General features: G+C 44.3%; 195 protein-coding genes, 8 tRNA genes, 3 rRNA genes, 1 pseudogene and 1 other annotated feature (2 of these 208 running past the window's edge). Of the genes and pseudogenes, 30 read left to right on the forward strand and 177 right to left on the reverse strand.

The window, feature by feature from the left end:
* Positions 1-768, forward strand: the 3' portion of a protein-coding gene (locus NYE58_RS28295) for a Na/Pi cotransporter family protein (RefSeq protein ID WP_076218327.1). Its footprint begins 219 nt before the window's first position; the window shows 768 of its 987 coding nt (coding positions 220-987); the start codon falls outside the window, past its left edge; it ends in the stop codon at positions 766-768.
* A gap of 54 nt (positions 769-822) precedes the next feature.
* On the opposite strand, the gene NYE58_RS28300 is transcribed toward NYE58_RS28295, so the two are convergent.
* The 4 genes from NYE58_RS28300 to NYE58_RS28315 all read right to left on the reverse strand — a co-directional run bounded on the left by NYE58_RS28300 (position 823) and on the right by NYE58_RS28315 (position 6,375).
* On the reverse strand, positions 823-1,653 hold the full coding sequence (locus tag NYE58_RS28300) for an energy-coupling factor transporter transmembrane component T family protein (protein WP_076128979.1): 831 nt from the start codon (positions 1,651-1,653) through the stop codon (positions 823-825).
* The gene (locus tag NYE58_RS28305) at positions 1,650-3,356 is read right to left on the reverse strand and encodes an ABC transporter ATP-binding protein (protein WP_341003598.1); all 1,707 of its coding nucleotides are present in this window, start codon (positions 3,354-3,356) and stop codon (positions 1,650-1,652) included. The genes NYE58_RS28300 and NYE58_RS28305 overlap by 4 nt, the downstream gene beginning before the upstream one ends.
* Positions 3,357-3,437: 81 nt before the next feature.
* Positions 3,438-3,998 carry an ECF-type riboflavin transporter substrate-binding protein gene (locus NYE58_RS28310; RefSeq protein WP_076128974.1) on the reverse strand — a complete coding sequence of 187 codons (561 nt, stop codon included), beginning with the start codon at positions 3,996-3,998 and terminating at the stop codon, positions 3,438-3,440.
* 151 nt (positions 3,999-4,149) lie between these two features.
* Entirely contained in the window at positions 4,150-6,375 is a 2,226-nt protein-coding gene (locus NYE58_RS28315) for an Ig-like domain-containing protein (protein ID WP_076276741.1), read from the reverse strand.
* A 209-nt stretch (positions 6,376-6,584) separates the two neighbouring features.
* On the opposite strand from NYE58_RS28315, the gene NYE58_RS28320 reads away from it, so the two are divergent.
* Together NYE58_RS28320 and NYE58_RS28325 are read left to right on the forward strand one after the other, a co-directional pair.
* Positions 6,585-7,319, forward strand: coding sequence for an AzlC family ABC transporter permease (locus tag NYE58_RS28320; RefSeq protein WP_036683898.1), 735 nt, complete (start codon positions 6,585-6,587; stop codon positions 7,317-7,319).
* Positions 7,310-7,636, forward strand: coding sequence for an AzlD domain-containing protein (locus NYE58_RS28325; RefSeq protein WP_036683900.1), 327 nt, complete (start codon positions 7,310-7,312; stop codon positions 7,634-7,636). The genes NYE58_RS28320 and NYE58_RS28325 overlap by 10 nt, the downstream gene beginning before the upstream one ends.
* 343 nt (positions 7,637-7,979) lie before the next feature.
* Here the strand turns inward: NYE58_RS28325 and mtaB are convergent, their stop codons facing one another.
* The 7 genes from mtaB to NYE58_RS28360 all read right to left on the reverse strand — a co-directional run bounded on the left by mtaB (position 7,980) and on the right by NYE58_RS28360 (position 15,097).
* A complete protein-coding gene (gene mtaB, locus NYE58_RS28330; RefSeq protein WP_076276740.1) occupies positions 7,980-9,323 on the reverse strand; it encodes a tRNA (N(6)-L-threonylcarbamoyladenosine(37)-C(2))-methylthiotransferase MtaB in 1,344 nt (447 codons plus the stop codon).
* A gap of 3 nt (positions 9,324-9,326) precedes the next feature.
* Positions 9,327-10,091 (reverse strand): RsmE family RNA methyltransferase, encoded by a 765-nt coding sequence (locus NYE58_RS28335; protein ID WP_076185272.1) that lies wholly within the window; start codon positions 10,089-10,091, stop codon positions 9,327-9,329.
* Between the two features lie 179 nt (positions 10,092-10,270).
* A complete protein-coding gene (locus tag NYE58_RS28340; protein ID WP_076128966.1) occupies positions 10,271-10,954 on the reverse strand; it encodes a site-2 protease family protein in 684 nt (227 codons plus the stop codon).
* Between the two features lie 2 nt (positions 10,955-10,956).
* On the reverse strand, positions 10,957-12,009 hold the full coding sequence (prmA, locus tag NYE58_RS28345) for a 50S ribosomal protein L11 methyltransferase (RefSeq protein WP_076220293.1): 1,053 nt from the start codon (positions 12,007-12,009) through the stop codon (positions 10,957-10,959).
* Between the two features lie 209 nt (positions 12,010-12,218).
* Positions 12,219-12,797: a DNA-3-methyladenine glycosylase I gene (locus tag NYE58_RS28350; protein ID WP_076220294.1), complete on the reverse strand. Its 579-nt coding sequence runs from the start codon at positions 12,795-12,797 to the stop codon at positions 12,219-12,221.
* 103 nt (positions 12,798-12,900) lie between these two features.
* On the reverse strand, positions 12,901-14,577 hold the full coding sequence (locus NYE58_RS28355) for a DUF4179 domain-containing protein (protein WP_143761906.1): 1,677 nt from the start codon (positions 14,575-14,577) through the stop codon (positions 12,901-12,903).
* On the reverse strand, positions 14,537-15,097 hold the full coding sequence (locus NYE58_RS28360) for an RNA polymerase sigma factor (RefSeq protein WP_076128962.1): 561 nt from the start codon (positions 15,095-15,097) through the stop codon (positions 14,537-14,539). Before NYE58_RS28360 ends, NYE58_RS28355 begins: the two co-directional genes overlap by 41 nt.
* A gap of 154 nt (positions 15,098-15,251) precedes the next feature.
* Between NYE58_RS28360 and NYE58_RS28365 the strand changes: the two genes are divergently transcribed.
* Positions 15,252-15,509 (forward strand): hypothetical protein, encoded by a 258-nt coding sequence (locus NYE58_RS28365; protein ID WP_341003602.1) that lies wholly within the window; start codon positions 15,252-15,254, stop codon positions 15,507-15,509.
* A gap of 1 nt (position 15,510) precedes the next feature.
* Positions 15,511-15,666 (forward strand): hypothetical protein, encoded by a 156-nt coding sequence (locus NYE58_RS28370; RefSeq protein ID WP_341003603.1) that lies wholly within the window; start codon positions 15,511-15,513, stop codon positions 15,664-15,666.
* 213 nt (positions 15,667-15,879) lie between these two features.
* Here the strand turns inward: NYE58_RS28370 and NYE58_RS28375 are convergent, their stop codons facing one another.
* From NYE58_RS28375 to NYE58_RS28390, 4 genes are all read right to left on the reverse strand, one after another.
* Positions 15,880-16,791 carry a methyl-accepting chemotaxis protein gene (locus NYE58_RS28375; protein WP_076220488.1) on the reverse strand — a complete coding sequence of 304 codons (912 nt, stop codon included), beginning with the start codon at positions 16,789-16,791 and terminating at the stop codon, positions 15,880-15,882.
* Positions 16,792-17,342: 551 nt separating this feature from the next.
* Positions 17,343-17,714, reverse strand: coding sequence for a hypothetical protein (locus NYE58_RS28380; protein ID WP_076220487.1), 372 nt, complete (start codon positions 17,712-17,714; stop codon positions 17,343-17,345).
* Positions 17,715-17,811: 97 nt separating this feature from the next.
* A complete protein-coding gene (locus tag NYE58_RS28385; protein ID WP_036683923.1) occupies positions 17,812-17,991 on the reverse strand; it encodes a YfhD family protein in 180 nt (59 codons plus the stop codon).
* Positions 17,992-18,029: 38 nt separating this feature from the next.
* Positions 18,030-18,389, reverse strand: a complete 360-nt coding sequence (locus tag NYE58_RS28390; protein WP_036683926.1) for a hypothetical protein — start codon at positions 18,387-18,389, stop codon at positions 18,030-18,032.
* Positions 18,390-18,672: 283 nt separating this feature from the next.
* Between NYE58_RS28390 and NYE58_RS28395 the strand changes: the two genes are divergently transcribed.
* The gene (locus tag NYE58_RS28395) at positions 18,673-23,208 is read left to right on the forward strand and encodes a S8 family serine peptidase (RefSeq protein ID WP_341003607.1); all 4,536 of its coding nucleotides are present in this window, start codon (positions 18,673-18,675) and stop codon (positions 23,206-23,208) included.
* Between the two features lie 1,855 nt (positions 23,209-25,063).
* On the opposite strand, the gene dnaJ is transcribed toward NYE58_RS28395, so the two are convergent.
* The 16 genes from dnaJ to gpr form a co-directional block, all read right to left on the reverse strand.
* Positions 25,064-26,188, reverse strand: coding sequence for a molecular chaperone DnaJ (gene dnaJ / locus NYE58_RS28400; protein ID WP_036677487.1), 1,125 nt, complete (start codon positions 26,186-26,188; stop codon positions 25,064-25,066).
* Positions 26,189-26,441: 253 nt separating this feature from the next.
* Positions 26,442-28,289 carry a molecular chaperone DnaK gene (gene dnaK / locus NYE58_RS28405; RefSeq protein ID WP_076220088.1) on the reverse strand — a complete coding sequence of 616 codons (1,848 nt, stop codon included), beginning with the start codon at positions 28,287-28,289 and terminating at the stop codon, positions 26,442-26,444.
* A 175-nt stretch (positions 28,290-28,464) separates the two neighbouring features.
* Positions 28,465-29,046 carry a nucleotide exchange factor GrpE gene (gene grpE / locus NYE58_RS28410; RefSeq protein ID WP_341003610.1) on the reverse strand — a complete coding sequence of 194 codons (582 nt, stop codon included), beginning with the start codon at positions 29,044-29,046 and terminating at the stop codon, positions 28,465-28,467.
* 48 nt (positions 29,047-29,094) lie between these two features.
* A complete protein-coding gene (hrcA, locus tag NYE58_RS28415) occupies positions 29,095-30,126 on the reverse strand; it encodes a heat-inducible transcriptional repressor HrcA (RefSeq protein ID WP_036677493.1) in 1,032 nt (343 codons plus the stop codon).
* Positions 30,127-30,229: 103 nt separating this feature from the next.
* Positions 30,230-30,721 carry an N-acetyltransferase gene (locus NYE58_RS28420; RefSeq protein WP_051490987.1) on the reverse strand — a complete coding sequence of 164 codons (492 nt, stop codon included), beginning with the start codon at positions 30,719-30,721 and terminating at the stop codon, positions 30,230-30,232.
* 93 nt (positions 30,722-30,814) lie between these two features.
* Positions 30,815-31,987 (reverse strand): radical SAM family heme chaperone HemW, encoded by a 1,173-nt coding sequence (gene hemW / locus NYE58_RS28425; protein WP_076105910.1) that lies wholly within the window; start codon positions 31,985-31,987, stop codon positions 30,815-30,817.
* 185 nt (positions 31,988-32,172) lie between these two features.
* On the reverse strand, positions 32,173-34,449 hold the full coding sequence (locus NYE58_RS28430) for an FAD-dependent oxidoreductase (protein ID WP_340392636.1): 2,277 nt from the start codon (positions 34,447-34,449) through the stop codon (positions 32,173-32,175).
* Positions 34,450-34,468: 19 nt separating this feature from the next.
* Positions 34,469-35,296: a carbohydrate ABC transporter permease gene (locus NYE58_RS28435; protein ID WP_076129699.1), complete on the reverse strand. Its 828-nt coding sequence runs from the start codon at positions 35,294-35,296 to the stop codon at positions 34,469-34,471.
* A 61-nt stretch (positions 35,297-35,357) separates the two neighbouring features.
* Positions 35,358-36,242, reverse strand: a complete 885-nt coding sequence (locus NYE58_RS28440; protein WP_249267723.1) for a carbohydrate ABC transporter permease — start codon at positions 36,240-36,242, stop codon at positions 35,358-35,360.
* A 91-nt stretch (positions 36,243-36,333) separates the two neighbouring features.
* On the reverse strand, positions 36,334-37,638 hold the full coding sequence (locus tag NYE58_RS28445; protein WP_076141557.1) for an ABC transporter substrate-binding protein: 1,305 nt from the start codon (positions 37,636-37,638) through the stop codon (positions 36,334-36,336).
* A gap of 95 nt (positions 37,639-37,733) precedes the next feature.
* Positions 37,734-38,501 (reverse strand): response regulator transcription factor, encoded by a 768-nt coding sequence (locus NYE58_RS28450; RefSeq protein ID WP_076219575.1) that lies wholly within the window; start codon positions 38,499-38,501, stop codon positions 37,734-37,736.
* Positions 38,486-40,291, reverse strand: coding sequence for a sensor histidine kinase (locus tag NYE58_RS28455; RefSeq protein WP_341003612.1), 1,806 nt, complete (start codon positions 40,289-40,291; stop codon positions 38,486-38,488). The genes NYE58_RS28450 and NYE58_RS28455 overlap by 16 nt, the downstream gene beginning before the upstream one ends.
* A 105-nt stretch (positions 40,292-40,396) precedes the next feature.
* Positions 40,397-42,211 carry a translation elongation factor 4 gene (lepA, locus tag NYE58_RS28460; RefSeq protein ID WP_036677511.1) on the reverse strand — a complete coding sequence of 605 codons (1,815 nt, stop codon included), beginning with the start codon at positions 42,209-42,211 and terminating at the stop codon, positions 40,397-40,399.
* A gap of 140 nt (positions 42,212-42,351) precedes the next feature.
* A complete protein-coding gene (locus NYE58_RS28465; RefSeq protein WP_076185487.1) occupies positions 42,352-42,837 on the reverse strand; it encodes a hypothetical protein in 486 nt (161 codons plus the stop codon).
* Between the two features lie 35 nt (positions 42,838-42,872).
* Positions 42,873-44,210: a stage II sporulation protein P gene (locus tag NYE58_RS28470; protein ID WP_076129693.1), complete on the reverse strand. Its 1,338-nt coding sequence runs from the start codon at positions 44,208-44,210 to the stop codon at positions 42,873-42,875.
* Between the two features lie 156 nt (positions 44,211-44,366).
* A complete protein-coding gene (gene gpr / locus NYE58_RS28475) occupies positions 44,367-45,368 on the reverse strand; it encodes a GPR endopeptidase (protein WP_036677518.1) in 1,002 nt (333 codons plus the stop codon).
* A gap of 240 nt (positions 45,369-45,608) precedes the next feature.
* Between gpr and rpsT the strand changes: the two genes are divergently transcribed.
* Positions 45,609-45,881, forward strand: coding sequence for a 30S ribosomal protein S20 (gene rpsT / locus NYE58_RS28480; RefSeq protein ID WP_036677521.1), 273 nt, complete (start codon positions 45,609-45,611; stop codon positions 45,879-45,881).
* A gap of 158 nt (positions 45,882-46,039) precedes the next feature.
* Here rpsT and NYE58_RS28485 read toward each other — a convergent pair whose 3' ends face one another.
* The 6 genes from NYE58_RS28485 to NYE58_RS28510 form a co-directional block, all read right to left on the reverse strand.
* Entirely contained in the window at positions 46,040-46,528 is a 489-nt protein-coding gene (locus tag NYE58_RS28485; RefSeq protein ID WP_076219578.1) for a hypothetical protein, read from the reverse strand.
* A 37-nt stretch (positions 46,529-46,565) separates the two neighbouring features.
* Positions 46,566-47,585, reverse strand: a complete 1,020-nt coding sequence (gene holA / locus NYE58_RS28490; protein WP_036677525.1) for a DNA polymerase III subunit delta — start codon at positions 47,583-47,585, stop codon at positions 46,566-46,568.
* A gap of 276 nt (positions 47,586-47,861) precedes the next feature.
* Positions 47,862-49,112, reverse strand: a complete 1,251-nt coding sequence (locus tag NYE58_RS28495; protein WP_341003615.1) for an anti-sigma factor family protein — start codon at positions 49,110-49,112, stop codon at positions 47,862-47,864.
* A complete protein-coding gene (locus tag NYE58_RS28500; RefSeq protein WP_036677530.1) occupies positions 49,109-49,657 on the reverse strand; it encodes an RNA polymerase sigma factor in 549 nt (182 codons plus the stop codon). The genes NYE58_RS28495 and NYE58_RS28500 overlap by 4 nt, the downstream gene beginning before the upstream one ends.
* Positions 49,658-49,965: 308 nt before the next feature.
* Complete coding sequence (locus NYE58_RS28505; RefSeq protein ID WP_038572950.1) at positions 49,966-50,202, reverse strand: hypothetical protein; 237 nt, start codon at positions 50,200-50,202, stop codon at positions 49,966-49,968.
* A gap of 238 nt (positions 50,203-50,440) precedes the next feature.
* Positions 50,441-51,082 carry a bifunctional 2-keto-4-hydroxyglutarate aldolase/2-keto-3-deoxy-6-phosphogluconate aldolase gene (locus NYE58_RS28510; protein WP_038572952.1) on the reverse strand — a complete coding sequence of 214 codons (642 nt, stop codon included), beginning with the start codon at positions 51,080-51,082 and terminating at the stop codon, positions 50,441-50,443.
* Between the two features lie 346 nt (positions 51,083-51,428).
* Here NYE58_RS28510 and NYE58_RS28515 point away from each other — a divergent pair, with 346 nt between their 5' ends.
* Positions 51,429-52,379 (forward strand): sugar kinase, encoded by a 951-nt coding sequence (locus tag NYE58_RS28515; RefSeq protein WP_076221033.1) that lies wholly within the window; start codon positions 51,429-51,431, stop codon positions 52,377-52,379.
* A 524-nt stretch (positions 52,380-52,903) separates the two neighbouring features.
* Here the strand turns inward: NYE58_RS28515 and NYE58_RS28520 are convergent.
* From NYE58_RS28520 to NYE58_RS28550, 7 genes are all read right to left on the reverse strand, one after another.
* Positions 52,904-53,920 carry a LacI family DNA-binding transcriptional regulator gene (locus NYE58_RS28520; protein WP_076179378.1) on the reverse strand — a complete coding sequence of 339 codons (1,017 nt, stop codon included), beginning with the start codon at positions 53,918-53,920 and terminating at the stop codon, positions 52,904-52,906.
* Positions 53,921-53,992: 72 nt separating this feature from the next.
* The gene (locus tag NYE58_RS28525) at positions 53,993-55,111 is read right to left on the reverse strand and encodes a hypothetical protein (protein WP_076220529.1); all 1,119 of its coding nucleotides are present in this window, start codon (positions 55,109-55,111) and stop codon (positions 53,993-53,995) included.
* Positions 55,108-55,647 (reverse strand): RNA polymerase sigma factor, encoded by a 540-nt coding sequence (locus tag NYE58_RS28530; protein WP_076220530.1) that lies wholly within the window; start codon positions 55,645-55,647, stop codon positions 55,108-55,110. Before NYE58_RS28530 ends, NYE58_RS28525 begins: the two co-directional genes overlap by 4 nt.
* A 134-nt stretch (positions 55,648-55,781) precedes the next feature.
* Positions 55,782-57,845, reverse strand: coding sequence for a glycosyl hydrolase 115 family protein (locus NYE58_RS28535; RefSeq protein WP_256719040.1), 2,064 nt, complete (start codon positions 57,843-57,845; stop codon positions 55,782-55,784).
* An 830-nt stretch (positions 57,846-58,675) separates the two neighbouring features.
* Positions 58,676-61,366, reverse strand: a complete 2,691-nt coding sequence (locus NYE58_RS28540) for a ComEC/Rec2 family competence protein (protein WP_341003619.1) — start codon at positions 61,364-61,366, stop codon at positions 58,676-58,678.
* Positions 61,367-61,480: 114 nt separating this feature from the next.
* Entirely contained in the window at positions 61,481-61,999 is a 519-nt protein-coding gene (locus NYE58_RS28545; protein ID WP_076137388.1) for a deoxycytidylate deaminase, read from the reverse strand.
* Between the two features lie 113 nt (positions 62,000-62,112).
* Complete coding sequence (locus tag NYE58_RS28550) at positions 62,113-62,814, reverse strand: ComEA family DNA-binding protein (RefSeq protein ID WP_341003621.1); 702 nt, start codon at positions 62,812-62,814, stop codon at positions 62,113-62,115.
* Positions 62,815-63,001: 187 nt separating this feature from the next.
* On the opposite strand from NYE58_RS28550, the gene comER reads away from it, so the two are divergent.
* Positions 63,002-63,853, forward strand: a complete 852-nt coding sequence (gene comER / locus NYE58_RS28555) for a late competence protein ComER (protein ID WP_036677548.1) — start codon at positions 63,002-63,004, stop codon at positions 63,851-63,853.
* Positions 63,854-63,914: 61 nt separating this feature from the next.
* On the opposite strand, the gene leuS is transcribed toward comER, so the two are convergent.
* The 6 genes from leuS to NYE58_RS28585 form a co-directional block, all read right to left on the reverse strand.
* Positions 63,915-66,365 (reverse strand): leucine--tRNA ligase, encoded by a 2,451-nt coding sequence (gene leuS / locus NYE58_RS28560; RefSeq protein WP_076277227.1) that lies wholly within the window; start codon positions 66,363-66,365, stop codon positions 63,915-63,917.
* Positions 66,366-66,882: 517 nt separating this feature from the next.
* A complete protein-coding gene (locus tag NYE58_RS28565; RefSeq protein ID WP_036677553.1) occupies positions 66,883-67,950 on the reverse strand; it encodes an AI-2E family transporter in 1,068 nt (355 codons plus the stop codon).
* Between the two features lie 179 nt (positions 67,951-68,129).
* Positions 68,130-68,339, reverse strand: coding sequence for a hypothetical protein (locus NYE58_RS28570; protein ID WP_036677557.1), 210 nt, complete (start codon positions 68,337-68,339; stop codon positions 68,130-68,132).
* Between the two features lie 14 nt (positions 68,340-68,353).
* Complete coding sequence (locus NYE58_RS28575; protein WP_036677560.1) at positions 68,354-68,875, reverse strand: PRC-barrel domain-containing protein; 522 nt, start codon at positions 68,873-68,875, stop codon at positions 68,354-68,356.
* Positions 68,876-68,967: 92 nt separating this feature from the next.
* Positions 68,968-70,119 (reverse strand): cysteine desulfurase family protein, encoded by a 1,152-nt coding sequence (locus NYE58_RS28580; RefSeq protein WP_341004308.1) that lies wholly within the window; start codon positions 70,117-70,119, stop codon positions 68,968-68,970.
* A gap of 128 nt (positions 70,120-70,247) precedes the next feature.
* A complete protein-coding gene (locus NYE58_RS28585; protein ID WP_076129681.1) occupies positions 70,248-70,703 on the reverse strand; it encodes a DUF523 domain-containing protein in 456 nt (151 codons plus the stop codon).
* 156 nt (positions 70,704-70,859) lie between these two features.
* Between NYE58_RS28585 and NYE58_RS28590 the strand changes: the two genes are divergently transcribed.
* A complete protein-coding gene (locus NYE58_RS28590; RefSeq protein WP_076277225.1) occupies positions 70,860-71,528 on the forward strand; it encodes an SOS response-associated peptidase in 669 nt (222 codons plus the stop codon).
* A gap of 249 nt (positions 71,529-71,777) precedes the next feature.
* On the opposite strand, the gene NYE58_RS28595 is transcribed toward NYE58_RS28590, so the two are convergent.
* The 3 genes from NYE58_RS28595 to NYE58_RS28605 form a co-directional block, all read right to left on the reverse strand.
* Complete coding sequence (locus NYE58_RS28595) at positions 71,778-72,878, reverse strand: glycosyltransferase family 4 protein (RefSeq protein WP_341003624.1); 1,101 nt, start codon at positions 72,876-72,878, stop codon at positions 71,778-71,780.
* A 22-nt stretch (positions 72,879-72,900) separates the two neighbouring features.
* Entirely contained in the window at positions 72,901-74,109 is a 1,209-nt protein-coding gene (locus NYE58_RS28600) for a glycosyltransferase family 2 protein (RefSeq protein ID WP_076185497.1), read from the reverse strand.
* A 158-nt stretch (positions 74,110-74,267) separates the two neighbouring features.
* Positions 74,268-74,642 (reverse strand): hypothetical protein, encoded by a 375-nt coding sequence (locus NYE58_RS28605; protein WP_076129677.1) that lies wholly within the window; start codon positions 74,640-74,642, stop codon positions 74,268-74,270.
* A gap of 271 nt (positions 74,643-74,913) precedes the next feature.
* On the opposite strand from NYE58_RS28605, the gene NYE58_RS28610 reads away from it, so the two are divergent.
* On the forward strand, positions 74,914-75,357 hold the full coding sequence (locus tag NYE58_RS28610; protein ID WP_076179371.1) for a carboxymuconolactone decarboxylase family protein: 444 nt from the start codon (positions 74,914-74,916) through the stop codon (positions 75,355-75,357).
* Positions 75,358-75,522: 165 nt separating this feature from the next.
* Here NYE58_RS28610 and NYE58_RS28615 read toward each other — a convergent pair whose 3' ends face one another.
* Positions 75,523-75,975 carry a MarR family winged helix-turn-helix transcriptional regulator gene (locus NYE58_RS28615; protein WP_076105880.1) on the reverse strand — a complete coding sequence of 151 codons (453 nt, stop codon included), beginning with the start codon at positions 75,973-75,975 and terminating at the stop codon, positions 75,523-75,525.
* A gap of 128 nt (positions 75,976-76,103) precedes the next feature.
* Here NYE58_RS28615 and NYE58_RS28620 point away from each other — a divergent pair, with 128 nt between their 5' ends.
* Genes NYE58_RS28620 through NYE58_RS28630 form a run of 3 tightly spaced genes read left to right on the forward strand, consistent with a single transcriptional unit; the run spans position 76,104 to position 77,689 of the window.
* Positions 76,104-76,550 carry a GNAT family N-acetyltransferase gene (locus NYE58_RS28620; RefSeq protein ID WP_076129675.1) on the forward strand — a complete coding sequence of 149 codons (447 nt, stop codon included), beginning with the start codon at positions 76,104-76,106 and terminating at the stop codon, positions 76,548-76,550.
* Positions 76,547-77,191, forward strand: coding sequence for a YczE/YyaS/YitT family protein (locus tag NYE58_RS28625; protein ID WP_341003626.1), 645 nt, complete (start codon positions 76,547-76,549; stop codon positions 77,189-77,191). Before NYE58_RS28620 ends, NYE58_RS28625 begins: the two co-directional genes overlap by 4 nt.
* A gap of 42 nt (positions 77,192-77,233) precedes the next feature.
* The gene (locus NYE58_RS28630) at positions 77,234-77,689 is read left to right on the forward strand and encodes a GNAT family N-acetyltransferase (RefSeq protein WP_076179368.1); all 456 of its coding nucleotides are present in this window, start codon (positions 77,234-77,236) and stop codon (positions 77,687-77,689) included.
* A gap of 199 nt (positions 77,690-77,888) precedes the next feature.
* Here NYE58_RS28630 and cymR read toward each other — a convergent pair whose 3' ends face one another.
* A complete protein-coding gene (gene cymR, locus NYE58_RS28635; RefSeq protein ID WP_036677599.1) occupies positions 77,889-78,308 on the reverse strand; it encodes a cysteine metabolism transcriptional regulator CymR in 420 nt (139 codons plus the stop codon).
* 293 nt (positions 78,309-78,601) lie between these two features.
* Here cymR and mnmA point away from each other — a divergent pair, with 293 nt between their 5' ends.
* Positions 78,602-79,723 carry a tRNA 2-thiouridine(34) synthase MnmA gene (gene mnmA, locus NYE58_RS28640; protein WP_076129704.1) on the forward strand — a complete coding sequence of 374 codons (1,122 nt, stop codon included), beginning with the start codon at positions 78,602-78,604 and terminating at the stop codon, positions 79,721-79,723.
* Between the two features lie 368 nt (positions 79,724-80,091).
* On the opposite strand, the pseudogene NYE58_RS28645 reads toward mnmA, so the two are convergent.
* From NYE58_RS28645 to NYE58_RS28690, 10 genes and pseudogenes are all read right to left on the reverse strand, one after another.
* Positions 80,092-83,076, reverse strand: a pseudogene (locus tag NYE58_RS28645) (glycoside hydrolase family 48 protein).
* A 32-nt stretch (positions 83,077-83,108) separates the two neighbouring features.
* Positions 83,109-85,841: a glycoside hydrolase family 9 protein gene (locus NYE58_RS28650; RefSeq protein ID WP_341003627.1), complete on the reverse strand. Its 2,733-nt coding sequence runs from the start codon at positions 85,839-85,841 to the stop codon at positions 83,109-83,111.
* 292 nt (positions 85,842-86,133) lie between these two features.
* Positions 86,134-87,981 carry an oligopeptide ABC transporter substrate-binding protein gene (locus NYE58_RS28655; RefSeq protein WP_076218485.1) on the reverse strand — a complete coding sequence of 616 codons (1,848 nt, stop codon included), beginning with the start codon at positions 87,979-87,981 and terminating at the stop codon, positions 86,134-86,136.
* A gap of 19 nt (positions 87,982-88,000) precedes the next feature.
* On the reverse strand, positions 88,001-88,906 hold the full coding sequence (locus NYE58_RS28660) for an ABC transporter permease (RefSeq protein ID WP_076129671.1): 906 nt from the start codon (positions 88,904-88,906) through the stop codon (positions 88,001-88,003).
* A gap of 27 nt (positions 88,907-88,933) precedes the next feature.
* Positions 88,934-89,896 (reverse strand): oligopeptide ABC transporter permease, encoded by a 963-nt coding sequence (gene opp4B, locus NYE58_RS28665; protein ID WP_036677612.1) that lies wholly within the window; start codon positions 89,894-89,896, stop codon positions 88,934-88,936.
* A gap of 4 nt (positions 89,897-89,900) precedes the next feature.
* Positions 89,901-90,836: an ABC transporter ATP-binding protein gene (locus NYE58_RS28670; protein ID WP_036677615.1), complete on the reverse strand. Its 936-nt coding sequence runs from the start codon at positions 90,834-90,836 to the stop codon at positions 89,901-89,903.
* On the reverse strand, positions 90,823-91,839 hold the full coding sequence (locus NYE58_RS28675; protein WP_076129669.1) for an ABC transporter ATP-binding protein: 1,017 nt from the start codon (positions 91,837-91,839) through the stop codon (positions 90,823-90,825). Before NYE58_RS28675 ends, NYE58_RS28670 begins: the two co-directional genes overlap by 14 nt.
* A 379-nt stretch (positions 91,840-92,218) precedes the next feature.
* Entirely contained in the window at positions 92,219-93,523 is a 1,305-nt protein-coding gene (locus NYE58_RS28680; protein WP_076129668.1) for a replication-associated recombination protein A, read from the reverse strand.
* A 295-nt stretch (positions 93,524-93,818) separates the two neighbouring features.
* The gene (locus NYE58_RS28685) at positions 93,819-94,100 is read right to left on the reverse strand and encodes a CD3324 family protein (protein WP_076129667.1); all 282 of its coding nucleotides are present in this window, start codon (positions 94,098-94,100) and stop codon (positions 93,819-93,821) included.
* A 391-nt stretch (positions 94,101-94,491) separates the two neighbouring features.
* Positions 94,492-96,675 carry a HelD family protein gene (locus tag NYE58_RS28690; protein WP_076218484.1) on the reverse strand — a complete coding sequence of 728 codons (2,184 nt, stop codon included), beginning with the start codon at positions 96,673-96,675 and terminating at the stop codon, positions 94,492-94,494.
* 194 nt (positions 96,676-96,869) lie between these two features.
* Between NYE58_RS28690 and NYE58_RS28695 the strand changes: the two genes are divergently transcribed.
* Complete coding sequence (locus tag NYE58_RS28695) at positions 96,870-97,448, forward strand: hypothetical protein (protein ID WP_341003629.1); 579 nt, start codon at positions 96,870-96,872, stop codon at positions 97,446-97,448.
* Here the strand turns inward: NYE58_RS28695 and NYE58_RS28700 are convergent.
* The 10 genes from NYE58_RS28700 to NYE58_RS28745 form a co-directional block, all read right to left on the reverse strand.
* Positions 97,443-98,741, reverse strand: coding sequence for an NCS2 family permease (locus tag NYE58_RS28700; protein WP_036677630.1), 1,299 nt, complete (start codon positions 98,739-98,741; stop codon positions 97,443-97,445). The genes NYE58_RS28695 and NYE58_RS28700 overlap by 6 nt on opposite strands.
* A gap of 237 nt (positions 98,742-98,978) precedes the next feature.
* Positions 98,979-99,734, reverse strand: coding sequence for a tRNA threonylcarbamoyladenosine dehydratase (locus NYE58_RS28705; RefSeq protein ID WP_076277219.1), 756 nt, complete (start codon positions 99,732-99,734; stop codon positions 98,979-98,981).
* A gap of 61 nt (positions 99,735-99,795) precedes the next feature.
* Positions 99,796-101,580 carry an aspartate--tRNA ligase gene (gene aspS, locus NYE58_RS28710; protein ID WP_076193219.1) on the reverse strand — a complete coding sequence of 595 codons (1,785 nt, stop codon included), beginning with the start codon at positions 101,578-101,580 and terminating at the stop codon, positions 99,796-99,798.
* A gap of 55 nt (positions 101,581-101,635) precedes the next feature.
* On the reverse strand, positions 101,636-102,889 hold the full coding sequence (gene hisS / locus NYE58_RS28715) for a histidine--tRNA ligase (protein WP_036677635.1): 1,254 nt from the start codon (positions 102,887-102,889) through the stop codon (positions 101,636-101,638).
* A gap of 192 nt (positions 102,890-103,081) precedes the next feature.
* Positions 103,082-103,219, reverse strand: coding sequence for a hypothetical protein (locus tag NYE58_RS28720; RefSeq protein ID WP_155288182.1), 138 nt, complete (start codon positions 103,217-103,219; stop codon positions 103,082-103,084).
* A 366-nt stretch (positions 103,220-103,585) separates the two neighbouring features.
* A complete protein-coding gene (locus NYE58_RS28725) occupies positions 103,586-104,035 on the reverse strand; it encodes a hypothetical protein (protein ID WP_036677637.1) in 450 nt (149 codons plus the stop codon).
* Between the two features lie 48 nt (positions 104,036-104,083).
* Entirely contained in the window at positions 104,084-104,593 is a 510-nt protein-coding gene (locus NYE58_RS28730; protein WP_076105448.1) for a type 1 glutamine amidotransferase domain-containing protein, read from the reverse strand.
* Between the two features lie 150 nt (positions 104,594-104,743).
* Complete coding sequence (locus NYE58_RS28735) at positions 104,744-104,899, reverse strand: hypothetical protein (RefSeq protein WP_179087027.1); 156 nt, start codon at positions 104,897-104,899, stop codon at positions 104,744-104,746.
* A 133-nt stretch (positions 104,900-105,032) separates the two neighbouring features.
* Positions 105,033-105,476 (reverse strand): D-aminoacyl-tRNA deacylase, encoded by a 444-nt coding sequence (gene dtd / locus NYE58_RS28740; RefSeq protein WP_036677641.1) that lies wholly within the window; start codon positions 105,474-105,476, stop codon positions 105,033-105,035.
* Between the two features lie 21 nt (positions 105,477-105,497).
* Positions 105,498-107,678, reverse strand: coding sequence for a RelA/SpoT family protein (locus NYE58_RS28745; protein ID WP_036677643.1), 2,181 nt, complete (start codon positions 107,676-107,678; stop codon positions 105,498-105,500).
* A 313-nt stretch (positions 107,679-107,991) separates the two neighbouring features.
* Here NYE58_RS28745 and uraA point away from each other — a divergent pair, with 313 nt between their 5' ends.
* Positions 107,992-109,305, forward strand: a complete 1,314-nt coding sequence (uraA, locus tag NYE58_RS28750) for a uracil permease (RefSeq protein ID WP_038572987.1) — start codon at positions 107,992-107,994, stop codon at positions 109,303-109,305.
* A gap of 252 nt (positions 109,306-109,557) precedes the next feature.
* On the opposite strand, the gene NYE58_RS28755 is transcribed toward uraA, so the two are convergent.
* From NYE58_RS28755 to NYE58_RS28780, 6 genes are all read right to left on the reverse strand, one after another.
* Complete coding sequence (locus tag NYE58_RS28755; RefSeq protein WP_036677647.1) at positions 109,558-110,076, reverse strand: adenine phosphoribosyltransferase; 519 nt, start codon at positions 110,074-110,076, stop codon at positions 109,558-109,560.
* 209 nt (positions 110,077-110,285) lie between these two features.
* Positions 110,286-112,688, reverse strand: a complete 2,403-nt coding sequence (recJ, locus tag NYE58_RS28760; RefSeq protein WP_341003631.1) for a single-stranded-DNA-specific exonuclease RecJ — start codon at positions 112,686-112,688, stop codon at positions 110,286-110,288.
* Positions 112,689-112,717: 29 nt separating this feature from the next.
* Positions 112,718-113,668 carry a cation diffusion facilitator family transporter gene (locus NYE58_RS28765; protein ID WP_036677651.1) on the reverse strand — a complete coding sequence of 317 codons (951 nt, stop codon included), beginning with the start codon at positions 113,666-113,668 and terminating at the stop codon, positions 112,718-112,720.
* Positions 113,669-113,811: 143 nt separating this feature from the next.
* Positions 113,812-114,714 (reverse strand): protein translocase subunit SecF, encoded by a 903-nt coding sequence (secF, locus tag NYE58_RS28770; RefSeq protein ID WP_052097271.1) that lies wholly within the window; start codon positions 114,712-114,714, stop codon positions 113,812-113,814.
* A complete protein-coding gene (gene secD, locus NYE58_RS28775) occupies positions 114,704-115,954 on the reverse strand; it encodes a protein translocase subunit SecD (protein WP_076277218.1) in 1,251 nt (416 codons plus the stop codon). The genes secF and secD overlap by 11 nt, the downstream gene beginning before the upstream one ends.
* Positions 115,955-116,175: 221 nt before the next feature.
* The gene (locus NYE58_RS28780; protein WP_036677655.1) at positions 116,176-116,427 is read right to left on the reverse strand and encodes a post-transcriptional regulator; all 252 of its coding nucleotides are present in this window, start codon (positions 116,425-116,427) and stop codon (positions 116,176-116,178) included.
* A 196-nt stretch (positions 116,428-116,623) separates the two neighbouring features.
* Between NYE58_RS28780 and spoVB the strand changes: the two genes are divergently transcribed.
* Positions 116,624-118,222 carry a stage V sporulation protein B gene (gene spoVB, locus NYE58_RS28785; protein WP_076130398.1) on the forward strand — a complete coding sequence of 533 codons (1,599 nt, stop codon included), beginning with the start codon at positions 116,624-116,626 and terminating at the stop codon, positions 118,220-118,222.
* A gap of 4 nt (positions 118,223-118,226) precedes the next feature.
* On the opposite strand, the gene NYE58_RS28790 is transcribed toward spoVB, so the two are convergent.
* On the reverse strand, positions 118,227-118,991 hold the full coding sequence (locus NYE58_RS28790; protein ID WP_076277217.1) for a DUF421 domain-containing protein: 765 nt from the start codon (positions 118,989-118,991) through the stop codon (positions 118,227-118,229).
* A 226-nt stretch (positions 118,992-119,217) separates the two neighbouring features.
* Here NYE58_RS28790 and NYE58_RS28795 point away from each other — a divergent pair, with 226 nt between their 5' ends.
* Complete coding sequence (locus NYE58_RS28795; protein ID WP_036677660.1) at positions 119,218-119,610, forward strand: TIGR04086 family membrane protein; 393 nt, start codon at positions 119,218-119,220, stop codon at positions 119,608-119,610.
* A gap of 93 nt (positions 119,611-119,703) precedes the next feature.
* Positions 119,704-120,543 (forward strand): phosphatase PAP2 family protein, encoded by an 840-nt coding sequence (locus tag NYE58_RS28800; protein ID WP_232061443.1) that lies wholly within the window; start codon positions 119,704-119,706, stop codon positions 120,541-120,543.
* 95 nt (positions 120,544-120,638) lie between these two features.
* Here NYE58_RS28800 and yajC read toward each other — a convergent pair whose 3' ends face one another.
* From yajC to NYE58_RS28855, 11 genes are all read right to left on the reverse strand, one after another.
* The gene (yajC, locus tag NYE58_RS28805; RefSeq protein ID WP_076206460.1) at positions 120,639-120,959 is read right to left on the reverse strand and encodes a preprotein translocase subunit YajC; all 321 of its coding nucleotides are present in this window, start codon (positions 120,957-120,959) and stop codon (positions 120,639-120,641) included.
* Positions 120,960-121,009: 50 nt separating this feature from the next.
* Positions 121,010-122,146 (reverse strand): tRNA guanosine(34) transglycosylase Tgt, encoded by a 1,137-nt coding sequence (tgt, locus tag NYE58_RS28810; RefSeq protein WP_036677666.1) that lies wholly within the window; start codon positions 122,144-122,146, stop codon positions 121,010-121,012.
* Between the two features lie 21 nt (positions 122,147-122,167).
* Positions 122,168-123,196 carry a tRNA preQ1(34) S-adenosylmethionine ribosyltransferase-isomerase QueA gene (gene queA, locus NYE58_RS28815; RefSeq protein WP_076277215.1) on the reverse strand — a complete coding sequence of 343 codons (1,029 nt, stop codon included), beginning with the start codon at positions 123,194-123,196 and terminating at the stop codon, positions 122,168-122,170.
* Positions 123,197-123,205: 9 nt separating this feature from the next.
* Positions 123,206-125,305, reverse strand: coding sequence for a SpoIID/LytB domain-containing protein (locus NYE58_RS28820; RefSeq protein WP_341003636.1), 2,100 nt, complete (start codon positions 125,303-125,305; stop codon positions 123,206-123,208).
* 32 nt (positions 125,306-125,337) lie between these two features.
* Complete coding sequence (gene ruvB / locus NYE58_RS28825; protein ID WP_036677672.1) at positions 125,338-126,345, reverse strand: Holliday junction branch migration DNA helicase RuvB; 1,008 nt, start codon at positions 126,343-126,345, stop codon at positions 125,338-125,340.
* 36 nt (positions 126,346-126,381) lie between these two features.
* Complete coding sequence (gene ruvA, locus NYE58_RS28830; RefSeq protein WP_036677675.1) at positions 126,382-126,999, reverse strand: Holliday junction branch migration protein RuvA; 618 nt, start codon at positions 126,997-126,999, stop codon at positions 126,382-126,384.
* Positions 126,996-127,499, reverse strand: a complete 504-nt coding sequence (ruvC, locus tag NYE58_RS28835) for a crossover junction endodeoxyribonuclease RuvC (RefSeq protein WP_036677679.1) — start codon at positions 127,497-127,499, stop codon at positions 126,996-126,998. Before ruvC ends, ruvA begins: the two co-directional genes overlap by 4 nt.
* Positions 127,500-127,744: 245 nt before the next feature.
* Positions 127,745-128,470 (reverse strand): BofC C-terminal domain-containing protein, encoded by a 726-nt coding sequence (locus NYE58_RS28840; RefSeq protein ID WP_076130403.1) that lies wholly within the window; start codon positions 128,468-128,470, stop codon positions 127,745-127,747.
* A gap of 786 nt (positions 128,471-129,256) precedes the next feature.
* A complete protein-coding gene (locus tag NYE58_RS28845) occupies positions 129,257-131,383 on the reverse strand; it encodes a CocE/NonD family hydrolase (protein WP_076281189.1) in 2,127 nt (708 codons plus the stop codon).
* 11 nt (positions 131,384-131,394) lie between these two features.
* Entirely contained in the window at positions 131,395-132,555 is a 1,161-nt protein-coding gene (locus tag NYE58_RS28850; RefSeq protein WP_076277213.1) for a dipeptidase, read from the reverse strand.
* 14 nt (positions 132,556-132,569) lie between these two features.
* Positions 132,570-133,544 (reverse strand): ornithine cyclodeaminase family protein, encoded by a 975-nt coding sequence (locus tag NYE58_RS28855; protein ID WP_076220086.1) that lies wholly within the window; start codon positions 133,542-133,544, stop codon positions 132,570-132,572.
* Between the two features lie 183 nt (positions 133,545-133,727).
* Here NYE58_RS28855 and NYE58_RS28860 point away from each other — a divergent pair, with 183 nt between their 5' ends.
* The 3 genes from NYE58_RS28860 to NYE58_RS28870 all read left to right on the forward strand — a co-directional run bounded on the left by NYE58_RS28860 (position 133,728) and on the right by NYE58_RS28870 (position 137,460).
* Positions 133,728-134,663 (forward strand): aldo/keto reductase, encoded by a 936-nt coding sequence (locus NYE58_RS28860; RefSeq protein WP_076185518.1) that lies wholly within the window; start codon positions 133,728-133,730, stop codon positions 134,661-134,663.
* A 523-nt stretch (positions 134,664-135,186) separates the two neighbouring features.
* Entirely contained in the window at positions 135,187-136,377 is a 1,191-nt protein-coding gene (gene fabV / locus NYE58_RS28865) for an enoyl-ACP reductase FabV (protein WP_341003640.1), read from the forward strand.
* A gap of 162 nt (positions 136,378-136,539) precedes the next feature.
* Complete coding sequence (locus NYE58_RS28870; protein WP_038573011.1) at positions 136,540-137,460, forward strand: aldo/keto reductase; 921 nt, start codon at positions 136,540-136,542, stop codon at positions 137,458-137,460.
* A 210-nt stretch (positions 137,461-137,670) separates the two neighbouring features.
* On the opposite strand, the gene NYE58_RS28875 is transcribed toward NYE58_RS28870, so the two are convergent.
* On the reverse strand, positions 137,671-138,453 hold the full coding sequence (locus tag NYE58_RS28875) for a hypothetical protein (protein ID WP_076219804.1): 783 nt from the start codon (positions 138,451-138,453) through the stop codon (positions 137,671-137,673).
* Positions 138,450-139,391: an ABC transporter ATP-binding protein gene (locus tag NYE58_RS28880; protein ID WP_179087026.1), complete on the reverse strand. Its 942-nt coding sequence runs from the start codon at positions 139,389-139,391 to the stop codon at positions 138,450-138,452. The genes NYE58_RS28875 and NYE58_RS28880 overlap by 4 nt, the downstream gene beginning before the upstream one ends.
* A 156-nt stretch (positions 139,392-139,547) precedes the next feature.
* Here NYE58_RS28880 and NYE58_RS28885 point away from each other — a divergent pair, with 156 nt between their 5' ends.
* Together NYE58_RS28885 and NYE58_RS28890 are read left to right on the forward strand one after the other, a co-directional pair.
* The gene (locus tag NYE58_RS28885) at positions 139,548-140,285 is read left to right on the forward strand and encodes a LytR/AlgR family response regulator transcription factor (RefSeq protein ID WP_076219805.1); all 738 of its coding nucleotides are present in this window, start codon (positions 139,548-139,550) and stop codon (positions 140,283-140,285) included.
* A complete protein-coding gene (locus NYE58_RS28890; RefSeq protein WP_076193191.1) occupies positions 140,278-141,558 on the forward strand; it encodes a sensor histidine kinase in 1,281 nt (426 codons plus the stop codon). Before NYE58_RS28885 ends, NYE58_RS28890 begins: the two co-directional genes overlap by 8 nt.
* Positions 141,559-141,836: 278 nt before the next feature.
* Here the strand turns inward: NYE58_RS28890 and NYE58_RS28895 are convergent, their stop codons facing one another.
* From NYE58_RS28895 to NYE58_RS28905, 3 genes are read right to left on the reverse strand one after another with little or no spacing between them, the layout of a single operon-like run.
* Positions 141,837-142,844: a FecCD family ABC transporter permease gene (locus NYE58_RS28895; protein WP_341003645.1), complete on the reverse strand. Its 1,008-nt coding sequence runs from the start codon at positions 142,842-142,844 to the stop codon at positions 141,837-141,839.
* A complete protein-coding gene (locus NYE58_RS28900; protein ID WP_080742574.1) occupies positions 142,841-143,890 on the reverse strand; it encodes a FecCD family ABC transporter permease in 1,050 nt (349 codons plus the stop codon). Before NYE58_RS28900 ends, NYE58_RS28895 begins: the two co-directional genes overlap by 4 nt.
* Positions 143,877-144,644: an ABC transporter substrate-binding protein gene (locus NYE58_RS28905; protein WP_341003647.1), complete on the reverse strand. Its 768-nt coding sequence runs from the start codon at positions 144,642-144,644 to the stop codon at positions 143,877-143,879. Before NYE58_RS28905 ends, NYE58_RS28900 begins: the two co-directional genes overlap by 14 nt.
* A gap of 76 nt (positions 144,645-144,720) precedes the next feature.
* On the opposite strand from NYE58_RS28905, the gene NYE58_RS28910 reads away from it, so the two are divergent.
* Complete coding sequence (locus tag NYE58_RS28910) at positions 144,721-144,930, forward strand: hypothetical protein (protein WP_341003649.1); 210 nt, start codon at positions 144,721-144,723, stop codon at positions 144,928-144,930.
* 2 nt (positions 144,931-144,932) lie between these two features.
* Here the strand turns inward: NYE58_RS28910 and NYE58_RS28915 are convergent, their stop codons facing one another.
* The 32 genes from NYE58_RS28915 to NYE58_RS29070 all read right to left on the reverse strand — a co-directional run bounded on the left by NYE58_RS28915 (position 144,933) and on the right by NYE58_RS29070 (position 170,934).
* A complete protein-coding gene (locus NYE58_RS28915) occupies positions 144,933-145,871 on the reverse strand; it encodes an AraC family transcriptional regulator (RefSeq protein WP_341003651.1) in 939 nt (312 codons plus the stop codon).
* A 337-nt stretch (positions 145,872-146,208) separates the two neighbouring features.
* Positions 146,209-146,290: transfer RNA gene (locus NYE58_RS28920), tRNA-Leu, on the reverse strand.
* A gap of 19 nt (positions 146,291-146,309) precedes the next feature.
* Positions 146,310-146,386: transfer RNA gene (locus NYE58_RS28925), tRNA-Arg, on the reverse strand.
* Positions 146,387-146,396: 10 nt separating this feature from the next.
* Positions 146,397-146,471 (reverse strand) — tRNA-Gly (locus NYE58_RS28930).
* Between the two features lie 36 nt (positions 146,472-146,507).
* Positions 146,508-146,580: transfer RNA gene (locus NYE58_RS28935), tRNA-Lys, on the reverse strand.
* Between the two features lie 14 nt (positions 146,581-146,594).
* Positions 146,595-146,672, reverse strand: a tRNA-Asp gene (locus tag NYE58_RS28940).
* Positions 146,673-146,697: 25 nt separating this feature from the next.
* A tRNA-Met gene (locus NYE58_RS28945) sits at positions 146,698-146,774 on the reverse strand.
* A gap of 89 nt (positions 146,775-146,863) precedes the next feature.
* Positions 146,864-146,939 (reverse strand) — tRNA-Val (locus tag NYE58_RS28950).
* An 89-nt stretch (positions 146,940-147,028) separates the two neighbouring features.
* A tRNA-Glu gene (locus NYE58_RS28955) sits at positions 147,029-147,103 on the reverse strand.
* An 87-nt stretch (positions 147,104-147,190) separates the two neighbouring features.
* Complete coding sequence (locus NYE58_RS28960; RefSeq protein ID WP_143762010.1) at positions 147,191-147,469, reverse strand: hypothetical protein; 279 nt, start codon at positions 147,467-147,469, stop codon at positions 147,191-147,193.
* 248 nt (positions 147,470-147,717) lie between these two features.
* Positions 147,718-147,834: ribosomal RNA gene (gene rrf / locus NYE58_RS28965) — 5S ribosomal RNA — on the reverse strand.
* Positions 147,835-147,980: 146 nt separating this feature from the next.
* Positions 147,981-150,907: ribosomal RNA gene (locus NYE58_RS28970) — 23S ribosomal RNA — on the reverse strand.
* A 262-nt stretch (positions 150,908-151,169) separates the two neighbouring features.
* Positions 151,170-152,727 (reverse strand): 16S ribosomal RNA (locus tag NYE58_RS28975).
* Together the 16S, 23S and 5S rRNA genes form the textbook arrangement of a ribosomal RNA operon.
* Positions 152,728-153,180: 453 nt before the next feature.
* On the reverse strand, positions 153,181-154,908 hold the full coding sequence (locus NYE58_RS28980) for a LysM peptidoglycan-binding domain-containing protein (RefSeq protein ID WP_341003654.1): 1,728 nt from the start codon (positions 154,906-154,908) through the stop codon (positions 153,181-153,183).
* Positions 154,909-155,212: 304 nt separating this feature from the next.
* Positions 155,213-156,094 (reverse strand): branched-chain-amino-acid transaminase, encoded by an 882-nt coding sequence (gene ilvE, locus NYE58_RS28985; protein WP_036685189.1) that lies wholly within the window; start codon positions 156,092-156,094, stop codon positions 155,213-155,215.
* Between the two features lie 4 nt (positions 156,095-156,098).
* On the reverse strand, positions 156,099-156,986 hold the full coding sequence (gene pheA, locus NYE58_RS28990) for a prephenate dehydratase (protein ID WP_036685188.1): 888 nt from the start codon (positions 156,984-156,986) through the stop codon (positions 156,099-156,101).
* Entirely contained in the window at positions 156,983-157,960 is a 978-nt protein-coding gene (gene thrB / locus NYE58_RS28995; RefSeq protein ID WP_038573028.1) for a homoserine kinase, read from the reverse strand. The genes pheA and thrB overlap by 4 nt, the downstream gene beginning before the upstream one ends.
* A 59-nt stretch (positions 157,961-158,019) precedes the next feature.
* Complete coding sequence (locus NYE58_RS29000) at positions 158,020-159,306, reverse strand: homoserine dehydrogenase (protein ID WP_036685184.1); 1,287 nt, start codon at positions 159,304-159,306, stop codon at positions 158,020-158,022.
* Positions 159,307-159,339: 33 nt separating this feature from the next.
* Complete coding sequence (locus NYE58_RS29005; protein ID WP_038573029.1) at positions 159,340-159,777, reverse strand: ACT domain-containing protein; 438 nt, start codon at positions 159,775-159,777, stop codon at positions 159,340-159,342.
* Between the two features lie 159 nt (positions 159,778-159,936).
* Complete coding sequence (locus NYE58_RS29010) at positions 159,937-161,298, reverse strand: hypothetical protein (RefSeq protein ID WP_341003656.1); 1,362 nt, start codon at positions 161,296-161,298, stop codon at positions 159,937-159,939.
* A 66-nt stretch (positions 161,299-161,364) separates the two neighbouring features.
* The gene (locus NYE58_RS29015; RefSeq protein ID WP_076218573.1) at positions 161,365-162,141 is read right to left on the reverse strand and encodes a hypothetical protein; all 777 of its coding nucleotides are present in this window, start codon (positions 162,139-162,141) and stop codon (positions 161,365-161,367) included.
* A 14-nt stretch (positions 162,142-162,155) separates the two neighbouring features.
* A complete protein-coding gene (locus tag NYE58_RS29020; RefSeq protein ID WP_341003658.1) occupies positions 162,156-162,902 on the reverse strand; it encodes a hypothetical protein in 747 nt (248 codons plus the stop codon).
* Between the two features lie 10 nt (positions 162,903-162,912).
* Positions 162,913-164,235, reverse strand: coding sequence for an SPFH domain-containing protein (locus NYE58_RS29025; RefSeq protein WP_036685175.1), 1,323 nt, complete (start codon positions 164,233-164,235; stop codon positions 162,913-162,915).
* Between the two features lie 209 nt (positions 164,236-164,444).
* The gene (gene obgE / locus NYE58_RS29030; protein WP_036685174.1) at positions 164,445-165,755 is read right to left on the reverse strand and encodes a GTPase ObgE; all 1,311 of its coding nucleotides are present in this window, start codon (positions 165,753-165,755) and stop codon (positions 164,445-164,447) included.
* 15 nt (positions 165,756-165,770) lie between these two features.
* Positions 165,771-166,511 (reverse strand): Spo0B domain-containing protein, encoded by a 741-nt coding sequence (locus NYE58_RS29035; RefSeq protein ID WP_076105522.1) that lies wholly within the window; start codon positions 166,509-166,511, stop codon positions 165,771-165,773.
* Between the two features lie 243 nt (positions 166,512-166,754).
* On the reverse strand, positions 166,755-167,066 hold the full coding sequence (gene rpmA, locus NYE58_RS29040; RefSeq protein ID WP_036685171.1) for a 50S ribosomal protein L27: 312 nt from the start codon (positions 167,064-167,066) through the stop codon (positions 166,755-166,757).
* Positions 167,067-167,083: 17 nt separating this feature from the next.
* Complete coding sequence (locus tag NYE58_RS29045) at positions 167,084-167,419, reverse strand: ribosomal-processing cysteine protease Prp (protein ID WP_036685168.1); 336 nt, start codon at positions 167,417-167,419, stop codon at positions 167,084-167,086.
* A gap of 12 nt (positions 167,420-167,431) precedes the next feature.
* Positions 167,432-167,743, reverse strand: coding sequence for a 50S ribosomal protein L21 (rplU, locus tag NYE58_RS29050; protein ID WP_036685166.1), 312 nt, complete (start codon positions 167,741-167,743; stop codon positions 167,432-167,434).
* Between the two features lie 14 nt (positions 167,744-167,757).
* Positions 167,758-167,844, reverse strand: a sequence feature (ribosomal protein L21 leader region).
* On the reverse strand, positions 167,759-167,905 hold the full coding sequence (locus NYE58_RS29055) for a hypothetical protein (protein WP_179088360.1): 147 nt from the start codon (positions 167,903-167,905) through the stop codon (positions 167,759-167,761). (Overlaps the previous feature by 86 nt.)
* 1 nt (position 167,906) lies before the next feature.
* Positions 167,907-169,148 (reverse strand): Rne/Rng family ribonuclease, encoded by a 1,242-nt coding sequence (locus NYE58_RS29060; RefSeq protein ID WP_341003660.1) that lies wholly within the window; start codon positions 169,146-169,148, stop codon positions 167,907-167,909.
* A gap of 54 nt (positions 169,149-169,202) precedes the next feature.
* Positions 169,203-170,045 carry a M50 family metallopeptidase gene (locus NYE58_RS29065; RefSeq protein ID WP_036685160.1) on the reverse strand — a complete coding sequence of 281 codons (843 nt, stop codon included), beginning with the start codon at positions 170,043-170,045 and terminating at the stop codon, positions 169,203-169,205.
* Positions 170,038-170,934, reverse strand: a complete 897-nt coding sequence (locus tag NYE58_RS29070) for a M23 family metallopeptidase (RefSeq protein WP_076218574.1) — start codon at positions 170,932-170,934, stop codon at positions 170,038-170,040. The genes NYE58_RS29065 and NYE58_RS29070 overlap by 8 nt, the downstream gene beginning before the upstream one ends.
* Before the next feature lie 341 nt (positions 170,935-171,275).
* Here NYE58_RS29070 and NYE58_RS29075 point away from each other — a divergent pair, with 341 nt between their 5' ends.
* Positions 171,276-171,698: a transposase gene (locus tag NYE58_RS29075; protein WP_076218575.1), complete on the forward strand. Its 423-nt coding sequence runs from the start codon at positions 171,276-171,278 to the stop codon at positions 171,696-171,698.
* A gap of 175 nt (positions 171,699-171,873) precedes the next feature.
* The gene (locus NYE58_RS29080; protein WP_076218576.1) at positions 171,874-172,398 is read left to right on the forward strand and encodes a hypothetical protein; all 525 of its coding nucleotides are present in this window, start codon (positions 171,874-171,876) and stop codon (positions 172,396-172,398) included.
* 1,011 nt (positions 172,399-173,409) lie between these two features.
* Here the strand turns inward: NYE58_RS29080 and minD are convergent.
* The 9 genes from minD to NYE58_RS29125 form a co-directional block, all read right to left on the reverse strand.
* Positions 173,410-174,204, reverse strand: coding sequence for a septum site-determining protein MinD (gene minD, locus NYE58_RS29085; RefSeq protein WP_076218577.1), 795 nt, complete (start codon positions 174,202-174,204; stop codon positions 173,410-173,412).
* A gap of 5 nt (positions 174,205-174,209) precedes the next feature.
* Positions 174,210-174,869 carry a septum site-determining protein MinC gene (gene minC / locus NYE58_RS29090; RefSeq protein ID WP_036685154.1) on the reverse strand — a complete coding sequence of 220 codons (660 nt, stop codon included), beginning with the start codon at positions 174,867-174,869 and terminating at the stop codon, positions 174,210-174,212.
* 79 nt (positions 174,870-174,948) lie between these two features.
* On the reverse strand, positions 174,949-175,479 hold the full coding sequence (mreD, locus tag NYE58_RS29095; RefSeq protein WP_081386380.1) for a rod shape-determining protein MreD: 531 nt from the start codon (positions 175,477-175,479) through the stop codon (positions 174,949-174,951).
* Positions 175,479-176,357: a rod shape-determining protein MreC gene (gene mreC, locus NYE58_RS29100; RefSeq protein ID WP_076218578.1), complete on the reverse strand. Its 879-nt coding sequence runs from the start codon at positions 176,355-176,357 to the stop codon at positions 175,479-175,481. Before mreC ends, mreD begins: the two co-directional genes overlap by 1 nt.
* Before the next feature lie 62 nt (positions 176,358-176,419).
* Positions 176,420-177,454, reverse strand: coding sequence for a rod shape-determining protein (locus NYE58_RS29105; protein WP_036685150.1), 1,035 nt, complete (start codon positions 177,452-177,454; stop codon positions 176,420-176,422).
* A gap of 38 nt (positions 177,455-177,492) precedes the next feature.
* Complete coding sequence (gene radC / locus NYE58_RS29110; RefSeq protein WP_036685147.1) at positions 177,493-178,182, reverse strand: RadC family protein; 690 nt, start codon at positions 178,180-178,182, stop codon at positions 177,493-177,495.
* A 25-nt stretch (positions 178,183-178,207) separates the two neighbouring features.
* Positions 178,208-178,804 (reverse strand): Maf family protein, encoded by a 597-nt coding sequence (locus NYE58_RS29115; RefSeq protein WP_248549647.1) that lies wholly within the window; start codon positions 178,802-178,804, stop codon positions 178,208-178,210.
* A 34-nt stretch (positions 178,805-178,838) separates the two neighbouring features.
* Positions 178,839-179,084 (reverse strand): DUF4321 domain-containing protein, encoded by a 246-nt coding sequence (locus tag NYE58_RS29120; protein ID WP_036685144.1) that lies wholly within the window; start codon positions 179,082-179,084, stop codon positions 178,839-178,841.
* Positions 179,085-179,284: 200 nt separating this feature from the next.
* Positions 179,285-180,508 carry an SPOR domain-containing protein gene (locus NYE58_RS29125; RefSeq protein WP_341003664.1) on the reverse strand — a complete coding sequence of 408 codons (1,224 nt, stop codon included), beginning with the start codon at positions 180,506-180,508 and terminating at the stop codon, positions 179,285-179,287.
* Positions 180,509-180,739: 231 nt separating this feature from the next.
* Between NYE58_RS29125 and NYE58_RS29130 the strand changes: the two genes are divergently transcribed.
* Positions 180,740-181,726 carry a diaminopimelate dehydrogenase gene (locus NYE58_RS29130; protein ID WP_341004309.1) on the forward strand — a complete coding sequence of 329 codons (987 nt, stop codon included), beginning with the start codon at positions 180,740-180,742 and terminating at the stop codon, positions 181,724-181,726.
* A 92-nt stretch (positions 181,727-181,818) separates the two neighbouring features.
* Here NYE58_RS29130 and NYE58_RS29135 read toward each other — a convergent pair whose 3' ends face one another.
* From NYE58_RS29135 to hemC, 13 genes are all read right to left on the reverse strand, one after another.
* Positions 181,819-183,006: a glycosyltransferase gene (locus NYE58_RS29135; RefSeq protein ID WP_076218581.1), complete on the reverse strand. Its 1,188-nt coding sequence runs from the start codon at positions 183,004-183,006 to the stop codon at positions 181,819-181,821.
* A 336-nt stretch (positions 183,007-183,342) separates the two neighbouring features.
* On the reverse strand, positions 183,343-184,515 hold the full coding sequence (locus tag NYE58_RS29140) for a GGDEF domain-containing protein (RefSeq protein WP_341003666.1): 1,173 nt from the start codon (positions 184,513-184,515) through the stop codon (positions 183,343-183,345).
* Positions 184,516-184,533: 18 nt separating this feature from the next.
* The gene (locus tag NYE58_RS29145) at positions 184,534-185,700 is read right to left on the reverse strand and encodes a GGDEF domain-containing protein (RefSeq protein WP_076221057.1); all 1,167 of its coding nucleotides are present in this window, start codon (positions 185,698-185,700) and stop codon (positions 184,534-184,536) included.
* Positions 185,701-185,882: 182 nt separating this feature from the next.
* A complete protein-coding gene (locus tag NYE58_RS29150) occupies positions 185,883-189,617 on the reverse strand; it encodes an immunoglobulin-like domain-containing protein (protein WP_341003668.1) in 3,735 nt (1,244 codons plus the stop codon).
* A gap of 238 nt (positions 189,618-189,855) precedes the next feature.
* Positions 189,856-191,232, reverse strand: a complete 1,377-nt coding sequence (gene murC, locus NYE58_RS29155; protein WP_036685137.1) for a UDP-N-acetylmuramate--L-alanine ligase — start codon at positions 191,230-191,232, stop codon at positions 189,856-189,858.
* Positions 191,233-191,238: 6 nt separating this feature from the next.
* Complete coding sequence (locus NYE58_RS29160) at positions 191,239-192,615, reverse strand: bifunctional folylpolyglutamate synthase/dihydrofolate synthase (protein WP_341003669.1); 1,377 nt, start codon at positions 192,613-192,615, stop codon at positions 191,239-191,241.
* A gap of 5 nt (positions 192,616-192,620) precedes the next feature.
* Complete coding sequence (locus tag NYE58_RS29165) at positions 192,621-195,320, reverse strand: valine--tRNA ligase (RefSeq protein ID WP_076219617.1); 2,700 nt, start codon at positions 195,318-195,320, stop codon at positions 192,621-192,623.
* Positions 195,321-195,901: 581 nt separating this feature from the next.
* Complete coding sequence (locus NYE58_RS29170; RefSeq protein ID WP_076277493.1) at positions 195,902-197,269, reverse strand: LysM peptidoglycan-binding domain-containing protein; 1,368 nt, start codon at positions 197,267-197,269, stop codon at positions 195,902-195,904.
* 331 nt (positions 197,270-197,600) lie between these two features.
* The gene (locus tag NYE58_RS29175; RefSeq protein WP_256717565.1) at positions 197,601-198,536 is read right to left on the reverse strand and encodes an RluA family pseudouridine synthase; all 936 of its coding nucleotides are present in this window, start codon (positions 198,534-198,536) and stop codon (positions 197,601-197,603) included.
* Complete coding sequence (hemL, locus tag NYE58_RS29180) at positions 198,533-199,834, reverse strand: glutamate-1-semialdehyde 2,1-aminomutase (RefSeq protein WP_445671772.1); 1,302 nt, start codon at positions 199,832-199,834, stop codon at positions 198,533-198,535. The genes NYE58_RS29175 and hemL overlap by 4 nt, the downstream gene beginning before the upstream one ends.
* 82 nt (positions 199,835-199,916) lie before the next feature.
* Complete coding sequence (gene hemB / locus NYE58_RS29185; protein WP_076129402.1) at positions 199,917-200,915, reverse strand: porphobilinogen synthase; 999 nt, start codon at positions 200,913-200,915, stop codon at positions 199,917-199,919.
* 875 nt (positions 200,916-201,790) lie between these two features.
* Complete coding sequence (cobA, locus tag NYE58_RS29190) at positions 201,791-203,338, reverse strand: uroporphyrinogen-III C-methyltransferase (RefSeq protein ID WP_341004311.1); 1,548 nt, start codon at positions 203,336-203,338, stop codon at positions 201,791-201,793.
* Positions 203,339-203,343: 5 nt separating this feature from the next.
* Positions 203,344-204,297: a hydroxymethylbilane synthase gene (hemC, locus tag NYE58_RS29195; protein WP_076129403.1), complete on the reverse strand. Its 954-nt coding sequence runs from the start codon at positions 204,295-204,297 to the stop codon at positions 203,344-203,346.
* 211 nt (positions 204,298-204,508) lie between these two features.
* On the opposite strand from hemC, the gene NYE58_RS37585 reads away from it, so the two are divergent.
* A complete protein-coding gene (locus NYE58_RS37585) occupies positions 204,509-204,907 on the forward strand; it encodes a DUF1720 domain-containing protein (RefSeq protein ID WP_445671794.1) in 399 nt (132 codons plus the stop codon).
* Positions 204,908-204,949: 42 nt separating this feature from the next.
* Here the strand turns inward: NYE58_RS37585 and NYE58_RS29200 are convergent, their stop codons facing one another.
* The 25 genes from NYE58_RS29200 to NYE58_RS29320 form a co-directional block, all read right to left on the reverse strand.
* Positions 204,950-205,597 carry a precorrin-2 dehydrogenase/sirohydrochlorin ferrochelatase family protein gene (locus NYE58_RS29200; RefSeq protein ID WP_280753784.1) on the reverse strand — a complete coding sequence of 216 codons (648 nt, stop codon included), beginning with the start codon at positions 205,595-205,597 and terminating at the stop codon, positions 204,950-204,952.
* Positions 205,598-205,602: 5 nt separating this feature from the next.
* Positions 205,603-206,430, reverse strand: coding sequence for a cytochrome c biogenesis protein CcsA (gene ccsA / locus NYE58_RS29205; RefSeq protein ID WP_076129405.1), 828 nt, complete (start codon positions 206,428-206,430; stop codon positions 205,603-205,605).
* 5 nt (positions 206,431-206,435) lie between these two features.
* Complete coding sequence (gene hemA, locus NYE58_RS29210; protein WP_076186087.1) at positions 206,436-207,833, reverse strand: glutamyl-tRNA reductase; 1,398 nt, start codon at positions 207,831-207,833, stop codon at positions 206,436-206,438.
* Between the two features lie 483 nt (positions 207,834-208,316).
* Positions 208,317-208,886 (reverse strand): YdcF family protein, encoded by a 570-nt coding sequence (locus tag NYE58_RS29215; RefSeq protein WP_341003671.1) that lies wholly within the window; start codon positions 208,884-208,886, stop codon positions 208,317-208,319.
* Between the two features lie 78 nt (positions 208,887-208,964).
* Positions 208,965-209,960 carry a dTDP-glucose 4,6-dehydratase gene (gene rfbB, locus NYE58_RS29220; protein WP_076277495.1) on the reverse strand — a complete coding sequence of 332 codons (996 nt, stop codon included), beginning with the start codon at positions 209,958-209,960 and terminating at the stop codon, positions 208,965-208,967.
* Between the two features lie 33 nt (positions 209,961-209,993).
* Positions 209,994-210,554 carry a dTDP-4-dehydrorhamnose 3,5-epimerase gene (gene rfbC / locus NYE58_RS29225; RefSeq protein WP_076277496.1) on the reverse strand — a complete coding sequence of 187 codons (561 nt, stop codon included), beginning with the start codon at positions 210,552-210,554 and terminating at the stop codon, positions 209,994-209,996.
* Positions 210,555-210,574: 20 nt separating this feature from the next.
* A complete protein-coding gene (gene rfbA / locus NYE58_RS29230) occupies positions 210,575-211,453 on the reverse strand; it encodes a glucose-1-phosphate thymidylyltransferase RfbA (protein ID WP_076220842.1) in 879 nt (292 codons plus the stop codon).
* 66 nt (positions 211,454-211,519) lie between these two features.
* Positions 211,520-212,746: an O-antigen ligase family protein gene (locus tag NYE58_RS29235; protein ID WP_341003673.1), complete on the reverse strand. Its 1,227-nt coding sequence runs from the start codon at positions 212,744-212,746 to the stop codon at positions 211,520-211,522.
* Between the two features lie 76 nt (positions 212,747-212,822).
* The gene (locus tag NYE58_RS29240; RefSeq protein ID WP_341003674.1) at positions 212,823-214,172 is read right to left on the reverse strand and encodes a lipopolysaccharide biosynthesis protein; all 1,350 of its coding nucleotides are present in this window, start codon (positions 214,170-214,172) and stop codon (positions 212,823-212,825) included.
* Between the two features lie 26 nt (positions 214,173-214,198).
* A complete protein-coding gene (locus NYE58_RS29245) occupies positions 214,199-215,068 on the reverse strand; it encodes a dTDP-4-dehydrorhamnose reductase family protein (RefSeq protein ID WP_341003675.1) in 870 nt (289 codons plus the stop codon).
* A complete protein-coding gene (locus NYE58_RS29250; protein ID WP_341003677.1) occupies positions 215,041-216,075 on the reverse strand; it encodes a polysaccharide biosynthesis protein in 1,035 nt (344 codons plus the stop codon). The genes NYE58_RS29245 and NYE58_RS29250 overlap by 28 nt, the downstream gene beginning before the upstream one ends.
* A 25-nt stretch (positions 216,076-216,100) precedes the next feature.
* A complete protein-coding gene (locus NYE58_RS29255; RefSeq protein WP_341003679.1) occupies positions 216,101-217,321 on the reverse strand; it encodes a glycosyltransferase family 2 protein in 1,221 nt (406 codons plus the stop codon).
* 64 nt (positions 217,322-217,385) lie between these two features.
* Positions 217,386-218,474, reverse strand: a complete 1,089-nt coding sequence (locus NYE58_RS29260; protein WP_341003681.1) for a glycosyltransferase — start codon at positions 218,472-218,474, stop codon at positions 217,386-217,388.
* Positions 218,475-218,501: 27 nt separating this feature from the next.
* On the reverse strand, positions 218,502-219,305 hold the full coding sequence (locus NYE58_RS29265; RefSeq protein WP_341003682.1) for a glycosyltransferase family 2 protein: 804 nt from the start codon (positions 219,303-219,305) through the stop codon (positions 218,502-218,504).
* 46 nt (positions 219,306-219,351) lie between these two features.
* Positions 219,352-219,906: a DapH/DapD/GlmU-related protein gene (locus NYE58_RS29270; protein ID WP_341003683.1), complete on the reverse strand. Its 555-nt coding sequence runs from the start codon at positions 219,904-219,906 to the stop codon at positions 219,352-219,354.
* 38 nt (positions 219,907-219,944) lie between these two features.
* Positions 219,945-220,952, reverse strand: coding sequence for a hypothetical protein (locus tag NYE58_RS29275; RefSeq protein ID WP_341003685.1), 1,008 nt, complete (start codon positions 220,950-220,952; stop codon positions 219,945-219,947).
* Positions 220,953-220,958: 6 nt separating this feature from the next.
* Entirely contained in the window at positions 220,959-222,119 is a 1,161-nt protein-coding gene (locus tag NYE58_RS29280; protein WP_341003688.1) for an NAD-dependent epimerase/dehydratase family protein, read from the reverse strand.
* A gap of 23 nt (positions 222,120-222,142) precedes the next feature.
* Positions 222,143-223,030 (reverse strand): SDR family oxidoreductase, encoded by an 888-nt coding sequence (locus NYE58_RS29285; protein WP_341003691.1) that lies wholly within the window; start codon positions 223,028-223,030, stop codon positions 222,143-222,145.
* A gap of 64 nt (positions 223,031-223,094) precedes the next feature.
* Positions 223,095-223,709: a sugar transferase gene (locus tag NYE58_RS29290; RefSeq protein ID WP_341003693.1), complete on the reverse strand. Its 615-nt coding sequence runs from the start codon at positions 223,707-223,709 to the stop codon at positions 223,095-223,097.
* Between the two features lie 70 nt (positions 223,710-223,779).
* Positions 223,780-224,805 (reverse strand): copper amine oxidase N-terminal domain-containing protein, encoded by a 1,026-nt coding sequence (locus NYE58_RS29295; RefSeq protein ID WP_341003694.1) that lies wholly within the window; start codon positions 224,803-224,805, stop codon positions 223,780-223,782.
* A gap of 2 nt (positions 224,806-224,807) precedes the next feature.
* Entirely contained in the window at positions 224,808-225,530 is a 723-nt protein-coding gene (locus NYE58_RS29300) for a hypothetical protein (protein ID WP_076219872.1), read from the reverse strand.
* A 23-nt stretch (positions 225,531-225,553) separates the two neighbouring features.
* Positions 225,554-227,386 carry a polysaccharide biosynthesis protein gene (locus NYE58_RS29305; RefSeq protein WP_076277506.1) on the reverse strand — a complete coding sequence of 611 codons (1,833 nt, stop codon included), beginning with the start codon at positions 227,384-227,386 and terminating at the stop codon, positions 225,554-225,556.
* 41 nt (positions 227,387-227,427) lie between these two features.
* The gene (locus tag NYE58_RS29310) at positions 227,428-228,114 is read right to left on the reverse strand and encodes a CpsD/CapB family tyrosine-protein kinase (protein ID WP_076277507.1); all 687 of its coding nucleotides are present in this window, start codon (positions 228,112-228,114) and stop codon (positions 227,428-227,430) included.
* A complete protein-coding gene (locus tag NYE58_RS29315) occupies positions 228,095-228,874 on the reverse strand; it encodes a YveK family protein (RefSeq protein WP_076277508.1) in 780 nt (259 codons plus the stop codon). Before NYE58_RS29315 ends, NYE58_RS29310 begins: the two co-directional genes overlap by 20 nt.
* A 119-nt stretch (positions 228,875-228,993) precedes the next feature.
* A protein-coding gene (locus NYE58_RS29320) for an S-layer homology domain-containing protein (RefSeq protein WP_341003698.1) crosses the window boundary here: on the reverse strand, positions 228,994-230,686 show its 3' portion. Its footprint extends 284 nt past the window's final position; 1,693 of the gene's 1,977 nt are visible here — the last part of the coding sequence; its start codon lies off the right edge, out of view — the gene reads right to left on this strand; it ends in the stop codon at positions 228,994-228,996.

A 230,686-nucleotide genomic window follows, 5' to 3' on the forward strand; every position in this document is an offset into this window, starting at 1 on the left:
GTCAATGCCGGCCTGCTTACCTATGCCCGCACACTTGGCATTATCTTGGGCAGCAACATCGGCACCACATTAACTACAGAATTGATCGGACTTCAGATCAATACCATGGCCACGCCCTTGCTGGCAGCCTCGCTCAGTCTGTGGGCAGCGGCAGTTATTGCAGGCGAACTGCCGCCTACATCGCGAGTGGCAGAGCTCTGCCACAAAATATCCCCGCCGCTGCAATTTATCAGTCTGGCTGTATCAGGCTTCGCCCTCGTCCTATGGGGCATCGCTGTCATGCAGTCTATCGGCGGAATACTTCAGGAAAGTGGCTTATTCCTCTGGTTCCTAAACCATGCCGCTACTAGTGCCTTATGGGGGCTCGCCGCTGGAGCGTGCCTAACAGCCATGCTCCATAGCAGCGCTGCTGTCATAGCTATGGCTATGAGCATTGCCGCCTCGGGTGCCATGCCGCCTGAGCTAGGTATAGCCATAGTGCTGGGCGCCAACGTGGGCACCTGTGTTACAGCAGTCATCGCTTCCATCGGCGGCACGCCATCCGGCGTCTTCGTCGCTTGGTCCCATGTTGCGCTTAATGTAGGTGGTGCACTACTATTCTTGCCCATGATCGGGCTGCTACAAGCAAGTGCTGCATGGATTGGTGGAGGCCCTGCTTCACAAATCGCCCACGCCCAGACCATTTTCAACGTAGTCTGCTCACTTCTAGCACTGCCATTATGCTACCTGCCTATATGGTCAAAACTGGAGAAACGTCTTCAGTCTTAACAAAAAGGTGCCGTTTATTATAATCCCAGCTTTCCACAACTGTACTATTATACTTCAATCGAAAATATTATAAAACCGCGAACCGTCGTAAAAAGTGATCACCGTCGAGAAAATTCCAATCAGCGCAAACAAAGCCAATGCAAAATAATCGTCTCTCGTGAACGGGCGACGGCTATACCAAGTTCGTTTGGTCTCAGTGCCAAAGCCGCGCAGCTCCATAGCGGTACTGATATTTTCAATCCGCTCGATACTAGTCAGAATTAGGGGCATCAGAATCGAAATGATATTTTTTAGCCGCTTAGGCAGCTTTTCTTTTCTAGAAATATCTATTCCCCTTGCTTGAGCAGAAAACGATATATTCTCATAATCTCGTTGAATATCCGGAATGTACCGCAGTGCCAGCGATACAGAATATGCAATTTTATAGTTCACTCCAACTCTATTTAAGGATGCTGCAAATTCACTGGGATTGGTCGTTAGAAGAAATAATAATGCCATAGGAATGACCACCGCATATTTCAGGGCAATATTGAATTGATAAAATAGCTGCTCCCAAGTTACCGTATACCGGCCTGCAATATGCATAATATCATGACGTGTCCCGTAAACACGTACGCCCTCCAAAGGAGAAAAGATAAAGATAGCTATATGATTAAGCAAAAAGAAAATCAAGATAAAATATAATACGAAAGCATAATCCTGAAATTGAACTTTGGAAATTCTAAAGGCAAGCAAACTAAATAACAGCATCACAATTAGACATCTTGTATCATATGTAATCATCCCCGTCACAGACCACACTACAAATAAAATCAACTTCGTAGCGCCGGTAAGACGGTGAATAGGTGAATCCTGCTTCGTAAAAGTTAACATTTTGGCCTTCATCCGCCTCGGCTCCTCCTATCATACGCAATAAACCTTCTAACGAACTCCTCCGGTTGTTTCAATCCAGCTTTTATAGCTAGGGCAAAAAGCGAGGTTTCTTTCAAGTTCGCTTTTTTCACCACATCAGTATTCGTTAATATTCGCTCAGGGCTATCATCCGCAAGCTTCACGCCATCAGCTAACACTATAGCTCTATCGGCATATTCCAGCATCAAGTGCATATCATGCGTAATCATAATGACCGTCATCCCCTGCCCCCGCAGCGTCAAGAGAAACTCCATCATTTCGTTATAATGCCTGTAATCCTGAGCAGCAGTCGGTTCATCCAAAATGATCACTTCCGGCTCCAGTACCAGAATGGCGGCAATCGTGACCCGTTTCTTCTGGCCGTAACTGAGCGCCGAGATCGGCCAGCTGCGAAAAACATAAAGTCCGCACACCTTCAAGACTTGATGGACGCGTTCACGAACGAGCTCCTCAGGGCAACCTCGGAGTCTTAGTCCTAGAGCAACCTCATCATATAAAAGTGTCTTAGAAATCATATGATTGGGATTTTGCATAACAAAACCAATCCGCTCTGCCCGCTCCTTAATCGTGTCCTGAGCAATATCACGCCCATGCATCCGTATCGATCCGGAAGAAGGCTTATAGAAGCCACAAATAAGCTTAGAAACTGTAGATTTCCCAGCCCCATTTCGCCCCGCTATACAGACCATCTCTCCTTTATGAATACAGAGATTGAGCTTATCCAGCACCTGCTGATTTTTTTCGTATCCAAAAGAAATATCTCTTAGCTCAAGGATGGGTGGGTTCTCCAGCTTATCCTGGCGTGACTGATTGCACTCATACCAGATCTTAAGTTTATTAGAACACGCCTCCAACTCTATATCGTTCACATGCTGCGGATTCATATTTGCTGTAATCGAACATCCGGCATACTTCAAAGCCGTTAAATAGAGAGGTTCCCGAATGCCAACTTCTGAAAGCAACGTTGTGCTCAACAGTTCTGCAGCCGGCATATCCGCCGCAATACGTCCTTCATGGATCACAATAATACGATCCACCGCCCGATGCAGCACCTCTTCAAGACGATGCTCGATCATAATAACGGTTTTACCTGTCTCTTTATGCACTCGATCAATAAGCTCAATCGCTTTTGTACCTGTATAAGGATCTAAGCTTGCCAGCGGTTCATCAAAGAGCAGGATGTCCACATCACCTACCAGAACACCTGCCAAGGACGTTTTTTGCTTTTGTCCACCCGATAACTCCTGAGGAGAAGAGGCCAGAAATTCGTGGATATCCACCGCTCTTGCGGCAGCCGCCACTTTGCTCTTCATTTCTGTCTGTTGAACCACATGGTTCTCTAAACTGAAGGCGATATCCTCACCAACCGTTAATCCTACAAATTGTCCATCCGGGTCCTGCAATACGGTACCTACCTGATTGGACAGCTCTGCGATACTCAGATCCTTCTGCTCCTGGCCTATAACCCGTAATGAACCTGATATTTCCCCTCTGTAAGCAAAAGGGATGAGACCATTAATGCAATGAGCCAGTGTACTTTTCCCAGAACCTGAGGGTCCCACGATAAGCACCTTCTCCCCTTCAACAATCGTTAAGTTAATCCCCTGTAGTGTGGGTTCCTGCTGCGCCCGATATTGAAAGCTGAAATCCTTAAATTCAATCATTACTTTTTTCATCTGAGACCTTCCTCTGGGTTAATGTGAAGAGAAAAAAGCCGGTGATTTCCACCGGCTTTTTAGCTTGGATATGTATTCCACTCAAGCTTCTCTAGTCAAGCTGCCCTGTTTCGTTCTTGTCTTAGCATACGCAATGGCTAGTAAAGATCCGATCACTGCCACCGAAGCTATATTTAATGCACCTGCGGTCAGTCCTTGCGTAAATACTTTATTAGCGGGTTCTGCATAGATCAGAATATCCAACACTGGGGCTACAAGGAACCAAGCTACAGCATTCGCTGCAATCTGAGCCAGATTAAAGCGTATTATTTCCTTCCGTCCGAATTCCCCGTCATGAATAGCGATTCTAGCTACTAACAAGCCAATAACCAGCCCTACAATTCCTGATGATATGACCCAACTGAACCATGGCGATCCATAAGATATCGTATCCTTCAGGGTATGCCCGATCAGGCCTATAAATAATCCGGCAAACGGGCCGTACAATAGAGAGAACAATGCCAGTAATGCGTATGTAGTCTCGATGTTAGTGTTTGGAATACCCGAAGGAATCGAGCCGAATCTCCCCAATATAACGAATAAAGCAGAACCAATACCAATCGCTACTATCGTCTTGATCGACAACACCTTTTGTTTTGCCATGTTTTCATCTCCCCCACCGTATCTATTATGTTTTATGTGATTATACATCGGAATAGTCGGAATTACTATAGAATCCAAATAAAAAAATCTGCAAAGCAACATAATGTTGGCTTTGCAGATTCATAGTTGATAATTCAGATCGTATTCTCTATTACTTCACTGTCACTGATACTGTAACTGTTTTGCCGCCTAGCTTTCCTTTAATGGATGTCGTTCCTTTACTCACAGCTACAATCTGACCACTTGCAGATACTCTCGCTACAGAAGGCTTGGAGCTGGTCCATACCGCACTTCCAGTAACAACAGCAGTCTTACCAGTATCATACTGTGCAGTCACGACTACATTCTGAACGGCTCCCGGAGCCATTTTCAGTCTGCTCTCATTAACGGTCAGCTTTGTTAATTTAGGAACTACAGTAATTTTGACACTAGCAGCAATCCCTTGGTAAGATCCTGTCAACGTAGCAGTACCTTCTGTTACTGCTTTAACGGTTGTAGCTTTAACCGTAGCAACCGCTTCGTTCGAGGACTCCCAATTCATACTGCTGGAGACATTCCCTGTCTTACCATTAGAATAATAAGCCGTTACCTTTATCGCTTTAGAGCCTTTAATGTTCATTTCGATAGCAGTAGGTTCTACAACTAGCTTAGTAACCTTTTGTTCAATGGTAACTGGGATACTGATGGTTTTATTAGCGTAAGTTCCCTTTAAAGTAGCAGAACCCTTCACCAGTCCTTTGATTACCTTACCGGAAGTTGTTGTCTTGATAATCGCATTCGTACCGGTAAGCTCCCATTCCATAGTTGCAGTAGCATCAAGTTCACTGCCGTTTTCCATCACAGCTTTTACTTCAGGAACAGCCTTCTCTTCACCAGTAACAATCACCAGGTTTTCTTCTGGTCCAAGCAGGACAAGGACTTTATCTTTCACTGTAACCTTTACTTCAACACTTTTTTCTCTTACAGCAGTTTTTGAAGTCGTTGGGTTTTCTGATTTTATTTTACCGATAACCTTCACAATACCTGCCGATTCAGCAACAATCTTGCCGTCTTTAATGGTGGCAATCTCATCATCCGCAGAGGTCCACTCAATATCACTGCTAAGATCTAGCTTTGTTCCGTCAAGCTTTGTACCATTTACTTTTGGAAGGCTTACGGTGTCATCTGTGTAAAGCTCCAATTCCGTCTTGTCGGCTGTCAGTTCTGTGATCGTAGGATACACTGTCAGCTTAAAGCTTTTATTAATTCCTCTGTACTCTGCTTTAATAACCGAAGTTCCCACTGCTTTAGCAGTCACTGCCGCAGTATCGCTACCAGGCGTAACGGTTGCCGCCAATTGGTTATCCGAAGTCCATACTGCGCTGCCTGAAATGTTCGGAGTAGAATTCGCAGCATCGCGAACCTCAGCTTTAACGTTCAGGGTTTCGCCCATAAACAGGAATTGATCTCCTGTAGGAGTAAGTAGTAGCGCTTCATAAGGAGCACGTACATATACGTCTACTGTTTGTGTAATCCCCAGATAGGATACTGTAATTACAGCTTTACCAGCAGACAACACTTTGATCTCGCCTTTGTCTACTGTAGCTACACTAGCACTAGAAGAGGACCATTCCGCTTTCTCTGAAATATCATTTGCGCTGGATTTTGTAGTTTCTTTAGTCTCTGCAACCAACTTCAAAGGTGCATCTCCGACTAGCATCTCTAGTTCTTTAACGATTTTGTCGTCATGTTTAAGCTCAATTTCAGAATAAGGCAATTTCACTACAGCCTTAAAGGTTGCTGTTAAGGTCTTGTATTTGGCAGTGATCGTTGCTGTACCTTCACCAGCCAAAGTGATCTTACCTTCTGCAATGGTCAACACGCTTGTGTTGGAGCTGCTCCAAGTAGTATCAGCCGTTACATCCTTAGCAGAAGTCGCTGTTTCTCCACCAATCGCATTGGCTTTGACCAGCAGTTTATCCTCATCATCACCCAATTTGTAGTTCCCTTCAGAACTATATTCGAGCTTCAGTTCTTTAACTGGATGGGCTACCTCAACTTCAATGGTAGCAAGTGCATGATTATAAGTCGCTGTAATAATAGCTTTTCCACTGTCAATCGGAGTCAATAGGCCATTTACTACCTTTACAGCGTTTGTGTTAGAAGAATTCCATACAACTGCACCTGTCACATCTCTTTTAGATGAGGACCCTTCCACATTCGCATATACCTTAAGTTGCTTTGGCGTTTGTCCAACCGTAAGCTCTACTTTAGCGGAGCTTTCGAATTCAATCGAGTTGATATCGCCGGTCGCTGCAAAGACACTTACCGGAAAAACCGCAGTAGCTAACAATATCATGATGAGGAGCATTTTCGTCATTTTCCTGTACACAGTCATTTGTTCTCTCCCTTAGGCTATAATGTCGTTCGGTGGTTTATCCCCACACTCTTTTACTTATATCGACAATTGTACCCTAAGTGTTTACCCCCTGGCTCTATAAAGCGAAATTCGGGACTTTCAGACTAGATAATACGGTAAAGGTTGATCAAAATATTAGGAAGTAATATGCTAACTACTAAATTCTTTCTTGAAACAAGGGGGCTACGATGAGTGCAGAGAACGTCCAACTAGAAGCAATCCCGTCTCCTAAACAGGAAGATAGCTTCCTTAAAGGGGTAAAAGATTGTATTCCCACACTACTAGGCTACTTAAGCATCGGACTCGCAGCAGGTGTTGTTCAAAAGACAGCCGGGCTCAGCATTGCTGAGATTGCCTTAATCAGCTTGATTCTTTACGCGGGCTCAGCTCAGTTTATAGCTGCTGGAATGATAGCTGTCAGCAGCTCGCCTGCGGCCATTATTATTACGATATTTATCGTGAATCTTCGCCATATTTTGCTTAGTGCAGCTCTTTCACCTTATTTCCGCCATCTTTCCCCACTGAGAAATATGCTGGTAGGTTCTTTATTGACTGATGAGACCTTTGGAGTTGCCATCAATCAAGCTTTGAATAAGCAGCAAATCAGTGAAAAATGGATGCACGGTCTAAATCTCACCGCTTATTTAAATTGGTTTCTTGCGAATGTAGCGGGAGCTTTTTTAGCCCAGTGGATCTCAGACCCTGATCAATTCGGTTTACAGTTTGCCTTACCTGCGATGTTTATTGGCATTCTTGTAATTTCCATGATTGACCGTAATAAAATCAAACTAGATTTGGTTGTCGCAATCCTTGCCGTGATCATAGCAGTAGGAAGCTCCTTCCTATTCTCCAGCAGTGTTGGAGTGATTATCGCAACAGTCATTGCGTCAACGATAGGGATGGTGTTTGAAAAATGGAAGTGAGATGGGATGTATTTCTGATCATTCTAGGAGCAGCTTTTGTGACCTTTATTCCCAGGGTGGTTCCGCTCATGATCCTTAGCCGGTTTGAATTGCCAGAATGGGGAATGCGCTGGTTAAACTATGTTCCTATCTCTGTTATGGCAGCATTAATAGGTCAGGAGATATTTTTGAATGATGGGAAATTTTCGTCTTTAGCTAATAACATTGAGCTTTTTGCGGCATTGCCTACTTTTTTGGTTGCGATAAAAACCCGGAGCTTGCTTGGCACTGTACTGGCGGGGATTGTTTCAATCATGATTCTACGGATGTTTTTTTGATCCACTTCTACGCGTATGAAGTCACTATCGGACACAGTTGACCTTATTCGCAGCATTATCCCACTTTTGGAACACTAATGGACACCATAGTCGCTATAGTCATGAAAAACACCTATCATGAACTACTTTCTGAGGAATAGCTGCACTGGAGTCCGAAACTAAGCATAAAAGGCAAAAAAAATGCAAATAACGCCAGCTGGGTCCGAAAGCATCATGAGATTGTTATGAATTGGTGGTGTAGACAGCAACAACTTAAAAACAGAGCAGCCCTTCCCCGCTAACGGGAAAATGGTTGCTCTGTTGTCTTTTTACTACTATCTATTGCTTAACGGATATCAATTGCTTAACGGACAGCCTGCTGAAGCCCAGTCTGACTAACCCCGACCAACTCACCGCGGCATTCGTTCACGCCAGCTTCCGTTATCTTCACCTGACAAAGTTCTCCTTGGAGTGAATCTTCACCATCGAAGAACACCTGCAAATAGTTGTCGCTAAATCCATGCTGGATATTGCGCCCCGGCGCCCCTTTAGCAGCTCTTTCCGGAATAACACTTAATGTCTGGCCTACAAATTTGCGAGCATAAGCTATTTGCATTTCTTCCGAAAGATCAATCAGTTCCTGCACGCGTACATTTTTGATTTCTTCGTCGATCTGATTCTCCATCCGCGCTGCCGGAGTGCCCGTCCGCTTGGAGTAAGGGAATACGTGCATCTCGGAGTAATTAATAGCCTTCATGAAGTCGTAGCCGGCACGGAACATTTCATCGGTCTCCCCCGGGAACCCAACGATAACATCCGTAGTAATCCCGACATCTGGCATCGCCTGACGGATCAGCTGCATTTTGGCGTAATATTCTTCTGTCGTATATTTACGGCGCATCACTTTCAGCACATCATTATGTCCGGCTTGCAGCGGGATATGCAGATGACGGCACATTTTAGAGGAACGGTTCAGCACCTCCAGCAGCTTCTCATCGATCTGGCTAGCTTCGATAGAACTGATACGTACCCGCTCCAGTCCATCCACCTTATCTAGATCCCACAGCAAATCGGCTAGACGGTAATTATCAAGATCGTCACCGTAACCACCGGTATGAATACCCGTGAGCACAAATTCCTTATACCCTGCTTCTACTAATTGATGTGCCTGGGTTACGATACTTTTGGGATCACGGCTGCGGGAAAGTCCACGCGACCATGGAATGATGCAGAATGTGCAGAAGTTGTTGCAGCCATCCTGAATCTTCATAAAAGCACGCGTCCGATCCGCAAAGCCAGGTACATCCATCTCTTCGAATTCACGTGTCTTCATAATATTACGAACAGCGTTGACCGGCTGACGTGAGGCTTCAATGTTCTTTACATGCGTCATGATCTGATCGCGGTCCTGGTTACCAATAACAAGATCGACACCAGGAATATCAAGAATCTCACCAGGAGAGGTCTGCGCATAGCAGCCAGTAACCGCCACGATAGCTTCCGGATTGCGGCGAACGGCACGACGAATCATTTGACGGCTTTTTTTGTCACCTGTATTAGTTACAGTACAAGTATTAATCAGATATACATCGGCGGGTCCCTCGAAATCGACCTGCTCGTAACCTTCATTTTTGAATAGCTGCCAGATGGCTTCGGTGTCATAAAAATTCACTTTACAACCTAAAGTATAAAATGCTACGGATGGCATCTCTTAAGCTCCTCCCATTTCTCCCGATTCATATAAAATACAAGCAGCGGCAACCATGCCCGCTGTCTCACAGCGCAGAATACGCCGTCCTAGTCCTACGGAAACCGCACCAGCTTCTTCTGCCTTTTGGCATTCCTCTGGTGTAAAGCCCCCTTCAGGACCTACCACAATCAGTACCTTCCCACCAGCCTGCGGTGAAAGCGAGGATAACCAAGGGGCAACACTGCTGCGAAGCTGCAAGCCTTCTTCTTTTTCATAACAGAAATAAACAGCATCATATTCACTAAAAGTCTGTAGCAGCTGCTTCCAGGATAACGGTGAGCCTACAGCCGGAACGATGTTCCGGTGTGCCTGCTCGGCAGCTTCTTTACAAATTTTACGCCAGCGGTCCAGCCGCTTACTTTCCTTGCGTTCATCGTATTGTACAATCGTGCGCTCCGACAGAAAAGGAATAAAACCAACGGCTCCAATTTCTGTACACTTTTGAATGACAGTTTCCATCTTATCGGCCTTGGGTAAGCTCTGAGCCACTGTGATTTTTATCCGCGGTTCATGCGTCATCTCCAGGGTTTCCAGGATGTTCACTGTCACTTCCCCTATTTCGATCTGAGCAATCTCCACTAACGCTTCACGGGAGACGCCATCGCTGACAATAAGCTTGTCCCCAACCTTACCGCGCATGACTTTGGCAATATGCCTTGCATCTTCCCCGTCAATTCTAACGTTATCTGCACCAAACTGCTCTGGTGTAACAAAATATCGCTGCATCTCTTCATCATCCTGTTCATGAATTCAGTAAGAAGAAACGGTAAAGACGCCTTAATAAAGACGTCACCCGTTTCTTAGAGAAATATAACTATGGATCAGGCGAAATTTAACTATCCTATTTTTCAACAAATTACATAATACAATGTTTAAGCAGGGTTGACCAGACTTCAGTCCCTACCTTAGCTGCCAAACATTCTTAGGAATAGCTGCACAAATGTTCTCGACATTTCACTAGCCCAGTGGCCAAGAGGATCGATGGTATAGGTTCGTAACCCTGGAATAAACAGAATTAATAAAAAGATAAATACAGCCCATTGCTCAAATTGCTGTAATCTGCCCCGAATGGAGCGAGGAGCAATATCCTCCACAATCCGGTAGCCATCCAGCGGAGGCAATGGAATCAGATTGAACAAGAATAAAAAGAAGTTCCATTGAATAAAGGTGCCAAAGAACAGATACACTGCCTCTAAAACGCGATCATTGGAGATCGACTCTAATACACCGGTTGCCGCAAGCACCCCATATATTAAAGCACCAATAATCCCTAGTAACAGGTTACTGATTGGGCCCGCAGCAGACACAATGACTCCCATCAGACGGGGGCGGCTAAAGTTATCACGGTTTACAGGAACTGGACGTGCCCACCCGAAACCAGCAACCAGCAGCAGTAAAATACCAAAAAAATCGAAGTGTACAGCAGGGTTAAGAGTCATGCGTCCTAATAATCTAGCGGTAGGGTCACCGAACTTATTTGCGAAATAAGCATGACTGAATTCATGTACTGTAAAAGCAATTAAAATCGTAATGAGCAGAAAAGGAAGCTGATCCAGATCTACACGTATTATACTTTGCAATATATCCATTTTTACCTCTTTCCGGCTGTAAATGCCACCCAATCTTCTTCACGGGATACTTCCATAATCTCAAAGCCGGACTCTTGTAGTGCGTTAGCCACAAGTCCTTCTTTATCCTTATAAATACCAGAGGTAATATAAAAGCCTCCTGGCTGAAGTGCACGATACACATCATCCGTAAACAATACGATGATTTCTGCCAAAATATTCGCAACTACAATCTTCACCGGGAGTGTAACACCGAGGCTATCCTCTGTTACTTGCTCCGCAGGTGTTCCCTCAAGAGTGTGACCCGGTCTAGCGGATGGCCACATTTCTCCAGCAGCCGTGTCAGCTACACCTTCACCGCCTAGCAAGGAGAGCAGGTCGCTTTCTTTTACCGTAATGAACTTTTCAAGTTTATTCAGTGCTACATTCTCCCGCGCACTTTCAACAGCTACAGGGTCCAAATCTAACGCCAGCACGGATTTCGCACCGAGCAGCATTGCACCTACAGCCAATATTCCTGAACCCGTACCAACATCGATTACTTCTTCGCCGCCGCTAATATTCTTCTCGAGCGCACGCAGGCACAAAGCTGTTGTAGGGTGAGTCCCTGTACCAAATGCCATACCAGGGTCCAACTCAATGATTGCTTCATCGGGGCTCTCAGGCGTATATTCCTCCCAAGTTGGTTTAATCGTGAGACGCTCCGATACCCTGAGCGGTTTAAAATATTGCTTCCAAGCATGCGCCCATTCGTCTTCATCTACGGTTTTCCAAGAAATCAGCGATTTGCCCGGATCAATGCCGTACTCACGCAATTCTGCTACCCGTGGAGTCAGCTCTTCTATAACAGCATCCATATCCGTGGAATCGGCATAATAACCTTTGATTACCGCTTCCCCTTCTGGGATATCATTCAAAGGTTGGTCGTATAATTCACCGTAACGCGTATTCCGCTCTTTACTGAGTGTTCCGGATTCTTCAATAGAAACCCCACCCGCTCCTGCTTCATATAAAAAATTCGAAATCATTTCTTGTGCATCTTCTGTTGTATGTATCGTCACTTCATGCCATAACATCTTTATGTGATCCTCCTAAAGTTTTGTGAGCGTTAGCTTCATTGATTGACTTCGTGCAAAACTGGCTTCGTAAGCATAGACTTAGTTTTGTGAGCGTTAGCTTCATTGATTGACTTCGTGCAAAACTTACTTCGAAAGCATAGGCTTAGTTTTGTGAGCATTCGCTTCATAGTATAACATTTCTTCTTGGGGTAACGCCAAACTACAGATCAACGCTCTGCCATGCCCGGGCTGCTCCTGCAAAAGCAATCGAGCGAATGATCATCTACCATCCCCGATGCCTGCATAAAAGCATAACATATGGTAGAGCCGACAAACTTCATGCCTCGCTTTTTTAATGCTTTACTCATTGCGTCAGACTGAGCCGTCGAAGCAGGAACATCCGCACGTGTCTTCCAATGGTTAAGCGTAGGCGCGCCCCCCACAAAACTCCAGAGATAATCTGAAAAGCTGCCTGTTTCCGCACTAATTTGCAAATATACTTTTGCATTACGAATGATAGAATCAATCTTTAAGCGATTTCTAATAATCCCGGGATCGTTCATCAGCTCAGCAATTTTCGGCTCATCATAATGCACAATTTTTTCCGGATCAAATCCATCAAATACCTCTCTGTAATGTGCCCGCTTTTTTAAGACGGTGTACCAGCTTAACCCTGCCTGCATGCCTTCAAGCATAAGTAATTCAAACAGCTTCCGGTCATCATACAGAGGTTTGCCCCACTCTTCATCATGGTATGCGATATATAAAGGATCCTCATTAACCCAAGCACAACGAGTGATTTCCATCCTTTTCTCTCCTTTACGCTAATCCTTGCTGAGTCCACTCAGCATCTACTCACTGTAAACGAAAAAAAGGGAAGAACACAAGGTTCCTCCCTAAAAAAATTTTCTATGGCCGCAGCTGCACTCTTGTTTCTTTATCCGGATCGTCAGTCGTATAGAAGAATATATAAATAGAAGCTTCTGTACCTTTGAAACCCTTGTAAACATCAATGGCCTTATTGTTTCCATCCCCAGTGAAATTAACGGTCAGAGGTTTACCTAAAATACGCTCTTTCCCCAGTCCGATATGGGTCTGGTTAATTCCACCGAAGCGAGCATCTTCACTTTCAGTCTCTACATAAAGATCGGCACCCTGCATATAGTACGTCCATTTTACCGGATATCCGCTAAGCTGCTGGATAAGCGTCTGTTTCTTATCAGATATATTCGTCAACAGAAGTGGTGTTTTTTCGTCCTTGTTAATTTTATAGCTGCCGTGCTGAGTCACCTTGTATTTAGCAACAAAGGTAATTGGCGTCTCTTCTGTGATTTCAAGGTCAACTGGCCGCTCAAAACGAAGCACTGTTAATTCCGGCTCACCTTCTGGAGATCTCCAGAAATTGCCCTCCAGCGTCTTGCCTGCTACTTCAAGAGTAGACTTTTGATACGGGAAATTGTTGCCTTTCTCTTTACTTCTAATAGCGATTCGAATTTGAGTAGGCGTCACTACCATTTTCTCCAGCGTGTAATTAGGTTCGCCCTCTTCTAGCGGCAGATTCAATGAAGTATTTATGGTTCCGCTCTCCATCTGCTTTTTGCTTAATTGAAGATCAAAAGCTAGGGGCCCCTCAACCTTTTTCTCTTGTTTCATGTACTGCAGCTTGTAATTCACTTCTCCGCTGGAAATATCAGCCGCCTTAAAATATTGCTGGGACGTATATTCCCCGTTTTCTCCCGGTGTACCGAAAGCACCTCCAGCCAGCGAATTTATGAGCGTTCCGTTTTTGTAAGCGACTATATTTGGAAAGACCCATTCTTTTGTTTCTGGCTGATCAAAAATGATCGCTGAAGAGAATAATATTTTTTCTTGTCCTTGGGTAAAAGGTTTCACCTCTATGCTGCGCATTCCTTCCTGTCCAATAGGAAAATTTTGTGTCTCCTGCGATTGGATATCCAGCGGTAAATCTAACTCCTGTGTGCTAAAGGCTTGCAGATTATCTGCAACTAGTTGCACATTCACAGTATCCTTTTTCGGTGTCCAATCACTCTCGAAATATCCGTTGTAATGTTGATTTTTCTCATCCCATAACACATAACTGAACTCACTAGGACCATTCGCCCCATCTGCGCCCTTCAAAGTCATTCCATTAACATTCCAATTTTCATTTTCCAAGCGTTTTCCTACATCCAAAGTGAATAAGATAACCGTCCGATTCTCATCCACAATCGCTGTATGTAGCTTCAGAGTTACTCCATCCTGCGTCACTGACTGGTTCAGTTGTTGTCCGAGATTTTGGGCCAGCGCTGCTTGAACGCCTCCTCTCCCATGGAGCAAATTATCCCAATCATAATGCACTGCTGCATATACGGGTGCCGCTGCAATAAGCACTGAAAATGAAGCCACCACAGCTATTTTACTCCAGTTTCTCCCTCTGTTCCCGCTACCATTCGCCATACGAAGTTGTAGGGGAGTCATTGTACTGTTTTCTTGCTCTAAACGTCCCCACATGCGCTCAAAATCTGGATAAGGCACGCCTTTATCTTCATTTAAACGATGCTCCAGCATATTTTCTAACTTTTTCAAAAGCTTCGCCCTCCTTTAGTTCAAGTTGAACCCCAGCCTCCTGCAGGATTCTCCTCATTACCGTTAGCCCTTTATGCAGCCTAGATTTGGTCGTTCCAAGTGGAATGGACAGCAGATCCGAAATTTCAGCCAGACTGAAATCATGCATATACCTAAGTGTGAGCACCATCCTAAGTTTGATAGGGACCTGGCTCATATATTGCGCCCACTCGACCTCCGTCTCACGCTGCTCAATCTGCTGCTCCACAGCTGTTTCTGCCGTTTTATTAAAGAAATGAAGGTTGTCCGTAATCTTCTGTTGTAAAGTCCGTTTTCGTTTCAAATGATTGAGGCAATGGTTGACCGTTATTTTCATAATCCAAGCCTTGATATGCTCCACGTGCTCACGATTACTGCGAAATACGGTAATAAAGACATCCTGAGTCAAATCCTCTGCATCCGCCGCGTCATGCACCATATAGTAGCAAGTCCGGTATACATCTTTATTGTAGGTTTCAAATAACTCCCGGTTACTCTCCAAATTTTACGCCCTCCTTTCTTGACTGAGATATCTATATGACAACCAATCCTTGGAAAAGGTTCGTTTTTCTGAGCATAAACTATCGCTACTCTTAAAGACATAGAGAAAATCAAACAGGCTTAATAATCTGAATGAAGCAAATGGAGGAAGGACAATGACTCTTTTAACTACTGGTCCGATAGAAAACAATGTTAACTCAGAAAACAACACAAGACTTACACAACAGGTCACGGTCAAAATTGCTAATGGTAGCGGTCAGATTGCTTCCACAGTTCTGATCGAAGGCTACTACATGAATGAAGAAAGAATTCAATATGTAGGCGATCTGCTAGATGTGATGCCAAATCAGGTAATAACTAAAAATTATTTTGCGGATTTTGATACCTTCGAATTTTTTTTTCACAACTGCTAGTTTGCCAGACCATCCAATCCAAATCTCATTTTGGGGTAAAGACAGTGCAGAGAAATTAGTAGCCCAGCATCGATTAGCTACAGCAGAATTACTTGGATATGATGGGGCAACTGGGGCAACTGGGGCAACTGGAGCGACTGGGGTGACGGGGGGCTAAAGGTGGGACTGGCTCTGATGGGGCGATTGGGGACACCGGAGTTACTAAGGTTAGTGTTACTGTAGACGGAGTCATCACAAATCATAGATATATGATTCCTACCTTGATTGTTAACAAAATCGGATAATACCAACAATAAAAGGGTCCATCTCTTTCAAGTAGGAGACCGACCCTTTTTTGCCGATATTCAATCTATCAACATACATACTGCAACTAGAGAATATCCATAACCTCGCGCGCTTGTGTGTCGAGATTTTGTGCAGAAGAAGCAATCTTCGAAAAATCCTCCAACGCCACCAGAACCTGCTGCTGACTATCTTCTATACTTTCTTGTACTTGATTTGTACCTATAGAGATCTTTCCAATTTCCAGCGTGATCGCATTCACACTATCCCGTACCTTTATGATCGAATCTTGTACCATGGAAGATAATTTCCTTACTTCTTTTGCCACTACGTCAAAACCTCGCCCATACTCCCCGGCATGCGCTGCTTCAATAGCTGCATTTAGGGCTAATAATTGCGTTTGCGATGCAATATCGCGAATCGTTTGCACGATGCTATGAATCGATACAGCTTGCTTTTCAAGATTAGCTAGAGTATGTGTATTTTCTATCGATACTTCGGCGATTTTGTTGATGCTTCGTAATAATTCTTGACTGCGTTCAATACCTAAATCTGCTCTTTGATTCAAGCTGTCTGCCATCTCTTGCATCCGTTGCACAACATTACTCATGTTACTTTGTCTTTGGGTAATATTAGTTGCTATTTTAGATACTCCGATGACTTGTTCATTGCTTTCATCAAATACTGGCATGTAGGTAGCTTCAAGCCAAACCGCATTTCCTTTCGAATCCATTCGTTCGATCTTATCCTGAAAACTCTTCCCTGTAAAAAGATCCTGCCAAAACCGTTCGTAACCTGGGCTATCTGCGAAATGTGGAAAACAGAACTCTTTATGATGCATTCCGTACATTTCATCTTTTTTATATCCCATGGAATTTGCAAAAACTTCATTCACATAAGCTACCCGGCGATCAAGGTCAAACCGGATAATAGCTAAATTTCTTTCTAAAGATCTAACAACAAGCTCATCAGTAACTCCTTGAGAGTGTACCAGCCCCATTCTAATTCCCCCTGAAAAAATTCAATAGTTGATTGGTCGTAGTTAGTATATTCGAACAATTATACATCCTTAATCTGTAGTGTGATATTAGCTATTTTACTTAAAATATTTATAACATCTGCAGACGTTAATATACTCGAAATGATGATAATTAGGGAAAACATCCCTAATGATGTGCAAGATTCGAAGGTTGATCTATCATTTAGGGAAATACTCCCCAAAAACTCATGAAATCAGGCCTTTTTCTATCTTTTCGAGCGTTTTTTAGGGATGTTTTCCCTAATTAATCATTTTCCAACCTCAAACATGCCGAAAATGTTACCCGATTCCAACAGAAAAATAGCTACAGCTACGTCGACTATGAGACCCCCAAATTCTTCTTAGCGGTAACCTTACTTATAAGCTAAAAAATTGCCTAACTCAGTTCATTTTTACTGATCTAATAACAAAAACCCCAGCTGCAATATCAGCTAGGGTTCAAACTCTCAATTTCATTTTCAAATTCCTATCATTCTCAATCCCATGTAGCAAAGTATGGAAGTTCCTCCGATTCAATTGGATTTATAATCTTTTATTTTAATCCCCAAAACCATATCCTTCTGATATGCGGCAGCTTGCTTCAAACCAATAATCCTTGGGTCTGAAGGGTAGTGACGTTCAAGATATAACAAAAATGCGTGATGAAACCTAATTTCGGCATCCAATTTATTCAGTTCATTCGGATGATTCTCTAGTTCGGTTAATTCTGCTTCCCATCGATACAAATCGCTCGCCTCAGAGCGCTCCATACGAACCTTCTCTGTCAGCTCCCGCAACTCAAGATAGGCGCGTTTTACTTTTGGAGAGTACAACTGCTTCTGGTTCAAATAGGTTAATAATGCGATCAATAAGGCTAACCCAGTCCACAAAATAACGTTATCCATCTTCTCCCCCCACACTTAAGCTCTTCGCCCTAATTATACATGCCCAAACGCAAAAATACCCCACAAAGTGAGGTATCCGCCTTAGCTTTTTTAGCTGCTATTCTTTCTTCATAATCTCATTCAGCTGACGTTTGTCCGCTTCTTGTGCGCGATCCTGAGCTTCAATATCATCAAGATCGGCTTCCGCCGCCGAGAATTCTACATCCTCTGCTTTAGCTTCGTATAACATTTTCAATTTCTCCGTCTTGGAGAAGATTTGTGAGTTCTCTCTATCCATTGTTCGTCTCCTTTCTTCTTACTCAATGAAGTGCCTGATCAGACCATCCCGCCTGCTTCTTCAATTAAGCGCAGAGCCTGATCGTAGGACTCCGTATGCACAATAACTGTAAGCAAAATATCTCTCCCCGTTGGACCACCGTTACCACCATGACTCATCCCGCTAGAGCTGGTGTCCGCAGCTGCAAGTATGCCTGTGTGTGCATGCTCAGCAGTCATGGAGTCCATTCTGGCCACATTGCCTGTCACCGGATTTACCCCTGAGCTAAAGCTGGTACCTCCATATCTACTGAAGCGATCAATGGAAACTTCAATGGCCCGAAGTGCACGAAGCTTGCGCGCGACGCCTTCGGCTTCCTCTGGACTTTTAAAATACGCCAAAATATATCTTTCCGACATCTTATCCCCGCTCTCGCTTGAAATTCAGATATCTGTTGCATTCATTTATATTGTCTTAATTTCACTTGTTTTATGCTCTGATTTTCTTATATTCCACTTATCTACTAGGAATTCGACATTTTCTTCAACGCTTCGCTGCAATATGGTACTAAAGTTGTATATTCGATTTGAAGTTATAGCTGTAGAATAAATTTAATTTTCATAATTTTTTACATTTTAAATTGAGGAGGAGAACCACAGACACATTGCAATACAAAAAATTCATTTGGGAGGATGAACTTATTTGAAACGTACCTTTAAACACTCTATTCAAAGATTTGGTATTGGAGCGGCAAGCTTCGGACTGGCTGTGTCTGTTCTTTTTCCATCAGCTGCATTTGCGAACTCATCCCTTGAATCTTCAACCCTGGTTACGGATGTACAGTCTCAAAGTGTAACCCCTCATAACTATGCTGGAATACTCAAAGGTTCAGCACCAGTTTCAGTAATTGTGGAATTGACTAATAAACCAGTCAGTGTGTATGTAAATGAGGCAAAAACTTATTCTTTACGATCCTCAGTCTCCTCACAACGCAGTAAAATTATCTCAGAGCATAAAAGCTTTATTTCCTCAACACAGAAAATCGATGCCGATATCGGTTTTGAATACAGTGAGATTTTTAACGGGTATTCCATTACGCTGCCAGCCAATCAAGTAAACAAGCTGTTAGAGCTTCCAGGCGTTGCGGCTATCTATCCAAATGAAGAAGTACATGCACTAGCAGACAGTGTTGAAGTAGCGACATTACCTGTTACACGTTCCTATTCAGACAGCGGCAAGCTAATAGGCGCGGACAAACTACATGATTTAGGGTACACAGGCAAAGATATACAGGTAGCTGTTGTCGATACTGGTATTGATAAGAATCACCCTTTGTTAAAAGATAATTATAAGGGTGGCTATGATGTATATGATCAGGATGATGATCCGGCTGAAACAGCCCCTGATGCTAACTTCCCTCCAAGAGCAGGTACTCCTTACGAAACCTCGCATGGTACACACGTTGCCGGGACAATTTTAGATGTGGCACCTGAGGTAGAATTGTATGCGTATCGCGTACTTGGTCCCTATGGATCTGGTTCCACAGCGGATGTAATTGCGGGTATTGAGAAAGCAGTCGATGACGGAGCAGATGTTATTAACCTTTCTCTAGGCTCTAGTGTCAACCAAAGCTATTCCGCGAGTTCAATCGCGATAGACAATACCGTAAAATCGGGCGTGAACGTTATTGTTGCCGCCGGTAACGCTGGTCCTGATGCAGGAACACTGGGCGAACCCGCTGGTGCCCAACTCGCGCTTAGTGTTGGAGCTTCTACTACTCCGATAAATACCCCTTTCTTTGATATTGGCGATGTTAAAAAGATTCCCGGAACATTAGCCAGTTACTCCCCAGATTTAATCGATAATATTGCTGGCAGTAAGATCGTTTTCGCTGGTCTTGGGAGTCCTTCCGATTACAAAAATCTGGATGTCAAAGATAAGGTAGTGCTTGTTGATCGGGGCTCGCTGAGCTTCTCAGACAAATCTCTTAATGCCAAAGCTGCTGGTGCGAAGCTTCTGCTGATTGCCAATAATGAGCCTGGTGAAATCAGCCCCACCCTTGGTGCGCCTGGGGATTACATTCCTACCTACGGAATCAGTCAAGCCGATGGCAAAAAAATAAAAACTCAGATGGCTGCGGCTAAAGATATAATCAGTTACTATATAGCGCTTGAAGTAAATCAGTTAGCAAACTTCAGTTCTATGGGTCCAGGGATGCCCGATTATCTAATAAAACCTGATGTTGTAGCGCCCGGAGTCAATATCAACTCGACGATCCCTAGCTGGGATGGGAACTATGACCATGCTTTCGGCTTAAAAAATGGCACTAGCATGGCAACCCCACATGTTGTAGGAGCTGTGGCTTTGTTACTGAGTAAAAACTCTGATCTGAAGCCAAATGAAATTAAAGCTCTGCTGATGAACAATGCTGATCCTATTTTTAACCGTGATGGGAATTCTTACTCCTTGTACCAACAAGGTGCAGGTTTAATTAATCTGGAGAAGTCGATAAACGCTAAATCCATTGCTAAAGTCGGTGAGATCCTTAACAGCGGTCTTCCGGGTACTGTTGAAATTCCTTATTACACAGGTTCCTTATCCTTCGGCTTACAGCCAAAGGGTGTTACTGTAACGAAAGCTGTCTATGTAGAGGACTTTAAAGGGAATGGAGAAACATACACCCTGTCCACCAAATGGCTGACAGAAGCTCCTACTGATATTAGTATTGATTTTGCACCAAACAGCGTTACCTCAGGGGCAGATCAATATGCACAATTCACACTCAATGTATCTAAAACAGCAAAAGAGGGCGCACATGAAGGCATCCTGTTACTTACCTCTGATACAGAAACCCTTCGTCTGCCATTTAACGTTGTTGTAGGTGACCAATTTAATGTAGCACCTATTAATCAGCTCTCTTTTGAAAGTCCACAAATTTCACCTAATGGTGATGGTCGCTCCGACGACACCACCTTTTCCTTTTCTGTCAATGAAGAGTTGGAAGGCATAAGTTTCGTTGCCTCTTCAAAAGATGCTCCTGCAACAGTTTTAGGTGAAGTTTATGCGATCGATGAGAAGATCTATCGTGGTGTATACGAAGTTCCAAATTGGGATGGAACATTAACAGACCTGGAGACCTCCGCCAAGTCTACTTTAGCAGATGGTCACTACTACATCATTCCTGTGCTTCCCAATGGGCAACTGCTTGAGAAACAAAAGACCGAGTTCACAATTGATACCGAGAAGCCGCAAGTTTCTGGCATCACCATTGAGGAGTATGAACGTGAAGCGCCAACCGATCCTGGCGTGGCACAAATTAGTGGTTTCATTGATGATGACCTAATGGCCTATTATATTTCTAATACAAACCCTATTGGAAACTGGTTTACCGTATATGCCGAAGGCAAACATTATGATGGGAATGCTTATAAATTTGGCGGTGTGATTGCAAATAACGGTGCCTTTACCATTGATGTTCCTGTTAACGAGGGGCTAAATGAGTACAAAGTCCATGTGGTCGATAAAGTTGGCAATGGTGCAGACGACGATGATTACGTTCAGCGGCTGCTTTATAGCACAGGGGACGGAACTTTCACAGTAACTCCGGCTCTTTCTGCATCCACCATTGAAGTAGGACAATCTGTGACCGTTGATTTAGATTATTCTGTGACAGACGAGGTTTATGGCGTCTATGGGGCTTCATTCGGTGTCATATACGATGATTCCCTTGAAACACCAGTAATCCAGCCAAGCGTACAACTGGTTACGTATCAAGAGGAGCATTTCTCTAGTGTTCCACTTACAGAATATTCACAAACGTATGACCTTGGAGACGGCCACAAACTGACACAATATAGTGTCAATCTGTCAGGAGGTGCTTATCACGGCTCTGGCTCACTAGCCCAAATAACCTTCGAACCAGCAACAGCAGGAGATTATTCCTTTGAGCTATATGATGTCCAGATTTGGAATGATGCCACAACATCAACTATCCCATCTGGTTTGAGAACAGTAAGTGTAACTGTAAACACACCTGAAAAACCTACACCAACGCCAACACCATCAGCAACGCCAGATCCAACAGAAACACCAACACCGACACCATCGCCTACATCGCCTACATCGCCTCCATCTTCTGAGTCGTATGTACCTACAGCAGCCAGCACTCCCACTCCTGGACCTTCTTCGAAATCCGGGAAGCTAGTAGAGACAGCCGATCCAGCTGGTGGTAAAGCTTCAGCGGTGTTTAATATCTTAGATACTGCATTAACAAATTCGATTCAGAATGCAAAAGATAAGACTTCTGTACTTGATCTTAGCGATGTGAATTTCAATAAGTATAGCCAAGTTGTTATTACGCTTACCCCGGCGCAAGCTGAACAGTTGAAGAAATCGGAGAATGCACTCAGCCTTAACGGTAATGGGTTCAATGTTCTTATTCCAGCGGCAACCCTTCCGGATTTCATTAGCAGCAGTGGTTTGTTGCTTACGATAAGTCTTGCTGATGCTAGTGATGCAGCAGTGTTATCAGGAAGCTCAGCTGCGATCAATATTGGTTCTTCCATTCTTACCATCAAAAATGGTTGGACAACCGGAAAGCCGGTTACCTTTCAGCTTAATCTAAAAGACAGCAGTCTACGTGATGCTCGAAAAACTGCCGCCTATGCAGAAACAAAGGATCATAAATGGTCCTATCTGCAACCTGGATCTTTCTCTAAAGAAGGTATTCTACAGTTTACAGTTACTGGCGACGGCTCTTATAGCGTGGCATCCCGTAATGTAAGCTTCAAGGATATCGGCACACACTGGGCTAAAGGCGATATCGAAGTTCTTGCTGCTCATGGCATCATTGCCGGCAAAGGAACCGATGGCAGCTTCAAGCCTGCTGACACCTTAAATCAAGCGGAACTGCTAACGCTCTTCGACCGTCTACTCGGAAAAGGTGACACTTGGAATGCACGTATCAAACAAAGTGGTTCACGCGATGTGCTGACTCGCGAAGAAGCAGCCCTTATCATTGCTGAGGCCCTAGGCGCTGATCTTACAGTGGCTAAGACTCCTTTGAGCTTTAAGGATGCCGATAACATCGCTGCAGAAGCACGAAACGCCGTAGCCTATGCTGTAAGCAAAGGTTATCTCAAGGGCGTTGGTGCGGACAACTTCAATCCACAAGGCACTCTGACTCGTGCACAAGCAGCAACCATTCTGAGCCGTGTGTTTGAGGACCTACGTTCTTAACCAGTATCTAGTTGAACTCTCAAAGAAAGCCCCAGCAGCCATTTGGCTGCTGGGGCTTTCTCGTCTTAAGGTCACATCTGCGGCGTATACGAGGCAACTATCGGACACAGTTGCACTTAAACGCTGATTTATGCGACTTTTGCCATGCCAACGGACCCCATAGTCGCTATTAGCACGAAAAGCACCACATATGAGCGCTTTTCTGGGCAATAGCTGCACTGAAGTCCGAAACTTCGCTCAAAAGGCGATAAATCTGCAAATAGCGTCAGCTGGGTCCGTTTGCCTCCAGCGTCTTCCGGGTCCTATCCACTCGGATGATTATTCTCGGCGCTATCGGACACTGTTGCACTTAAACGCTGGATTATGCGCTATTTGCCATGCCAACGGACCCCATAGTCGCTATTAGCACGAAAAGCACCAAATATGAGCGCTTTTCTGGGCAATAGCTGCACTGGAGTCCGAAACTTCGCTCAAAAGGCGATAAATTTGCAAATAGCGTCAACTGGGTCCGTATGCCTCCAGCTTCTCCGGGTCCCATCCACTCAGATGATTATTCTCGGCGCTATCGGACACTGTTGCACTTAAACGCTGGATTATGCGACATTTGCCATGCCAACGGACCCCATAGTCGCTATTAGCACGAAAAGCACCAAATATGAGCACTTTTCTAGGCAATAGCTGCACTGAAGTCCGAAACTTCGCTCAAAAGGCGATAAATCTGCAAATAGCGTCAACTGGGTCCGTATGCCTCCAGCTTCTCCGGGTCCCATCCACTCAGATGATTATTCTCGGCGCTATCGGACACTGTTGCACTTAAACGCTGGATTATGCGACATTTGCCATGCCAACGGACCCCATAGTCGCTATTAGCACGAAAAACACCAAATATGAGCGCTTTTCTGGGCAATAGCTGCACTGGAGTCCGAAACTTCGCTCAAAAGGCGATAAATTTGCAAATAGCGTCAACTGGGTCCGTATGCCTCCAGCTTCTCCGGGTCCCATCCACTCAGATGATTATTCTCGGCGCTATCGGACACTGTTGCACTTAAACGCTGGATTATGCGACATTTGCCATGCCAACGGACCCCATAGTCGCTATTAGCACGAAAAACACCAAATATGAGCGCTTTTCTGGGCAATAGCTGCACTGGAGTCCGAAACTTCGCTCAAAAGGCGATAAATTTGCAAATAGCGTCAACTGGGTCCGTATGCCTCCAGCTTCTCCGGGTCCCATCCACTCAGATGATTATTCTCGGCGCTATCGGACACTGTTGCACTTAAACGCTGGATTATGCGACATTTGCCATGCCAACGGACCCCATAGTCGCTATTAGCACGAAAAGCACCAAATATGAGCGCTTTTCTGGGCAATAGCTGCACTGGAGTCCGAAACTTCGCTCAAAAGGCGATAAATTTGCAAATAGCGTCAACTGGGTCCGTTAGCACACGTAGATAATTCAAAACAGATAGTGTGTTAAAAAAGCTGGCAGACCAGTCGGGGGTTTCAAGGTTACAGGGTTCGCGGTTCGCGGTTCGCGGTTCGCGGTTCGCGGTTCGCGGTTCGCGGTTGCCGGGGTTGCCGGGCTTGTCGGGGTCACCGGGGTCACCGGGGTTACCAAATTTACCGGCGTTACCAGGTTTACCGGGGTTACGGGATTGGCCGAGTTAGCCAAACACGCAGAATTCCGCAGGTTCCAGCATCACAGCTCATCCAAAGAATTGCATGAGGTTAGTTAAATGGCCCTGCCATAATCTCATGCTAAACAAAAACGCAGAGCAGCGATCCCCCAATAACGGGAGGATCGCTGCTCTGCTGTCTTTTTCTATTCATTTACTGAATGAATGAGTTAGGATATCAGTCCCCGCGAAACGCACGTTTCACACGATCAAAGAAGGACTGCTCGTGCTCATGTGTGTTTTCTCCGTTCAGAGAAGCGAACTGGCGTAGCAATTCTTTTTGCTCTTCATTGAGCTTGCTAGGTGTCACAACAATTACCCGTACATGCTGATCACCTTGGCCAGATCCGCGCAGACGTGGAACACCTTTACCTTTGAGGCGGAAGAAAGTGCCTGTTTGCGTTCCGGCAGGAATCTTCAGCTTCACTTTTTCGGTTAAGGTTGGAATTTCAATCTCATCACCAAGTGCTGCCTGTGCAAACGTAAGCGGAACCTCGCACATAATATCATCGTTCTCACGCACGAAGAAATCATGCGATTTAACACGGATAACAATATACAAGTCTCCAGCAGGACCGCCGCGTAAGCCGCCTTCGCCTTCGCCAGTCATGCGCAGCTGTGCACCGTCATCAACACCGGCCGGGATACGCACATGGATCTTGCGTTGCTTTTTAACCTTACCCTGTCCGGCGCAAGTCGTACATTTTTCCTTAATAATCTTACCTGTACCACTGCAATGTGAACAAGGACGACGATTACGCATCTGTCCAAGCGGTGTATTCTGTACGAATTCCTGTTGTCCACTACCATGACATACGGAACAAGTCTCTGGTTTAGTGCCCGGTTTAGCCCCGGAGCCGTAGCAGGTATCGCAAGTTTCTGTACGTGGAATAGTAATATCGGTTTCTTTGCCGAATACCGCTTCCTTGAATTCAATGGTCATGGTATACTGCAAATCCCCACCGCGCTGCGGTGCGTTAGGATCACGGCGTCCGCCGCCTCCAAAGAACATATCAAAGATATCGCCAAGCCCTCCGAAGTCGCCACCACCGCCGCCTCCGAAGCCGCCCATACCTTGGTTAGGGTCAATATGGCCATATTGGTCATATCTAGCTCGCTGTTGTCCATCACTAAGAACATCATAAGCTTCTTTTACTTCCTTAAACTTAGCTTCAGCGTCATCTGCTTTATTCACGTCTGGGTGATATTGGCGCGCCAATTTCCGGTACGCTTTTTTCACCTCATCGTCTGAAGCATCTCTACTAAGGCCAAGCACTTCATAATAATCGCGTTTATCTGCCACTGCTTTCACCTCCGTGCATACATACTCAAATTCCTTATTATCTGTCAAACAAACCATTATACGATAAAACCTCAGGATCTGACCATCCAGATTCAGCGATGTTTATTCTTACAATATCAGAAGGCGCATTCGCAAAGAGTGTGCAATCTGATATTACAAAAGGAAAGTCAAAACACGGGATGACCCGGTTTTGACCTTCCCTTCTTAACTATATAAGAATTTATCAGTTTCCTATTACACTTATCGTATAAGGTTACCCTTGATTCTTATCTTCGTCAACAACCTCATAGTCAGCGTCAACTACATTATCTTTTTTAGGAGCGCCTTCAGCGGCTCCATCGCCACCTTCAGCACCTTGCTCAGCTTGAGCAGCTTGTTCGTACAGCTTCATGGACAACTGTTGTACAATCTCAGTCAATGCTTCTGTAGCTGCATTGATTTCTTCAAGATTGTCAGTTTCAAGTGCTGCTTTAACTTTATCTTTAGCTTCATTTGCTTTTTCAACATCAGAAGCATCAGCTTTATCGCCAAGGTCTTTAATTACTTTTTCAGTAGAATACACGAGTTGGTCAGCACCGTTCTTCGCTTCCACCAGTTCTTTACGCTTACGGTCTTCCTCAGCGTGAAGCTCGGCATCCTTCATCATTTGTTCTACTTCTGCGTCGCTCAGGCCGCTGGAAGAAGTGATAGTGATTTTTTGGCTCTTGTTCGTGCCTTTATCTGTTGCAGATACATTTACGATACCATTGGCATCAATATCGAAAGAAACTTCGATTTGTGGCACGCCACGTGGTGCTGGTGGAATCTCGTTCAGCATGAAGCGTCCCAGTGTCTTGTTGCCATTTGCCATTTGACGCTCACCTTGCAGCACGTGAATCTCTACGCTAGGTTGGTTGTCAGCAAAGGTTGAGAATACTTGGGATTTGCTTGTAGGAATCGTAGTATTACGCTCGATCATCTTCGTGAACACGCCACCTGCAGTTTCGATACCCAGGGAAAGCGGAGTTACGTCAAGCAATACAACGTCTTTAACATCACCAGTCAATACACCCGCTTGAACAGCAGCACCAAGAGCTACTACTTCATCCGGATTCACACCTTTGTGTGGTTCTTTGCCAGTAAGCTTTTTGATAGCATCTTGTACAGCTGGGATACGTGTAGAACCACCAACCAGAACGATTCTAGTAAGGTCTGCAGGGGTCATACCAGCATCAGACAATGCTTGACGAGTTGGTCCCAAAGTACGTTCTACCAGACCAGCAGTCAATTCATCAAATTTTGCACGAGTCAAGTTGATCTCTAAGTGCTGAGGTACGCCGTCAACCACAGTGATGAACGGAAGCGATACAGTTGTTGTCAGTACGCCCGACAATTCTTTTTTCGCTTTTTCAGCTGCATCTTTCAAACGTTGTACAGCAGATTTATCTTTGCTCAGATCAATGCCTTGCTCTTTTTTGAATTCGGATACCAGGTAATCCATAACCACTTGGTCAAAGTCGTCGCCACCCAGCTTGTTGTCGCCGCTTGTAGCTTTTACTTCGAAAAAGCCATCACCAAGTTCAAGGATGGATACGTCAAAAGTACCGCCACCAAGGTCATAGACTAGAATGGTTTGATCTTCGGATTTCTCCAGACCATATGCCAAAGCTGCTGCTGTTGGCTCGTTCACAATACGCAGAACTTCCAAACCTGCAATTTTACCTGCATCTTTGGTAGCTTGACGTTGGCTGTCATTAAAATAAGCAGGAACAGTGATAACTGCTTGAGTAACAGTTTGGCCAAGATAAGCCTCTGCATCGGATTTCAGCTTTTGCAGAATCATTGCCGAAATTTCTTGTGGGGAGTAGTCTTTACCATCAATGCTTTCTTTGTGGTTAGTACCCATGTGACGTTTAACAGAGCTGATCGTACGATCAGGGTTAGTAATCGCTTGGCGTTTAGCCGTTTCACCGACGATACGCTCGCCGTCTTTCTTAAAGCCTACAACCGAAGGGGTTGTACGCGCGCCTTCTGGATTTGGAATTACTACGGCTTCGCCGCCTTCCATAACGGCAACGCAAGAGTTCGTGGTTCCTAAGTCAATACCGATAACTTTACTCACAATAATTTGCCTCCTCTAAAGTTATATGGAGCCTAAGCTCAATAAATTTATAAAAATATTAAAAAAATTCGATTGATAATAAACTATCCGGGCAACAGCCTGCAATCGGATAAATAGTAGGCAAACGCACTGCTGCTTTATGGCGAGCAGAAACTGCCCGTCCTATATAGACAGACTACATGCTGACTTTGACCATGGCCGGACGAAGAACTCTATCTTTCAGAAGATATCCCTTTTGAACCTCTTCTGTAACGATACCCTCTTCGTACTCCTCGCTCTCAACCTGCATAATAGCCTGATGGTATTCAGGATTAAAAGGCTGTCCTACTGTTTCCATAGCTGTAAGCCCCTCAGCCTTCAATACCCCATCCAGCTGACGGAAAATCATATTAACGCCCTTCGCGAAAGCTTCGGATTCAAGATTAGCTGGAGTAGTGACTAACGCACGCTCGAAATTGTCCAGCACGGAAAGCAATTCCGTCAGGAGCTTGGAGGTAGCATATTGAGCCAGCTCTTCTTTTTCCTTCTGGGTACGACGACGGAAGTTATCAAAATCAGCTTGTGCACGCAATGCACGACCTTGATATTCATCAGCAAGATCCTGTAGGCGTTTCACCTCAGCACCTGTATCTGAAGCACCTTCACTAACGTTTTCAGCTGTAAATGAGTCGGCATCTGAGACTACTTCAGCCACAGGCTCCTCATTGATCAATTCCTCTTTGAATTCATTAGAATCTTGAACTTGTTCCTTTTTCAAGTTGTCTTCACCTCCTTAAAATCATTCACGAAATCATGTTGACTCTGTTCACTTATACCAGTGCGCCAGCATCGCTGTCAAATCTCGGGATAAAATGCCCAAGATCCCCATCACTCTTGCATATTCCATACGGGTCGGCCCAAGGATCCCAATGCTTCCTAGTGCCTGCCCATCAAGTGAATAAGTGGCGGTGATCAGACTACAGTTAGCGAACGCTTCGTGATTGTTTTCTGTTCCTATTCGTACTTGAATACCTGTGCCACCCACTGTAGGGGCCAGCATTTTGAGCAGTGTCGGTGTCTCTTCCAGCAGATCAAGAATACTCTTCACCTTGTCTACGTCTTTGAACTCAGGCTGTGTCAGCATATTCGTTGCTCCGCTGAGATAGATGCGCTGCTCTTGATCGCTTTCCAGCGCGGTGTCCAGCACCTGCATTAATTCTTCATAATGTGAGATGTGACGCTGCATTTCTTCGCCAAGCTCGGAATAGAGCCGAGTCTTCAGCTTATAGAGTGGTACATTGACCAGTTTACTATTCAGTAGGTTAACCACTTTCTCCATCTCGGAAACAGAAATCTCCGGCGGAATGTTCACCGTACGATTCTCAACTTGCCCCGTACTTGTGACGATAATGGCCACAGCGGTTGTATCATCTAATGGTAACAACTGAAAATGACGCAATGAAGTATGAAAAACCTCCGGTCCCAGCAGGATGGAAGTATAATTCGTCATATTGGAAAGAATCATCGCCGCATGTTGGATTACCTGCTCCATTGCATTTAGCTTCTCGGCAAAAAAAGCGCGGATCGTGCCCATTTCTGCCGTTTCGGCGGAATTCCACGGTACCAAATGATCCACATAATATCGGTATCCTTTATGGGAAGGAATTCTTCCCGCCGATGTATGAGGCTGCTCGAGATAACCTAAATCCTCTAGGTCAGCCATTTCATTTCGAATCGTAGCCGGACTGTATCCTACATCTCCCCGTTTAGAAATGCTGCGAGATCCTACTGGCTCTGCCGATGAAATATAATCATCCACAATTGCATTTAGTATCATTCTCTGGCGATCAGTTAACATGTTATTCCCTCCTATCGGCTGTGGCTCCGATTCGTTAGCACTCGACTCAGATGAGTGCTAACCACTAATACAAAAATACCAAACTGACATTGACATTGTCAAGTCAGTTCAGTATCTTAAGCACTGCTATTTCATCGCAGGCATGCTGCTTTTTACAATTCACGCAATCTGTCCATACTTTTTCAGGGAAAATCTCTTTCTGGACGACTTCAAATCCATTTCTAAGAAAAAAATCAACAGCATAGGTTAGTGCCATTACCTTTGGGATTTTCTGGTTCCTAGCTTCCTCGACCAGCTTCGCCAATATCATGGAGCCTACGCCTTTACCCTTGCCTTCATCATTCAATCCAATTGAACGAATCTCTACGAGATCATTCCCGAGCTTGAAAAGTGAACCACAGCCTACGAATCTGCCTTCGATTTCGGCAACTACGAATTGATCGATCTGGCGTGTCAGCGCCTGCCGGGAACGGGGCAACATGATGCCGCGCTGGGCATACTCTTCTATCATTAGATACAATGGCTCAACGTCTTCTACCACAGCATTTCTACAAATCACCTGTGCGTCTCCCGCTGGAGACGAATGGCGAATCATTTCCGTCTTGGCAAGCACTTTGGTTCACCCCTCTGTTGATAATATGAATAAATATACAACAGAGTGAATTACAATTCAAGGGGTATTTTAAAATTAAACTTCTGTCAGGGCGCCTACAAATTCAGCAAAAACATCGTTCCCAAACAAGATTCCTTGCTTGCTGAGTCGGTAAACCCCTGCTTCTTGTTCCAACAGCCCTGCATGCAGCATTTTATGCAAGGATTTCTCGAATACTTCCTCTATTGAACGCCCGAATTGCGCCTGAAAAGCTTCATTAGAGACGCCCTCATGCATACGCAAGCCGACCATCATAAAGTCTTCCATCGCTTCTGCTTCTGAGATTGGGTATGCATCCAGTCGTGGCAGCCCTTTACGTGTGGCTTCTACATATGGATTTACGCCCTTAACATTAATATGCCGCTGACGCCCCACATATCCATGTGCTCCTGCTCCTAGACCATAATAATCTTCATTACGCCAGTAGGTGATATTATGGCGGCTCTCCATTCCTGGTTTCGCGAAGTTACTGATCTCGTATTGATTGTAACCCGCTTCCTTCATAGAGGACATCAACAGGAGGTACATTTGCAATTCATCTTCTTCATTAGGAAGAGGAAGCTTGTTCTTATTAAACAGCGTGTGAAAAAGAGTATTCTCCTCCACCTTCAAGCTGTAAATAGAATAGTGGGGTAGATCCAGCTCCAACGCCTTGCGGATACTTTCGCCCAACATCTCAACAGTTTGATTAGGCAGCCCAAACATCAGGTCAACCGAAAGATTATTTAGTCCAACTGCACGTGCATTCTCTAGGCTCCGGTATACATCATCTACATTATGAATCCGGCCGATACCTGTGAGCAGCTCGTTCTGAAATGCTTGAACACCAAAACTCACCCGGTTCACGCCGCCTTCTTTCATAACCGTCAGCTTGTCCAGATCCGTTGTTCCAGGGTTAGCTTCCATAGAGAATTCAATATCTTTATCCCAGTTGGGGAAATGCGTGCGAACAGACTTTAAGAAATAAGCCATTTCATCAGGTTTTAAAACAGTGGGTGTGCCTCCGCCGACGAAGATCGTTTTGATAACACCCGGAGGGGTGTTCTTGACGGTCTGCTCCATCTCCCGATCCAAAGCTTCGAGATAATCCATAACTGGCTGATCCTTGAGAACATAGGAATTAAAATCACAATAAAAGCACTTATTGGTACAAAAAGGGATATGAATGTATACAGCCTCAGGGGGACGGCCATTAGTCTTCGTTGTCATTAGCTGTCTCCTTTATATAAAAATATCGTTTGAATAGTGTAATCTAAAAAACAAGAAAAGGGAAGCCTGACGGCTTCCCTCCGAGGGCGTTCATTTATAAATGAACTCTATTTTATAATATAAGAAAGTATAAGTTTTACGTTATCCTATATATTTTGTATTTCCCGCAGAAACGGATACCGTCCCTATAAGGACGGCAAAGCCGTTGCTTCTTGATAAATCCGCATTTCCACAAGTTCGGCATGTACTCCACCGTTAGTTTCATGAATAACGATCCGGACAGCATCTGTAAGGACAGGCTTCTCTAATCGATGAACATTCTTCCGGCGATGGTTATCTTTGACACGGAGCATGACTTGCCACGCGCCATCAATGAGCAGCTCTACATCATAGTTCTTTACCAGTTCAGGAATCACTAGAAATGGCGTTTCATGGTGATGTAAGTTGATGAGATCTTCATTGACATCATCATTAAAGGTGAAATGGATTTCGGAGACTGGAGCAGCATCCGGGAGACGCGCCTCTACCCACTCCGATCTACCCGCGGTCATCGGCTCAGAAACCCAGCTATGTGGTCCCGCGAAAGGTCGAACATACCCATCAATGACTTTAGATGCAGCATATGCCGATGTTTCTACTGCAAAGCAGAAATGCCTGCGTACAAGTTGTTTCATGCTCCACTCTATCACCGGCTGATCTGGCTGATGATCCTCCAGCGCTGAATCAACAACGGATTTAGCACCTCGCTCAAATGTAATGACACCAGTGATTGGGGTTTCTGAAATATGCAATTGAAGGTGTTCATTAGCTCGAATAATAGCGAAGATATTACATTCACCGATAAGACTACATTTCTCCTCTTGTATCGGTACTTCAATCCATTGCTGCTCTCCAGCCTGTACTGTTATAACATCAACCTGTTTGCACTCCGCCGGCACGTAATTTTCCGCGCGTCCAGTCGTCCAGATCTCCACGGTCAGCTGCGTCTGAATACTTGCTGACACAAGCAGCCTTAACCCACGGATACTTCCTTCAACCGGAAACAAAATCCCTACATCATGAGAAAGCTCATAAGCTTCGGCTGGACGATCCAGCAGGATACCATTCAACGTGCTGGATGCATGAATCTCGCTTTTTCTGGCGAGGTCCAGTGGATCTTCGTTACGTAATCCAATAATCGAAGCATCTTGCTTTAACATCACCTGTTGCAATTCATGCATATGCTGCTCGCGAATTTCACGTGGGGTCACACCTTTGATGACGGATAAAGCTGCACCTGCTCCAGCTGCTTCACCCATGATCGCACAGGTTGCCATAACACGTGTTGTTCCAAAAGCCACATGAGATGCACTGATATTACGACCCGCGAAGAATAAATTCCGCACATTCTTCGAATATAGCGAACCAAATGGAATATGGTAGATCCCGTCCGCATGCAGATGCTTGGAGCCACTCTCTTGTGCGTACATCCCCTGTGGGGGATGTAGATCAATCGACCAGCCACCAAATCCAATACGGTCTGCAAATTCACGCTGCGCGAGAATATCATTTTGCGTTAGAATCGTATCGCCAATAAATCGTCTGTATTCACGTTTACCCGGAATCGAGCCAACCCACTCAAGCGTCATATTCTCGGCATCAAAATGGCCTGAGTTTTTGATATAATCCCAAATCCCATAAATAACAGAGGATAGTTCATCACGTATACGTTCATTCTCATCCACCGTATCAAGCTCGCCGCCCCACTCAATCCACCAGTAGTGACAGCCTGAATCCCCACTCCGAATGACCCGGCGGATCGGGATAGACGTTGTTGTAATATCCTTCGCGAATGAGGGTGCAACATAACGTACCGGTTTTCCAGTATCCTGTGTATAGAATAATAATGTACTGCCTAATGTAATATTATCAGGCACTTCTGGTGCCCATTCCTCATTAAATTCATGACGGGCTTCACGTCCTAATCGGAAATCCGCTCCTGCTAGGAAGCCCACTAAACCATCACCCGTACAATCGATGAAAGCATCGCTCTCGAACGTGATTAAACGCTCAGATCCCATCATCCAGCCGGTTACACTCTGAATCGTACGCTCCTCTGCCTCACCTTCCGCTTCCACTTCACGTACATCGGTATTTAGGAACAAGCTGATATTCGATTCTGCCTTCACCGCTTCGAGCAAGGTTAGATCCCATAGATATGGATTCCCTTCCGGGTTCCGGTATTGATTCTCGATGAACAGCTCACCCATAATGCCTGTCTCACGTGCATAGCGATTTACACCATGTCCTGTTGCACCACATACCCATACCCGAACCTCTGAACTCGAGTTACCACCAAGTACAGGACGATTCTGTACCAGTGCTACCTTTAACCCAAGACGTGCTGCAGCAATCGCCGCGTTCATCCCTGCAAGTCCACCCCCGACCACTGTCACATCGGATTTAACCGTTTCTGTTCTCATGTCAGTATCCCTCCTATAGTTAGCCTTTCACAGCCGAGCTAGAAATTCCTTGAATAATATATTTCTGACCTATGAAGAAGATAACAATCATTGGAATGATCGCAGCCGACGAAGCGGCCATCATCCCGTTGTAATCCACATTGTTCTCAAGAATAAAATTCTGCAATCCAAGCGGAATGGTATATAGCTTAGGGCTCTGCAAAAATACAAGCGCATTCTCATAATCATTCCATTGCCAGGAGAAATCAAGAATAGCAAACGTAGCGATTGCCGGCTTCGCCAATGGCAGAATTAAGCGGAAAAATATTTTGTAATGACCGGCTCCATCCAGAAAAGCAGATTCCGTAATTTCCTTAGGAATGCCCATAAAGAACTGCCGAAGCATAAATACACCGAAGATCGAGAACATGGCTGGAAGGATTAGGGCCAAATGCGTATTGTAAATCCCAACCCAGTTAAACATGATAAACTTAGGAACAAAAAGCACCTGCGGTGGAACCATCATCATGGATAGATATATGACAAATAGGCCATCCCGCCCTTTAAACGAAGTACGTGAAAATCCGTAAGCGGCAAGGGCAGATAGAAACACAGCTCCCGCAGTTCCAATAATCGATATCTTAAGTGAATTTAAATAATACGGAACAAAATCATAACTTCCTGTCCACACCCGAATATGATTGCTCCAGTTGAGAGATGAAGGCAGCCATTCGTTAAACACCTCGGCAGGTGTCTGAAAAGATGTACTGAGCATCCATAGAAAAGGCACAATCATAAATAGTCCTAGAACAAACATGATGATCGTTACTGGCAGCTTCACCTTCATGTTTCCTGCTTTTTCATTCATACCGCCTGCTCCTTTAATTTATGGTTTCGGGGTCGCGCAAAGCACCACTTTGTAGGGTTATTTAGTAATGAACCCAGCGCTTTTGGCCGATCCACTGAATGACTGTAATGACGAGAATGACGGCGAACAAGAACCATGAAATGACTGAAGCGTATCCCATATCGTAATAACTGAATGCTGTTTTATAAACGAATAGTGATAAGACCGTCGTACTTCCGCTAGGTCCTCCAGCCGTAATGGCTTGAATAATCGAGAACGATTTCATCGTCATAATTAATCCGGTAATCATTAATAAAAAAGTTGTTGGACTAACAAGAGGCCATACAATTTTCCATGTTGTTTTGAATGTGCTTGCACCATCGATCCGGGCAGCTTCCAGCTGTTCTGTCGAAATTTCCTGTAGTGCTGCTAAATATATGATCATATTGTAGCCAAGCATCAGCCAGATCTGTACGATATCAATGGCATACATTGCGGTTTCCGTATCCGCAAACCACCCTGGCGGCGATGTTATGCCAATCCAGCGAAGCAGTTCATTGATGGGTCCCTGTGAAGGCTGAAATAGCAGCATCCAGACAAATGCAACGGCTACTCCACTAGAGATATACGGCAGGAAAAACATTCCACGCAATAATCCTTTAAGATACACACTGCGGTTTAGAAATAGCGCCACAATAAAAGCGAGCACCATCGATACTGGAACCGATATCAGGAATATCACCGTATATTTGATCGAGGCATAGAAATTATCGTCATGGAACAACCGTTTGAGATTATCCAGCCCGGTAAATTGCCAATTCGGATTTGAAAATTGATAATTCGTAAACATCAGGACAAAGGAAAAGATTGCAGGAATCACAAAGAATAAGAGAATACCAATCATATTCGGGAGAATAAAAGTCATGCCGATCCAGCCTTGTCTGTCCATCCAGCTTCTCCGCTTCACGGTATCGCCGCCTTTCGTATGCTGAAAAATGGGTACACGAAAGAGAAGAACGAAGAATTCTTCCTCCTTCTCTTTTGTGCCAGCTATTTCTTTATTTCATTAACTCTTGCGAACGGGTTTGCATATTTTTCATCGTGGTATCAATATCTTGCTTATTTAAGAAGTATTTTTCATACTCTTCTTTACGTGCATCAATGGCTTGTTGAGGTACATTTAGCTGGAAGGATGGGAATTTGCCGAATACAATATTATTCATTGAATCTGTATCATATTTGTCTTCTACACCATTCAAGAGAAGGCTCATCGCTTCCTTACTGTCCACACTCTTAGAGGCTGGAATACGCCCCCCGCTTGCCATTGGCAGCATACCGCCATCCGCATACCATTTTGCGAACTCCCAAGCCGCATCCAGGTTCTTGGACTTTGCATTAAGAGCAAGCATGTCGCCAACACCGCCCGAATATTTATAATCCTTTTGATCTTTATTCACTTTTGGAATAGCGGCGAACGCGGTTTTGAAATCATGCGGATAGTCCTTCAAGTTGTTCGCATTGCGGAAAATAAACTCACCTGCTGCCAGCATTGCCGCTTTGCCTTGCAGGAACATGGTGTCAACCGGCATTTTACTGGTCAGCTGCTCCCCATATTCCGGTGTGGATTTGTCCACGAACATCATGTTATGCAATATTTCCAGTTGCTGTTTCCAGAGATCATTTCCAAAGTTTGAAGTACCATCCGCCTGTTTCACACCCATTCCAGCAAGCGTACCGTCCATCGTTGTTGCGAAGGAGGAATCTGCCTGCAATAATCCGTACACACCAGGTTTCGTTAGCTTCTTCGCATACTCCTCAAGATCTGACCAAGTCCAGTCCACCGCAGGAATCGGTAATCCTGCTGCATCCAGCATATCTTTGTTCAACCATACAAACGCCATGTTTTTCTTTGTAGGAATCCCATAGTATTTATCATTGATTTTCCACATCGCTGCGTCCTCACCGATCTGGCTGTCGATATCATAATCTGTTTTCGTGCTTAGATCCAAGGCAACGCCTGCATCCATACGTTTCTGTAAATGAGCAAGATCGTAGTTCATGAAAAGGTCTATGTTTTGATTGGTCATCAAAGCAGTGTCCAGCTTTAAGTTGCCTGCATCGTCATTTACATTACGGATATACTCGACTTGAATATCTGGATGATCTTTATTCCAGTTATCAACTACAGCTTGAGGCCCGGCTTCTGCAGGAACTGCCCCCCACATCGTAAGCTTTATTTTCTCCTTTGCTGGTTCTCCATTTGCACTGCCCTGCGATTCATTACTTCCACCACTCCCACAACCAGCCAGCATCGTACCTGCTAATAAGACAGAAAGCACTGCAGGATACCACTTTTTCTTCATAGATAGCTTCCCCCTTGGAAGGATTATGTGTTGTGCTCTACATCTATAACTTTATCATCAGAGCGGATTCTGGGGGATGAACTACATTTGGGAACTTATAGAACGTTTTTTGGTTCTTTACGGAATTCATTTGGCGTGACACCACACCACTTTTTGAAGATTTTTATAAAATAATTATCGTTCTCAAAGCCTACTTGCTGCCCAATCTCGCTAATTGTTAGCTTCGTCTCTGCAAGCAGCATTTTCCCAGCCTGAATCCGACGCTCTTGAATATAATTGGTCAACGTTTTCCCTGTCTTTTTCTTGAATAAGTCACTTATATAGCTGGCATCCATCCGGATCAACTCTGACATGGATTTGAGCGAGATGTCCTCAGCATAATGTTCTTCAATATAAGCTATAATTTTGTTCATCTCCACATGATCTGTCGGTCCCGTTTGTTGCTTCTCAGGAAACCATTTATCGGCCTTCTTCATCTTCACCATTCGCTCCAGCTCGGCCTGAACCTTACCCATAGTCTGCTTCAAACCTTGGAGATCTAAAGATAACTTCAGAATGTAGTCCGAAGCCCCAAAAACGAGCGCCTGCCGGGCGTATTCAAATTCACTCAATGCGGTCAACATTACAAACCGGCAGTCGAAGCCTTCCTCTCGCGCAATTTGAAGAAGCTTCACCCCATCCATCACCGGCATATTGATATCCGTCACTACCACATCAGGCTGCAGCTCACGAATCATTTGCAAGCCTACTTCTCCATTCTCCGCCTCACCTATAATTTCAAACGGAATTTCAGCCTTTAAGAATAGCTTCCGTATACTTTTAACCGCAGGTTGTTCATCATCCACAATTAACGTTCTCCACATGTGAGCTTACCTCCATCGTAAGGTTTTGAAATAAGGAATGGAAAATGGATGATCACTTCAGTTCCTGTGTCTGATGACACAATGTCCATACCTGTCCGTTGATTCTTGAACAACAGCTCCAAGCTCTCCCTAATATTCTGAACACCGATTCCTTTACGTTTCCGTGTAGCCTTATTCAGCTGTGCTCTTTCTATCCCCATGCCGTTATCTCTAACCTGCAGATACAGCTGTTGCTCAGTCACTTTAGCGGAGATATCAATTCTCCCTTGTTTTACAGACTGACCGAAGCCGTGAATCAAGCTATTTTCAATTAAGGGCTGCAGACAAAATTTAGGGATTAATGCGTATTGCAGTTCCTCGTTGATATCATATTGAATTTCAATCCCATGTCCAAAACGTTGCCGCTGTATCTCCATGTAAGATTCTATTAGTACGATTTCATCCTTTAACAGGATCAAATCGACTTCAGTATTTAAGGTTGTCTCCAATATTTTTCCTAGTGAAACACAAATTCCATAAATTTCATCATCATCTTTATCTAAGGCAATGCTCTTTATCGTATTCAATGTATTTAGTAGAAAATGCGGGTTCATCTGCGAAAGTAATACCTGAAATCGAACGAATTGCTTCTGTTTTTCTTCAAGCTGAAGTCGCTGCAACAGCTCATTTAAATCATGGATCATGATATTGAAACTCTGAGTCAGGGCAAGAATCTCTCCCCGCCCTTGCTCGGGTAATTTCATTTTGAGATTCGTCTTAGCGGTCATTTCCATCTTCTTCTGTAGCTTCTTAAGCGGTACTGTAATCGTCGATGATATGAAAAAAGTTAATAGAACAAATAGCAGCAGAATGATTCCAAATCCACCAAAAAACCGTCGTTTCTGCTTGTCTACCTCAAGAAATAGCTGTGCTAGCTGCACCTTTTTAACTACATAGCCATTTAACTCCTCGATGTAGCTGTATGTGTATAAACTCTCCTCCTTCGGGTCGACAATGGATGCAGCACGCCCCGCCTGCCGCTGGTTGGCACTCTTCACAATACTCTGCGCAATATCAGGGGAAAAAGTCTCATCCTTAAGCGGATTAAGCATCACACCCCCCAAGGCATCGAGTAGAAATAAAGCCCCTTCCTGTTTACTCCCTAACGTTGATCTGGTAAACCACTCCTCATAATCGATACTTAATCTTGCATAGGCATAAATATTCAAACCATTATCACGCATAACCTCATAAAGACTAAGCATTTTCTTACTTGTTGTACTTTCCCGGACCACATTATTCTTGTCATTCGGATTCCATATATATCGATTCGTTCCTTCTCGCTTCAATGCTTGAACCCAATCCTCTGATTGGATTTCGTCGTAGCTCAAGGTTTCCTTTGGCATAAAGGAAGTGTATGCGTTTCCATGAAGGTCGATTAATGTATAATACACCGTCGCTCCACTCATAAAGAATGTATTTTCAATCGCTCCAAACTTGTTTTCAACGAGTTTTTTTCTCGTGATTTCATCAGATTGCTCGGGATTCTTCATTATCGATAAAATCGTCGTATCTTGTTCGAGTAATGACCCTGTTTTCATCACGAGACTCATGAGATCAACAAAACCATTCTTAATACCAATAAGCTGCTCTATGTTCTTCGTTTCCGCATTATCCTGCAGCATTTGTTCTGTCTCTTTAAAGTTATATAGAACGAGTATGGCAATGGGTGTTAGTACCAACAGCAAGAAAGCTAACAAAATCCGATTCTTAAAGGTACTTGGCGTAAGTTTCAAATATAATCGCTTCACGAGGACTCCCCTCACTTTGTATGTGCTTACAATCCTTCCCCCTATTGTAATCTGCTCCTGCTTAAAAAAATAGAGCCGGGATATTCTCCCGGCTCTACCTATTTTCTACTCATCGATCTTCAGTACTGCCATAAACGCTTCTTGTGGTACTTCTACACTACCCACTTGCTTCATGCGTTTCTTACCTTCTTTTTGCTTCTCCAGCAGCTTCCGTTTACGGGAAATATCGCCGCCGTAACATTTAGCAAGTACGTTTTTGCGCATCGCCTTAACGGTTTCACGCGCAACCACCTTCGTACCCACTGAGGCTTGAATCGGCACTTCGAACATTTGACGCGGGATAATCCCCCGCAGCTTCTCACAAATGATACGTCCGCGGTTGTAGGCACGATCGCGGTGAACGATAAAGGACAAGGCATCGACCTGCTCATTGTTAAGCAAGATATCCATCTTGACCAGATTAGAACGGCGGTATCCGCAAATTTCATAGTCGTAAGAAGCATATCCTTTTGTACCGGATTTCAACTGATCAAAGAAATCATAAACGATCTCTGACAGCGGAATCTCGTACGTAATTGTTACACGATTAGTATCTAGATATTCCATATTTACGAACTCGCCGCGTTTGTTCTGGCACAGTTCCATTACAGTACCCACGAAGTCGTTAGGCACAATGATCGCTGCTTTAACATACGGCTCTTCAATATAGTCAATCGTACCGATCTCCGGATAATGTGACGGGTTGTCGATTTGGATCATTTCGCCATTGGTCAGCATAATTCGGTAAATAACACTCGGCGCTGTTGTGATTAGCGGCAAATTGAACTCGCGCTCAATCCGCTCTTGAATAATCTCCATATGCAAGAGTCCAAGGAAACCGCAACGGAAACCAAATCCAAGTGCGCTTGAGCTTTCCGGCTCAAAGCTTAGCGAAGCATCATTTAGCTGGAGCTTCTCCAGTGCCTCACGAAGATCGTTATAATCGGAGGTCTCAATCGGATACAACCCGCAATATACCATCGGGTTGATCTTACGGTAACCCGGAAGCGGCTCAGCAGTAGGATTCTTTGCATCAGTGACAGTATCACCGACACGGGTATCTCCAACATGCTTGATCCCAGCTACGATAAAGCCAACATCACCGATGTTCAATTCATCGACAATGGTCATACGTGGCATAAATGCGCCAACTTCAATGACCTCGAAGGTCTTCTCAGTTGCCATCATCTTAATCTTCGAACCTGCACGGATCTTCCCGTCCATTACGCGCACATAGACGATAACGCCTTTATAAGGATCGTAGTGAGAGTCAAAGATCAATGCTTTAAGCGGCTCTTCTGAATTACCGGATGGCGCAGGAACCTGCTTCACCACCTGCTCCAGAATTTCCTTGATTCCGATACCGGCTTTGGCAGATGCCATAACCGCTTCACTGGTATCCAGCCCGATAACATCCTCAATCTCCTGCTTTACCCGGTCAGGGTCAGCGTTTGGCAAATCAATTTTGTTGAGCACAGGTAGGATTTCCAGGTTATTATCCAGTGCTAAATACACATTGGCCAGCGTCTGTGCTTCAATTCCTTGAGCCGCATCCACAACCAGCAGTGCGCCTTCACATGCTGCAAGACTGCGGGAAACTTCATAGGTGAAATCGACGTGCCCCGGTGTATCAATCAAGTTGAGATAATACTCTACACCATCGTCTGCACGATAGGTTAAACGCACGGCTTGCAGCTTTATTGTGATACCACGTTCGCGCTCCAGATCCATCTGATCGAGTACCTGTTCCTGCATTTCACGCGTGGTTAGTGCCCCCGTGTATTCCAAAATGCGGTCAGCTAGTGTCGATTTACCATGGTCTATATGTGCAATAATCGAGAAATTGCGAATTTGTTGTTGTCTTTTCTGAACGTCAGTCATTCCTTACCCCCACAGACAGCCTGATATTAATCCACTTATTATAACAGTACAAGCTTACTCCATCAATCCCGCGCTGGCCCAAAACAAAAGAAACAGCTATACACGATCCCGTGAAATAACCGTTTCTTCTAAATTTGCTGTTAATTTTCTGCCGAAGCGAACAATGAAACTACCCAGCGGATTCCCTTCTGGGAAGCCTGCTGCAAGAGACCTGCCGTCTTATCTGCCAGAACATCGACTGTAGGCTTTTGCTCCTCAGGAATTAGAATTTGCTCCGGAGATTTCGTACTATAATCATCCACAACTTGTTGAGGAGGATCTGCGGCTGGCGTTGTATTGCTATTTTGAGGCAAAGGAGAGACGGCCGTATAAGCACCTGTGACAGGATCGATCACCATTGGCACATATACATAAGTCTGCCCACCCTGTGTCACACCATTCTTTTGCAGTTGTGGCTGTGGCTGCATGCCTGTTACTTGACTGGTGGGTGTAGTCGGACTGGCATTCCAGCCGGGCAGAATCTTAGAGACTGTTGACCCCCCGCTTCCGCCGAACTGCATCCCTAAGAGGATGCCAATCCCTGCCCAAATCCCGACCATAACCAGTTTTTTTCCGAAACGCGACATGTACACCACTCCTTTTTAATCCTCGGTAATTTATTTTAAGAAGCTCCGTTTGATTTCTTTGGTGTTGTAGTGGGATTCGCCACTTTTTCAGGTGCGTTCACCTTCTCAGCGTCATGACTGCTCCAGTAAACATCAGCGATAGCATCCGCCAAAATATCAGCCGTACGCTTTAATTCCTCAGCCGAATTATCAATTCCGCCCACTTCAATCAAAACACTATTGGGAGACAGGGTCTGATTGTACTCTCCGTTGTTGCCTTTACCCGCAGCTTTTCCCCATATCCCACGAGATATTCCCGGGTAATTCTTTTCAAGCTGTTGATGAATCTTATTGGCAAACTCTTCGTTCTTCTTCCAGTCTTTATTTGCATGTCCAATAATAAAATAGACCTGTGCGTAGCTTTTCCCGTCAATAACAGCTGTTGTTTTACTATGACGCTGCGAATCGCGGTGAATGTCGATAAAACTATCCATTTCCTCATTTGCGCTGAGTGCTGATTTAACCAAGATCCGGGAATATTTATAGGAAAAGTTCCAGTTATAGTCGGTGATTTTGGTTGGAAAATCTTCTTTGGCATGAACCGTACCAATCCCGAGCTGTTCCAGTCTTTTCGTAATATATGATCCTACCAGCATTACATTTTTAGTTGAAACTCCGGAGCTGGGATTTTCATTTGCTGCCCCTAACAGAGGATTGTAGGCCTCTCTAGGATGTGAATGATAGATTAGAATCCGTTTGATCGAGGTATCCTTAGTGCTGTCTGTGCCGCTTTGCGGATCACTCTTATCCGTCCCTTCCTCCGCTGATGGTTCAGGGGATGGTGCAACCGTCGCTTCAGGCTGCTGTGTTGTAGTATCTCCATGCTTGTCCCCTTCGTCCGGAACAGAAGTTTCTGCATCTTCACCACCCTCAGCCAGTTCATCAGTCCCAGGATGATAATCCACTGGTGCTCCTGTAGATCCACCTGAACCTTTCCGCAAAAGAAATGGATCATCCGCCGCCATCCCCGGCACTTCACGAGAGACTAGACTCTTAGGGTCACCTGGATTCACACTGGTTAGCAACTGAAATACGAAAGAAGTTACCTTTTCACCTGAAAAAGCGGAAGGCTCTTTACCCTGCGGTAAATGCGGCACCTCCATCCCCAGCAGCTCCATGAAAAAACCACTAGACAGTGAGGCAGCAAGCCCCTTCATGGAAGGAATGGGTGAAGAGCTAAGCTTCTGTCCGGCCAATCCACCGGCTCCAAGCAGCATAAAAAATACTAGCGAACCTCCGGCTAACAGCAGCATCGTTCTCCCCAGCGATAAAACATCCAGCATTTTTCCCCTTAAACGGCCGATGTTCCAAAGCTGAAACCATTTTTTATTCATTGTAGTTATGTCCTCCTCCAGCCCTCTGTAATCTCTTATACTCCAAATCTATGAGCGCAAGAGCAATACTAGAACCGAAAATGAGAGAATAGACATAAAGCCCGTACAGGATACCTTAATTCAGCATCCCGCCGGGCTAAACAAACCATAATTCAGTTAGTGGGTATACGCGCCAACATTCTCAGGATCAACCGCATCATGTAAAGCCGCATTCAGACCACTGGCCACAATATTCGCGATCCCTTCAATAAATTCATCAATTTCCTTGGGAGTGACGATCAAATCGTGCCCCAGAGGTTCAAGCACTTCCTTCACTAATGACAAGCGTTCCTGCTCAGAGATATCGTCCAGCATCCCCATGATTTCCTTCGTATGGTTTGCTCCTTGCCCGAAGTGATTTTTCATCATCTCCAGCACATTATTTACAATAGTTGAGGCATAGCAGACAGTGGGCACTCCGATTGCGATACAAGGCACACCCAGAATTTCTTGGGTTAATCCACGTCGCTTGTTGCCAATCCCCGAACCGGGATGGATCCCAATGTCGGCAATTTGAATCGTCGTATTGATACGCTCCAGTGACCGGGATGCCAACGCATCTATGGCGATAATAAGCTCAGGTTTCGTCCGATCCACGATTCCCTGCACGACTTCACTCGACTCAATCCCAGTCAGCCCAAGCACTCCAGGAGCAATAGCGCTCACCTTACGATAACCAGGGGAGATCTGATCCGGAACCAGCTCATAGAACTGCCGCGTAATGAGTGAGTTCTCCACCACCAACGGACCCAGTGAATCCGGTGTAACATTCCAGTTACCAAGACCAACAATCAACACAGATGCATCCTTGCCAATCCCAATTCTGATCAAAAAGTCCTCAAATTCGCGGGCAAAAACTTCAGCTACCTTTTGCTGCAAGCCAGTATCTCCGCCACGTAGAGCGGGTACCTCAAGGGTTACATAGTTGCCAATTGCGCGTCCTATTGCCTGTGATCCGGCAGCATTAGCTACACCAAGACGGGTCACTTTAATCCCATCAGACTCTTCCACTTCTTCGTTCACACCAGGGATCGGCGTTCTTTGTGGGCCTTGAGCCATTTCCTTTGCCTCTAATGCCAAATCGGTGCGCACAGAATATAGCTGCAGATCCGGTTCCATTGTGTACCAGCCTCCTAAAAGTTTTGTAAGCATACACTTCCATGAGTTCATCCTCATTTGGCAAGCTTCTGCCTATGCTCTTTTGTCGATAGTGTGCGAGAGAAAGCCAATGTTTATGCAGGATACGGAGGTTTAATTTGAAAGCTTTAAGTATTGCTTTTTGCTACCGGTCATGCTAAACTATTTTAAGTTGTGAATCATTTGATAATGATTTCGAATGTCTTACAGGAGGTGAATGCAATGCCAAATATTAAATCCGCGGTTAAACGCGTAAACACGAACGAAAAACGCCGTGCACTGAATGCTTCCCAAAAATCCGCGCTTCGTACAGCTGTGAAAACTGCTGATGTAGCTCTGACTGGTACGGAAGTAGAAACTGCTCAAGCTGCTTTCCTAGCTGCTTCCAAAAAGCTGGACAAGGCCGTAAGTAAAGGTCTGGTTCATAAAAATGCGGCTGCCCGCAAAAAATCCCGCTTGGCGAAGAAATTGAACGCTCTTACGGCTCAAGCCTAAGACGACATTCATAATGAGCAATTGAAGAACCTGACCGCTATGCTTCATACGGTTAGGTTTTTTTGTGTCTATTAATTAATAATAAGTAGTGTTAGTTACTTTTAAGAGATGTTTATTAAATGAAAGAAGACCGCCTCTCTGAGGCGGTCTTCTTTCATTTATTTATTCTCTTTTTTCATTTCATAATAGTTACCATCCCATAAAAAAATCATCGTTTGATCGTCTTTAACAATAAAACTGCTGCCGGGATTCGTCCAATTATTTATAGATACCGTCTTAACCGATTCCGTCTCGATGCCAAGGTCACTTAATTTATTTCTGTATTCGTTAAAAAAGTCATCCTTTGTAATGCTCTCTTCTTTATATTCAGGGTTCATAATTTCATCTTTATCAAAAGATGCCTTTTCTTGCGAATAAGTTACCCGCATGCCAATAAGCTTTTCATCCTCCGCTGCCGAGACAGGTGTAGAACCTACTAGACCTTGTACACTCCATTCCCCAAAATAAGAAGGTGCATCTGCAGAGGTATTCGAATTCGCAGGCGACTCAGAAGCTGAACCTGACGGTGAATTAGTATCCGTTTTGCCACAGGAACTAATTAATAGAACGAGTAACAGCAGTGCCGAATATTGAAATATTCTTTTCATAGTCAGATCATCTCCAATACTTTTTCCCCTTCTTAGCTCAGACACCTAAACGCAGCATGAACAGCTCCAGCCCTAGCACTTTGTCTATAGCCCCTGTTTTCATTTTATAATCCAGATCCGCCAATGCACTTAAGATTTGCCGCAATCGTTCACTGGAGAACTTATGGGCCTGCTCCCCAGCAAGCTTAACCGCATATGGATGCAATCCGATCTGTGACGCAATCTGTCCCTGCGAATAACTATGTGCTGATAAATCCTTAACCTGCAAAATAATGCGGAACTGCCGCGCAACCAACGCTGCGATCTTGATCGGTTCCTCACGCTGCTTCAGCAGCTCATATAAGGTATCAAGCGCCTTATCAAGACGCAGATTAGCGATATCCTCAACAAGCGTAAACACATTTTGTTCTGTTCCACGGTGTACCAGACTCTCTACGGCCCCCGCATCCACAGTGCCGCCCTTACCAGCGAATAAACAAAGCTTGTCCATCTCTGCAGATAAACCTTGCAAGCCTGTGCCTGCATTCGTTATAAGAATTTCTGCCGTGCCAGGTGCCATTACACAACCCCGCTCACGAATTCCTTTTTCCACCCAGCGCAGCAGCTCTTCTGCTCCCAGCGGATTAAAGGCTAATACTGTGCCCACTGATTTGACAGTCTTCACAATTTTTTTACGCTCATCCAGCTTATCATTATTCACCATAAAGACGATTACACTGAAGTCTACAGGATGCTGCAAATAGTCACTTAAAAGATCTATACGATGCTCCAGTTTGGCATTTTCTTTGCCCGCTGTAAATAACGAGGCATCCCGCACCAGCAATAATTTACGTTCTACCATAAATGGCACAGTCTCCGCTTCTTCTACCACAGCCTGCACCGGCGTCTCAGAGAGATCAAAGGGAATAACTGCGAAATCACGATCCTCTTTAGCAATCAGCTGTTCTTCCAGCAGTGCCGTGAATTCATTCATTCGAAATTTCTCACTGCCATATAAAACATATAACGGTGAGATCTTCCCTTGTTTGATTTCTTTTATCGCCGTTTTGGCATCCATCCCGCCACTTCCTTTTCCATTCATCTAGCCCATTTTGTCCAGAGTTCTATTGTAGCAAAAAAAACTACAAAAATGCATGCAAAAACGGAGAAACTCTGGCAGCCATGGCCAAAGCCTCTCCGTTTAAGCGGCGCATCTATATAAACGACGGAGTGCGAAGCTCTAGAAACTCCACATCCGGCGGTCATACCGATGTTCTGCAAAACCTATACTTTCTAGTTCCTGTCCTGTTGATATAGTATATTCAGAAACTTCGAAAAAAGTTCCAACCCCACTTTAATTTGTTGAAGATGAGGTTGGAGTGTTCGTTGGTGTCGCCCCAGGGGATACAGCCGGACTTGAAGAAGCTGCTTCCTGTACAGTGTACACCTTGGTTACATTCACACCATCTTTTTCAGTCACGTACGTAAACTTCGAGCTGTCCGCAGACCATTCACCAGAAATCCAATTTCCTTCTAGCGGATAAGAGTTTACGGCTAACCGTTCTTCCGCTGAGCCCTCTGGCGACTTCTTATAAATCACAAGCTGCAGCCCAACAAATTCTATAGCATACTGACCATCAGGAGAAGTCCAGGTCTGCACATTAGGATCTTCAGAACTGCTTAAGCTCATAACTTCCCGTCCATAGTCATAAGGAATCTTTAAAGAATCCTCCATCAGCGGAGCAGAATCAGCTGCGCTGTCTGAATTCATATCAGCAGTTTGTTCCTTATTATCCACCTTTAGCTGATTGCTACTGGCGTTGCTAGAATCTGAATTATGAGATTTCGTGGCGACATCCTGCCTTGGCGGAGCAATCTTCGCTGTCGGCTTAGGATCTGCGCTTTGAGGCGGTTCAGTGATCGACCGCCCTCCAGCTCCCGCATCAGCTGCATCCGCCGGTGCACTTGGCATCGAGGTAGGGTCCACTAGTCCCGTCGCTCTATCTAAAGCGGCGTTATCTTCGTTCATCTCCGGTGCATCCGTCTTATACTGCGCAGCGCCCTCGTTCTCTCCACCAGCTGCAGGTGAAGCTCCATCAGAGTTAGCAGTAATAGAAGCTTGTGATTCCATTGCTGTATCCTTAGTATCATCGCTGGCTGTTTTAGCACTATCCTGCATCCTTTGTTCTACTTCTGCCCCAGGCATTTTATCGGGCATATTAAATATTGCGATCCCTAATAGAACGGCAGCTGCAATAGCTCCAATGCCTGTCCGTGTTGCTATAGAGGTTCCCTTGGAAGGTTTACCGCGGGAGCTTTCACGTGAAAATGAGACAACAACCGGCTCCTCAGATCTCACAGCACTCTGTTCACGACTGCTTCGATCCAATTCTGCAAGCTGAGGTAAAATAGAGTCAACCAGACTAAACGGGGGTTTCACGTCTGGCAACTGCTCCAATTCATTGGAGAGAAGTGTCAGGCGCTCAAAGACTTCCGCGCAGGAAGGACAATTATCGATATGACGGAACATCTCAACAATCTCATCTTGACTCAAATCTTTGTCTAAATAGCGGTGCATCCATTCCATCACCTCCGCGCATTTCATCCCGATACACCACCTTTCTGGTACTCCTGAAGTCTATTCTGCAGTTGCTGTCTAGCCCGAAATAAGTACGATTTCACTGTATTCAAGGGCAAATCCAGACAATCTGCAATCTCGTTGTAAGAAAAATCCTGTAAATAGCGCAGGACGATGACTGTCCGATGATGCTCGGGCAATTGATCAATCGCTTCGCGTATATCCTCAGCTAAATAAGAGGATAGAACCTCACGTTCCACATTGTGTTTATCCTGAAACACCATTTCATGTTCATCAATAGAAACTGTAGGTTTAGTTCTTCTGAATTTATCAATGCAAATGTTAGTGACGATTCGCTGAACCCACGTTTTGAACTGGGCCTTCTCCTCATATGAGCCGATTTTTGTATAAACCCGGATCAAGGCTTCCTGAGATGCATCTAACGCATCTTGTTCATTATGCAAAATGTAGAAGGCCGTTTTATATACATGTCCTTCAATTTCTCGCAATAGGGTGATTAGAGCGTCGCGATCGCCCGCTTGAGCGGCTCTGATGAGTCCCTGCTCCACCACGAAGGTTCCCCCTCTCTATGCAATCTTACTGACGCGCAAGACTGCGAATTTGTTGCAACCGTGTAATTAATATTTTTAGAATACCAAACTTTTCTTAGAACGTCATGTTAAGCCAGCCGTTACAACGCGCTATCCCGCATTGCACAGCCAATAATTCCTACTAAGCATACAGGGGAAACAACAATCATTCAAATACTCTTTTTCACTATCTTAGTAACAAAAATGACATCAAAAGAAACGGCCTATCCCCTTGTCGGAAATGAAGCCGTCTGTCTTAAATATTACCCTCCGGTATCGAGCAAGAAACTCTATTTATAGAGCGCAATTTTGCAGAGCATAAAGACCGCGTAGTTTTCCCTAGTCTCATCATCCACCACATAGGCTTCTCCATTCTCAAATAATTGAGGGTTATTGTAATTGCGCTCTAATCTGTAGATCTGCCCTTCCGTCACCTTACAACCATGGAATGCCGACTCAATTTCTACGTACTCAGCATCATCTTCATCCGCTGCTTGATACAGCTTTTTATCATTATAAGCAGGCATATACTCACTCCCGGCTGGATAATAAATCCTGACGTTCAGTCCATGTATCACTACTCTTCTATTATATAGTTTATTATCTTTATCCCGATTCTATACTTTCTAAAAAGCATAGAATAAAAGGAATATGGACAGCTCAAAGAAAATCAACATAAAAAGGCTGCATGGCCAACGTCTGTCAGCCACACAGCCTATAAATAAAAACGCGAATCCGGATTTCAATCTCCGTTCGAACTATACATTAAATCCCTTTTATCTCTTTAAACTTCGCCACATATTGGGCGGCAAGATCGGTAATCTGATCATATCGGCCATTCTTCGCCGGTGCAGTCAAATTCCCCCCAATGCCCACAGCCATGCAGCCGTTTGCAATCCACTTCTCCATATTGTTCAAATCCACGCCACCGGTCGGCATAATATTCACATGTGGCATAGGACCTTTAACCGCTTTTACATAATCCGGCCCGAAAGCACTGCCAGGGAATAGCTTAAGCACATCCACGCCGTACTTTAGCGCTTCCTTCATTTCATTTAATGTCATGCAACCAGGCATATAGGGAATGCCGTAAAGATTACACATCTTAGCTGTCTCCACTTCAAAGGAGGGACTAACCACAAACTCTGAACCTGCAAGAATGGCTATTCTAGCTGTTAAGGGGTCCAAGACAGTTCCGGCGCCAATCACCGCACGACTTCCGTACTCAGCAACCAATCTCTTAATCGCCACATCCGCGTCTGGTGTAGTAAAAGTTACCTCAATATTATTTAGACCGCCTTCTATACAAGCAACGGACATCTTAAAAGCTTCCTCAGCACTATCTGCTCGAATAACCGCTACAACCCCGACGGATGCCACATTCTGCAATACTTTCATTTTCTTCATCAGTAGACTCCCTTTCTCTTGGTACGATCATAGATAAACAGGAAATACTTTTTTAGATAAACTTTTTTATTAAATTTACTAATTATTGCGTTTTGTTCTATAAGGAAATAGTAATAACAATACGATTAACAGTCAATACATTTTTATTACATCAGGTGGAAATAAGTAATAAAATATATGAAAAACCTTTATAAAACAAGGGTTTACGGAAATATTATTTTCTTTTCACGAAAAAAGTTTTTTGGTTAACAATCATTCTTTTATTGTACAAAACCGATTTATGTGATAATTTCAAATTACAAATCATTATACTGGGATAAAATCATTACCCTAGGAGGAACTAAAAATGAGTAAACAGCTGGATGCCGTCACTTTCGGGGAGCCGATGGCGATGTTTTATGCGAATGAGGCCGGTCCTCTGCATGAAGTATTTTCGTTCTCCAAAGCATTAGCAGGTGCAGAAAGCAACGTGGCTACAGGCTTGTCGCGTTTGAATCATCCTACCGGTTATGTTACGAAGCTTGGCGAAGATAACTTTGGCACATTCATTGCTCAGGCGATGAAGAATGAGAACATTAATACGGACAATATTACTTTTACTAAAGAGTATTCAACAGGCATGCTTATCAAATCGAAAGTGGTTACCGGCGATCCAAAGGTCGAATACTTCCGCAAAAACTCCGCGGCCTCCACGCTTAGTCTGGAGGATTTCGACGAGGCCTACTTCAATTCCGCAGGACATCTGCATGTTACAAGTATCTCCGCCGCTTTGTCCAAGAGCTGTCATGAATTTTCTGTTCACGCTATGGAATTTATGAAGAGTAAAGGAAAGACGATCTCTCTGGATCCTAATCTGCGTCCTAGCTTATGGCCGGATACAGAAACAATGGTGAGTACTATCAATGATCTGGCTACACGCTGCGACTGGTTCCTGCCGGGACTCGGTGAAGGTAAAATCCTTACCGGACTGAGCACACCCGAAGAGATTGCAGACTATTACCTGGAGCGTGGCGTAAGCTTAGTCGTCATCAAGCTTGGCCCTGAAGGCGCTTACTATAAATCCTCTGCTGGGGAAGGTTACGTGGACGGATTCAAGGTGGAGCAGGTTGTTGATACGGTGGGTGCAGGTGATGGATTTGCGGTTGGCGTAATCAGTGCGATGCTGGAAAAGCTTCCGATTGCTGAGGCCGTCAAACGCGGCAATGCGATCGGTGCGTTAGCCGTCATGTCGCCAGGCGATATGGATGGACTTCCCACCCGTGAGGAACTTGCGAAGTTTATGCAACAAGAAGTCTAATAATTGCAAAAAGACACAGAGCAGCGATTCTCCGTTATTGGAGGAGCGCTGCTCTGCTTTTTGGGTTGCTGATTGGCTGCTATTGCTATGCTATGCCTTTGGCTTTGGCTTTGGCTTTGCTATGCTAAGCTTTTGCTATTGCTATTGCTATTGCTATTGCTATTGCTATTGCTATGCTTCAGCAGTGTAATCACTTCGCTCTGGGGCTTTCGGACCCAAAAGACGCTATTTGCAATTTTTTTACCTTTGCGGCGTAGTTTCGGACTCCAGTGACACTATTCCTTATGAAAAAGGGCATTTAGCATGTTTTCCATGCCGATAGCTGCGATGGGGTCCGATAGTACTCCAAATATGGGATTATACTGCATATAAGGTCAGCTGAGTCCGATAGCGACTTCTTACGCGAAAATATTACCCAATCAAACCCAAGTTTAGTGTTTAGATAAAGTTAGGTCCAATAAAAGGGGGAGTGCCCAACAAGCTAAGAAATAGCTGCTGGGCACTCCCCTTTTTATAGTTCAAACTTATTTGTAAGACTTCACCGACTGCCCTTGCTGCAAGGTCGGCGGGAAACGGTATGTAATTGGAACAGAAGCTCCCTTATCCTCGATACAAGAGAGTATAATCTTGGCAGCCTGCATCCCCATCTCGTAAGCAGGCTGACGGATTGTCGTAATGACCGGATTATAAATTTGCGCGAATTCCGCATCATCTATCCCGATAACCGACAACTGTTCTGGAATAGAGATGGCATTTCGATTCGCATATTTCAGAATTTCCGCTAGTGTGATGTCGTTCGTAGCCAGCAGTGCAGTTGGCGGCTCCGGCAGTGCTAATAAGTGTTCCAGCCCCGAAGCTAATTCCTCTTTGGATACACTGCAAATATACTCCTCACGCAGCGTTATGCCCGCTTCTTCCATCGCTTTTTTGTAGCCGCTAATCCGCTCTTTCCGAGGGGTAATCGCATGCTCCCCAATTGGGAGGGACACCAGAGCAATCCGCTCATGGCCTTGCTGAATTAGCTGCCCTACGCCTATCTTTGCCGCCATTTCATTATCCAGCAATAGACTCTGCGTGGTGATTCCATCTACCAGACGATCCATAAAGACTAGCGGGAAATCAGCCTCTACCAGCTTGCTATAGGCAGACGGGTTATTCCCTGTAGGAAAAATAATCAGCCCATCCACCTGACGAGCGATTAAGGTTTCTACATATTTGCTTTCTTTCTCCGCATTCTCATCTGCGTTGCATATGATCACTTGGATTCCGTGATGCTGCAGCTCATTCTCAATCGCCCGGATACATTGGATTGACAGCGTGTAGTCAATATTAGCTACGATGATCCCGACCATATGCGTCCGGTTCTGCTTCAGACTGCGTGCCAGACCATTTGGCTGATAATTAAGCTCCTCAATTACGGCCTCAATCCGGTTTTTCGTCGCTTCGCTCATATATTTAAAACGTTTGTTCAAAAATTGGGAGACCGTACTTTTCGAAACTCCCGCTTTTTGAGCCACATCATCAATCGTTAACTTCTTCATCGCTTCGGCTCCACTCTTCTCAAAAGAAAATACTTTATCAAAAAGTATAGCTTTTATTTAGTGATTTATCTACTAGGGAGTCTGACTGTAAAATTCCTGATACAGCTCATTTTGTCGCTCTTCTGATAAAAATGCCCAATCTTCATCTAACCACCCTGGTCCACCTTTCGTAAGAATATCCGCTTTATAAAGTTCTCCATTCATCTCATATTCCATGGTTAACGATTGTCCATTAATGTCTCTAAATCCAATGGTCGATGCAGGTGTTTGAATGCTTAAGGTCTCCATATCATAAAGCACTGTTTTGTCTTGGTATGTCTTATCTACCGGGTATTCTAGGTAACTAAATACGATCAGGTCATGCTCCTTATCCACTGCGATTATTGACTTATATTCTAATAGCTCCCAATCAAAGGACGTAAGCTCTTTCGGTACCAAAGATTCTCCTGTCGCTGCTTTTTTAACATTTAGAATAAAAAATCTACCATTCTCCATAATGCCTGAACCTATAGTCTTCGTATAGGTAAATAGCAGAGCGTAATCGCCCGCTCCAAAAAATCCACTCAAATATTGATAAGTACTTGCCCCTCCTGCATAAAGAGGTAAAGTATAAATCCTAGTAGCTGAAGAAGCCGATAATTCCGTCTGGTCCTTCGAGCTCAGGTAAAGAGTGAACGGTTCTGTAGGATGTGTGTACTTTGGCTTCTTGTAGTCCACCATCGGGGGTGGCGGCGACCAAAGGATTCCCGCTGTTGTCTCAACGGCATACGCTTTACTCTTATCTCTGTTCATTGGCAAAGGCATGTAGTATTTCTTACCGCTAATCTCAAATTCTACTGGACTTGTCGGAGGCTCTATCGCTTTATCATTAGTTGCAGGACTAGAAGAAGGCAGTATGCCTGCGCCTTGTGACTGAACGGATGACGAATGGATTGGCCCTGTGTTTTTCCATATGCCCATAGGGAAGGTAAGCGCACCTATCAACAAAATCGTAGCCAGACTGGTTAACACCATATTTTTATTTATCCAATAACGTTTGTAAGCTGAACTTTTATTCGCAGCAGCCTGTTCGATCCGCATCATTAACTCAGGCGTAAAACCATCTTCAATGAAAGGATTTTTGCCTGCTTGCGCATACCAATCCGTCTGCCCGATCATCACTGGATTACTATCATCGGCGTTGCGTTTCATTCCCTCTCCTCCTTCTGGATAGCCTCTTTAACCTTATCTCTCGCCCGCGCGAGCCGAGATTTCACGGTTCCTTGTGCTACATTCAGCAAATCTGACATTTCGGCAATGGATAATCCATGTTGAATATCTAGCACAAGCACCTCTCTGTTCTTCTCTGGAAGGGTCATAATAATTTCCCAGATACGGTTCGCATACTGATTGCCAAGGGCTTCATTTTCCGCAGAAGGTGCATTAACAGCAATAGGTTGATCACCCAAGGCTATGAATCTGCGCCAAAAGCTATTTTTGCTCCAACTGAAGGCCGTATTTCTGGTAATCGTAAGCAGCCAGGTTTTCATCGAAGATTGCCCCCGGTATTTCCCAACATTCTTATACGCCTTCAAAAATACTTCTTGGCTGATATCATTTGCCTGCTCTCGACTTCTAGTTAAGAAAAAAGCATAATTCCACACATCCGAGCCATACGCCTCCATCATTTCCCGCAAACTCATTGCGGGCGCGTACGCTGCTGTATATGGTATCTCTTCGCTTAGCATGTTTCGCCTCACCTCTTGCCTAATAAGACTTTCCAAACTTGAAAAAGTTCCCTCTAAAATAAAAAAATAGGTCATTTATTAAAAAACACCACCGATGAACGTTTAAGCGTTCACTAGTGGTGTGTGGATATTTTTTAAAGAGAGCTGAATTTCTCCTGTAGCCGCCGTGCAAGCTCATCGTCTGATAACGGATTACGATGCGTATTTTCCAGGTAGATATGCTTTTCGGTCTCGGGCATCAAATATTCCTTATACCATAAAAACATATCCGGACTATCCCCCTGAATCCGCAAAAATTTACGGGCCGTTTCTACATGATCTATAGTGTTGGCAATATTGGTCAACCAATCAGCCCGATAAAAATGCTCCCACTGGCCGATCTCTGCCCGTAAAAGAGCCTGCTGGCCCTCCTTATAATCCCAAACCGCATGAGAAGCTTCGATAAACGCCTCTGGAAATCGCTCTTCTTGGTAACACATATACGCCTGGCAAAGAGAGGATAATCCTCTGCACCCGCTCCAATGCAGCTCAATTTGAACTAGCAGTTGAACATGCAGCCTGTTTCGCTCTTTTTCGGGTAAAAGTTCCATCACCTCTAGGCACTGCTTTCGCAGCAGATACCAAACTAGTATTACTCGCTCAGCTCGATCCCTGAACCATCGAACCTGCTCTACAAAAGGAACATCCCCTGCGGCCCAGCGCAGTCGCTCATCGCTCTCCGTCTTATTTTGCAGCCAATGCCCTATAATCTGCCTTGCCGGATGATGATAGAATTCATCGCCTGCGCGGTCGTCAGCATTAGGACCATATACTATGGTGTTTTTGAAGTAGCTTTTGTACAATTGTGCAATTCGCCCCTGCTGCGCTGTGTAGAAACGGTTAACGAAGGTCTGAAGCTGTTCATCAGCATCTGCTGTTCCATCCATCCACAACTTTGCTGTCAGATCTAATGTATAGAGATGAGGCAAAATATTCCCTGAATTCACTAGCAGATATTCACTAGCTCCTGCCGCAAATGCCCCCTGTAATTCCTCCACTATAAAGGACGGATCCGTTGGGAATTGTGTTAGATGATTGGAGGCCTGCAAGTCGTGGAAGGTGACGTGGTAATATACCCCGTTTTTGCCTTGATCTCCTGCCTCGGGTAGAGCAGGCACGCGCAGATTCAGATGGCCATGTCGTCGCGACACCATTTTACCGTATCCGTTATCCGCCCATATTTTAATAACACCTTCTGGCACTTCGATCTTTCCTTGTTTATACAGCTCCGCAATTTCTCCGTACATCGCCATACAGCACACAGGCTGGTCCACATATTCACAGATCATTTCGTATTGCTTGCGAACTACAAATGAGATCAAATCGCCCTGTTTCTCCGGAGTATCAAAAGAGGGATCATTCTCCCAAAAAGGTTTATCACCCTGTCCGCGGAAAGAGAGCACCCAGAGTGTTTTTTCATCTTTTTGCCGCTCGATGGCCTCTCTCCACAGCTGTTCAAACAATTCTGGATATTCTTTATAACTGGCTTGCTTGCCCGGAAAAGCACGCAGGAACATTTGCGCGCCAAGCGGCTCCGCATGATGATGTGTGATCCACAGTCCCATATCCACCGCAAGCTGATGATGAATTCCGTTTCTCGGCAAATCCGTCCCGGGGATTACCATATTTCCACCACAGCGCAGCAGCGCTTCAAAAACAGGCTCCCATACCTCCGCCGTCGGAGGATAATCCTCCTTCCAGCCGATAAGACACACTTCATCATTCACGAACCAACCTCGGTAGCGTACCTTTGGCTGAATGCTGTTGTAATCAGAAACAGGTAGATTGATCGCATCTTTCTTAACAGGAGGAAGCTCCGCCCAGAACCAGAAGGGATCGACACCAAGCACGTGGCGGCTATAATGAAGCATCCCATAAATAATGCCCAATTCATCGCGGCCGATAATATGCAAGATCCGATCCTCTTCACTACCTGTAAAACGCAAACAAAAACCCTCCGCCCATTCCGGGCAGCCATCATCCTCTGTCGCATAACGAATAATTACAGTAGCAGCTGCTCCTTGTACCGGAGCTTTTCCGAACACCTGCTCATGATCCCTGGCGATCATCCGCCAAGCATGTCCAATTGGATTACTGCGTTCCACTTGAACATCATATACACTTTCCGCTGTGACTCTAAATTCTGCATATGTATTCACTATCGCTTCATCTCCTAATTCGCTACAAAACACGGAGGACACAAGCTTCTCACCACCGCACTTTGCAACATAGTTTAAGTAGGCATAGAGTTTACCAGAATCTTCTATCTCTATTATAAAGCGTTTACATAAATTGTGCATGCCCGTGTAATAATTACTGGAGGAGGACGACGGCTACTGGAGCTACTGCGTTAGAGCAGTAGGTGCTAGAGAGGGACAACAGTTATAGTATTAGAGCAGCTGGTGCTAGACAGGACAACAGTTACAGTATTAGAGTAGTTGGTGCTAGAACAGGGACAGTAGCTACTGCGTTAGAGCAGCAGGTACTAGACAGGACAACAGTTACATTATTAGAGCAGCTGGTGCTAGACAGGGACAACAGTTACATACTTAGAGCAGCTGGTGCTAGAACAAATGGACTGGGATCATCAGCAAGTAACAGGAACTTATGTGAAAGTTAGTATCGCTACAACGATAATATGTAACTGAGGTGCTTTGATATGTTCATATGGAGCGTTTAGTTGCACTTTGTGCAACTAAAAAAGATCTTTCCAGCTCATAAAGTGATTTAGTTGCACTACATGCAACTATTTCTGCTCAAAATTAGAAAATAGGCGTTTTTCCAAATTTTAAGTGTACAAAGTGCAACTAAATGAAGAACCAGCTACTTTAAATTACGATCTATTGCACAAAGTGCAACTAAACAAGGTTTTAGATTTTATAGTGGTGTAAAAGACCACGAAAGGAGCTTTAAAGGGGCCTTAAAGGGACTTTAAAGGAGCTTATAGAGTCTGCGAAAATTAACATACACCACCCAGCGCTCAATCACATTACTCGACTACCTCCCTAATCCGCTCCCTCCGCAAACTATGACGCACAATAATCCCGTCGGCCCGCACACGCATCTGAATCTCCCCCTGCCGATCCGTTCTAAAAATAGCAGCTTGATTAGCTTCCAAACGTTCCAATACCTCAGCTTTCGGATGACCATATAGATTATTTACTCCTGCAGAAATTACAGCAGCGGCTGGGTGCCAAAACTGCAGCCAAGACTCGCCTGTTGAAGTTTTGCTCCCATGGTGAGCTACTTTTAAAACGTCAATGGCAGGTCCTGCGTTAATGCCCTTTTGCAGGGCTTGCTGCACAATCTCCTCCTCGGCTTCCAGATCCATATCTCCGGTAAACAGAAAATTTCTTCCGTTCATCTCTAGACGAAAAACTACAGAATCGTGGTTCTGATCCTCCAGCAGTGGGATGCTATTCAGCATAGAAGAACCTGACGCCGCCCCCTCTCTATCTTGTTCTTCCGGCCATAAAAAGGACAGCTCCGTCTTATCATCCGGGGAAAGCCTCATTCCCTGATGTACGGCATACAGTTGAACATTGTTCTCCAGCGCAGTCCGCATCATCTCCATATAAGATTCACGGTCAGCGAGTGTGCCATTAAAAAGCAGTGCCGAAACCGGAATCGCCTCCATAACGGCTTGGAGTCCCCCGGCATGATCCTGATCCCCATGAGTCAAAATAATCGCGTCCAGACGGTGGATCCCACGTTTTTTAAGCAAAGGCACCAACACTTTAGCCCCTACCTCGAACGGGCTGCGGCGAATGCGCCATTCTTCTTTTTGCTCAAAATTTAACGTTCCTCCACCATCTACAAGAATATGAGCTCCTTTTGGTGTAGTGATGAGGATACTGTCGCCTTGCCCGATATCCAGGTAACTAATCGTCCCTTTAACCGCCTGACGTTCTGACTGATAACCCTTGTACAGCATTAGGCCCAGTCCAACCGCAGATAGTAGAACAATCGCTCCGCTCCAACGTACAATCTTAGGTTCATCCAAAAAATACTGTGCGCTCCCCGTTCCCCCAAACCCGCCGTGCTTGTTCACAGATAAACCAATCTCAGCTAACGGCCTCGTCTCATCCTCCATATACTGAGGTGTTGCGCGGGCTTCTACTCTTAGCCTGGCAGCATACAACAGCCCATACAATAAGACATAATACACTCCTATCCACAACAGTGAAGGCGAGCGCCAAATCAGAACTCCGCCAGCAAAACCATTAATCCATTCAACCGCATAAAAAGTAACGTTATTCAGCAGCTCCGTAATATGTGCCAAAAAAATCGCGGCATCTCCCCACAATCGTCCAAGCAGTAGCGCAAGCGTTCCTAACGGCAATACGATAAAAGTAATAAAGGGCACAAAAACCAGATTAGCCACTAAAGACAGCAGAGAAAATTGATTAAAATAATAAATCGTCAATGGAAATGAGACTAACTGGGCAACTAGAGTCACAGAGACGGCACTTTTAAGCCAGCGTGGCAGTGCGCTCAGCAGAGGGTCCATAAGCGGAACGTAGACCATTAATCCTAAGGTCACCAGAAACGACAACTGGAAACTGACACTGAGCAGCATGTAAGGATTCCAAATCAGCATAACCAGTGCCGCTGCAGCCAAAATATTCAGTCCATCCTTCAGCATGCCAACTCGTGCAGCGAGCAATGCAATCATACTCATTAATCCCGCACGCACGATAGACGGACCCGCACCTGTCAACAGGACGTATACAGGAACGAGCACTAAGGTGACTGTTAGCATGGTTTCTTTTGTCATCCGTAAGCGCCTGAATATAAATAAAAGAACACCAACATACACCGCAACATGCATACCTGAAATGGCGAGGATATGTGTCAAACCAAGTTGTGAGAACTGCTTAAAGGTATCCGGATCGAGATCATCCTGCATCCCAATCACCAAACCCTTCATATATCCAGAGTGGCGCGCTTGAAACAGCCGATCCGTCTCCGCTCCAAGAACTGCCCGCGCTTTATCATTCCAGCGTAAGATCATTAACGGATTCCATGAATCTGGAGCAGTTGCTTGCACATTTTCTGCACCTTGACTCTTTAGAAGCCAGTGAATCTTCTGCGTATGCAAATAGGCCCGATAATCAAACCCTCCGTAATTCCGCGCTGTTGCTGGCTCTTCAAGTACACCGTTTAGCGACACCTGATCCCCTCTGCGCCACTCCGCAGCAATAGCGATTTCTTGCTCGGCAAGTAGTTTGATCTGCACCATAATTAACTCCCCATGCACTCTTTTATCTTGTTCATCCCGCGGATCAGGTGAAGCGGCATCTTCCTCAGTAATCAACGATAACTCTGAGATCTTCATCGTGAAATCAACCCGGTCCCCGTCCCGTTCCACAACGGAAACTATCGTCCCCTTAGCCTCCACGGCAGTCTCATTCAACTCCGACAATAATCTCCCTAGCGCTTCAGGCAGGTGACTTAAATTACGGCCTTCATTCCATTCCCAATATCCAGCGGATAAACTAATCGCCAAACAAAATATCGCCAGCTGTTTCCAGCTCATGTTCACCCAAACTCTCATACTAACCAGTAAAAATAGTAATCCAGCCCACGCCAACCATAAGCTAATCCCTGAGAATAAACACGCTGCTGCACTTCCAGCCAACCAACACACTGTAAAACCTAATAAGGGTCTCTCCTTCAAGCCTCCATTCTCCTCCTTTCGCAAGATAAAAAAAAGAACCTCTGCATACGCCATAAAAGCGCACGAGAGGTTCTTCCTCAAGCCATCTTATTCAATTAGGGTTGTACAATACAGCTACTCCGCTACTTTAATCATCGTTTCACTTGGCGGCTCATAATTCTCCAATTGGCGAAATACGATGCCTTTGGCAGCCATCATTGCTTCTACCTTTTCCATATCCTTACGGTAAGGACGATAATACACAATCTCCACAATACCGCTATTAGCCAGCATATTTGCACAGGTCCAGCAAGGTTCATCCGTCACGTAGACGGTACTGCCTTCCCGGTCAATCCGGTCTGTGAATAGCAAAAGATTCTGTTCGGCATGAATCGTGCGAATGCAGCGCTGTTTCTTCACCATAGTCTCTACGCCATCCACGATCTCCATCTCATATTGCTCCGAGAGCATACAACCTGCCTCTGAGCAATCAGGTACGCCCATTGGCGCCCCGTTGTACGCGGTACCAAGCAGCTTCTTGCCTTGCACCAGTACAGCACCTACATGTCGTCGTGAGCAGCGTGAACGAGTTGAGACCATACAGGCAATGTCCATGAAATAAGTATCCCAGTCTTTACGATAGGCAGTAGTCATAATCAATCTCCATATCCTTCTAAATAGTTGTTAACTATTGTAGCACATCCCCGCAAGTTTTCACTAGGACAACGGTTGTGGCACTTCCAACGATCTTCATTTCTTATTTATCTTCAAAATATTACTAAAGCTTTTAACTTCTCCAGCATTTTAGGTCCTATCCCCTTTACCTTCCCCAGATCAGACAGGCTGCGAAAGGTCCCTGCACGGTTGCGGTAATCCATAATTGCCTGAGCCTTCTTTTCTCCGATGCCCGGAAGATCCATCAGCTCCTTAACACCCGCAGTATTCACATTTACTTTACCTTCCTGTGAAGCTGCTGATATGGAAAGCTCAGTCGTCTCCTTAGCCGCAACAACTTTATCCCCTGCTGGCGTTTGCTTCCCTGCAATGTTTGGCGTTTGAACTTCTGCCCCTGCTGGTGCTTGGCCTTCTGCCATTGGCGTTTGGCCCGCTCCTTCTGCTCTCTCCCCCGTAACTGCTGTCGAAGCTTTTTCAGCTGCCGAAGTTTGGTCAGCTTGTTCTGCTTGCGCTGCCTCCTTAACCTTCTCACCTTTTTCAGCATTCCCAGCAGCTTCAGCCTGCCCTGCATCTTTCTCCAAATGTAGCTTATTTCCCTTCGTCTGATGACCTCCCTCACTGCCCCCAGCAGCTGGAGCGGAACCAGACTCAGCGATTCCAACCGCTTGCTCCATACCAACATTCAAAGTCTCCCACCCGGCAATCCCGGAATCGCCCTTGCTCCCTGCCGCCCATAAAAGCCCACTTCCTATTACAGCAGCAGCCACTCCGAGTACGATACTTCCTTTATTCATATTACTTTCCTCCTCACAAAAATTCTTCTTATGCCTTTTTGTGAATCTTCATACATTCCTGCGGCTGGAAACTCCTTTAATAATTCATACAAAACCTGTCATCTGTCCAAGTCTATCCTGCATACATATAACGAAGAGCATTCATGTCAGTTAGTAAATAAGCAACGCTAGAAAGGAGGAACCACAGGTGAAAGTTGGATTTATCGGAACAGGCAGCATGGGCAGCCTGCTGATTGACGCCTTTCTTTCTTCCGGAGCCCTGAATCCGTGCGATGTACTCGCCAGCAACCGCAGTCTGAATAAACTGCTGGAGCTAGAAGATCGTCATCCCGGCATAAACTTATGCGGAAGCAATAGTGAAACAGCGACTGGAAGTGACATTGTTTTTTTATGTGTAAAACCGCTGGAATTCAAAACCTTAACAGATGAGATCGGCCCTTATCTCCGCAGCGATCAAATCGTCGTATCCATTACAAGTCCCGTTCAATTGCAACATCTGGAATCCGCTTTGCCGTCCAAAATAGCCAAGATCATCCCCAGCATTACACACTGTGTCAAAAGTGGGACATCACTGTGCATATTTGGCAGCAGGCTTAATAAAGAAGACAGGCTCGTGCTGCTGCAGCTGTTGTCTTTCATAGGTGTTCCTTTGGAAATTCAAGAGGCCCATACCCGAATCGCTTCTGATTTCTCCAGCTGCGGACCTGCGTTCTTGAGCTATTTCATTGAACGCTGGATTGAAGCTGCGGTGGAAGTTACCGGGATTGAAGAGACGTTAATCAGCCGGCTTGCAGGTGAAATGCTGCTTGGAACAGGCAAGCTGCTAACAGAAGGAGAATTCACCCCGCAAGAGCTTCAAGAACGTGTAGCTGTCCGTGGTGGGATTACCGCAGAGGCACTGAACCATCTTCGCATTAGCCTTGAGGGCGTATTCGAACGTCTCATCATGACTACCCATGATAAATACGATGAGGATGTTACCAAGCTGGATGCGTTATTTGGGCATGACGGTATTATTCAAAGTCCCGTAGACCGTTAGAAAACAATAAAACCCGCAGCACGGAATTCTCCGTTGCTGCGGGCAATATTGCGTTCTTCGCTTAACCCACTACGATATTTACAAGCTTGCCAGGAACCGCAATGATCTTGCGTACGGTTTTACCTTCTACTGCTGCACTCACATTCGGGAGTGACAACGCATGAGCTTGCATCTCTTCTTGACCCATATCCTGAGGGATCAACGCGCGTTGTACGATTTTACCATTTACCTGAATAACGATTTCAACCTCAGCATCCACCGTCCATGCTTCATCATACGTTGGCCAAGCCACGTAGCTGATACTTCCTTCGTGACCGAGCAGCTGCCACAGCTCTTCAGCGATGTGAGGCGCCAGTGGTGACAACATTTGTACGAAGTGTTCAGCAGCTTCTTGGGACAAAGTTTCTTGCTTATAAGCATCGTTAATAAAAATCATCAATTGGCTAATTGAGGTATTGAAACGCAGATGCTCGAAATCATCAGTGACCTTCTTAATGGTCTTGTGCCAAGTGCGTTTGAACTCGTCAGTGCCACCGTCTGCTGTGATTTTGGTGCTCAGCTTACCATCTTCACTCACGAACAGGCGCCATACACGGGACAAGAAACGGTGAACTCCTTCTACACCCTTTTCATTCCAAGGTTTGGTTGCTTCCAGAGGGCCCATAAACATTTCATACACACGCAGCGTATCTGCACCAAATGCTTCCACAATCTCATCAGGGTTGATGACATTTCCGCGTGATTTACTCATTTTTTCATTATTATTTCCAAGAATCATACCTTGGTTAACCAGCTTATGGAAAGGTTCTTTTGTTTCAACTACGCCGAGATCATAAAGCACCTTGTGCCAGAAACGTGCATAGAGCAAGTGAAGCACGGCATGTTCCGCTCCACCAATATACAGATCTACTGGAAGCCATGCTTTTTGCTTCTCAGGGGAGCAAAGCTCTTGATCGTTTTTCGGATCAATATAACGCAGGTAATACCAGCAGCTGCCCGCCCATTGCGGCATGGTGTTCGTCTCGCGGCGAGCCTTCATGCCAGTCTCAGGATCGATAGTTTCCACCCACTCTGTTACATTAGCAAGTGGAGATTCCCCTGTACCCGAAGGTTTGATTGCCTCTACATCTGGCAGTACCAGCGGCAGCTGATCAACCGGAACAGTCTTCATTGTGCCGTCTTCCAAATGCAGAATTGGAATGGGCTCTCCCCAGTAGCGTTGACGGCTGAACAGCCAGTCACGCAGACGATAGGTTACTTTGCCTTTACCTACGCCCTTCTCTTCCAACCAAGCAATCATCTTAGCAATCGCTTCTTCATTCTTGAGTCCATTCAGGAAATCAGAATTGACATGCGGACCATCTCCGGAATAAACCTCTTCTTCAACGTTACCGCCTTGAACGACTTCCACGATATTCAGACCGAATTGTTTAGCAAATTCCCAGTCGCGAGTATCGTGACCCGGAACTGCCATAATTGCTCCCGTTCCGTAACCAGCAAGCACATAATCTGCAATCCAGATTGGCACCTTCGCACCATTCACAGGATTAATTGCATATGCGCCTGTGAAGACACCGCTCTTCTCTTTCGCCAAATCCGTACGCTCCAGATCGCTCTTACGAGAAGCTTTTTCACGATATTCTGCCACAGCAGCACGCTGTGCTTCAGTTGTAATCACATCAACAAGCTCATGCTCTGGTGCCAATACGCAGTAACTTGCCCCGAACAGTGTATCTGGACGTGTAGTAAACACGGTCAGGTTAGCTTCGTGACCTTCAATGTTAAAGTTCACTTCTGCACCTGTTGATTTCCCGATCCAGTTGCGCTGCATATCCTTGATGCTTTCGGACCAATCCAGCTCTTCCAGATCCTCCAGCAAACGCTCAGCGTACTCTGTAATTCTCAGAATCCATTGACGCATCGGTTTGCGCACGACAGGGTGACCTCCGCGCTCACTTTTACCATCGATAACCTCTTCGTTGGCAAGTACCGTACCCAGTGCCTCACACCAGTTAACAGGTACTTCTGCTACATAAGCCAGGCCTTTGTTATACAACTGGATAAAAATCCATTGTGTCCATTTATAATAATCCGGATCTGTCGTACTGATCTCGCGGTCCCAATCGTAGGAGAAACCCAGCGATTTGATCTGACGGCGGAAATTATCGATGTTCTTATCGGTAAAATCACGTGGATGCTGGCCGGTATCCATCGCATACTGCTCTGCCGGAAGTCCAAAAGCATCCCAGCCCATCGGATGCAAAACGTTGAAACCGCGCATCCGTTTGTAGCGAGAAACGATATCCGTCGCTGTGTAACCTTCTGGATGACCTACGTGCAGTCCTGCACCTGACGGATACGGAAACATATCCAGTGCATAAAAATTGGGTTTTTCAGGATCTTCTCCTGTCTTAAAGCTTTTGTTCTCATCCCAGAATTTTTGCCATTTCGGCTCAATAGCCTGCGCCCGGTATCCAGTAGCGGGTATGCTATTTGTTTGATTGTCGCTCATTGTCTGCTCCTCCTTGGAGTGTTACTTCTTAGATTTCTTATTTCTTAACCAAGCATATACGCCCTCGTTGTCTTTATAAGGACAGTAAGCATTTATGCGGGAAATATAAGACATGAAGTATTGCGTGAAACGTATACTCTCTTATATTTACAAAAAAACCTCCCATCCCTAGCGTATTATCGCTAGGGACGAGAGGTTATAATTCCCGTGGTACCACCCTAGTTAGCGGCTGAATATACTTTATTCTGCCACTCACTTTGCACCCTTTAGCGGGGGTGAGGCGACGGCGGTTCATTCATGACATCCATTATCTCTTATGGATATCCTGTAAACTTGCACCGTTACTCCGAGGTGAGTTCACTCTGTTCCGTTAACCGACTCGCACCTTAGTGCCGGCTCTCTGCAATAACGGTATAGAATTAATACTCCTCATCATCGAACAACTATATACTGAGTCATCAGTAATATTCCCCAACATTATATACAAAACTGTTATCAATAGTCAATGATTATCCCTTTATACAGGCTTTCGTTTGATTAAAAACGCCATAAAGTGTTGAATAACGACTTTTGCAGCTGCAAAGAACGGTACAGCAAGGATCAGTCCAATCATCCCTGCCAGTTCACCACCTACCAGCAATGCAAAGATAATAAGCAGCGGATGCAAATGTAGCGTCCTGCCTACTACCTGTGGAGAAATAATATTGCTCTCCACAATTTGGCATAAAGTGTTTACCACAGCAACCAGTAGAACTAATCGAAAAGAGACGGTCGAAGCCATCACAATAGCAGGTGCAGCCCCTAGAAAAGGTCCCATATACGGAACAATATTAAATACTGCCACCACACTGGCGAACAGTAAGGCATAAGGCATTCCGACGATAGCATAGCCGATATAGGCGAGCACACCTATAATGATGCAGACCAGAAATTGTCCGCGAATATAATTGCCGAGCGCGGCATCAATATCTTTTAACAAAGTAACAATAGACTTGCGGCGTGCGCGGGGCAGACAAGAGACCACCGTCCGTTCAAATACATCAAAATCCTTCAGAATATAGAACACCAGAAACGGCACGATAAAAGCATTGAACAGCAAATTAATCGTTGTCCCTATGTTATCGAGAAAATGCGAAATCCCTTCGGCCAGACGATTCTCCAGTTGAAAAAACCAGTTGTTCATCCCCATTTCAACCCCAGGTGGTATTAGCCTTGTATTCATATGGCTCATCAGGCCTTGGGCTTGCAGTGTGATCTCAGGCAGGTGTTCATTTAACTCTTCAAGCTGCTCAATAAACATCGGGATAAGGTTGATGGCGATCACGGTAATCGCTGTTAGAAACACTGCATATATAAGTAGAACAGCTACGCTACGCGGCATCTTCCGTCCGGCCAGCATACTAACCACGGGATTCAGCACATAGGAAATAATCATAGCTGCCAAAAATGGAGCAAGGATTGCCTTTAAGAATACAAAAATCCCCTGCAGCATCGGGCGAAGCAACCAAACAAAATACAAAATGATCAGGGATAGCAGCACTCCGATCATCCAGCGGAACCATTTACTTTGGGACCATTGTTCCATGAGAGTACCCTCCTGCGGTAGAGCCTGGACTAGCTTCGTAAATAAGTATATGTATGGCCGCAGCAAAATAACCATCAAACACACAAAAAAGCGTCAATAACCTTGCAACTGATTTCAGCTGAAAGGAAATTGACGCTTAAGTACATAGAGCAGTCTTGCTTACAAAGCAAGATTCATAGTTAAGACGACGCATGAATTTGCGGGAAATCCTGGGTCATATCATCCCCGGAGAACAGGTCGTCCAGTGAGCTTAGTGTGCCGTCTTCTTCAACTTGATAAACCGACATTTTCTCGCCATTTACCGTCAATTCGATGAAACAGCCCCAGCAATAAAACTGGTGGGAACCGATCTTTCCGATATCTTTGGAGTTGCAGTTTGGACACTTCATATAATACATTCCACCTATCCGTTAACAATATTAATGGCTTTTTGTAGCCGTTCTTCGCTCATCGCAGGAACCATTAATGCATTCTCACCAATGGACATCTCGTCAGAACAAGGCAGCCATTTGCGGCCTTCGATCAAATCAGTGACAAGCCCGTCACTAATTTCCAGCGCTCCTATTGTGTTTCCCAACTTTTGGTCAAAATAAACATCAGATATTCGTCCGAGTATAGTTCCAGTTGTAGTTAGCACTTTTAAATCCTTAAGTTTGTTCTTTCCAAGTAGAAAAGTACAAGGTATATGATCGGCATCTATCTTATCAATCGACTCTTTACTACGAATCATGACAGCATCCTCGCCGTAGGCCACAATATCTTCCCATGCCACAAATTTCACATGGCCACCAAAAAAAGATTTGCTTTCCAGTTCAATACCCGTAATATTCCAGTTTGAATCGAGCAAAATATCGACAATTTTGCCGATTGCGTTACCCTCTTCAACTTCATATACAGCCAAGCCGATCAGATCTTGAAGTTTCATGGCTGCTCGGTCTCCTCACTTTGAGTGTAATTACGAGTTCTCAAAAAGTGAAAGCCCGAATGATCGGGATACCTATCATAGCCTAGAAGTAACTAGTCTCTGATACGCAGCCGATTCAGAATGGTTTCAACTTTTCGAGCAACGTACTCAATTTCTTCAGTAGTATTACCCAAACCCATGCTAAATCGAATCGCGGACCCTAAAATATTTTCTGGAAGCTCCATTGCTCTCAGAACATGGGATATTTCCAGTGATCCTGACGTGCAGGCTGAACCGCTTGCCGCCGCAATCCCGTCCATATCCAGGTTCATCAGCATAACATCTGTTCTAGCTCCCGGGAAGCTCAAATTCAGTATACTTGGCAAAAAATGCTCGGTATTGCCGTTAATCGAATAACTTTCCCGGCCAATCAGCGTATCCAGCTCTTCAAGTAGTCTATTGCGCAGGAGCTGCACTTTTTGTCGACGTTCTGATAGACCTGTAACTGCTATCTCAACAGCCTTGGCAAATCCAGCAGTACCTGCTAGATTTTCTGTTCCGGCTCGTCTGCCGCGCTCCTGAAGGCCACCGTGGAGTCTTGGATGCAGCGGTGCTCCACTCCGCACATAAAGGCCACCGATCCCCCCAGGTCCATTGATTTTGTGAGCTGTAAAGCTCATGTAATCTACCGGAAGCTCCCGCAGTGTGATCGGTAAGGCACCAAGAGCTTGTACAGCATCAACATGGAACAGAATTCCCCGCTCTCTGGCAAGCTGGCCAATTTCCCGAATCGGCTGAACGGTTCCTACCTCATTATTGGCATACATTACACTGATTAGCACCGTGTCTTCCTGCACCGCTGCTTCTACGTCTGCAACGGATACTCGGCCTGTAGAATCCACAGGAAGATAAGTAACCTTAAAGCCTTCCTTCTCCAGCTCTTCGCAGGTATGTAGCACCGCATGATGCTCTATCGCAGAGGTGATAATATGATTGCCTTTCTGGGCAACAGCAGCGACAGCTCCATAGAGGGCTAGATTGTCGCTTTCGGTTCCGCCGCCAGTGAACACCCACTCTTCCGGCGAGCAGCCTAAAAAGGCGGCGATAGTATCGCGCGCCCCATTTAATATTTTCTTGGCTGAACGTCCGAACTGATGTACACTGGACGCATTTCCATATTGTTCTGTCATTATATTCAGCATGACCTTGGCCACCTCGGGATGAACCGGAGTTGATGCGGCGTGGTCCAAATAGATGGTTTTCATCATTCATTTCTCCACTTCTAGGGTATAGGACAATAGTTCGTTTTTAAGAACTATTAAATTATACCGCGCGAGAAGTTAGTTTTCCACAAACTAAAGAACACAATATTGTAATCAATTCCCTATATAGGCTAGGATAATGACAGCCAATTCTCTTCAGAGGTAACTTCTATGCCGTTTTTTCTAAGTAAAGCCGCAGTCACGCCGTTGCCAGCGATCTTCTTCCCTTTGAACTCTCCGTTATAAATCATGGTGCTGCCGCAAGAAGGACTGTTTTCCTTGAGGACTACCATCGTGGCTGAAACCTCTTGAGCTTTTTCAAGCGTAATATAGGCCCCTTTTAAATATAGTTCTGTTACATCTGTTCCCGACCGGTCCACTACTTTTGCCGTTCCTGCAAGCACATCCTCACCATCCCCGCCGACAATTTCAGCTGGCTCTCTAGGCGTAGAGAATCCCCCTAATAATTCCGGACACACAGCAATAGCCTGATTCTCATTCAAAAGCTTCTGAATTTTCTCATCCAAACAATCCGTACCATTATATCTTACCTTCATGCCAGCTAAACAAGAGCTTACCAAAATCACCTATATGCACCGCTTTCTTCATTCATTGTGCTTCGTTTATAATAAGATACAACCCTCAACAGCCGTTCAAGCTAAGAAATATTTCGAGCATAACATGCTGATTACAAGCTGTAAACAAATCTAGCCTCAAAAACGACCGAATGGGAAGTGTATAAAATGTGCGGACGATATACAATAACAGTCACCATGGAAGAGCTAATGGTCAGATATTTTGCCAATGATTCTACCATTATCCACTATGCTCCAACATATAACGCAGCACCCATGCAGCAAATTCCGGCAGTCATTAACACAGGGTCCAGCAATAAACTTGGGGAACTGCGCTGGGGTCTGGTTCCTTCTTGGGCCAAAAATGATAAAATCGGCAGTAAAATGATCAATGCCCGGGCAGAGTCACTCCTTGAGAAGCCTTCTTTCAAGCGATTAGTAAGCTCCCGCCGCTGCATCATCCCTTCTGATGGTTTCTATGAATGGAAGGCACAGGGCAGCAGTAAACAGCCCATGCGAATCGTGATGCGCGATGGGGGTATTTTTTCAATGGCCGGATTGTATGATATTTGGATGGACCCTGAAGGTAATAAATTAAGTACCTGCACGATTATAACGACTACCCCAAATGAACTTATGGCTGAAATCCACAACCGTATGCCAGTTATTTTGAAGCCTGAGGATGAGCCTGAATGGCTAAGCCGGAGCAATCAGGACGCAACTTCGTTAATAAAGCTTCTTAAACCCTATGATCAGCATCAAATGAGAGCCTATCCGGTTTCCACTGCAGTGGGAAATGTCCGGAATAATACGAAGGAATTAATCAATGAGATATAGACAGGAGGAAGTCATATTTATAAAACACATTTAAAAAAGTGGATCGTAGCAGGGTTAGTATTTCTGAGTTTATTTAGAATTCTGTTCTTTATATTAAAAGAGGTTATCTTTTCTTATGTCACTCTCCCTGATCCCTATAACAATATTATTCAAATGGTGGGAATGATTGTCACCCTTTTATTGACACTAATTCTGACCTCGTTGTTAATCCATGAAAAAACATCTTAACCCTGCAGATTAACCGCAGAGTTAAGACCAGCGCCGCTCAATTTGAATTCTACGTCCCATCAATTGATGATACATCTGTAGAAATCTGTCTGCATACAGCTCGGAGGACAGGTTAGTCCGGATATGCCATTCTCCATTCATCCTGATTCTGGCCCGCAGTGCCGGATCATCCATTAAGGATAGAGCAGCATTCACAGCTTCATCCAGCTGCCCTCTCGTGTATATTTTTCCAGTGTGATTGTTAATGACGAGTCTTCGAACGCCGTCTGAATCTGTAGTAAGTACAGGACAACGGCACAACATCGCCTCAGCAACCGCGTATCCAAATCCTTCCAAAATCGAGGTCGAAAGGAGCAAACCTCCCGAATCACCAATAATGCTCATATAATCTGCCATTTGCTCATGAGGAATATTGGAATACGAAATTAATCGTGAAGAAATCCCTGTCTCAGCTACAAATTGATCAAAGCTTTCTTTTTGCTCTGGATCAAACAACGTATCATCCTGAAAAATCCATAAATAAAGCTCGGGATGGATCGTCAGCAGCCTTTGCCCGATTTGCAGAAATTCCCGCCAATTCTTATTCGTTTGAATGCGTCCTACCCAACCGAGGATAGGGAAACTTTTCACGGGATAATTGGTATATCCAAACTGATCGCAATCGATCGGATCATCAAAACAATATTGTGGAATGGTTGGAAATCCGCCTTTGAAAAGCGCCTGCAAATGGGTTGTTTCCGGATACAGCAGTGCATCGGTGAGCCTGTAAATGCGCTCTGTAAAATTATTAACGACCTGCTCAGCTTCATCTAAGGTACCTAAACCCTGCACTTCAAAAACAAGCGGCCCTTTATACCCAAACCCCCGAATCCGCTCTGCTAAGTTAATATCCGTACACACTACAATTAAGTCAAAAGCTTCACGAGCAAGCATTGCCCTGATCTCGTCATCACTATTGGTAATATGCGTTTGAATGTTACGGATATTCTGCTGTCCTTTTCCATGGTGTGTATACAGTAAATGGCACTCTACACCGCGAGCATATAACGCTTGGCAGCGAACTCGGTTCAGAGTTTGCATACCACCACTCGGGTTATAAAAAGTGAACAAAATCTTCATCATGATCACTCATTCGCAAATTATTTTAGGTAAAAGAGGTCTTCAACAAATCATACAAATCTGCGCTGCGAAACAGCTCATTATAATAGTGGCTTTTGGTCGAGGGGACATGTCTGTGTCGAAATCCAATCAAGCTATGATCATCCGTGTAGTAGTTGGAAATCGTATCCCCACCCGTAGTAATCAAAGCTTCCAGCATGTACTCAATATCGAGCGCTCCTATAAAAACCTTTGGACCTAAAACTATCGTAAATGGGGTGGATAGCTGCTCAATAGCACTGCAAATCGCGTGTGACTCCACAGCCCCAGGCAGCCAAGCGAACGCTGTCGCAGGATGAGGTATGGTTTCCAATAGAGCTGATGGCTGACGTGTAGTTGATAAATCCAGCACCCGGCATTCATAATTGCTATACGTTTGTTCGTACAGATTCTCTATCCTCGTTATTTCATCCGCACAAGCATTCACTACAGGATATAAAACGGTAATCATCGCCGGAATTCCTCTGCGAAACCGCGCCTGATGGCGGGTCAAATGATAGGCATATCTCCATCTACGATGATTTTCAACCGAATGTAACTGGGCAGATACACTAAAGGTAGAATCCACACGATAATTCACCAGTTCCACCGGTATAAAGCGAATCTCACAATGTTCAGCCAGTCTCAGCCAGTAATCATAATCTTCCACCGGTTCCATTCCATAGGCTCCAACAAGCTTCGCAATCTGTGTTTTGTACATAAAAGATACGCCAATGAGCGAATAATCCAGCAATCTCTCTTTGGGCTGTGACTGATAATTACGCTGCGTAGCCAATTGATGTTCGTTGTGAAGAAACTTTCCCTCGTTATCGATGCTTTGAAAAGAACTGAACACGATGCCTAACTCCTGTGGACCTCTAACTAGCGCCCCCCGAAGGATTTCGAGGAAACGGGGTTCATAAACATTGTCGCTGGAAACCCAACTCAAATATTGAATACTGGGCTCACTAAACAAAAGATCAAAGCCAGTATTCAGTGCATGTGCTATACCCCTGTTCTGTGCGTAAGAGATAACCGTTACCCTCGGATCTTCGACAATAATGGATCTCACGAGCGGTTCCATATCTGGTGCTCCATCGATCACAACAACCAGCCGAAAATTGGTAAAAGATTGGTGTAGAACAGACTGCAGAGCTTGCCGCAGAAACTCCGGCTTTTGGGTATACACAGGCATAACTACTCCTACATCCGCCATGATTTTTACCTCTCTCTACATTGGAGTATAAAATCAGTATATTTTGATTCCTCTCATATGATTGTGTGAATGCCCCTAAAATACTTTATTGCGCCTAAAAAAGCAGCAATCGCCCTATTTCTTTCAGCGACTGCTGCTTAATGGTCTAAACGTTACTATTATATAGGGATAGATAATGCCGTAATCTGCGTCAATTCAGATTGAAGCACTCGCTGATCAGTAACTAGATTTCCGAACTCGTCCAGCCCATACACGGAGGTAACTACTTCTGCCAAAGGAAAAGGACTACTAATTTGTACCTCGTAAGCCAAATTGCCCCCAATGAAAAACTCTCTAATATCAGAACTCTTTGCAGGAACGTAATACCCTGTGACATAAAGCGGAGTAAGAGCTGGCATCGAATATGGAACACCAAAAACTTCGACGATCATCATTGCACTCGCATTACTTGTGTTACGAACACTGACTACTACATTACTTGCTGCAGTACCAGTTGCTCTTGTATTTGTAATAAGACCTGTTGTATAAGGCATTTCCTCACTCCTCCTTTTGGTTTCTATCAACTTATTCACCAGGAAGCCGATAGTTGTGAGGCAAGAGGAAGGGGAAACTCGTGGAATAACAGCCAATTAGACAGGTAGAAGATTATATTGATATCATTTCCGTTCCGCTTTGAGGATATGTCGGCGGGTGATTTCTGCCTTCTTATAAACAAAAATAAGTACAAATGTTCGCATATAAAGAATAATAGTGTTAAAATAAAGTTATACTATTCCTAAACTAAAGCCTAAGGAGTCTTGCCTAATGAGTCAAAGAGTCGCTTACAATGAAGTTGCACCTGAGGGTATGAAAATCATGATGGATATGGAGATGTACACCAAAAAATCTACGATTAATCGGACTACAAGAGAACTTATCAAAATCAGAGTTTCTCAAATTAACGGATGTGCTTTCTGCATAGATATGCATACATCCGAAGCTCGTAAAATGGGTGAAACCGAACAACGAATTTATTGTTTAAATGTTTGGGAGGAATGTACTTTTTATACACCTGAAGAGAAGGTTGCTCTAGAACTAGCTGAGCATATTACGCTGATCCCTTCCAAAAGAGTTCCGGATGAGCTATATAAACAAGTACGTGAACATTACGATGAGAAACAATATGTTGATCTTGTGCTGATTATTAATCAAATCAACAGTTGGAACAGAATTTCTATTGCAATGGGAAATACCCCCGCAGCACAATAATTACCCCCAAAGAACTCCTTAGGGTGTTCTTTTTTTCTCCGCTCCGTACGTTCCACGGCTCCGTTGATATATGAATCATCTTATTAAAATGCCCTGCCAGTATATCACTAGCAAGGCATTTTTTTATGCAATCGTGTTGGGTTAGTTCAATAACAATTGCTGATTTTAGTACTCTCTTTTATTTCCCTTCTTTACGTATTCCCACTCAACCTCAACATTTTTCCTAACTCTTTGCAAAAGTTGAAACAAGACTTCCGTTTCTTTTTCAGATAATCCTGCTAACGCAACCAAGTCAGTATGGTCCCCTTCTCTCTTTAGAAAAGAGTAGGCTTGTTTGCCTTTTTCAGTTGTGAATAACCTTTTTATTTTTTTGTTCGTTTCATCGTCTTTCTTTTCAATAAAACCTTGGATTTCAAGCTTCTGAATCGCACGTGCTGCTGTTGTTCGGTCCACCTTTATCATTTCCGACAGCTTTTCTTGAATAATGCCCGGATTCTCATATATCCGGACCAGATATAAATACTGCCCCTTTGTAAGCTCTAATTCCTTGAACTCTATATTACTTATGGAATCTAATGCCCTCGCTATCATTCCAACTTCACGAAGGATCTCTTTCATTCAATCACCTACCAGTTCCAATAATGTTGTATTTACAACAATATTGATTGTATATATACTTATAATTGTCGTTAATTCATTATGACGTTTTTCCTAAAAAAAACAAATACAGAATGGAGTAAGCAAGAATGAATCTTAAAAGAATTACACTAATCGAGGAACTTGAAGCTGCATTTTCAATCAGAAAAAAAGTATTTGTTGAGGAACAAGGCGTTCCCCTTAATGATGAATTTGATGAATTCGATACACTGAATGGAGAATGTGAACATGTCCTGGCCTATTATGATGGGCAACCAGTTGCCACAGGAAGGATCCGCGTTCTTGATGGTATAGGTAAGTTAGAGCGTATTTGCATCCTAGAACCTTATCGTAAATTTGGAATTGGGAAAAAAATTATTTCTGCATTAGAAGAGATCGTGGTGGAAAAGGGACATCAAAAGGTTAAATTGCACGGGCAAACTCAGGCGGAGGGCTTCTATAAGAAACTTGGTTATCGGGCTTCATCTACTGAATTTATGGAGGATGGCATCCCTCATCTTTTAATGACTAAAGATCTTTCTGCTTCAAAAGAATGAAGAAGTTTAGTGTAACTACGTTTTCCATTTTCACTTGCGGGATTTTCATCTTAACCCTAGGCGTTTCACTAACAATAATCTCTGACCTTGGAGCGTCACCTTTTGATGCACTTTTAGTGGGTCTATCCAAAAATGTCGGTCTTACAGTAGGCAGTTGGGAAGTGCTGATCGCATGCCTATTGATTGGATGTAATTCATGTTTATCCAAGCAAAGACCAGAATTATTAGGGCTGGTAACTGCATTCATAGCAGGCTTAGGTATTGATATGTGGCTTTTTTTGTTTAATAATCTGATCGAGCCTAATCTGTGGATCAGTAAAATTGCTTTTTATGGTTTAGGCTTAATCGCAATTGGATTAGGTACATCCATTTATTTATACGCAAATTTCGCACCGATTCCAGTGGACCGGCTAACATTAGTACTGCAAACGATAACTAGGCTTAGTATACTATTTACTAGAACAATCATTTATCTTGTTTTCTTATTTGCCGCCATTATTTTCAATGGGCCTATTGGGATTGGCACTCTACTTACCATTTGTTTAGGCGGATTAATTCTTAATTACTTTATGCCACTTACACAGAAAGCCTTGGACCGATTGCTACAACATATAATAGCGAACTCCGCTAAAGAAACTTGATATATACAACAAACCATAATCTTATCATTGGGAGTGAATAATTTGGAGATTAGAATCGATAACTTAACCGGAACCGAAATCATAGCATTGATCAGTGAACATCTTCAGAGCATGTTTGAGCAATCTCCCCCAGAGAGTGTACATGCGTTGAATTTAGATAAATTAAAAACACCTGAAATCACCTTCTGGAGTGCCTGGGAGCAGGGCGAACTCTTAGGTTGCGGTGCTCTTAAAGACATGGGTAGCCATCATGGTGAAATCAAATCCATGCGTACTTCTACCAAGCATCTTAGAAAGGGCATTGCATCTAAAATGCTTGCCCATATTATTAAAGAAGCTAAGCAACAAGGCTATCGGCGGCTGAGCTTGGAAACCGGATCTACTGAAGGGTTCGAAGCGGCTAGAAAACTATATGAACAATATGGGTTTGAATACTGTAGTCCGTTTGCAGATTACATTGAAGACCCCTATAGTGTTTTTATGACGAAAGAATTATAAGTACTGTAGAGGTGCTAACTTGACTACTAATCAATGGATACCGATTCTCGCAGCGTTCATCGGAGCCTTTTGCTGCTGGATTGCGCTCCTTAATAAACGTAAGAACAAATAGAATCACAGATAATAAAAGATAAAAAAAGACTCCCAAATGGGAGCCTAAGGTTGACACATTATTTTTTTTGGAATGTATTTCCAAATCTTAAATGTAAAACATGTAATTGTCAGCCAAACTCTCTTCTTTGTAGTTAATCAAATCATAAAGTGTTGTGGAATCCAGCACATCGGCAATACTGTCGCGAATACGCAACCATAAATCCCGTTTCGCTGCATCGTCCTCTTCCGTGAAGTCTACAGGAGAGATAGGACCCTCCAGCACACGGATGATATCACCGGCAGTGATAGCATTCGCCTCACGCGACAAAATGTATCCGCCATATGCTCCACGAATACTTTTTACAAGTCCTGCATTGCGCAGAGGAGCAATTAGTTGCTCCAGATAATGCTCGGAAAGACCATTTTTCTCAGCGATACTCTTAAGTGAAGTTGGTCCTTCACCAAATTTCAGTGCAAGCTCCATCATAATTGTTAGTCCGTAACGACCTTTGGTTGATATTTTCAAAGGGGCACCTCTTTCAGTTTAATGTCTGATTATTGTATACTATTGATTCGGCAAGTCTTTTGATTGTCATATCAAGGTATTCCGATAATTACTCTCAGTTTATGTTATCATATCCGAAGTCACAAATGAAATGGAAAACAAAACATTTTACGAGAATGTTCACCCCAGGTGGACATTTTGTTGTTTCCAGTCTCTTATTTCAGAGGTTTAGAGTAGACAGGTATGTTATAATACATTTTGAGCCGGGTGTTCCATGAATGACCGGTATTTTGGGTACAGAAATGGTGATTACGATGACAAAAGCAAAACAAGACACCCGTGTCGTCGTCGGCATGTCCGGAGGGGTCGATTCCTCCGTCACGGCGCTTCTGCTCAAGCAGCAGGGCTATGACGTCATCGGCATCTTCATGAAGAACTGGGACGATACCGACGAATTCGGAGTATGTACGGCCGAAAGCGATGCAGAGGATGTTCGCCGCGTATGCGAGCAGATTGATATTCCTTACTATACCGTTAATTTCGAGAAGGAATACTTTGATAAGGTATTTTCTTATTTTCTCGATGAATATAAGGCCGGCCGGACGCCAAATCCTGACGTCATGTGCAACCGCGAGATTAAGTTTGGAGAATTTTTGAACAAAGCTCTTCAGCTTGGTGCCGATTATGTCGCAACTGGACATTACGCACGTGTTATAGAAGAAGATGGTGTGTACAAGCTGCTCCGCGGCGTAGACAACAATAAGGATCAAACCTATTTCCTGAATGCACTGGGGCAACATCAACTCTCTAAAACAATGTTCCCTATTGGACATCTGCCGAAACCTGAAGTGCGGAGAATTGCTGAAGAAGCAGGACTTTACACTGCCAAGAAAAAAGATAGCACAGGCGTCTGCTTTATCGGCGAGCGCAACTTCCGCGAATTCCTCAGCCAATATCTCCCGGCACAAGCTGGCGATATGGTTGACATAGTAACTGGAGAGATCAAAGGCCGCCACGACGGACTTATGTATTACACGTTAGGCCAACGCCAAGGCCTTGGTATTGGTGGCTCTGGCAACGGCGAACCGTGGTTTGTAGCTGAAAAAGATCTTAGCCGCAACATTCTTTATGTAGTACAAGGAGACAAGCACCACAGCCTGTACTCCACTAGCCTGATTGCTTCCGGTGTTAACTGGATTGACGGTCAAGCGCTTGGGCAAGAACCGCTGAAATGCACCGCCAAATTCCGGTATCGCCAGCCAGATCAAGGCGTGACCCTTACAGCGCGTGAAGATGGAACGATAAATGTAGCCTTTGATGTTCCACAAAAAGCGATCACACCTGGTCAAGCCGTTGTCTTCTATCTCGGCGAGCAATGTCTCGGCGGCGGAACGATAGAATACGCGGAGAAGGTTGTTCCTTCAGCACAAGTGTGAATGTAACCCAAGTTTCTATAAAAGCTTGATCTACAAGTAATCGTAGTAACTCACAATATCTAACTAACATACCAAAAGCACGAAATAGTTGTATTTAATACAGCTATTTCGTGCTTTTTTATTTCTTTTTGGGTTTTAGTTGCACATTGTACAGTTAAACTGAGCTTATATCTTAATAAGTATCCATATACTGATAAATAGTTGTATGAAGTGCAATTAAATTACGTTGACGCGGCTAGAGCCTATTTTAGTTGTAGGAAATACAATTAAAATGGACATGAAGCCACAATTAGTCGAAGTGCAGTCGCTAACCAGCCAATAACAAAAAAAGCCCCAGCCAAATAGCTAGGGCTTCCCTCATTTAGACTTTAAGGCTCAAGTCCCCATGCTAGAGCACCATTCAAGTACAACGGCACATGATTCCATTCCGTGTAAGATGTTTTGGTAGGATCATACGAGTAGTCTCCAACCTCGTTGTAATTGCTCCAGTCCGTTTTGTTGACCCGGATCTGGATATCACCCGTGTTGGCTCCCGGTGCAAGACTGCCTGCACCTGCGCCGAAGGAGATTTCTAAATAATAGTCCGCTCCAGTTTTGGCAGGGTCTACCTTCACGAATGTTCCCTGTATATTACTTCCACCGATGTTAGCATAGTCAACATTAAATTGTTGAGGTTTATCGCCATCAATCGTGTAATAATACCGCAGCTTTACATCGCTAAGCGCTACAGCCGTATCCCCATTGTTAACAATTTGCAGCTGCGGGCGGAACTGATTATCACCCGGATTGGTATCACTTGTCCGGTACTTCACCACCAAATCTCCTTGTGCCGGAATCGGTACATCCATAGGCTTGGCGTGAACCTCAGGCGAATTCGGGCTCTCTCCAACCACGTTGGAAGCACTAACTACATAGTAATAATCCGTACCGTTAACCACGGAAGTGTCACTGTAAGTAGCTTGAGTGACAACAGCCACATCGCTGTAAGGGCCACCAGTTGTTGCAGCTCTTTTCACAGTATAGCTTGTAGCTCCAGTTACGTTGTTCCAACTAAGATCTACAACTTGGTTACCAGCGATCGCACTTGGTTTGGAAGGTGCTTTTGGAGCTACTGGCTCCGTAGGCACGCTGCTGTTGATCAATCGATCGTATTCTGCATAAGCAGTTGCCATATCTACTTGCGACCAGAAGCGATGGTAGGTAAATTCAGGGGCTCCATTGTCCCAAGTTTTAGTCACTTTATTAAAAGAAGTATTGTATTTGTCCAGCAGATATTGCCACTTAGAGTCATTTACGATATTTGGACGGATATCGGTATAGCTTGCATATACCCCATTTCCGCCTTTAGCAGGATCGGAAGGCACTGTTGATGTACCAGGGATTGTATTTCCTTGGCCGAATGTACCTGTCCAGCCGCTTGGGAAATAGACTTCTTTAGTGAAATAGCGAGAATAATCTGCACGGCTTTCGGTAGTTGCAATACCAATTCCATCGTTATAACCCCATGCCGTGTCTAACAAAGATTTAGCCAGTACCTGTGCTTCTCCTCCCAGAGTACTGTAGCTGCCATGTTCAGCTTTGGTGCCAGCCGCATAGAAGGTAAGTGCCTTAATATAGCTGCCCAGTACACCTGTATCTTGGCTTGGACTCTTAGTTACGGCTTTCAGGTTATTGTTTGCAGTAGAACCACTGAAGCCATTCCAAGTATTAGGTTGTCCTGTCCATTCCACATTACCTGGAATCCAGAATTCTCCTGGTGCAGAGACTGTAGCCACTTGCGGATTGGCGCCTCCAAGAATTCGATTTCCTTGGCTGTTCAGATAGTAACCTTCAGCATCCGTAACTGGACGTTTGTTGGCAAAAGCATAATCTTTAGACCAATCTACCCAATTTTCTATAACTTGTTTTGCCATTTGGAAGTTTTCAGATGTAGTGTCTCCGTTAGAAGCGAGGATATAGTACAGCTCTGCTACCCGCTCCACACTCCATGCCTGCATTCCGAACCAGTTATTGGATGGAGGATCGTGGTAGACTGGAGCTTCGTCATAGGCCATGCCATAAAAAGTACTGGTTCCAGCTGGATAAGCCTTGTAGGCGCCTTGATAACTATTGGTCGCTCCACCGGCAATTGCCCCTTCAGAGGACTGCAGCCAAGTATAAAATTCCAATTGACGTTTCAGAGAATTTTCCCAATCCTGCCCAGCTGTAGCTGATGACGGAATCAGACCACCATCCGAATCAGAAAGTGCGTAGGCAGCCACGACATTCTGATACCCTTGGTGGGCATGGCTCGCACCGATTCTCCAAGCCCAGTTTCCTGTTGCTCCAAGTCCACCGCCCCATGCGGTATACCAAGCCAGAAGATATTGATTAGAGTCTTTGCCAGTCCCGGCATCAGGGGTGCCGTCAGTAGCAGCACTCCCTACTTTTTGGAAGTATTTATCATACATACCGTAACGCAGGAAATCGCCCATTTTCTTAGCTTTATTCAAATACACTGTATTGTTGTAGCCGAGCTCTTTAGCCCAGTACATTGCTTGTACTGCCCGTGCATCGGCATCTGTAGCATTCGTGTAACGCCATTGAGCGGAAGGCACGTTAGCTTCTTTTGTGAACAGACTCATGAAGCCTTCGTTTGCTTTTCCGAACGTTTTGTCATCTTGAGAAGGGTGAGGGACCGCCTCCCAAACGGACTCTTGTTCACCCCGTTGGAATGTATTTACATAAGCGGCTGTATGCGTAGGATTCAGCAAGTTGCCGAAGCCTTACCAGTTGTCCACGTCTACCAGCCAGTGCATCAAGTAGGTCTGGTTGTTGCCATACGTCGCCTTCAATTCAGCATCTAGCGGATCTTTACCTGCTGTATACTGGCCACCTAGCTGACTTGGATACTGATCCGGCTGAGCATGCTCCGCTGCATACGTAGCCGGGCTGTTCGGATTGTAATAACTCATGGTTGGCTGCTCTTCCTTGCCATCACCTTCGTTAATAGGGATGATATACTTCTCCATGTTGTCCCAAGCGGATTCCAGCTTAGTCCAGTCCCCTGTGTGATAACCATAGAGTACCTCAAGCCACATCCAATAACTGTAAGCTTCTGAGGTCGTCATATGTCCGTAATCAGGGGCTTCACTCATCAAGGTCTCTACCGCATGATAAGGTACTCCTTCGGCAGAGAAATAACCATTTGCGGGGTCTTTTAGCTGCGCATATAATTGCAGAAATCGCGTCTGCTCCGTAGTTGAAGCGTGAGCAGTCTGAGGTCTAAAATTAAATAGACCGGTCATGAGTGAGAGAAACAGGACTGCGGCCATTATTACAGAAACAGGCTTCTTTATTAAGCTCAATTTCATCATCTTAGGCAAGCTCCCTCTCTTGGATATATTTATGGTTCTAAGCCCCATACAAGTGTTTCACCTTGATAAAGTGTAACCTTATTCCAATCGGCAAATGTCTGCTGAACCGCGCTGTAGGAATAATCATCCGTTTCATTATAAGCCGTCCAGTCCGTCTTATTGGTGCGAGCCTGGATCTCGCCGCTATCTCCACCAGACGCTATACTTCCAGCCCCTGCATCAAAAGAAATCTCCAGATAATAATCCGCGCCCGTACTGGCGGGATTCAGCTTAACAAAACTGCCGCTTAAATTACCACTGCCCACTACAGCATAATCACAATGAAACTGTTGTGGTTTATCCCCATCCACAGTGAAATAATAACGCAGCTTCAAGCCGCTAAGTGCCACAGACTCGGTTCCTGTATTCATAATTCGGAACTGAGGGCGCAGCTGTCCATCACTGGCATTCGTATCATTCGTACGATATTGCACCTTTAAATTTCCCGTTGTGGGCTGTGTCGGTTCTTGGGGTTTGGCACTAACCTGTATAGATGGCAAGCTCTCCCCTACACCATTCTTGGCAGTGATCACATAATAATAAGTGGTTCCGTTCACCCGTCCACTATCCATGTAATCCGTTCCCGTGACATTCTCAAGCACCGTATACGGGCCTCCACTCACTTCACTGCGTTTAACGGTATATTCACTGATCCCGCTAATCGCATTCCAAGTCAAATGGACCGTTCCATTACCTGCTACAGCCTGAACATTAGTCGGACGTGCAGGGACTTGAGGTTCTCCAGGTTGTCCGCCACCCGCTGGAAGTTCTCCATACATGTGTACACCTGCATCAAACACCGGAATGTTCGCTGTTTTTACAGGAGTTACTCCTTGAGCTGCCACCCCTTGGAATGAAAAATCATTAGCATTATTCCAGAAGTTAGTGTTCAGCGGAGCTGCAATTCGGAATTGAATCTCCTTACGATGAGCAGATTGTCCACCCGGATAAATCAAAGTACCTGTAAAATCGATCTTAGTATAGTAGATATGGTTAGCTGCATCGTAAGGCTGAAGTGCAGACACCGTTCCACCCTGATTGTAGCCTCCCGCTGTAACCGTAATATCCTCAGGACCATAACCAGCCGCTATCGCTTCACTAAGATCCACATAATAGTTAAAAGACATCTCTTTACTGGCCCTTGCCGGCCAGCCCGTACGGTTATTCAGCAATGCTCGAATCTCTACAAAGTTGCTGCCACTAGCATTCACAGAGGCTTCGACAAACATCTCATCTTCACGTGTCTCTGCAGGCGGAAATTGTGCAAGGGGCTGTTGCCCTTGTCCATGCAGCAGCACCATTTTTGCAATAGCTCCTGTAAAAGCAGCATTGTAATCGGTTGCAACTTCATTCGAGACATAATCGTTAATGGAGTCGGTGTAGCTGTCTGTTTTGGACGGGCCTCCAACTAGCGCTCCGTACAAGACATGGCGATGATTTACCGGAACGCTCTGACTATCATTCCATGATCCATGTGAGGTTCGATGATGGGGATGCTGAGGAGAATTATTACCAAAACCGATAACATAACTGCTGTTTCGTGGATTGTCGCCAAGCATATACGTAATTTGTCTCTCCGCGAAAGAGCGCGCTGTATCTTTCTTCACCGGATCGCTCACCCAGTCTGAGTAAACGAAGGCCATAAAAGCCTGATTGGCTGCATAACGCAATGCGCCCCATTGATCCAGATGGGCTAGTCCGCCAGGTGTATAGGCAACACGGTCACTTGTTCCACCCACTCCAGTCGTCCAATACTGCATATTCCGTTCAGTGGATTGAATGAACTTGGTCTGCCCGGTGATTCGTGCCAACAGTAATTGAGCGCCATAATGCTTGTCGTCCCAAGACTGTGTCCACTGATACCCCCAGTTTCCAGCCTGATTCGTTCCCCATTGATCGCTTGCTGCAATAGCCTTATTGAGATACTGCTGATCGTTAGTCGCCAAATACAACCAGACAGCCCCCCAGCTCAATTCATCCGCGTAACCGCTCCAAGAATTATAATATTGTTTGACGTCGGTAATGCTGTCGGAATAGGAGCCGCGATAAGTGTCTGCAAAATTGTAAAGCTGTTTAGCATGCAGCAGCAGCTTGTCCGCGTATACGGCATCCGTATCCCTGAAAATAATGGATGCTGAAGCTAACGCTGCAGCTGTTTCTGCGGCAAGATCTGATCCGGGATGAGTGGCATCAATTTTGTAGGAAGGTCTCTGCATCTGCATGACTTCTGCGGGTCCCCACCAATTATGATCGGTTGTTCCGTTACCAACTTGTCCCCACAGCTCGTTAGGAGCGGTATGAGCTTTCACAAAATAATCGGTTGCCCAGCGAATATTGTCTAAAATTTCCTCCAGCTGCCCAGACCCCTCATATCCTTGCTTGTACTCATAAACTGACCATGCCAGCATCGTTGTAGAATAAGCCATAGGCAAACCGAATTTAACGTGATCACCGGCATCGTACCAACCACCAGTCAGATCATGTCCCACATCCGCCCCGTCCAAAAGACCGGAATCGCCCCGCCATTCCACCCGATTGTTATCTGGCAATTCACCAGACCGCTGGGTTTCGTAGAAATAAATAGATTTTTGTAGAACCTCCGCATAGTTGTAGTCTCCGGCCGCTGCCTCTGCTATCGCCGGTTGAAATGCAGCATTTGAACAAAATGTAAGCGTAAACAACAAACTGAACACCAGTCCTTGTTTCCTATACCTCTTGATCATTTCTACTGCCCCTCTCTTCAGTGAATGCCACAAGAAAGATTACACCTCAGTCCCGTAACACCTCCCTCACTTGAATCAGGTACCTGTCATTGCGATCATCCACTCACCTCACTCTAAGAGCTATATTTAAGCGAAAGTTTCGCTCTCACCCAAAATATACCATATCTTTCATTAAAACACTATATTTTTACAGTAAATAATGCACAAAATATAGGAATAATTGTTAATTTAACAGAAAATAAAAAACAGCAGCTCAGGATTTCTCCTTGAACTGCTGTTCATTAATCCCCTCTTACTGAGCCACCGCAGCTTTATCTGCAGAAACCGCAATGTCGTTATAATAGAGTCCGGTTCCATCACCAATTGCAAAGTTTAGCACACGGTTATTAACCGGCACAATCACAGCACGATAAAGTGTTGGGAATACTGGAATCTCATCAACCATAAATTGTTGCCACTCTTTATAGATTTCTTTACGTTTGTCTACATCAAATGCAGCCTCAGAGATCCCTTCGGCGAGCAAACGATCGTTCTCTGCACTGGAGTAACGTGGGAAGTTATAGATTGCATCTTTACCGTACAGGCCTGATGGGTCAACGTCAATCCCTACCCCCCAAGCACCTTGGTACACATCAACAGTAGGATCATCCTCACCATTTTGACCTATACGATCATAGAAGGTATTAAACTCTACCATTTCCAAAGTTACATTCAGACCAATCGCTTTCCAGGATTGTACATAATATTGAGCCAGCGGCTCAGCAATGTCTCCACCAGTCATCGAAATGAAATTAATCTTCAGCTCGCTGCCATCTGGATTCGTTCTAAATTCACCGTTTAATTTGTAACCAGCGTCATCCAGGATCTTTTTAGCTGCTTCTGGATCAAAAGCTACGCCCGGATTGGTAGTATCATGGAATTCTGGATGGGACGGTGGAATCAAGGTAGTCGCATTCCAACGCAGACCATTATAGAACTTTTTACCAACAGTATCATTGTCAACCGCAGCCCACATTGCTTTACGAAGATTCACATCCGCCATTTTAGCTTTAGGATCGGTAACAACCTCTTTTTTCGTTGCATCCCATTTGCCAAGCTTAAATCCAATATACGTATACGCACGGTCAACAGCCCCGAGATACTCAACATTTGATAGCTTCGCATTATCAGGGAATTGATCAATAGGGAAGGAATCCACCAAGTCAACTCCACCAGATTTCAGTTCTTGTACAATCGTTGTTGGGTTGATAACCTTCAAAATTACTTTATCCAGTTTAGGGGCTCCACGCCAGTAATCTTCATTCTTAACAAATACTACAGACTCACCAGGAACGATACTCTCTACTTTAAAAGCTCCGAAGCCAATTGGCTTTTGGCGGACTTCAGGGGAAGAGGAGATTTTGGCAACATCCATGCCGCCAAAGATATGTTTGGCTAATGGATAAATCCATACGCTACCCGTTAACAAGGAAGGTGTAGATTGCTTATAAGTAATTTGCAGTTTCTTATCACCCAGCACTTTAATCCCGGATATGGTCTTGGCCTTACCGGAATGGTACTCATCCATGCCTTCAATATTAGTGAAGTCAGAACCGTAACGAGGACCATCATAAGCAGGATTACCAATAACTTCATGGGCGAACAACCAGTCTTCAGCCGTTACTGGCTTACCATCCTGCCAGTTTACATTGTCGCGAATCGTAAAGGTAAAGGTACGTCCATCTTCTGCAACTTCATAAGTAGCCGCACCATCATTAGTATAAACATAGTCTTTATCCCAAGTTAACAAACCTTCATCAAACCAGTTCAGAACTTGAGCATCTGGATCTCCAGAATAGAAGTTCCAGTTCAAAGTGCCTTCAAATGGACTATCGGAAACAAGTCCAAATGTAATTGTCCCTCCGTCAATAGCTTCACCTTGGTTAGTCTTAACGTTACTGAAATCTTTAATGTTATAAAGTCCGTCTTCTGCCTCAGGCGCGGCCGTTGCTTCTGCGGTTGCCGCAGGTGCGCTGGCGTTAGGAGCTGCTGTTGATTCAGCCGCTTCGTTGTTGTTCTTGGAGCCGCAGGCCGCAAGAGCGAACAACATTACAAACATTAATGAAACTAGTAAAGCTTTTGAACGAATGGCTTTTCTCATTTAATCATTTCCTCCCTTATTATCCTTTTCTTTGTCTTGCGTCGGTCGCACGTTTTAGCGCTTGACCCACATTATTTATACTCAACATCAATACCAGGATCAGCAATGATGCGGGTAACCAGATCCACCATCTGAACTCAAGAGTCTGCGGATTTCTCGCATAGCTTACTAGAGTACCCAGACTGGGTGTACTTTCTGGAAAACCAAAACCTAGAAAGGATAGGCCTGATTCCAATCCAATATTAGCTGCCAGATTCAAGGTCATTGTTACGATAATGATTGAGCTTAAGTTCGGCAGAACTTGCGTAAACATAATTTTTAGATTGGAGGAGCCTAGGGTCTTAGATGCCTGAACATAATCCAATTCCTTCTCTTGTAATGTCTTGGAACGAATGAGCCTGGCAATCCCCATCCAAAGAAATGCTGTCATGATAAAGGAGAAGGTCAACGTATTGTATTTAGGAACTGCGCTGACAAAAGCTATAACAATCATTAGAAAAGGTAGAATCATGAAGAAATCCACAATACGCATCGCGACATTATCTACCGTTCCCCCAAAGTAACCTGAGACTAAACCTACCAGAATACCGATAATTCCCGTAAAAAATGTAACCATAAAGGCAATAGACATGGAATTTCGTGTTCCTATAATTAATTGACCGAATACATCCCGTCCTCCATAATCAGTCCCCAGCCAATGCACAGCCGAAGGCTTCTCATATAGGGCGAACAAGTCAACCGTGACAATTTCTTTCTGATCTAAAAATAAGGAGATCCCATATACAGCAGCAATAATCGTAAATAGGAAAATCAATGAGACCAGTGCCAGCTTATCCCGCACCATCTCCCGCCAAACAATTTTGAAGCCCGATGGACTTTTATCAGTTTCCTGCAGCAGAGCTATCTCTGCGCTCGTCTTTGCCATTTCATTCACCCCAAAGTGTTCATCTTCTTATTTAATCCGGATACGAGGATCTACGATACTTAAAATAATGTCTGATAACAACGCACCGACGATGGAAGCAACCCCATACAGAAGAACGAGGGCTGTTACCACGCTGAAATCCCGAATCGTTATCGAACTTAGAAACAGCAAACCCATTCCTGGATAGCTGAAGATCGTTTCAACGAACACCGTACCACCAATTAGCCCAGTGATCTCATATCCAAAAAATGCAGCGATCGGCAGCAAGGAGTTTCTCAAAATATGACGATTGTATACGCGTGACTCTGAAGCCCCTTTAGCTCTAGCAGTGAGAATGAAATCTTTTTGCTTCGTATCAATGATCTCATTTCTCAGATATTGTACGGTCCCAACCGTTGCAATTAGCGCCATAGATAGCGCAGGCAGAAGCAGATGATAGAATTTACTCCAGAAGTGACTTAGTGTACCTGGAACTTCCCCGGGACTGACACTGCCGCTGGTAGGAAACCAATGAAAATGAAATCCGAAAACCCATACCATTAAAAGTGCAAAAATAAACAACGGTGCAGCAAATCCAATATAGGTATAGCCAGTTATCAAGCGATCCAGCCACGAATCGTTATAACGTCCGCTGGTAATACCAAGCGGGATAGCAATAAGGTATGTAAGAATCAGCGTAACAATGGCCAGCCAAAGTGTATTCATCAGGCGTTGTCCGATTAGCTCTGAGACCGGCATTTTGAAACGGAAGGACTGGCCGAAATCCCCTTGTATCGCTTTAGTGATCCAATCCCAGTACTGGATGTACCATGGATCATTTAGACCGAGCTTTTCTCTCATCGCATCAATGGCCGCCGGATCAATATTCGGATCGAGCATTCCTGAGAGTGCGTCACCAGGCATCGCCTTCGCCATAAGAAAAACAAGAATACTTAATAGAACTACTTGAGGGATCATTATAAGAATTCTACGAACGATAATCTTCCACATATTCTCAACCTTTCTCAGGCAAGGCTACCAGATGAGTCTCGGAAATTGATTTTAATGGATAAGCCATGCCTTCTTCATCAAAATAATTCCGGTGCGCTTGTTCATATTCCTTGCTTACTGATTTTCTGAATTCCGTCTGCTTTTCTCTCTGTTTCGGATCAATATCAGGAATGGCGGCAATGAGTCGTTTGGTATAAATATGCTGAGGATTGTCAAAAATATCTTTAGCAGTCCCTTGCTCCACATGTCGTCCTTTATACATAATCCCTATGTGATCGCACATATGCCTGATGATCCCGAGATCATGACTGATAAATAGAAAAGTAAGATTCAACTCTTTTTGAATGTCCTGCATGAAGTTAAGCACCTGTGCCTGTACTGAGACATCTAGCGCAGATACCGGCTCGTCAGCAATAATAAGTTTTGGCTTGAGTGCAATTGCTCTGGCAATTCCGATCCGCTGCCGCTGGCCGCCAGAAAATTCATGCGGATATTTCAGGATGTTCTCAGGACTTAAGCCTACTTGTAAAAGCAATTCCTGCACCCGGCGTTTTTCTTCCCCTGGAGACATTTTTTCGAAATTACGCAACGGTTCTGCAATAATATCGAGTACACGCTTCTTAGGATTTAAGGAAGAGTACGGATCCTGAAAGATCATCTGAATGTCTTTGCGGACATTTCTTTGCTTTCGTACACCCCTCAAGGCCAAATCTTGCCCTTCAAAAATCACGCTGCCGCTAGTAATAGAATTAAGACCTATAATCGCGCGACCCGTTGTCGTCTTTCCGGAACCAGATTCACCAACCAGACCATAGGTTTGCCCAGCTTCAATGGTAAAATTAACATTATCGACAGCCTTAACTACGCCAACTTCCCTTCGAAAAACACCGCCGTGGATCGGAAAATGTACTGCTAAATTTTTAACCTCAAGAAGTCCCATTGTGGATTGCCTCCTCGTTAGTATCAGGGAAATGGAAATTGTTATAACAGGTGCAGCGAACGAAATGTCCGGGTGCGACTTCATGCAGCTGTGGGTTCTCCTCATGCTCCGATTCAGGAATCCAAGGTGTCCGTGCCGAGAAACGGCAGCCCTTACGCGGAAGGTTTTGCAGTGGTGGAACAATCCCCTGAATCACATGCAACCTGGATTTTTCTTCTTTTGCCGTTGGAATGGAGTTTAATAAGGATCTCGTATATGGATGTTTCGGATTAGACGTCAACGTAAAAATATCTGCGATTTCGACGATTTGTCCGGCATACATCACCGCAACACGGTCAGCCATTTCGCTTACAACCCCTAAGTCATGAGTGATTAAGATAATGCCTGCTTCCATATCGTTTTTTAATTTTTTAATAAGTTCAAGGATTTGTAATTGGATAGTCACATCTAGTGCTGTGGTAGGCTCGTCGGCGATCAAAAGCTTGGGTCCATTGGCTATCGCAATGGCGATAACCACCCGCTGCCTCATGCCACCGGATAATTCGTGGGGGTACTGCTGATATGTATGCTCGGGACGGGAAATTCCAACCTTGGTCAAAAGATCAATGACCTTCTCTTTTCGCTGTTTCTTAGAAAGCTTGGAATCATGTAGGATAAGTACTTCTTCAATCTGTGAACCGATGATCATTAGCGGGTTTAAAGCGGATAAAGGATCTTGAAAAATCATAGACATTTCTTGGCCGCGCAGCTTGTTTAGTGCAGCAGGAGACATAGTAACGATGTCCTGGCCCTTGTATTTGATTTGTCCGTCAATTCTGGCTCTGGTATGCAGCCCCATAATGGAAAAGGCGAGCGCACTTTTTCCTGAACCAGATTCTCCAACGATAGCCAGAATTTCATTTTTGCGAACAGACAGGGTAACATCATCAACCGCAGCATAATAGTCGTCTGCAATTCTGAACGATGTCGACAAATTTTTGATTTCTAGTAGTTCTTCGCCCATATTTATCACCCTAACGACAAGGATTTCAAAATTAACACAATGAAAATATTATGTAAATTTTGATATAAATAGTGTTGATTTTCATGAAACATTTTGAAATAACCAATGTGATGATAATTAACACTGTTAAGAATACTACCAGTAGTTCAATCGGAAATAAAAATGAACATCTCGTAACTTTGTAGTTCATTTTAATTAACTTATGGTAAATTATCAATCTTTTCCTATAAAAAATTTTCAATCGATGTGATTAAAAGTAACGTAGATAACAAAAAAACGGCTCTAGGCCGCCTTTTTTTGGGAATTATTTAGTTCGACTGAAAGTTAAAATCTTTGGCTTTCCAGCATGAAATTGGAAGGTATTACAGTCGCTAGCTGCTTACTGCTCCCGCCGAAGCTTTTGATTATGACGAATCTTAATCTCATTGCCTTGCTCAGTAGCTTGATAAAAAACACGCTGAGAAATCTCCTTAGGCAAATACTCTTGCTTCACATAATGCCCCGGAAAATTGTGCGGATATTGATATCCTTCATGCCCTAACGCAGTTGCACCTTTATAGTGCGTATCACGCAGATGCAGCGGTACCTCCGCTGATTTGATCTCATCCATACTTGCCATTGCATTGGAAATAGCCATAACCACAGCATTAGACTTCGGACTTTCCACTGCAAAAAGAATAGCTTGGGCAATGTTCAGCTTCGCCTCTGGCCAACCATTGTTTCGATACGCATCCAGCGCACTCACCGCTTGAACCATAGCTTGGGGATTAGCCAAGCCGATATCCTCACTGCTGGCTGCAATCAGGCGCCGAATAAAAGTCATAGGGTCCATTCCAAGCTTTTCTACCGCATACAGAAACCAAAACAACGCGGCGTCGCTGGAACCGCGAATACTTTTATGAAAAGCGGATAGCACATCATACTGCGTAGATTCATCAGCCTTCACAATGGGGCGCCGAATGGATTCCTCCGCCACCTCCAGCGTGATATGAACACTTCCATCAACTTGCGGCGCGGTAGTCAGGGCTGCCAGCTCCAGCGCGTTTAGTGCCCGCCGGATGTCTCCATTAGCCATTGTTGCAATATGCAACAATGCCTCCTCATCGACCTGAAGCTCCATAAATCCAAGACCTTTCTCTTTGTCCGCCAAGGCTCTGCGCATTGCGATCAAGCTGTGTTCACTCGTTAATGCCTCCAGCTGAAATAAGGTGGAGCGGCTCATAAGCGCCCCATTAACATAATGGAACGGGTTCTCTGTAGTCGCTCCAATGAAGGTAATAGTCCCTTTTTCTACTGCTGGCAAAAGCGCATCCTGGCGTGAGCTATTAAATCGATGCACCTCGTCCAGGAACAGGATCGTCTTAGTGCCGTACAATGTTTGATTGTTCTGAGCTCGCTCAATAACCTCCCGTACATCCTTCACGGTAGCTTCCACCGCATTCAGACGTACGAACTCTCCTTGCGTGTGATGAGAAATAATATGCGCGAGTGTCGTCTTGCCGCATCCCGGGGGGCCATAGAGCAAAATCGAAGAGACTTGATCCGCCTCAATCGCTCTTCGCAGCAGCTTCCCCCGACCTATGATATGCTCTTGACCAATATATTCATCAAGATTCTCCGGTCTCATCCGGTCTGCAAGCAGCCGTCCGCCCCCAGTGTCCTCTCCGAAAGAAAATAAATCCATAACTCCACTTCCTTGCTATATTCTTGTAAAAGCTCAATGTAAATCCCTCTCTATCATACCATATCACAGGGAAGGATTAGGATGTCCTGCCGGTTCAAGGTAACAGTATCAGCATAGACTTATTTTACGCCAAAATAAAAAGAGCATGATCTCGTCTTAGAAAGGCGGGAGCCATGCTCTTTTTTCAAAATATAAGAAAGTATAGGTTTCACGCTATACTTTATCCTTATGATTTCTCGCATAACGCTTACCGTCCTTCTAAGGACACCAGAGGCGTTTATGCTTGAATTGCAAGCTAGCAATTTACTGCCAGCCGCATTTTTGATATGATTTTACGAATGCTTTCTTCCGATAGATGGTACTTCTTCTGAAGTTCCGCTACGGAATCACCGCTTCGATGACAACTGAAAATTTCCTTGTTCCGGTTCGCTATTTCTTTCCTCGAACCGCTGTTCTCGCCCCATCGAACCCGCTCTTCCGTCTTCTTTGGGATGTAGAGCAGTTCACCTTGGATGTATCCCTGAAGCTCTTCGAGCAAGCCAGGGGGGAGCACATCCTTCCCATTTACATAACTCAACTTGCATTTCCTCCTTCAACAGGTGTGTCCCTATGCGTCGGTCAACTAAGTTTTTAGTTATAATCACGTCACCTGCCTCCTTTCTTCTCCTCATATTTGGAAAAATCCGTAATTTCATTATATAAAAACCTTTTGGTAGCGTCTACATTCGATTTCATAAATTTCGTTCTTATGGATAAGTGTGGTACTTCTTATGTTAGTAATAAGGAGGCCGTAAGGCCTCCTCGCTTTAAGCAGGTTTCCGTCTTAAACGGAAACCACCTCGTATACTGAAATCATTTCAATCAGCCTCCTTCCAGAAGTGTTCTTGCCCGGCCGGACACTTATTATTAAGCCATACCTATGGGGGAGTTACAAGACCAAGAACAGTTATAACCATTCTCCACCAGTCTTACTCTCCCTCAGAATCGCTTCCAGCCGCCGTTTGCACATAGGAAGGAACTTCCCCATTATGGAGCAGCCACAGCTCATGGAGAGCACGTGTACAGCCGACATACATCAGCTTCGCGTCCCAAGCCGTCGCTCCGTAATGGTCTTGATCGGCATCTGCTAAGATCACCGCATCGAACTCCAAACCTTTTGATAAATAGACAGGCAGCACCGATAACCCGCCCTGATATTGTGTCATACTGCCATCAATCAGATGAATATCTTCAAAATGCTGTGCCAGCTCCGCATATAGTTCTGCAGCCTCATGAAGATTTCTTGTTAGGACAGCCACCGTACGGTATTCCCTTCCTGACAGAGACTTCAGTGCAGAGGTTATTGTCCGCAAGCGAGCCTGCTCATCAGCCACCAGTTCCCCGGCATCCTCGCCATAGGCGATCATACGCACGGGATCTCCACTACGAAACACAGGAACAGCCAGCAATGAGCTCTCCACACCTGAAGATAGAATTCCATTAGCGAAGTCTATAATTTCCATAGTAGAACGATAGCTGCGTGTCAGCGCGTGATAAGCCGTGTTCTCAGGGGCAAACAACGTCTGCATCTCTTCCCACGCGTGTACGCCTTTATAGGCATGTATGCCCTGCGAGAGATCACCCAGGATCGTAAAGGAATGGCCTCGCACATATAAATCCAGAACGGCAATTTGGAAAGGTGAAAAATCCTGGGCCTCATCGATTACTACATGGTCAAAGCGAGTAACGCCCTCATCACCATTCAAAAGATAATGGATATACAGCAGCGGAGGTAAATCCTCTTCACGTATGATGCCTTTTTTCAGCTCTTTTGCCGTTTCCTTCAACACAGCTGCCGGAATTTCCTCTGGCGGTTCAACCGGCCAATCCTCAGGAAGTTTAGCTGCTCGGAAAATTTGCTTATAGATCGTTAATGGATCATATTTAGGCCATTTGGCACTATAAGCCTTCTCTCGCTGCGCGCCTTTTTTCTTGCGATCCTTCATAGCAGCAGCTGACGGACTCTTCTTCAGTTCCATCTCAATCCAGCGATGAATCCGCGCCATTACCCGTTCCTTGCGCTTGGCTGGAGGATAGGGAGCATACTCCTCATTATGCCAGCGCAAAATCATAGAACGGCGTAGCACCGCACCCTCCCACGGGCTAAAATCACCCTCAGGTACAGAGCTGCTTTCCAATAGCTTGATACTGGACTCTATGATTCCCATCAGCACCGTGGAACCCTTGAAGCGCCCTGGTGTCTCTTCTGTAATTACCGGCATGCCCCCAGGGGTTTCGAACCAGCGGTTCATCGTCTCTGTCGCATCCTGTTCCGGCAATTCCAGTCCTAGTACATTAGCCGCCCAATCCGGAAATGTACTTTGAGCAATATTACCTACCCCGAGCTCAGGCAATACATCCGAGATGTAATCCAAAAACATCCGGTTTGGTGCAAAAATGATCATTTTTTCCGCAGAAACCTGATCCTTATATTGATACAGCAGAAAAGCAAGCCTGTGCAGTGCAACGGTTGTTTTACCGCTTCCTGCCACGCCCTGAATGATTAGCGCTGTATTTTTGGCAGCACGGATAATCTTGTCCTGCTCCTCTTGAATGGTCGATACGATATCCCGTAGACGATTATCCTTGTTCTCCCCAAGTCGATAGACGAGAAACTCATCCGATACAATCGGTGCATCGCTTTCCCGATTGTACGTATCCGCGACCCGCTCCAGAATTTGCTTCCGAATCACCACGTTGCGTTTGAGGTATACCAGCCCCTCTATCAATCCCTCAGGAGCTTCATAGGTGGCTGGCTCCGTACCGCCGGTAAACGAATAGAACAGGCTTGCTACCGGTGCGCGCCAGTCGATGACTAGCGGACGGTCGCTTACCTGCTCGCGGTCTACGCCGATTTTGCCTATATAGAGTGCCTTCCGTTCATTCTCATCATTGCCTTGAAAATCAAGCCGTCCGAAATAAGGCTCCTGCCTAAGCTTGGCAAGATCTTTGCGCTTCTGATCACGGTTCGCTTCCAGCACCTGTTCCGTATAGTCATGTCCCGTGTACACTGGTGTCTGCTGGAGCTTCTCCAGCAAAGTGTCAATTTCAGTAAGCGCTTGATTCAGCCTGTCTTCTTCCTCTTGATAGGCACTTTGAAAGTTGTCTTCCAATTTCAGTTACCTCCTAAAAGTTTATCGAGCTTAAATTTTCATGCTCCTACGCCCATTTCTCACGCAAAAGGATACCCATTGTAGCACAATCAGCACTTAAATACCAAATCTTTCAAATGATTTGACTAAACTTATAAGTTGTTCTCCAACCTAAAGCCCTTTGGTGCACCTTAGCATGCACAAGCGCCGAATGTTTGGGACAAACCAAAGGCATTTTTGCCTTTGATTTCGTCGTCTACACGCATTTAGCTCCAATCAACGGTATTTATACCTTTGTTTTCTACGTCTACGCACAATTAGCTCCAATCTACGGTATTTATACCTTTGTTTTCGGCGTCTACGCACATTTAGCCCCAATCAACGGTATTTATACCTTTGTTTTCGACGCTTCCACGCATTTAGCCCCAATCAACGGTATTTATACCTTTGATTTCGACGCTTCCACGCATTTGGCTCCAATTAACGGCATTTATACCTTTGTTTTCGACGCTTCCACGCATTTAGCCCCAATCAACGGTATTTATACCTTTGTTTTCGGCGTTTCCACACATTTGGCTCCAATCAGAGGTATTTATACCTTTAATTTCGGCATTTTCACGCATTTAGCCCCAATCAACGGTATTTATACCTTTGTTTTCGACGCTTCCACGCATTTAGCCCCAATCAACGGCACAGCGGCAATTACCTCTTTGATTTCAACACTGGCTAATAGAACTAATAAGAGTGCAACAACAGGTCCCTCGCAATCAAAGAAACTGGATGCCGCACTATAGCACAGCCTGCAAAATAAAGTTAGCCACAAACAAACCAGCAATTCCATACAGCGCAGGTGGCACTTCCTTCCCTTTGCCCAGCGCCAGCTTCACAATTGGGTAGGTAATAAAACCAAAAGCCATACCGTCCACGATGCTATAGGTGAATGGAATCATAACCATGATTAAAAAAGACGGGAACAGCTCGGTCAAATCGCTCAAGTCCATCTCACGCACATTCTGTACCATAAGCCCGCCGATCACAATCAAAATCGGGGCAATCGCACTGTCAGGAATATAGGATAACAGCGGCAGGAATAAGAAGGTCGCCCCGAATAGAAGCCCTGTTACAAGCGAGGTGAGACCCGAACGCCCGCCCGCAGCTATTCCTGCATTGGATTCTGCAGCGGCCACGACCGGACTGCTTCCGAAGAGACCCGCGGCGATATTAGCAAGCGAGAGCGCACGTAAGCTGCTTTTGAAGCGTTCTGGACGGCCTGCCATCATCGTCTGCGAGGCTACAAGACCGATATTTTCAAATACAACGATTAACAATAACAGGAATACAGCAATCCAGAACACCAGGCTCACAATGCCGCTCCAGTCCATTCCGAAAAATAAGCCGCCATAACCTGAGAATACATGCCCTGAAGCTTGTTTTTCCGGTGCATGTGCAGCTCCCAACAGGTAGGCTAGTCCTGTACCGACCAGCATACTTATCAGCAGGCCTCCGTTAGTTCCCCGGATAAATAACACTAAAGCCAGCAATAAAGTCACACAGGATGTAATAACTGCAGGATCACTAAAATGTCCTATGGCAACAAAAGTAGTCTGATGGGCAATCACTATCCCACTCTTTTGCAGCCCTATAAAGGTCAGAAACAGCCCTATACCGACTGTAATGGCATGCTGCAGGTTTTGGGGAATTGCCTCACTAAGAATACGATAAAGTGATGTGAAGGCCACAATAGCGAATAACACGCCTGTTATAACAACTACAGTAAGCGCCTCTCTCCAGTCCAGCTTCATGGAATGAACAAGCGTATAAGTGAAAAATGCGTTAATTCCCATCCCGGGAACCACGATGATAGGCGTCTTCCCGCCAAAAGCCATCAGCAGACAGCCGGTAATTGCGGTCAACAGTGTGGCCACCATTGCCGGTCTAAGCGGCATCCCCGCGTCATGGAGAATCGTCGCATTCACCATAACAATATAAACTGAAGCAAAATAGGAGAGAATCCCTGCAGCCCATTCCCGTTTCCAGTCATTCTCAGGTGCAAGCCCCACACTATTTCGCCAAAAATTCGATTTCATGTACAAAAACCTCCACTGATATTAAGTTCCGCAGGCGGATATTGCCCGGATTATAAATCTAAATCAGCCGTTCATCCCGGTTCAGCTATTATGCCTATTTGTGGCCTGCTTCTTGCAGAACCCGCCTGTTTAACGACAACAAAAGGGCGTACGCAGCCGGATTCCAGCTACTCGCCCTTTTGTCCATTACTCTAATCCTATAACTATAATTGAAACAGCCTCAGCTCAGCGATTCACTTACAAGCTGACGCCTCCAGCCTCAAGCAAGTCACGCACGGCAACGCTGACCATAATTAGGCCGGCTACCGGTGGAACAAATGAATTGCTGGCTGGCGGTTGTTTCGCTTTACGTCGATCCGGTGCATTCTCCGGAACAATCTTGTCCGTAACATCCTGACGCGGCTTCATTGGCGGCTCCGTAGAAAAAACCACCTTCACGCCTTTCTTAATCCCATCCTTACGCAGCTTCTGGCGAATGACCCGGGCAATCGGATCATACGTTGTTTTGGAAATGTCCGCTACCTGGAATCTTGTAGGATCCATTTTGTTGGCAGCGCCCATGCTTGAGATCATAGGAATTCCACGTGCCAGACATTCTTTAATCAAATGGACCTTGTAGATAATCGTATCCGAGGCATCAATCACATAATCCGGTTTCAGCTTGAACAGTTCCTCATAGGTTTCTTCCGTATAGAACATGTTCAGCGCAATCGCTTCACATTCCGGATTAATCAGCCTCACACGGTCTACCATCAGTTCGGCCTTCTTTTGCCCAACCGTTGTAGTAAGCGCATGGATCTGCCGATTCACATTGGTGATGTCGACGGAATCCTTATCAATCAGAATCAGTCTGCCGATCCCGCTACGAGCCAATGCCTCAACAGCCATACCGCCAACACCGCCGATACCAAGTACCGCTACTGTGCTGTTCTTCATAATCTCCAGACCTTCCGGTCCGATCGCCAGTTCCGTACGTGAGAACTGATGCAGCATGAGGTCAGCCTCCTTCAAAAGCTACAGCGAAGCAGAAATCTGCCTCGCCCGCTTTATTTAATTATTCTTTTTCTTTTTCTTTCTTTGGTTTAAGAGCCAGCTTAATATGCAGTTGCTCCAATTGTGAACCGTCTACTGGTGCAGGTGCATCCATAAGCAGGTCCGTTGCACTTGCCGTTTTCGGGAATGCGATGGTTTCGCGTAGATTTGTACGACCCGCCAGCAGCATAATTAGACGATCTAAACCGAAGGCAATACCACCATGTGGAGGTGTACCATATTCGAACGCATCCATCAGGTAACCAAATTTCTCGTAAGCAACCTCATCTGAGAAGCCGAGAGCTTGGAACATTTTTTCCTGTACTTCACGTTTGTAAATCCGCATGGAGCCGCCGCCTACTTCATAACCGTTCAGAACGATATCGTAGGCTTGTGCACGAATTGCACCTGGATCTGTGTCGAACAGATGCAGATCCTCTTCACGTGGACGAGTGAACGGATGGTGTTCTGCTACATAACGTTTCTGATCTTCATCATAACCAAGCAATGGGAAGTCAGTCACCCAAGCGAACTTGAACACATTATCGTCGATCAGACCCAGCTGACGTCCGATTTTGACACGAAGGGCACCTAGAACGTCCGCTACAACCTTTTTGGTATCAGCGGAGAACAACAGTAGGTCGCCTTCTTCAGCGCCTGTACGCTCCTTCACAGCGGCAATTTCTTCTTCAGTGAAGAATTTGACAATCGGCCCTTTGAACTCGCCGTCTTTCACTTGAATCCAAGCCAAACCTTTCGCTCCATAACGCGCAGCATAAGGTCCGAGATCATCGATTTCTTTACGAGTCCACGTCCCACAGCCTTTAGCATTTAGACATTTCACTTCTCCGCCTTTTTCGATCACGGAAGCGAATACCTTTACGCCACTTGTGGCAACAATATCGTTCATTTCTACAAGCTCTAATCCAAAACGCAGGTCAGGTTTGTCTGAACCGTATTTGCCCATAGCCTCAGCATAAGTCAAACGTTGGAATGGAAGCTGAATATCCGCTCCTACAGTTTCTTTAAACAGACGTTGCATCAGGTTCTCCATCATGCCAAGCAACTCATCCTGAGACAGGAATGAAGTCTCGATGTCCACTTGTGTAAATTCCGGCTGACGGTCAGCACGCAAATCTTCATCACGGAAACAACGAGCAATTTGATAATAGCGTTCAACGCCACCCACCATCAATAGCTGCTTGTAGATTTGTGGAGATTGTGGCAATGCGAAAAATTCGCCTTCATGCACACGGCTTGGCACCAAATAATCACGCGCACCTTCCGGTGAGCTCTTAGTTAGGATTGGTGTTTCTACATCAATAAATCCTTCACTGTCAAGGAAATCGCGGAAAATCTTAGAAGCTTTCGAGCGTAGCAACAGCGTTTTTTGCATTTCTGGACGACGCAGATCCAGGTAACGATATTTCAGGCGAAGAGATTCGTCTACTTCCACTCCATCTTCGATGAAGAATGGAGGGGTCTTAGCAGCGTTCAGCACTTCGATATCTGTAATTTGAACTTCAATCTCACCTGTTGGCAGATTGCGGTTAATGGTTTCTTCATCACGTTTAACCACTTTTCCTTTGACAGCCAAAACATACTCACTGCGAACCTTATCCGCAATTTGCAGTGCTTCGCCGGAGTAGTCCGGGTTGAATACAACTTGCACAATACCGCTTCTGTCACGCAGGTCAATAAAAAGTACGCCCCCAAGGTCGCGGCGGGTCTGGACCCATCCGTTCAAGGTTACCGTTTGTCCAATATGTTCTGGTGTTAATTGCCCACAGTTATGACTTCTTTGCATAATTCACCATTCCCCTTTTTATTTAAAAATACATTTCTACTTAAAAAGTTTTCTTCTATACCAACGCCTGAGCCAGCTCTTCGAGCTTCACAGTCTGCTGTTCCCCTGTGCTCATCGACTTCAGCGCAATTACACCATTCTTCAGCTCGTCTTCGCCAAGAATCGCAGTATAACGTGCCGACATACGGTCAGCTGACTTCATCTGCGCCTTCATCTTCCGGCCGAGGTAGTCGCGTTCTGCCGAGAACCCTTGGCTACGCAGAAAGTATAGCTGCTTGGAGATTTCAATATCAGCCTCTTCGCCAAGAGCTACAAAATACACATCCAGTGGCTTCGCAGTCTCCAGCTCTACCTTCTGATCTTCCAGAATAAGAAGAATACGCTCCAGCCCGATCCCAAAACCAATACCCGGTTGATCCGGTCCGCCGATTTCTTCAACCAAACCGTTGTAACGGCCTCCGCCGCCTACGGTATCAATAGAGCCAATGCCAGCTGCTTTATATTCAAACGCAGTATGCGTGTAATAATCCAAACCACGTACAAGACGAGGATTAATCGTGAACTCCACACCCATGATGTCGAGATGCATCTTAACCTTCTCAAAATGAGTTATGCATTCATCATCCAAACTGTCCAAAATGGAAGGCGCATCTGTAAATTTATCCTGATCCACCTTGCAATCCAGCACACGAAGCGGATTACGCTCGATTCGACGCTGACAGTCACTGCAGAGGTTATCCTTCATCGGTCTAAGGAATCCCAGCAGCTTCTCCCGGTAAGCCGCACGGCTTGGTGCATTACCCACGGAATTAAGCTCCACTCTTACATCCTTAAGACCTAGATCCTTATAGAATTGATAGCCCATAGAGATTACTTCTGCATCAATAGCCGGATCCACGGCACCAAACGCCTCAATCCCAAACTGATGGAACTGGCGATATCTTCCGGCCTGCGGACGCTCATACCGGAACATAGGTCCGATATAATACAGCTTGCTTACATCAGGTTCACCGTATAGCTTGTTCTGAACGTAAGCCCGCACGACACCAGCCGTTCCTTCTGGACGAAGAGCCAAATCACGGTCGCCTTTGTCCTTGAACGTATACATTTCGCCTTCCACAATATCCGTTGTTTCGCCTACTCCACGTTCGAATAACCCCGTGTGCTCAAACATAGGTGTGCGAATTTCCCGGTAGTTAAAACGGCGGCATAAATCTCTGGCCTTCCCCTCAATATACTGCCATTTCTCCACAGCACCCGGAAGCACGTCCTGCGTTCCTGTTGGTTTCTCGAATCTTTCTTTAGCCACAGTCTATCCCTCCTAAAAAATAACCCCTCTAAAGCTGTTCTCTTCATCTGTTTCTATTGCAGAAAAAGCAAAAAATCCCTCGCCCTGTTTTATAAAAAAACAGGGACGAGGGATTATCATAACCAATAATACACCACGTGGTACCACCCACATTCCGGATCAGTAAAAATATACTGAAGCCGCTCAAAGCGGTTAACGCCCGCCTACGCGTAAACGGCTACTGATCGCGGCAATCAACACTGCCCACTTTCGCCGTACGTTCTCGGGGAGGTCATTCATTCGCTCATCAACAGAATCCTTGCAGCCAAGCGATACCGGTTCATCATCCACTTAAGTAGATGTCATCCGAATCGACAAGGGATTCTTCTCTGGAGTTGTGGGTTCTCGAATTACTTGGTCCCGTCATCAAAACCATATGATAAAATCGTATATTGTTAATATTCTACTGAACTACTGCATTAAAGTCAAGGTAGTAAAAAGGATGCCTGGTATAAATTTTGACAGCTTCCGAGTTTTTTATTCAGCAATTATATTGTAACAAAAAAATGACCTGCAGCCGAATGCTGCAGGTCCATCATCATATATTATTAAAAAGGGGGTCATGCCTTTATTATAAACACGCTATATTAAGGAATCATGTACGTAATATTACGATTATATTACATTCCATGAAAGCGGTTTATTTTTAATAGAATACTATTCGAATTGTTCAACATAGGCCCCTTTGCCCCGAAGGATTTCCACAACTTCATTATAATTTTCTTCTGCTATACTTAGCTCCATCACATAACGAAGTTCACTTAAATCCCCATCTTCGAGATCTCCTTCTGCCACGTTCGCACTAACCTGATCTTCATTCACACTATAATGTGTTTCAGGGTCAGCCCGAGTATCGGAAGCGGCAATGCCAGGAACCAGCATAGCTCCAGCTGCAGGTGTGCTGGCCGTTCCAAGCGTTCCAGTTGTGCCTGCGACTACAGATGCACTATCCAGTGGAATGATTGGAAACAGAATATTACGATCATTGCCGATAGGGTCTGTGAGTGGCCAAACCTCCAAACCATCCACCTTATAGCTAATCAATGCTGTTTTTGCGCCTTCTGCTTCATTTTCAGTTCTGAAATACGCTTGGATTTTTCTGCTCATTGCCATTACCTCCTTGGATTATATGACTCTAATTTAAATATTGCTTATTTATTTCAGGACCTTCAATATTTCACGAACAAATGCAGGCTCATCTTTTGGTGTACGCGAAGTAATGTAATTGCGATCAACCACTACTTCCTCATCCTTAAACTCCGCGCCGGCATTCACAACATCATCCTTCAGCGGAGGATATGAGGTAATAGTGCGTCCCTTAAGCAAGTCTGCACTGATCAGAATTTGCGGTCCGTGGCAAATAGAGGCGATAGGCTTGCCTGCTTCATTTGCTTCTTTTACAAACTTCAAAATATCAGCATTTTGCCGTAAATTCTCGGGGGAAGAACCACCCGGGATGACTATCGCGTCATAATCACTTGCTTGAACATCGGCGATCGCCTTGTCTGCTGCGTAGGAGACTTCTTTCTTTTTACCTAGCAAGGTCTCCCCCTTTTTCAAACCAATAATGTCCGCTTGATGTCCTGCCTTTATAATTTCATCATAAGGAACCTTCATTTCAGAATCTTCAAAATCATTAGCCAGTAAGAAAGCAACGTTACTCATGTAATAGTTTCTCCTCTCTGTCTTTAGCAATTAATGATGTTCTAATTATTCTTTCTTGTGGTCTATTACCCTTATGAGGATGCTTTCTAACCTTTAACCGGAAAAAAGGCTTCCTTCACAACACCGAAAAAGCCGCCTTTTCCACCCGCTTCAGGTACGCGGCAAGAGATTGCGGCTTCTTCCTTTCATCACTAGTGGTTCGGTCTCGCCGTCTAGCTTTTTGGCTAATGCGCAGGCTTCCATAGGACTCCCAGTCGGTAGTGCCGGGAGACTTCTCCATACCCATGCCTTCTGTGATTGTCTCATTCTTAAACTCCCTGCCTTATGCGTGATATCTGCCTGCATTTAGTTTATCCAGCCCAAAGAAGCTCTATCCGCATAAAAAAAGATGTCGAAAGTTAGCTCCGGCCAGAAGCAATCTTCGACATCCTCTATTTCGTTAGCTGCGGCTATCCAGAATGAGAGTAACTGGGCCCCAATTGGTCAGCGACACATCCATCATCGCTCCAAATATGCCCGTCTCCACCTGAAGACCTCCAGCTCTAAGCTCTTGATTAAAATAATCATAAAGACGCTCGGCCTCCGCAGGAGCTGCAGCTCCCATGAAATTCGGCCGTCTTCCCTTACGGCAATCTCCGTATAAAGTAAACTGGGACACTGAAAGAATAGCCCCGTTAGTATCCGTGACACTATAGTTCATTTTGCCAGCATCATCTTCAAAAATACGCAGTCCAGCTATTTTATCCGCTAAATATTTGGCATCCTTCTCTGTATCTTCATGGGTAACGCCGACAAGCAGCATCAGGCCATTGCCAATCGCTCCGGTCACTGTCTCATCCACGGTTACTTTGGCGTCCTTACAACGCTGTACTACAACTCTCATCGCACTACTTCGCTCCTTGCCTTATTGCATGATCCGATTCACTGTATATACATCCTTGACTCGTTTCACTTTATCTACAACGGATTGCAGATGCTCCGTATTACGAATAAGGATGGTCATATGAATCATTGCCATCTTATTCTTGTCAGAGCGCCCAGTGACCGCAGAAATGTTCGTTTTGCTCTCGGACACAGCCTGCAGTACTTCATTGAGCAGTCCATTGCGGTCATGGCCTGTAATCTCAATATCCACACTATAGTTTGCTTCCATCGTGCCTTCCCATTCCACTTCAATCACTCTAGCTGCTTCTTCTCCGTCACCTTCACCCGGAATGTTAGGACAATCCTGGCGGTGTACAGATACACCCCGGCCCCGTGTAACATAACCTACAATGTCGTCACCCGGAACCGGGTTGCAACATCGTGCAAAACGAACAAGTAAGTTTTCAATTCCTTTTACACTAACGCCATTGGTGGGTTGATTTCGTCTCTCGCCGGAAGACTTGATCTCCTTCATCTCTGAAGTAAGCTCCAAGTGGTTAGCAGCTTCTTCCTGCTCCTTGCGCAGCTTCTCCGTCAAACGGGAGGCAATCTGCGAAGCGGTAATCCCACCAAAACCAACGGCAGACAACATATCCTCTACATCATTAAAAGCAAATTTTTTCGCAGCTTCCAACAGTTTTTCATCAGAAATCCACTCGGAAACTTCAACATTCAGGCGCTTCAGCTCACGTTCAATCGCTTCGCGACCTTTTTCGACATTTTCCTCACGTTTTTCTTTTTTGAACCATTGTTTAATTTTGCTTCTTGCGTGAGAGGATTGTGCAATTTTGAGCCAGTCACGGCTAGGTCCGTAAGAATGCTTAGACGTCAAAATCTCAACAATATCGCCCGTCTTCAGCTTGTGATCAAGTGGCACGATCCGCCCGTTCACCTTGGAACCAATCGTACGATTGCCCACTTCTGTATGAATGCGGAACGCGAAGTCAAGAGGCACAGAACCGGCAGGAAGCTCAATAACCTCACCTTTAGGAGTAAATACAAACACGAGGTCTGAGAAAAAATCCATTTTTAGTGATTTTACGAACTCTTCGGCATCCTTAGCTTCATGCTGCAGCTCCAATATTTCGCGAAAGAAAGGCATCCGATTCTCCGGATTAGCATTATTACTGCTGCCTTCTTTGTATGCCCAGTGTGCGGCTATCCCGTATTCTGCCGTGCGGTGCATTTCCCAGGTGCGAATTTGCACCTCAGTAGGCTCTCCGCCTGGTCCTACCACAGTAGTATGCAGAGATTGATACATATTGGCTTTTGGCATAGCTATATAATCTTTAAAACGCCCCGGCATTGGCTTCCATAAGGTATGAATAATTCCAAGGGTTGCATAACAGTCCTTAATATTATCCACAATGATACGAATGGCCAGCAGGTCATAAATTTCATTAAACTGCTTATTTTTTGTGCTCATTTTGTTATAAACACTGTAAATATGCTTCGGGCGGCCGGAAAGATCACCTTCAATGCCCATTTCATCCAGCTTGGCACGAATACGGCCAATTACGCTGTCGATAAATTGCTCACGTTCAGCCCGCTTCTTATGCACCAGATTAGCAATCCGGTAATACTGCTGCGGGTTCAAGTAACGAAGCGCAATATCCTCCATCTCCCACTTAATCGCGGAAATCCCCAGCCGGTCAGCTACAGGACAGAAGATCTCCAACGTCTCATAAGAAATACGGCGCTGGCTCTCTTCAGATTGGTATTTTAACGTTCGCATATTATGCAGACGGTCCGCCAGTTTAATGACAATGACCCGGATATCCTGGGCCATAGCAATAAACATTTTGCGGTAATTCTCGTTCTGCTGCTCTTCCTTTGAGCGAAAGCGAATGCGTTCCAGCTTCGTTAAGCCGTCAACAAGCATTGCGCAGGTATCGCCAAATTTAGCGCGGATTTGTTCCAGTGAGACCGTCGTATCTTCCACCACATCATGCAAAAGCGCTGCAACAATAGATATAACATCCATTTGCATATTGACGACAATATCTGCCACCGCCAGCGGATGCAGAATGTATGGCTCCCCCGACTTGCGGATCTGCCCGTGATGAGCCTGATCGGCAAATTCATAAGCTTCCCGGATGCGGAGAAGATCTTTATCTTTTATATAGGCGCCAGCCTTATCAATTAATCGCTCAATGCCCATTCTCGTCGTATCCGATTCCTTTCTATAATAAAATGAACCCGCAACTGTTCAAAAATCTGCAGGTTCCAATCATTTCATTTGTCCAAGCTTACTTACGCCCTTATTCAAAGTTGTCTATAATTATGAGGCTTAAGGAGGATTACGTCAACACTTGCCATCTCATGGTATTCCAGAAGTAAAAGTAATTAAATTCGGACAAATTAATAACACTTGTGAAAATGTTGTTGTAAAAAAGCCAAGTTCTATTTAATCTAGTAAAGGCGGATTTTCGCCGGACAACCTAATATCAGATAAGAAAGAGGAGTGAACTCCATTGCAACGCGAAATTCAAGTTAACGAAAAACTTCCATGGGGCCCAGGCTTTCTATTAAGTCTCCAGCATTTGTTTGCCATGTTTGGCAGTACAGTGCTAGTGCCTAACTTGTTCGGGGTCGACCCTGGAATGATTTTGCTTATGAATGGTATCGGTACATTGCTGTACATTTGGATCTGTCGTGGTAAAATCCCTGCGTACCTTGGTTCCAGCTTTGCCTTTATTGCACCGGTATTGTCAGTACTCAGTCGTTACCCAAATGATCACATGAAAGGATACTCGCTTGCTTTGGGTGCTTTTATCGTCACTGGTATTATATTCGTGCTCGTGGCATTGATCATTCGTTATGCAGGAACCAAATGGATTGATGTTGTTTTCCCTCCGGCAGTAATGGGAGCTATCGTAGCTACGATCGGACTTGAACTTGTACCTGTTGCCGCACGAATGGCAGGACTTATTGCTCCTGAAGGCGTTGCAGTTGCAGACTGGACTCCAGATGGCAAAACAATCGCACTTTCTATGGTGACACTTGGTGTAACTGTAATTGGAGCTGTACTCTTCCGCGGTTTTCCAAAAATCATTCACATCCTTATTGGTATCGTCACTGGTTATGGTTTAGCATATATTTTGAAAATGGTGGATACCGCTGCTATCTCTAATGCAAAATTTTTAGCGCATCCTTCCATTGTTACTCCTTCATTTGATTGGAATGTAATATTCACTATTATCCCGGTATCATTAGTTGTTATTGTTGAGCATATTGGACATTTACTTGTTACAAGCAATATTGTCGGCAGAGACTTGGCAAAAGATCCTGGACTTGACCGCTCTCTGATGGGGAACGGGATATCTACAATTATCTCCGGTTTTATCGGTTCTACTCCAAATACAACCTACGGTGAAAATATCGGGGTTATGGCGTTGACTAAAGTATATTCGGTATATGTAATCGGCGGCGCAGCGGTGATTGCTATTCTGCTTTCTTTCTCTGGTACTTTCTCCTCCGTCATCGCTAATATTCCAACCCCTGTAATGGGTGGTGTATCCCTGTTGCTGTTTGGTGTAATTGCGGCTTCCGGATTACGTATTTTCGTTGAGCAAAAAGTTGATTTTTCCAAGGCTACGAACATGATCATGGCTACGTTGGTACTCGTTGTCGGAATCAGTGGTACAACCCTTACTATGGGCAACGTTAAACTAAGTGGTATGGCGCTGGCTACAATTGTTGGTATCGTATTGGCATTGTTCTTCAAACTCATTGAAGTGCTTGGACTGTCTAATGATGGCGGAGAAAGTGATAAAACTGCCCATTAATCGATTGTAAAAATAGAATTTTAAAAAAGCTGCTCCAACATCCATTTATGGACTTGGGCAGCTTTTTTTATTAACTCAGATACAAAACAGCAACTCTCCGCCACAAGGCAGACAGCTGCTGTTATTATCTTACATTTTCCAATTAATGTTTAACTTCCACACTTTGCATCACGCGCTAATCTTTGCACTTTTCAGCATAATTCGAGCGCCGAATCCCCGTTTATTTCCCGGGAAAAGACAAACTTTACAAGATTAATCCTCGTAATTCACCAAGGAAAGAACTTCAACTCCAGAAAGCTTATTACGCCCAGCAAGCTCAACCAGCTCAATCAGAAAAGCAGCACCTACCACTTTACCGCCAAGCTGTTCTACAAGGTTAACCGAAGTAGCAATGGTTCCACCAGTAGCCAATAAATCATCAGCGATCAATACTTTTTGACCAGGCTTGATGGCATCTGTATGAACAGCAAGGGTGTCCTTGCCATACTCAAGATCATAACCTACCTCTATAGTCTCATATGGAAGCTTGCCGCTTTTACGAATCGGCACAAAACCTACTCCCATCGCATAAGCAAGAGGTGCTCCAACTACGAAGCCACGTGCTTCTGGTCCAGCGATAACGTCGATTTCCAAATGCGCTACGAGAGCTTTCAACGCGTCAATCGCTTGGCGGTAAGCCTCACCGTCTTTAAGCAATGTGGTGATATCTTTAAAACTAATACCTTCTTTAGGGAAATCAGGAATCACACGAATACTATCTTTAAAATCCAAATTTATCATCTCCTATAAGTTTTGTAAGCATAAGCTGCTTTGATTTCAGATCGACAAAACTTGCTTCGTAAGCATTCACTTTGTTTTGTTAGCATAAGCTGCTTTGATTTCAGATCGGCAAAACTTGCTTCGTAAGCATTCGCTTTGTTATATGAGCGTTGCATTTTTATACACCATTGGGTACGCTCAGCAGCTCATATTTGCATGGATTATGATACGCCTAAACGACGCGATAACATCCAGTCCTGTAACTCTGACAGGCTGCCCTCCATGAAGTATTGCTCCATCTCCGCCATCTGTCCCAGTCTAACAAAATGACTCGATGCTGTCAGACTTTTAGCTACTGGCTGAGTAATAAACGCCACACTTCCCTGACTTCTTTTAATAAAATCAAGCTCCTCAAACACATCAAGCATGTTGTTAAGCATGCGGATACTTAACGAGGACTGGCGGCTTAACCGCAGCAAAACTTCGTTCTCAGGCGTTGCAACTGAGGTGATCGAAGCCAACAGTTTATATAGTATTTTGAAATGATCCCGTGTCGGAGTAATAAGCCGTTCTCGGCCATCCTTGATAGAATGCAATAACGCAATATTATCAGTATTAGGAAAGGTTTGGAGCAGCGCATCCAGTTGTTCAGGAGTCTCCGGCATATCCAGTAAGCATAACAGAGAGACATGCCCTGATTCCTGAAGGGGCTCATCCTTAACAGCAGCGCTAATGCCAGCTTCATTATCATATACCCATAAAGACATTCCTATCAATTCACTTGCAGACGTACTCCGTCCGTTCTGAAACACTGCAGCAGCTCGATACGGACCCGCACCGCTATAAGGAAGAAGTAGTTCCCTAATATGTGCGGCTTGCCGTACGGCATCAGCAGCACCACGAAGATCGAATAACTGAGCATCCTGCACAGATAAATCCTGCAGCATCAGCTGTGATTTGCGTGAGCCATTCCATTCATTGATCGACAGCTCAGCTAACACGTTGATCGTAGTACCCGCCGGTAGCAGCCTGGATAAAGCGCCTTTACCAAACGCCAAGGCTTCAATGCTGTTTTTCCCCTGCTGCAATACAATCTTCAGGTGTTTTCCATCTTGACCCATTGTACGTGTCTCTTTCACGGTAGCCCCACGAATAATAAACTTCGGCAACGGATTAGACATTCCGAAAGGTGCAAGCCTTTCCAATTCTAACGCGGTCTGCAGTGATAAATCTGAGATTGACACCTCTGCATCAGCGGAAGCAACAGGAACGAAATGCTCTGGCGTTAACACCCCGGACGCATATTCATTTAATGCTGCAGCAAAGGCTTCTAATCCATCCCGATGCAGGCTCATTCCCGCAGCGGCTGGATGACCTCCAAAATGATCCATTAAATCAGAACAAGAAGAAAGTGCAGCGTAGATATCAAGTCCAGGTATGGAGCGAGCAGAACCTTTGCACATTCCGGTCTCTGGATGTACATCCAGAATGATCACAGGCCGATAATAACGCTCCAGCAGTTTGGAAGCCACTATACCTACCACACCCACATTCCAGCCATGATCAGCAAGAACAATGATGTCTGGGATTTCGCCACCCTGTGTCATCTGCTCCAGCTTGGCAGTGGCCTCAACAACAATTCTTTCTACCACCAATTGGCGTTCTTTGTTAAGCAGGTCAAGCTCTCCAGCTAGCTGCTCTGCCTCAGCCGCATGCTCGGTAGTGAGGAGGGACACAGCCCGTCCAGCATGGTCCAGGCGACCACTGGCATTGATGCGCGGCGCCATGCCAAAAGCGATATTGACCGCACTCACAGTGCTCATATTCACACCGCTGACAGCGAGTAAGGCACGAATCCCCGGGAAACTTGAATGCCGCATACTTTCCAAGCCATTTCTAACAATCTCACGGTTCTCGCCAAGCAGCGGCATTAAATCCGCAACCGTTCCTATCGCTGCAATCTCTGCCCATTCTGTGGGAGTCTCTTCCCCTAGAATAGCCTGAGCAAGCTTATAAGCCACACCTACACCCGCTAATCCTTTGAACGGATAAGGGCAATCTGGCAGCTTGGGATTAATAAGCGTATAGGCCTCTGGCAAAAGCTCAGGAGGTTCATGGTGATCCGTAACGATCACATCGATCCCCAGTTCATTAGCGTAAGCAACCTGATGATAAGCGCTAATGCCAGTATCTACTGTAATGATTAAGGAGACACCTTGCTGTAAAGCCCAATCCAGGGCATGATTATGCAGCCCATAGCCCTCATTAGAGCGGTGTGGGATATAAATATCAAAGGAAGCGCCTAAATAGCGCAGCAGATGAATCATAAGTGCTGTGCTGGACACCCCGTCGGCATCATAATCGCCATAAATAAGAATATGTTCTTCATCTTTTAAAGCCTTTCTAATTCTAGGAACCGCTTCAGCCATTCCTTTGAGTAGGAACGGATCATGCTGTTCTTCCTCACTGCCATCCATGAAGCTTAGCGCTTCATGAGGCGTGTTCATTCCTCTATTTACTAATAGTGAGGATAAGAGTGGAGAAATAGAAAGGCTCCGGGCCATATCCCTAACTGTGTCGGGATTGGCTGCCGGAGATTGCCATCTTGTTTTTGAATAAAGCAATAGAACTCACCTTTCTCTCACCTTGCAAACTACTGAAGCAACGTAGGAATATCATTATCCGGCAATTCATAATTGCTTTTGTACGGATAGCCGGGATCATAAGGAACAACGTCCATATGCACCTCACCGACATGAACAAACCGGTGCTGCAGCAGCTTCCTAGCGCATTCCGAAATATCCTGTGCTTCCATCACCGTAATCCGCGGATTTACACTGATTTTCACTTGAAGATTCACATAATTCCCTTGCTCAAGTGCCTTCAAATGTTCTACGCGAATGACGCCATGAACACGTTGCACTGTTTCAATAAAATTAGCGGCTTCCTCCGAAGGAAGCTCCTGCGCATTTTTAGTGTTAATAGAGCTAGCAATGAGTGAATAGCCTTTACGAAGAATTAAAACTCCGGTTAAGAGTGCAGCAATAGGATCCATATAAGATAGAGGATGCCAATAGGTACCACCCATGGATAACGAAATTCCGACTAATACTGTGATAGATGTATATAAGCTGAAACGATGACTATTAACATATGCAGCATGACTGCCATCACCTATTTTTTTAAAGTAGCGATATTGATATTGAAAAACAGCTTCTTTAAACACAATAGATACTAAGACGGTTACAAACGCCAGCTGTCCGTGTGTGGATGATTTTCCATCTGTTAAGTCGCGGATTGCAGAGAATGCGATCTGCAGTCCCCCCATAAGAATAAATACCGAAAAAAGTATAGCCAGCAGCGGCTCCTTAGTGCCCCGCCGTTCTTCGATCCGTTGCTTACTCTTTCTCCCTTGCTCAGAGCGCCACGGAAGAATATCCGCCAGTTTAGCTGCTGCATCTGCTCCGGAATACAAAGCATCCCCCATTAATGCCTTGCTCCCTGAAATATAGCCAAAACTCCCCTTAGCTACTGCCAAAGTAACATCGCTAATGATCCCTGTCCAAGCAACCGTCTCGCTTTGCGGTGATCGTTCTTTATTCATACGAGGCCCTCCTTACCAATAGCAAGTAATCTCATGATGATTCAATACACATGACATGACCCTAAAGATTTCGAAAGCCGCGTCGCATTTGACGCGGCTTTCTTAAACGTATAAGAAAAGTAGAACTTCGATGCTAATTTCTTCTAACCTTTATTCGGGCTGCTCTTCACTTTAACCTTTTCACGCTTTTTAAGCACTAACCAGAGTGGACTTGCAATAAAGATGGAAGAGTAAGCTCCGAAGAGCAAGCCGATTACCATCGCAAGCGAGAACATCTTAATCGACTCGCCTCCGAACAATAACAGGAAGAACGCCGCAATAAATACGGTAAATGCAGTATAGAGAGAACGCATGAGCGTTTGAGCCACACTTTTGTTCACAAGGTGTTTCAAGTCTTCATAAGTTTTCTGTTTACCAAAACGTAAATTCTCACGGATACGGTCAAAGATAACGATCGTATCATTGATGGAATAACCGATGATCGTAAGCACCGCTACAATGAACGTCAAATCCACTTCCAAACGGAAGATAGAGAAGAGCGCGACTACGATAAAGGCATCATGGAGCAAGGCCACAATCGATGCCACGGCGAAACGCCATTCAAAACGAATACTTACATAAATAATAATCCCCAGACAAGAAATCAGAACTGCATAAATAGCATTACGTGCCAATTCTTTTGCCATTTCAGTGTCCACGGTGTTAATTTCAAACGATGCTTTGTCATCCAGTTTAAGGATTTCAGCTTTTAGGGCTTCATCTTGAGCCTCATCAAGAACTTCGTCATAACGAATATTCACACGCTGATCACCAAACGAAATCGTCGGTTCATGATCGACATCGATTGCACTAGTTGCAGTCTTAACCTGATCCAAGTTCAAATTCTTGGATAGGGAGATGTCCACATTAGATCCAGCTTTGAAGTCAACGCTGTAATTCAGGCCAAATGTCGCCAGGAAAATCAATCCTGCTACTGTCAATGCGATAGAGAAAATATAGAAATATTTACTCAAATGTACGAAATCAAGCTCTTTCTTAAAGCGCACGGATTTCACTCTCCTTAACACCGAAGCTCTTCGGTTTGTTCAGCTTACCCGCTTTGACAAGCTGGCTAAGCAACCAGTGGGAGAAATAAAGATTCGTGGCGATACTCAGCACGATTTCTACAATCAGCACCAATGCAAAGCCTTTGACCGCACCTGTACCGAAGGCAAACATAACTGCTGCCACAATAATAGTAGTCACATTGGAGTCCATTACTGTCCGGAAAGAGGATTTATTCCCTGCTTTAACGGAGGACAGTATACTTTTTCCACTGCGCATTTCTTCCCTTATCCGTTCGTTGGTAATGATATTGGCATCGACCGCCATACCTATACCCAGAATAAATGCGGCTATACCAGGCAGCGTCAAGGTAAAGTCTGCAAAGACGAAGACTGCAATTAGTGCCCATGTATGCAAGAGCAAGGCAAAACTAGCCAAAAGACCTGGCAAACGATACATTCCGATCATGAAAATAAGGATAATCACAGAAGCCAGCAGACCTGCTCGAATCGTTTGATCAAGCGATTGCTTACCTAGGGTAGCACCCACACTTTGGGAATATTTCTCCGTCAGCTTCAGTGGCAATGCACCTAGGTTAATGGTGTCTGCAAGTTCACGTGCTTCCTTAATTGTATAGCTGCCCGAAATAGAAGCACTGCCATCGGTAAGTACTGCTTGTACCGTAGGGTCAGATAGTTTGTTCTCATCCAAGTAAATTGCGAGATTCTTTCCTAAGAGACGTTTAGTAATCTCTGCAAATTTGTCCTTGTCCTTAATCTTGATGCTGATGATTGGCTGATTCAGGTTATCCCGTCCAACTTCTGCAGCACCTTCAACAAAATCACTACCTACCAGTTCGATTTTGCTGTAAGTTCCCTCAGCGTCACCTTCAGCAGCACTACGGAAGGTCAGAACTGCAGGTTCTTTCATTTTTTTACGAACCTCGGCTTCATCCGTTACGCCCGCAATTTTCAAACGGATACGGTCCGTACCTTCAGTAGTTACCTCTGGTTCACTTGTTCCGAGCGCATTCGCCCGTTTTTCTAAGCTTTCCGCTGTCTTCAGCAGAGAAGCTCGGGACAATGCTGCTCCCGCTTCCATAGGCTCAGCATGATACAAAATCTCAAATCCGCCTTTCAGGTCAAGACCCAGTCTAACCTTGTCCAGCAGTCCAGGAGTAGTAAATGCCATAACGCCTGTCAAAACGAGCACGGTAATAAAAAAGCCCATTAGTCTCTTCATGCTCTAGCTAGTTCCCCTTTCATTAACTCAATATTCCTATTATAGCTACACGCGAAATGACCGTCAATTCACAGCATTGATAGAGCTATACTCACACAAAGAAACGGCCGCCCCTGCCTAAATCAGCAAGACATCCGTTTTAATAGGAGATGTGGAGTTATTATTCTCTTACTTTACTGCTTTATCAGGCAGTTCGCAAAAAGAAATATGTGGTTTATTGTTCAGTTCAACCCCCGATAGGCCGCAATAGTCAAATAATTCATGTAACTATTGGCTTTCAAGGAATAAATGTCGTTTACCAGCTTATGTAGGGGAGGCAAGCCTTCCTTATCATAATTACGGCTGATGCAATCCCAAATATCCTTGCTGGTTACATACTCATAGCCGAGGAGCCGGAATTCTTCAGCTTTGCTGCGGCACATGGCTTCGATTTCTTCACTATGTTGATCATGATTCCACTGTTCCGATTCCACGTGTTGACACCTCCAAAGATCGCTCATGTTCGTATGCTCACCATAGATATTCGACTCTTGTTCTTCGCTTTCCTTCTTCCGTCACAAAAAGTTAATGCCACTAAAACAAGGCATGCCGAGATAGGGGTACAGCATATCCATAAGAATAGACAAGTTCGCCAGCGTTTTATTTCATTTTGGGAAGAAGGCGTGACCTTTGAAGAAACAGAGCTTTATACAAGGAACTTTAATCTTGCTAGCCGCCGGCATCATTAATCGGATGCTTGGATTTATTCCCCGGATTGCTTTACCCCGTATTATCGGAGCAGAAGGTGTGGGTCTGTATCAGCTCGCGTATCCTTTTTTTCTTGTGCTGGTTACTGTCATTACAGGCGGGATTCCACTGGCGATAGCCAAGATGGTGGCGGAAGCAGAAGGAGAGAATCGGCCTGAAAAATCACGGCTGATTTTACGTACTGGACTTGCTCTTAGTATTGGACTTGCAATCTTCTTTACATTGGTTGCTTTGGTAAGTGCCTCATGGGTCTCCAATGTTATCTTAACAGACCATCGGGTTTATTATACGTTTATTGCCATGATCCCAATGATTGGGATTGTCGCCGTATCTGCAATTTACCGCGGTTATTTCCAAGGCAAGCAGAACATGATACCATCGGCGCTCTCCTCCATCTTCGAATCTTTAGTTCGAATATTCTTTATGCTCTGGTTCTCCTGGTTGTTGCTTCCTAAGGGTATTGCTATGGCGGCGGCTGGAGCGATGTTAGGTGTGACGGTAGGAGAAATTGGCGGAATGTTAGCGATTCTGTGGCAATATTATGTCATTACTAAAAAAGATAAAAAGCAGACAAATCCGACTCCAGAGCAACCCGCTCTCGAGCCGGAGGTTATCCCATCTGATACACAAGGTGTGAAAGCCAACTCCCCCATATTACGGCGGTTACTAGGCATATCCATTCCCGTTACGGCAAGTCGGCTTGTAGGCTCTTTTTCTTATCTGCTGGAATCTATTATTACTGTGCGCAGTCTCGCCTTGGCAGGTATAGCCGCTGCTGCCGCTACAGCTCAGTACGGGTCTTTACAAGGGATGGTTGTTCCTTTATTGCTGCTGCCCGGGGCATTAACCTCTTCACTTGCTGTGTCTCTGGTTCCTTCCATATCAGAAGCTGCGGCAAGAAAGGACTTGCCCACCATTCACAAGCGTATGCATCAAGCGTTGCGGCTTGCGCTGGTAACAGGGGCTCCTTTTGCTGTTCTTATGTATATCCTGGCGGTTCCGCTATGCAATTTGTTATATGGTAACGCGGATACAGCTCCTATGCTGAAGCTCATGGCTCCATTCGCCTTGTTCATTTATGTTCAAGCTCCTTTACAAGCTGCGCTGCAAGCTATGGATCGACCGGGCAGGGCACTCATCAATACCTTAATTGGAGCAGTAGTCAAAATCATTCTGATCGTAATACTGGCATCGCAACCTGAATATGGAATTTACGGCGCCATCATAGCCATTATTGTGAACAGCATTCTGGTTACGCTGCTTCACGGATACAGTGTGGTCAGTCTTATTTCATTATCTTTAAGAGTAACCGAAACCATAAAAACCTTATGTGCAATGGTCATTATGGGAGCGGGCGTGCATTATGTATACACTTCCATTCCCATTGCAGATGTACAATGGATTCAATTTATATTTGCCTCTGCGATAGGAATGGTCCTGTATTTCGGAATCAGTCTGTTAGCTGGCCTCATCTCAATTCGTGATTTGGACCGTCTGCCGTTTATCAAACGCAGGCTTTAAAAGGCTATCTGTTGTCCAAACGGTCGACATAAATTCTGCCCTTATGATCTATGGAGCATAGAAAAACATTTTTGAAATCAGATACTCCCTTTTGGCGAATTTGAGTTCTTAGCCAAAATCTGGTTTTTCCAATCATCTCTAAATTCTGATCCTGCACCTTTCCATCCATAATCAGAGGGATTGGAAGTCCTTCATATCTGATCTTATTCTTCGGCAGCTCTATCTTACGGTTCTTGTTCCCTTTATTATCGTCACTCTTTTTATGCTCAGCAGCTGCACTGCTATTGCCTGATGGATTAGAGGATGCACTCCCCTTCTCTTTCTCGAATACGGTTAGCTGCCCACTAGGCTCCAGGATCGCAAATTCCACGTCAGCAGGACTGGCGATATTCTGTCCACGCAATTGCTGCAGCAGATCATCAATATTATATCTCTGCCTACGCATTTCGCCCCGGTGCAGCTTGCCGCCAGAAATGAGTATGCTCGGTTTGCCGTCCATTAAAAGTCTGAGCTTTCTGCTCTTAAGACTGAGCTGAGCCACAACCACCTGTATCAACACCAATGTTGCCATCGGAACGACTCCCTCATAGATCGGCCGATTAATATCCTCAAGCACAAAAACAGCAATCTCGGCAATCATGATGGAGATCGTTAAATCAAATACAGACAGCTTACCTATTTCCCTCTTCCCCATGATGCGCATACACAGGAATATGAAGAAATACATCAGCACGGTCAAGAAAATATGGGTAGAGATATGCTGGAACATATAGCTTCGCTCCCCTCCATTCTCACCCGCAGACTTGTTTCCCCGGGTGGATTAATGTAACCCTATTCTGACCGCTCTGTGCAGGGAACATTCGGAAGCCGGCATATTAATTAATGGTAAAAAGGCTGCAATGCCCTTTCTTGTACTATTGGGGCAAGCCATCCCATACAATGAATAATAACTATGTTGATTCTTTTTCCTCAAAAAAACTTTAGGAGGTTGTACCATGTATTTAATCCGGCGCATGTTCTCGTGGAGAATAGCCAATCCTGTGTTATCTGGCCTATGTCGATCATTCCTTTGGATGCTGATGGGTGCGTTTGTCCTCTCACTTTTGTTATGGGGCAGCAGTCTGAAGGAGCAGGATCTCTCAATGTACACGTACATTGTACACGGCATAGCTGCAGCATTCGGAGGACTAACCGCCGGTCGCAGAGCCACGAGCAAAGGCTGGTATCAAGGAAGTCTTACAGGCGCATTTTATGGGATTATCGTTCTGTTGATCGGTTTTTTGGCACTGGACAGCGCACCCTCTGGTGTGGATCTGCTATGGGTTCTGGCAGCTGCAGCAATTGGCGCTCTCGGCGGAATGTTTGGCGTTAATTTACAAAAAAGCTAAAATTATAATTCCATTAAATTCGAAACATTCCTTGAAAATATGTTAAACTGTGATCACTGACTTCATTAAGAGATCAAGGAGGCTTCGATTGCTTTGTTTTACCAATCAATGAACCATATTGTTTTGTACACAGTTGCATTAGTAGTGATATTAGTATGGATTGGCGCTAAACGTAATCCACTCATGGCATTGGTTGAAATTGGGAAAGAGATGCTGCGATCCTATAAGTTTTTGTTGCTGATTGCAGGAATGTTTGGCGTATTAGCCATAAATAAATATGAACTGCAAATTGAACAAAAAATGCATCTTACCTCTGATTATACGCCGTTTATATTTGGCCTAGAGGGTCATTTTGTCCAAGCCGTTCAGGATATATTCTACAGTCCATGGTTAACACCGATCATCGTCTTTTTCTACATTTTCATGCTTCAGTCCGTTCTAGCAGCTTCATTAGGAGTCTATCTGTTAGATAAAAACCGGGTGATGTTATATGCCACCTGCTATGCTATTATTATCAACTATGCCTTGGCGATTCCATTCTATCTTTACTTCCCGGTAAACGAGGTTTGGTCCTATCTGCCAGCAGGCGTCAAATTTACTATGCTGGATGTATTTCCGAAATTCGAACAGGAATATAGACCGCTATCCGGTCTCAATAACTGCTTCCCGAGTCTACATACGTCCATATCTGTTACAATGGCACTTCTGGCCTTCCGTTCAGGGAACCGCCGCTGGATGGTCATCACTAGTATTTCCGCAGTTGTAATCGTCTTTGGAATCTTCTATCTGGGCATTCATTGGCTTACAGATATGATTGGTGGAACCTTGCTAGCCGTACTAGCCTCTACAGTTGGCGTTCAACTCGCCAAATTAACTTTGCGGGGACGTGAAGAATCGCTTACCGTTCCGAGCCGCGTAACAAATGTACGTTAAAGTTAAACTGCTAAATCTTAATAACCTTAAAGATCAAAAAAGCGGTGTCCTCTCCAATGAGAAGACACCGCTTTTTATGTACTTAAATAACAAGTCTATACTTTCTCTTCGACATCCGTCGCCACAGCGTGGCTGATGGAACCGCGATCAAAAGTCAGCTTAGTTACATCGTTGACCCGCAGAACCACGATATCATCGGAAATTTCCATGATCGTACCGTGAAGCCCTCCAATAGTAACGATTTTATCGCCCTTTTTCAGAGCTTTCAACATTGCGTTACGAGTTTTGGTCTTCTTTTGTTGCGGACGAATCAGCAAGAAGTAGAATACTACAAACATAAGGACAAAGGGACCTACTAGACCTAGTATACTACCTCCACCACCTGTGTTAGCTGCATATTGAAACGATTGAATCATATTTCTCCCCCCTTTCAAAGTACATTAAAGCATGACTCTTAAATCAAACCCTAAAAGCCTTTAAGATTATCATATAATCCGTATTTGGCGAAAAACTCATCGCGAAAATCAAGCAGCCGATCTTCCTTGATGGCTTCACGCACTTTACGCATTAAATCCAACAAGAAGTGCAAATTGTGGTATGTCGTCAATCGAAGTCCGAAGGTTTCATCGGCTTTGATTAGATGACGCAAATAAGCGCGGGAATAATTCCGGCATGTATAGCAATTGCACTCCGGATCAAGCGGTCCGAAATCACGGGCATACTTAGCGTTGCGTACAACGAGTCTTCCCTGACTGGTCATCGTTGTTCCATTACGGGCAATACGAGTAGGCAAGACACAGTCGAACATGTCTACTCCTCGGATTGATCCTTCCAGCAGCGCATCCGGTGAACCCACGCCCATCAAATAGCGAGGTTTGCCTTGCGGCAGCAGGGGAACTGTATAATCCAGCACTTCATACATTAGCTGCTTGGACTCTCCGACGCTGAGCCCTCCAATAGCATACCCCGGGAAATCCATGGAAGTCAAATCAGCCGCGCTCTGACGGCGCAGATCTTCATACATGCCCCCTTGCACGATAGCAAAAAGACCCTGATCGTTAGGACGAGCATGACTTTTCAGGCAGCGTTCTGCCCAGCGCGTGGTGCGCTCCAGTGATTTTTTCACATAATCATATTCAGCCGGGAATGGAGGACATTCATCAAATGCCATCATTATATCTGAACCCAGAGAGTTCTGAACCTCCATCGCTACTTCCGGAGACAGGAATTTCTTATCCCCATTTAAATGGGAACGGAAATGAACTCCTTCTTCCGTAATCTTGCGCATGTCGCTTAACGAGAATACTTGAAACCCGCCGCTGTCTGTCAGAATCGGGCGATCCCAGTTCATGAACTTGTGCAGTCCACCAGCTTCACGAACAATATCATGGCCTGGTCTTAGAAACAGATGGTAAGTATTGCTCAAAATAATATGAGCATCCATCTCTTTCAGCTCTTCAGGACTCATGGTCTTGACTGTAGCTTGTGTGCCGACTGGCATAAATGCTGGTGTCTCAATCACACCATGTGGAGTGTGGACTCTTCCAAGTCTAGCTCCGGATTGTTTGCACGTTTTGATGTGCTCATAAGTAATTGCTGCCATAAGTTAACCCATCCTCTTACCTTAATAAATAAACATTGCATCTCCAAAGCTAAAGAATCGGTACTTCTGCTCTATCGCTTCTTCATAAGCAGCTAGAATATGTTCCCGACCTGCCAAAGCGCTAACCAACATAACCAAAGTAGACTTTGGCAGGTGGAAATTGGTAATTAGCGCATTTACTACACTGAACTTATACCCTGGGTAGATAAAAATATCCGTCCAGCCGCTGCATTCCACAAGCGGACCACCATCGCATTGTCTTCCGACCGTTTCAAGTGTCCGACAAGACGTTGTGCCAACTGCAATAATACGGCCGCCTCGTGCCTTAGTAGCATTTATGGTATCTGCCGTTTCTTGAGACATTACGAAGTACTCAGAATGCATAACATGCTCTTCTACCTTCTCTACAGACATCGGACGAAAAGTACCGAGACCTACATGAAGGGTGATATAAGCGATATTTACACCCTTAGCCTCAATCTGTTTCAGCAATTCTTGGGTAAAATGAAGCCCTGCGGTAGGCGCAGCGGCCGATCCCTCATGCCGAGCATACACAGTCTGATATCGTTCACGATCATCCAGTGTTTCCTTAATATAAGGTGGCAACGGCATCGTTCCCAGCCTGTCCAGAATCTCCTGAAAAATACCCTGATATATGAAACGAAGCGTACGGCCGCCCATATCAGCTTCGTCCTCGATAACGGCACGAAGCTCATCACTAAAGATAATCACCGCGCCTGTCTTGAGCTTTTTCCCTGGCTTTACAAGTGCTTCCCACCGATCATCCCCAAGATTCTTTAGGAGAAGCACTTCCGCCTTAGCACCAGTATCTTCTTTCACTCCAAACAATCTCGCTGGAATGACTCTCGTATCATTTAGAACAAGCGTGTCTCCGGGATTAAAATAATCAATAATATCGGTAAAATGCCGGTGAGCCAGCTCTCCATCCTCCTTATTCACTAGAAGCAGTCTAGAAGCACTGCGATCAGCGAGAGGTGTCTGGGCAATCAATTCTTCCGGCAAATGAAAATCATAAGCATCTACATTCATGGTCTGTCTTCATTCCTTAACTATAGTAACGTTCTTATAATAGTGTTGCAATATTTGCTTGTAATCATACCCGCTGTCCGCCATGCCTTTCACGCCCCACTGCGACATGCCTAGACCATGGCCGTTGCCTTGTCCAATGAACAGAAAGCCCGAGCTGTTAGTGATCACTCTGGCCGCAGAATCTCCGCCCATCACTACAGTTCCACTGCCATTCACATTAACCTTCTCCGATGCGGAAAGCACGCCAGCACTCTGTGAGCTGCTAATTGTGGCGGTAGCGCCGTCAGCGCCTAATACAGTATAACTTCCGGGTGCCACAATATCAAACAATGTACTAGGTAATCCATTAAACGCGGAGCGGAACATATCAGGATATTTCACATTCAGAGCCTGACCATTAGCTTTCACCTGAATCGCTCTTCCAGAAGGACCGCGCTGGGTGACCTGCAGGTTAGAGATGCTGGAAGGGAGCGTGCTTGTTGTTTTACCCTGCAGGCTTTTTAGAAGTTCAGCAGAGGTATACGGCCCCTTGATCCAGCTATAGCTGCCAGACTCATATACTTTATCCAGAGCCACAGCGTTCTCACCCGGATTCAGCTTTCCGACTGCACTAACACTGCTCTCAATAACTGGCAGAGGACGTATATTCACATCTTTGGTTGTAGCGGTAACTATATCGAGTCCGGCAGCGGTTTTGCTGCCCGTCAATTTAATATTATCTTCACGTGCATAACCAGAGGTACCATTCGCAAGCAGAACATAATACCACTTCTTAGCAGCAGCAGCCGAAACATCTTCAACGCTTGGAACACTAGCAAATACATCGCCACCATTCGCCCAAACCTCTGAAGGGTCAGCTGTCATACCTCCACTATTGGAAGAAAATACAGCCTCAACAACTTTACCACCACTCATCAGCACTTCACCAGCAGTAGTATCTACAGCTTTGATAATGGAGGGAGCTTCAGACCCGATTCCGTTATATACCTGACTAAGAGTGGTATCTACTACATTCGCTACATCAAAACGGTTGCCTTGGGACAGCGCATAGCTGCGGGCGGCGACAGCCTGAGCTTTTAGCGCTTCTTCTGGCCAGCTGGAGGAAACCTCTCCTCCAACTACGGCATACAAATATTGCTCCAGCGGCACTACATTAATTACAGCCAGCGATCCGCTCAAATTGCTCAGTTCCAAATTTCCGCGATATGTACGCTTGGATCTTTCCACTAACTGAATCCCAGCCTCGCTGCCTGCAGCAAGAAATTTAGCATTGCTTCCAGAAACCAGATAATGATCGGCTTGAGTTTCACTGCTAAAATCCAGTCCGGCATCCTTACGCAGTATTAATCCGGGCGAGGTCGCCACCGAAACCGTAAATTGTGGTGCCGCCGTAGACACAGCGGCCTGAACAGCTGTTAAATCACTATCGTTGGCAGCTTCGCCTACCCATACCTCTACTTGTGCACTGCCATCGTTTCCTGCCAGAAACACCTTCCAAGCATCCAAACCAGCTGCAGTGAGGGTATTTAACGCCACATCTGCTTCCTGCTCCGAAGAATAGCGGCCAGCTGATAAATGTTTATTTCCTTTCACCGCTGGGGTTTGGTCAGCAGGAATGCTCAACCCTGCTTTGACTACACGGGTAAGCCCATCCTTGGCAGCTGCTTCACTAGCATAGACGCCCGTGTATAACTGATACATAGTCGCCCCATTTCTGGAGATCGCAAAAATCTGTGGTTTATCGGAGGTGGCTTGGAGCTTTTTAGCTGCATCCGCTGCTGTCTGCCAGCTTGAAGCCTCCATCACCTTAACTCTATATCCGTCCAGACTTACACGAATTTGCTTCTGTGCTGGGACAGATACCAAAGGAGCACTTCCTGCTTGACCCGACAACAAAGTAAAGCTTTGCGTTGATAGCAGTGTTACTGCTGGCACAGTGGATTTATATTTACTTCCAATATCAGCATAAAGAGCAACTCGTATCGTGCTATTAGAATCGGCATGACTGGCACCCGCAGGGATCAGGAAACTTCCTACAGCAAGCGCAGCCGCAAGCAATCCTTTGCTTAGCGGGGCGACCCCTCTCCATTTCCTCTTCGTATGCTTCATCCAGCATCCTCCTTTATAATTGTAGTGACGAACTAGTGCTGCTCCGGAGGGAGCGGAAGCCCTAAATGATGATAAGCGGCCGGGGTTACAATTCTTCCACGCGGACTCCGCTGCAAGAAACCTATCTGCAGCAGGTACGGCTCATATACGTCCTCAATCGTCTGACTTTCCTCACCAATCGTAGCTGCAATCGTATCCAGTCCTACAGGACCGCCGCGAAAGCTTGAAATCATAGCACTTAACATCTTGTGGTCAATACTGTCCAGCCCACGAGGGTCTACCTGGAGCATCTTCAATGCTTCCCCAGAAATTTCAGGAGTTATAATTCCATCTCCGCGCACTTGAGCAAAATCACGGACCCGCTTCAATAAGCGGTTCGCTATCCGCGGCGTTCCCCGCGAACGAAGCGCAATCTCTTCTGCTGCATCGCCAACAATCTCAATGCCTAATAGATCCGCATTTCGAGATACAATGTAACTCAGCTCATCTATGTTATAGAATTCCAGGCGACTGACCACTCCGAAACGATCACGCAGTGGCGCAGATAATAGTCCTGCCCGGGTTGTGGCACCTATCAGTGTGAACGGCGGCAAATCCAATCGTACCGAACGGGCACTTGGCCCTTTGCCGATCATGATATCCAGCGCGAAATCCTCCATCGCAGGATACATAACCTCCTCAACCGTGCGGTGCAAACGGTGAATCTCATCGATGAAAAGCACGTCGCCTTCCTGCAGATTCGTCAGCAGAGCGGCAAGATCGCCTGGACGCTCTATCGCAGGGCCGGAAGTTGTTCGCAGGTTCACACCCAGCTCATTGGCGATAATATTAGCGAGCGTTGTTTTGCCCAGACCCGGAGGTCCGTACAGCAGCACATGATCCAGCGCTTCGCTTCTCATTTTGGCCGCTTCTATATATACCTTCAGGTTTTCTTTCACCTGAGTCTGGCCGATATATTCTCCCAGATAACGAGGGCGCAAGCTTAGTTCTACCGCCTGCTCATCCATCATCAAATTCGCGGATATAATCCGGTCATCCATTTCCTATCGCTCCCTTTCTTTAGGATGTGTACGGCTTTACTTAGCTATATATAGCAGCCCTAGTGCTTTCTTCATCAGCACATCTACAGTTCCTGTCTCTGCTCCCTCTTTCTTCAACGCGAGCCACACGCGGTCCAATTCGCTTTCGGTATAACCCAGCCCCTTAAGCGCATCCCGCGCCTCTTGCCAGGCCAATCCATCCGTTGCTTCCTCCGTTGGCACTGCAAACAATCCCGTTTGCATTGAAGCCATACTGAGTCCGTCCAGCTTGTCCTTCAAATCAAGGATCATACGCTGTGCCGTCTTTTTGCCAATGCCCGGTAATTTCGTTAAGAACGTTATATTCTCTTGATAAATCGCTGAAATCAACTGATCCGGTGTTCCACCTGTCAGGATTCCAAGCGCAACCCTAGGACCGATGCCAGATACCTCTATCAGCTTGCGGAACAATTTTTGTTCCTCACGAGTCGGGAACCCAAATAATAGCGTAGCGTCCTCACGTGTTTGGTAATGAATATAGATCGTTACAGGTCCTTCTACTTTAGCAAAAGCATAAGGATTCGGGCAGAATACCCGGTATCCTACTCCCTGCACATCCAGCACCACATATTCCGACTCCAAATGAACGACGGGTCCTCTTAAGAAATCTATCATTTTCGTAATACCTCATTTAATTTAGAATTAAGACTGCTCGAATGGGCATGGCATACCGCTACCGCCAGCGCATCCGCCACATCATCGGGTTTCGGAATCGCCGATAGCTTCAGCAGCAGCTTCACCATTTCCTGGACCTGCCGTTTCTCAGCCTTACCATAACCCACAACAGCCTGCTTTACCATCATAGGTGTATATTCCGAGACGGGGAGACCCCGCTGTACTGCAGCTAATATAGTCACACCGCGGGCCTGCGCCACTGGCAATGCTGTAGTAACGTTGCGAGCGAAAAACAGCTTTTCTATCGCCACAGCATCGGGTTTATATTTATCAATGAGCTGACCCATGCCTTCATAGACATGCAGCAGTCGTTCTTCTTCAGGCGTATGAGCCTCAGTCTGAATACAACCATATTGGACGGGGGTCAGTTTATGTCCTTCCTTATCCACAAAGCCAAAGCCAACGATCGCCAGCCCCGGATCAATTCCCAAAATACGCAAACACGATCTCTCCTCTATAACAGGCAGATTATTCCACCGTTTTCATCCATTCCTCCGCCATGAAGCGAACATATGTATTCCTTCTAACCATTATAGCAAAAATCCCCCTTGCGGGAGAAAAAAAGTTTACTGTTTGCAGCGAAATGGCAACTTTAGGCCTACAGTTAAGACTCTTCCCCGTTTCATTTCACACAAAAAAGCTGCCCTCAGCCATTAATAATGACTTTAGGACAGCTTTACCAAAGCTATTGCTTGTTCTGCATGACATGCTCAGCAGCTTCGCGGGCATAATCACTGAAGGTAGACAGCACACTGTTGTACTCTTCAATATCCTGAACACGAATCCCCTCATGAAGCTCTTTCCAAATATTTTCCGGCAATGAGGATTTCAGGGAACCCATATCCATTTGAAAAAAAGTCTTCAGTACCTTCTCCTGAACTGGCGGACCTTTAAACAAGGTCAAATTCCCAAACGCATCTACACCAATGTAAGCTTCATTTTTTATCATTGTCGATAAATCATTCACTTTTTGTTCCAGCCACAAATCCCCTTCTGAACTAATCCAACCGCTCCATTCAGGGTGTTCATTGATTATAGTCTTCAGCTGAAGCGGGTTCTTTACGCCCGGCAACGTCTGAATCTCTTCTCCGGACACATAGGTTGTTTTTAAATGAACGGTTCTGCTGAGCCCACTTTGGGTGATGGTTTGCAGCAGTTGTTCATTATTTAAAGTGCCCTTCTCTTTTGCCTCATCACTGTCCTCGCCTACTTTAAAGACAGCTGCGGCCAGCTCACTATCGGCACTATCCGCCCAGCTAGAATTCGTCAGCAGTCCACTGATTTCCTCAGGTACCTGCATACTGCGCCAAGCCAGTACAGTAAAAGCTATACAAGCAGCTCCTACCCAAAGCGCCTTTTTCCAACGTCTCCATCGCCGCCAAAGTTGTTTTTTTAAGCGAAACGCGTTCACGTTAATCCCTTCATTCTGGTTTTTCCCTATTGTGACCTAAGAAGGGAGCATTTATGCGCTTTTCTGTGAATAATCGACATTTCTCCAAAAATACAAGGTTGACCTTGCAGTATAGTTCAAGATTTATGGTATAAGTCTGGAAGGGGGATTCTGGGGAGAGGTTTCACATACCGGCCTTAGGTGATACCTATTTCATGACAATCGACCATTTCTTGCACCAAAGCTTTTGCTTCGCCAATAACTATTAGTTCTTAGTGCGCTATGCCATTGGATTGGGCGATGGCGTTTGGGATGGTGGCGATGTAGGCGTTCTGCGTTTGCGTGCTGGGGAATGCGTTCTGGTGCTGGGAGTATGTGTTCTGCGTTTGCGCGTTGTGCGGAGTGGATCTAAAACTAATTAGGGAAAAACTCCCTGAAAGTAGGAGAAATTTGCTCTAAATGAACGAAACCTTGGAATTCCTCCCTAATAAATAGGCTGTTTTCCTTATTTCCGGGGAATCAGACATAAAATTAGGGAGTTTTTCCTCAATTATATGCCTGACGACCAGAATCCTAAAGAATTTCAGGGAGAAATTCCCTAATCGCTCTATAAGAGTTTTACTTTTCGCTTCAATTGAAGCATAAGCTCATTCTTCACTTTTTGTTTCACCTAGGCCTCACTCGGTGTTCACTCGGTACTCACTCGGTACGCCACTTGAAGCATCATTTGTCATCAAATGCAGCTTCAGCTTCAAGTGTTAATTCCCTTTACCTTTGTTCAGCCCTTTCTTCGTATTAAAGTCACATTTAAGCGTTAGGAACCACCGGCAGCTTCACATGGCTCGGATACTCACGATTATGGTAAACAGTCTGCAGCACAGTAATCGCTTCTGAATCTTCATACGGATTACTGCCTGTATTTGTATTAGGGAAAGCAACGAATTTACTGGACGAAGTAATCGAGAACCGAATTCGGTGCCCCACAGCAAATCTATGAGCAATATTCGGCATGAAAATATCATATTTCTCCACCTGCCCGGGAATCAGCAGCTCAGGCGCTTCCAATCCATGACGGTATTTAGCTCTGACAATATAATTGGATAACCGGATAGAGTCCCCTTGTTCATTCACGTCACTAAGCGTAACAACCCAATCCGTATCTTTGCCAGTGCTGGCAGCATAGATAACCGCAGACAATTCTCCGGCCACAGTCAGCTCATCCGTCAGAATATCACTAGTGTAGACAAGAATATCATTGCGCAGCTCGTATTTTCGCAAATTCTCAGGCTCTCGTTCACCGCTATCATTCATAGGATCATGAGGATTATAGATATAAGTATCTTCAGGAGAATGTTCCTCAGGCGCTGCAAGCAGTTGCCCATCCCCTTGTCCTGAATTCGCTCGCCCGCCGCTGGAAAGGTAGAAGGAAGAAGTTGTGGCTTCAGCAGGTGTCCAATCCGCGGACGTTCTCCACTGATTTTCACCAACAACATAATAAGAGGCTCTAGGCTCCTGATCTATTCCATTTGGAATGCCTTTGAGGAAGCGGTCGAACCAGCGCAGCACAGAAACATCGTAATCATAGACTACGGCATCATTGCCGAAGCTCACGCCTTCGTAGTCTCTAGCTCTGTTCGGCCCGTGCTCCCAAGCGCCCAGACGGATTTTTCGATTTGGCACATCATGTTCTGTTAGCATTCTCCATGTTTCCGATACGCCGGCGCTGTCGCCGTCATACCAGCCTGAGATAACATACATAGGCACCTGCACCTGATCACCGCGCTCGGTAAAAGTACAGTTTTTCCAGAAATCATCATACTCCGGATGCTGGCTCCACAGATCCCATGGACCTGATGTTTTGCCAATCATTTGCTGAGGGATCTCTTTAATCGGTCTTGCATCAACGGCTGCTTCCGGATTCACCGTAATGCCTCCAAAGATATCAAAATCCGTCCGAGTACCCACAGATTGAGCAAGAGTCCAAGAGAGCAATGGCCAAGAACAAAGGGTTCCCCCTTTGCGAACGGTATCAACAAATGGAGAGCCCACGTTCACTTCATCCACAACGGCCTTCAGATTCGGGTGCCCACTGGTGGCCGCCGCCACAACAACAAAACCTAGATAGGATGCGCCCCACATGCCGACGTTGCCATCCGACCATTCCTGAGCAATAATCCAGTCAATCGTATCATAACCGTCATCCCGTTCATTATAAAAAGGAATCAGTTCGCCTTCCGAATCCGCCCGACCTCTAACATCCTGCGATACTACTGCATAACCTTTATTGGCCCATCTCATAAAAATCTCTTTTTTTCCGTTGCGGTCATAACATGTTCTTACGAGAATTGTCGGCAGCTTAGTTCCCGGCTTAATACCCTCTGGTAAAAAAACATCTGTCGCCAGCTTCACCCCATCGCGCATCGGAATCAGATCAGTGCCCAGATCGTTCACCCCATATTCTGCCTTGGATAGAAGAGGATCGTCGTAGACCACTAAAGGAGTCAGCTTCTCATAACCTGCTTTAACCATAAGCTCAATACCATACCGATTCGGCGTTAAAAAAGCGATAATCTCCCCGTCCAAAGTCACAATGTCCAGAGCCGTCTCTTTGCGCAGCGCCCATACTTGTGAGGTCAGTTCGCGGCCTTCAATCTGCGCCTGATACTGGATATGCTTTTGATAGATATCGCCATTACTCAGCACTACCTCGTCTTCTGCCCATTCTGCTTTAGCATAAGCATCCAAATGTTTGTGGATTTTTTGAAGCGGGAGTACGGTCTTGAACTGTCCATCCAGCACATTGTCCTGCATTTGCGTTCTTCTGCGCGGATCGACCTTAGCTAGCATGATCTGTTGCTCTGTAAAATGAATTTTGCCTGTATAAACACCAGAAAAGTAGACGTTAAATGTAGATGTGTGTAAGTAGGTTGTCATCTGTTTATCCCCTATCCGCAAATTTCTTCAAATACACGCAGCCAGTTGCCGCCCATAATCTTAGCAATATCTGCATCCGCATAACCGCGGGCAACCAAACCTCTAGTAAAGTTAATAAAATAACTATATTTCTCAAGTCCAGCAATGGTTTCTGTAGAAGGACCGTCTCCTTTGGCGAATCCAAGCTTGGGTGCGATATGTTCTTTAAAATAAACCAATGACCAGAGCACATCGCTCATCGGCCAATCCGTTCCAATTCCGACATGATCCACGCCTACAAGCCGGATTACATATTCGATATGATCCAGCACATGGTCAATAGTTGTATGTTTAGGATCTTCATGAACAAACCAAGGCATAGCAAAAATACCAATAACTCCGCCTGTCTTGGCTATCGCGATTATCTCCTCATCACTTTTACAGCGCATATGCGGATAGATCGCCTCTACACCCGTATGTGAAGCAATCACCGGAGTTGTGGAATAAGCGCAGGCATCTAATGTAGTCTGTTTCCCGCAATGCCCCGTATCTACAATGATCCCCAGCTTGTTCAAGCGTGCAATGAATCTTTTCCCAAAATTAGTGACCCCGGCGTTCGATTGTTCTGCGCAGCCCGCCCCAATCTGGTTCTGATTGTTGTAGGTCAATTGTAGAATTCTTAATCCGAAGTTATAAAGTACATCTAATTGATCGAGATTCGTGCCCAGACCATCCGTTTCTTGTGCTGTGATAATGCCCGCTTTATAACCATTACGCTTGGCAGCACGTATGTCTTCGGCAGTTAAGGCTTTGATTAACCAATCTGCAGAATCGAATTGCAGCTGTACCTCTGCCATGCTTGTAATGATGCTGTCTAAGGATTCCAAATGAAGTTCGCGGTTCCCTGCTGTAATTCCGGACTTGTACCACTCTTCTTTATACTCAGGGATCTCTCCGCACGCAGATAGCTTTGTGATGATTTTTGCAGGCATACTGCTGTATACCATTGGCTCATCTTTATAAGGCTCACATAATTCTTTGATTCTGTCAGAGATAGAGTCTGGAATCGCGCTTGGAGATAAGGGACCTTGAAACAGCAGATCGATAATAATGTTCTGCTCATGCAAGCGTTTAGCCCGCTCCTCCTCTTGCTCCGTCAACTTGAAATCATACAGACCTTCATAAGTGCTCATCGTGTAGTCGCTCCTTAGAATGCAATTTCAGTGCCTTTATGTAATCTAACAGCTTCATGATATATAAAATTAGCTGCTGCTAAATCCTCTATGGCCAGCCCTAATCCTTTAAAAAGAGTAATGTCAGCTGCGGACCTTCTGCCCTCGATAGTGCCACTGATCAGCTCACCAATCTCCCCGACAATATGATCTGCTGTGATTTTGCCTTCGTTCAGCGGGATTAAATAATCCCCAGATTCATTCTGAGCGGATTCCAGCCGATCTACATATAACTTAGCTAATTGGACGGTCTCCGAATCCAGCTCACGGTCATTTGGTCTACATGCGCCAACAGCATTGATATGTACACCCGGTTTCAGCCATTCTCCCTTGAGCACAGGTTCGGTGGATGCTGTCACGGTACAAATGATATCCGCTGCGCTGACTGCCGCTTGAACTGTCTCCGCAACAATGATCTGCACATCATATTTTTGGCTCATCTCTATTTGGAAATCCTGTGCCTTTGCCAGCTTCCTGCTCCATACTTTTATCTCACGGATGGGTCGAACCCGCAACATCGCTTCCAGATGACTTTTTGCTTGTTCCCCAGTTCCAAGAAGAGCAAGGATCTCAGCATCCTCTCTGGCCAGATATCGGGTTGCTGCTGCACTGACTGCCGCCGTACGAATGGCTGTAATCTTTTGTCCATCCACTATAGCCTTCAGAACACCCGTAGATGAATCGAATAGGGTAACAAGACCTTGATGAGAAGGCAGGCCTGAACCATGATTGCTGGGAAATACACTGATGATTTTGGCACCAGCCACCTCTTCATGCTGCAAATAACCCGGCATTAAGCCGAGCAGATTGCTCTTTTGTAAAGGAAGCACTTGTCTTAAGCTTTGTACCGCTTGTCCAGCGGAAAGAGCCTTCAAAACAGATTCCATAACGGAGATGCAAGATTCCATAGCTAACAGTTCGGCCACTTCATTTTGATTAATGACTAGCATAAGACGGACCTCCTTCTCCTCATCATGATTGCACGAACGCGAATATAAAATTTTTCTTACTATCATAACTTATCCGGTTTAAATATTCATGTATAAAGCTGGAAAGCAAAATTTGTCCTGACCCGAGTTATTCTCTATACTTAATATAGTACGTATTATATTTTAAGGAGCTGACTATTGATTATGGCTAATAAAATAACTTTAGGAAAAACCAATCTGCAGGTTCTCCCGCTGGGTCTGGGTGCCAATGCTGTTGGCGGGCATAATTTATTTCCGGGTTTAAATGATGAAACCGGCAGAAATATTGTGCGCAGCGCTCTGGATCATGGGATTAATTTTATTGATTCCGCCTTTATTTATGGACCAGGAAGATCCGAGGAACTGATTGGCGAAGTGCTGAAGGAAAGAGGCGGCCGCGACAATGTGGTCATTGCTACTAAAGGCGCTCACGTGATTACCGGTGACAAGATTACACTCGACAACTCTCCAGCTTTTCTAAGACAGTCTGTAGAAGACAGCTTGAAACGCCTCCAGACCGATTATATTGATCTTTACTATATTCATTTCCCTGATGAAAGCACACCCAAGGACGAAGCTGTAGGTGAACTTAAGAAGCTGAAGGATGAAGGAAAGATTAGAGCCATCGGGGTGTCTAACTTCTCCATTGATCAGCTGAAAGAAGCCAACAAAGATGGTCATGTGGATGTTCTTCAATCCCACTACAATCTGCTGCATCGTGATGCGGAACAAGATTTGCTGCCTTATACGCAGGAGCATGGCATTTCTTTCGTGCCCTATTTCCCACTTGCGTCGGGTCTGCTGGGCGGCAAATATAAGCAAGGCGATACATTCAGCGACATTAGAAAAAATGACCCGCTATTTCAAGGGGAGACCTTTGCCAAGAACCTGGAGAAGGTGGACAAGGTTCGTCAGATTGCCAATGCCAAAGGGGTCGAAGTCGCACATGTCGTACTTGCCTGGTATTTGACCGTACCTTCCATCGATGCGCTTATTCCGGGCGCCAAACGTCCTGAGCAGATCGTTTCCAACTTAGAGACGCTGAAGGTGCAGCTAACACCAGAAGAGATCAAAACTATAGATTCCATATTTAAGGCGTAATCTAGCCTCATTAGATTAAGGGGTTGTCCCATGGCCACGAAATGGCTGCTGGGGCAGCCCCTTTTCTGCTTTGGTTCATCGGATGATTCGGGTTAGATAGTTCGATTGCCATGATTCGTAAGATTCGTCATTCGTTCGTTTTATTTCCTTCGTACGTTCGTTCGATCGACCTATCACAGCTCCCCGCACAATGCCCTATCGGACACAGTTGACCCGTAACGCAGCATTATTGCACATTTGGAATTCCAACGGACCTCATAGCCTCTATTGGCACAAAATACACCTAATATGAACCTTTTTCTATGCAATAACGTCTCTGGGGTCCGAAACCCTGCTGAAAAGGCGATAAATTTGCATATAACGTCATCTGGGTCCGTAAGCGGCAGCGGATGGCAGTCGATCGTAGTGGAGAGCAGTCATTCTTCTCCAATATCCTAAATTCTTTGTATTAGTAAATATTGTTTGCTATACTTTCTCTGAAGTAACATTGGACTTTAATTTTTATAAAAAGGGGAATTCCTTGATGATTATTCAACCTAAAACTCGCGGATTTATATGTACAACAGCCCATCCAGAGGGATGCGCCAAACAAATACAACAACAAATTGAATATGTAAAAGCACAAAAGAAAATTGAGGGACCTGCTAATGTACTAGTCATTGGCGCTTCTACCGGATACGGACTAGCTTCCAGAATTTCAGCCGCTTTTGGTGCGGGCGCCAACACCATTGGTGTTTTCTTTGATAAAGCTGCTGAAGGTCAACGTACAGCTTCTGCTGGCTGGTACAACTCCGCAGCGTTTGAACAACAAGCAGCGCAGCTTGGACTTAAATCTCACAGCATAGTTGGCGATGCCTTCTCCGATGCTATCAAAGAGAAGACCATTGAATTGATTAAAGCTGAATATGGCTCAGTTGATTTAGTTGTCTATAGTGTCGCTTCACCACGCCGCACTCATCCGGTAACAGGAGAAACCTTCTCCTCCGTCATTAAACCGGTGGGAACCGCTTATACGAACAAAACCTTGAACTTCCACACAGGTGAAGTTTCCATGACCACTATTGAGCCTGCCTCAGAAGAGGAAGTACGTCAGACCATCGCAGTTATGGGCGGCGAAGACTGGAGAATGTGGATCGATCAGCTTCAAGCAGCTGGTGTGCTTGCTGATGGAGCTACAACCGTTGCTTACTCCTACATCGGGCCTGAAATCACTCACCCTATCTATCGCGACGGAACGATTGGTCAAGCCAAACATGATCTGGAACAAACAGCGATCCAACTGAATGATCGCCTGTCCACTCAAGGTGGACGTGCTTTTGTTTCCGTGAACAAAGCTCTGGTAACCCAATCCAGCTCCGCGATTCCTGTAGTCCCTCTTTATATCTCTGCATTGTATGAAGTAATGAAGGAAAAAGGGCTGCACGAGAACTGTATTGAACAAATGTACCGTTTATTCTCTGAGCATCTTTACAGTGGGGGTGAAGCTACTGCTGACGGAGGCTGCTTGATCCGAATTGATGACTGGGAAATGCGTGAGGATGTTCAGACTGAGGTTATGAAACGTTGGGACGAGCTGACAACCGACAATGCAGGTGAGCTTGCTGATCTTGAAGGCTACCGCCAAGATTTCTTTAACCTGTTTGGTTTTAGAACAGAGGGTGTAGACTACGAAGCTGACATTGATCCTAATGTCGACATTCCAAATATGTATTAATAACTGATCTATAGACAAATGAGGTTATCTCTGAAGTAGTGAATTCTACTGTTGAGATAACCTCTTTCTCTTTTAGATAGACATTGGCTTACCTCCCCTCTTTATGATATGGTTTGATTGAATACTGCATGTTCTACTAACATTCGAAGGAGTGAGTCACTTTTGGTTAAAAAAATTAGTGTAGCAAACGGCGCACTTGAGGTGTCACAAATTTCGCTTGGCTGTATGCGGATTGCTGATTTATCTGCAAAAGAAGCAGATACACATGTACATAGTGCCCTCGAGCTCGGAATAGACTTTTTTGACCACGCCGACATCTACGCAGCTGGCAAAGCCGAAGAAGTATTCGCAGGTGTACTGGAGAACAATCCGGGTATGCGTGATAAAATGATGATCCAAACCAAATGCGGAATCCGCAACGGTTTTTTTGATTTCTCCAAGGAACATATCCTGCAATCCGTGGAAGGCAGCCTTAAGCGCTTGAAAACAGACTATATCGACGTCCTACTGCTTCACCGTCCTGATACGCTATTCGAGCCAGAAGAAGTCGCTGAGGCTTTTGATATTCTGGAAAGCAAAGGTATGGTCAAACACTTTGGTGTCAGCAATCAGAACCCGTTGCAAATCGAGCTGCTTAAGAAAAATGTAAAGCAACCGCTGCTGTTCAACCAGCTGCAATTGAGCATTATGGTCACTGGCATGATTGATACAGGTTTCAATGTGAATATGACTAACTCCGGTTCAGTTGTTCATGATGGCGGGATTTTGGAGTACAGTCGCCTGCATGACATGACCATTCAGCCTTGGTCGCCTTTCCAATATGGCTTCTTTGAGGGCGTATTCTTAGATAACGATAAGTTCCCTGAATTGAACGAGGTCATTAACCGCTTAGCAGCTGAAAAAGACGTAACCAATACAGCTATTGCCATCGCATGGATTCTTAGACATCCGGCAAATATGCAGCCTGTCGTTGGCACAACTAATACGCAGCGCTTGCGTGATATTGCCAAAGCTTCCGATATTACTCTCACTCGGCAAGAATGGTATGAAATCTACCGTGCTGCCGGCAATGTCCTTCCATAAACACCTAAAGCCACGAGGTACGTTATTAACGTACGCCGTGGCTTTTTTACCAGAGAGCGATTCAATCCTCACGTTCTAGTAAAACTAGATAGACAGCGTCAAGATATTCGTATACTCACAAAAAGAACACAAAAAATAATAACTACTACCGAAATACTTAAGATCATAGTTGTTCTTTTGTTATCCTTTTTCATAATCCATCCTTCCTTTCTATAGATGCACATCTCTCTTTTCAAAAGAAACTAAAGCAACGCTCAAGCAAACTCCTATGATTACAACAGGGATTAGGATCATACGAACACCCTCGTTTAGGGTATATATTTCATGTGAATTTACAGCAGAGAATTTAAAAATTTGCGTCGTTAGCGTATTTTCAGAAACCATTCGCAGATATACATATGATGAGTCTTTAAGATAACCACTGAGCAGAAAATCGCCAAATACAAAAACAAACGTGGCAATAACAGCGGTAGCCGATTTTTTCATCAATACTCCTAACAACAGCACGACAGCGGAATAAGCTGCGAGATACAAAATATTGAATCCAATAGCCCCCATAGCAACGATAAACTTCCCCTCTAAGCTTTCATTTCCGATATGGGAACCCGTAACAAGCGCTGCCAGCATATACAATACATAAAAAAGACCAAAAAATTGAATTACCCACCATAATACCACTTTTAATTCGGTCAGATATTTTCCCAGTAAATATAATGACCTGCTCTGACCCGAAGCGATAATGGTTTGAACCGACCCATACTCAAATCCCTCGGTAGCAAAAAAACAAACGTAAATCGGGATGATAAAATACAGAAAAAAAGATAACTGAATGCTAGTGATTAAAGGCTCTAAAGGACCATCTATATCAAATCCTACTTGTACCCCCATCCAAACCAGTAATAAGGCACTTCCAAACAGCAAAAGAAGACTTATCCCCTTGAACATGGGATCCTTGGTTACATAATAAGCTTCAGCCTCAAGAAAATTCCTCATTCGTTACCTCCAGCAATTAGATCCATATAATAGTTCTCAAGATTTGGAGCCGACAGGTTAATCCCTTCAATATGGATGCCCCGCTGTAGAAAAAAAGACATCAGCTCTTCCAGATTTGTACTCTCTTTAGGAATTTGAATTTCTCCAGCTTCGCTGATCGTAATGGTTTCTAGTTGGAGTTCACTTTTCAAAATCTGAAGTGTCGCTGCGGGATCAGCCGTTCGAATACAGATCTTTGTTTCCGCCGTATGCAAGAGTTCCTCCGCAGAAGCTTCTTTGATTAACCTTCCTTTATGAATAAAACCGTATTGGGTCGCAAGTAGCTGCAACTCACTTAAAATATGACTGGATATTAGTATAGTCACTCCTTGCTCTTTGGATAGCTTCTCCAGGATTTTTCGCACTTCTACAATGCCTGACGGATCAAGACCATTAATAGGCTCGTCCAATACCAGAAATTTGGGATCGTTAAGTAGAGCAATAGCCAGACCTAAACGTTGTTTCATCCCAAGGGAGTATTCTGAGGTTAGCTTAGAACCGGCATCTGCCAGAGAAACTGCCTGCAATACTTCCGCAATTCTGCTCTTATCCTTAATCCCAAACGCACGGCAATAAAACGTAAGATTTTGCTTCGCATTTAGATTAGGATAAAGCGCTGGCCTTTCAATTAGAAATCCAACCTTTCGCCTCGCCTCGTGAACAGCTTTTGTGTCCTTTTTTTCAAAAAGAGAGATTTCGCCATGTGTCGGATGTACCAATCCGCCTATTATCTTCATTAATGTAGTTTTACCTGCCCCATTTTCGCCAACAAACCCATAAATATCTCCTACCCCAATCGTCATATAGACATCCTGAAGCGCAAAAGACTCTCCGTATTGTTTGCTTAAACCTTTGGCCTCAAAGATCGTTTGAGTCAAATCAAACACTCCTCTTTTCACTTTTCCACATCCTAACATGTTGCCATGAACTCTACATTCAAACTGTAACAATCAAGTTAGTTAATGTAATTATTAAGAAGGATTTGTATAATGTGACTTATATGGTCGACAAATTCCCGGATATTTTGGACAATTCTTGTCGAAAGGAATGATAAAGTGATACGTATTGCTGTCTGTGATGATGACTTTCCCACTACTGAATTAATAGAGAGACTTATTCTGGAGACTCAAAGGAATTTCACAAGGAAAATAGAGGTGTCGATCTTTTATTCCGGAGAAAGCTTCACTAAGGCCATTCAAGAGGCCTGCGCGTTTGATATTATTTTTATGGACATTGAAATGGCGGATATGGATGGAATAAAAGCTGGGTATGTACTGCGGGGAAATGATGAAAATGATCTAGTGCAGCTTATCTATGTCTCTAGTCATGATGAATATCATCTGCAACTCTTCGATGTTCAGCCCTCGGGATTTATAAAGAAGCCTATCGATTCAGAGATATTTAAGCAAAAACTGATTTCTACGATTGAAAAAGTAATTCGCAAGCTGCAGCAAGGCAAAAAAAACTTCTTATCACTACAGCAAAAAGGAAAAGAAATTCTAATCCCCTATCGAAATATCATCTATCTGGAAAGCAACCGGCGGAGAATTATTCTTTATTCCTGCAAGGATCAACATGACTACTACAGTACACTAAACGAGGAAGAGCAGAAGCTTCCTGTGAGCGATTTTGTCCGAATCCATCAATCCTACATCGTTAACTTTTACTTTATTAAAGAAATCAGTAACCAGGGAGTAATTCTCCTTAATGGCGAAGCCTTACCCATTAGTGCAAAATACAGTGCCGATTTTAAGAAAAAATATCTGAAATTCAGGGGGAGTCTTGTTGGATAATATCTTTCTGGAGGAGTTATTCTATCTAGTAACGCTTCCACTTTTACCTATCATCATTCATTACTTCTACAGCCATTGTTTCGTTAGCCGACTTACCACCAAAGCCAATCTTGTTATCGTGTACTCTCTATATTTCCTCTGTATTGTCTTTCTGCACTATAGCTCACTGCCAGGCTCAATCCTACTCACACTCAATATTGGCCTGATTGCTCTCTTATCTTTTTTTTACAATGGAAATATCAAATGGCGGATCGTTGCCGCTCTTTTTCTGGTTGCGCTTATTACGCTTAGTGAGTTATCACTACCCCTATTTTACTCGACAAAGGGATATATTCTGAACCAGTTTCTTTCCAAGCTGCTGATGTTTATATTAGCTTTTGTATCCGTGCGCGTAGCTAAAGCCTTTGGAAATGGCGGGTTATCTAAATGGTATTGGGTTCTATTATTTATTTGCCCTTCTATAAGCACACTAGGGATCTACAGCTTCGCATCCAGCCTTTATATGCAGTCCTTCCCTACCCTTGTTCCAATCCTATCCACAGGACTACTCATTATAAATTTATTGATATTTATCTTATGTGACCGTATGTTAGTTATCCAATCTGCGCAGAACCAAAGTTATTTACTTGAGCAACAAAATGCTTACTATGTAAATCAATATCTTTTGACAAAAGAAATACAGGAAGAATCTTTTAAGTTCCAGCATGATATTAAAAATATTCTCATAGGTTTACGCGCAAAGGTACAATCCGGTGAAGCTGCCAATCTAAATGAGTTGGACAACTTACTGGGGCAAATAGACAATCCAATAGGCGTTAGCAATAGCGGGAATACGATTATTGATTCCATTATCAACTACAAGCAGCAGGTCGCTGAGAAGCATCAGATCCCCTTCAAGTTAGACTTGAACATCCCTGTACAGCTGACGCTCGACACCACAGTTATCAGTGTGATTTTAGGAAATGCACTGGACAATGCCATTGAAGCTTGTTGCGATAAAAGAAATGAAGAGTGCTATATAACCATACATATGCATTATCTTAACGAAAGCTTGTTCATCCGGATTCAGAATCCTTATGTGAATGAAATTCATACGAATCGTTTTGGCGACATCTGCTCCACAAAAACTAATAAATCCGGTCATGGTATAGGCTTAAAAAGTATCCAGAAGGTCGTAGAGGATAGTAATGGCTTAGTAGATATTTCATATAACAATAATCTATTTCAAGTCGAAATTGTTCTTTTTATGGTCCCCTGTAAAAAAAGGATTTAGAAGCTTATCATAAGCTTCATCATAAACCCAAGTGATTCCTTCATCTTTACTGGTAAGATATATAGTTCCTGCCACACCGGTATCTTGATCAATTAACGAGATAGGGAACAGTCCTTCCTTTCTATTAAAGATAGGAGAAAGGGGATTTTTTTTATATTTATCAAACTTTTCTGGAATTTAATAAGCTCTGAAAATGAAAAAGGTCTATAAAATCGCTTATTAAGCAATTTTATAGACCTTTTTAGTATACCGGTGAGAGGAATGGAACCTATCGGTATTTATTTTGAACGCATCAATAGATATAGGAAGTAAGGCACACTCAGCATTGTTACAATAATTCCTGCGGGAATATCTGACTTAAAGCTGACCGTTCGAGCAATCGTATCCGCTACAAGCAGCAATAGCGCACCAATAAGCGCTGAAGTAGGTAGAAGCACTTTGTAGTCGTGACCTACCAGCTTGCGAGCCACATGCGGACTAATCAATCCAATAAAGAAGATCGAGCCCCCGAGCGCTACACAGCCAGAAGCTATGCCTACAGCCGCAATTGCCAAGCGCAAAAATTTCTTCTTTACAGCAACACCTAATCCTATCGAAATTTCGTTGCCTAGCACCAAGACGTTCAATGTCCTGAAATTAGAAAGAATATATGCGAATAGCAGCAATACCCAAGGTGCCAACAAGCTGATATAAGACCACTTGTCACCCCATAAATATCCTGCTTGCCAACGCTGCGCAAACTCATACTTCTGGTCATCAAGCTTTAAAGTCAGGAATAGCGATAGCGCACTAAACCCCATATTGATCGCAACACCAGTCAAGACAAGTCGTGTAGAAGAAATCATACGACGTTTTCTATAGGCTAGAACATAGATCAGAGCTGCTGCCAGCAGACCACCTAAGAATGCCATAGACGGCAGTAATAATGTTATAGCGACGCCTTGAATGCTTACCGTTGAGATAATCAGCAACACCATAAGACCTGAACCTGAGCTAATACCAAGCATGCCGGGATCAGCCAGATCATTGCGCAGCAAAGCCTGCATAACTGCACCTGCCAGTGCCATCCCAAATCCAACAAGTATCGCTAATACGATCCGAGGAAGACGAAACTTATAAACAACGAGATTATGCTCCTCTGGACCTTGTCCAAGCAATACTTGAAATACTTCAAGTGGATTGAGGGACACCTTTCCCATATTAAGACTAAGAATAGCTCCTGCAATAAGCAGTATTAAAAGAGATAGAATCCATATTGTAGCCTTATGCGATTTAACAACATTCATTTGAAGGCTCTCCTCTCTTTGCTCGCAATTAGCAAGAAGAAAGGAACACCAATCATTGCAAAAATAATGCCCAGTGCTGTCTCTGCCGGACGATTAATCAGCCTTCCTGCGATATCCGCTACAACCATAAGTGCGCCGCCGTAAATGGCTGATGCCGGAATAATATAACGATAATCTACACCTACAAAAAAACGCATAATATGCGGAATAATCAACCCTACAAAGCCGATTGGCCCTACAAGTGCAACAGCTACACCCGCTAGTAAAAGGACCGCAAGCGTAGCTATCATCTTAACGAGAACGATCCGTTGCCCGAAGCCTTTCGCAATCTCTTCCCCCAAGTTTAAAACAGTGATAGAGCGTGCAATGAATAGTGACAAAGCCAGTCCACCTAAGAACCAAGGTATAACTAGCCTAATTTCCACCCATGTTGCTCCAGCCACACTACCCGAAGTCCAATAAGCAAGGGCACGACCAATTCCATAGTTTAATGAGATAAATGACCCCACAGCTCCAAATAGCATTGTAATTGATATTCCAGCTAGCACCAGTCGTTGAGGTGTCATTCCTGAACGATTCAATGAAGCGGCAAGATACGTTAATCCTGCTCCAAGTCCTGCGCCAATAAAGCTAACCAGCAAGGTTGTTGTCTGCAGTTGTCCTGGAAGAAAAACCAGTGTAACGGCCATTGCAAGTGCTGCTCCTGCATTTACTCCCATTAATCCGGAATCTGCTAAGGGATTTCGCGTATAGCCCTGCATAACCGCTCCTGCTACCGCGAGACACATACCTGCAATAATATCAGCTGCTGTACGCGGAATACGAAGGGCATGAATAATCTGATGCTCGGTCAGTTCAGGATCAAAATTAAAAATCGCTGTCCATGCCATCTTCAGGCTCATAGAAGCAGAGCCAAATGAGATAGAAGCTGCTACTGAAAGCAGCAGCAGCAGTATCCCTAGGAGTAGAAACAGACCGAAATACGATTTCCCTCTTAAATCAGGGATAACGGTTGTTCTATCATCTAGCTTTCTATTTTTTTTCATACGCTGACACTAGCTTCTCAACTACAAAATCTAGCTGCTTATCAAGAGAGTAGATATCGGAATAATATGAAAAATCAAACCCAATTTCGATCAATCTACCTTCTTTAATTGCTGGAATGCTGTTCCAAATTGGATTGTCCGACAAATCATCAGCCCCATCCCATACAGAGCGGAACACGAAGTCTCCTATATACTCAGGTAACACCTCTAAGGAAACAAACCCTCCAGTAGCCTTCTCTCTGCCATCAATCTTTTTCTGAAGAATCTCTGGTGCTTTTAGCCCTAAATATTCATAAATGATCTGAGAGCCCCTTCCATAAAGCTTGCTATCGATCACCGCCATCTCTTTTTTGCCGCCTTCGATAATGGTTACTGTCTTATCCAAAATTCCAAGTTCATCAAGCTGCTGCTTGCTCTTCTCCAACTTCTCGTGGAAATTATCTAATAGAGCTTGTGCCTCCTGCTCCTTGCCAAATACCTCGCCAATCTTCATTACACGTTCATCCGTCGCCATTTTTTCATAAGGAATTGGAACGGTCGGTGCAATATCCTTAAGGATTTCGTAAGTTTCTTCAGAAGCAGCTATGATCAAGTCCGGCTTTACTGCCATAATAGCCTCTGGATTAGGCTCATACCATGAACCTAGATCTTCAATCCCCCCCAGCTCTTCTGCAAAGGCCGCTCCTTCAAAGACACTCGAAGTCCCTACTGGCTTAATGCCGAGGGCCACAAGATCCCCTTGAAGGTATAACACGACAACCCTCTTTGGATTAGCTGGAACAACAATATCTCCCTTTATTGTAGAGATAGTTCTTGTCTGAGCCTCCTTAATGGCATTGTCAGCTACAGTTGAATTATTTGCTGGTGATGATGTAACTTCAGAAGCTTTGGATCCATTAGAATTTGTGGCATTAGAACCAACACTTGCAGATCCACATGCACTTAATAGCAAGGTAAAGCTAAGCAGCATCGCTACAATAAAACTTGACGTCTTTGTTAATCTCATAGGTGAAGACCCTCCGGTTATTTTATTATGGTAATATTAATGATAATGATTATCATACTCAATAACATTATATCGGGAGGATATGTGCTCGCCAATGGAGAATTTTGCGGTGGTAAATGGACGATTGTCCGATGAGCTCACCTGCCTGCTTTCCTTGCGGAACCGGATGGGAGATTGACCATTGTATTTACTGAACATGCGACTGAAGTAATATACATCGTTATATCCAACTTCTTCTGCAATATCGCGAAGTGGAGCATCGGTACATCGTAATAGCTCTTCTGCATGTTTAAGCCGGAATCGTATCAAATATTCAATCAAGCTGAACCCCGTCTCCCCTTTAAAACGCGTTGATAAATGACGAGGGCTGTAATTAAATTGCTCCGCTATAGATTCTAGTGATAAATTATGACGATAATGCTCCTCAATATAACGGACAACCTGCCCAATGACATCCGGTTGCCTGAGGTTAATTCCATCCTTTGTGAACTGCTTTAATAACTCATGTATAAACTGATAGAACAAGCCTTTAACTTGAATTCTTTCCAATTGGCTTCCTTGTGCCCAAAGTTGTTCCATTGCCATTAGTTGATAGTGCAGTGGTAATGGCTCCAAAGACTCGAAGCTATACTGCATCCGAAATGGATTGCTGCGTTCTAAAAGTCTTGCTAAATCCTTTCTTCCTGGCAAGGAGGCTCTATAGAATAATAAATAGTATTCAAACAACTTCCCTGTCTCTATACTTAGTCTCATGCCCTTGCCACCATGCACAATAAAGTGACGGTCTGCGTCGTAATCTATGCCGTTGAGATTCAAGCTGGCCGTACCCCGCACACAGTAGATAAATCCACATGCTGGTAATACATAGCCTTGCAGCTTGTCCCCAGGCTTCATCACAGCATGTCGAATATCAAGTACTTTAACAGCGGCATAATTCCATGCGAAAATATGATCTTCCAGCCTCATCTTTGCCATACACTCCGATCTGCTCCACAATCTATTTGAATTAATTATATTTCACAATAAATGATAATGATTATCAATTAGTATTAGGTAGTTCCTCTATTTTGTCAATCGCTGTTTAGTATCATGATTGCTTATAGCTTTCGAAATGGAGCTTCCTCAGGAATGCCTCTATCTCATTCACATATCCGCTTACATTAATCTTCCTCAGTACAACTAAGTACAATTTCTTATTCACACTTGAAGGATGTATCAAAAGTTTTCCGGCACAGACATGAACGGAATTGTAAAAAAACAAACAAAAAAGTTCATCAGATATAGTATCTAATGAACTTTGAGTTGATTTAGTTGGTACCGGTGAGAGGACTCGAACCTCCACGGTTTCCCTCTCGATTTTGAGTCGAGCGCGTCTGCCATTCCGCCACACCGGCAAAGTATTAAGTTAAAATATGGCGCGCCCTGAGAGATTCGAACTCCCGGCCTTTTGATTCGTAGTCAAACGCTCTATCCAGCTGAGCTAAGGGCGCAAAATTTATATGGAGCGGACGACGGGAATCGAACCCGCGACCCTCGCCTTGGCAAGGCGATGCTCTACCGCTGAGCCACGTCCGCACACGGTATGTATTGATGTCCGACTCACTAAAGAAGTGAGCCATGAAGGACTCGAACCTTCGACACCCTGATTAAAAGTCAGGTGCTCTACCAACTGAGCTAATGGCTCATAAAGCAAGAAAATGGCGGAACCGACGGGATTCGAACCCGCGGTCTCCTGCGTGACAGGCAGGCATGTTAGGCCAACTACACCACGGTTCCAGAAGAATAATTGCTTAATGAAAATTGGTTGCGGGGGCAGGATTTGAACCTGCGACCTTCGGGTTATGAGCCCGACGAGCTACCGGGCTGCTCCACCCCGCGTCAGTAAAAAAGTATTAATTCCCTTGGATTCCTCGGAAAGTATCCGGAATCCTTAGTGAAGCATTAACTTCACTTTTGGGGATGTGTTATGGTGGAGGCTGAGGGGATCGAACCCCCGACCCTCTGCTTGTAAGGCAGATGCTCTCCCAGCTGAGCTAAGCCTCCATGTAAAGAAGCAACTTAATTATCATACCACAATCAAACCTGTAATGCAACCATTTTTTCTAGAAGTCTAATGCTGTTTCAAGAAGAAATGGTGACCCGTATGGGATTCGAACCCATGTTACCTCCGTGAAAGGGAGGTGTCTTAACCCCTTGACCAACGGGCCGTTTTAAAAACAAATTGTTTTGACAACAAAAAAGATTATATCATGTATTATTAAGTATAGCAATACCTAAACTAATTATTTTTCTTTTTACTCTTCCCTAGGTAATAGATTGATATGAAGCTTTTGAGATATTATCTCAACGATTTGACCTATAGTTCTATCATTCGTGTCTAGATGCTGCTTAAATACCTCGTGATCAAGCCCTCTGATCCACCTGTCGATCTGCTGAGCAGCCCAAGGGTCTTTTCCTTCACCTCTAACACTTAATCTCTTAAGCAAGGTCTCTCGGGAGCCACGCAAACTTAAATGATAAAGCTCTATACCTCCATCAATGAACTTGCCGATGATTTCACTATCTAGATTCATTATGGTCATAGGCACGATAATTATTCCATCATACTCGCTAGCTATGTTTTTCTTCTATACATTTCATATGCGGTTTGTGTCTTCCCTGAACCAAAAGCACCATTGATCCATATAATCATGATCATTTGCCTCCATGAACTAATTTTCATTCAAAAACCACTTCACAGTGATTGCCTATCCTTATAATAAACCGCTAAACATCGTACAACAAAAAGACCACTGTCGATTACTCAACAGTGGTCTTGCGTGCTTGGCAACGTCCTACTCTCCCAGGACCCTTCGGTCCAAGTACCATCGGCGCTGGAGGGCTTAACGGTCGTGTTCGGGATGGGTACGCGTGGAACCCCTCCGCTATCGCCACCAAACGGGCATTTGCGGTACAAATGCATTATTCAGGTCTCAGCATCGCCAAATGCTGAAAACAAATTCATCATCATACAGTCACTTGGACTATATAAATCTGAGATTGATGCCTGAAAACTGAATCCGAAACAAATCTGCATTCTACATATAGGATAAGCCCTCGACCGATTAGTATTGGTCAGCTCCATGCATTGCTGCACTTCCACCTCCAACCTATCTACCTCGTCGTCTTCAAGGGGTCTTACTAATTGGGAAATCTCATCTTGAGGGGGGCTTCACGCTTAGATGCTTTCAGCGCTTATCCCGTCCGTACGTAGCTACCCAGCCATGCTCCTGGCGGAACAACTGGTGCACCAGCGGTACGTCCATCCCGGTCCTCTCGTACTAAGGACAGCTCCTCTCAAATTTCCTGCGCCCACGACAGATAGGGACCGAACTGTCTCACGACGTTCTGAACCCAGCTCGCGTACCGCTTTAATGGGCGAACAGCCCAACCCTTGGGACCTACTTCAGCCCCAGGATGCGATGAGCCGACATCGAGGTGCCAAACCTCCCCGTCGATGTGGACTCTTGGGGGAGATAAGCCTGTTATCCCCAGGGTAGCTTTTATCCGTTGAGCGATGGCCCTTCCATGCGGTACCACCGGATCACTAAGTCCGACTTTCGTCCCTGCTCGACTTGTAGGTCTCGCAGTCAAGCTCCCTTATGCCTTTGCACTCTGCGAATGATTTCCAACCATTCTGAGGGAACCTTGGAACGCCTCCGTTACTCTTTAGGAGGCGACCGCCCCAGTCAAACTGCCCGCCTGACACGGTCCCCGTACCCGGTAAGGGCACTAGGTTAGAACCTAGATACGATCAGGGTGGTATCCCAACGGCGCCTCCACCGAAGCTTGCGCTCCGATTTCTACGGCTCCCACCTATCCTGTACAGATCGTACCCAAATTCAATATCAAGCTGCAGTAAAGCTCCATGGGGTCTTTCCGTCTTGTCGCGGGTAACCTGCATCTTCACAGGTATTAAAATTTCACCGGATCTCTCGTTGAGACAGCGCCCAAGTCGTTACGCCATTCGTGCGGGTCAGAATTTACCTGACAAGGAATTTCGCTACCTTAGGACCGTTATAGTTACGGCCGCCGTTTACTGGGGCTTCGGTTCATAGCTTCGGGTTACCCCTAACCACTCCCCTTAACCTTCCAGCACCGGGCAGGCGTCAGCCCGTATACTTCGCCTTGCGGCTTCGCACAGACCTGTGTTTTTGCTAAACAGTCGCTTGGGCCTTTTCACTGCGGCCCCCTCGTGCTATTCACACTACCGGGGCACCCCTTCTCCCGAAGTTACGGGGTCATTTTGCCGAGTTCCTTAACGAGAGTTCTTCCGCGCGCCTTAGAATTCTCTTCTCGCCTACCTGTGTCGGTTTGCGGTACGGGCACCTTCTCCTGGCTAGAGGCTTTTCTTGGCAGTGTGAGATCATGACCTTCGCTACTATAATTTTCGCTCCCCATCACAGCCCAGCCTTATCGATGTGCGGATTTGCCTACACATCAGCCTCACTGCTTAGACGGACATCCATCAGTCCGCGTCACTACCCTCCTGCGTCACCCCATCGCTCATAGCGGATTACGGTGGTACAGTAATTTCAAACTGTTGTCCTTCGACTACGCCTTTCGGCCTCGCCTTAGGTCCCGACTTACCCTGAGCGGACGAGCCTTCCTCAGGAAACCTTGGGCTTTCGGCGGATCAGATTCTCACTGATCTTTTCGTTACTCATACCGGCATTCTCACTTGTGTAGTGTCCAGCGCTCTTTTCAGTACACCTTCAACCCCTACACAACGCTCCCCTACCCCAGATACATACGTATCTAGCCATAGCTTCGGTGGTGTGTTTAGCCCCGTTACATTTTCGGCGCAGAGTCACTCGACCAGTGAGCTATTACGCACTCTTTCAATGGTGGCTGCTTCTAAGCCAACATCCTGGTTGTCTGTGCAACTCCACATCCTTTCCCACTTAACACACACTTGGGGACCTTAGCTGATGGTCTGGGCTGTTTCCCTTTTGACAATGGATCTTAGCACTCACTGTCTGACTCCCGGCAATAAGTATATGGCATTCGGAGTTTGACTGAGCTTGGTAATCCTTGCGGACCCCGCACCCAATCAGTGCTCTACCTCCACTACTCTTATACCGAGGCTAGCCCTAAAGCTATTTCGGGGAGAACCAGCTATCTCCGAGTTCGATTGGAATTTCTCCGCTACCCCCACCTCATCCCCGCACTTTTCAACGTACGTGGGTTCGGGCCTCCAGTGCGTGTTACCGCACCTTCACCCTGGACAGGGGTAGATCACACGGTTTCGGGTCTACGTCCACATACTAATTCGCCCTATTCAGACTCGCTTTCGCTGCGGCTCCACCTTCTCGGCTTAACCTTGCATGTTAAACGTAACTCGCCGGTTCATTCTACAAAAGGCACGCCATCACCCATTAATAGGGCTCTGACTTTTTGTAAGCACACGGTTTCAGGTTCTATTTCACTCCCCTTCCGGGGTGCTTTTCACCTTTCCCTCACGGTACTGTTTCACTATCGGTCGCCAGGTAGTATTTAGCCTTAGCAGATGGTCCTGCTGGATTCATACGGGGTTTCACGTGCCCCGCACTACTCGGGATCCGTCTCGGAGAGAATACAGTTTAGGTTACAGGGCTTTTACCTCTATCGCGGGCCTTTCCAGACCTCTTCGCCTACCATATTCCTTTGTAACTCCATGTGAGACGTCCCACAACCCCTAAGAGCAAGCTCTTAGGTTTAGGCTGTTCCGCGTTCGCTCGCCGCTACTGACGGAATCACTATTGTTTTCTCTTCCTCAGGGTACTTAGATGTTTCAGTTCCCCTGGTCTGCCTCTACATTTCCTATGTATTCAGAAATGAGTAACTGCGAATTACCACAGCTGGGTTTCCCCATTCGGACACCCCCGGATCAAAGCTTGCTTACAGCTCCCCGAGGCAGTTTCGTTGTTCGCCACGTCCTTCGTCGGCTCCTGGCGCCTAGGCATCCTCCGTGTGCTCTTATTAGCTTAACCTTGATTTTTCCGCAGGAAAATATCATACGATGACATTCTCTTTGGAATCATCTCACTAATAACATTTACTTGTTTACACAAGTTGCTAAAAGATGTTCTAAAACGCAAATTCGTTTCGGTATCCAGTTTTCAAGGATCAAGTCTTACTTGAGAGCTTAAACTCTCAAAACTGAGCAACGAGTGAGTAACAGGCCTAAACCTGAGTTTTGGAAGCTGAGCTTCCGATTTGAATGTTCTCATTGCAGAGAACGATTCTCCATAGAAAGGAGGTGATCCAGCCGCACCTTCCGATACGGCTACCTTGTTACGACTTCACCCCAATCATCTACCCCACCTTCGGCGGCTGGCTCCCTTGCGGGTTACCCCACCGACTTCGGGTGTTGTAAACTCTCGTGGTGTGACGGGCGGTGTGTACAAGACCCGGGAACGTATTCACCGCGGCATGCTGATCCGCGATTACTAGCAATTCCGACTTCATGCAGGCGAGTTGCAGCCTGCAATCCGAACTGAGACCGGCTTTGATGGGATTGGCTCCACCTCGCGGCTTCGCTTCCCGTTGTACCGGCCATTGTAGTACGTGTGTAGCCCAGGTCATAAGGGGCATGATGATTTGACGTCATCCCCACCTTCCTCCGGTTTGTCACCGGCAGTCACTCTAGAGTGCCCAACATTACTTGCTGGCAACTAAAGTTAAGGGTTGCGCTCGTTGCGGGACTTAACCCAACATCTCACGACACGAGCTGACGACAACCATGCACCACCTGTCTCCTCTGTCCCGAAGGCCGCCACTATCTCTAGTGGATTCAGAGGGATGTCAAGACCTGGTAAGGTTCTTCGCGTTGCTTCGAATTAAACCACATACTCCACTGCTTGTGCGGGTCCCCGTCAATTCCTTTGAGTTTCAGTCTTGCGACCGTACTCCCCAGGCGGAGTGCTTACTGTGTTAACTTCGGCACCAAGGGTATCGAAACCCCTAACACCTAGCACTCATCGTTTACGGCGTGGACTACCAGGGTATCTAATCCTGTTTGCTCCCCACGCTTTCGCGCCTCAGCGTCAGTTACAGCCCAGAAAGTCGCCTTCGCCACTGGTGTTCCTCCACATATCTACGCATTTCACCGCTACACGTGGAATTCCACTTTCCTCTTCTGTACTCAAGCCACCCAGTTTCCAGTGCGACCTCAGGTTGAGCCCAAGGTTTAAACACCAGACTTAAATAGCCGCCTGCGCGCGCTTTACGCCCAATAATTCCGGACAACGCTTGCCCCCTACGTATTACCGCGGCTGCTGGCACGTAGTTAGCCGGGGCTTTCTTCTCAGGTACCGTCACTCCGGTAGCAGTTACTCTACCGGACGTTCTTCCCTGGCAACAGAGCTTTACGATCCGAAAACCTTCATCACTCACGCGGCGTTGCTCCGTCAGGCTTTCGCCCATTGCGGAAGATTCCCTACTGCTGCCTCCCGTAGGAGTCTGGGCCGTGTCTCAGTCCCAGTGTGGCCGTTCACCCTCTCAGGTCGGCTACGCATCGTCGCCTTGGTGGGCCGTTACCCCACCAACTAGCTAATGCGCCGCAGGCCCATCCCTCAGTGACAGATTGCTCCGTCTTTCATTCTTCTCTCAGGAGAAAAAAGAAATTATCCGGTATTAGCTACCGTTTCCGGTAGTTATCCCAGTCTGAAGGGCAGGTTGCCTACGTGTTACTCACCCGTCCGCCGCTAAGTCATTTTGAAAGCAAGCTTTCAAAATGACTCCGCTCGACTTGCATGTATTAGGCACGCCGCCAGCGTTCGTCCTGAGCCAGGATCAAACTCTCCAATTAGTATTGAAAAGAGCGATATGCTCATTTTGAAACATCTGACGAGAAAATTAATTCTCTAATTTTGGATTTCACTTACGTGATTTCCTACTCACTCGTTGTTCAGTTTTCAAAGATCAAGTTCTCGTTGGCGCCGTTTAATGTCTCAGCAGCAACTCTTATAATATATCATGCTTTCTGATTTATTGCAACTCTTTTTTTCAAAGTTCTTTGCAATCTAATTCAGATTAACATTCACCAACCGAAAGCTTTATAGTTCCTCTTTGCGACTGGATTTATAATGTACCATATATCCCTATATAAAAACAATACTTAAAAATTTATATTTTATAAATAAGTGCTTTTGCCCCACTTTATTTAACATCTTTTATCCCTATTTACCTATAAAAAAACGTGTAGATTCTAAGGATACAGAATCTACACGTAAGTCAAACAACGGCTTAATATATAAATTTATTAGTTTGAAATCCAAGGATTTCTACGTTTTTTAGTACTCGCTGCTGAACCTTGAGATTTCGTAGCAGTTTTGCTTTTCTTGCTACTAGGTTGACCTGAGGTCTTTGCTTTTTTGCCTGTTACTGTTTCCTTTGCTACATTCCCCTTATTCTTGAGAGAAGCGTTAGAAGTTGACTCATCAGTCTCTGTTCTAGCCGTTTCGGGAGATTCCTGCACGAACGCTTCAGGTTCTTGAATTTCCGGCACCCGATTATGCTGCGAATAATTACCTATCCCTGGATACTGCGGATTGGATGGAATATTAGAGTTATCCGGTCCACCAAATGCTCCAAGCGTAGAAGTAGGTACCATTCCCTGATTAGGCATTCCTGCTCCATATGCGGAAAAAGCGTTTGGATTCCCATATTCAGGATAGGTGTTATATACAGGCATGTCATATGAATAAGTTTGCACTGGTTGAATATGCACGCCTCCGCACCCACAAGTTGGCCAAGGAAGGTTCGGCGTCTGTCCTCCATATTGAGGAACAGCATACGGCGAGAAATCCCCGCCAACATTCATGCCAGCAACATTAGCCTCCATCGGATTCCACTGTCCTGGACTCATATTAGGGGCAGCATTTGGATTCCATTGCTCTGGGCTTATGTTTGGCGCGGCATTTGGATTCCACTGTTCCGGGCTTATGTTTGGCGCGGCATTTGGATTCCACTGTTCCGGGCTTATGTTTGGTGCGGCATTTGGATTCCATTGTTCTGGGCTTATGTTTGGCGCGGCATTTGGATTCCATTGTTCTGGGCTCATATTAGAATACATATTGCCCGAAAAATAACATGGTGAAATACATTCTGGTGCATAAGCCATTGGCTGAACATAACTTGGTGCCCAGTTCATGTTCATATTAGGGCTATTTTGATATGAATCATAGAGATAAGGATTTCCTCCCAGGCCCGGGTATCCGTTGGAATTATCCCATGAGCAATCATTGTCTGCTTTCTTCTCAGCTTTAGGTGCTTCTTGTTGAGCAACCGGTTCTTGATTTGGAACCGTAATCTGAACAAATAAACTCTGCATTTCAATTTCTTGCACTGGAGCAACTTCCATTTGCATATTAGGCGCAGGATTGGGTGCAATATTTTGTGTATTAATAGGGGCGATGTTTAGCGATGGGTGTGGTGCAGAATTGGATTCAGGTGAGATATTTGTCACTGGTTTAGGTGCAGGTTTAGCTTCTGGCTTGGTCTCTGGTTTTACTTCTGGTTTAGTTCCTGGTTTAGGTGCAGGCACGACTTCAGCAGCAGGCTGTTCTTTGGGGCCTGTATATTCCTTGCCACCCACCTGCGTTTTCTCTGAGGCGTTAGAAGGTGTATACCCAGGCTGTGTCGGTGAGGTATTGGATACTTTTTTAGGAATATTAACTACTTCCCCTAGCATAAGTACATTTGGATTCTTTAGTTGGGGATTGGCCTCAACCATATCCTTCAAAGGAATTCCCCAGGCTTTAGATAATTTCCACAAGGTATCTCCTTGTTTAACGGTGTGCTTGTAGTAAACTTCACTGTTCTCCGGTACGGATACAGGGGCCGTAGGTATTTTTACTTTGTCTCCAACCGCTAACACATTCGGATTACTGATCTGCGGGTTTGCTTCAATAATTTTTTGTAACGGCACTCCGTACTTTTGCGATAAGGCATACAAACTATCGCCTTGTTTGACAATGTGTATTTTCACGTAGCATTAACCTCCTAAAAGTTTTGTGGAGTATTGCTTTCTTTACAGCTACACAGCAAAACTGACTTCGAAAGCAAACACCCTTTTCATGGAACATTGCTCTCTTACAAAGTTATATGCGGTACAGCCGCCTCCTTCGTTACTACATCTTATGCAGCCCATGGGCGAATGACATCCCCGAAATAAAAAAAATCCTTTCATGATCCATGAAAAGATTAACCGGAGACTCCCGTTTTCTTCTGCATGTATGCATAAAAGGACTTCTGATGCGTATTCAATGCTATTTACGTTGTATGATTAGTCTTTATTCCCAAACCTTATAGCCATCTTTATCAACCACATTACGGAACTCTTCGAGCAGCTTCAAAGTGATTGGACCCGCTTGTCCTTCACCAATGATCCGGCCGTCAATTTCACGTGCAGCAATAACTTCAGCAGCTGTGCCAGTGAAGAACACCTCGTCCGCTATATAAACATCATGCATTGTGAACGGTTCTTCTTTCAGTTTAATACCTAATTTCTCGCAGAGCTCAATGATCGCCAGACGGGTAATTCCTTCAAGGGCTCCCAAGTAACATGGAGGAGTGAAAACTACACCATTTTTGATAATGAAAATATTATCGCCCGATCCCTCAGTAACATAACCTTGAGCGTTCATCATGATGGCTTCGTCGGCTTCTGCCAAGTTGGATTGGATTTTTACTAGGATATTGTTTAGGTAATTAAGCGATTTGATCTTTGGATTGAGTGCATCCGGAATATTACGGCGTTGGGACACAGAAACTGCACGAAGTCCGTTCAAATACGCTTGTTCTGGGTAAATAGCCAGTTGCTCAACGATAATAATTACACTAGCTTTTGGACAACGGCGTGGATCAAGACCTAAGTTCCCTGGTCCCCGGGAGACGATCAGTCGAATATAGCCGTTACGCATGTCGTTAAGACGAATCGTTTCAGCCATAGCTTCCAGCATCTCATCATACGTTAGCGGAATGTCCAGCATGATCGATTTTGCCGAATCATACAGTCTGTCCAAATGCTCTTTACATTTAAAAATATTGCCGTTATAGATACGGATACCTTCAAAAATACCGTCTCCATACAAAAAACCGTGATCAAAAACGGATACCTTTGCATTTTCCTTCGTTACGTGTTGTCCATCCAAATAGATCCATTGCTCAGCCATGAATTTACTGCACCTCCGCTTTCTCTTCCTCATAGGTGTATGTGGGATACGAGCCCAGAATCCTTACCTGACAGCCTAAAGCACTAATTTCTTCAATAGCCCCTGGCAGCAGAACAGATTCTATCGGTTCCAGCACATCAATATAAAAATAATAAGTACCCAGCTTCTTCTTCGTTGGTCGTGATTCAATACGCGATAAATTCAGTTTCCGCCAGGAAAAAGCAGCAAGCACCTGATGCAAGGCACCTGGAAAATCCTCTGGCAGCGTTACTAGAACACTCGTCTTTACTCCTGTGCTGCTCCGCGGAAGATCTATCTTCTGTGGACCAACCAGGACAAACCGTGTGTAATTGTTGTTGTGATCTGTAATTTGCCGATCTACAATCTCCAGCCCATGAGTAGCGGCGCCAAGAGCGGTACCGATAGCAGCCCAGCCCTTGCCGGGATTGTTTTTGACGATTTCTACAGCTTCAGAGGTACTTCCAACCGACTCCAGTTCAGCCCAAGGGGCATGCTTACGAACAAATTGCATACATTGTGCCATTGCTACGGGGTGCGAAAGGATTTTTACCATCTTGGTGAAATCCTTGTTGCCGTCTGTATCTGTGAATTCCCTTGGGTTACCGATAAGATTCTGTATCGATGGAAAAATCCATTCCGTCTGCATTGGCAGATCCACTTCATTGATGAGCCAATCGATGTGAAGACTAACTGAGCCTTCAATGGTATTTTCAATCGGAATCACGCTGTAATCGGTGGTACCATTCGCCGTAGAGAGAAATACATCGGAAATTAACTTGTGATGCACAAGCTTTACAGGTTCACCGTTAAACAAATGCAGCAGCGCTTCGTGGGATACCGAGCCCTGCGGCAATACCGCTATTGATTTCATGACCGTACTCCTTTTATCATATCCAAAAATGATACGTTTTGCATCTCGTTTATTTCAAGCAGCTCTGTAGTAACTCCAGAAGCACAAGGTGTTAACCAGCAGGTCCGAGCGGAAATGCCATGTTCCTGCATCGTATTCTTCAAGAAGGCCTCAAGCTCACTCTTACGGGTCTCTTGGCGATCCACTAAACATAGCAGAGTCGGTCCAGCACCGCTAAGTGCGATCCCTAAAGCACCGTGTTCAGGAGCTTCTGCGAGCAGCTTCTCCATGCCCGGTATAAGCGGTGCACGATACGGCTGATGCAGGCGATCCTGCATCGCTCTGCTAAGCAGGTCAAGCCGGCCTGATGCCAGCGAAGCCGTCAATAGAGAGGTTCTGCTAATGTTGTACACAGCATCACTAACTGAGATTTCTGTTGGAAGCAATCCCCGCGCTTTTGTGGTTTCCAGTTCGAATTCAGGAATAACCACCAGCACCTCAAGATTTTGTGGTGGTTCCAGCCGAACATAATCCGCATGTTCACCATCCCACACGGCAGTAATAATGCCGCCAAACAAGGAGGCACCCACATTATCGGGATGTTTCTCAAGCTGGGTAGCCATATCAAACAGCTTAGCATTATCCAGCGGAGAGCCAATCATTGTGTTCGCTGCGGCCATTCCGCCAATAATAGCTGAGGCACTGCTGCCGAGTCCACGCGTAAGCGGAATTTCCGAGTACATGGATATCGATAATTCAGGCACCGTAACGCCTGCTTCTGCAAATACCATTTGAGCGACCTTATAGAGTAAATTGCTCTTATCCTGAGCCACTCCATTCATCTCATCACCATATAGATGAAAAACAGTCTCCTCTGCTTCCTCCATCTCAATCCAGGCATATAGCGGCAATGCCATACCCAGAGTATCGAAGCCCGGACCAAGATTGGCAGTACTAGCAGGCACTTTAACCCTAGCTCTTCCGTAAATACTCATAACAGGTACAATCTCCTTACTATGTTTTGAAATATGAAAGTATTAGTTCATTGGCTTGGTTAACCTTCCACACGATAATGGCTCTTAATCCGGCGGATGACTTTCAGCTCCTCGAAATGGCGCAGCACTTTGTTCATGCTTGCTTTACTAGCGTTATGAGTGACAATAATGATCTCCGCATCAGGATTATTGGGATTGGCTTGCTGAACTACTGAATCCAAACTTACATCATATTCGGCAAACACTTGAGTAATCTTAGCCAATACCCCTGCTTTATCATCAACATGCAGAAGCAAAAAGTTTTTATAAAAAATAGCTTCATCACTCTTAAGCTTTTTCTGCTTGTAAGGTACTTTTTGCTTCAATCCATTTACACCTAGTTTAAGGTTCTTAATGACAGCTACCAAATCAGCTACCACTGAGGTTGCAGTTGGCATTGCGCCCGCACCCGCACCGTAGAACATGGTCTCTCCCACTGCTTCCCCGTATACGTAAACTGCGTTGAACACGCCATTGACGGAAGCCAAGGGATGACTAGCCCGAATCAAGGTTGGCTGAACACTGATGCTGAATTCTTCATCCTGACGTTCAGCGATGCCTAACAGCTTAATTTCATATCCGAGACGTTTCGCAAAGGCGATATCCGCCTTACTCACCTGAGAAATCCCACTCACACTTACATCATGCAGCTCCACATTAGTACGGAAACCTAAGGTTCCGAGAATCGCCATTTTGCGGGCAGCGTCCAGGCCTTCCACATCCGAGGTTGGATCAGACTCTGCGTATCCCAGATCCTGCGCTTCTTTTAACACATCATTATAGGATGCGCCTTCTTGGCTCATTTTGGTTAGTATGTAATTAGTCGTTCCATTCACGATACCTATAATCTTCATAATCTTATCTGAGGAAAAGCCCTCGATAAGTGTGCGGATAATCGGAATGCCTCCTGCTACGCTAGCCTCATAAAAGACATCACATTGCTTCTCCTGCGCCTTAGCAAGAATCTCCGAGCCGTGCAGCGCCATCAAATCCTTGTTCGCAGTTACGACATGTTTACCGCGTTCCAAAGCTTCAAGAATATATTCTTTGGTTCCCGCGATTCCCCCCATAACTTCAACGATGACATCAATTTCAGGATCACGAATCACATCCCATGGATCTGTCGTTATTTTAGCAGGATCAACCTCGATTTCGCGTGGTTTATTAGAATTATTCACAGCTATACGTTCAATGACAATTGAAGAGCCTACCTGGCTGCTTAAATCCTCTTGATTCCCTTCCACGATACGAACTACACCTGTGCCTACTGTTCCCAGGCCCAGCAACCCCACTTTAACCGGCTTCATCTGTCTCCTCCTAAAAGTTTACGAATATAGTTCCTATCCCTGTCCAACGATTAAAGCACGCTTCACTCCTGGAATCTCTTTCAGACTATCCAGCATCTCTCCGAGTTCCTCATTTAAGTGTGAAATTTCTACGGAGATCACCACATTCGCCCGCCCTTGCAGCGGAATACTCTGGTGAATCGTCAACACATTAGCCCCATGTCCCGCTACAGAGCCTAGTACCTTGGAAAGCATTCCAGATTCGTGCTCCAAATCCATGGAAATCGTAACGATCCGCTCTCGTTCGAGCTGATGGATCAAGTGAATTCCATCCTTGTATTTATAAAAAGCGCTTCGGCTTAATCCCACCTGCTCTACACCTTCATTTACGGTCTTCGCATCCCCGGCCTCAAGCAATTGTTTAACCTGCATAGTCTTAAGTACAGCATCAGGCAATATGTCCTCCCGGACCAAATAATAGCGTTCTCTCACGAACGTCCTCACCTCAAAGACTTTTGTGTTTTCTTAGTGGACATTATATCGGAAAAGGCTTGTAAAATGCAATAACTTTATCTGGATGCTCCAAGGCCTGGGGAGTTAGGTGTAGTAAAACCCCCGGATTCCCGGGGGCAGAAGGCAATCGTATGTACACTAACTGTATGGAATCGTCGTCCCGCAATAGTCACAGATTTTATCCTGCCCTGGAAGTACTCTACTCTTAGCACCGCAACTCGGACAAACGATGGATTTCGGCAGTTGGACAGGTGGCTTAGGCCTATTCTCCGGCAATGACTGCCGCCCAGATGATGGCTGGTTCTCTGATGCCGCGGAGGGCTGTGCCCGGTCAGGATGTACAAGATTGGGCGGTTGTTTATCTAAGAGCTTAACACGTCCTTCATAATAGACAAGATCAGAAGCAAGTAACCCCCATCTCACCAAATACCGTAGGTCTCTACGTACATCATCTTCACTTTGTTTCGTGATATCAGCTAAATTACCAATATGCCTAACATCATCCACTACGATCAGCATGAGATACTTCTTGCACAAAAAATCAAAGTTTTCTGTTGCGAAGGTAGCCCTCCCTGCAAAGCTGTCCGCCGGAATTATAAAGATCACGTAGAGGACCACCAGAATGATCAATAAAGTGTACCACTTAAAATCCCCTTTGTAGGTCCCCACGGCGAAGAGGACAGCAAGTTCCATAAAAGCTCCCATACATACATGATAGAGCAATTTGTAGTTAAATGATTTCCGCTCATTCTTATAATGAGTGCTTACAAAACGAAGCATCGCAAGTACAAACCCAAGCGGAGCAAACAAATAGGCAATCGCCATGATGATTCGATCAAACACTGTCTGGTCTCGCTTGTTACGGTAGCGAAGGTTATTCTCAGGCGCACGCACCAGTGCTTGTGCCCGTTTGGAATAAATAAGCTTCGGCGGCAATTTCACAAATGGATTGTCTACACGTCCTTCATAATAAACAATATCTGGAGAAAGCACTCCCTGATCTTTTAAATATTCCAAAACCTCGCGGACATTCTCTTCACTGAATCCGCGGATATCGGATAGGCTGCCGATATGCCTTATGCCGTCCACAAGAACCAATGCGATATAGTCATTGCAAAGATAGGTGAATCCCTCTCTCCATCCTACGGCCCTAACGGATAATTTGATGGCGGGAATCCTAAACAATGCGTAGATAATCACCAGCCTGATCAAGAGTGCGACATAACCGATTTGACCGAGCAGCTTGCTAATAATGAAATAGATCGCCAATTCTACAAAGGCACCCATACACGCATGATAAAACAGGTTAATATTGCTTGCTTTGCGCTGTCTCTTGGAATGTGTAGATAATAACCGAATGGCAGCCAATATAAAGCCAAACGGAGCAAATACATACGCAAACACAATAGTCGTATAATCAAACGCCGTCCGCTCATATTCATGCTTGTACACGGGTTTTCCCGATACCGGCGGCTGTCTGCGTATATCCAATGCACTCATTTTGTCTTTAATCCCCTTATTTATGTAATCCTATATGCGATGCAGCTAATCTGTTGGTTGACGGCATTAATTGTACGGGATCTTCGTTCCACAGTAATCACAGCTTTTAGATTGGCTTGGGAGCACAGTATTCTGGGCTCCGCACCCCGGACAACGGATAGACTTAGGCAGTTGCGGCGGAGACTGAGGCTGCGCAGGTATCTGCTGCCCCGATGCTTGGGTTCTCCCCGTTCCTCCAAAACCCGAAGTACTTTCAGGGTAACCTTGATTAGCTGCTGATGGTTCTGGCGTCTGGCGCCCTTCGGATAATGCGATATCAATATCAAGCAGTCCTTTATCCTTCAGATAGTGGACATCTCTCCGTACATCACTTTCACTTTGGCCTATTCGTTCAGATATACTGCCAATATGCCGGATATTCTTATTTTGAATCAGCTCTATATAAGAAGTGTTAAGCTTAGAAAGGGTATATTTAGCTTTCGCTGTCACACTGGCCAGTATAAAAGCTGGAGTCAAAAACATGATTGCAATTAAAATAAGCGTTGATACTAATTCAGAAGTTCCAAATTCCCCATTGAGCGCACTAGAAAACATGGCAATAGAAAGTTCAACAAACCCACCAATAAATACATGCATCAGCAGATTGAGGTTAGTCGGTCTGCGGTAATTTTTGTAATGCGTTGTCATCAAACGTAACAAGGCAAGCACAAGTCCAACGGGCATCAGCAGATAAGCAGCCGCGAGAATAACATAATCAAACCCGGTACGTTCGTATTTAAGCCGGGGAACGGCTGCATTTCCTCCCGGGAGCGGTGACGGCTCTTGTAGGTTCAAACTGTTCATGTAGTAAACTCCTCCTATTTAAGTGCCGCTAATTCACGGTTACGCCGCTGAAGTGTAGACTTTATACTCTCTGACATCTCATTTACTTCTACCTGCCAGCCCTCATGTGGCTCTTGGGTCGCCAGCAGTAGCTTCACGTGATCATGTAACAGAGAAATCTGCTGCTGCAGAATATCCTCTGTAGCATATAAAGACGGTTCTGATATCGGATCACTGTACTTAAATTTTTCCTCCAACATATCTAACACGTTCACTAGCTGCTCGGAATCGGAATTCTTCCAGCTACTAGCTAGCTCACTCATTTCAGTTAATTCGTTCTGATACCGCCGAAACTTTTGTAAAGACCTTTTGGCTTGCTGTTCCCCTGCCCCAGCATTCCACCCGTAAAGCCCTATCGCGGCCAAAGTGATCGCTCCTAACACAAGAATCAGCAATTGTTCGGCTGCGTACCACAAGGCGGGTAACTCCAGCAGCCAATCGAAGAGTAAGGCCGATACAAATACGATGGCTGCATAGATTCCCGTAATGATTGCGCCGCTGATAAGAACAGGCGGAGTCTGCTGAATGCTACTTGCCGTTCGGAGCCAAAAAATACAATAGCCATAGATTACACTTTCTGCTAGCAGAACCGCGGATAAAGAAATTATGAACCGAAACAGTGAGTCAGAGAAACCTAATCCAATAAACGAGAACACTGTCAGTACTATAGCTACCGCATAAATGATGGTAATAATGTATATATATCTCCTGCTTTTGTTCATTAGGTCCTCCTTAGCCTGCTTTTGTTCCGCACTCTGCACAGAATTTTTGTCCAGCTTTCAGCTCATGTCCACAGCCGCTGCATTTAATCACCATGCTGTCTCCACAATGAGGACAGAATTTCACCCCTGGCGCTACCATAGTCCCACATTTACCGCAAGCTTTAGGCATTTCTTTTCCACAGGAGACACAAGAAGCCGCTCCCTCAGGATTATCTGCTTTACAGGATGGGCAAGCACGATAAGGATTCCCGCAACCTGGACAGAACTTAGCTCCCGCATTTAGTTCATGCCCGCATTCAAAACATTTGATCTTGTTCGCAGAGGGAGAACCTTGCGGGTTGCCTCCAAGCGCCTGCCCACAACCGCTGCAGAACCGTCCCTCTACTGGATTCATAACTCCACACTTAGAGCAGGAACGCTGCTCTTGACGTATAACTGTAGTCCCTGAATCCAAGTTCATCCCTCTAGTCATACGGTTCACCATATCCATAGCGGGTCCAGCAAATCCCATTCCAAGTCCAAGCCCCATCCCGGTGTTCATCATGCCCACTCCAAGATTGCCGGGATTCCCTGCCGCTTCTTCCATCGTGTCAAAACCACGCTCCTGCTGATAGGTGAAGCCAATGATATCCATTTCCGCTTTTTTAGCCAAAGCTTCCTTCAAACGAATCGTTGCCGGATCATCCTCTGGAATATTGATCGAATCAATATAGAAATTATTCAGCTCAATGCCATTATCCAAGAAAGCCGAGGCTAGTCGGCCCTGAATATGTTTGGAAATCTCTGCAACATAAGCATTAATCTCCAGTATGCTGATTTGCTTGTGCACAAGGTAAGAAGAAATAAGTTCATTTATATTCGACATCAGCAGTCCGCGGAAATAACTGATAAGCGTTTCATGATCAAACTGCGGGAGCGTCCCTACGAGCTTCAGCAAGAATTTTCGCGGATCATCGATTTTTACACCAAACTGCCCAAAAGAACGAACAGAAATCATAATTTTGTATTTGGGATCCTGAAGCTGTAAAGGTGAGCTCGTTCCCCATTTGACATTCATCGAATTCGTCTTATTCACATACCATACTTCAGCCGTAAATGGTGATTTTCCACCAAAAGGAAGATTAACGATATTGGATAAAATAGGTATATTAGCGGTACTTAGCGTGTGCCGCCCAGCTGTAAAAGAATCAAGCGCTTGTCCGCCCTTGAATAGAATCGCTTCCTGGGATTCATTAACGATTAGTTGTGTCCATGTCCCCAGCTCCTGGTTAGGATATTTCCATGCAAATATACCTGGAGGACCGTCATACTTCACCACTTCTATAATTGCCATCTGCTATTCCTTCTTTCATTATCTTATATATAAATAACGTGTACGCTCCCAAATGGGAATTAGTGTATTTCGATATTTATTGTATACGATATATATCGTGTTTTGGGTTCTTTTATTGAAAAAATTACTGATCTCCTCACAAAAAAAGCGCCATCTATGCTATCCCTTTACAGGAAAACCATAGTTGGCGCTTCATAGTCAGCTAAATATTAATAGTAGCTGCTGTTCTCAACGAATTCGAATTCGAAATCAGCGATACGGACAATCGTTCCTTCTACAGCACCGCGTTTACGAAGCTCTGCATCTACACCCATATGACGCAAAGTCCGTGCCAGCTTGAGAATCGCATCATGTGTGCTAAGCTGCATGCGCTTCAGCATACGTTCGATACGTGGGCTTGTGACCACAAACGCCTCGTTATCCCGTGTAATAGTAAAGGAATTATCCTCTTCTGCTTCCAGCTTATACACCTTACGTTCAGTAGTTTCAGCAACTTCCTCAACCACCGGCGCAACCGGAATGCTGTCGAGAATATCCGTTGCACGATATAGGAGCTCCTGAACACCCTGACGGGTAAGGGATGAAATTGGCATGATTTCTAAATCCGGCCGCACCTCAGCTACGCGTTCGCGGAAAGAAATAAGATTCTCTTCTGATTCAGGCATATCCATCTTATTCGCCGCCACAATCTGCGGACGATCGATTAGACTAGCATTGTACTGCTTCAGCTCATCATTAATTAGAACCCAATCCTCGAAGGGATCACGGCCCTCAGAGCCAGACATATCAACTACATGAATGATGATACGCGTGCGTTCAACGTGACGCAGGAATTCGTGACCCAGACCTATGCCTTCACTAGCTCCCTCGATTAATCCAGGCAGATCCGCCATCACAAAGCTTCGGCCATCCCCAACATCCACTACCCCTAAATTCGGTGTAATTGTTGTGAAATGGTAAGCTCCGATTTTGGGCTGGGCTGCGGACACAACCGACAGCAACGTAGATTTACCCACACTCGGGAAGCCTACAAGCCCTACATCAGCCATTACCTTAAGTTCCATAACAACATAACGCTCTTGGCCTTCTTCACCGTTCTCCGCAAGCTCTGGTGCAGTATTATTAGCTGTGGCAAAACGGGTGTTACCCCGGCCTCCACGGCCTCCACGTGCAACTACAACCTGTTGTCCATGACGCGTCATATCGGCAATGATCTCTTGCGTATCATCGTCAATCAGAATGGTTCCTGGCGGAATACGAACGATCATATGATCCGCATTCGCTCCATGTTGGCTTTTGTTCCGTCCTTTAATCCCTTTGTCAGCTTTGAAGTGGCGCTGATAACGGAAGTCCATCAACGTGCGCAGTCCCTCATCTACACGGAAAATAACGTCGCCTCCACGGCCTCCGTCACCACCGGCAGGACCACCCTCCGGTACATATTTCTCCCGGCGAAACGCAACGAGACCATCCCCGCCGTCACCGCCTTTAACATAAATCTTAGCTTTATCTACGAACATAAATGTTCACCTTCCTCACATTTCAAGCGGTAATCGCAGCTCTACATAAGCCCTGCTAGGCTTAAACTGCTCTGCTTTCATGATTTTTCCTTGTACTATATTATAAATTTGCCCTTTGAGCAGCTCGGGATTGCCATGCTCCCCCTCGCCTTCGAAGGAGATAAGAATGTCTCCTCCATCCTGAAAAAAGCCAAGGCGCAGCTTGCGCGTCTCCCCCTGAGGAGCCAGCCCGTTGTACTGATAAGCCCGTATGGTCTGCATAATCACTGAAGTCAGCTCATCTCCTGCTTCTGGATTTAGCTTGTCCTCTAGCTGCAACCCTTCCTCCACCTGAACTTCCAATTCCAGACTAGACCTGTTAGTTCGGAAGGATTGGATATAGAAAACCAATGAAGGAATGCCCAACTTAGCGATACGACTATCAAGTGCTATGCGTTCCTTTATTCTTTCCACACACTCCACGGATTTATTAGGCTTTCCAAGCTGAATATATCCGTATAGAATCTGCAAATCGTTCATCCAATCATGTCGATGATGATTCAGTGTCCGAATCGCCGCCTGTTGCAGAGTGTTCTCTTGTATACGCAGCTCCCGTTCATAATGACGCTGGCTCCAGATAAAACTGAAAGCAACGATTGCCACTACCCAGACTCCGAGTAATAGACACGTCAGAAGAGAAGTATGCCAATACAAAAGACCTAAAGGAAGCATTACGGATAACATGACTGCCCAGATTGCACTTTTCCAGGATTTCATTCTTTCTCCCCGTCCCTCAGTTCGCAAAATTCATGACTTCGTTTAGATAATTTGTTTTGTTAGTATCATTTACCATTTCCTAGTATAACACACGCGTTCACTGTAGTTCACCAGAGATAATAACGAGATTTTCACATCTATCTAACCATTCCAACTTTGCAACACAAATAATTATGAATATTCTACAAAAAAGCCTCCGGCACTCATGCCGGAGGCTTCTACTTGCTCATATGGTCCGTAAGCTTACGCTTCCAGTGCCGCTGCTACCGGAGCGACATCAACTGGGTACACGCTCACTTTTTTGCGATCGCGGCCCCAACGTTCGAACTTCACTACGCCATCCACCATTGCGAACAAAGTATCATCTTTACCGATGCCTACGTTAGTTCCTGGGTGAATTTTTGTTCCGCGTTGACGAACCAAGATGTTACCGCCGGTTACTGCTTGACCGTCAGCACGTTTCACGCCAAGACGTTTGGAATGGGAATCCCGTCCGTTTTTTGTGGAACCTACACCTTTTTTCGATGCGAACAATTGAAGATTCAATTTCAACATGTTGTCAACCTCCTTCTTTAAATATTTACTTGCTGTATTTGAATATACTTCCCGTATGATTCTGCGATATCATTCAGCATCACGACCATGGATTCAAGCAGCAATTGTACCTTCGCGGAAGTATCGAAATCTTCAACAGAACTTAATGTTCCACTTAAGAATCCGTTCTTCATGGACGTGTCCATGGAGATTCCGGTCAAGGTCTCAATCGAATTGACGGTTCCAACTGTTACAGCGGATACCCCGGCACATACGATATCTTCGCCACGCTTCGCATAACCCGCATGCCCCTTAACCTCAAAGCCAACGATAGTTCCTAGATCCGATAATCGTGTAATCCGCACGCTAATCATTAACGCACCTTCTTACGCTTGAATCTTCTCGATAGTTACTTTCGTGTACGGTTGACGATGACCTTGTTTCTTGTGGTAGTTCTTCTTAGGTTTGTATTTGTAAACTACAACCTTAGCGCCTTTACCATGTTTCTCGACTTTAGCTGTTACAGACGCGCCGCTTACTAGCGGAGTTCCTGCAGTCAGACCACCATCGTTAGAAACAGCCAATACACGGTCAAAAGTTACACTTGCGCCGTCTTCAGCTTCCAACTTTTCAATGAACAAAACGTCGCCCTCTTGGACTTTGTATTGTTTACCACCAGTTTCGATAATTGCATACATTTTACTTGCACCTCCTCATGTCTCAGACTCGCCTAGTCTAGGTGGCAGAATTCCCGTAGGAACTGCGCTTATGTACCCGATCGGAGCGGTTACAGCATGTGCAGGATCAACTGCATCAAACACATACTTGAAGATAGTATCATACTTATGACTTATCGTCAACTCATTCCAGCCATTCTCCAACTTTTCCGGTTCCCCCGCAGCACTGGCAAATCACAGGCGCAAAGCTGGCTGAATCATGCCTTGCCTTCTTTCTGGTCATCTCGAGCAGCCCGAGTCTTGTCCACCCCAAAATATGTGTTTTGGTGCGATCCTTGCAGATCACTTTCTCTAATCGCTCTGTGACCATCTTGCGGTGAAGCTCTTGTTCCATATCAATAAAATCGACAATAATGATTCCACCAGTATCGCGTAACCGGATCAAACGACCGATCTCCTCAGCTGCGAGCAAATTCGTATTAGTAACCGTTTCTTCAAGCGATGCTCCGCCAATGTATTGAGCGGTGTTGACATCAATTACGGTTAACGCCTCTGTCTCATCCCAGATCATTGTTGCTCCGCCCTCCAGCGTGATTTTGCGGCTGAAGCTCTTGAGCAATTGATCCTGAATACCATAAGCAGCGAAAATAGACTCCGCTCCATTATAAAGACAGACTGGCTTGTACCCTTCAGGAGCCATGTCGTCCAGAAAGGCTGTTGCTTCTCTAGCTGCGGCAGATGAATCAATAATCAACTGATCCCGTTGCGGATTAAAGGCATCTCTTATAAAGCGTTGGACAATACTAAGATCACGATGTAGTAAAGCGGGAGCCTCTACCGTTTGTGCCTTACGTGTAATATTCTCCCATTGGGCACGCAAAAAAGAAAGATCACCCTCCACAGCTTCATGTGGCTCGTCCTGAGAAACCGTCCGCATAATAAGCCCTTCTTCTTTCATTCGCAGACGTTCTCCGATTCCTTTGAGACGACTGCGCTCTGCATCCCGGCTTATTTTTTTGGAGACACCGACGTATTCTGCAAAGGGCATGTACACCATCCAGCGCCCGGGCAACGTATAATGAGTCGTTACACGCGCGCCTTTTCCGCCGCTCGGCTCTTTCCGCACTTGAACAACAATATCCTGTCCCGGCTGCAAAAGCGTCTCGATAGAGGGCTTCACATCAGGCTGTTTATCCAAATTAGGATGCAATACATCATCAACATATAAAAAAGCATTCTTCTTCTGTCCGATATCAACAAAAGCAGCCTGCATACCTGGAAGTACGTTAATCACACGGCCCTTGTAATAACTGCCGACCAACCCTTGCTGCTGATCGCGTTCAGCCGCGTACTCCACCAGCCTTCTGTTTTCCAGAAGAGCCATTCGGGTAATGTGCTGCGTGCAGTGAACGATCATCTGTTTCATGGCTTCACCTCTGGTTTCGTTCGTTCATTCCTTCACATTCTCTGCATAAATACACTATATTCCGAAGTAGGTTGATATTAAGCGCTGTTCCGGCACAACAGCAACAACATTTCCTTTACCGTTTAACACATAGATAAAATGATATTGATTACGTTTAAATAGACGCAATATATCATCTAAAGGTTTCGCAGATAATGCAACTATTGGACGAGCTACGCTTCCTGTTCGCAAATGATACTCATAAACAGCCTCCCGATTCATCAAAAAAGCAACAAACCGGTACGGTAAATTACGATGGTCGGTGAAATTCGAATACAGCAGAAAAGCTCCGATCATGACCATATTCAGCCTAAGGCCTCCACCCGCTCCAAGAGGCAGCAGCGCATATATAATCACAAGGACACTTGCGGCTACACTCACCCGTCCAGTCCATAACAAAGTGTAGTAATAAGGAAGTACTAAGCTAATAGTGGCCTGAAGCACTTTACCTCCGTCAAGCGGCAGCACTGGCACTAGATTAAAAAGCCCAATAATGGCATTGGCATGAATAAAATAGGTCAGAAATTCCTGATTGCCATAACCGGCTTGTTGAAGTCCAAAAGCAATAACGATCATAATTCCATTTTGCAGTGGACCGGCAAGGGCTATTCCGATCTCACGACTGGCTGTAAGCCGCCCATGATCTTCAATAACAGCCACTCCGCCAAACGGAAGAAGCTGAACCGACTTAACTGTAACACCAGCCAAAAGAGCCGCAACGACATGTCCCATTTCATGAATGAAGACAATCGTAAATAAGGTGAGCAGCTCTAGAAATTGTCCCGTGACCACGGAGAATAACATAATGATCACGAACAGTGGATGTAGTGACAGTTCGATACCAAAGATCCTAATCAAACGATACCACTTCTGTAGGATCAATATAAGTCTTGTCTTTCATCACTGCGAAAAATAGTGTTGAAGCTGAGGATACGTCCTTCTCCATCATCCAACCGAGTGAATCCCCGCTCTGCACCCAGTCATCAACCTCCAGCTTGGTGCCGCTCAAATGTCCGTATTCTGCAGTGACACCGCCTGAATGCTGAACAGCAATTCGAATGCCCCCTTCCAGCTCTTTAGAGATGGAGAGAATACGTCCCATGTCTATACTTTTCACCGTCACATTTAAGGTTGAATCGATTTGAGGCATAATTTCCACCCCTTTTAGCGTAGATGCAAAAGGCTGGACAATGCTCCCAGCTATCGGGGCAGTGAGTTGATGATGAGCGGCCACTTTTTGAGCAGGCTCATCTTTATCCCCAAATATCGGAATGAACGCTGGAGCTCCGTTAAAGTTCTCCTCATACCAGACTCTCACAGCCGTGAAATCCATGTCATTGCTTAACGCATCACTAATAAAAGCTTGCATCTTATAGGACCATGGCTGATGTACCGCAAAAATCCCCCACACTGCTCCAAACACAAGAACACTAGCAACAAAGCGCCGAATAAAACCGGCAGTAAAATTTGAGCCTCCACCGCCGTTATCCTCCCAGCCTCCACGACTCTTTTTCCACATCACCTCTGGATCGGGCTCTACAGAGGATTGATCCGCATTTTTAAATCCTGTTCCCCATTCCTTAAAGCTCGTACTCTTATCCGGCATAATAAATAAAGGGGGAGCCTCCGCTATTTCTAGTTCCGGGACTTCCGAAACTCCTGAGACTGCTGAGACTTCCGGGAGTTCCTCCAATAAACTACGAATACGCTCCTTGCGGCGATTCTTGATATCTGATTTCTGATCCATATTTATCCCTCCGGACGGGCTTGTTTTACTTCCATTTTATGAAGCACGGAAGTCTCTTTAGAACAAGCCCCTCCAAGGTAGGCCATATAAATACCGGAAGTACTAGAATGAGCTAAGCTTTTAAGCGAGAAATATAAGACTGTTCCTTAAGCTCACATTGTTAAGGAAAAATATGTAACCGTCAAACCTGTCGTCATCTGAATCTCCCCAGAGATCTTCTACTGATTGACTCGACTACGGTCACAGCGGCAAACTCCCGAGTGCCTTGGGCCCCATACAAAAAATTCAGAGGGCATTAAGTTGCATGGCACCTTGTCTCATGACCAGCTATACCTCTGAACGTGGCGGAATCGATCGCAAAGCGACATCGGCATCGGGTCGTTGAATTTGAAAATAACCGGAGTGAAATCGTGCGGGTTGTGACCGATGTGAGAAAAGCTTCCCCTCACGTTATCGCTAAGAATTATAAGACACGCTGGCAAATTGAAGTCTTTTTCCGGTGGATTAAACAGCATCTGAATGTGCCTTATCTATTTGGAACGACAGAAAATGCGGTATATAGTCAATTATTTGTGGTCCTTGCCGTCTATGTGCTCCAGAAATACATTTTTGATGAAATTCATCCCAACATGCCTATCTTTACTCAACTGACCTTTTGGGAATCTGTGCAGTATTTCCGCATGTTTAATCTTCCACTGGAGCGGCAGGTTCAGCTTGGCCTGCTCTGGAATAAATGGAATTCCGGAATATCTGCCATCCCATAATGTGGCGAACTGAACTATCATGATTGAAAAACAAGACAAAAATCGACATTATTTCTTTTGGATAAATATCCTGTAGGAAAAAGGGGTCATTTTACTTATTAACCATTCACTTCTATATCGGTATTTGATATGGTAATTAAGTACAAAAAATATATATTTGGAGGAAAAACATCTTATGAAAAAAATCTCTAGTTTATTTCTTTTAACGGCTGCTATTTCTTTAGTAAGTGCAGTTCCAACGTTTGCTGCGAATGAATCTAGTACTAACGCAAGCCCACCTTCGTTTGACTCTATTGCACCTTTTGTAGCGGGGGAAGCTACGTTTCCTGCGAATGAATCTAGTGCTAACACAAGCCCTTCTTCGATTGACTCTATTGCACCTTTTGTAGCGGGAGAATCTACGAGTGTTGTTGTAGCTCCTGTTACCTATCAATTCTCAAATCCCATTAATGGAGCTGGCCAGTACGGAAAAATTACACTTGAATCAGCTGGAAAAGCTTCATTATATGTTTACTACAATACAGGTAATGGAGTATGGACCTCGATGAATATTCATGATCCAGGAACCAGTTTTATTTTATTAGATGCAGGCCAAGGCTCAGACTCACTTACTTTCTACATGAATTTAGGTTGGCAATATAAAGTTTACGTATTTGCGGAGACTCATACAGCAAAAGGATATATTAGAAACTACCAATAATCACTAAATGTAATAATTTTATTTTGGGGCATTTACCGAAATCCAATTAAACAGCGACAGTCTTGGACTTTATTTTCTCATCCTTTGCTGTCGCTGTTTAATTTGCTAGGGGAAGTAAAAAACATATTTTATAAAGTATGACAATTGGGATACTCGCGTGGAACATAGCATCGAGTCTAACCCTTTATTTTTCTACTGACAGTACTCGCTGTAGGAGCGGAAGCAGGTAACGCTTGTACTGTTTGATCCAGTGTAGGATGTTAAGGTGTGAGGCATGGTGCTTAAGGTGGGCCGACAGTTGAGGTAAATTAAATTTCAACTCGAAGAGGATTAAGGCTGGATAAAGATAGGTGATGATATTGACGCAATCACAGAACAAAACCACCCTACGGGTGAATAAGCTTACTAGCCAGCGGTCATTGTCTGCTGGCTAGTAAGCTTATTCACAAAGGTTCCGTTACAAGCTGGACAGAAAAACTCTAGAAATTCTCCGGCTTCCAGCTCATATGAGCACTTTGTCACTATAAATTCGGGTACAGGATCTACCATCCCTCATTCCACACAGACATAATCCACCCATTCTTCAGGCTTCATATCTTCCTCCTATGGACTCCATAGGGACTGTTCCCTTTCCTTATCCTATTGCCTCTTTTGACCTTCCTCTTTTTTCATTCCTTAGTATTACTCATTTCTTTTGATTTTTATATTCTCACTTCTCGTCATAATAATAAATCCGTCCATATTCTGTGTGCCAAATGACCACAAGCAACATTCGGTGCTTACAGCATGGACAGCATATCGGGTCTGCCCAGTAACTCTCTATCATCTGTTCACAGTAACTTTTCTTCTTTCATTTTTCCATAGGGAAGGTCATCCGAATTTGTTTATGTACCATGAGCCACAATTCTTTGCATTGTATCATTGCCTATTATAATACAAAAAATCCCATCCGTAGATTTCTCTATGGATGGGATCAATTATGTTTTTATAGTAAAATCGCTAGACTTAAGACTAGGACATGCCGAAAAATTTCTTAAGTTTCTTAAATGCTCCCGGTTTCCGGTCAAGCTGCATCAGGGGTACAGCATCACCTAGAATTCGGCGTGCAATATTGCGATAGGCAATAGCAGCTGAAGAATCGGGATTCATAACTGTAGGTTCTCCGTTATTTGCGGCTTTAATGACTAATTCATCATCCGGAACAATTCCGATAAGATCAATGTTCAGCACCTGTAATATATCCTCAATATCAAGCATATCCCCAGACTTCACAAGACCTGGGCGAATACGGTTTACCACCAATTTCGGCGATTCCACACTCGACTGTTCTAATAGTCCGATTATACGATCGGCATCCCGTACAGCGGCATGCTCTGGTGTGGTAACCACAATCGCTTTATCCGCACCGGCAATCGCATTGCGGAAGCCGTGCTCGATTCCTGCCGGACAATCGATCAGAACATACTCATATTCCTTCTTTAGTTCAAGAATGATATCTCTTACTTGTTCAGGAGAGACAGCCGTTTTATCCTTTGTTTGAGCTGCAGGCAGCATATACAATTCATCAAAGCGCTTGTCTTTAACGAGCGCTTGATTAAGGCGGCAACGTCCTTCCGCTACATCCACAAGATCATAAATAATACGATTCTCAAGCCCCATAACTACATCCAGATTACGCAGTCCAATGTCGGTATCGACGAGACATACTTTTTTGCCCTGCAGTGCAAGTGCGGTTCCAATGTTGGCTGTTGTGGTTGTTTTGCCAACTCCGCCTTTGCCCGAGGTTACGACTATCGCTTCTCCCATGGAGGCTACACCCCTTTAAACACATTTAAATCCTGACGTAATTTGACCAAATTATGAATCTTATCGATCTGCATAGCTCCGTTTGTTAAATATGCAAATTCCATACTGCTTTCTCGGGTTTCCCATTCATCGGGCGGACGACTAATAATATCGGCAATTCGCAGCTGCGTTGGAGACATTAAAGAAGCAGCTATAATTGCTTCCTCATTCCCGTCTACTCCAGCATGCGCCATCCCTCTTAGCGAACCTAGTATATAAATATCGCCTGAACAGGTTATGGTCCCCCCAGGGTTCACATCCCCCAGATATAGAAGATTTCCGTTATGGTGCAGCACCTGACCGGAACGTAGAATTCCGCTCATCAGAAACAATGCGTCATTATCCTCACTGCCGGGCGCTGGAAGCGCCTCTATAGATCGAATCAACAGATTTCCCTGTCCCTTAAGAATCTCCAGCACAGCTTCCTTGTCTTCCTCAGTTACGGTACGATTGCCCAGCTTTATGTCCACATGTACAATCGGTCCAGTTAAAATATTTTGATGGCTGTGCTCCAGCTTATAGCGAAGCTCGCTCAGAAGATCTTCAAAGGGACATTTGTCGTCTAGCAGGAATATCAGGCCATCCTTGATGCCCTTAATCCTTACATGCTTGGATTTTACTGTCATATGCCTGGCCCCCTATCCTCATTCATTCGTGCCGGGCCCCTTAAATTCCTGCTTTGTATAGAAAGAAAATAGAAGCTCTTTAAGCCGCTTCTTCCTTATTCGTTTCTTTCTTGATTAGCTCAAGCTGGCGCCGAACCGGTATGTAGAAGAGTAGCCCGATGGCAAAATGAAAAAGCATCGTCGGCAGCATGTGATTCAAAATCGCCCAGCTATAAGGTTCTTGATTAAGATTAAATACACTATAGATACCAAATAGTATACTATCCCCAAGTAGACTTCCAAGCAGAACCACAGTCATCATAAGGGGCAGCGGAGCACGTGGAATCTGAAATAAAAGGCCGATTAAATAAGCCGACAATCCCATCGCAAAAGAGTGTGCTCCAAGAATTCTGCCGTAAAAAACGACATCATGCAGCATTCCAAAACATAATCCCAATATAAGTGCTGTATGCCGATGATGATATATAGTCACGAACAATAACACTACAAAAACCAAATTCGGAATGATTCGCATCTGCCACACATCTGGAATCAGCCAAGGTAAGATGGTTCCCTCCACAATAAATAAGAGGAACAGTATCAGAATAAGAACTGATCTGCGCATATTCACTATTCAGCACGCTCCTCCGTAAACACAACAATCAAATGCTTCCAGTCCTGAAATTCTGCTGAAGGCTTTATCACTGCTGTGGAGGTTAATCCAAATTCACCAACATCGACGCTTTCAACTGTGCCTATTGTCAACCCCCTTGGATACAAGCCTCCAATACCGGAAGACAGAATAGTATCCTCCACTGCAATAGGATCACCCGGTGGAATCTTGGTCATCAGCAGTCTGTTCGTCTCTGGATTATAACTCTCAATCATCCCAAAGGACTTACCCTCTTTATTAAAGGCAGTTGCCGCAATAGGCGGCTGGGAATTAGGATCATTAGTGTCCATCATGGTCATCAGTTTCACAGTAGAAGTGAAATTGCTAACTTGACTGATAACACCTACCAGACCATCGGTTGAAATAACAGACATATTAGGTCTGACACCATCTTTGGAGCCTAAATCAATTACAATGGTGCTGTTGCTTGGTTCTGTAGTCTGGCTAATTACTTGCGCAATACGATATTCATACTTATACAAATTCTTCTGTTCTTTAGTGAATTGCCATTTTTTTTCCAAGTCTTCATTCTGTGCTTTAATAAAATTATACTGGGCTTTATCACGTGCATACTGGGCAGCCATAATTTTAAGCTGTTCATTTTCTTTAGCAAGATCACTCAGATTTCCAATATCTTCAAACAAGCCCGCTACATATCCAGCGGGCTTGTAGAACATTTTTTGCACGAAACCAGTCGAATCTCTGAGAAAGTTCTCCGGCCAGGACAAGCCTTTCCTTGTTGCCAAGCTGAAGCCCATTACCACAATGAACAGCACCAGTGTAATCAACAGAATAAACAGACGTTTATTGCTTAAGAGTTTAAACAGTTTCAACACCCTCTAACAACAGTATTTCTCCCATAACAGGGGTTGACTTACACAAGTGGTAGAACATCATCTTATCTCTTCGAACGAAGACTGGATCCGCTGCGGCTCTTGAACAAATGAATGTTCTCAAGTGCCTTACCGGTTCCAATAGCTACACAGTCCAGTGGATTCTCAGCAACAATAACCGGCATTCCCGTCTCACGTGCAAGCAGCTTATCCAAGTTGCGAAGCAAAGCTCCCCCACCTGTCAAAACAATTCCACGATCCATAATATCTGCTGCAAGCTCTGGCGGACATTTTTCCAACGTTACTTTAACAGCTTCAATAATAGCATTCACTGTGTCAGACAAAGCTTCACAGATTTCATCAGAAGTAATTGTAAGTGTTTTTGGCAGACCTGTTACGAGATCACGGCCGCGAATTTCCATGGTTTCAGCCTTTTCAAGAGGAAGGGCAGAGCCAACATCCATTTTGAGCTGCTCCGAAGTACGTTCACCGATCATCAGATTGTATTGACGTTTGATGTATTGAATGATGGACTCATCCGCTTCATCACCTGCAACACGCACTGAACGGCTAGTAACAATACCGCCGAGCGAAATTACAGCAACTTCAGTTGTACCTCCACCGATATCTACAACCATACTACCTGTAGGCTCCCATACTGGCAGATCCGCGCCGATAGCAGCAGCAAAAGGCTCTTCGATAATGTAAGCTTCGCGAGCTCCAGCTTGTTTGGTAGCATCTTCTACCGCACGTTGCTCTACAGCAGTAATGCCAGATGGCACGCAGACCATTACATTAGGATGACGCTGGAACATAGAACGCTGTTTCTGTGCTTGACGAATAAAATATTTAATCATCGTAGCCGTTGTATCAAAATCAGCGATAACGCCATCTTTCATCGGACGGATCGCACGGATGTTTCCAGGTGTACGACCGATCATTTTTTTGGCGGATTCACCCACAGCTTCAATCGTCTTAGTATCAGTGTTAATGGCTACAACGGAAGGCTCTCTTACAACAACACCCTTACCGCGTACGTAGACAAGCGTATTCGCTGTCCCCAAGTCAATTCCTAAATCTTTTGTGAAACCACCCAACATGCTAATTTCTCCTTTTCCTAAGTAAATCTACATTTATATTACATATGTCCTTTTTCTTTCAAGCTTACGAAACTGCTATCTCCGATAATTAGATGGTCCAGCACATCTATTCCGATAATCTCACCTGCCTGAAGCAATCTAGCAGTTAGGGAAATATCTTCTGGACTAGGTGTTGGATCACCACTAGGATGATTGTGCGCGCATATAATAGAGGCGCTACTGCATTTTATAGCTGCTCTGAATACCTCACGAGGATGAACGATCGAAGCATTCAGGCTGCCCATGGACAATGTTTCTTGTCCAATCACATGATTCTTCGTGTTCAGAAACAGACAGACAAAATGCTCCTTTTGCAAATAACGCAATTGCTCAGTCAGAATCTCAGCAGCGTCCCCAGGACAGCGGATAATGACCGGCATATTGAACCTGGAATTCGCAAGGCGCCTTCCCAGTTCGATGCCTGCTTTTAGTTGTACGGCCTTGGCAGGACCGATACCGTTGATTTTGGTCAGTTCTTCGATGCTAAGGTCAACTAGCCCACGCAGGCCACCGATCTTCCCCAGCATCTGCTGTGCAATATGAATAGCCGACTCGCGGCGTGTTCCCGTACGCAGCAGAATGGCTAACAACTCCGCTTGACTTAATGATTCCGCCCCATAATGCATCATGCGCTCTCTAGGTCGTTCTTCATGGGGGAGGTCCCGCAGCATAATTGGTTGCGACTCCATCCCTATCCCTCTTTCCCCAGGCTTCCTACCGGCTCAATACAGTTATACCGAACTCGGATAGCATTTCGCCAAGAAGCGACAAAGGCAATCCGACTACATTGAAATAACAGCCTTCAATTCGTTCCACCAAAATGGACCCAAGCCCTTGTATCGCATAAGAGCCAGCCTTATCAGCGGGCTCTCCCGTAGCTATATAAGCAGCAATTTCCTCTTCAGTCATTGCCCTCATCGTTACGGAAGTAACACGGTGCTCCACTATAGTCTTCCCATTCGGGAGTCCGAGGCAGGCTACACCCGTGTATACCTTATGAGTTCGGCCCTGAAGTCTGGTAAGCATCGCTTTGCTGTCCAGCTTGTCCACCGGTTTGCCTAGCACAGTATCATCTAGTACAACAATTGTGTCGCTTCCTATAATGACTGCGTTACGCTCTCCGGCTGTAGCTACTACGGCTTCTGCTTTTCGCAAAGCTAGACTGCGCACGATTCTCTCCGGCGTCCAATCCGGCGGTGTGCTCTCATCAGCTTCGCTGGTAATGACCTCAAAGGGTAAACCCAGTAAGGATAACAGCTCACGTCGACGCGGTGAACCTGAGGCTAGAATAATGAGTGGTGAGTTGTCCACGTTGTAAACGTCCCTTCTTGCTCAGTAACGAGAGTTACAGTCTGCGGTACAGCCATACAGCTGTAATAATACCGGCGAGACTAAGCATGCACAATTTCAAATGAATAGTGATGTCATAGGTTATGATGTCTAAATCGGCTCGCGGAGACCATTTGAGCACAGTCGATGTTGTTAGAAAAGACAGAGCCTTTACGGGCTGCAGCAGCTTGGCGATCCAGGCTCCAGCCAGCCAGCCTAGAATTAGAAATAACAGCAGTGTTCCTACATTTTTCTTCTTCATCTCAGTCTTCCCTCGCCATTTTTTGACACCCTAATTATTATACGGTGAAACGGTGATCAATACAAACGTAAAATCCCCTACGGTAATGTTTACCACCTTTTGCCCTAAAAGTTGCGGAACGATACCCCTCTCCGAAAAAAACAACAAGCCCCCAACTCCCCGGAGACTTGCTGTTATTTTGAATCCGCAAATCCAAGCATTCAATTCATAGCAGACAGCAGCTGTTTTTGGCTGGTCAAGAAGCTCAGCATGGATTCCTGCACTTCCCAAAGCAGGGCTTGCACCTTGTTCTTGTTATATTCACTCAGTGCTGAAATTCCTTGGCTCATAGATTTTTCTAGCGCTGCGCAAATGCTTTTGGCTTCAGGCGTTATGCCTTGCTCCAGAGCTTTAACAGCTTCACTCCATTGGAGATGAAGATCACTCACAGCTGAGGTATTAGCTGCCGCATCCGTTTGTCCGCCACTGAGTAAAGAAGCGGATTGACTGCTTAGTTCACTGAGCAACTGTCCACTCACCGCAAAATAACTATTCACAGCCTCCGCATTTCCGGCAAATCCTAATCGTTCCACTCCGGGAAGATCCACCTCTCTTACATAAAGCTCAATCCCTTGATTCTTCAGTCCACTGCTGAGCAGCTTAGCTTGTTCACGGTCAGAGGACATTCCGGCATATACACGATTTCCGTCAGCAGGGTCCAAGCCCGCAGCCAAGCCAGCGTCCAACAGCTCTTGTCTAGCTTGTTCCGCGCCTGCCGGCGTACTGAATACGCCATACTGCAGCAGGTAGTAGCTTTGCGCAGCCACTTGAACAGGAATACTGTTTTTGCCGGCATCATCTGTGCCCGTAACCGGCAATCCCGAGGTTCCTACACCTGCTGGATCATTAGCTCCGGAAGTCTGCCCTGAAGTAGCCAATGTATCTGTTATCCCGGTTCCTGAACTACTGTCCATGTTTCCTCCATAAAAAAAGGAAAGCGCCGCATACCCAAGCAGTAGACCTGTGCCGATGGCCCCCACCACAGACAGGGATAATTTCCACCAATACGATGGGCGACGAGTATGATATGAGCCCCCATAACCTCCCGTATAAACCTCTGCTGATTTATCTCTGTCATCCAGTACCAAATCTGAGAGCAGATACGATTGCTGCGTATTTCTGAAATCTCTATCCTGTTCGTCCCATTCTTGCTGGCGTGGATCTACAGTTCCTGAGTAATAGTCGTAAGCATCCTCCGGTGGTGCCTCACGCGTAGAGCGTAGATCAGGTTCTTGCACCCAAGTATGCTGCTGTGCTGGACCGACCTCCTTGCGCAGCTCCTCTGCATATTCTTCAGCTGTACCCAGTCCGCCACTGGACCAGCGCTCCACTACCTGCGGTTTTGGCTTAGGCTCGTCCTTATTCACGTCAAATCGGAATGTCATTCTTCCGTTATTCAACAGTAACACCTCACCTCATCTAATCTATATGGAAATATATGATAGACAATAGAGAGATATGCTATTTTTATAGCCAAATGAATAATGAAAGTTATACGGATTCAGTTTACATTACATGTAACTTTTATATACTATATAAAAAGAGCTAAAAGTGTACACTATACTAGTTAAGCTAGAAATAGGATTTTAGTTCATTACAGTTTAGGAGGGCTTTTTCTGAAACAAAAAATTCAAGCAGCAATTGTGGGCTACGGTAATTTAGGAAAAGGTGTACGTAAGGCTATTAACCAAAGTGAAGATATCGAGCTGGTTGCGATCTTTACGCGCAGAGAGCCTGGACAACTGGAAGCCGGTGAAACCGGTGTGAAATTCGAGCATATCTCTGCCGTCGAACAATATAAGGGAAAAGTAGATGTTATGATTCTGTGCGGAGGATCGGCTACCGATCTGCCAGAACAGACACCAGCTATTGCCCGGATGTTTAATACCGTGGACAGCTTTGACACTCATGCCAAAATCCCTGAGTTCTTTGCGACCGTTGATGCCGCAGCTAAACAAGGCGGAACACTCAGCGTAATTTCTACGGGCTGGGATCCAGGCCTGTTCTCCATGAACCGTCTGCTAGCTGAAGCTATTCTTCCACAAGGTAAAGAATATACTTTCTGGGGTAAAGGCGTCAGCCAAGGTCACTCTGATGCCATTCGCAGAGTAGAAGGCGTTAAAGGGGGCGTACAGTATACTGTTCCAGTACAAGAGGTTATCGAGGCCATCCGTGCGGGTGAAACACCAGAACTTACTACTCGTGAAAAACATCTTAGAGAGTGTTTTGTAGTAGCTGAGGCAGGTGCAGATCAAGAGCGCATTCGCGAAGAAATTGTGAATATGCCGAACTATTTTGCAGATTATGATACTACGGTTACTTTCATCACTGAAGAAGAACTGGCAGCTCAGCATAGCGGTATTCCGCACGGCGGGTTTGTTATTCGCAGTGGGGTAACAGGAGAAGGCACGAAACAAATTGTTGAATTCGGCCTGAAGCTGGAAAGCAATCCTGAATTTACAGCTAGTGTGCTTGTGGCTTATGCCAGAGCTGCTCAGCGTATGAGTCAAGAAGGTCAAAACGGAGCGCGTACTGTTTTCGATATTCCACTTGGGATGTTGTCTCCAAAATCACCAGAAGAACTGCGCCGCAACTTGCTCTAAAATCCTGTCAACAAATAACCCGCGTAGGACTTTTAATGGTCCTCGCGGGTTATTTGTTGTCCAGAGCAGCAAGCCTCATGTCTGACAACCCTCTATACAAGACTAAGAATCTTACTCTTAACATGATTCATTTCGTAATTTTTCAACAAAGTCTCATGCGCACGATCCGCAATAATGGCGCCAAGCTCAGGATTTTTCAGTAAATTCAATACACTTCCAACAATCTCAACCGAGGTATTAGCCAACAAAATATTTCGGTTATGCTCACAATTCAGCTTCTCACACATGATAGAGCTAGTAACCACCGGCGTTTTGAGCGCCCAGGATTCCAGTATATTTCTAGAAACTTCGCAGCCTTCAAGGATAGGCACCAAAACAGCTTTAGAACGTCGTATGTATTCAGCGGAGGAATTAACTGGTCCAGTGACTATGACCGATTCATCTTCCTTAATCAAAGTCATGACCTCCGGGTGAACCTCTGAGCTGATAATATAACTTTTGATATCGGGCACTTGCTCCTTAATCATGGGATAGGTTTTTTTAAAGAATACTCGGGCTGCATCTATTCCCAGTCTCATATTCATATTCCAGTGCAGCACAATTAAATTTTCTTTAGTCACAGGCTCTGCAAAAGTCTCATACTCATTCATCTTGATGAAGTGAGGGACAACATGAACCTTACGGGCATCAGCAAATGATAGAGATTTGAACGCTAGTGCATCCCATTCCGAGGTTGCTAAAAGTAGACCCGTTTTATTCATTAATCGCCGTTTATTCCTACGATCCCATGCAGCATTGAGTTTATTATACGGATTATTCCTGCTTAACTTCCCAGTCTCTCCGGCAGATCCTCCGCTTCCGTTTGCAAAACTATAGGTATCTGTGATCACACTGGCTTCTGGAAGCAGGTTCCGCACCATATCAATACATTTTCCCAGTAGGACATGCGATATAAATACATGCTTATAATTATTTGAACGGCAAAGCTCCAAAATAGTGTTTTTCATATCTTTATCTATATGACTCAAATTTGAGAAATTCCGCAATTTATGTAAGGGGCGCAGCATTGGCCTCCAGGTCGTATAATCTTCATTAATGTTATGAACCGTAAGTGCCGTCCGCTCCTTTATAGACACGGTTTGATTGGCACTACCGTACGTCAGCAAATCTATATCAAATTTCCCAAGCAAAATCTCGAGAATACTCCCTGTTCTCATTTCTCCTTCTAAATCCTCTGCGGTTTGATTCTGGGCTGATAGGAACAGCATTCTTTCTCGCATGACTCTGGCTCCTTGTATTTTGTAATAAAAACCCCCATCTACTAACTGAAACTTTAGATGCAGTTCAATAGTAACTCATTTCACTTAAAAGTTTTGTCGATTTATAGGAGAAGTCTAAAATTTTTTAAGTTTTTTTCTGAGTTTCCAGAAATCCATCACGATTTCCCCTTATAAAACGCCGCCTTTTCTGAAAAATAGACTCAAAACCCCTTTTTCACGGCATACATAATCATGAATTGCTCAATTTATAGAGTTTGAAACGTTAGGTAATATGTACTACGCCTCTTTGCATACAAAAAAAGCGTCTCCCTCGCTTATTGTCGAATGGAAGACACTTTAGATGTCGTAGCTTCTAACTACACAGTTCCGGCCCTTTTTCTTAGCCTGATACAATGCAGTGTCACTAAGTTTGTAAAGAGTGTTCAATGAGTATCGTTCACCTGAATCCACCGTGATGATGCCAACACTTATCGTGTAATGCAAGGGTACACCATGAATGACCGCCCCTGTAACGGCTGTGCGCATCCGCTCTGCAATCATATCACTGTTTTGTTCATCGGCTCTATGCAGCAGCACAGTGAACTCCTCACCACCGAATCTTCCGAACAGATCACCATTGCCAAGCTGCTGTTTTATTTTATGAGCCAGATCCTTTAGAACGTGGTCGCCGGTATTGTGGCCGTAGGTATCGTTTATGCGTTTAAAGTGATCCACATCCAGCAGTAAAAAAGAATACGGCAGCTTCTTCATTGCTGAGGCAGCTATTAAAGGCCGGGCGCGCTGTACAAAGGATCTGCGATTCAAAATACCTGTCAACACATCATAAGTGGCCACCCGTTCCAATTCTGTAAAGGAATCCTCCCTATAAAGCAGCATGATGCCTGCAGTTCCTAAGAACATAAGCAAATAAATCCCCAGATAAAAAAATATCTGCAGCCAGTGAGAGGTCTGAGCATTCCATCCTAACATCAAATAAAACGGTTCAAGTCCCTTGCTAACCAGCGCTAAAATTACAACAAAGTACAACAATCCTATGGTTCGCTGGAGAGAGGTTTCTCTAATCTTCACAGCTAATATGTAAGCAGGCAAAACTATGATCATAATCCCAAATAGACAAGTTGCAGCCATAACGAACCGCTCATCTGGCATAATTAAATGCAGTAGCACTATGATGACAATGGATACTCCGAACAGGATCGTATAATATCGTTCAATCCTACTCCCAAAAACTCTGAGAAGCATCAGAAGCGCTAAGCTTTCCAGCGTACCTCCAGCTAGAGCAAGCAGCATACTGATAGGAATGGGAAGTCGTGAGTCTGTGAAATCATTCAGCAAAAGGAGAATTAAAGCTGCCAGCTGCAAATATTTTGCCGTGACAAAGAAGGTAGAAGTCCGTTCCTGCGCGTAACGCAAACGATAGACGACAATAAGCAATACCGTAAAGGATTGCCACATAAAGAGGCAGACCAGCAGTGTCTTGAGATCCAGATGCATGTTAGTGAATTTCACCCCCTGTATTCTCCAAGCTCAATAAATATAATTGTATCTGACCACTCGGTTTCTTCCTTCTTGTTTGGCTTGGTATAACGCTTTATCACTCAGCTTGTACAACTTATTTATCCAGATCTCCTGATCCGGCATGATTGTAATTACACCTATACTAACTGTATAGCCTTGTAAGAGTTTTTGTGGAGGTGTCTTCATTACTGCCTTTCGTAACACTTCAGCTTTCCGGTCACAGCTAGCTTCATCCAGCCCGCAAAGGATAACTGCAAATTCCTCGCCGCCAAGCCTGCCGAATAAATCGCTGTTTTCGAGGTTGTCCTTAATCGTCAATGCGAATTCTTCCAGAACCACATCGCCGGTATCATGGCCGTATGTATCATTGATTTCTTTGAAATGATCCAAATCCAGCAGCATAAACGAAAAGTACTCTTGCTCAGCAACTGCCTTCTCAAGCCGTACCTCAGCTTCCTCAAGAAATGCTCCACGGTTAAGGATTCCAGTCAGATCATCGTAGCTAGCGATTCGTTTCAGTTTTACAAAGGAATGCTCGTTAGAAAGTAGAATAAAGCCTGCGGCTCCCACAATCAACAATAAATACATCCCCAGGTAATATAAATACTGCGAAAGATTAGTTGTGAACACGTTCATCTCTGGCTCCCAGATCAATGCAACAATCGCGCGGAGCAGCATAATCCCTGCAAAAGCGTAAAACAATATTCCGAGTATCTTCTGAAGAGGGGTGCCTTTGGGGTTCACCGTGAGGTGGTAAGCTGGATAGACAATAAACAGTATCGACCATAATGAGGTACAGGCTATGCGCCAGCTGGAATGATGAAAGAAGATCGCTACAATACTAAAAGTAATCGAACTAAGTATGGAAAGCGTTATGTAATACAACTTTATCCGCTGACCAAGGATTCCCATCATCAGCAATAAAGCAATAATCTCCAGACAGCAGCCTAAAAGAATCAAAGCGTTGCTAAGTGGAATGGATAAAGCGCGGGGGATATGACCCCATAATAATAATGAACACCAGAAGAGCAGCTGCACCGCCTTTGAGCGTATGAATAAGGTGGATGCCCTGTCTTTAGGAGCGCTCCTCCGGTAATTGGTTATCAGCAGCAATATAAATAGATTTCCAAAAATAAATAAATACACTAACGTTTTGATATCAAGCTGGGAGTCCATGAGTCACCACCTACACGGAAAAATTGATCCTCTACTGACAGCACTATAGCACTCAATGGCTAGTTCAGCAAATACCCTATTTATTTCATTTTTTAGAATGTACATACACCGCTTAAGTATACAAAAAAGCACTTCCCCCTGCACGGAGCTCGGGGGAAGTGCTTTTGTAGCTCTATTTCAATTTACATTTTTAAAAATGCGTCATCTAACCATTGAATACGTTTGGTTAACCAATTTATAAAATAATCCACCTCTGAATCATACGTAATCCGATCTTGCCAACCATCGGGGTTAGGCCATATGTCCATTCCCAGAACTGGCCATTTCTCAAAATTATATCTCTGAGAAAGTTCTAGTGTTGAGCTAGTTTGATTAATTAAACTAAACATAGCAGGTAGTTGATTACCTTTGATCTCTGTCCATCGTTCTTTTACACGTTGAACAAATTTCGGATCTTCGAAAAATCTGGATATCCACTCTGCATTTTTAATATAAAATTGTTCAGGGTCGTCACAATCAGCATAGTTTATATTTCCCCCACCAATGTCAAAATCCCAGAGCGGCCCCATTGATAGTTTTCCGCCTTTGTCTTTGTAGAAATAAACACTAGTTCCAAAGGCAGCATCTGCATTCTTAAAAATCTCATTGATTAAGTACCAATCGATGACAGAATCAACATCAAAATACTTATTATATCCCGTTGATATATCCGTAAAATGATCACTGTACAATGCTTTTTCAGCTTCCTCAAAATAAGTACTGATATAACTTAATTGTTGTGAATTAATCTTATTTGATTTTGGCTTTTTTATGGCAAAAACATTTTCACCAGCGATTCGTGTTGTCTGAAAATAGTTATCATCTACATCCAATCTATTTAACCAGTCTTTCTCAATCAAATATCCACCAGTTATCGACTCTTCAGATGTATCATTTGCACTCAGTTTATTAATATTTAAACGTGATTTTGATATATCTATTTTTTCCCCTATGAGATAATTCCCTAGGTATTCTCCATTTAGGAATAGATCTACATACCTCATTCTTGGGCTATACTTCATACCTATCATTTCGCCAAGATTATATGCCGTATAATTTCGCAAGAGTGTCTTATCCGCATAATTAGCAATAAGTACCCAATCTTCATCTTTTGGCATATTTAGGACGGGAGCTGAATTCGTTATAGAAACTGCATATGATTTTTTAGGCATATTCCAAGAACTGTTTCCTCTGCCCTTAATCGTGATAGCGCCATCGTACAATCCTACTCCATAGGTTTGAGTGCTTCCATCAACGATCTTCATAGCTGCGTCAATTTTATTTTCTTTATCAAGAATTGCCTGGTTAGCCTCCGTGGTAATAATTACTGCTGGCAATCCCGACTCTAGTACTTCCACAATGAGCAGATAGCTATTTACTTCTTTTCCTTCTTCAGTAACAGTTATCTCCTGTTTAGATTGGAGTTTAACTGCTTGACCTTCAGTTATTGGTATCCCATCAATAGCTAAGGTTCCGTTCGTAGTAACGAAGTTAATAATCCCATCTTCAAGCTTTGTTGACCTTGGTACAAGCAAATTAACCTGCCCCTTGGAGTTGTCAATAGAAGCTTTATATCCATTGTATACAAAACTCTTCAGGGAACCCTCAAGTTTTGCTTTTACAGTGACGTTGAAAACTTTAGATGTCAAAACCTCTTCTTTGGATATCGTAGCGGTTAATGTAACCGTTGCGTCAGGTTCTCCAAACTCTGGTCTTGTCACTTTACCCTTGGCAGAGATCACATTAGTATTATCTGAGTGCCAAATAATCAAAGTATTATTTAATCCTTTTGTAGGTAAATAAACATCTCCGGTTACTGAACTTGTATCTCCTAAATCCAAGGCTTCTTTAGCGGCAAGAAGATCACTTGAAATAGTGTCAAACCGAATGGATTTTACGATAATCACAAAATCTTTTGTGACTTGAATGTTACCTTTTGTAAGCGTCGCGTTCAAGACAACATCCCTATCCACTGATTCTAACCTGTAAATATGACCACTCTCGCTAACAATCTCTGGATTTTGAGAGGTCCAGACAATACTAATACCATCCTGGGTCATAGTTGGCAAAATCAAATTCTGCGTAACCTGACTAGTATCTCCTAAGGTGAATACCAGCTTTGCCTCCTGTAAGGCAAGACGATCATCTTCATCCACTTCTACTTGTTGTTTAGCTTTAATAATCACTTCAAACTGCTTGTTAACTGAAAATCCCCCTTTGACTATCGTAGCCGTTAATAAAACGCTAACATCAGGTTCTCCTAACCCAGGACGACTGATAGTACCGTTAGCTTGTAAAACTTCAGGATTAGAAGAATTCCACGATATAGTAGTTTCATTTAAGCCTTTAGAGGGTAATACTAAATTGCTCATGACATTTTCTGAGTCAATTTCAAGTAACAATGCTGATTTAGCTTGTAAAACATCCTCTTCATCTGGATCAACAATACTTTCTGACCCTCCTCCACTACCACTACCACTACCACTACCACTACCACTACCACTACCACTACCACTATCGCTACCACCACCACTGGCTCCGCCCACTACAGCGCCAGTATTAAGTTGCGTATTTTTCAGGGTTGGGGTTATACCCTCTAGCAATTCCAGTTTCTTCGGTGTAAACTCAAATGATACATTATTAACTTCGACCTTCGCATAATCTATCTCGCCTTCACCAGATAAATTAATTCCTGCTTTGATAAGCATCTTCGAAATTGTAGTACCTTTATCAAGAATAAGAATATAAGGAAGTTTATTAGGAGAGCTTAAGGGATTAATAACTTCTAAATGATCTATATTTCCGTTAGTAAAATTCACTCTCGTATTAACTGAAGCTAGCTCGACCTTTTTATAATTTCCAGCCAACTTGATTAAATGATCTGCTGCATTGTTTACAACCTTGATATTATCAATGTTTCCATTATCGGACTGTATAATTGCCCCACTGTAAAGCTCTCCACTAGGGATATGTGTACTCCCTGTAGTCAAAACTCTAACCTTACCGTTTTGTTTTGCAACCGACAGTTTACCCTCTACAGTAGAATCATTGAGCTTAATGCTGTTTTCTCCACCGCCCCGTACATATATATCCCCTTTAATAGTTACGTGATCCAAAGTAACATCACCTGCACCAATTCCTTCAACAAGATACAGATCACCCTGAATTGTCGTATTACTAAATGTAACGTTAGGGGTATTCACCACTACGTTATTTTTGTACATCGTGCTATAAGTTCCTTCTTTTGTAATTATTTCTCCGGATATATTATTTAATATCGTCAGTGCCTCTGCAAAGGTAACTTGGTCACCTGGTCTTAAGGTTTTATCAGGAAAACCAGAGAGAAATCCTTTATTTATAGCATATGTAAGATTGTCATAGGCATAGGGAGCAATTTTTTTATAATCCACAAATTTTTTAAGCGAATTCTGATCTGCTTCACTATACTGAAAATCAAACGCTTTACTGATTAATGTCATCGCTTCTTGACGTGTTACTTTTTGTTCCGCTCCAGCCTCTAACTGACCTTTTGAATTCATAATGCCTTTTAAATATCCAGCATTAACAGCTTTCTCAACATCCTTTTGATACCACGCATTAATAGGGATGTCCACAAATTCAGTAGATGTTGTATCTTCATAACCAAAAACATTGTTTATCAATGCAATTAATTCTCCACGTGTGACTCGCTGATCAGGTGAAATCGAGATATTCTCATTAATATCTAGCAATCCCTTTTCATTCCATGTGGCGATGGTTTGAGCTGCCCAGTGTTGTCTTTCAACAGTGTTTTTTGCTAATGCTGGCATTGAATACGTAAAAATAAGTAATAAACAAAGCATACCTATAAAATATTTGTGTTTCTTTGGGGCTATCATTCTGTATTCTCCTTTTCCTTATATCATTACTATTACTATACAAGACTATTGGTATATACTATAGGTTTTTTTTACCATATTAAATAAGTACATATTCTTTTCATACATATAAATATAAGTAAAAAAGCACCCCCCCAAAAGCCCTATCCAGATAAACATGTAGATTATCTGATGGAACCTCAGGGGAAGTGCTATGGTCAAGAGAATATGAATATTCTCGTGTAGGCCTGTGTTTGTATTAACGCTTCTTCAAGCCGTCCGCCAATGCGTATCCAACCTTCCAGATATCGCCTGCGCCCATCGTAATCACTAGGTCACCTGGGGCAATACGAGGTTTCAGATCAGCAAGCACATCTTCTTTGGTTGGCAGATGTCTTGCACCAGCGTTACTGTTCTGCACAATAAGCTCAACCAGCTTCGCAGATGTAACCCCCTCAATCTGCTTCTCACCTGCCGGAGAGTAGATGTCGGTGATGATCACCTCATCTGCTTCGCTAAAGGCACGGCTGAAGGCATCTAGCAGGAAGAACGTACGTGTATACCGCTGAGGCTGGAATACGGCAATAATCCGTTTCCCCGTTGCCTTAGCAGCACTGATTGTCGCCTGAATTTCAGTTGGGTGATGCGCATAATCATCGATGACCAGAATGTCATCGACTTCTCCGAGCACTTGAAAACGGCGCTTCGCACCATGGAATTTCACGATCGCTTCAGCGATTTTTTCAAAAGAGATTCCTGACTTCAAACAAGCGATAACCGCAGCCATTGAATTATACAGATTGTACTGGCCTGGCACGGATAGTTCAATTTGTCCCAATACTACGCCATTATGGTTCATCGTATACGAAACCTGACGGTCGCCAAGAACGATGTCTGTGGCAATATAATCTGCAGTCTTCGACTTGATGCCGTAAGTAATCACCTTACCTGACACTTCAGGCAATAAAGAAATCACGTTCTCGTCATCTGCACACACAATCGCAGTGCCGTCTTCACGGGTCTGGTTCATAAACTGTACATAAGCAGCCTTGAGACGGTTAAAATCTCCGCCGTAATTCTCCAAGTGATCTGCTTCCACATTCGTGACAATTCCAAGCCAAGGGTGATAGTGCAAGAAAGAGCCATCACTCTCATCCGCTTCCGCCACTACATAATCGCCTTGTCCTGCCTTTGCATTCGTACCGACGTTCATAATCTCTCCGCCGATAATATACGTAGGATCAACTTCACACTCTTCCATTACAAGTGCGATCATAGAGGATGTAGTTGTTTTACCATGCGCTCCGGCAACGGCTACCCCTTTACGTTCGTTCAATAAACGGGCTAACATTTGTGAGCGGTGCAGAATTGGAATCTTAAGACGCTCTGCTTCTACCCATTCCACATTATCGCTGGACAAAGCCGTTGAGTACACGACCAGATCCGCACCTTTTACTTGTTCTGCTGTATGCCCAATATAAATCTTGGCACCTTTAGCAATCAATTTATCCGTCAATTCTTGGGCAGCCACATCGGAGCCCGTAACCGTATATCCCATTTCTAGCATTACTCGGGCAATCGCGCTCATACCGTAGCCGCCGATCCCTATAAAATGCACGCGTTCAGTAGTATCCAACAGTCGTCACCAGCCTTTTTCAGTATCGGGTTGCTGCAAAAGTGTACCGCGCACGTCAGAAATCAAATACAGCGTACCAGATACGACGGCAAGGTCATCCTCCGCTGTAATCGACTTCAGTTGTTGCAGCGCTTTTCCCCAATTATGTTCTACTATGATTACCAAGTTTTCCTTGGCATATTTATCCCGCAGACTTTCTGCGATAACCTGCAGATTCTCCGCGTCCATTTTGTTCTGGAAATCCGGTTCGGTCAGGATGAGCGTATCCACTATAGGCAGTATATGCTTAAAGTAGGATTCATGATGCTTATTTGCCATCATTCCCATAAGTAAATTTAATTCACCGTATTTATAGAGCTGTGGCAGGCTTTTGGCAAGGCTCTCCGCGCCTTCCGGATTATGTGCTCCATCCAGTACGATCCTCGGAGATTTACTTACCTCTTCCAGCCTTCCAGCCCAAAATGCATGACGCAATCCTTCCAGAACATCTTCATCCTCTAACATGAACGCCATATACTGGCGCAAAACTTCAAGAACCATCATGGCTCCCGCCGCATTGCTAATCTGGTGTTCGCCTTTCATCACAATCCCAAGTTCAAGCGAACGGAAGGGACCCTTAAAGTTAAAGGTCTGCACATCCCCATGGATTCCAGTAGCTTCATAGCTAAAATCTTCTCCGGCAAGATAAAGAGTAGAGCGGCAAGCCGCCGCTTTCTCCTTGAGTACAGCCACGACTTCCGGTTGATTTACGCAGCTAACAACAGGTACACCGGGTTTGATAATTCCGGCTTTCTCCATTGCAACCTTCTCAAGTGTATCTCCCAGAATATCCATATGGTCATGGCCGACATTTGTAATCACCGACACGATCGGAGTAACGATGTTCGTTACATCCAGCCTTCCCCCAAGCCCAGTCTCCCATACGACAACATCCGGACAAGAAACACCCGCAAAAAATAGAATGGCCACAGCTGTAGTTACCTCAAACATCGTTGGTGAGCCAAATTCCGTTTCTGCAATCTCATCTACCAAAGGACGAAGGGTATTCACTAGCTCAAGAAGAGTTTCTTCAGGAATGTCCGTATTATTATATTGGAACCTGTTCGTGAACTTCGTAATATACGGAGACGTGAAGGTGCCGACAGAATAGCCGCTTTGCAAAAGTGCGCTTGTCAAAAAAGCACAGGTGGAGCCTTTGCCGTTGGTACCCGCCACATGAATAAATTTCAGCCGACGGTGCGGGTTTCCCAGCTTGTCCATCAACATCTCAATTCTGTCTAAACCTGGCCGGATTCCAAAAGGAATCAGGCCCTTGATCCAGTTAACCGCTTCGGTATATGTCGCAAGAGGGGCGGTGCTCCCGCCCCGATTTAGGTCATCCATGTCTCTTATCCTCTCAGCTCTGCTATGCGGGCAAGTACTTTCTCACGTTTGGCAGAATAATCTGCCTGCTTCGCCTGCTCCTCTTCGATAACTTTTGCGGGAGCTTTGGCCACGAAGCCCTGATTGCTCAACTTTTTCTCTACGCGTTCTACTTCGCTGTTCAGCGTCTGCACTTCTTTTTCCAGACGAGCGATTTCTTGTTCAATATCAATCAGCCCCGACAAAGGCAGAAGCAGTTCCGCTCCCGTTACTACAGCGGACATTACCTTGTCTGGCGTTTCCGGATTCAGGCCAGCTTCGAAAGAAGAGGTATTGCAGAAACGTCCGATGTAGTTGTCGTTACGAGTAATGATGCTCAGCGTTTCCTCATTGCTCGCTTTAATAATCAAATCAACCTTTTTGCTCATCGGTACATTTACTTCAGCACGGATATTACGAACTGCCCGGATTACATCCATCAGCAGGTTCATTTCCGCTACCGCTTGCGGGTTCTCCAGAGCAGCATCATACTCAGGCCAAGCAGCCAAAGTAATTGTCTCTCCTTCATGCGGCAGATGCTGCCAGATTTCCTCCGAAATAAACGGCATAAACGGATGGATCAAGCGCATGGTGCGGTCGAGTACATAAGCAAGTACGGACTGTGTCTTCGCTTTGGCTGCGGCATCCGTTCCGTAAAGCGACAGCTTCGCGAACTCAATATACCAGTCACACAAATCGTCCCAAATGAAGTTGTACAGCTGGCGGCCGGTCTCGCCGAACTCGTACGAGTCAATTAGACGCGTAATTTCACGAGAAGTTTCGTTCAGGCGGTGTAAAATCCAACGGTCAGCCGTAGTTAGCTCACCAGTAATGTCAATATTCTCGAAGCTAACTCCTTCAAGATTCATGAGGGCGAAGCGTGACGCATTCCAGATCTTATTAGCGAAATTACGCGCCTGCTCTACCTTTTCCCAGCGGAAGCGTAAATCCTGACCCGCTGTGCTGCCGGTAGAAATCATATAACGCATAGCATCTGCGCCATACTTCTCGATAACCTCAAGCGGATCTACACCGTTTCCGAGTGATTTGGACATTTTTTGTCCTTCAGCATCCCGTACCAAACCATGCATCAATACGTCCGAGAATGGTTTCTCTCCGGTGAATTCCAGTGCCGAGAAGATCATCCGCGCTACCCAGAAATAAATAATATCGTAGCCCGTTACGAGCACATCGTTCGGATAGTAACGTTTGAAATCTGCACTGTCTTCATTCGGCCAGCCTAGGGTTGCAAACGGCCAGAGGTTGGAGCTAAACCAAGTATCCAGAACATCCTCGTCCTGTTTCAGGTCGGTTAAGCCGCTGATCCGGCGCGCTTCTTCCTCGTCATTCGCCACAACCAGCTCACCGGTAGATTCAGAATACCAAGCCGGAATACGATGCCCCCACCAAAGCTGACGGGAAATACACCAGTCGCGTACGTTTTCAATCCAGTTCAGGTAGGTTCTCTCGAACCGTTCAGGTACAAAGTTAACCCCATTACCATCCTTCTGTGCATTGATGGCAGCTTCGGCGAGGGGCTGCATCTTCACGAACCATTGTGTGGACAGGTAAGGCTCAACAACCGCTCCTGAACGTTCACTGTGTCCAACTTGATGCACATGATCTTCAATAGAGATCAGAACGCCTTGCTCCTTCAGATCCGCCGTGATGGCCTTACGGCATTCACTCCGGTCTTGACCTTTGTAAGGTCCTGCTTCTTCGTTCATCGTACCGCTCTCATCCATTACGTTGATCTGCGGCAAATTGTGCCGTTGACCTACCTCGAAGTCATTTGGATCATGAGCTGGCGTGATCTTAACCGCACCGCTACCAAACTCTTTATCTACATACTCGTCAGCGATAATTGGAATCTCCCGGCCGATAATCGGCAGGATCAGCGTTTTACCAATCAGATCTTTATAACGATCATCCTCAGGATGAACAGCAACTGCCGTATCACCCAACATCGTCTCCGGACGTGTGGTCGCTACAGTGATATGTCCACTGCCATCTTTAAGTGGGTAACGCAGGTGGTACAGATGACCGTTAACTTCCTTATATTCAACCTCGATATCCGACAACGCCGTACGAGCCGCCGGGTCCCAGTTGATGATACGTTTACCGCGATAGATCAAGCCTTTATTATAAAGCTTAACAAATACCTCGCGAACTCCCTTAGACAAACCCTCATCGAGGGTAAAACGCTCGCGGGAGTAGTCAAGGGAAAGTCCCATTTTTGCCCACTGCTCATGAATGGTGTTCGCGTATTTGTCTTTCCAATCCCACACCTGCTCCAGGAACTTCTCACGTCCGAGGTCATGTCTGGAAATCCCCTGCTCGCGCAGCTTCTGCTCTACCTTCGTTTGTGTTGCAATACCTGCGTGGTCCGTACCTGGCAACCAAAGCGTATCGAAGCCCTGCATCCGTTTAGTACGAATCAGGATATCCTGTAATGTGAAATCGAGCGCATGCCCGATGTGCAGCATTCCCGTTACGTTTGGCGGCGGGATCACAATACTATAGGCTTTAGCATCCGGACGCTGGCCTGCGCGGAAATATCCGCCCTCTGTCCAGTAGGAATACCATTTCTGTTCTGCTGCCTTCGGATCATACGTTGTTGGCATCTCGTTTTTAGATTCATTCGTAGCGGCAGCATCTGCCGCTGTTAGATGGTTTTGGTCAGCCATTCTCTGATACCTCCACTAGTTTACTTGTAGTTGCTTATAGTTGTTAATAAAGTTGCTGTATAGAGCGCACAGGTCTCTGAAAAAAACAAAAAGACCCCTCGTCTCAAAGGACGAAAGGTCATTCTTTCGCGGTACCACCTTTGTTTCGCGCCAATGAAAAATAAAACTACACTTCTTACCCTACGGATTCAGAAGCTTAGCGCGACACTCGTACAGATAACGGCTGCTACCGGCCACAACCTAACTTATCCTTCACAAATATGAAGATAAGCTCAGAAGGGCGACTCCGGGGCGACTTCGGGGGCTGTTTCCTACGGAATGTCACAGCACTTGCAATTCCGCTCTCTGAAGGGCTGACCGCCTACTCTTCCCGTTCCCAGTCTTTACTTAGATATTGCTTACTCCATAATACATTTTGAGCCCCCCCTAGTCAACCTGGATACGCCTTTGCAGCGGGACTTTAGGCTGAATTTCGACTTATTTCTTCTGAAGCATCCCTTCCAACAAAGAAACAGCAAAAATCCCGATCCTAATACCTGATCGGGATTCACCTATTCATGTGTGTACGCATCACGATTCGATTACGGGATGTACAACACTTGACCTTCCTCTACACTCTGCCCGGATAAGCGATTATACATTACCAGTTCCCGCGCACTTAGCTGATACTTCTCTGCTATGGTATCCAGTGTTTCTTCACGCTGCACAATACACAGCCGAACTTTGCGGAACATGTTAGCTCCATCCGCGCTGGCAATGAATCTGCTCTTCCATTCCGTATTATTGCCAACCTCTGGAACGTCCACTGCTGCAGATGTGTTTGCATCCGACTGCAGAGCTTCCTGCTCTTTACGGACACGACTGGAGCTTAGTAAAGAGGAGAAGGTGAGATGTTCTTTTTCCGGAATTTCTGCTTCTTTTTTGCTGCCCAAGGCGATCTTAAGATCTTGTTTCTCCTCATGAGAAGCCACACTCTCTTGTGAAACAAAAACTTCGTTCGCATTCTCATTAATCGGCGCAGTATTCTCTTCTTGCTTAGGAAGCGCATTATTAGCCTCATTTTCAGAAGCGAACACAGGGATATCCTGAATTGCATCTGCACTAACGGCTGGAACAGCGGTCTCTCTAGGAGTAAAATATTCCTCTGCCGACTGTTGGTTCTCTTCGCTCACATAGCTTGCTTGATTCAGCTGAGACACCTCAACCTCTTTGTTCTGGGCCTCGGCTTTAAACCAGTAATCGGATAAACCCGCTTTAGCATCCTCAACTTGGGACTCCAGACTATGTGTCCGTGCTTTAGCTCCCTTGTCCTTCTCCTGACCGGATGAGAAATTGACTACAGGGGACGTATGAGCGGCTCCACTTGAGACTAATGATTCTTCTGCTTCCTGTTCATTCGCTTCGGCATGCTCATGTTCTTCTACAGCAACCTGTGAGGCATCCTCACCAAAGGTCCACTGAGAATTTTCATAAAGTGCATCATTTTCCTGTTCTTGTAGCTCCGTAGTAGCTTCTACCCTGTCATCATTCACAGGAGAATAGGCGACTGTATACTCCTCTTGCTGCCAGGCTGGTTGAGGTTGAGGGTCCGCACCACCGATCCCCCGCAGCGATAATACGCCTGTTATATTCACAGTGCGCATCGTGAGCAGATCGATATCAAAATTCTCAATCTCTACCCCAATATCTTCAATCGAGCTGACGCGTGTAAGCGGAACAGTGATTTCCACGGGAATGGCATGCTCCAGACGTTGTGTTCGGCCATCTTCACTCCGGTAAAGCCCGGTAAGCAACAGCTGACCATATAACTCGGCACGATCCTCCCGCTGAATCACCTGAATTTCCGGAAGTAGTTCAACCTCCTCCAGCTCAGCTATTCCCGGAAGCTCTTCCGAAAGGTGAATGCGTTCGTAAATATCAAACCGCAAGCCGTGGGACTGATCAAACACGGGATATGTCCTCCTTCTTGGCATAATCTAACCCTGAGACAGGCCCAGAGCATAAGCCCAAAATGTTACTCCCCACATGTATATGCTTCAAACAGAGAGGCATGACAACTTTGGTAGTACTAACCGGACAGGATGCTAATAAATTTCATGAATTTAAGAGCTCACCAAACCTTCAGCCTGCTGATAGATGCACTACTTCGTAAGAACAAAGTATTATATGCTGCTTTTATTAATAAGACATGGATAGATGTTTTTTTTCTGAAAAAATAGAAAAAGAACAGCAGAACCAGCTTTTGCTGATTCTACTGTTCCTTAGCCACTTACGTATCTGTCAGGGTGCTTCAGACAGCAGCTCTCGCAGCTGCAGCATATCCTCCGGCCACGGATCGCTGACTTCCAGCTGTTCTCCGCTCCAAGGATGGCGGAAGGACAATGCCTCGCCATGCAGGGCATGGCGGCCGGCAGCGCTGGAAGCCCAAACCGGACCGCCATATAGTTCATCCCCATACAAGGGATGACCCATATGGCTGAGATGAACGCGAATCTGATGCGTCCGTCCAGTCTCCAGCTGCACATGCACCAGGCTTCCGCCATGCAGTGCCTCGCGCTCGATGATTCGCGTCACGGCAGATTGTCCGCCGGGCGAGACCCGTCTGCGCGCAGCGTGATGCCGATCGCGCCCAATCGGGGCATCGATCACCTTAAGCGCAGGCGGCACGATGCCTTCAACGATCGCGGCGTAGTGCCGCGAGATGCTTTTTTCACGCATATTCTCGTCCAGGACTAACTGTGCGAACTCATTTTTCGCATACATCACCGGACCCGTTGTATCTTTGTCCAAGCGGTGAATATGGCGCACAGCCACATTTTCGCCGGAAGTGATATAATGCGCAGCTACGAGGTGATCCAGAGTTACACCTGTTCCACTGCCATCGGGATGTACCGCCAGCCCAGCTGGTTTATGAGCTACCAGGCAAAAATCATCCTCATACAGCACCTCAAGCTCTTCCCATATCGGTTCAAGCCCCGCTTCACGATCGGGAAAAAGCGCCAGCCGAAGCCGGTCGCCTTTCCACTGAATGCCTCCCTCGCGGCGTAACCGCAGATGAAGTTTCTCGGGCATGCCTACAGTTTCTAACAGCCACTTGTCAATCGTTGCCTGCGTATCCTCGGCTCCAGTAATGATTTTGCCGGGTGTTACCTCCAGCCACTCTCCACGCCGGGTCCAAGCGCCACCACCGGTTCTTTCTCCGGCTCCGATGCTCAAAGGGCCTTCAGGGCATTATAATGGCCCTCAATGGTATCATCAATATCTTGTTCACTATGTGCAGCCGATATGAACATCCCCTCAAACTGTGAAGGTGGCACACTGATGCCTTGGTTTACCATATGACCAAAATAACGACGGAAAAGATCCGTGTCACTGGACTTAGCCGTTTCAAAATTGATTACAGGTCCTTCAGTAAAGAATGGGCAAACCATCGATCCCACCCGGTTGATAGTGAGCGGAATGCCAGTCTCAATTGAATTCTTTTTCAAACCCGCTTCCAGACGTGCACCCAATTGTTCCAGACGATCATATACTTCCGGGGTCAACAGCTTGAGCGTAATATATCCGGCTGCCATCGCCAATGGATTACCACTAAGTGTGCCCGCCTGATAAATCGGTCCAGTAGGAGCGATTTGCTCCATGATCTCTCTTTTGCCGCCATAAGCACCCACTGGAAGTCCGCCGCCGATAACTTTGCCAAAACAAGTAATATCCGGAGTAATCCCGAACAAGCCTTGAGCACAGCCACGATTAACACGGAAGCCTGTCATAACCTCATCAAAAATAAGCAGCGAACCATTGTCAGAAGTTAATTTACGAAGCCCTTCCAGGAAGCCTGGAAGCGGTGGAACCACGCCCATGTTGCCGGCAATCGGCTCTACGATCACTGCGGCAATCTCATTGCCAAAACGTTCGAAAGCAATCTGAGTGGACTCCAAATCATTGTAAGGAACCGTAATGGTATTCATTGCAACGCCTTCTGGGACACCCGGGCTATCCGGCAAGCCCAATGTAGCTACACCAGAGCCAGCCTTAATAAGCAGACTATCGGCGTGACCGTGGTAGGAGCCTTCGAACTTCAAGATTTTGCTGCGCCCAGTGTAACCACGTGCCAAACGAATCGCGCTCATCGTAGCTTCCGTTCCAGAGTTAACCATGCGTACGATATCTACAGATGCCACTCGTTCAACAACGGTTTTTGCCATTTCCGTTTCCAGTAGCGTTGGAGCGCCAAAGCTTGTCCCTTTTACCGCTGTCTCCTGCAATGCCTTCACAACCTCAGGATGCGCATGACCCATAATCAGTGGACCCCATGAGAGCACATAGTCGATAAAGCTGTTGCCGTCGATATCAAAAATACGCGAACCTATCCCATGATCCACATAAATCGGAGTCAGACCTACGGATTTAAACGCCCGTACAGGGCTGTTCACCCCGCCGGGAATATATTGTTTTGCTTCATCAAAAGCCTTCCGGGACGCTTCCTCTTTACGCGCCATTGGCACATTACTCATGTATCTTCACTCCTATTCTCTTCTTGGTTACACAAGCTTGTACAAACATTTATTAGCTGCCGCGATGTCGGTGTGATGAAGATTAGCCGCGCAGCCAGCGGGCTGCATCTTTTGCAAAATAAGTAATAATAATGTCCGCACCAGCACGTTTCATGCCCGTCAGCATTTCCAGCACAACGGCTTGCTCGTCGATCCAGCCTTGCAGTGCCGCTGCTTTTACCATGGAATATTCTCCACTCACATTATAAGCCACCAAAGGAAGATCAAACTGATCACGAATCGTACGAATCACATCTAGGTAAGCCAGAGCTGGCTTCACCATTAACATATCCGCGCCTTCCAGCACATCGGATTCTGCTTCACGGAGTGCTTCGCGCAGATTGGCAGGGTCCATTTGATATGTTTTGCGATTCCCGAACTGTGGTGCTGAATCCGCTGCTTCGCGGAAAGGGCCATAAAACGCCGAAGCATATTTGACCGAATACGACATAATCGGCACATGCTCAAAGCCGTTCTCATCAAGTCCCGCACGAATTGCGTGAACAAATCCATCCATCATGTTGGAAGGGGCGATAATATCTGCTCCAGCTTTTGCTTGGGATACCGCCGTACGAGTCAAAAGCTCCAGCGAGGCATCGTTGATAACATCGCCATGGACCACACCATTCACCGTATGCGTATGCACCATTCCACAATGTCCGTGATCCGTAAATTCACAAAGGCAGGTATCTGCAACGACCAACAGCTCTGGGTACCACTGCTTGATCAAGCGAGTAGCCTCTTGCACAATTCCATCCTCTGCAAAACCGGAAGAACCGATAGCATCCTTCGTCTCAGGAATCCCGAACAACAATACTGCCGGGATGCCTAGTGCGGCAATCTCGTCCACTTCTGCTTTTAACGTATCCAGCGAAAAATGATACACACCCGGCATCGAGCTAATCTCATTCTTCACACCTGTTCCATAAGTCACAAAAATAGGCTGTACCATATCCAGCACATTCAGTATCGTCTCCCGAACCATGCCACGAATTCCAGCAGAACCGCGCAAACGACGGTGACGTGTAATTGGAAAGCTCATTTGTTCATCCTCCTGAAAAATAAAATATAAAACCAAATTATGTGTCTGGCAGCAAACTACAACTAGCCACAGCCAAGTCTAAATTAGCCGCAACCAAACCGCCGACCACAGGCTAACTACGTATAGTTGTAGTTTGTGCAACTATCTCGATGTTTTGTCCTAATTGTAAGCTTTAGTTGCATTCTCTACAGTTATTTATTACAAAAGTGCGAAGATTCCTCATTTAGCGGATATTTAATTGCACATACTACAACTAAACTCGACTTTAGCTGATATATAGAAAATTTAATTGTATGAAGTACAACTAAACCTAAACCTCAAGCAGATCTGCTCACATTAACCTACTGCATATTCTCTACATACCTGTTAGTTTACAACCAAATATTATCCTCCGAACTCCATAAGTCACTACGTTCGGAGTTCAATTTATATGTTACTTGAAGGTAGCGATGTGGCACTTTTGAGCGTAGATATAACGGCGAGTAAACCAACAAATGTTAGTTAGTAAAAGTAACCGCGAACTCATTAATAACTACCAACTCACGTGTAACCACGAACTATTTAGTAACTACGAACAAACTCTAAACTCACATGTAACCCCAACTATTTAGTAACCACGAACTCACATGTAACTACGAACTATTTAATAACTACCAACTCACGTGTAACCACGAACTATTTAGTAACTATGAACAAACTCTAGCCTGTAATCTAACTAAATATAAGCTGAGCGCTATATTTCTAAGCAGGCACTGCCTTTCTCCGTAGAACATCTCCCCGCGGAGTAATCAGCTTCTACCTTCCCACCAGAAAGTAAGCTAAGTATGCTAAACTCACCAGTAAACTATTGCTTTGTTCTATCCTCGATCCGACCGCTACTGCAGCTGAGTCTCCGCATTCCAGCGGCAGAGCTCCTGCACCAAACCATCTATGGTTGCCTCTTCAGACAAGAGACCCGGTGTCAGTCCCGCGTCTACCGCAGTCTGCTCCGTTAACGGACCGATGCAGGCGATTTTCACATTTGCAAGCAGCGGGAGCGGATCTTCAAGCCCCAACCGTTTCAGGATGTGTAAGAAATTACGCACGGTTGACGAGCTGGTGAAGGTTACCGCGTGAACGCGACCTTCCTCTAGCAGCTTCAGCAGCTCGACGTCATCCTCACCCGTGACAACCGTTTCATAAGTATCCACGTCTGTCACCTGAAGGCCAAGCTCTCTCAGCTTGTCCGGCAGCCAGTCCCGCGCCAGATCGCCGCGCGGCAATAGCACGTTCTGTCCCGGCAGCAGCTGGGGACCGAACTTCTCAATCAGACCTTCCGCCTGAAACTTCGCCGGAAGTTCCTCAGCAATCACCCCGCGCTGCGCCAGCGCGGCGGCTGTGCCTGGCCCCACCGCTGCAATACGCGCGCGGTGTAGCCCGCGAATGTCCGCCCCCAGCTCCGCCAAGTGGCGCCAAAAAAACTCCACGCCGTTCGGGCTAGTGAAGAATACCCAGTCGTACGATTCCAGCGCGCCAAACGCCGCAGCAATCTTCGCCTTCTTCTCTGCCCCTTCCGGCATGATCGTCTCGATCACCGGGAACTCGTAGGGTTCCCCGCCGAGTTCTTCAATTCTATCCACCAGCTCGCTTGCTTGGCTGCGAGCCCGTGTCACCACGATGCGTTTGCCGAATAACGGCATCGCCTCGACCCACTTCAGCTGCTCACGCTGCAGCACCACGTCGCCGACGACGATGACTGCCGGCGGCTGAAAATCCGCCGCCTTCACCTTCGCCTCAATATCGGCGAGGGTTCCCGTCAGCGTCTCCTGATCCGCGCGGGTGCCCCAGCGCACAAGTGCCACTGGTGTTTCTGGCGGCCGTCCGTGCTTGATCAGCTGAGCGCTGATATAACCTATTTTAGCTACGCCCATCAGAAACACTAACGTTCCCGTGGCGTTCGTTACTTTATCCCAATGTATGGAATGATCCAGTTTATCCGGACTCTCATGCCCGGTGATAATCGACAGGGAAGAGGCATGATCGCGGTGCGTAACAGGTATACCCGCATAGGCAGGTACACTGATCGCTGACGTGATGCCCGGTACGATTTCGTAATAGATCCCATTTTTGCGCAGCAGCTCCGCTTCTTCACCCACCCGGCCAAAAATCGTAGGGTCCCCACCCTTAAGCCGCACCACTGTTTTCCCCTGTAAAGCCAAATCAACTAACAATTGATTAATCTCTTCCTGCTTCATCGTGTGGCGATCCGGCAGCTTGCCTACATAAATCTTCTCCCCGCCGGGTTTCATGCATTTCAGCAATCTAGGACTTGCCAAGCGATCATACACCAGTACGTCGCTTTTTTGGATACACTCGAGGCCTTTCACAGTAATCAGCTTTGCGTCCCCGGGACCTGCACCTACCAAATAAACCTTCCCCGTCAATCCACTCATCCCCTAACGTCTGACAGTATCTTCTCCGCTCCTCTTGCAATCAGCTTTTTAGCGACTTCTTCGCCGAGCTGTACCGGGTCAATCCCCGTGCAAGTTTCTTTCAAAATCGTTGAACCGTCCGGTGTTCCCACCATCCCCGTTAACGAGATTACTTTGTGCTCAGCGGTAGCAGCTTTGGCGGCTGTGTCAAGCACCGCATGAGCACCAATCGGCACTTGGCAGCCGCCATTCAGCACGCCAAGGAACGTGCGCTCCGCCGCTACCGTCAATGCCGTATCGGCGTCGTTGTATAATGCCAGCAGCTTCCGCAGGTCAGCGTCATCTGCGCGGCACTCGATGCCGAGTGCGCCCTGCCCTACAGCGGGCAGGCAAACCTCCGGCGGCAGGTAGGCGCTCACGCGATCCTGCCAGCCCATGCGCGACAGCCCCGCCGCTGCCAGCAGGATTGCGTCGTATTCGCCGCTCTCCAGCTTGCGCAGCCGCGAGTCAATGTTGCCGCGCACGGGCTCAATGACCAGATCAGGCCGCAGCGCAGCGAGCTGGCTGGATCGGCGTAAGCTGCTTGTGCCTACGCGTGCACCCTGAGGCAGCTCGTCTAGCGAGACGCCTCCGTTAGAGATCAAAACATCACGCGGATCGACACGCTTCGGCACAGCACCATTGATCAACCCATCCGGTAACTCGGATGGCATATCCTTCATGCTGTGCACCGCCATGTCGATTTCTTTTTCCAGCATCGCTTGCTCGATTTCTTTCACGAACAACCCTTTGCCGCCTACCTTGGATAAAGTAACGTCAAGAATGCGGTCACCTTTGGTGACGATCTTTTTCACTTCAAAAGTAAAACCAAAACCATGCTCCTCGCTAAGTCGCTCCAGATCAGCAATCACATGTCCCGTTTGCGTCAACGCAAGCGCGCTTTGTCTACTCCCCACTATAACCTTACGCATTTGTCCATTCCTCCTGGTAACGTTCGCCTCTTACTCTTCACCGCAGAACCTTGCACTAGAAATCCAAACCCAAACTAACCAATTAACTACTCTCACTCTAAAAAAGGCATTATTGCCTTTGAATTCGCTACTTCGGATAATCCCCGCCGAATTTGAGGCATTTTTGCCTTTCTTTTAGCTCATTCGGCGACTGTTGCTTATTTTAAGGGCATTGTTACCGTACATTCCGCCATCTCAGCTACTTAAGTCCAATTCAACAGCATTTATACCGTACATTCCACCCTCTAAGCTACTTCAACCCAATTCAACGGGATTTATACCGTACATTCCGCCATCTCAGCTACTTAAGCCCAATTCAACGGGATTTATACCGTACATTCCGCCATCTCAGCTACTTAAGCCCAATTCAACGGGATTTATACCGTACATTCCGCCATCTCAGCTATTCCATCCCAATTCAACAGTATTTATACCGTACATTCCGCCATCCCAGCCACTTAAGCCCAATTCAACAGTATCTATACCGTACATTCCACCATCTCAGCCACTACGAGCCAACTCAGCCATTCATTATAGTTACTCAAAACCGCTCATCCACTTCATATCTTAATCTAACCCAATTTTCTAATCTTTACAGTGTCCACGCGCACTTTTACTCCACCCGTTGCTCAGCAATCCAAGCGTCCATATCCTCCGGGCTCCACGCTATGAAGGTACCCTTACTCATCTCGTTCAACACATCCAGCGCGCCTAGCTTCCTCAAAAGCCTTCCACGAACTTCAGCAGAAGGTTCTTTTTCCTTAATCCGGGTTCGCATGGCATGCACAAAATCCAAATATGGCTCATACGCCGCATCCAGCGCTTTTTCAAGCACATTTTTGATCTTCGTTGCCGCAAGCGGGCCAGCACCTGAAGTAGATACAGCTACCGTCAAACGTCCCCTCCGAACCACTCCGGGCGTGATAAAGTTTCCCGCTTCCGCATGGCTGGCCACATTCACATGAATTCCAAGCCGTCTAGACTCCCGCGCAACCTCTTCATTAACCGCCCTATCGTTAGTGGCTGCATATACGAGAAAGGCCCCACGGAGATCTCCGGGAGCATAAGTACGGTCCATCCAGATCAGAAGACCTTTTTCAGCTAGAGAATCAAGCGGATCTGTCAAAGAAGGACTAATCACCTTAACCGCCGCTCCAGCTTCCAACAGCCCGCTCACCTTACGTTCAGCCACGACACCACCGCCAATAACCACACAGGGCTGCCCTTCACAATCCAGCATTATGGGTAAATAACGCGTCATGCCCTTCACTCCCCGCTCCAACCGTGAAAATCAGACCAAGAATTCAACAGAAAATTTAAGATAATAAAAGCATATCCTAAAATCGCCCAGCGAGCCATACTTACTCCACTTTTCCGCCCGGACTTCTTAAAGATAATATAAAATATGTAAATCCCAAGACCGATAAGAGTCGTTAATACTTTTAAATCCTTCAATAAAAGCGTCCGTCCCTCAGATACTATAGATAAACCCGCCACCACCAGCGATATTCCCAGCAAAGGAGTGCCCACCAAAATAGCGGTGTAAGAGTATTTATCTGTAGTCTCCAGGTTCGGCAAACGACGGATCCGGTCACTCCATTTCTTGCTTTTGAGTCTGGTGTGCAGGAACAAGTACAATATTGCAAAAACCGTCCCTAACGTCAGTGCTGCAAAACTCAAATTTGCCAAAATCACATGCATCGTCAGCCAGCCATACACCGCACTCCAAGTCTCAAGCGTATGTCCACCCGCCGTCAGCCACACCCGATTAAGCAGAAAAACACTAAACCCGGCCATACTGAGCAGCAAAATCGTAAACTCGCCACCACGTGTAAAAGCCACCGCAAGCGAAGTCAGCACAATACTAAACGCAAACCAAAACAAGAAATCATAAGGTGTAAAAATAGGCAGGCCTTTCTCCTGAGAGAAACGAATTCCAAGTCCTGCAACTTGCAAAAGACCCACAACAACAAGAAGCCCCGTGCCTAACCGCTTCCCACCCGGACTCCTTTTAAGGCAATCCGAGAAAACAAACAGCAGGCTCAGGGCATAGACCAGCAGAGCGGCGTCATATATTCCGTTCAGCAGTTGCATATTATTCACCCACCCAGCAAGCCTGCCGGAGCAAGCGCCGTTTTAGGCACAGAGAAATCAGCGCTGCCAGCCGTACGTTCTCCAGAACTAGACTGCTTCACCGAGGCAATGTCTCCATCATCTGAATCGGATTTGAGCTGTTCCTGCAACGCAAAGATTTTGGAAAAATAATCAAGAGCTTCATTCCCTTGCTTACCGCCGGACAGCTCTTTAATTACATTGATCGGATCATGCATCATCTGGTTCACGATACTTTTAGTCAGACGGCGGATCACTTTCCGCTGATGCTCGTCCAGCTCGGGCAGCTTATTGAACAGACTTTCCATCGTTTCTTCATGAATCGTATTCGATTTATCCTGGAGCGCCCGGATTACAGGTCTTACACCAAGCGTCTTGAGCCACAGCTGGAACTCATCCATTTCCTCACTGATCATCACTTCAATCTTCGCAGCTTCACTTCGGCGCATTTCCAGATTGTTCTCCACAATGCCCTCCAGATCGTCAATATCATACAAAAAAACATCCGGCACATTTGCCGCCGCAGGATCAATATCACGTGGTACAGCAATATCTATCATAAAAAGCGGCCGCGAAGGGCGGCGTTTCATAGCATGCGCTACCTTATCAGCCGTAAGCACATACCCGTCTGCTCCTGTCGAGCTGATCACGATATCTACTTCATTTAGAGTTGTTAACGCATCTTCAATCGTGCTCGGCTTACCCGAGAACTTCTCCGCCAATTCAATCGCACGCGACAGCGTACGGTTAGCGACAATCACTTCTGCCGCACCACTACTGTATAGATGCTTCACGGTAAGCTCGCTCATTTTGCCGGCGCCGAGAATCAGCACTTTTTTCCCAGTGAACATGCCAAAAATCCGCTTGCCCAGCTCCACAGCCGCATAACTGACCGATACTGCGCTCTCGCCGATTGACGTTTCACTATGTGCTCTTTTGCCGAGCGTCACCGCTTGCTTGAACAACCGATTGAACCAAGTTCCAGTTACACCCTCAGCCTGAGCTGTGAGAAAAGAACTCCGCACCTGTCCCAGGATCTGCGTCTCCCCAATCACCATGGAATCCAGACCGCAGGTCACACGGAACAAATGCGCAATCGCCTGCTCGTCTTCATAAATATACATATGCTGAGCAAATTGCTCGCTTTTCACACCAAACCATTGCTCCATAAAGCCGCGGATGAAATAACCAGCCATATGAAGGCGGTCCATCACCACATAAATTTCCGTACGGTTGCAGGTAGCTACTAAGACCCCTTCTAGCACACCCTTCGTCTTCATCAGTTGATGGAGCGCTGCCGGAAGATCACTTTCCGCAAAAGCAAACTGTTCCCGTACCTCCACGGGAGCCGTACGATAATTCAGGCCAACGACGACGATGTGCATCGATAGTTCACCATCCTAGTCTCTATAAGTTGCTGAAATCCAATTATATAAATTAATACCTTACATACCGTTCACTTTCACAACATCTCAAAACACTGTGTTAAGTATATCACACGAAAATAAGACTTTTTACAGATTTTTTGAACGCTTTATGAAATCCAGATAATAATTATTATAAATAAAAAACCGTAGGTTCGCTACGGTTAGGATGAGTTATTTTTAGCTAATTTATAAGGTTATGGAAGTGAGAATGAAATATTATCGCCTACTAGTTCTTAAAATTGTCAAAAAGTCCGTTCTCCAAAAAAATAAGCCACTGCTCAGTGACTTAAAACTTCTCAGCCAAAACAGAAGGTTTTCCAATAAGCATGACGTTAGCCTATCGGTTGCTCATTTCTCCTTTAACGAATGTAGTATTCCCAGATGATTTACAAACTAAATGGTCTTGACTCATGAGATCACCTCGGAAGTTGGACGAAAATATTAGCGAAACCAGTTCTTAATCTGATCAAGAGTACTTTTTGCCTCCGGACCATTGTAACCAAAGGTGTTGCCGATCATTTTCACATACTCGTTGAACGTTGTTTCTCTACTCCTTCGGTCACTCCACCAGCGTTTAGCGTTATATCCTGATGCAGAACCCAGATACGTCAGCTCAATCTCCGATTTTTTATATACACGACCAAAAAGAAATTTTACTCTCCGCATGTGAAAGTCAGAGGAAACAACCATCGCAGATTTAAAACCGTACTCCTTCATAATAGGAAGGGTGTACTCGGCATTCTGATAAGTGCTATCCGCCGCGTTCTCGGTATAAATAACATCCTGGGGTATGCCTAAGGCTAGAGCGGTTTGGACCATGTCACCCGATTTACTCGTTGACTCTTTGGCATTGGAAAGAATTATATAAGGAGCATAACCTGCTTTATATAACTCTGCTGCCTTTTCCACACGCCCTTGGTCTCCGCTTAGGACGATGATGACATCGGCTTGCTTGGGAGATTCAGTTAGAGCTAGGAAGCGGCCTGCAATGAAAAAACTAGTAATTAACAATAGTAAGCATACGAAAAGGACCCATCTTTTATTAATTAAATTACCTTTTCTTTTCTTAACCGTTAAGTCGTGCATAAATCACTTATGCGATTCGTTACTAAGGATTTGTTGCCACCATTCAGCATTATCAATATACCATTGGATCGTCTGCGCAATACCTGTCTCAAAAGTATAAGTTGGCTTCCAACCTAAATTCTCAAGTTTCGTTGGATCAATGGCGTAACGTTTATCATGTCCTAATCTATCTGTTACGAATTCAATCAAATCATCAGATTTCCCCAAGGTACTGATAATCGTCTTAACTACTTCAAGATTAGTTCTCTCATTATGACCACCTACATTATAAACTTCACCGCTTACTCCTTGGTGCACGACAAGGTCAATGGCCGCGCAGTGATCCCAGACATGGAGCCAGTCGCGAATATTTTTTCCATCCCCGTATACAGGAACCTTCTCTTCGTTTAATACTCTTGAGATGGTTAGTGGAATCAGTTTTTCAGGAAAATGATAGGGGCCGTAATTGTTCGAGCAGCGTGTTATGTTCATTGGTAACCCAAAGGTCTCATAATAAGCACGGACTAGCAAATCAGACGCTGTTTTACTAGCACTATAAGGACTGTTAGGCTGCAAAGGTGTTTCTTCGGTAAAAAATACAGTAGGATCAAAATCAAGTTCGCCATACACTTCATCCGTAGAGACATGGAGGAATTTAGTAATGCCGAATTTTTTAGCTGCATCCAGTAGTACCTGTGTACCCATAACATTCGTACGAACAAATATCGCAGGATCAGTAATTGAGCGATCCACATGACTCTCCGCAGCGAAATGAACAACATAATCGAATTTTTCCAACTCAAAAAGAGACAATATTGCCTCCCGGTCAGCAATATCAGCTTTAACAAACCGATAATTCGATTTAGACTCAATATCCTTATGTTTCGTTAGATCACCCGCATAAGTTAGCAAATCTAAATTCACAATATCATAATGCGGATATTTATCTACCATATACTGTACGAAGTTGCCTCCAATAAATCCGGCACCACCCGTAACCAGCATCTTTTGCTTACTCAATGAACGCACACTCCCGATCTATTATCTTTAATATTAGTTTTCATAAAAAAAATTCAAATTTGCCTCTTTTAATAAAGGCGCCTTCTCATCTTTGGCAGACAGCACTGGTGTAACATGAATAGGCCATTCGATACCAATAGAAGGATCATTCCACAAAATACCCCCATCACATTCCGGGGCATAAAGCTCATCGCACTTATACTGAACCTCTACGTCTTCTGTTAGTGTCATGAATCCATGAGCGAATCCTTTTGGGATCAGCAGTTGCTTCTTATTCTCAGCACTTAGTTCAATGCCGAACCATTTACTATAGGTAGGACTGCCTTTTCTGATATCTACGGCTACATCAAAAATAGCACCGCGTGTACACCGAACCAGCTTCGTCTGTGCTTTGGGATGCAATTGATAATGCAAACCACGTAATGTTCCTTTAGTTGCAGAGTAGGATTGGTTATCTTGTACAAAATCCATGTCAATTCCATGCTCTTTAAACTTAGCTCCGCTATACGTCTCCATAAACCAACCTCGGTGGTCCCCAAAAACAGCTGGTTCTACGACTAATACACCTTGCAGTAAGGTTTCTTTAATTTTCATGGTTACCACACTTTCAGTTATTAATATTGTATTTTACCTGTAGCTACTTTCATCAAATACTGACCATACCCCGTCTTACTCAACTTCTCCCCACAATTCCACAAATGTTTTTTGTCAATCCATCCATTAATATATGCAATTTCCTCAGGAGCGGCGATCTTGATACCCTGATGATCTTCAATAGTCCGTACAAAGTTAGTTGCGTCGACAAGACTTTGATGAGTTCCTGTATCTAACCACGTGAATCCCCGCCCTAGAAGTTCCACATCGAGCTCACCAAGGTTTAAGTAAGCTTCATTAATGGAGGTAATCTCCAATTCCCCCCTTGAAGAGACCTCAACATTCTTAGCAATCTCAATAACTCTGTTATCATAAAAATATAAACCAGTAATTGCATAGTTAGATTTTGGCTGAGTTGGTTTTTCCTCCACGCTCAACACTTTGCCCTCTTCATTAAATTCGACAACACCGAATCGCTCTGGATCTTGCACATGATATCCGAACACCGTTGCTCCTTGTTGTTTAGTAGAAGCACGTTGCAACATCTTCCGCATTCCATTGCCATAGTAGATATTATCTCCAAGGATCATGGCAACAGAATCATCACCTATAAAAGATTCACCCAAAATAAAAGCCTGAGCTAAACCATCAGGACTTGGTTGCACTTTGTATTGTAATGAGATACCAAATTGAGAACCGTCACCTAATAAGCTTTCAAATCTAGGCGTGTCCTCTGGAGTTGAAATAATAAGAATTTCTTTAATGCCCGCTAACATTAATGTGGATAGCGGATAGTAAATCATTGGTTTGTCGTAAATAGGTAAAAGCTGCTTACTTGTCACCATTGTTAATGGATATAGGCGCGTACCGCTGCCGCCTGCTAGGATAATACCTTTCATTAATTCAACATCTCCTATAAAATGATTTAACAATCCTCATATTACTTCAATTAAATTCCTAATCTTCTAACTTATATTTTCAAGTCCGTTATATTCTAAGAACTTAGCATAGGAAATTGATGCTCCAATTAAGCACCACAGAATAACATCAGTAGGTATTAAGAATACGCTGGTTTCTATCAAGCCCTGTATAAGAATCACCAAAACAGGAATATAGAATCTTTTCATTACTTGATTAGATTTAAATTTATACATTTTCTTAAACCAAACCCACAAAGCATAGAGATACAAAATGGTTCCGACAATTCCTGATTGATAAAAAGCGTCTGTGATGAAATTATGTGCCCTATATATACCAATCTCATAAACAGGACCATTACCAAAAAAAGGATATCTCATTGCTAATTCATTTATTTCATCATTAACTAAAAATCTTTGGCTGGTCAAACGATCTAATAAGCCAAGTTGAGTATCGTAGTAGGTGCCATTTTTTGTTCCAAAAATAAAAGTACTTGCATATTGTCCAATTTGACCTGAATACAAGCTTAGAAAAAGAAAAACTATTATTCCAACAACAAGCAGAGCCAGCATAGATTTTAATTTAATTCCTTTTTTTTTCATTTGAGGAAATAATTTAAAGCAGTAATATGCTAATAACATCAAAATCGTTCCACGTGATTTTAATAATAACATTCCAATAACTAAAATCAGCAGAATTATAAACTTTTTCTTTTTATTGATTGTCTCATCCATGTCTGCGAATATATAAGCAGGTAATATGAAACAACCAATATAATTGGTTTTGCCAATAGGAATAGCCATAAAATACTTATAATAATCACCCAAATAATCCAAGTTTCCTATCAGATAGGTCGCGATAACTTGAATACTCAAGATGAATCCAAAAAGAGTTAAAACTTTAAATACTTTATTGAAGTCCTTCCAATTTCTTTTCGCCAGCTCATAAACAAGTAGAACTATTATATTAGTGGCATAGTATCCCCAATAGTTACTTGTATTTTGAATATAAAAAAATGGAAATACCAAGAAAATCGCTCGAAATATTAATGCTACATCAATGGTATCAAAAACATATTTTGTATTTCTCAGAAAGGTTAGGAACACCCCTACACATAAAAAAACTAGTATTATATAGGTTTTATAGCTGCTTTGCAAATAGGGTATGACTATAAGTTCATCTCCACCTTGACCTACAATTTCTCCAATAAAAGAAAACACAAGAACATAAATTACCATAAATACAAACAAATAATTAATTTTTTTCCTAATCATTGGTGCCTCCAGTGAAAACTCCAACCGCCTCATTTGAGTTTGTTTTCAATTTAAACATTAATATTTGTGTCTGGAACTAGCTTTTTCTAAACTCTTTTTTTAGCCATATCGGTTGCAGAACACAGTAAGGTAAAAAAACAATGATATTGGCTACAATTACAATTAGCCAATTATCAAACACCTTAATACCTATCAATATAATAAGGAACTTTATTATCACGGCAATAGTATAACATATGGTTTGTAACTTCATTTTACCCATGCCACATACAAGGGTTGAAAGCACACTTTGATAAATTATAATGCTACCGTACACAGCAAACACCATCGCATATGTATAGTTTATCGTAACCGTATTTTCCCCTAACCAAATATTAACTAATATCTGTAGTATTGGAATTAGCAGAATTTCACATGCCACAGCGATTAGTACAGTGTAATTAAGTAATTTGTACGTTTTTCTCAGCCAAGTGAAGTCTTTCTCATTATATGCCTTCGTAATTGCAGACCACATTGGTGTTAATGCAAGAGCAAATAGCTGCCCAACTAATGTAAAGAGTCTGTTGTATATCTGATAATCAACAACATAAGCGGGTCCAAATAGTTTCGAAATAAAAAATTCATTCGTATTTGTTAATACCATAAACATAATTTGTACCCAAAAAAACACTCCACCCAATTTCATTATGTCAAAAGCCATCTGTTTGCTGAAACTTGAAATACTCGGTTCACAATTTTTGAGACTTGTTCTAAACACAATGATTGTGGCCACAATTAATGGTACATTCACACATAAAACATAAATAAGAGAGAGCATTTTTAAATTGGTGGCTGAATCAAATGTTGGTGCTACTAACACTATGATAAGTTGACTAATACTAGTGATTAAGGCCAGAAAATTAGGTAGTGCTGCCTTTTGCAGCGCATATAAAATTGATGTAATCAATTTAAACAAAAACTGGAGCATTACTCCAATAAACACACTTCTAACCGCAAAGAGCATGGTTTCCTTAGAGATCACACTTTCAGACACATTAAATATATTGTTCCAATTTATAGAAGGTGCAAGTATATACCCTATAAATATTGTTATTGCGACTGTTCCCCCAATAATAATGTAAGCAGACGATATATAATTTTTCATCGCGACTTTATCATTTTTGGTTATTGCTTCAACTAACTTATTTCTTAACCCATTTCCGATTCCTAAGTCAAAGGCAAGAATCCAAGTCATAACGGATAATACGGTAAACCAGATTCCTAATACCTCTTGATTCTCAAAGTAACGAATATATGCAGGCATAGTAACAAGGGAAACGACTAAGGCTCCTCCCTTAATTAAAAAAGAAGCGAGCATATTTTTAAAAATCAGTATATCCTTTTCATTAGTTAATTTCCGTTTAAAAAAGACTCTTATTTTGTTCATCCATGTCTCCTACTGTTTAAGAATCTTCATTGAAAGTAATGAGGATACAATTCTTTATGTGCGTAAATCCATTCCTTCATTTCTACTATCATCTGTTCATAACTAGGAATTTCAAATGAAAAGTCCTTTCTATTATTAAAAAGCGACTTATTTAAATTCACATTTTCTTTTGGTTGAATAGAAATCCCCCCACTTCTCAAATGTTTATTAAATAAACCAAGCAAATCAAACTTATTAATGACCTCATTGTTCACAAGATTATAAATTCCAGATATTCCTTCTACCACCGCTCTTTCCATTGCCTTTGCCAATGTTAGAGTGGTAACACCTGTCCAAATAGCTTTAGTATATCCATTTATAGTGCCATCTTGTTTTAAGAACCAATTAAGTAAACCAATACCTTCTTCGTTGATATCAGGGCCAATGATTGAGTTACGGAATGTTAAGTTTCTATCATCTTCGACTTCTCCAAGAGCTTTTGTCCTATCATAGAAAGTCTCACCGTCTCGAAAACTACTCTCACTATAATTTCCTGTTTTACCTGAGAAAACACAATCCGTGCTCATATGAATCAGTTTTGTGTTTGTACCTTTTAGTATATCAGCGATAAAGTGTGGTAGGTAGCTATTTAAAAACACAGCCCTGGATGGTTCTCTATCACACTCTTGGTTGAGAAGTCCGATGCAGTTAATTACCACATCATAATCCCCTTCTTTCAGCATCGACACGATGAACCGTTTGTCCATCGCATCACCAGTGATATTTTTACAGTATGGAAATGCATACCTAGAAAAGGTCGTAACGTCATATCCACGTTCTTGTAAATATAGACTAATAGTATGTCCTGCCATTCCAGTTGAGCCCAAGATTAGGAATTTTTTTTGCCCTCGTTCCATTTTGCCAACTCCTCCTGTATATAGCTTAGTGAAAGTAATTTATCCTTTATGGCCTCAACGCTCAATCTATTGGTGTTGTGAGAGTTGTACTCGGCTGAGGACGAAAGACTCTCATCTCCACTATTCAGATACTTATCGTAATTCAGATCTCTGTTATCCGCAGGTACTCTGAAATAATCTCCCCGATCATTCGCCTTAAATAGCTCCTCTTTTGTCAACAACGTCTCATATACCTTCTCACCATGACGTGTACCAATAATTCTAATTTCCTGTGTAGGGTTAAAAAGTTGTCTAACAGCTTCAGCTAAATCACCTACTGTACTGGAAGGTGACTTTTGTATAACAGTATCTCCGCTTTCAGCATGCTGGAATGCGAATACAACGAGTTCTACCGCTTCTTCAAGACTCATTAGAAACCGTGTCATGTTAGGATCTGTAACAGTTAAAGGTTGTCCAGACTTTATCTGTTGTACAAACAAAGGAATAACTGATCCTCTCGATGCCATAACATTTCCATAACGGGTAACACAAATAGTAGTTTTACTAGGATCAACTGTACGGGATTTCGCTATCACAATTTTTTCCATCATTGCTTTGGATATTCCCATTGCATTAATAGGATAGGCAGCCTTATCTGTCGAAAGACAGATGCACTTTTTCACCCCATACTCAATGGCAGCAGTAAGTACATTTTCAGTTCCTATAACATTGGTCTTAACTGCTTCAATCGGGAAAAATTCACAACTTGGTACCTGTTTTAATGCTGCAGCGTGGAAGATGTAATCTACATTGTGCATAGCATTTTTCACACTTGCTATATCACGAACGTCACCTATATAAAATTTGATTTTGTCATTTTGATAATAATGACGCATATCATCTTGTTTCTTCTCATCACGCGAAAAAATTCTGATCTCCCGAATATCAGTATTAAGAAATCGATCTAGTACCACTTTTCCAAATGATCCAGTCCCACCGGTAATCAGTAACGTCTTATCTTTGAACATATTAATACTCTCTCCTCAGACTCTTCTAAATTAATTTTGATTTTAGAGCCTTTTGAAGTGCCCCAATAACCAATTCAAGAGTTATATTATTTGAAATGTTATATTTCTGAAACTCTTCATTTGCCGATATGATATCATTAATATTTTCGATAAATAATAGGTCACTACTTTTACGCTTTAATCTTTTTTTCACTCTTTTTGAGAATTCTTGAATAGGGTACACAATATACCCAGTTCTAAACTGTAACCTCTCAGTCAAAGTCTTACTATCCAAATAAGTGTTATAATGTTTCTTAACAACCTCATCGAAATCAGGATGTTTTCTTATACAAGTTGTTGAAAGTGAAGACAATCTAAATTTTTCAATCAAATCTTCTCTTTTTAAATCTTTGAGCGCTGCAAGTGCCGAATCAGCCCATATTGTTTCTACACTATAAAATTTAGGAACAAGTTCTGACCACTCGTATTGAACGTGTCCACGAAAGTGGGGGGCATCTTCTATATTTCCAACATGACGACCTTTTGAAGAATCTGCTGAACCGCTATTCCCACAGACGCCCGCAATAGTTAAGGGATAGTTGAGCTGAATTACTGTTTTCGCTGTTACAGATAAAGCTACCGCCATATATATATCCGGAGACAATCCTCCGAAATATTTACCAGTCAAGCTCTTAATATTCTCTATGCATGATTTCCTAACGATCCCATGATAGAGTTTCACCATGTTAAGTGTTGTATAATGCTGTCCCCCATTTTTGAGCAACTCCAAAACCTCGTTGTAGGCATTATATTTTCGCGCTTTAACAGGTGCTTTTAGTAATCGGATAACACCATTATCGGCTTTACCTTTAATATTAATTGAATTAGGCCAGAAATACTCAAACAGAATCTCTGGTTTAATCGCATCTACATCATTAGTTTTTGCCCAACTCACCACATCCAAAATATAAGGTGTTATACCGTCATCGTCGCCAACTATACAGCAATACTCACCATCAGCCAGGTCTACAGCAATACTAAAATTATCAACAAAGGATAAGTCTCCTTTACAATAATTATACTTAATCCGAGCATTATCATTTAATCGATGTAATTGCTCCTCTAAACCCACATCATCACTATTATCTTGTATGATAACTTGTAGTCTAGAATCTTTAATTTGGAGAATCTGTTCAACACATTTAAACGCATAATATTGTCTGTTTCGCGTAGGGATCACAATTGATAATAGTGTACTACCTTCCATAGTTACCTCCAGTTAAATTCTATAAATAAAAAACACTTATATTTATAGAACTTTAGGTCATTAATCACAAAAATAGATTATCCCACATCTCTAATATTTTTTTATTATCCCAAGAAACCGCTGTAGAAAAAGCGCTATCACCTAAATCCTTTATAGAATTAATATCATTATTTAACAATAAATATAATTCATGTTCATAGGCTTTCAAGTCATACGATGGGATCAATTTTCCATTCATTCCATCCACGATGATATCCCTTGGACCACTTGGACAATCAAAGGATATACATGGTATACCAAAAGACATTGCTTCTAGTAAAACCATGCCAAACCCTTCGAACTTCGAAGTAAAAGCAAATAACGAAGCTTGTTGATATATTTTCTCTACATCCGCTTGGGGAGCAATAATTTCCACACTACTCTCCAGATTATTTGTAGATATATACTCCATTAACTTGCTCTCTTCTTCACCTTTTCCTACGATTTTTAGTTTCCATCCGTTTAGAGTATTCTTTTTCTCTATTTCATTCCATATTTTCAGCAAAACTAATTGCTGCTTATCCGATGTTAATCTTCCAATGTTAATCACTACTTTTGTATCTAATTGATTTTGTTGTCCTACTTCAAATGTAGAAATATGTGGTATATATATTGCATCATAACCATCTTCTATATATAATTTTGTATCTATTGTTGTTGGAACAGAAATTTTATATGATTTAGGATAAATTATTTTTTTTAGGAATTTATAGAATCTGTTGTATGCATACCTTGATCCGTGTTCACTAATAATTAATTTACGTTGAAATTCCTTTCCCAGTAAAACAATTTCTAATGCATTAAATGGAGAAGTAACGTAAATATAGTCAAAATTAGTTTTTCGGGAGTATTTTGTCAATTTTTTCTTAGTACTGACCAAATTCCTAAATAGGCTGTAAATCCTTTGTATACGATTATTCATATTAAGATTTAAAGGAACATTTATTCTATCTATTTTTATGTTGTCGTTAAGCGTAAAGAATGATTCCCCGTGATCTTTTACTAATAATGTAATTTCATATTTTTCGCTCCAACTATTCGCTAAATTAGCAACGACTCTTTCAATCCCACCGGCAGGCTTCATACTGTTAATGAAAATCAATATTTTCTTCACTTTTTTGTCTCCTGTAATATTACATATTCAAGAGTTTCGTTTATGTAATTTAGTTAGCAGTATTCTTCTTATGTATTTTGCCCAATAGAAGAACCTTAGGAAGACAAAAAACTTCCCACTAATCATTGAATCTTGTCGTAATTCTTTTATATTTTTAATAGTGCCCTCGTACATTCCTTTTAGATTCCCAGATAATCCACTAAAGCCAAAGGCTGGTTTACCACCACCGTAAATAACCATTCTTCCTGGTAAATGATAATAATTGAAGTGAGAGCATATTTTCAAGAAATAGTTTCCATCTTCAGCATACCTTTGAGCTTCGTCATATCCACCAATCTGGTCAAAGATACTTTTTTTAAATATAGCAACCGAAGTCTGCGGAAACATTTTTAGGCAAAGATCCTTAACATTAGCTTCATAGAGACCTTCAATATGTCTCCATAATATTTTCAATCCCATATCATCTATATCTCCGCCTAAGAAGTCTATGTTCGGGTGTTTTTTTATTGTCTCAATTTGTTTTTCTGTTTTAGTAGGTAACCATTCATCATCAGCATCAAGAAGGGCTATCCAGTTACCTTTTGCCAACTTCAATCCTGTATTTCGTGCCGATGAAACACCACCATTTTTTTTATTAATTAAAACAATAGGTAGCTGTTTGTTGGCTTCAGTATAATTCACAACTTTATCTACAGAGGTATCGGTTGATCCATCATTAATAACTAAAATTTCTATTATATATTCAAGTGCCGTTTGATTTTTTATGGAATTAAGCGTATTTATAATAGTAGCTTCACTATTATACATTGGGATTACAACCGATATCTTCATGAACTTCACCTTTGTATTTCGATTTTATAATTGACTTACTTTATTTTCAAACTTTCTGCCATTCACCCGTTTCAAAGTTGTATCTTTTCACGACTTTCGCAGGGGCTCCAACGATAACACTGTAATCAGGAAATTCACCACGTACGACGGAATTAGCTCCAACAATACATTGATTTCCAAGAATAGTTCCTGCCTGTATTGCAGCACCAAATCCAATAAAACAGTTCTGACCAATCCTTGTTTCTTTTGTTAGGTACTCTTGCTTTAAAATATGCACTCCTATTTCCCTATAATCATGATCAATATTTGTTACAAATACATTTCCTAAAATCGTTGTATCTTTACCAATAACCAATGATGAACCACATGATGTAATATGAAAATTTTGTCCAATCGAAACATTATTCTCGATTAGAATCCTTCCATCTCCGTGAGTCTCAATGCGTGCTCCTGGGTATATGCGAACTTTCCTTCTAATTTCAACTCTCTTTACATTTTCTAGACTTATTGGTTTCCCTATATATGAAAGATTACCGAATCCACCAAATCGCATCTTGTAAACTATAGCTCTTACTGCCCAGAGATATTTAGAAGGGTTCAATTCCACCAACTCCTTTAATAACACCTTTTCACTTTATTTTAAATATCTATTATCATCTCATCTGAAATAATGGTTTCTATCCAACTGTGTAAACTGTATTTTTGATATATTTTTTCATCAATTGGTTCATACTCATGCTTCAGAAATGATTCAATAACGTTCAAATCATACTCTTCCAATACAAGAATATTTTTTTCGTTATAAAAGTCATACTTCTTAACATTGGTGTTAGTGGTAATCAGTTTTCTTTTTGCACCAAGTGTCTCGATTGTTCTCATTGTTAAGCCACTCTGTTTACTATGTTGTATATCGAACACTGTGTTTGATTTTTTAAGAACTTCAATATTTTCCTTTTCTGACAATGGTACGAATTTAAATTCACTACTTTTAGCACCTTTAAATGCTGGTAAAAAAGCTTTATTATAGAAATATTGCAACTTGTTCAAATACATATACGAAAAAATACGGACACCCTTTGAATCTAATCGCGGAAATAATTCCTTAAATATGCTGTAGCGATTTGGATGAGCCGTACATACACTTACGATGTCGTATTGCCTTTCACTGAGGACTTCCTTGCCTACATTCTCATAAGTCTTACAGTAGAAGAGCGCCAAAAAATTTAATGCTTCCAGTTGGTCACAATCATCAGAATCAAAAGAATAGGCTCGATCAAAAAGAGGGATCAGGTCTTTGCTATTAGGGTAAAGAGTTAATGAATCCCACATGTACAAAACAAATCTTGCACTTTTTTGACTGTCTTTTAATTTCTGAATCATCAACGGTGTAAACACCTTACAGTTAACAATAAATACTATATCGTAATTTTTGTTTTGAGTCTCAACCATGATTTTATTAAAGTACTTCTGAATTAGAGAATTCATCAAACTTCTTTTGATTTTGATTAATCCTTTCGTTAACGCACTTTCACTGGGCCTATCATTATAATGATCAACAGAGTATCCTTGTTCCTCGAACTCCGCTATGATCTGTTTGTAGTATCCAAAAAATGGAGTTCCAATATATAAAACATTCTTATTTCTCATCTTTACCTAACCCTCAACCTGAACTAACATTCCTGTTACCTTCATTTCCTCTAGTGAAAGTTCAAACCTGTCATTGGATTTCTCAAGCTTATTTTCTTCATCTTGTCCTTTAACCCAGGTAGTGAATTCTTCCATACCCTCTTCAAATGTATAAGAAGGTTTAAAATCAGATAGTTGTTGTGCCCTGCTAATATCAGCAATATTGTGTCTAATATCACCAATTCGGAAGTCACCAGAAACCTTTATCTCTGAATTAGATTCATACAATCGCTTTAATGTTTCAGCAACTTGTATTACAGAAATATTCTCACCGCTACCTACATTAATATATTGATTATTAGTTGACTTGTTCTCAAGTGCATTACATGTTATAGCAGCCACATCACTGACATGTATGAAATCTCTACTTTCATTACCATCTTCAAAGATGTTAAGATTCTGGTTTTGTAATAATAGCTTCGAAAAAATTGAAAGAATCCCTGTATAAGGGTTACTAAGAGATTGTCCTGCTCCATATACATTTTGATATCTAAAAATTGTGAATGGAATATTCATGGTCGGGCACATAACTTCAAGCATTTTTTCTTGTGCAAGTTTAGTGTATGCGTAATAAGAAATTGGCGATAAGGAACATTCCTCAGTAGTATTGCAAAGTTCGACTTTACCACCACAAACAGGACATTTAACTTCAAAGTCGTTATTCCTCATATCATCTATATTTCTCGAATTAGGCACTACGTTTCCATGTTCTTTGCAGATGTACATACCTTCACCATAAACTGAACGCGATGAGGATAGAATAATTTTTTTAATTGGGAATTTATTTTTCAAGATAGCTTCAAGTAGATTGGAAGTTCCATTGATATTAACTTCAGTATATCTATTTATTTCATACATAGACTGCCCAGTACCGGTTTCTGCCGCAAGATGTATTATATAATCAACGTCTTCCAATGCTAAAAGTACATCTTCATAGTTACGAACATCGCCTTTAATTACCTTGCATTTATCTTTAATATTTTGATATAAAAACGATTCTTCGTAGTTATCACCATGAATTTGTGGTGAAAAGTTATCTAGAACTACAATATCATACTCCTTATTAAGCCTGTCGATGATTTTACTCCCTATAAAACCCGAGCCACCTGTAACAAGTATTTTTTCCATGTTTTAATGACTTCCCTTCAGTATTATCTACGTTTATATTGTTCAACTTCTATTCTAATCCCCTCACTAAAGGGCATTGGGTTATAACCAAAATCTTTAGTCGCATCCTCATGTGAAAAGCTTCGGTTCTCTCCCATTCTTTGAACTCTTTCTATGTAATCAACTTTGCCTATTGTAACTATTTTCAGTGACTTCGCTAAAAATACACCAAAGGATAGAGGGACACTAATAAACACTGTTTTTTTGTTCAAATTACCGCTAATTAGTTTTAAGGTATCAATCATTCCAATTGGATTTTCACCTGATAATATGTATTCTTTTTTCGCAAGTTCAACAGGCATACTCAACACTTGATAGTAAGCCTTACCAAGATCTCTTGCATTAACTGGCTGAATTAAGCTGTACCCCCTATCAATTACAGGAAAAATCCTCAGTTTATTGACCATATTTATAAATTTGCTAATGTTAAGATCACATAAATTCCCATAGATCATAGTAGGCCTTAATATAGTAATATTAATTTTCCCACTCTTGTTTACGATCTTTTCAATTGCGGTTTCGATATTTTTGTATTCTTCCGAGGCCGTCTTGAACTTTGAATAGATTCCGGTAGTATGCACTAATATGGCTCTTTGTACGCCATTGTTTACTGCGGCCTCCATAAGAACCATGGATCTTTGAATACCAGCAATATGCATTACTGTATCCACATCTCTCATACAAGAACTCAGGAATTCTTTATCTGTTATATCGCCAGTAACTTTCTCTATTCTTAATCCGCTGCTATCTAATAAGCTTGTATCAGAGTTTTCTCGAATAACACAACGGACAGTCTCTTCGTAGTTATTGTTAATCAGTTCCTGCAAAAAATATCTTCCTGAATGGCCTGTAATCCCTGTAACTAATAACATTGATCTAACCTCTCATCCTATAGTATCTTCATAGGAGTAGTAATATATGAGGCCTTAGACCTCGTTATATGTCTCTACTCCCTAAAGTCCCTGTTCCCCCCTCGACGACTCCCTCACTTTTCAATACACTTAGTACTGTTACGAAAAAACATTTCAAATCTATAAAGATTCCCATTTTTTGAATGTATTCTCCATCCAATCGAGCTTTTATAACGATTGCCAATTCATCCCTGCCATTAATCTGCGCCCAACCTGTTAATCCAGGCTTAATGTCATTAGCACCATATTTATCCCGCTCTGCAATGAGATCATCTTGATTCCATAACGCAGGACGTGGACCAACAATGCTCATCTCACCTTTTAAAATATTGATAATTTGTGGTAATTCATCCAAACTTGTTTTCCTAAGAAATCGACCTACACTAGTTATAAAGAAATCGGGATCTTCCAACAGATGAGTTGGTGTATCTTTTGGGGTATCAATTCTCATAGTTCTAAATTTAAGAATATAAAATTCTTTTTTATTCTTACCCAATCTTTTTTGCTTGAATAAGACAGGCCCTTTGGAATTTATTTTTATAACAATCGCAATGATCAAAAAAACAGGCCATAACACTAAGATTCCAATTAACGCCATAAGAAAATCAAAAATTTGTTTTAAAAAAACATAAGGTCTCATAAATTCACCTGATCCTATTGATATTATTACTTTCGATATCGTCTCTAATTCAATAGCACTTAACAGCTAATTAATCCGCCATTCCCGCGGCCAGATCTTTCCCTAACTGCAACTGCGATTCAAATTCACTTTTATATTTACCAATAATTTCTGTACTGTAGCCATTACTGTTCAGTTTTTGTTCAGCATCAGTGACTATACTATTAAAGCTAGCAGTAAATGAGGCTAGTTGTTGTACCCCTTTAGCTTTAATACTTTTCTTACTAGCTTCATCTGTTGCTCCTATATACTCAAACGCAATATTCATTAATGTCGATTGGCTTTGATTTTTAAGTGCAGTAAGCTTAGCTTCTGTATCACTGGTGATAGTTTCATATGAAACCTTTCCAGTTTCCGCAGAACCCCCTCCCGCTGCGTCAGTTGTATCCGTTGGTGCTGGTGTTGCTACTGGAGATAGATCCTTACCATTGTTACCTGTTGAACCATTATTGGATTGCTCTTGATAAGCCTTGGAAGCAGCAGTAATGGTCTTCGTCTTCTGATCCCAGCTAATGTTATGACCTACAGATTCCGATAAAAAACGAAGGGGCACATATAAGGACCCATTCAGGATGAAGCTGGATTGACCTGCAGGCAAAGCCTTGGTTGAACCGTTAAATACATAACTTGCCTTAACTTGATTGAGGACAATATTCTTCGATGCTACTGAAGTACTATTCCCGTTCGTTGCATTCATTAGGTATTCTTTAATCACAACTAGTTCTGAACTGCTAGGCTCTGCTACGGTAACTTTAACGTTTTTAGCATCCCAAGCTACACTTTTCTGCAAGGCATATGACATAAACCGCAGTGGAATATACGTTGTATTGTTGTACATGAATACATACTGACCTGCGGGTGGCTGAATACTCACGCCGTCAAAAATCAAATTCACATTAATACTTTGTACTTTAATCGTAGTAGTTGCAGTCTTAGTCGTTGCATTTGGCACCACCGCAGCTGCCGATACTGATATAGGTGCGGATGCTGTTAATGGCGCTAAACCAATTGAAGCAATTAATGATAAAGCTACTACTGGTAGTGTTACTTTAGACATGCTTATTCACTTCCCTTTTCTTCCGCTTTTAATTGTTCTTCTTCGGCAATGATTTGGTCACGTGTTTTCCCTTGACTAACTCCGTACTTCTTAGCAATCTGAGAAAGCTCATTGTATTGCTCTGCGGATACTTTATCTAGAATAATACTTCGCGCTTCCCGTTTCTCATCAAGGGTCAACCCGCCAGATGCCAATTCCTTGAGCCTCTTAATATCTGCTACACTTAATTGTCCTAATACAATGGAGGCCACATCTGCCTTCTCTTTCACAGTGACATTATCTTGAATTTTCTTCGCCTTATCCGCAGAAATCTGAGCTGTATAGCCTTCGTCAGTACTGTTAGAAACTTCTTTGGAAGGTTCGATAGATGGTTGTATTGTTATAGTTGGAGTTGCTTGAGTTTTGTTGTTCCCCTTTTTTTGGCTAGCTATAGGAGGATTAGTTGCCCCAACTTCGGTAGATCCGTTTAGAGGCTCTACCACAGGCATTGGAGTCTCAACAGGTTCACTAAAAGTACTAACAGGAGTAGCTGTCGGTGTTGAGTCCACTACCTCTTCAACTCGAACATCGGTAACTGTATCTTCCGATTCTAAGTCTAATCCCTCCGCCATGGAGTTCATCAGCTTATCCACAGCATAATTAGCAGCGAATAATCCACCTACACCCAGTACAACAAGGACTGATAGTGTCCAAATTAATATCTTCTTCCATCTTTTATTGAACATTGGGTATCCCCCATTTGAATTAATTAGCTAATTGCAGCTTGAGCAACTGGTTGCATGGGTACAATCTGATCAATGACCTCTCGTATTACTTCCGCATCCTCCGCTAGCACACGTTCCAAACGTTTAAATTCCAGTTCCATCTGATTCTGACTGATCACATTAGGTCTGCCAATAAAGATTCGACCGTGATGTGTAGAATCTAGATTCTCTTCATCGGTGAGCAATTCTTCATATAACTTCTCACCTTCCCGAATGCCTGAGAACTGAATGTCAATGTCCGCATATGGCTCATATCCAGACAAAGTAATTAAATCCTCTGCCAGTGTCAGAATCTTTACAGGTTCTCCCATATCTAATATGAAGACTTCGCCACCTTTAGCAAAGGAACCCGATTGGATTACTAACTGTACAGCTTCTGGTATTGTCATAAAGTAACGTACCATCTCAGGATGGGTAACCGTGACCGGTCCACCAGCTTCAATTTGCTTCTTAAATGCTGGTATTACGCTTCCTCTACTACCAAGTACATTTCCAAAACGCACCGCTGAGAACTTAGTCTCACTCGTTGTATCCAAACTCTGAACATACATCTCAGCAATTCTTTTAGTCGCACCCATTACACTAGTTGGATTAACCGCTTTGTCTGAAGAGATCATTACAAATCTTTCAGCTCCGTATTTATCTGCACAATCCGCAACATTTTTTGTACCAAAAACATTATTTTTAATGGCTTCCGAAGGATTCCGCTCCATTAAGGGAACGTGTTTATGTGCTGCTGCGTGAAAGACAACATGCGGTCTATGGCTACGGAAAACGTCCATCATGCGATTACGGTCTTGCACATCTGCTATCACCGTAACTATATTTAAATCAGGGAATTTTTTACGCAGCTCCATTTCGATCGTGTAGATACTGTTCTCTCCGTGTCCAAGAAGCAATAACTTCTCCGGTGCGAAAGGTGAGATTTGACGACATAACTCCGAGCCGATAGATCCACCAGCTCCTGTAACTAATACAGTTCTATTATGCACATAACTAAGAATACCGTTTAGATCAGCTACGACAGGTTCACGCCCCAGTAAATCCTCCACACTGACATCCCGCAGCTTCTTTACAGATATTTTTCCAGCAATCAGATCATTTAGTGCTGGAATAATCTTAAGTTTAGCTCCTGTCTTCTTCGCAAGATTAATGATCTCAGAAATCTCAGTACGTGAAACGGAAGGCATCGCAATTATAATCTCATGGATTCCGCGTTCTTTCACGATAGCAGGAATTGCGTAACGGTTACCCAACACTGGAATACCCATTATTGTCATATGAAATTTGTTCATGCTGTCATCAATAAAGCCTACTAACTTGGTATGGGCAAAAGAGGGTCCCATCATTTCTCTGGCAATCAATATTCCACAATCCCCTGCCCCGACAATAAGCGTCTGGGTCTGCGTGTCCTTGTAATTGATCCGATCATTACGAAATACTCTCCACAAAAAGCGAACTCCGCCCACTAGGACAAGGGTCGCCTCCATGGCTTGCACCTCCACCCCAAGTGGTACACGTGCAGGTAGGATAAAGAAAGCCAGAGCGTAAGCAATCCCCCCACCTACTATGCTAGCTTTAAGAATGGAAATAATCTCGCCAATACTGGCATATTGCCACATTCTCCGGTACAAACCGAAATAAATTAGACTCCCCCCAAATGAAACCGTTGAAATCAATCCAAATTGCAACATTTGAATTACATACTCTTGGGGAAAGTTATCATAGAATCGGAACATATAAGATGTCACAATACTGAACCAAATGATCGCAAGATCAATGAAGAATAAAAGAACCACTCTAGATTTCGCTGTCATTTTCAGTGCCTCCAAAAATAACATTTTTAATTATGAATAAATCAATTTCCATAGTAGTAGTAATAGTACCCTTCACTAGCTTTACGTTTTACATTATTGAGAACAACGCCGAGCATTTTTGCACCTACACGATCTAGATTAGCTTTAGCTTTTACTGCGATATCGCGTTTCACCTTACCATAGCTGACAACCATAATAACGCCATCACTCTTCGAGGCCACAATTTGTGCATCCGTAACCGCTAATAATGGTGGAGTATCAATAAGAATGACATCATACCGCTGACGCAAGTCCTGTAAAAGAGTGCTCATCCGATTAGATGCCATCATTTCCGCCGGATTTGGCGGGATTGGTCCTGAGGTCATGATTGAAAGATTATTAACGCCGGACTCTTGGACAGTGTCCTCGAGAACTGCTTGTTGAGACAGTAGGGAGGATAAACCAAAACGGTTACTTAGTGTAAAAGTCTTATGTGCCGTCGGCTTCCGCAAATCGGCGTCAATCAACAACACTCTTTTATCTGCTTGTGCATATGCTGCCGCCAGGTTAGCAGATACCGTAGATTTACCTTCTTCCGGTCCGGATGAAGTGACCATAATCACTTGAATAGTCTGATCTATGGAAGAAAAATCAATATTCGTGCGCAATGCGCGAAACGCTTCAGAGACAGGAGAGCGTGGGTTCGTAACGGTGATCAGATGGCGTTGTTTATTTGGAAGCTGTGACATGTTCGAGGTCCCCCGCCTTTCTGGATGATTGTTTCTGTGTTTGTGCGGCACCTTGTTTGCTTTCGTCTTGCCCCAATCTTGTAATCATAGCTATGGTAGGCAATCCAAGATACTTTTCAATATCAGCTTCTGTCTTTAGGGTGTCATCCATATATTCCAGTAGGAAGGCAATCCCTAATCCAATCATTAAAGAAACGATAAAAGCAATAGCCATGTTCAGTAAAACATTCGGTTCTACCGGCCCTGGCTCAACAGTTGGATTCACTTTAGCTTCATTCAGAATCGATACATTTTCCACATTAAATAGACTTGGAATTTCTTCCTTGAACACAAGTGAAATGGCATTCACGATTTCAGCAGCCCGCTGATAAGAATTATCTCGAACGACAAGTGTCATCACCTGCGTATTATTTACGGAACTCACATTAACCTTTTTCAATAGCTCTTCCGCAGTAATATTGAATTGCGGATAATCCTTTGTAACAATATCAAGGATGGCCGGAGTCTTAATAATTTCCTTATACGTATTAATTAATTGAATATTGGTATTAATCTGGTTTAAGTCAAGCTGCCCCGCCGCTGACTGCGTCGGTGTTTGGTTAACGATAATTTTCGTAGATGCCTCATATACTGGGTTTTTAATATACAGACTATATACACCAGCAATACCACACACCAATACAACTATGCTGAAAATCAGCCATAGTCTCTTCCTGACGATCTGAAAATAATCGCGAAGATCCAATTCTTGTGATGACAAGTGAAATTACCCCCAAGCTATTTCTGAAATATTTCGATGCCTGTTCAAATCTTCCCTATTTGCAAAAAAAGCGCCTCCTCTCACCTACATGAGAGGAGGCTGTTTACTATAAGTTTTATTTACTTGAAGTTAATAGTACGGTAGATAATTACTGCTGCTTCAGCGCGGGTAGCTGTATCGTTCGGGTTGAACTTACCAGCATTTCCGATAACCAGGTTGTGGCTTGCTGCAAACGCTACGCCATCTCTTAGGGATGCGCTGATCTTAGCAGCATCGGAGAATTTGCTGATTGCAGTAGAATCCGTTTTTGCATCAGGATTGATAGATTTCAACGCACGGGAGATCATTGTTGCCATTTCTGCACGTGTAATAGTTGCATTAGGATCAAATTTAGCCGCACTGCGTCCAGTAATAATCCCTTTTTCTGCTGCAACAGCTACATATGGTGCATACCAAGCAGTTGAACTTACATCGCTAAAGCTTTGTACAGCAGAGTTGTTTTCCAGGTTAAGCGCACGAATCAGCATTTTGGAGAACTCAGCACGAGTTACATTGCTCTTCGGTGCAAATTTACCTGCTCCGACACCTTCAATCGCGCCTTTAGCAGCTACGACTTGAATTTGTCTACCAGCCCATGCTTGTACAGTAGCAATATCATTAAAGGATACTTTATTCTCAAGTACTGCGTAAGAAGAGAATGTATCACGTGGTTCTACGATGAATTCTCCATCAAGAACTCCGCCTTGGAATTGCAGGTTGCCGTATACAAGTTTACCAACGGAAAGCAATTCTTTATCAAGACCATCAGTATTCTTAAGTGGTAGTTTGATAGTAATTGGTTGTTTAAATGTGCTTTGTACTACACCGTTCACACTAAGTGTGAATTCATACACATCCGAAGCCAATTTCAGTTTGGTAACGGAAGTTACAACTTCTGGTTTAGCTGTAGTTACTGTCAATGAAATCGCTGTGCTGAATTGGCTTACAGGAATCGTTACAGTTACACCGTTGAAAGTAATTGCAATATTTGCAATACCTCTAGCTTTTGCAGCTTCAATAATAGCTTGGGAAAGTGGAACTTCAACTGTAGTAGCATTTACTGTTCCCAGATTCAGGGTCAAAGTAAGACCAGTTTTACCAGGGTTCGCTGCAACCAGCTTATCAAATTCTTTAATTACATCAGCATCAACCAATTTCACAGTTGCTTTACCATCAACAATACTTACAAGTTTGGATACATCATAGATTCCTGGAGTTTGAACAGGAGCTACAGGCGTTGTAACACTTCCACTTCCATTTCCGCTTCCACTGTTACCATTACCGTTACCATCGCTAAATCCATAGGCTTTAACGTAAGCAACAGCAAGTGATTTTGCCGCAGGTTTCGCGGATTTAATCGTATTGTTCAGGTTTTTCAGTGTTTGCTTCACATCATTAGCAGTAACTCCAAGCTTGTCCAACGCTTGGCTTACTGTAAGTGCTCCTGTTCCTGTTGTGTGGCTCAATACTTTTGCAATAGCTTCATCCAACAAAGTATCGTAACCAGATTCAGAAGTAAGAATTGCCAACAAATCTGCCGATGACTTGCTGCCTACCAGTGCACGAAGTTCTGTTTCAATGCTGCTCAAGAATTCAGCAACACTATCAACAGTAAGTCCAGGCACACCTGCTTTAGTTGCAATTTTGCTCACCAAAGCAATATTTTTGTCATTGTTACGGATAACTTGGATTCCAGAGAAGTCATTGCCATAGACGTCGTAGACTACACTAGTAACGCTTTGGAACAATTTAAGAGATGTTGTCTTTTCTTCT

This window comes from Paenibacillus sp. FSL L8-0708 (assembly GCF_038009325.1).
GTDB classification, from domain to species: domain Bacteria; phylum Bacillota; class Bacilli; order Paenibacillales; family Paenibacillaceae; genus Paenibacillus_AQ; species Paenibacillus_AQ odorifer.

Coding starts and splice junctions, on each gene's coding strand:
- NYE58_RS28300 (WP_076128979.1), bottom strand. CDS start 1,653: ATGAAGGCCAAAATGTTAACTTTTACGAAGCAGGATTCACCTATTCAC.
- NYE58_RS28305 (WP_341003598.1), bottom strand. CDS start 3,356: ATGAAAAAAGTAATGATTGAATTTAAGGATTTCAGCTTTCAATATCGG.
- NYE58_RS28310 (WP_076128974.1), bottom strand. CDS start 3,998: ATGGCAAAACAAAAGGTGTTGTCGATCAAGACGATAGTAGCGATTGGT.
- NYE58_RS28315 (WP_076276741.1), bottom strand. CDS start 6,375: ATGACTGTGTACAGGAAAATGACGAAAATGCTCCTCATCATGATATTG.
- NYE58_RS28320 (WP_036683898.1), top strand. CDS start 6,585: ATGAGTGCAGAGAACGTCCAACTAGAAGCAATCCCGTCTCCTAAACAG.
- NYE58_RS28325 (WP_036683900.1), top strand. CDS start 7,310: ATGGAAGTGAGATGGGATGTATTTCTGATCATTCTAGGAGCAGCTTTT.
- mtaB (WP_076276740.1), bottom strand. CDS start 9,323: ATGCCATCCGTAGCATTTTATACTTTAGGTTGTAAAGTGAATTTTTAT.
- NYE58_RS28335 (WP_076185272.1), bottom strand. CDS start 10,091: ATGCAGCGATATTTTGTTACACCAGAGCAGTTTGGTGCAGATAACGTT.
- NYE58_RS28340 (WP_076128966.1), bottom strand. CDS start 10,954: ATGGATATATTGCAAAGTATAATACGTGTAGATCTGGATCAGCTTCCT.
- prmA (WP_076220293.1), bottom strand. CDS start 12,009: ATGTTATGGCATGAAGTGACGATACATACAACAGAAGATGCACAAGAA.
- NYE58_RS28350 (WP_076220294.1), bottom strand. CDS start 12,797: ATGGAAATCACTCGTTGTGCTTGGGTTAATGAGGATCCTTTATATATC.
- NYE58_RS28365 (WP_341003602.1), top strand. CDS start 15,252: ATGACTCTTTTAACTACTGGTCCGATAGAAAACAATGTTAACTCAGAA.
- NYE58_RS28375 (WP_076220488.1), bottom strand. CDS start 16,791: ATGGGGCTGGTACACTCTCAAGGAGTTACTGATGAGCTTGTTGTTAGA.
- NYE58_RS28380 (WP_076220487.1), bottom strand. CDS start 17,714: ATGGATAACGTTATTTTGTGGACTGGGTTAGCCTTATTGATCGCATTA.
- NYE58_RS28385 (WP_036683923.1), bottom strand. CDS start 17,991: ATGGATAGAGAGAACTCACAAATCTTCTCCAAGACGGAGAAATTGAAA.
- NYE58_RS28390 (WP_036683926.1), bottom strand. CDS start 18,389: ATGTCGGAAAGATATATTTTGGCGTATTTTAAAAGTCCAGAGGAAGCC.
- hrcA (WP_036677493.1), bottom strand. CDS start 30,126: ATGTTAACTGATCGCCAGAGAATGATACTAAATGCAATTGTGGATGAT.
- NYE58_RS28420 (WP_051490987.1), bottom strand. CDS start 30,721: ATGATTCGCCATTCGTCTCCAGCGGGAGACGCACAGGTGATTTGTAGA.
- hemW (WP_076105910.1), bottom strand. CDS start 31,987: ATGACAACGAAGACTAATGGCCGTCCCCCTGAGGCTGTATACATTCAT.
- NYE58_RS28430 (WP_340392636.1), bottom strand. CDS start 34,449: ATGAGAACAGAAACGGTTAAATCCGATGTGACAGTGGTCGGGGGTGGA.
- NYE58_RS28435 (WP_076129699.1), bottom strand. CDS start 35,296: ATGAATGAAAAAGCAGGAAACATGAAGGTGAAGCTGCCAGTAACGATC.
- NYE58_RS28445 (WP_076141557.1), bottom strand. CDS start 37,638: ATGAAGAAAAAGTGGTATCCTGCAGTGCTTTCTGTCTTATTAGCAGGT.
- NYE58_RS28450 (WP_076219575.1), bottom strand. CDS start 38,501: ATGTGGAGAACGTTAATTGTGGATGATGAACAACCTGCGGTTAAAAGT.
- lepA (WP_036677511.1), bottom strand. CDS start 42,211: ATGACTGACGTTCAGAAAAGACAACAACAAATTCGCAATTTCTCGATT.
- NYE58_RS28465 (WP_076185487.1), bottom strand. CDS start 42,837: ATGTCGCGTTTCGGAAAAAAACTGGTTATGGTCGGGATTTGGGCAGGG.
- NYE58_RS28470 (WP_076129693.1), bottom strand. CDS start 44,210: ATGAATAAAAAATGGTTTCAGCTTTGGAACATCGGCCGTTTAAGGGGA.
- gpr (WP_036677518.1), bottom strand. CDS start 45,368: ATGGAACCGGATCTGCAGCTATATTCTGTGCGCACCGATTTGGCATTA.
- rpsT (WP_036677521.1), top strand. CDS start 45,609: ATGCCAAATATTAAATCCGCGGTTAAACGCGTAAACACGAACGAAAAA.
- NYE58_RS28485 (WP_076219578.1), bottom strand. CDS start 46,528: ATGAAAAGAATATTTCAATATTCGGCACTGCTGTTACTCGTTCTATTA.
- holA (WP_036677525.1), bottom strand. CDS start 47,585: ATGGATGCCAAAACGGCGATAAAAGAAATCAAACAAGGGAAGATCTCA.
- NYE58_RS28495 (WP_341003615.1), bottom strand. CDS start 49,112: ATGAAATGCGCGGAGGTGATGGAATGGATGCACCGCTATTTAGACAAA.
- NYE58_RS28505 (WP_038572950.1), bottom strand. CDS start 50,202: ATGCCTGCTTATAATGATAAAAAGCTGTATCAAGCAGCGGATGAAGAT.
- NYE58_RS28510 (WP_038572952.1), bottom strand. CDS start 51,082: ATGAAGAAAATGAAAGTATTGCAGAATGTGGCATCCGTCGGGGTTGTA.
- NYE58_RS28515 (WP_076221033.1), top strand. CDS start 51,429: ATGAGTAAACAGCTGGATGCCGTCACTTTCGGGGAGCCGATGGCGATG.
- NYE58_RS28520 (WP_076179378.1), bottom strand. CDS start 53,920: ATGAAGAAGTTAACGATTGATGATGTGGCTCAAAAAGCGGGAGTTTCG.
- NYE58_RS28525 (WP_076220529.1), bottom strand. CDS start 55,111: ATGAAACGCAACGCCGATGATAGTAATCCAGTGATGATCGGGCAGACG.
- NYE58_RS28530 (WP_076220530.1), bottom strand. CDS start 55,647: ATGCTAAGCGAAGAGATACCATATACAGCAGCGTACGCGCCCGCAATG.
- NYE58_RS28545 (WP_076137388.1), bottom strand. CDS start 61,999: ATGACTACTGCCTATCGTAAAGACTGGGATACTTATTTCATGGACATT.
- NYE58_RS28550 (WP_341003621.1), bottom strand. CDS start 62,814: ATGAATAAAGGAAGTATCGTACTCGGAGTGGCTGCTGCTGTAATAGGA.
- leuS (WP_076277227.1), bottom strand. CDS start 66,365: ATGAGCGACAATCAAACAAATAGCATACCCGCTACTGGATACCGGGCG.
- NYE58_RS28565 (WP_036677553.1), bottom strand. CDS start 67,950: ATGGAACAATGGTCCCAAAGTAAATGGTTCCGCTGGATGATCGGAGTG.
- NYE58_RS28570 (WP_036677557.1), bottom strand. CDS start 68,339: ATGAAGTGTCCAAACTGCAACTCCAAAGATATCGGAAAGATCGGTTCC.
- NYE58_RS28575 (WP_036677560.1), bottom strand. CDS start 68,875: ATGAAACTTCAAGATCTGATCGGCTTGGCTGTATATGAAGTTGAAGAG.
- NYE58_RS28580 (WP_341004308.1), bottom strand. CDS start 70,119: ATGAAAACCATCTATTTGGACCACGCCGCATCAACTCCGGTTCATCCC.
- NYE58_RS28590 (WP_076277225.1), top strand. CDS start 70,860: ATGTGCGGACGATATACAATAACAGTCACCATGGAAGAGCTAATGGTC.
- NYE58_RS28595 (WP_341003624.1), bottom strand. CDS start 72,878: ATGATGAAGATTTTGTTCACTTTTTATAACCCGAGTGGTGGTATGCAA.
- NYE58_RS28600 (WP_076185497.1), bottom strand. CDS start 74,109: ATGGCGGATGTAGGAGTAGTTATGCCTGTGTATACCCAAAAGCCGGAG.
- NYE58_RS28605 (WP_076129677.1), bottom strand. CDS start 74,642: ATGCCTTATACAACAGGTCTTATTACAAATACAAGAGCAACTGGTACT.
- NYE58_RS28610 (WP_076179371.1), top strand. CDS start 74,914: ATGAGTCAAAGAGTCGCTTACAATGAAGTTGCACCTGAGGGTATGAAA.
- NYE58_RS28615 (WP_076105880.1), bottom strand. CDS start 75,975: ATGAAAGAGATCCTTCGTGAAGTTGGAATGATAGCGAGGGCATTAGAT.
- NYE58_RS28620 (WP_076129675.1), top strand. CDS start 76,104: ATGAATCTTAAAAGAATTACACTAATCGAGGAACTTGAAGCTGCATTT.
- NYE58_RS28625 (WP_341003626.1), top strand. CDS start 76,547: ATGAAGAAGTTTAGTGTAACTACGTTTTCCATTTTCACTTGCGGGATT.
- mnmA (WP_076129704.1), top strand. CDS start 78,602: ATGACAAAAGCAAAACAAGACACCCGTGTCGTCGTCGGCATGTCCGGA.
- NYE58_RS28650 (WP_341003627.1), bottom strand. CDS start 85,841: ATGATCAAGAGGTATAGGAAACAAGGACTGGTGTTCAGTTTGTTGTTT.
- NYE58_RS28655 (WP_076218485.1), bottom strand. CDS start 87,981: ATGAGAAAAGCCATTCGTTCAAAAGCTTTACTAGTTTCATTAATGTTT.
- NYE58_RS28660 (WP_076129671.1), bottom strand. CDS start 88,906: ATGGCAAAGACGAGCGCAGAGATAGCTCTGCTGCAGGAAACTGATAAA.
- opp4B (WP_036677612.1), bottom strand. CDS start 89,896: ATGTGGAAGATTATCGTTCGTAGAATTCTTATAATGATCCCTCAAGTA.
- NYE58_RS28670 (WP_036677615.1), bottom strand. CDS start 90,836: ATGGGACTTCTTGAGGTTAAAAATTTAGCAGTACATTTTCCGATCCAC.
- NYE58_RS28675 (WP_076129669.1), bottom strand. CDS start 91,839: ATGGGCGAAGAACTACTAGAAATCAAAAATTTGTCGACATCGTTCAGA.
- NYE58_RS28680 (WP_076129668.1), bottom strand. CDS start 93,523: ATGGATTTATTTTCTTTCGGAGAGGACACTGGGGGCGGACGGCTGCTT.
- NYE58_RS28700 (WP_036677630.1), bottom strand. CDS start 98,741: ATGAAATCGAATTTTTGGCGAAATAGTGTGGGGCTTGCACCTGAGAAT.
- NYE58_RS28705 (WP_076277219.1), bottom strand. CDS start 99,734: ATGCTGCATCAGTTCTCACGTACGGAACTGGCGATCGGACCGGAAGGT.
- aspS (WP_076193219.1), bottom strand. CDS start 101,580: ATGCAAAGAAGTCATAACTGTGGGCAATTAACACCAGAACATATTGGA.
- NYE58_RS28725 (WP_036677637.1), bottom strand. CDS start 104,035: ATGAGCAGAAAAATCCAAGCGTATTTCAGAACTGAAAATGAAGCAGAA.
- NYE58_RS28730 (WP_076105448.1), bottom strand. CDS start 104,593: ATGAGTAACGTTGCTTTCTTACTGGCTAATGATTTTGAAGATTCTGAA.
- NYE58_RS28735 (WP_179087027.1), bottom strand. CDS start 104,899: ATGAGACAATCACAGAAGGCATGGGTATGGAGAAGTCTCCCGGCACTA.
- dtd (WP_036677641.1), bottom strand. CDS start 105,476: ATGAGAGTTGTAGTACAGCGTTGTAAGGACGCCAAAGTAACCGTGGAT.
- NYE58_RS28745 (WP_036677643.1), bottom strand. CDS start 107,678: ATGGGCATTGAGCGATTAATTGATAAGGCTGGCGCCTATATAAAAGAT.
- NYE58_RS28765 (WP_036677651.1), bottom strand. CDS start 113,668: ATGAATAAAGAACGATCACCGCAAAGCGAGACGGTTGCTTGGACAGGG.
- secD (WP_076277218.1), bottom strand. CDS start 115,954: ATGAAGAGACTAATGGGCTTTTTTATTACCGTGCTCGTTTTGACAGGC.
- NYE58_RS28790 (WP_076277217.1), bottom strand. CDS start 118,991: ATGTTCCAGCATATCTCTACCCATATTTTCTTGACCGTGCTGATGTAT.
- NYE58_RS28795 (WP_036677660.1), top strand. CDS start 119,218: ATGTATTTAATCCGGCGCATGTTCTCGTGGAGAATAGCCAATCCTGTG.
- yajC (WP_076206460.1), bottom strand. CDS start 120,959: ATGATTCAATCGTTTCAATATGCAGCTAACACAGGTGGTGGAGGTAGT.
- tgt (WP_036677666.1), bottom strand. CDS start 122,146: ATGGCAGCAATTACTTATGAGCACATCAAAACGTGCAAACAATCCGGA.
- queA (WP_076277215.1), bottom strand. CDS start 123,196: ATGAATGTAGATGCTTATGATTTTCATTTGCCGGAAGAATTGATTGCC.
- NYE58_RS28820 (WP_341003636.1), bottom strand. CDS start 125,305: ATGAAGCATACGAAGAGGAAATGGAGAGGGGTCGCCCCGCTAAGCAAA.
- ruvB (WP_036677672.1), bottom strand. CDS start 126,345: ATGGATGACCGGATTATATCCGCGAATTTGATGATGGATGAGCAGGCG.
- ruvA (WP_036677675.1), bottom strand. CDS start 126,999: ATGATAGATTTCTTAAGAGGACCCGTCGTTCATTTGGAGTCGGAATAT.
- NYE58_RS28845 (WP_076281189.1), bottom strand. CDS start 131,383: ATGACAACCTACTTACACACATCTACATTTAACGTCTACTTTTCTGGT.
- NYE58_RS28850 (WP_076277213.1), bottom strand. CDS start 132,555: ATGAGCACTTATGAAGGTCTGTATGATTTCAAGTTGACGGAGCAAGAG.
- NYE58_RS28855 (WP_076220086.1), bottom strand. CDS start 133,544: ATGCTAGTCATTAATCAAAATGAAGTGGCCGAACTGTTAGCTATGGAA.
- NYE58_RS28860 (WP_076185518.1), top strand. CDS start 133,728: ATGGCTAATAAAATAACTTTAGGAAAAACCAATCTGCAGGTTCTCCCG.
- fabV (WP_341003640.1), top strand. CDS start 135,187: ATGATTATTCAACCTAAAACTCGCGGATTTATATGTACAACAGCCCAT.
- NYE58_RS28875 (WP_076219804.1), bottom strand. CDS start 138,453: ATGAGGAATTTTCTTGAGGCTGAAGCTTATTATGTAACCAAGGATCCC.
- NYE58_RS28895 (WP_341003645.1), bottom strand. CDS start 142,844: ATGAATGTTGTTAAATCGCATAAGGCTACAATATGGATTCTATCTCTT.
- NYE58_RS28900 (WP_080742574.1), bottom strand. CDS start 143,890: ATGAAAAAAAATAGAAAGCTAGATGATAGAACAACCGTTATCCCTGAT.
- NYE58_RS28910 (WP_341003649.1), top strand. CDS start 144,721: ATGGCATTGTCAGCTACAGTTGAATTATTTGCTGGTGATGATGTAACT.
- NYE58_RS28915 (WP_341003651.1), bottom strand. CDS start 145,871: ATGGCAAAGATGAGGCTGGAAGATCATATTTTCGCATGGAATTATGCC.
- NYE58_RS28960 (WP_143762010.1), bottom strand. CDS start 147,469: ATGAATCTAGATAGTGAAATCATCGGCAAGTTCATTGATGGAGGTATA.
- ilvE (WP_036685189.1), bottom strand. CDS start 156,094: ATGGCTGAGCAATGGATCTATTTGGATGGACAACACGTAACGAAGGAA.
- pheA (WP_036685188.1), bottom strand. CDS start 156,986: ATGAAATCAATAGCGGTATTGCCGCAGGGCTCGGTATCCCACGAAGCG.
- thrB (WP_038573028.1), bottom strand. CDS start 157,960: ATGAGTATTTACGGAAGAGCTAGGGTTAAAGTGCCTGCTAGTACTGCC.
- NYE58_RS29000 (WP_036685184.1), bottom strand. CDS start 159,306: ATGAAGCCGGTTAAAGTGGGGTTGCTGGGCCTGGGAACAGTAGGCACA.
- NYE58_RS29010 (WP_341003656.1), bottom strand. CDS start 161,298: ATGAGTGCATTGGATATACGCAGACAGCCGCCGGTATCGGGAAAACCC.
- NYE58_RS29015 (WP_076218573.1), bottom strand. CDS start 162,141: ATGAACAGTTTGAACCTACAAGAGCCGTCACCGCTCCCGGGAGGAAAT.
- NYE58_RS29020 (WP_341003658.1), bottom strand. CDS start 162,902: ATGAACAAAAGCAGGAGATATATATACATTATTACCATCATTTATGCG.
- NYE58_RS29025 (WP_036685175.1), bottom strand. CDS start 164,235: ATGGCAATTATAGAAGTGGTGAAGTATGACGGTCCTCCAGGTATATTT.
- obgE (WP_036685174.1), bottom strand. CDS start 165,755: ATGTTCGTAGATAAAGCTAAGATTTATGTTAAAGGCGGTGACGGCGGG.
- NYE58_RS29035 (WP_076105522.1), bottom strand. CDS start 166,511: ATGAAATCCTGGAAAAGTGCAATCTGGGCAGTCATGTTATCCGTAATG.
- rpmA (WP_036685171.1), bottom strand. CDS start 167,066: ATGTTGAAATTGAATCTTCAATTGTTCGCATCGAAAAAAGGTGTAGGT.
- NYE58_RS29045 (WP_036685168.1), bottom strand. CDS start 167,419: ATGATTAGCGTGCGGATTACACGATTATCGGATCTAGGAACTATCGTT.
- rplU (WP_036685166.1), bottom strand. CDS start 167,743: ATGTATGCAATTATCGAAACTGGTGGTAAACAATACAAAGTCCAAGAG.
- NYE58_RS29060 (WP_341003660.1), bottom strand. CDS start 169,148: ATGAAACAGATGATCGTTCACTGCACGCAGCACATTACCCGAATGGCT.
- NYE58_RS29070 (WP_076218574.1), bottom strand. CDS start 170,934: ATGGATCAGAAATCAGATATCAAGAATCGCCGCAAGGAGCGTATTCGT.
- NYE58_RS29080 (WP_076218576.1), top strand. CDS start 171,874: ATGAAAAAAATCTCTAGTTTATTTCTTTTAACGGCTGCTATTTCTTTA.
- minD (WP_076218577.1), bottom strand. CDS start 174,204: ATGGGAGAAGCGATAGTCGTAACCTCGGGCAAAGGCGGAGTTGGCAAA.
- minC (WP_036685154.1), bottom strand. CDS start 174,869: ATGACAGTAAAATCCAAGCATGTAAGGATTAAGGGCATCAAGGATGGC.
- NYE58_RS29105 (WP_036685150.1), bottom strand. CDS start 177,454: ATGTTGGGTGGTTTCACAAAAGATTTAGGAATTGACTTGGGGACAGCG.
- radC (WP_036685147.1), bottom strand. CDS start 178,182: ATGGAGTCGCAACCAATTATGCTGCGGGACCTCCCCCATGAAGAACGA.
- NYE58_RS29120 (WP_036685144.1), bottom strand. CDS start 179,084: ATGAAGAAGAAAAATGTAGGAACACTGCTGTTATTTCTAATTCTAGGC.
- NYE58_RS29125 (WP_341003664.1), bottom strand. CDS start 180,508: ATGACATTCCGATTTGACGTGAATAAGGACGAGCCTAAGCCAAAACCG.
- NYE58_RS29135 (WP_076218581.1), bottom strand. CDS start 183,006: ATGCGAGAAAGAATGCTGTTCCTATCAGCCCAGAATCAAACCGCAGAG.
- NYE58_RS29145 (WP_076221057.1), bottom strand. CDS start 185,700: ATGGACTCCCAGCTTGATATCAAAACGTTAGTGTATTTATTTATTTTT.
- NYE58_RS29150 (WP_341003668.1), bottom strand. CDS start 189,617: ATGATAGCCCCAAAGAAACACAAATATTTTATAGGTATGCTTTGTTTA.
- NYE58_RS29160 (WP_341003669.1), bottom strand. CDS start 192,615: ATGGATGACCTAAATCGGGGCGGGAGCACCGCCCCTCTTGCGACATAT.
- NYE58_RS29165 (WP_076219617.1), bottom strand. CDS start 195,320: ATGGCTGACCAAAACCATCTAACAGCGGCAGATGCTGCCGCTACGAAT.
- hemL (WP_445671772.1), bottom strand. CDS start 199,834: ATGAGTAATGTGCCAATGGCGCGTAAAGAGGAAGCGTCCCGGAAGGCT.
- hemB (WP_076129402.1), bottom strand. CDS start 200,915: ATGAGCTTTCCAATTACACGTCACCGTCGTTTGCGCGGTTCTGCTGGA.
- hemC (WP_076129403.1), bottom strand. CDS start 204,297: ATGCGTAAGGTTATAGTGGGGAGTAGACAAAGCGCGCTTGCGTTGACG.
- NYE58_RS29200 (WP_280753784.1), bottom strand. CDS start 205,597: ATGACGCGTTATTTACCCATAATGCTGGATTGTGAAGGGCAGCCCTGT.
- ccsA (WP_076129405.1), bottom strand. CDS start 206,430: ATGCAACTGCTGAACGGAATATATGACGCCGCTCTGCTGGTCTATGCC.
- hemA (WP_076186087.1), bottom strand. CDS start 207,833: ATGCACATCGTCGTCGTTGGCCTGAATTATCGTACGGCTCCCGTGGAG.
- rfbC (WP_076277496.1), bottom strand. CDS start 210,554: ATGAAAATTAAAGAAACCTTACTGCAAGGTGTATTAGTCGTAGAACCA.
- rfbA (WP_076220842.1), bottom strand. CDS start 211,453: ATGAAAGGTATTATCCTAGCAGGCGGCAGCGGTACGCGCCTATATCCA.
- NYE58_RS29235 (WP_341003673.1), bottom strand. CDS start 212,746: ATGATTAGGAAAAAAATTAATTATTTGTTTGTATTTATGGTAATTTAT.
- NYE58_RS29240 (WP_341003674.1), bottom strand. CDS start 214,172: ATGAACAAAATAAGAGTCTTTTTTAAACGGAAATTAACTAATGAAAAG.
- NYE58_RS29245 (WP_341003675.1), bottom strand. CDS start 215,068: ATGGAACGAGGGCAAAAAAAATTCCTAATCTTGGGCTCAACTGGAATG.
- NYE58_RS29250 (WP_341003677.1), bottom strand. CDS start 216,075: ATGTTCAAAGATAAGACGTTACTGATTACCGGTGGGACTGGATCATTT.
- NYE58_RS29255 (WP_341003679.1), bottom strand. CDS start 217,321: ATGGAAGGTAGTACACTATTATCAATTGTGATCCCTACGCGAAACAGA.
- NYE58_RS29265 (WP_341003682.1), bottom strand. CDS start 219,305: ATGAAGATATCGGTTGTAATCCCAATGTATAATAGTGAAGCTACTATT.
- NYE58_RS29275 (WP_341003685.1), bottom strand. CDS start 220,952: ATGAGAAATAAGAATGTTTTATATATTGGAACTCCATTTTTTGGATAC.
- NYE58_RS29280 (WP_341003688.1), bottom strand. CDS start 222,119: ATGGAAAAAATACTTGTTACAGGTGGCTCGGGTTTTATAGGGAGTAAA.
- NYE58_RS29285 (WP_341003691.1), bottom strand. CDS start 223,030: ATGTTATTAGTTACAGGGATTACAGGCCATTCAGGAAGATATTTTTTG.
- NYE58_RS29290 (WP_341003693.1), bottom strand. CDS start 223,709: ATGAGACCTTATGTTTTTTTAAAACAAATTTTTGATTTTCTTATGGCG.
- NYE58_RS29295 (WP_341003694.1), bottom strand. CDS start 224,805: ATGTCTAAAGTAACACTACCAGTAGTAGCTTTATCATTAATTGCTTCA.
- NYE58_RS29300 (WP_076219872.1), bottom strand. CDS start 225,530: ATGTTCAATAAAAGATGGAAGAAGATATTAATTTGGACACTATCAGTC.
- NYE58_RS29305 (WP_076277506.1), bottom strand. CDS start 227,386: ATGACAGCGAAATCTAGAGTGGTTCTTTTATTCTTCATTGATCTTGCG.
- NYE58_RS29310 (WP_076277507.1), bottom strand. CDS start 228,114: ATGTCACAGCTTCCAAATAAACAACGCCATCTGATCACCGTTACGAAC.